Here is a 230686-nt window from a genome sequence, read left to right as displayed (position 1 = left end):
ACAACAAATCTATATAAAATATTGAAAAATGAGCTTAAAAAAAACTTAAAATAAATTAATTTTTTTGTACAAATACGTTATTCGTTTTAAAATTTTTAAATTCGCTCCGATATTATTTCATTCCTAAAAACAAAAATTTGGCAGCTAAAGATAAGGTGGTTAAAGAAACCCCATTGATGAAACAGTACAATGAAATTAAACGAAAGTATCCCGATGCTTGTTTGCTTTTTAGAGTAGGCGATTTTTATGAAACTTTTGGTGAAGATGCTGTTCGAGCGTCCAAAATTTTAGGGATAACCTTAACTAAACGTGGTGCAGGTTCTGAAACAGAAACGGCTTTGGCTGGTTTTCCACATCATTCTATAAATACGTATTTACCCAAATTGGTAAAAGCAGGATTAAGAGTTGCAATTTGTGATCAATTAGAAGATCCAAAAATGACCAAAACCATCGTAAAACGTGGGGTAACCGAACTGGTCACTCCTGGAGTTTCACTCAATGATGAGGTTCTGCAATCTAAAAGCAATAACTTTTTAGCTTCTATCTATTTTACCAACAAAAATATTGGAGTTTCTTTCTTAGATGTTTCCACAGGAGAGTTTTTAACCGCTCAAGGAAATGCAGATTATATCGATAAGTTATTGCAGAATTTTAATCCGAGTGAGGTTTTAGTTCCCAAACAACAGAAAAACGATTTTAGAGAAAATTTTGGCGATGATTTTCATACTTTTTATTTAGAAGATTGGATATATAAAGAAGATTACGCAGTCGAAACCTTGACCAAACATTTTCAAACCGTTTCTTTAAAAGGTTTTGGTATCGAAGAGTTAAGGGAAGGCATAATTGCTTCTGGCGCCATTTTATATTATTTATCCGAAACCCAACACAACAGAGTCCAGCATATCACGGCGATTCAGCGAATTGCCGAAGATGCTTACGTGTGGATGGATCGTTTTACCATTCGCAATTTAGAGTTGTACCACAGTTATAATCCAAATGCAGTTACCTTATTAGATGTAATTGACAGAACGCTTTCGCCAATGGGTGGTCGTCTACTTAAACGTTGGTTGGCATTGCCATTAAAGGATGCAAATAAGATTAAAAGTCGCCATCAGGTCGTAACTTATTTGAAAGAGAATACAGAAATTTTACAGAAGGTTCAGTATCAAATCAAACAAATTTCAGATTTAGAACGCTTGATTTCTAAGATCGCTACCGGAAAAATTTCACCACGAGAGATTATTTATCTAAAAGAATCTTTAGATGCTATTATTCCCATCAAAGAACTGGCGCTTAAAAGTCCGCAAGAAGCCGTAAAAGTAATTGGTGATAATTTGCACAGTTGCGATTTGCTTCGCGAGAAAATTAAAACCACCTTAAATCAAGATGCGCCTGTAGCTATTGTCAAAGGAAACGCCATTGCGAAAGGAATCAATGCTGAATTAGATGAACTTCGTGCAATTTCTATTTCAGGAAAAGAATATCTCGAGGGAATTGAATCACGAGAATCGGCTCGTACCGGTATTACTTCTTTAAAAATATCATTCAATAATGTATTTGGATATTACATTGAAGTTAGAAATACACACAAAGATAAAGTTCCAACAGAGTGGATCCGAAAACAAACCTTGGTAAACGCTGAGCGTTATATTACAGAAGAGTTAAAAGAATACGAAAGTAAAATTCTAGGTGCCGAAGAAAAAATTCATAAAATAGAAACCGAACTGTTTGAACAGTTGGTCGCTTGGATCACAACATACATTAAACCCGTTCAAATGAACGCCAGTTTGGTTGCGCAATTAGACTGTCTCTGTTCGTTTACGCAACTTGCAAACGAGAATAAATACGTTTGTCCAGAAATCGATGATTCTTTAGAGTTGGATATACGAAACGGACGTCATCCCGTGATCGAGAAACAATTGCCAATCGATGTACCTTATATTGCAAATGATGTATTCTTGGATAGAGAGACGCAGCAACTCATTATGATTACGGGGCCAAATATGTCTGGTAAGTCGGCGATTTTAAGACAAACAGCATTGATTGTGCTTTTGGCTCAAATGGGAAGTTTTGTTCCTGCTGAAAGTGTTCGAATGGGAATTGTAGATAAAATTTTTACTAGAGTAGGAGCGTCTGACAATATCTCGATGGGCGAATCTACTTTTATGGTCGAAATGAACGAAACCGCTTCGATCTTGAATAACATCTCCGATCGAAGTTTGGTATTATTAGATGAAATTGGTCGAGGAACGAGCACCTACGATGGAATTTCGATTGCGTGGGCTATTGCTGAGTTTTTACACGAGCATCCGTCCAAACCCAAAACACTGTTTGCTACTCATTATCATGAACTGAACGAAATGCACGAATCGCTGCCTCGCATTCAAAATTATAATGTTGCAGTCAAAGAATTAAAAGATACCGTTCTGTTTGTCCGGAAACTGATCAAGGGCGGGAGTGCACACAGTTTTGGTATTCATGTGGCTAAAATGGCGGGTATGCCTCAAATCGTAATTTTAAAAGCACAAAAACTTTTAAAGAAATTAGAGAAAGATCACTCTAGCGCTGCGTTAAACGGAATAAAACCTGCAAAAGATGAAATGCAAATGAGTTTCTTTAATTTAGATGATCCGTTATTGGAAGAAATAAAAGAAGAGATTTTGAACCTAGATATTAATTCAATTACACCTGTAGAAGCATTAATGAAGCTAAATGAGATTAAAAGAATGCTTGTTCGAAAATAATTTCATTTTTAAAGAATAGTAAATCAATAGTTTATGTTTTTATTCTAAATTTTTTTAAAAAAAGGCTTGTGTAATTGAATAAATGTCCTAAATTTGCACTCGCAATACGGTACAAGTGTTGCAGTTCTTAAAAAAGTTTGAAACGCGAAAATAGCTCAGTTGGTAGAGCGCGACCTTGCCAAGGTCGAGGTCGCGGGTTCGAGCCCCGTTTTTCGCTCAACGCCATACAATGCTCGGATGGTGAAATTGGTAGACACGCTGGACTTAAAATCCAGTGAACAGCAATGTTCGTGCGGGTTCAAGTCCCGCTCTGAGTACAAAGCCTCTTCGAAAGAAGAGGCTTTTTTATTTTATATATATTCGTGATTCAAAATGAATCTTCTCTTTTGAATGCGGACAATATTTTTCAATCAAAAAAAATCACAATGGGTGCTTTTGTAATTAGTAAGCGATTTAACGACGAATATAAATTTGTGTTTACTTCTAGAAAAGGTAAAGTAGTTTTTACTAGTTTGAGCTATGAACTAAAGTTTGAGTGTGAAGAAGCTGTGGATCGATTTAAAGAAAAAATCGATTCGGCTGATTTTAAAAAATTCAAATCTTCTGGTGGAAAATATTTTTTTAAATTGGTTTTTGAGGAAAAACATTTTGCGACGAGTCGAAAATATTCGACTGCGTTGATGTTGCAAAAAGGAATTAATGAAATCGTAAAATACGGCGTTCAGTCAGAGATATTAGACTTTACTGACAATCCGTTTGGTTTTGAAGAAGAAGAGCTGGAAACAGAAGTTTAAAAGCATTGTTTGAGATAGCTTACTGCTTATTTCAATTCCTAAAATAAAAGGCATAAAAAAAGCCATCTCGTTTGCACGGATGGCTATTTTTTTGATTTTAGCTAAAAATTATTTAGTAGCGTCTTCAACAGCTGTAGCAGCAGAATCAATTACTTGAGTAGCAGAATCAATTACTTGATTAGCTGAATCGATAGTCATAGCAGCAGAGTCAATTACTTCTTCAGCTGGAGTTTCAGCAGCAGCGTCAGCTTTCTTACAAGATACAACAGTTAATACAGCAACAGCAGCTAAACTTAAAAATACTTTTTTCATCTTACTTTATTATAAAAGGTTAATTATTAATTCGAGGCAAAGATATAAAATTTTTGATATGTAAAATATTTTTTCATTTTTTTTTTGAAAAATATTCAATCTTTTTCTCTGGAGGGTATTTAACAATTATTATGCCAGATTTAACCTCTAGGTTCTTGACCTGGGCCAAATTATTTTTTCTTTAAGTCTTTCTTTTTCATTGACTTGCCTGTTTTTGGATGAACAAGCTTCAATTCAGATATAATATTGGTAGCACCAGCATATTTATCAATAATGAACAAAATATAGCGTGCATCAACCATAATGTTTCTACAGATGCTTGGGTCGTAATAAATATCACTCATGGTACCTTCCCAAACACGATCAAAATTCAGCCCAATTAGGTTTCCATTTGCGTCAATCGCCGGACTGCCCGAATTTCCCCCAGTAGTATGATTTGTTCCAATAAAGTTTACTGGCATCTTACCATTTTGGGCATATTGACCATAATCTTTGGCTTTATATAAGTCAACTAATTTGGTAGGCACGTCAAATTCATAATCACCCGGAATGTATTTTTCCATTACACCTTCTAAATAAGTTACTGGTTCGTAAAGAACTGCATCTTTTGGTGCGTAGCTTTTTACCTGCCCGTAAGTTACACGTAACGTACTGTTTGCGTCTGGGAATATGCGATCGTTTGTACCCAACTCTAATTGTGCTTTCATGTAATCACGTTGCAAAGCTGTAATTTTCATGTTCAGCTCGTCGTATTTTGGTGCTACTTCATTAAAGTAAGAGGCGCTTAAGTCTTTCACCAATTTAAAAGCGGGATCGCTGTTTAGTTTTTTCAAGATACTTTTAGTGTCGCCAGATAAAATCTCTTTTACACCTTCAAAAGTGGTTAGTTTTGATTTCCCGTAAACGGCTGCAGTCAATTGAGTAGCAGTCGCATTTTTTAAACTTACAGGTAAAAATTGCTGTGGAGATTGTTTGGCATACATCTCAATTACTTGTTCGAAGATTTTTTCGTCGACTTTTTTATTGAAATCTTTGTAAAATTCGCCCAAACCACTGGCAAGATTATTTTTTCTATCAGTAAAAGATTGTTCACCTTTGTTCTTATAAATTTGCTCTAGTTGTACAAATTTGTAGGTCGTTTTAAGTAATTCAACGTTTCTTAAAACAATCTCGCTAAAATAATCTCTAGCAATTGCATAAGGAGCAATTGCCTTGTAGTTCGTGTCAAAGTTGGCTAATAACGAACCGTATTCCGTTTCTTTTCCTGCCTTGATAAGTTTTTCTTGAAATACTTTTTCTTGTTCTTTCTTTACTCCAGCCGCATTCGATTTTTGTAAACCTTGTGATTCACCAATCCATTTTTTATAATAATTGGCTGTACTTGCGTATTTGGCAGCGTATTGAATTTTAATGGCTTTGTCTTTTCGCATGAAACCGTCTGTAACTTTTAAAACTCTATCTCGAATTTCAATTTTAGTTGGGTTCAATTCATTAACAATTTGCTCAATAGCGACTGCAGGCAAATACTCGCTTGTTTTTCCTGGATATCCAAATACTAAAGTAAAGTCGTCTTCGGCAACACCATCCAAAGATATTGGTAAAAAGTGTTTCGGAGTATAGGGAACGTTGTCTTTAGAATACTTTGCTGGCTGGTTGTTTTTGTCTGCGTAAATTCTAAACAAAGAAAAATCACCAGTATGACGAGGCCAAACCCAGTTGTCGGTATCTGATCCAAATTTTCCAATACTTGTAGGTGGAGCACCAACCAAACGTACATCGCTATATGTTTCAGTTACAAAAAGCATGTATTGATTTCCTTCAAAAAACGTACGAATTTTATTTTCTTGGTATTTTTCTTTTGGAAATGTATTGGACAAAGCCGAAATGTTTTGCTGAATTTTCGCTTGTTTGTCTGATTCATTTGGTAAAACAGCAACTCCTTCTAAAATTTGTTTGGTTACATCTTCAATCTTTACGATAAAAGTAACTTCCAAATTCTCATTTGGTAATTCGTCTTCCATTTTATAAGCCCAAAAACCATCGGCTAAATAATCATTTTCTACCGATGAATGTGCTTGAATTTGTCCGTAACCACAATGATGATTGGTTAAAAGCAAACCTTTTGGCGAAATAACCTCAGATGTACAGCCGCCGTTGAAGTGAGGAACAGCGTCTTTTAAACTTGAACTATTAACATCGTAAATATCTTTAATCGACATTTTCATTCCAAGTGCTTGCATTTCTTTTGCGTTCATTCCGTCAAGTAAAGATGGAATCCACATTCCGCCTTGTTGTGCTTGTACTTGAAAAACAAACAATAATGCGAATAATTTTAAAAACTTCATTTTTTTTGATTTAATTGATAAATTTATCGGGGTTTGTAGCTCATTAATTTTCGATTGTGAAATTCGAAATCGCTTGCAATATACAATTTTTGTGCGTTGTTGTTGTGCTCTTCTACCTCTAAGTAAATATGTTTCAAAGATAAATTTGAAATTTGCTCGATAATAAATTGTACCGTTTTCTTGCCCAATCCTTTCCCTCTGGCTTTTTCACTCAGATACAATTCATCTAAAAAGGCGATTCTTCCTTGGTATTCGAAACTAAAAACAAAAGTCAGAATAACATAGCCAACTACTTCTTTCTCAGTAAAAATGAGCCACGCTTTGCCTAATTTTTCATTAGTGATGAATTCTTTAAATAGGGCTGTCGAGGTTTCCGTGTCAATCGGATAATTATCGATTGCGTAAAATTCTTCCATCAAACTCACAATAAGCTCAAGGTCTGAATTTGTTATTTCTTTAAAAACTACCATGATATTGCGTTAAAAATTGTTGTTGTGGCGCCTTTATTTTCTTGGACAAAATGGCTGCAAATAAGTCCTTGTTTTTTTCTCAAATCAACATCAGAAATGAGTTTGTTAAAAATATGTTCTAATTCGATTGCGTTCGAAATACTAATGCAACCGTGGTTTTGGACCAATGCAGTCGCTTCTTCAAAATGAGAAAAATTGGGGCCAATTACAATGGGGACGCCAAAAGTGGCTGGCTCTAATAAATTATGAACACCAGGATTTCCAAAACCTCCACCAACATATGCAATATCGGCATAACTGTAGATTTTGGTTAAAATACCAATCGTGTCAATTATAAAGACATCAAACTCTTTTAAATTTTGGTTTTCTTTTTCCGAAAAAAGAACGGTTTTTTTTATGATTGCATTTTTAAGTTGCTCAATTTGGTCCATTTTTATGTTGTGTGGCGCAATAATAAATTTGACATTTTTCGCAGTCGAATTAATATAATCAATTAACGAAGATTCGTCTTTGGGCCAAGAGCTTCCAACAACAATAGTGGTAGTATTGTTTTTAAATTCGGCTATGAAATCAAGCTGATTGTCTTTTTCTAGAATAGCGACGACACGATCAAATCTTGTATCTCCAGAGACAATCACATTGTTTAAATGAATGTCATTTAATAACTTTTTCGATTTTTCATTTTGAACAAAAAAGTACGTGAAAGCAGTAAGCGCTTTTCTGTAAAAACCGCCATAACGTTTAAAGAATATTTGGTTTTCTCTAAAAACACCAGAAACTAGATAGGTCGGAATTTTATTTTTTTCAAGTTCACTTAGGTAGTTTAACCAAAATTCATATTTGATAAAAAACACTTTTTCGGGATGTACCAAGGAGATAAATTTCTTAGCATTGCTCTTGGTGTCCATTGGCAAATAGACGGTCACATCTGCAACGGTATTGTTTTTTCGGACTTCATAACCAGAAGGCGAAAAAAAAGTAACAATTATTTTGTGATTGGGATGTGTGCTTTTTATTTTTTCGATAATGGGTAGCCCTTGTTCGTATTCACCTAAAGAAGCCGCGTGAAACCAAAAGGTTTTGTCGGTTGGTTCTATTTTTTCAGAAAGTGTCGAAAAAACATCTTTTCTTCCCGACACAAATAAGTTGATTTTGGAGTTGAAAAGAGCTACTATTTTTAATAAAAAAGTGGCAATATATAGGACTACATTGTATAAAAAAAGCATAAAGGAATATTTGCTGCTAAAATACGCTTCTTTCGTTTATTTTTATGGTTAAAAGCCATTAAATAACTATTTTTGTACTGCCATTTTTATAATTTTCTCTTAGATAAAGTGGAATAAAAGCAATTGATAATCAGAGAATTTTAAGCCAAATTAAAATGAAAAAAATACAAATGGTTGACCTTAAAGGTCAATACGATAAAATAAAAGATACGGTCAATGCTTCTATACAAGACGTTTTAGATACAAACACGTATATCAACGGACCTGTGGTTCATGAGTTTCAAAAAAATCTTGAACAGTACTTAGGCGTTAAGCACGTAATTCCTTGTGCTAATGGTACCGATGCGTTACAAATTGCGATGATGGGCTTGGGTTTACAGCCCGGTGATGAGGTAATTACAGCCGATTTTACTTTTGCAGCAACTGTTGAAGTGATTGCTTTGTTACAGTTAACGCCTGTTTTAGTAGATGTGGATATGCATGATATGAACATCTCTATAGATGCGATTAGAAAAGCAATAACGCCAAAAACCAAAGCAATTGTTCCTGTGCATTTGTTTGGTAGAACGGCTCACATGGATGTTATTATGGAAATTGCGCGCGAAAATAATTTATATGTAATTGAAGATAATGCTCAAGCTATTGGCGCTGATTATTTGTCAGCATCTGGAGTTACGATTAAAGCAGGAACCATAGGACATGTTGGGGCAACGTCATTTTTTCCATCTAAAAACTTAGGTTGTTATGGAGACGGAGGAGCAATTTTTACAAATGATGACGATCTAGCACACATGCTGCGTGGAATTGTCAATCACGGAATGTACGAACGATACCATCACGATGTGGTAGGCGTAAATTCTAGATTAGACAGTATTCAGGCAGCTGTTTTGAATGTGAAACTGCCGCTTTTGGATATTTACAATGCAACAAGACGTACTGCGGCTAGTTTATACAACCAAGCTTTTGACGGTCACGCTAATATTATTACGCCATCTTTTGATGCTAATAAAAACAATCATGTTTTTCATCAATATACCTTGAGAATAATAAATGCAGATCGAAATGGTTTGTTAGAGCATTTGCAACAAAAAGGAATTCCTTGCGCAATATATTATCCAATTCCATTGCATGCTCAAAAAGCGTATAAAAACGAAAGATATTTGGAGGATGACTTTTTAATTACCAATCAATTGGTGAAAGAAGTGCTTTCGTTGCCGATGCACACAGAGTTAGACGAAGAGCAAATTCAATTTATTACGAGTTCTGTTTTAGAATTTTTAGACAAATAACGATAAAAATATTATGAAGATACTTGTAACTGGCGGATTAGGTTTTATTGGTTCTCACACGGTAGTCGAATTACAAAATGAAGGTTTTGAAGTTGTAATTATTGACAATCTTTCTAATTCTACCGAAGAAGTTTTGGATGGAATTGTAGCAATTACAGGTAAAAAACCAATTTTCGAGAAATTAGATTTACGAGAAAAGAGTGCCGTTCAAGATTTTTTTAAAAAATACCAAGATATAAGTGGAGTGATCCATTTTGCAGCATCTAAAGCTGTAGGTGAGAGTGTTATAAATCCGTTATTATACTACGAAAACAACATTAGTACTTTAGTTTATTTGTTGCAAGAATTACAGCAAAAACCAGAAGCAAGTTTTATTTTTAGTTCGTCTTGTACCGTTTACGGTCAAGCCGAAAAAATGCCAATTACCGAAGATGCACCGGTACAACAACCGATTTCTCCTTACGGGAATACCAAAAAAATTGGAGAAGAGATCATTAGCGATACAGCGAAAGTAACCAACATCAATGCCATTTTATTGCGCTATTTTAACCCGATTGGTTCGCATCCAACTACTCAAATTGGTGAATTACCAATTGGTGTTCCTCAAAATTTAGTGCCTTTTATTACGCAAACAGGAATTGGATTGCGCCAAGAATTAGCTGTTTTTGGAGATGATTATCCAACAGCAGATGGAACTGCAGTTCGCGATTACATTCATGTTGTAGATTTGGCAAAAGCGCACGTAATTGCATTGCAACGTTTGTTAAACAAACAAAATTTGGATAAAGTAGAGACCTTTAATTTAGGAACTGGAACAGGAAGTTCGGTTCTTGAAGTGATTCACAGTTTTGAAAAAGTGAGTGATAAAAAACTAGCGTATAAAATTATGGGTCGACGCGAAGGAGATATTACAGAAGCGTACGCAAGTACTACGAAAGCGAATGAAATTTTGGGTTGGAAAGCAAAATTTACTTTAGATCAAGCGATGGACAGTGCTTGGAAATGGGAACAAAAGATTAGAAGTTAGTATGTAAATCTAATACCATCATCATAAGAAGCCCCAAATTATTTATTGATAGTTTGGGGTTTTTACTTGTGGTTAATTCAAAAGATTTGTAATAATAAATATAAATAGAATTTTTTGAATCATTACATAGATTCGTAATCGGTGACTGCCAAGCAGCAAAAGAGCTCTAAAAACAAAATCCTCGCCAACTTTTCGTTAACGAGGATTTTTTTATAAATTAAGAATTAAATTCTAAAAATTATTTTTAAGCATTTGCAGTAGCAGCTTCTTTATCAATTTTACCAATTAATCCAGATAAAACTTTTCCAGGTCCAACTTCAGTAAATAAAGTCGCGCCATCGGCAATCATTTGTTGTACCGATTGTGTCCATTTTACAGGAGCAGTTAATTGAATGATTAAGTTCTTTTTAATTTCGTTGGGGTCAGAAACGGCAGTTGCGGTTACGTTTTGATAAACAGGGCAACTTGGTGTAGCAAAAGTAGTTGCTTCAATAGCTGCAGCTAATTCTTCTCTCGCAGGTTCCATCATTGGCGAGTGGAATGCTCCGCCAACAGGCAATAATAAGGCACGTTTTGCGCCAGCTGCTTTCATCGCTTCGCATGCTTTTTCAACTGCCGAAGTTTCTCCAGAAATAACCAGTTGACCAGGGCAGTTGTAATTTGCTGCAACAACAACACCGTCAATAGTAGCACAAACCTCTTCTACAACGTTATCCGCTAAGCCTAAAACTGCTGCCATTGTTGAAGGTTTTATTTCACATGCTTTTTGCATCGCCAAAGCACGTTTCGAAACTAATTTTAAACCGTCTTCAAAAGATAAAGTGCCATTAGCGACTAAAGCCGAAAATTCCCCTAAGGAATGTCCCGCTACCATTTCTGGATGAAAATTTTCTAATGTTTTTGCCAAAATAACGGAGTGTAAAAATACAGCAGGCTGCGTAACTTTGGTTTCCTTTAGTTCTTCAGCGGTACCTTCGAACATAATATCAGTGATGCGAAAACCTAAAATTTCATTTGCTTTTTCAAATAGTTCTTTGGCCAAAGCCGAGTTTTCGTATAAATCTTTACCCATTCCGGTAAATTGTGCGCCTTGTCCAGGAAAAACGTATGCTTTCATCTGTAGTTTTTTTATTGTTTTTTAATATTTATCAGCAGCAACGTCATAAGACATCGCATGTCTTTAAGTTAAAGATTGAAAAAAGGAACTATCGAAAAGTTACTTTCGATCGGGCTGCAAAAATAGCACTTTTTAGTTTGTAAAATTCGTAAACCTATAAATCGAATGTTTTCACGAAACAAAAATCTGAAGTACACTAGATTACATTGCATTCTGCGCAAGTCAAACCGCAAGTAACGTTTATCGCAACAAAAAAACCAAAAGCGTAGTATCTTCATTTAGTAAATCAAAAAAATAAAAAACGCGTGTATTTTTAAATGCACGGGTTTAATCAAATTGAATCTAAAATTACAAATTATTGTTTTGCTAATTCCAATTCAATAACCATTTTTACTTCTTCTCCTACCAAAACGCCACCTGTTTCAAGAGCAGAATTCCAGCTCAAGCCACAATATTTACGGTTTATTTTACCATAAATATTTAAACCAACTTTAGTGTTTCCCCAAGGATCGGTCATTAGTCCGCTAAATTCAACTGGAAATCGTACTGCTTTTTCAATTCCTTTTACCGATAAATTTCCAGCTAAATCGTAATTGTGATCGTCAACTTTTTTGAAGGAAGTCGATTTGAAAATTAATTTAGGATTGTTGTCCGCATCAAAAAAATCGGCACTTTTAAGGTGTCCATCTCTTTCTGCATTGTTGTTATCTACCGAATTTACGTCGGCAGAAAAATCTATAGTTGCATTTTCAAAACTGTCTCCGTTGGTAGTAATTGTGGCTTCGTATTCTTTAAATTGACCTGAAATATTGGTAAACATCATGTGTTTTACTTTAAAACCAATGGCGGAGTGCGTCGGATCAATTGTCTAATTTTTAGTTGTCATATTCTTGTTTTTTAACTGTTGTTTTTCCGTACTCTAACAAAGTTACAGCAATTGTAAGTAATTGACAATTAGTCTGTCTTAAGAACTAAAACAGGACTGGTGTTTTTTTAAGTATATTTTTAAGGAAAAAAATAAATCATATTTTTTTTTATTCTACCTTCGTTCGTTGGCTGTAACTTCAGTCTTTCCAAAATACTAATGGAAAATTCCTTCGAGGATTTAGTTGCTTCTTATATCGAAAATAAAGTAGGTATATCAGAGCGTTTTTTAAGTGCCGACTTGGCCAATCATCTTAAAGAAAATTTAATTAATTTAAACAAAAACAGCTTGCTGGTTGCAGCAGGAATCGGAAACACGCAGCTGCCTTCGTACGACGGAGCCATTCGAAGCGATTCGATTTATTGGCTGGATCGAAAGCATAACAATGTTTTTGAAGATGCTTTTTTTGATCAAATGGATCAGTTTGTGCTTTACTTAAACGAAAGTTGTTATGCCGGCATTACGGGATACGAGTTTCATTATTCGCTGTATGAAAAAGGAGATTTTTATCTGAAGCATTTGGATCAATTCAAAAACCATTCGGGTAGAAAATATTCAATGATTAGCTATTTAAATACAAATTGGCAAGAAAGTGACGGTGGCGAATTGTTGATTCATCAATTGAATAATAATCAAAAAATTAGTCCTACTCAAGGTAAAACTGTTTTCTTTAAAAGTGATGAATTGGTACATGAAGTGTTGGTTACTCAAAATACAAGAATGAGTATTACAGGTTGGCTGAAAGGAGCGTAAAGCGTCAAAATTTTGCAGCTGTAGTATCGAAATTAGAAAACATTAAAGGAGATACATGCTATGAAATTCAGATTAGGTACCGCCTTTGTTATAGGAGTTACGTTAGTATTAAATCATAGGAACTTCCATTAAAAGAAATTCAGCATCGGTTTTTGCTTCAATTGTAAGAGTTTCAAAATCCGTAATTCCGATCGCATCTCTTGTGTTTAATTCATTTCCGTTGATGACGACATCACCTTTAAGGATGAAAGCGTACATTCCGTTTCCTTGTTTTTTAATAGAATAGTCGATTGTTTTTCCACCATCAAAATTTCCCATGTGAAACCAAGCATCTTGATGAATCCAAACGCCAGCATCCTCTGGATCTGGAGATAAAATTTGTTGTAATTTGTTTTGTCGGTCATTTACGTCCAGCGAAATTTGTTGGTAACGAGGAGCGACATTTTTTTTGTTAGGAAACAACCAAATTTGTAATGATTTGGTTCGCTGATCTTTGTTTGGATTGAACTCACTGTGCTCTACACCCGTTCCGGCACTCATCACTTGGATGTCTCCATTTTTAATGACTTCAGCATTTCCCATACTGTCTTTGTGAGCCAAATCTCCTTCTAGCGGAATCGTAATGATTTCCATATTATCGTGCGGATGCGTCCCAAAACCCATTCCCGCGGCAATTATGTCATCGTTTAAAACACGAAGTGCTCCAAATTGCACGCGATCTGGATTGTACCAGCCTGCAAAACTAAAACTAAAGTTAGCTTGTAGCCAACCGTGATCTGCCTTTCCTCGTGAATCTGCTTGGTGAATTATTATATTTTCCATGTGGTACGTATTTGTTGTTGTTTGTTTATGCAAATTTACAACGGATGTCAAAGAAAAGTACTTAACCTAGATTAAGAAATAGCACTTTGTTTAACTATAATTTTTAATGTATTGCTGTACCACAGAATCCGTTAGGTCGTGGCGTTTTTTTAAGTTCAATGCCGTAGCTGGAGATGCGCGTTGGAGACAGTTTTTTACCGCACAGGTTTCGCAAGTAACACCTACGATTTGTTTGACTAAAGGTTTGTTCTCAATAAATTTGAATTTCTTTTTCATTGCAGGCGTTGTCAATATTCCGACTGAAATACTGCGAATGCAATTTTTAATGAACGGGTCTTTTGTAGCCGACGAAAATACTAAATATTCATTGCCGCTATTTTCGTAATGCGAGATTTGCGCATCAAAAAAGTGTGCTTTTTTCTGCTTGATAGCCTCATCAATAGTACGAATAGAAACCCAACGACGACAATAATGTTCGTTCATTTCGTTGGCATGTGGTTCCTGCTGATTGGTAATGTGCAATTCTTTTTTTATCTGATAGGTGTCGGAGCCAATGTGATGTGACATTCTTAAAAAGAAAACATTTTTTAAATGAAAATCTTTAGGCAAAATATTGGTCAGTCGTTGGTAAAATGATTCTGGCGAGACTTCAAATCTTTCGATCAATTCCACAAATTCTTCGGGTAATGGATTTTCTTTAACTAAAAATTGATTGATTTCATCAATTAATAATTGCCTTGGCAATAGTAGTGCGCCGGCAAAATAAGAAGCATAAAAATTATGCAAAACCTGGTCGAAGTTTTCAAATTTAATCCAACTAAAAGTTAGTAATCGATCGGTTATTTCAAGGTAATTATACGCAATTTCTTTGGCTAGAATAAATGCTTTTTGAGCTTGATCGACCGTTTCAGAAAGTAATAATGTTTTGCTTTTTGGTACAAATATCGAGCGTAAATCACCTAAAGATTCTTCTTCAGAAAAAACAATGTCTTTGATCGTATATCCGTATTCTTGTATCAAAATAGCTTGCAATTCTTCGACGGTTACTTTGGATTGTAAATCGACTTGAAAAGATTTAGAGAAAGCGACAACTTTGTTTTCTAAATCTTCAAAATAATTATTGTGCGCTTCTTGATACGAACGCAATGATGCCAAAAAGAAGCTCTCTCTACTTAAATTATAATGCTGTGCGATCTCGATAATCGTGCTAATAAATGCATTCACTTTTGCCGGAGCATTGGCTATAATATCGATCAAATCAGCTTCTTGAATGCCAAAAAGATCCAACGGAATTTCCTTTAAGATACCCGATTTTAAAATTTCTCCAATCGGAGCTAAATTGTTATCGAGTTTTAATGAAACCAATTGGTCGTAACTCACTTCGAGCTTGTCGCAAAGCACTAAAATTTTATCTGTTTTTGGATATTTTTTTCCTTTCTCAATTTCGTTCAAATACGACTTTGATAAATCAGTCAGTTTTGCTAGGCCAAACAGCGATAAGTTTTTTTCGGTACGAAGTTGTTTTAGCTTCAGTCCAAATATAAGCTTGATGTATTCTTTTTCCAGATCCATATTTCAAAAGTAAGTATTTATAAACTATAACGCTAAAAAAGTTTTTTAAACATTTAGCGAACGTTCGCTTGTTTTGTAAAAAACTTTTTTATAACATTGTAGTGTTAAAATATTTAGATATGAAAAATCATTTAGAGATTACCGAAAAACCAATCGATTTTTTAGCTGCATCCAACCAAAATTATGAAGCTATTTGGACCAATGAAGCTATAGATTTTATGACGGCTTTGCATGAAAATTTTGATGAACCCAGAAAAAAGCTGTTACTGCAACGTTCGCAAAGACAAAATGTTTTTGACCAAGGAATTTTGCCTGTCTTTTTACCTGAAACAAAATCGATCCGTAAATGCAATTGGAAAGCAAGTCGTACACCAGACGACTTACTAGATCGTCGTGTAGAGATTACGGGACCTGTTGATCGTAAAATGATCATCAATGCGTTGAACTCGGGTGCCAAAACTTTTATGGCGGATTTTGAAGACAGCACTTCGCCAACTTGGGAAAATTTAATGGATGGTCAACTTAATTTGAGAGACGCGGTCAACAAAACTATTTCGCTTGATGATGCCGTGAAAAATAAAATTTACCGCTTGAATGAAGAAACAGCAGTCCTACTTGTTCGACCAAGAGGTTTACATTTGAACGAGAAAAACATAGCTATTGCGGGCGAAGCGGTGTCGGGATCTTTGGTTGATTTTGGATTGTATCTTTTTCATAATCATAAAAATTTGGCAGATAATAAAACGGGACCGTATTACTATATTCCAAAATTGGAGCATTATATGGAAGCGCGTTGGTGGAATGATGTTTTTGAATTTTCTGAAAAACACTTGCGTATTTCCCATGGAACAATAAAAGCCACTGTTTTAATCGAAACCATTACGGCTAGTTTTCAGTTGGACGAAATTATCTTCGAGCTTAAAGATTATATCGTAGGATTAAATTGTGGACGTTGGGATTATATCTTTTCGTACATCAAAAAATTTAGAAAAAATGCTGATTTTATTGTGCCCGATCGCGATCAAGTAACGATGACTTCACCTTTTATGGATGCCTATTCAAACTTGGTAATTCAGCGGTGCCACAAACGCGGTATTCACGCTATTGGCGGAATGGCAGCACAAATTCCGATCAAGAATAATGATGAAGCAAATGCTGCCGCTTTCGCGAAAGTAAAAGCAGATAAAGAACGAGAAGTGCGCAACGGTCACGACGGTACTTGGGTTGCACATCCCGATTTGGTAGGCTTAGCCAAAGCAATTTTTGATGAAGGAATGCCCACGGCTAATCAAATTCATATTAAAAAACCAAAACGTAAAATTACCGCCGAAGATTTGTTGGAAGTTCCCATTGGAAGCATTACCGAAAATGGAGTGAGAAAAAATATTAACGTAGCCGTTTTGTATTTGAGTTCGTGGCTTAACGGACAAGGTGCTGCAGCCTTGCATCATTTAATGGAAGATGCTGCAACAGCCGAAATATCACGTTCGCAATTGTGGCAATGGCTACAAAACGAAGTGATACTAGACAATGAAAAACCATTGAATGTTCGATATTATAAAGCGTTAGCTTTTGATGAGTTTGACAAAATTAAACTAGAAATTGGCACCAAATTATACGAGGAAAGACAATTTCCATTAGCTGAAAAAATTTTAGAACAATTAGTAGTGAATGTCGATTTTGTGGAATTCTTAACCATTCCGTGTTATAAATACCTTTAAAAGAGCGTACTAATTCAATTTGCTATACAAAACCAATAACCAAATAAATTTTAATATTATGAAAACAACCGAAGACCGAATTCAAGATTTAATTAACGACTGGATCAGCAACCCAAGATGGAAAGGAGTAGAGCGTCCGTATACTGCTACTGAAGTCGTAACGCTTCAAGGTTCGTATTCCATCGAACATTCCATTGCTAAAATGGGTGCTCAAAAGTTATGGAGAAAATTACAAACACAAGATTTTGTGGCAGGCTTGGGCGCCCTAACAGGAAATCAAGCCATTCAAGAAGTAGACGCTGGTTTAGAAGCGATTTATCTTAGTGGTTGGCAAGTTGCCGCAGATGCTAATGTAGCTGGCGAAATGTATCCCGATCAGTCTTTGTATCCTGTTAACAGTGTTCCATTAGTAGTTAAACGCATAAATAATGCACTTTTACGCGCCGATCAAATTCAAGTGGTCAACGGAATTACGGATAAAAAAGATTATTTAGTTCCTATTGTAGCTGATGCGGAAGCTGGTTTTGGCGGTAATTTAAATGCTTTTGAATTAATGAAAGCCATGATTGAGGCAGGAGCTTCGGGCGTTCATTTTGAAGATCAATTGAGTTCTGCAAAAAAATGTGGTCATTTGGGTGGTAAAGTATTGGTGCCAACTCAAGAAGCTATTAACAAATTGGTTGCGGCACGTCTGGCTGCCGATGTTATGGGAACACCGACACTTATTGTTGCTCGTACAGATGCCGATGCGGCCAATTTAATTACCAGCGATATTGACCCAAGAGATGGTGCTTTTTTGACAGGAGAAAAAACCAACGAAGGATTTTTTTATGTGAATAGTGGAATTGAGCAAGGTATTGCTCGAGGACTAAGTTATGCACCGTATGCAGATTTAATTTGGATGGAAACCAGTAATCCTGATTTGGCACATGCTAAAAAGTTTGCTGATGCGATCAAAAAAGAATTTCCAGATAAAATGTTAGCGTACAATTGTTCGCCTTCTTTCAATTGGGCAGCCAAATTATCGGTAGCAGAAATGGAGACCTTTCGCGAAGATTTAGCCGCAATGGGTTATAAATTTCAATTTATTACTTTGGCAGGATTTCATGCACTAAACACGAGCATGTTCGAATTATCTAAGGCATATAGAGAAAGAGGAATGGCTGGATATTCTGAATTGCAAGAACGCGAATTTGCTTTACAAAAAAGTGGTTTTAAAGCTGTAAAACACCAAGCTTTTGTTGGCACTTCTTATTTTGACGCCGTTCAAAACACGGTTACTTTAGGTAAATCATCTACAACAGCTATGAAACATTCTACAGAAGTAGAGCAGTTTTAATACATTAAATAAAACACGGTTCGCTACAGAGTCGTGTTTTATTTTTTTAGAAGCCGTGCTTTCATTTTACTAAAAAATTCGGGCGTTACCCCTATAAAAGAAGCAATTTGTTTTTGAGGCACTTTCTGAATTAAAGTAGGATATTTAGAACAAAACTTTTCAAAACGTTCTTCGGCAGATAAACTCAAATTATCCATCAATCGTTCTTGATTGGCAATTAAAGAATTTTCAATTAAAATGCGAAAGAAACGTTCTAGTTTCGAAATTTCGTAATACAACAGCTCTTGATTTTCTTTGGATAAAACAACTACTTCAGCATCTTCTAAAACTTCAATAAAAAGATTCCCTGGTTTTTGTGTCAAATAACTATACATATCACTAATCCACCAGCCTTCGCAAGAGAAATTCAAAACATGTTCTACACTATTATCGTTTACGGTAAAAGATCTAATTATTCCTGAATTTATAAAGTAGGATTTGGTACAAATATCACCTGGCTTTAAAACCATCGATTTGGCTTTAAAATTTTCGATAGTAACCTTGGATATAAAAATATCTTCTTCGTCTGCAGTTAAAATCACATGTTTGTTGATGTTGTCCAGAATCTTTTTCATAGCTATAAAAATACGTTTAATTTGGACTGATACCGAAATAATGACCTAATCTTAAAACCTTTATGACTGATAATTAAAATGGTTTCATATAAAAATTACGTAAGAAATAAACAAAAAATTAAGTTAAATAAAATTATGAAACGCAACTAGAAAATTGTGTAACAACCTAATTGACATGTTTTTGGATATTTGTATTGTAATTAATGCATACCTGTTCGCGTAACTGAAGAAGCATTATAAATTTAATACTAATGAAAAATCTATACATAAATACGGGAAACACTACTACTATTTTTGAAGAATTAAATTCTGCTTTAGGAGGAACAATGACTAGTACAGGCGAAGAGAATAAAATTTTATTAAAATCAGATTTAGTAAAAGGTAGAATAAAAAGCACAATCTTCAATGAAGGTGCTTGCTACATTCAATTTAACTTGTCTTTTACCGAAGATGTTAATATAAGTATCGAATCAACGAAAAATACACCATTGTTTTTTGCTTATTCTGGATATGGAGAAATAGCTCATAGTTTTGGTTATCAAAATGATCAATTTAAGTTGAAAGCAGGAAAATCGGCGGTAATTAATACTGGCGGAAGTTTAAATACTATCTTGAGCTTCAAGAAAAATAGCAGAATTGAATTTTCTATTTTAGGATTAGCTACCACTCCTTCAAACTCGCATCAAACCAATGAAATGCGAAATAAATTGAGAGATTTGTTTGTGACCGAAAATTCAAACAGTATTTATAAAGGAAAAAGTAATAGAAGGATAATTGAAAACATCAAAAAATTAAATGAAATCTCTTGTAAAAGTACCGCAAGTTATTTAGCTAAGAAAAAATTAGTTCACGAGATTTTAGAATTTGAGATTGAGCAATATACAGATGGATGGGTACATGCAGCTGAAAAAATAAATCAATTTGTACAAGAAAAAGTGACGGAGGTTAAAGCATTCATAGGTTCTGTTTTCAGTTTTCCAACAGAGCACTCTGCATTTTAGCAAATGATTAGAAAATAAATTTGAATAAATATTTTGGTTAGGTTAGTTCAAAAAAGGCAACATTTAAATTAATGTTGTCTTTTTTGTTTCGTCAAGAAATAGATTACCTATTTATTCTTCTTGAAAATTAGTTATCCTCACTAGCTTGTCAGTTCTGGACTAACCATAAATTCCGCAAATTGTCACGAGAACTTCGTTTCAATTTGCGGAATTTATATTTTATCAATCGTTGTACGGTAGAAATAAATCTATCTCAATACTACGATTCTTCTTCTTGATCGTAATGTTCTTTTTGCTCTAATTCTTTTTTTCGTGGAGGTTTTTCTTCATAACCTAAATTAGTACTTCCTTCTGTTAAAGGATCAATTTTATCTTTTTTTAAATCATCAATCAAATCTACAGGAATCGGAAATTCTTTGGGAGTTGGTGTGCTAATTACAGCTTCGTCTTTTTGAAAAACATCATTGGTTTCTAATCTCTGTTTTTGGCTTTTTTCTTTATTATCTTGCGTATCCATAAGTCATTAGTTTTTTAGATTATTCATATTAAAGTTCTACATAATTACTACCATTATTTTATAGAACCTAATTTTGTTATTATACAATTACAGGGAACAAAAAAACTACTCTGACTAAAAAAGCCAGAGTAGTTTCTAATTATTTTCGTAAGAAAGTACTATTAAGCTGAAGCGTCTTTCTTCATTTTAATTTTTGCTAATGTACTTTGAATGCTAGCCAATTGTTTTTGTACTATACTCTGCAACATTGGGCAAAAATGAGCATCTTTCAATGCTGACTCGTATTTTTCGATAGCAGCTTCTTCTCCAGTGATACACGCATTAATAATAGCTTCTTTGTCACCACCAGTCATAAGCGATTTAATATCAATCCACGTTCTATGAATTGCTCCCATTGCTCCACCAGTAGTATCCGTAGACTTTCCTAATTTGTTAACCTCATCTTGTAGTTCAACAACATATAAAGATCTTTCTCTAGCGTAGCTTAAAAAATCGGCCTTAGTTTGTGCACAATCCACGTCTTCTGCTGCATTGGTATATCCTAGTTTCCCGTCTTCAAGAATTGCAATTAATCCTTCTAAGTTTGACACTACTTCTTTTGTATCTACGTTTAAATTATCTCTATTTTCCATGATTGTATGTTTTTTAAATGTTATAATACAAAGATGGTAAAGTTGTGTTTGTTTTATTTTACAGAATTTAAGTTGTGTTTTATATAATTGAGTATTAGGTGTTAAAACTAACTTAAAAACAAAAAACTGCTCCGTAAAGAAGCAGTTTTTAATAATGCGTTTTTATTTTTTAATGAAAGTGCTCTTCTTCAATTTCAAATTCGGCATCCTTTTCCCAAATCTCCATTTCACAAGGTTTGCAATTAAATTTTAGTTTATATTCCAATTCCCCTTGCTTTAAAACCAATGGTTCTTTTAGCTTCTCGCCCATACTATCTTTTTGATGTATCGGACATTTTTTCAATTCGTATTTGATACAATATTTGGTTGTCATCACACGAGACTTTCCTGGTTCCCATTGCAACTCAAAAGCTTTTTCTATTTCAGTAACACCGTGACGTTCGTAAAATTGACGTGCTTTTTTGTTAGAAACATTGTACATAAAGTCCAATTTGGTCTCTGGATACGGATGTGACGTTTTTTCAAGCTGATGCTCTTCGCGTTTGTAATTGGCCAAACGTGCTGCCGACAATTGTTCGTAAACGGTACGTCTCATTTCATTAATTTTTGAAATAGGAAGGAACCAATTTTGGGTAAACATCACAGTAATTTCATCGGCAGTATAAGGTGTAAATCCTGTTTTTGCCAATTGTGTTTTAATGTTTTCTTCGATAGAAAGATCATTTTTAGTAACTTCCTTTGCATGATCCAATTGCACGATACTTATGTTTCCATCTTCATCGGTTGCAAGCAATTCAAAGCCATTTTTATTTTCGCTCAATAGTAAAGTAGTGCTTATTTTACGAACGGCACTGTCTTCTCTTTCGACAATTTTAATAAAAGCGGCATCATTATTTCTGTAAATAAAAGTACCTTCTTTTAATTCTTTCAATACGTTTGGATACGCCAGTCCGTTTTCAACTTTGTTTACGTAAATTCCGTCAGCTTCATTATTTTCGTTGATGTAACATAAGCCATCTCCATTGTGTAGTAACTCGCCATTTTCTATTTGGTACGCGTTTCCGATGGTTTTTATTAGTTTACCTATATATTGTCCTTTTGATTTTGGACTTTCCCAAGAACCAATAGAACTGTGTCTTTCGTTTACAAAATAATCAGTGTAACCCCGATTGAAACTTTTGTTCAATGCCGAGTCAAAAGTAAATGTACAGGTACCCGAAGAAGCTTTGGTGTATTGTTCACTTCCTTCTAAAAAAGAATCTAGCTTTTGTCGCAAGTACGAAACGTTATTTTTTACATAAACCACATCTTTCAAACGACCTTCAATTTTAAAAGAGCAAACTCCCGCTTCAATTAAGTTCGGAATCTGATCGGAAACGTCAAAATCTTTAATTGAAAGCAAATGACTGTTTTTAATTAAAGTATCGCCGTTACCATCAATCAAGTTATAAGGTAAACGACAGTTTTGGGCACAAGAACCGCGGTTGGCCGAGCGTTCTCCATTGGCTACACTCATGTAGCAGTTTCCGCTAAAAGAAACACAAAGTGCACCAGTTACAAAAAACTCTAACTCAACGTCTGAGGCTTCGCTTATGGTTTTAATTTGATGCAAGTTTAATTCGCGCGCTAAAACCACACGTTTAATTCCGGCATCTTTTAAAAATTTAATTTTATCCGCATCTCGATTGTTGGCTTGCGTACTCGCGTGCAATACGATAGGAGGCAAGTCCATTTCCATAATCGCCATGTCTTGAATTATCAAGGCATCAACACCAATTTCGTGCAGTTTACAGATCATTTGACGACACGTTTCGAGTTCGTTATCGTACAGTATAGTATTGATAACCACAAAAACTTGGGCATAATACAAGTGAGCATATTGCACCAAAGCAGCTACATCTTCAATCGAGTTAGTAGCGTTTGAGCGAGCACCAAATTGAGGTGCACCAATATATACAGCATCGGCACCACTATTAATGGCAGCCATTCCGTGAAATAAATCCTTTGCAGGAGCTAGAATTTCTATTTTCTTTTTCATCTTTTTGATGATAATTTTTTAATTGCGAGCACTTTAGTTTTTTTTTCTGTTACTGAAAAAAAGACCACAAAGGTCTGATAATTTCGTGAAGATTTCAAGTGTGAAATAGAATCTTTTAAAAATTATTATTTGAGATTAAATAGGCACATTTAATATGTGATTTAAAGCAGAGTATAGTTCTAGATCTGAAGTTTTCTATTTTTTATAAAATCGATTGACTACGTAGTTTAAAGCGCCTGTAGACCAAAGTGCCCATAAAATAAGTACAGGCTGAAACAATAGTCGAATGAGTCTTTTTTGATCAGTATCCAAGCCAAACGCATCTGCTCCATTGGTATATTGTGAGACATTACCAGGAAACACGAGTACGAAAAATAAAGCTAAAGCGAGTCCGACTTTAACTTTATGCTTGATTAAGAAAATCATACTCAATCCCAAAACAATTTCGACTACTCCAGAAGAAAGTACTACAAAATCTATAAATTGTGCATTGTCGGGCAACCAAGTGGGAACTTGAGCGATGAATTCTTGACGCTGAAAAGTTAAATGACTCACTCCCGCAAACGTCATAAAGGAGCCAAGAATAATTCTAGCAATGTTTTGTAATGGTGATGTTTTCATTGTAAAGTTTATTGTTTTAAGTACTGGTTTTAATGCTTGGCTTTATGACGATGTGATTTTATAGTGAGTTTTAAACAGAACTTTAGGCAATGTTCTTGAATTTGTGCAGAAAACACTATTAGTAATAATATCAGTTTAACCTAGAAACTGGAAAATAATTCGTATAAATCATCTTTTTATTTACTTGTAAATTGGTGCTGTATTTATTAGAAATATTCCGTTCAAATGTAATATTATATTATCACGAACAATAGATTTTGTAGATTTAAAAACACGATGTTGTGCTGGGTAAAAATAATTATCTTACTAAATAAGTTAGTCTTATCTACCTTTTTTTGGGTTAGGGATAGCAACGGCATCCTTTTGTGTTTTTCTTTAAAAAACAAAAGATACAGTGGAAAGCCCGGCCGCAGGCAACCCCATAAAAAAATGCCTCAAAAATTAAATCTTGAGGCATTGTAATGTATAATTGAAAAAGGAATTATCCCGCCAAAGCGTCTTTAATTCTTTTTAATGCTTCTTTTAAAATGTCTTCGCTAGTGGCGTAAGAGAAACGAATACAATCTGGATTTCCGAAAGCATCACCAGTTACTGTTGCAACGTTGGCTTCGCCCAAAAGATACATTGATAAATCATTAGCATCTTTAATTTCAGTACCTCTTAATGTTTTTCCGAAGAACGATGAAACGTCTGGAAAAACGTAAAAGGCGCCTTCTGGAATGTTGATTTTTACTCCTGGAATTTCTTTTAACAATCCAACTACTAAATCTCTACGAGAATGGAATGCTTTTACCATGTGGTTTAATACACTTGGGTCTGCATCTACAGCGGTAATGGTAGCGCGTTGTGCGATACTGTTCGCGCCAGAAGTTACTTGTCCTTGAATTTTTGTACACGCTTTTGCGATAAATTCTGGACCTCCAATATATCCGATTCTGTATCCTGTCATGGCGAATGCTTTGGCGACACCATTTACAGTAATAGTTTTTTCTAACATTCCTGGAATAGATGCAATGCTGCAAAAAGTTCCAGAAAAGTTAATGTGCTCGTAAATTTCGTCTGCAACTACGTAAATATTTGGGTATTTTTCTAATACTTTTGCTAGCGCAGTCAACTCTTCGCGGTTGTAAACCGATCCACTTGGGTTACAAGGAGAAGAGAACCACATCATTTTAGTTTTTGGTGTAATTGCGGCTTCTAATTGCTCTGGTGTAATTTTGAAGTCGGTATCTACTGAAGTAGGAACCTCAACAGGAACTCCTCCTGATAATTTCACAATTTCGAAGTAAGAAACCCAATACGGTGCTGGTAAAATTACCTCGTCACCATCGTTTAACATTACTTGCGCAATGTTATACAACGATTGTTTAGCTCCTGTAGACACTACAATTTGAGACGGTTTGTACTCTAAATTATTGTCTCTTTTAAATTTTCGGCATATCGCTTCTTTGAGTTCGGCATATCCATCTACTGGAGAATACGTACTGTAGTTTTCGTCGATTGCAGTTTTAGCTGCTTCTTTAATGAAATCAGGCGTATTAAAGTCAGGTTCTCCCAAACTTAAACTGATAATGTCTTTTCCTTGCGCTTTTAATTCACGCGCTAATGCTGCCATCGCTAAGGTTTGCGAAGTAGCCAAATTGTTAATTCTGTCTGAAAGAATATGGTTCATTACAAAAGATTTGATAACTCGTACGGTGTTGTTGCGTAAGAGTGGTTATTAATAGATGATCTTATACAGTTAACTCTGGTTTGATTCCGAGTTCTTTTAAGTGTTTAAAGTGAGCCACGATTGCACTTCTCATGGTTTTGTACTCGTAATACGGTAAGTTGCATTCTTGGGCGGTTTCGCGAACAATTTTAGCAATTTTACCATAGTGAATATGAGAAATATTCGGAAAAATGTGGTGTTCAATTTGGTGATTTAATCCACCAGTGTACCAGTTGACCAATTTGTTTTTTGGTGCAAAGTTAGTTGTAGTAAACAATTGGTGAATGGCCCAAGTATTGTCCATTTCATTCAACTCATTTGGACTTGGATTCGTAGTTTCCTCAACCACGTGTGCCAGTTGAAAAACAATGCTCAAGATTAGACCTGCGGTATAATGCATTACAAAAAAGCCAAGTAATACTTTCCACCACGTAATACCAATTACAATTGGTAAGACGATCCAAATAGAGACGTATATTATTTTGGTAATTATTAAAGTTGTCCAAAGAATTTTTGGGCTTTTTGGTTGTCCGTACGATAATTTACGCTTCAAATAATTTCTCATTTGTTTGAAATCGGTAGTTATAGCCCAGTTGAAAGTCAGCAAACCGTATAGGAATACCGAATAATAATGCTGAAAACGGTGAATGCGATACCAAGGAGCGCTTTTTGTAAAACGAATAATTCGCCCTGCATCCAAATCTTCGTCATGACCCGGAATGTTCGTGTAGGTATGGTGTAAAACATTATGCTGTACTTGCCAGTTGTGTACGTTTCCTGCTAGAACATAAATGGTTCCGCCCATAAAGTTATTGACCCAGCTTTTGGTAGAGTAGGAGCCGTGATTACCATCGTGCATCACATTCATTCCAATTCCTGCCATTCCAATTCCCATAACAATGGTCAATAATAAATGAACCCAGAAAGGGATGTCTAAAGTTAGTATTACAAAGTATGGCGCAAGAAATACAGTGAACAAGATTACTGCTTTTAAATGCAATTTCCAGTTGCCTGTTTTTTTAATGTTGTTTTCTTTGAAGTAATTGTTTACCCGAGAGTTAAGCGTTCTAAAGAACTTTAAACTATCTTGCTTAGCGAATGTGGGTGCGGTATTATTCATATTGGTTTTAAATAGTTTTCAAAGGTAATTATTATAAATATTCAATTTGCAAAATTGAGTTAAATATTTCAATTAGAAACGCGTACTTTTGTTAAAAAAACAGAATTATGGACGAGATTTTGAAGTGTTTTCCAAATCTAACTGAGCTTCAAATAGCACAATTTCAAAAACTGGAAGCATTGTACCAAGAGTGGAATTTAAAAATTAATGTTATTTCACGCAAAGACATTGATTCCTTGTATGTTAAGCACATATTACACTCGATGGGAATTGCAAAAATAATGAACTTTGAACCTGGAGCAACTGTTTTAGATGTTGGAACTGGTGGTGGTTTTCCTGGAATTCCTCTTGCAATTTTATATCCTGAAACTCGATTTTATTTAATTGATCTAATTGCAAAAAAAATAAAAGTCGTGCAAGGCGTCGTGGAAGCCTTAGAATTGAAGAATGTAAAAGCAGAACAAAAGCGTGCCGAATTGGTAAAAGGTGACTTTGACTTTATTGTGAGTCGCGCTGTAACCAATATGCCAGATTTTGTCTCTTGGATTCATGATAAAATAAAAAAACAGAACAAGCACAAACTTAAAAACGGAATTTTGTACCTAAAAGGTGGTGACTTAACCGAGGAACTAGCTGGCTTTCCTAAAGCTACGGAATACAATTTAGCTGACTTTTTTGAAGATGAATTTTTTGAAACTAAAAAAGTTGTACATGTGCCTTTAAAATTCAAATCATAGTGTAAACAATGATTTTTAAGATTGTATAGTCACAAAAAAAGCCGAATCTTACCTGAGATTCGGCTTTTTTGTTATTGATTGTTTATGAATCTCATGAATTCTTTTTGGTCAGACTCAAATGTGAAAACTTCTTTGATTAGATAATAGTTTTTTGAGTCCACACAATTAGCGTAACTGTTTTTTACAAATTCCATTTGATTCTTACTAAAGGCAAAAGTCGATGCCACTTCGGCAATTTGTTTGGTGTTGAGGTAATTATTTAAAAGTAGGTTTTGAGTTAAATTTATTTTTCCATCATCAAAATTTTCTTTTTTGAGATTGACTTTAAATTTTTGAAAATCACGCTCTTCCATCGCTTTTGGATGGCGTCTGTTTGAACCCCAATTATTATTAGCGTTCGGGCTATTTACATTGGTATTTATGTTAATATTAATGTCGGTATTGTTATTCCGTTCCGGAGGATATCTCCCTTCGCTAGTCGATCCATCAGTGCTGTCAATATAGTCGTCTATTATTGGAGTTCCGGAAAAATAGGTCATTTTGGTTTTCTTGCTCTTTTTGTTGACTGAGATTTTATAAGTCGATTCTTCAAAAGTTAAACCGTCTCTCGCCATCACCGACACATAATTTTTAGTAATCGGTTTTAACGATTTGTCTTCAAAAACTATTTTGACATTATAATAAGGTTGATTTAAGTTTTTGATTCTAATAGTAGTTTGTGCTCTTGTATGTTGTAATTCACCGTTGAGGTAAAGTGAAAAAGGATTTTGAGTTTCTGAAAACACGATTAAATTTCCAGCCGCAGGAGCATACTGCGCGAAGAGACTAGCGGAAAGTAATAGTAATGATAAATGGTATAGCTTTTTCATAATTAATGTGCTGTTGATTAGTAAGAGTATTCTCTAAAATGTGTAAGCAAAAATAAAGCCAATCTTTTTTAAGAATTCTTTTTTGTTATTTTTTATTCAGAGTGTAAGAACTGTGAAGACGATTATTTACGGATTATATCATCGCAATTTAAATTCTTTGTAAACATTTGAACTTGACATCAGATCGGCGAGAAATATTAAATAAAAAAGCGCTATCAAATTTTTGATAGCGCTTTAAATAAGTGTAAAATTAGTTTCCTTACTCTATTAGTATAACAAAACTGTGTTTGCAAGATCTATTCTTCTCCTAAAAATGGATATCTATAATCAATTGGAGTTACAAAAGTTTCTTTAATTGTTCTTGCTGAAGTCCAACGCAATAAATTTTGCATAGAACCTGCTTTATCATTTGTTCCCGATCCTCTTGCTCCACCGAATGGTTGCATTCCTACAACAGCTCCAGTTGGTTTGTCATTGATGTAAAAGTTACCTGCAGCATTTTGTAATTTTACTGTAGCTTCTTCGATAGCGTAACGATCTTGACTGAAAACAGCACCAGTTAAAGCATACTCAGAAGTAGTATCAACTAATTCTAAAGTCTCTACCCATTTTGTATCTTCATATACATATATAGTAACTACTGGTCCGAATAATTCGGTTTCCATAGTAGTGTATTTAGGATTTGTCGTTAAGATCACAGTTGGTTCAATAAAATAACCTTTTGATTTATCGTAGTTTCCACCGATAATTACTTCGGCATCAGTATCTTTTTTAGCTTGATCAATAAAACGAGCTAATTTATCAAAAGACCCTTCAGAAATAACAGCAGTAATAAAATTACTCATGTCTTCTGGAGAACCCATTTTCATCGATTTTAAATCAGCCTCTAATTGTTCTTTTACAGCTGGCCACAAACTTTGTGGAACATAAACGCGAGAAGCAGCACTACATTTTTGACCTTGGTACTCAAAAGCGCCACGAGAAATTCCCGTACTTACTTGTTTTGGGTTAGCCGATGGATGTGCGATAATAAAATCTTTTCCACCTGTTTCTCCCACAATTCTTGGGTATGTTTTGTATTTGCTAATGTTGGTTCCAATTTTTGCCCAAATGTCATTAAAGACTCCTGTTGAACCTGTAAAGTGAACACCTGCAAAATCTGGACTGTCTAATAACGTTTCGGTTACCATGGCAGAATCTCCCATAACCATATTGATTACACCATTTGGCAATCCTGCTTCTTGAAAGATTTCCATCAATAAGTTAGCAGAAAAAACTTGAGTTGCTGCTGGTTTCCAAACCACTACGTTACCCATTAAGGCCACACAAGAAGGTAGATTTCCTGCAATTGCAGTAAAGTTAAAAGGAGTAATCGCGTACACAAAACCTTCTAAAGGTCTATATTCAACGCGATTCCACATGTCTGAATTTGACTTAGGCTGTTCGTTGTAAATTTGTGTCATGTATTCTACGTTAAAACGCAAGAAGTCAATTAGTTCACAAGACGCATCAATTTCAGCTTGGTAAATTGATTTTGATTGTGCAATCATAGTTGCAGCATTAATTTTGGCTCTGTATGGACCGGCAATTAATTCTGCTGCTTTTAAGAAAATTGCTGCACGTTGCTCCCAAGCCATAGTCGACCATTTTTTTCTGGCTTCTAAGGCAGTTGCAATAGCATTTTCAATATGTTTTTTTTCGGCTAAATGGTATTTCCCTACGATATGTTTGTGATCGTGTGGAGCCGACATGTTATTTGTTTTTCCGGTTCTAATTTCTTCGTTTCCGATATAAAGAGGAACGTCAATTTGCTCGTTCCACATTTTTTTATAAGCGGCTTGTACAGCGGCTCTTTCGGGCGAGTTTGGTGCATAACCTTTTACTGGTTCATTTACGGCTTTTGGTACATGAAAGAATCCTTTTAGCATGGAATGAGATATTTAAAAATTACGAATTATTTAGTTTTATACAAAAGTACAAAGGTTATTTTGATTATATCACAACGCAATATTAAAATGTTGTAATTAAATAAACTATTTCGATCAAATTGTAAAGTATGTATTATTCATAGTATTTAAATTTGAGAGGTATGCTTAAAAGATTTATACTATGAAAGTCCCACTTTTAGCTTTTAATGATAAAGGAATTTACTGTCAGCAAGCGGATGTTTATTTGGATCCATGGCAACCCGTAAAAAATGCTATAATTACCCATGGCCACGCCGATCACTCGCGCTGGGGCCATCAAAATTACATTACGCATCATACCAATGTGCCAATCATCCGCCACCGTTTGGGTGAAATAAATGTAACCGGAATAGCGTGGAACGAAACCTTTGTAATCAATAATGTAAAATTTTCTTTGCATCCTGCGGGGCATATCATCGGAAGCTCCCAAATTCGCGTTGAGCACAAAGGTGAAGTTTGGGTTTTTACGGGAGATTATAAAACCGAAGATGACGGAATTTCAGTTCCCTATGAAGTGGTAAAATGCGACACTTTTATAACCGAATGTACTTTTGGATTGCCGGCTTTTAACTGGATCCCGCAAGCAGAAGTTTCTTCTCAAATCAATAACTGGTGGGCAGAAAATAAAGCCGAAGGAAAAACATCCATCCTTTTTGGTTATTCTTTAGGTAAGGCACAACGTCTCTTAAAATATTTGGACACCGATATCGGAACGATCTATACACACGGAGCGATCGAAAATATGACTAATGTCTTAAGACCTTTGGTCGATTTTCCACCCACAACTTTGGTTACTCGAGAAACTAAAAAAGAAGATTTACTAGGTAATATTGTTCTTGCGCCACCAAGCGCGCATGGCAGCACTTGGATCCGCAAAATGACGCCATTTGTAACAGGTTCAGCTAGCGGCTGGATGGCTTTTAGAGGTGCCAGACGAAGACGAGCGGTTGACAAGGGTTTTGTGCTTAGTGACCACTGCGACTGGTATTCTTTGCTAGACTGCATCAAAGCGACTGGAGCAGAAAAAATAATTTGCACCCACGGCTACACCGATATTTTTTCTAAATATTTAAGAGAATTGGGTTACGATGCAAGGACTGAAAAGACACAATACGAAGGAGAAACAGCCGATTCAGAAGGCGTTGAACCCGAAAATACAGCAATAGAAAACGAAGCCTAAGCCCATGAGAAATTTTGCACAGCTCATAAAAACATTAGACAGTTCTAATAAGACCAACGTAAAAGTAGAGGCGCTAGCAGCATATTTTAGAAATGCTTCGGCAGAAGATAAAGTATGGACAATTGCTATTCTTTCACATCGCCGTCCACCAAGACCTGTCAACACAACTTTGCTGCGACTTTGGGCGAACGAATTGGCGAATATTCCTTTGTGGCTTTTCGAAGAAAGTTATCATATTGTAGGCGATCTGGCCGAGACAATCGCATTGATAATTCCGAGTACAAAAGACCATTCAGATAAAAGTCTGACTGTATTTCTACAAGAAATTATCGCATTGAAAAAGAAATCAGAGGTAGATAAAAAAGAATATTTACAGCAAAATTGGTTGGCGCTGAATTATTACGAGCGCTTTGTTTTTACCAAATTAATTACAGGCAGTTTCCGAATTGGGGTTAGTCAAAAGTTAATGACTCGCGCTTTATCAAAGGCAGAAAATGTAGATGAAGATGCGCTTGCTTATAAATTAATGGGAAATTGGGATCCAAATACAATCAGTTTTCAAGAATTAATCTTGGACGAAAAAAGCAGCGACTATTTATCAAAACCTTACCCTTTTTATTTGGCTTACCCCATTGAAGGCGAAGTTGAAAATTTAGGAAATCCTGAGGACTGGTCGATCGAACACAAATGGGATGGAATTCGTTCGCAAACTATTATTCGGGAAGATGAAATTTACGTATGGTCTCGAGGTGAAGAATTGGTTACTGACAAATATCCAGAGCTTGGGTCACTTGTCGGAATCATTCCAAACGGAACAGTCATTGATGCTGAAATATTATCTTTTCCGGAAGGAGAAATAGGCACTTTTAATGATTTGCAAACGCGAATTGGTCGTAAGACGGTCTCGAAAAGTCTACTAGAAAAAGTACCGGTAATTTTAAAAATCTACGACCTATTAGAATGGGAAGGGAAAGATATTAGACAATTACCTTATATTGAACGGAGGATTTTACTTGAACAATTATATGATTCTATAAAGGATAAAACTGCTGTAATACATTTATCAGAGCGTGTATTACTCTCTTCATGGGAAGATGTTGCGACCGAAAGAATGCGCGCTCGAGAAATGAAAAGTGAAGGTTTAATGCTGAAACGAAATAATTCTCCTTACTTAGTCGGGCGTAAAAAAGGCGACTGGTGGAAATGGAAAATTGAACCGCTGGTAATTGATGCCGTTTTAACCTACGCGATGCGCGGTCATGGAAGACGCTCCAATTTATTCACCGACTATACTTTTGGATTGTGGCAAACCAACAAAGAAGGGGAAAAAGAATTGGTCACTTTCGCGAAAGCGTATTCGGGTTTAACCGATGCTGAGTTTAGAAAAGTAGATGATTTTATAAAGAAAAACACCCTAGAACGCTTTGGCCCTGTTCGCAGTGTAACTCCAAAATTGGTTTTTGAAATTGGTTTTGAAGGCATCGCTTTATCAAAAAGACACAAAAGTGGCATTGCAACTCGATTTCCAAGAATTTTGAGATGGCGACAAGACAAAAAAATTGACGAAGCGAATACGATTGATGATTTAAAGAGTATGATTGTTTAGGGAGGAGAAGGATGAAAGAGAATAGAATAAAGAGTATAGAGAGAAAGATGAAGGATGAAGTATGAAGGATGAAGGACGAAGGATGAAGCATATAGAATAAAGAGGTGATACAGGGATTTTTACAATTTAGAGACAATTAATGAATAGAGAAGAATTATATACTATTGCCGAAGATTGGTTTCAGACACAAGGATGGAAATCTTTTCCGTTTCAGACACAAACTTGGACTGCTTTTTTGCAGGGCAAAAATGGTTTGTTAAACGCGCCAACTGGTAGCGGGAAAACCTACGCTTTGTGGTTTCCTATCGTTCTTGATTACATTAAAAAAAATCCCGACTATAAAACAAAACACAAACCCGGACTCAAGGCGATTTGGATCACGCCTTTGCGCGCGCTTTCTGTAGAAATTAAGCAAGCGGCAGAACGAATTGTTCAGGATTTAGACACACAAATGACGGTAGGTATTCGCTCGGGAGATACATCTCAAAGTGAGCGCGTCAAGCAAGGGAAGAAAATGCCTGATCTATTAATAACCACTCCTGAAAGTTTACAACTTTTGTTGGCTTCAAAAGCGTTTGCAAAAACCTTTGCCAATTGTTCGGCTATTGTCGTGGATGAATGGCACGAGCTATTAGGTACAAAACGTGGTGTGCAAATGGAATTGGCATTGTCCCGATTAAAAACTATTGCTCCAAAAATGCGCATTTGGGGAATTTCAGCAACTATAGGCAATCTAGAATTGGCGCAGCAAGTTTTGCTAGGGTTAAACTCAGAAGCGTATCAAAATTCGGTTTTAATTAAAGCCAATATCAATAAAAAAATAAAAGTACTTTCGATAATTCCCGAAAAAATGGAAACTTATCCTTGGCGTGGGCACATGGGTTTACATTTAATCGATGCCGTTGCAAAAATTATCCGGAAAAGCAAAACCACGCTTATTTTTACCAATGTTCGATCTGCTTGCGAAATGTGGTTTCAGGCCATTCTAGAAAAATACCCTGAATTTGCAGGAGAAATGGCAATGCACCACGGAAGCATTAGCCGCGAAACGAGACAATGGGTGGAAAACGCTATTCGACAGGAAGAATTAAAAGTGGTCGTTTGTACCTCTAGTTTAGATTTGGGCGTTGACTTTGCACCGGTTGAAACGATCATACAAGTCGGCGGACCAAAAGGCGTTGCGCGGTTTTTGCAAAGAGCAGGGCGAAGCGGACACCAACCTGGCAAAGAAAGTGTTATTTATTTTCTGGCGACGCATGCAATGGAATTAATTGAAGCTTCGGCTTTAAAGAAAGCAGTGGCGAAAACAATTGTAGAAGATCGAATTCCGTATCTGAATAGTTGGGATGTTTTGGTTCAATACCTGAATACTTTAGCTGTATCCGATGGTTTTTTTCCAGATGAAATATTTGAAGAAGTCAGACAGACATTTTGTTATCAAAACATAACCAAAGAAAACTGGAACTGGATTTTGAATTTTATTACCAACGGAAGTCAAAGTTTGCAAGCTTATGATGAATTTAAAAAAGTAGAAATCGAAGAAAACGGACTTTATAAAATCAACAGCCGCTTTATTGCCATGCACCACCGAATGCAAATAGGAACAATCGTTGGCGACGCTTCCTTGCAAGTAAAATTTTTAAGTGGTGGCTACATCGGCTCTATCGAAGAATGGTTTGCATCCAAGTTACAACCCGGAGATGTTTTTACTTTTGCCGGAAAAAGATTAGAACTGTACCGGGTTAAAAATATGCAGGTTTTAGTGCGCAAAGCCGATCCTAAAAAAGCATCGCGAACTGTAAGTTGGATGGGCGGTCGAATGGCATTGTCGGTGCAAATGAGCGAATTGTTGCGGGAAGAATTGTACACCGCAAATACAGATCAGCTAACTCCTGAGCTACAAGCGCTTGCTCCTATTTTTGAACGGCAGCGCAGAGAAAGTATCGTTCCCAATACCGATGAATTTTTAATTGAAACTTTTAAAACGCGAGAAGGATTTCATGCTGTTTTTTATCCTTTTGAAGGTCGATTTGTACACGAAGCTTTGGCAAGTATTTTATCTTATCGCATTAGTTTATTGACGCCCATTACATTTTCTTTAGCCTACAATGATTACGGATTCGAATTGCTTTCTGACCAAGAAATTGATATGGAAGCGGTGTTTGACAATAATTTGTTCTCTTCAGAATATGTGCATGAGGATTTGCAAAAAAGTTTGAATGCTACAGAAATGGCCCGCCGAAAATTTAGAGACATTTCCGTCATAGCAGGATTGGTTTTTACCGGAATGCCAGGCAGGCCTATTAAAACCAAACATTTGCAAAGTGGATCCCAATTATTATTTGAAGTTTTTAGGGATTACGAGCCAGATAATTTATTATTGCAACAAGCCTTCACTGAAACATTCGAGCATCAGTTGGAAGAAGGTCGTTTGCTTCAAGCTTTAGAACGAATCAACAGTCAAGTTTTGATTTGGAAACAATGCAAAAAGCCAACTCCATTTAGTTTTCCAATAATTACAGATCGACTTCGCGAAAAATTATCAAGCGAAACATTGCAAGAAAGAATAAAGAAAATGACCGCGAGTTACATGAAATAATATATGACAATACTAATAAACAATCAAAGCTTTACCTTACACCAATCGGGCGTTGCTTTGTGGGAAGACAAGAATATTCTTTTAATTTCGGATGTCCATTTGGGCAAAGTAGCGCATTTTAGAAAAAATGGAATAGGCATTCCCGAAGAAGCTATTTATGAAAATTTCTCGCGGTTAAGCAAAGTTTTAGATTTTTTTAATCCTGAAAAAGTGATATTTCTAGGTGATCTATTCCACAGTAAGATCAATAATGAGTGGAATTACTTTGTAGAATGGAAAAGCAACTATGTGCAGCAAATGATTCTGGTTGAAGGAAATCATGATATTATAGACAGTCAATATTATTCTGAACTAAATATTGAAATTCACAGTGAACTACTTATTGACGATTTTTTGCTTACCCATCATCCCACAGAAAAAGAAGGCCTTTTTAATTTTTGTGGACACATTCATCCAGGGATAAAATTAAAAGGTTTGGGCAGACAGTTCCTAAGTTTATCTTGCTTTTTTAGAAAACCAAATCAGCTAATTTTTCCTGCATTTGGCGAATTTACTGGAAATGCCTACTTGATTCCTTCAGTAAACGACCAAGTTTATGCAATTACAAAAGAAGAAGTTATAGCAATTGCTTTAAATTAATTCAATGCAAAAGGAGCACAAAGTCTAAAAGTAGGCACTATAACTTTAAAAGTTTTAGTAGAGGTAAAATTAATCATATTAAAATAACCACTCATGGCTCCAAAGGGAGAAGCCAACAAACAACCAGAGCTGTAGGTGTGTAGTTCGCCAGGTTTTAAAACTGGTTTTTTTCCAATCACACCCTCTCCGTCCACAACTTCCACATCGTTAAGAGAATCAGAGATTTCCCAATGGCGAGAAGTAAGTTGAACTGAGTCTTTACTGTGATTTTCGATAGTAACAATATAGCTAAAAGCAAAGTGCAGCTTATAGTTTTTAAAGTAAGTGCCTTCAAAACTAGTCAAAACTGTAATTTTTATACCTCTTGTTATTTGAGTAACCATACTAAAGTCGTATATATAAGTGTTATACAGCAAACTTACAAAAAAAAAGCTGTATCATACCCATTACGAAAAATGTTTTTTAATTGGTAATGTTTAGGGAGTTAGCGCTTCCTTTGCCAATAATTCTTTGGTAACGATCGTTGTTGGCTTTGTAATAAACTAAAACGGTATACTCGTTTTCCGTTTGATAAAAGTTACCATCGACAGCGTTTTCAGTGTCAATAATCCCCTTTGCATCGGCAACTTGATATTGGTAGTTTGTAAATCCTTGTTTGATTAAAATAGCTTTCTCATACAGTCCTTTTTTAGCATCGTAATCCATTTTATTTTCAGCCGATAAAATATAATTGTTAAACATTCCGGTAATGTAAATGTCCTTATTGATTTGAAATGAAGGAGCAGAAAGGCTAAAATAAACCCAAGCATAATCGGCTTCAATACTACTATTGACTGAGTTGAAATTTTTAACCACAAAATTTCCGTTTACATCTTGGTAATTTGAATAGAGATTATTTCCTCTCGCCTCATTTGTATACAAATACGCTTTGTATATTTCATTATCAAAACCGATTCGCGAAATATTATTGTTAGCTACACGTATCTCTTTATTCTCAAAATATAAATATTCGTTTCCCGCCCAAAACTGCGTTTCTTTATTGTATTTGTAAATTAATTCATTGCCAATTGTGTATTGTGGACGAATATTTTTTAGCACCGTGTTGAAATTGCCGTTTTGAATTAATACTACTTTTACATTTTGCAGAGGCTGCTCAAAAGTCAACGCTTGAGAAGCAATTGCAAAGTCCACATTTTGCATGTAATCGATCGTGCTAATGTCTCGACTCCTTTTAATTTGAGTCGGAACAGTGGACAGATTTTCGTAAATCATGAGTTTTCTTGAGAATACAATCTCGCCATCTTCGTTTAAAACTTGAATAATGTAATTTCCAGAAATTTTTAAACGTGTATTTTGGTTGGGTATCGAAAGCTCATAATGCGAATAGAGCTGCAAGGTATTGACTGAATTGGTATATGTTTGAATTCTTTGATTATCAAACCCTTGTAGATATTCTGTTTTCGGAATATCAGACGGAATCCAATTGTAGTCACAATGAATAATTACGTAATTGTAGTTGGCTTCATTGCCGAATAAATCATCAAATTGAATTTTGAAATCCGAGCCCAATTCAAAAATTGGAGTCATATTGATTTCATTTTCTACAAAAGAAATTGTTTTAATGTTATACGGTGGAACGACTTCCGTTTGTACTTGTGCCGTAGCAGAGTATAAGCATAAAAAAAATACGATTTTAGTAAAATACTTTAGCATGTTTGTGATTTGCAGTTTAGTAAATGTAACAAATAAAATTTCGATTTAGTATTTGTGTTTGGTTCAATTGTAATAAAGTTAAAAAAAAACGCACTACAATTTAATGAATTGGAGTGCGTTTTTTAGGTATGTATTTTAATGAAATATATTGGTGGAGGACGTCTTGATTGCGAACGAACTCTACTTTTTAAAACAAAGCGGAATTATTTCGCCTTTAGCTAGACAATATTTCTCTACCAGTTCAGGTGCAATTTTATTCGTGTAATCTTCTTCAATTACCGTAAATCCAATACTTCTCAATTTATCAAAATAATCGCGCCCATATATGCGCACGTGATCGTATTGTCCAAATATTTTCGCACGTTCTTTTTGATCAGTAATTGTATCATCTGAAAAAGTAACTTCGCGATTCAAGTCTTGTGGAATCTGCAAAACTGCCATTCCACCTGGTTTTAAAACACGATATAATTCTTGCATGGCTTTTGTGTCATCTGGAATATGCTCTAAAACGTGATTGCATAAAATGACATCATATTCATTGTCTTTGAAAGGCAAATTACAGATGTCTGCTTTTACATCCGCCAAAGGCGAAAATAAATCAGTTGTCGTGTAATCTAGGTTTTTTTGATTTCTAAAAAGCTTATAAAAAGCTTGTTCGGGCGCAAAATGCAATACTTTTTTTGGTGCTGTAAAAAAGTCTGTCTGTTCATTTAGATACAACCACAACAATCGATGGCGCTCCAAAGAAAGTGTACTTGGCGACAGCACATTATTGCGTTGTTTTTCATATCCATAAGGCAACATTGACTTGAAACTCTTGCCATCGATAGGATCAGTAAATTTATCTCCTTTTAAAGACAAAGCAATTATAGGACGTGCCAAATAACTTAAACGAATAAGCAATGGACGGGGAATGGTATTAAGGACTAATTTAAACACAGATTTCACAGATTTTCACAGATAAAATTATAAAATGATTCTTTTGTACTTTAGACTATCTTCCAAAATTAATTAGTAGTCCTATTTTCTTTTTTGAGGCCGCCAAATAGTTTAATGTTTGTTTTATCTCACTATTTGAAAGTTGTTGGATTGCTTTTATTTCTAAAATAATTTGATCGTAGATTAGAAAATCAGAAAAATAATAACTAGGCAAAATAACTTCTTTGTAAACGATGTTAAATTTTACTTCGCGACTAAAAAGAATTTGATTTTTTTTAAATTCATATTCTAATGCATCTCCATATACTTTTTCACTATGTCCTTTTCCAAGTATTTTGTGAACTTCCATACAGACTCCAATTATCTTGTATGTTTCTTCTTTTAAATAAAAGTCTTCCATATAAATAATTTGTGACAATTTGTGAAATCTGTGTTAAACAGTAAGTAACTTATACCACCAAAGGCACTCTTCTAAATTCCTCTTCTTCGTCGCTTTCGATTCCTAGCGCTTTATAGATGTACTTAAATGTCGATAAAATTTCTGGTTTGCCATCAATTAACGCCACATCATGTTCGAAATGCGCGCTTGGTTTTCCATCTGCAGTTGTAATTGTCCAACCGTCTTTGTGCTGTTTGATGTTTTTTGTACCGAGATTAATCATCGGTTCGATGGCGACAACCATACCTTCCACAAAAAGTTTACCGCGACCACGTTTACCATAATTTGGCATTTCAGGATCTTCGTGCATTTTTTGTCCTAAACCATGTCCTACTAATTCACGAACTACGCCGTAACCGTGACTTTCAGTATATTTTTGAATTGCGTTTCCAACATCTTCTACACGGTTTCCTGCTTTAAATTCGCGAATTCCGATATATAATGATTCCTTGGTTACTTGTAATAATTTTTTGGTTTCTGGTGCTACCTCTCCAATTTCAAAACTGTAGGCATGATCACCATGGTAACCATTTTTAAACGCACCACAGTCAACCGAGATTACATCACCACTTTGTAATGGTGTATTGTTCGGAATTCCGTGTACCACTTGTGAGTTTGGACTCATACAAAGTGAATTTGGAAAATCATACAAGCCCAAAAAGCTGGGAACCGCTCCGTGGTCCCGAATAAATTCTTCAGCAAGTTTATCTAAATATAATGTAGTCACTCCTTCTTTAATTTCAGAAGCAATCATTCCCAATGTTTTCGATACGATTAACGCACTTTCGCGCATTAATTCTATTTCTTCACGTGATTTTACTATGATCATAATTTCGTATTTTCAGTTGGCAAAAGTACAATTTTTAAATTATTTATATTGTTTTGATTTTGTATTTAAAAGGGGGCTTTTTACAGGTTAGAAAAGCTAAAGTTCATTCGAATGGAGTAATTTCTCTAAAAACAAATGCTTAAATTAGCGTATACTAAAATTTAAAAGGAAATAATATGGACAATAATCAAGCTAAAAAAGCCAGCTTAACCAAAATGAAAACGGTCGCATTGAGTGTTTTGGGATTGGCAGTAATTTGCTTTTTTGTTGCAAATCATTATAAGATAGGATGGTTGAAAGCATTTAGTGAAGCCGCAATGGTCGGTGGAATTGCCGACTGGTTTGCAGTAGTAGCCTTGTTTAAACATCCGTTAGGAATTCCGATTCCACATACGGCCCTGATTCCGAACAATAAAGATGCGATTGGTCAGAATTTAGGAACTTTTGTTTCGGATGAATTTTTGATCAAGGAAAAATTAGAACTGAAATTGGATGAATTTGATTTTGCAAGTAAAGCAACCAGCTGGTTGCAGGAAGAGAAAAACGCAGATACTATTGCCGCATTAGTAGTCGAAAACATTATTCCTGGTGTTTTAAAAACCATAGATGATGCCGATGTAAAAAACTTTATACAAAAACAATTTGAAGAAAAATTGCAAGAAATGAACTTTGGTGAATGGATAGCAATTGGACTGGAATCGTTGTCTAAAAGTGACAAACAGGAGCAACTAATTACAAACGTATTAGCTATTTTGGCAACCGAACTAGAGACTAATAAAGCGGAAATTAGAGAAAAAGTTAAAAAAGCAACACCGTGGTATACATTGGGTGTAGCTGATAAAAAAATTGCAGATGGAGTTTTTAACGGTTTGTATGAATTTTTGTTAATGGCTAAAGAGCCAGAAAGCGCTATCCGAAAGAAAATTAACTTGTATGTGTTAAACTTTATTGAGGAGTTGAAAAACTCTCCAGAAATGCAGCAAAAGATTACATCTTTGATTATAGAATTTACGCAAAAAGAAGAAGTGCAAAATTATATTGGCTCGATTTGGCAAGAATTGAAAAGTGCAATTACTGATGATTTGGATAAGGGTAAGGATTCTAAGATTAAGGAAAACTTAGCGAACATGATTCGTAATTTCGGAATTAATGTTCAAAATGATGTGGTGATGACAAACAAAATCAACAACTTCCTTAAAGTTGATGTGTTGGGCGTTTTACTTCGAAATAAAAAAGCAATTGGGGATTTAATTGCAACCTCCGTTCAGAGTTGGGATAAAAAAGAAATAGCAGAAAAATTAGAATTAGAAGTAGGTAAGGATTTGCAATTTATTCGAATCAATGGAACAGTAGTCGGTGGATTTGTTGGGCTAGTAATTTATTTTGTAGAACATTTTATATAAAAAAATAAGACTGCTCTATACCGACAGTCTTTTAAGGTTTGATTTTTAATTAACTTCTACAGCTTTAAAAATTCATTTGAAAGAAAGGTACACGATAGCTAATTGATTCGTCTTTTCTATTATTTGTGATGGATAATAATAGTATGTACCACTTCGTCTTAACTATTAAGACACTTTTATAAAATTATAATCTCCAAAACATTTAGAAGTCATACAATCTTCTGATTAATAGCGCATTATGGCTGCTCTGTTAGTAGATTATTTTTCTTAATAATTAATTGTTAATTTATATATTTGCATCCTTTACAATTAATTATTTAAAATAAAAAAAATGAGAAAATTATTGATGATAACTGTTCTATTAATAAGTTCTTTAGCACACTCTCAAATTACAATTCGCTTAGGATTAGGAGAACAAGAGGCAGATGGGATTATTTTCAAAAAAAATAATGAAAAGATTAGCGGTGAGGTTGATTTTCCAAAATTTAACGCTAAAAAAGTAAAAATTAAAATTGATAAAAAAAATCATCAAAAAATAGCGAGTGCTGATATTGATTCAATTCAGTTATTTGACAGTAACAAGAAACAGGTTTATACTTTTGTCTGGACAAAAACTAAAGTTTATAAGTCAAAAGGTACTGAGTTTAAAGTTTTAGATGAGGGTTGGATTTGCTTAATAAAAAAAGGAAAGGTATCGGTTTACCTTGGAGGCCAAGAATATGGAATCAAAAAAGATTCGATGAGAGTAGTAGAGGCAGCTAGTAATCATTATTTAAAAAAGAAAGACGAAGATTACCCCGTACTAGTTTCTGTATTTGCTGTTGGTGGAGGTATTGGTTATAATGTATTCTTTAGGGAGTATGGACAATATTACTTCAAAGACAATGCTGTGATTGCTGAAAAAATTAAAAATAAAGAATATAAGTCTGACGATATGTTAAAGGTAGTAGAGTACTATAATAGTTATATAACTCCTAAAGCTACTACAACTAAAAGTGAGCTTACTAAAAGTAACAAGGTTAAAAGCACTTCTAATAGTGCTAGCAAAAGTAATAGTGCGCCTAAGAAGAAAAAGTAAGTTTGGCTATTTTTACAATGTATTAGTTCAGTGCTTTTTAATAAATTCAACTTTAGTAATAAGAAGTAAATCAACTCAAGAATAAGAAAATTTAACGAACTGCTTTTACATATAAAACCGAACTATTTCTAAAAAATCAGTTCGGTTTTATGTATAATATCAATACTACATATTTATTTTTAAATATACTTTCTATAAAAAAGCAAGCAGAATTCAGCCGATAAATCAAAAATACTTAAAAAACCTGTATGAAAAAAACACTACTTTTGGGATGCTTGCTTTTTGCAGTTAATGCGTTTTCACAAGCTTGGGACGATGTTTATGATGCTAAATATTCAGTTGGAGTATCATTTCAGGATAAAGGAATCGGTGCTGAAGTTGGTTATGAAATCGGACTGTCTAATTATTTATCAATTGGATTCATTTATGGCTACGTTTTTAAAACTGAAACATTGCCTCCAATTTATGATTCTTGGGACATTAACATTAATGATGGAGATAATGCAGATTCTTTTGAAAAAATGAATATGGCTGCGTCATTAAACGTACACCTAACACCTTTTTTTAAAATGGATGGTGAATCTATCGATATCTATGTCGGTACATCGGGTGGTATTAATGGTGCTGGAGTCCAAGGAGGATTTAAATATTTTTTTATGGAAAATTTAGGAGTATATTTTAATGGCTACTGTCCTATTATAGCGAATAAATTTTTAATCGATGAATCGTCTACAAGGGTATATTATAATTTTTACCTTAAGCCTGTAGTAAGTGCAGGAGTTTCTTTTACTTTGTAAACAGGCAATTAAAAAAATCTGATTAATTGGCTTGTTTAACGCAAACTGGACTTTATTCTAGATATATTTTTAAAAAAAAGTGGGTTTGAGAAATTAATTTCATACCCACTTTCTAATTTTATTTGAAATGTACTAAAAGATTTTTTAAAATTACAACAAAGAATGCTGAGTCATTACTGCAGGTTGCGCAATACCCATCAATTCTAAAATAGTGGGAGCAATATCACCTAAAACACCATCTTTTATCGATTTTAAATCTTTATCAACCAATATAATTGGAACCGGATTCGTAGTATGCGCAGTATTTGGACTACCATCTGGATTGATCATTGTTTCGCAGTTACCATGATCGGCAATTACGATGGTCGTATAATCATTAGCTAAAGCTGCTTCAATAACTTCTTTTACGCAAGCATCAACGGCTTCACAGGCCAATATTGCTGCACTCATAATTCCAGTATGGCCAACCATGTCGCCATTGGCAAAATTTAAACATACAAAATCAACCTCGCGTTTGTTCAACTCGGGAATCAACGCATCCTTTAATTCAAAGGCGCTCATTTCTGGTTGCAAGTCGTAGGTTGCTACTTTTGGGGAATTTCTCAATATTCTAGATTCGCCTTCAAACGGATTTTCTCGTCCACCCGAAAAGAAAAAGGTTACGTGCGGATATTTTTCTGTCTCGGCAATGCGAATTTGCTTTTTGCCTGCTTTTTCTAAAACTTCACCTAAAGTCTCAGTAATATTATCTTTGTTGTAAACCACTTTTACGTTTTGATACGTTTCGTCGTAGTTGGTCAAGGTTACATAATACAGGTTTAGTTTGTGCATGTTTTGCTCGTGAAAATCTTGTTGCGATAACGCTTCTGTCAATTCACGACCACGATCTGTTCTAAAATTAAAAAAGATAACCACATCATCTTCTTCAATTGTAGCTAGCGGTTTTTGATCGCTGTCCACCATTACAATGGGAGCAACAAATTCATCGGTTATATTGTTTTGATAACTTGCTTCCATGGCTGCAACAGGATCTAATGCCTTTGCACCATCAGCATTTACAAGTAAGTCATATGCTAATTTGACGCGTTCCCAACGTTTGTCGCGATCCATTGCGTAATAGCGACCAATAATAGAGGCAATTTTTACAGGCGTATTTTTAATGTAATTTTGAAGATTCTCAATGTAGCCTTTACCCGATTTTGGATCTACATCACGTCCATCTGTAAACGCATGAACGTATACTTTATCTAATCCGTATTGTTGAGATGCATCTATTAAGCCGCGTAAATGAGAGGTGTGCGAATGCACGCCACCATCAGAAACCAATCCTAAGAAGTGTACTTTTTTATTGTGTTCTTTTGCATATAAAAATGCATCGATTAATACTTGTTCTTTGGCAAGTGTTTTATTAGCAACAGCTAAATTTATTTTGGCTAGATCTTGGTACACAATACGACCAGCACCCAAATTCATATGGCCTACTTCGCTATTTCCCATTTGACCTTCAGGCAAACCTACGTTTAGACCGTCAGTACGTAATTGCGCGCTTGGATATTGGGTATATAAACTGTTTATAAATGGAACGTTGGCGTTGTCTATGGCAGAAACTTTAGGATCAGGAGATTTTCCCCAACCGTCTAAAATCATTAGTATTACTTTCTTGTTCATCTTTATTTTAATTTTTAACAAAGATAAGGCATTTGTAAAACCTTGAAGAATATCGGTGCTACTATTGTATTATATAAAGAGAACCGTACCAAAAAACAATTATTTTTTTAAAGAAGGGATTCTTTTTTAAAATATATGCATTCTAAAATTTATTTTTAACCACGTTGTAGTCAATAAAATACTTAATACTAATTGAAAATACGTGATTCAGTTTCGAATTATTAATTAAAGCAGAAACATTTTCGCCTAAATGCTTGTTGATTTCTCTTTCGAAACCAGCACCACTATTACGATACAGTAGCGAAAGTTGGCTTCCTGGAGCAAACCACCAAGCGTACGATAAATCAGCATTCCAAGAGTTGAAATTGGAGTTTTTGTTAGTTGAATAAGTTGCGAAGTCAGTCAAAGTCCCGTCATTACTCAAAGATAAATAGTGCTTGTTTTCGGCATAAGACCAGTATTGACGAACTAATAAATTAAAAGTCATTCTGCTGTTGAGTGCGTATTTTCCTGAAATAGAATTTGAGTAAGTGATGACATTTCTATTGGCAAAAATGATCGTTTTGGGACTAGTAGTGTTAAAATCGGCATCGATACGATCAGCATATCCTTTGTCGTTCGTGTTTTTGATGAAATTAAAATTGTAAACTAACAAGAATTTATCGCTAAAACGGTATCTCGGACCAACAGCAACGTCATAAATAGCGCGGCCTGGTTCGTCTAAAAAAGTAACTCGAGTATTTATATCGACAGCAAATTTTTTATTGTAATTGGTAGAGAAGTCAATCCAGTTTTCAATTTTTCTAGGAATTACTACAAAGCGATCGGCCACACGAGGTTCGTAATAATCAAATACTTCCAGCGGATTTACGCCGATTCCAAAGCCAAATAAATTATTTTTTTTAGTTGTAATGCTGGTATTGACATTAAAATTATTGTCTTGTAAAGCACCCGTTTCTTTATTGTATTCAAGATACCCATTCCAATTCAGCCTGAGCTTATTGAAACTTTTGGTTGGATTTAAAATACGATAATTGACATTGCTGAAAAAGCTATAAAAATTAGTGTAAAAATTTATTCCTAAATCGTTTGAGTCAAAATCTTTAGTTACCAAGTCGGCTCCCAAATTAAAACGGTATTTCCCGCTTGTTTTGGCAAAATTTATGTCAGCATAAGAACCTTTTTTATCTTCCAATTGATTAATTAAACTGTATTTCATACTTCCTGTAATTCCGAATGTATTGGTTTTGGTATTTAAATCCCAAGTCAGGGCCGAAACATTCGCATCTCTAAAAGCGCCATCTCTAGTTACATTGGTATTAATAAAGGCTATGGATGAGGTTTTTCTAAATCGTTGATCCAAAACCAAAACATTATAATTGGTCAAAGGTTCTACTACTTCACGACGCGTTACATTGGTGACTGTGTTAGTAATAACTGCATGTGTCTTTTCGGTGATCGCATTTAAAATTCCAATTCCTAAACCGCCTTTGGTTCGTCCCGAAATTTTTAATGCATTTATTAGATTGACAGCAGACGGATTTTCGATAAATTCCTCATTTTCTGCTAATTCTATCGTTGTCGAAGGAGAGCCGCCAATTCGGCGGGAATAGAACAAATTACCTTTGCTAAATAAATCGGTTCCTTCCGTAAAAAACGAACGATTTTCATTAAACTGCTGTTCAAAAGGACCTAAATTTAAAATCTGATCGTCAAATTTAGTTTGACCAAAATCTGGAACTAAAATGGCATCCAAAGTAAAAGCATCATTAATTCCGTATTTAATATCCAATCCACCTTTCAATGTTCCGTAGGTTTTTTGTCCTTCGGCTGCATTGAGATAAAAAGAAGTGTATGGCATTAAAAACAATCGAGTAGGAGGTTTAATATTTTCGATACCCTGCAAAATACCAGCTTGTTGTGTAAAACTTCCAATTTTGGTATCAATAAGATTCCAAGTATATTTTTCTCGGTCTCTTTTTATTTCTCGAAAAAAATTAAGCCCCCAAGTTTGTTTGCTATCTGCCGAAAAACGCAGCGCAGCATAGGGAATTTTCATTTCTACGACCCAGCCAAAATCGGTTATCAGCGCTTTACTGTCCCAAACGGCGTCCCAAGAATAGTCTTCGCCATTGGCATCTGTGGTAATACAATCGGCTTGGCTATCAGACGCAGGAACGAAAAATTGAAAATCTTGCTGTCCGTCGTTAAAACCATTTATAAAAACACCAAAAAGATCAGACGTTCCAAAACTATCTCGTTGTGTAATTTCTTTTAAAATTTTAGTGGGTTCATTGTCATACATTATCGCTGCAATGTAAAGTGCATCGTTATCGTAAATAATTTTAATTTCTGTTCTTTTTTCGTACGGAATTGGTTTTCCGTTGTCTGGCTCAAACATTACAAAGTCTTTGGCAACGTCGGTTTCCTGCCAAGCTTGTTCGTCAGTTTTACCATCTATTATAATGTTCGCTGTGATAGAATTAGTTTTTAATATCTTTTTCTGACCGTAACTAACTGTGGTTAATAATAGAAGAAGGTAATAGACGATTGATTTCATAACTCTAATTGATATAGCTTTTTCTAATAGACTACAAAAATTTGGATCCGTTACAGTTTTAGGTAAATTTAAAAATTTTGAAGGGTTGTTTTTATAGGTTTTTTAATACATAGGTGTGAATGATGTAATAAATAGTGTTAAAAATGCAATAAATAGGGTAATTTAATTGTTTATAAGTTTTGTCAGGTATAATTTTTTTTTACTTTTGTTATGCCTCGAAACAAATATAACTTAAACACATTCAATGATTTACAGTATTTATCCTACATTGTTATTCATGTTGCTATCATTTGGAGCTTCTAATAACACTACAGAGAAAGTTTCTACAAACAAACGAGTAATTGCTGCAACGGTTAAAATTAGTGCCGAAGCGAAAATTGAATCCATCTACCATAATCTTCATACCAATAGTTTCGAACTTCCAAAAATGGATAGTTTTACTGAAGCTTTAAAAGGTTTTTACGAATTAAAAGAAAAAGGAATCATTACCAAAGATATTTTAACGCTGATTGATTTTAGTAAATCGGCAAACGAAAAAAGACTTTGGGTAATCGATTTATCTACTAATACCATCTTATATCATTCTTTAGTATCACACGGCAGAAATACAGGTGAAGAATTTGCTACTTCATTTTCAAATGTAGATTCTTCTAATAAAAGCAGTTTAGGCTTTTATAAAACTGGCGAAGTATATCAAGGCAAGCATGGAATGTCTTTGCGATTAGATGGTCTAGAGCGCGGTGTAAATGACAACGCCAGATCTAGAGCGATTGTAATGCATGGAGCTAATTATGTTTCTAATTTATTTATTAGAAATAATAGTCGTTTGGGAAGAAGTTTGGGTTGTCCTGCAATTCCAGAAGAATTAAAACAAGAAATTATTGAAACAATAAAAAATAAATCTTGTTTGTATATTTATCATCCTTCAAGAAGTACAGTAACTCTGGCTCGTTTAGTTTCTTAGTTTAGCATACAAATCAGCATCTAAATTGTAAATATCAGGGCGAAACTGCAATTGGTTTGGTTCGCTCCAAGCCGTCCAGTACCACTGGTACAATTCGTATTTTTTAGTAATGCGAACCCCAGTAGTTTTCTCGGTTACAATAAGAGAATCAATTTTTTCCGTAGACCAGTTTTTTGCGTCGTTTAGTAAATGCTCGGCTAAATCTAGCGGGTTTTCAATACGAACACAACCTGAACTCATCGAGCGGTTTTGTCGATCAAAAGAACCTCTGTGATTGGTGTCGTGTAAATAAACGCTATGATTGTTTGGGAATAAAATTTTCATCAAACCTAGAGAATTACTTCTGCCTGGTTTTTGAACATATCGGTACGCATGCGGATTATTTTCATTCCAGTCTTGCGGATCAACTACTGTTCCTGTTTTATCATAAATCGTAATGTTCTTTTTAGCTAAATAATTTCTGTTCTTTTGCATCGAAGGAACAACATCTTCTTTTAAAATCGTTGGAGGAACGGTCCATGTCGGATTAAAGACAATTGTTTTTAATGTTGATGTAAGAATTGGTGTTCTGCGTTTGTTCGTGCCGACAATTACGTTTCTGCTTAGCACTGTATCCTTTTCTTCTACGACTTGTAAACTGTAATCGGGAATATTAATAATTAAATAATTTCCTGTAAATTCATCAGTATACCAACGCCAGCGCTCTAAATTAGCTATTATCTGATGTTTTCTTTTTTCTTTAGAATAATTGAGTGCAGCCACAGTTCCTTTGCCAACCACACCGTCTGAAATTAAGCCATGTCTGGACTGAAATTTTTTAACAGCATCAAATGTTTTTTGATTGTAAACAGCCGATAAACTTTCTGATTTTGGCAGATCTTTCCAAAAACGCAGTCTTTTTTTAATTTTAATTACCTCGCTATTGGTATCATTTAATACAATTTTATCTACCGATTGAATGCGGTGCACACTGTCTTCTGGAAAAGTATTTATAAGTTTTAAAGCATTGATGAGTTTTTGATACGTATACGTTTTTGGTTGACTTTTTAGTAAAGCTGTTTCCAAATTGTCATCGTTAAAAGCGGTAATTAAAACTTCATTTACATTAAAGCTTTTTGCTTTTAATTCCCAGTCGGTGTACAATTTTTTTGGATCTAACTTTCCTTTATATAAATGAAGTAAAAACTTCTGAAAATTCATTGTTAAATTTAAGTCATAAGCAATGAGTTGTTTGTCATTAAGTTCTGAAATCTTTTTTTCAAAATCTTGTAATTTTTTGACATGATAATCAGCAGGGTTTAAGCCATAATCTTCTGCTTTTTCTAATTGAAATAAAACAAATTGACGCTTTTTTAAATTGCCCCAAACTGTTTCGTAGCCAGACGATTTGTAAAAATTCACCAGCAGCTGACTTTTAAAAACAGAAAGTTGTGCCGTGTCAATCGCTATTTTTCGCTCGTTATCTTTTACAATTGCTGGTGTTATAATAGTTGCAGAATCCAAAGTTTCTCCATTTTTCGCGGCGCCCGCATCTTCTTTTTTACAACTAGTAAACAATAGGATAATAGCAATACAAGTAAAAAACCTAGTCATTGTGTTTTGTTTTAAGAGGTAAGTAAACTTGAACGATGTTGAGCAAGTACTTCATTTTTTTGGTTGATTAATTTTTTGCAAAAGTACGACTGCTGTTTAAAAGAAAACAATTCTTACAAATATTTAATTTAAAATGTTCTCTATTATTTTTGCTAGGCAAAGAACGTCCTTTATATTTGTAATTCTTAACTGAATTTGCCCTCTTTGTAACTCAATTAAAACGCATCGATATGTTTTTGTGCGATGATTTTTGTTTTCGTTCTAGATTTTAAATGATTTCTTGAAGTTATAACTTTTTAATTTTTAACAGATTAGTAGAGGTGCCGGTTTTTTTATTTATTTTTTTTCAAAAAAACTTGTTTTACAGATAACTAATTCTCTATATTTGCACCACCAAAAATGCGAAAGTAGCTCAGTTGGTAGAGCTCCAGCCTTCCAAGCTGGTTGTCGCGAGTTCGAGCCTCGTCTTTCGCTCTAAATACAATTTAGAGTTGTTTTAATTATTTGAAAAAATAATTTGTTTTTACAATTCCGATGCGAAAGTAGCTCAGTTGGTAGAGCTCCAGCCTTCCAAGCTGGTTGTCGCGAGTTCGAGCCTCGTCTTTCGCTCTTAAAACCCGAAACTCAATGAGTTTCGGGTTTTTTATTACTTCTAATTTAAGAAACTCAAATCGCTTTCTGGATCTAGTTCTTGTGGTTCTTTATTTTGTTCGAATAAACGAGCGCTTAATTTTCCTTTTAAGATAACTTTTTCGCCTTTTACTTCGAGCCAGCTTCCTTCGCGTAAGCCTAAAACAGGAACGGTATTAAAAGCATGAAATTCTTTGATTCGGGTTTCTCTCGTTTCTCCCATATGTTTGGATTGTGCATCTGGATCCATGTAGTGCGGATTCAAGTTGAACGGAACTAATCCTAAGGTTTTAAAACTTGGTGGATAAATAATTGGCATGTCATTAGTGGTTTGCATTGAAAGTCCGCAAATATTACTGCCTGCACTTGTTCCTAAATAAGGTGTGCCCTTTTTTAGCGTTTCCGATAAAACATCCATTATAGTATACTTATACAATTGCGATACTAATAAGAACGTATTTCCTCCTCCTGTAAAAATGGCTTCGGCCTCTTCGATAGCTTTTTGTTTGTCTTCAAATTCATGCAGTCCATTTACCTGAATATCGATTGTTTTAAAAGCAGATTGCACGGTAGCAGTATAGTCTTCGTGCGTAATTCCTCCCGGTCTAGCAAAAGGTACAAATAGTATTCTTTTACAACCTTTAAAATGATTTTGTAAAGTGGGCAACAGGTATTCTAAGTAGGCGCCTCCGTGTAGTGTCGAAGTGCTGGCAACGATGCTATTTTTCATGAGAATTTTATTTTTAACTGACCTTAAAGATACTAAATGCTCCTCTTCTTTAACCGAACATCTTTTTTTTATTAACAATTATTTACCAAGTCGTTAGCATTAAATTTGGAGTTGCTTGAGATACTTTTACAGCTATAAACCACCTTATATGAGGCATTTTATTCTTTTTGTAGTTTTAGCATTTTCGCAAGAATTTTTTGCTCAAGAGCATTTTCCGACACAAATTACAGGAATTACTACTTTATACAATAATCCGCTAGAGGGAGTTTTTGTAATCAATAAAACTAGCGAAAAGGGCATTCAAACAGATAAAGAGGGTCGGTTCTCCATTGCTGTAAAAAAAGGAGATATAGTCGTATTTTCTTCCTTGATGACCAAGGAGATGCAAGTGCAAGTAGATGAAAAACTCAATATAACTAACTTTTTAGTTATCGAATTAAGTGCACAATCCAATCAGCTTCGTGAAGTGGTGGTTCGAAGTTATAACGGAACTAATGCACGAGCATTAGGAATTATTCCTCAAGACACAAAAAGCTACAGTGCAGCAGAAAGAAAATTAAAAACCGCAACCGATTTAAAAGGTGCTGGAGGAGGTATTTGCTTGGATCCTGTGCTGAATTTAATTTCAGGTAGAACGGCAATGCTAAAAAAAGAATTAGCGGTCGAGAAAAAGGAAGATTTTATGGAAATGCTTGAAAAATTGTTTGATCGCAATCACTTTGTGAACAAATTAAGTATTCCCGAAGATTATGTAAAGGGATTTGAATATTATGCCGTGGAAAACCCGTATTTTACAAAAATTTTAAATTCGAAGAATAAAGTAGCAACAGAATTTTTATTAGGCGAATTAGCATTAAAATACAAAGACATCATTGCTTGTGAAAACGAATAAAACCCTACTTTTTCTTCTCTCTATTTGTAGTCAAATTATTTTTGGACAAACTTTTAGTAGTAAAGAAATAAAGGGACAAGTATTTGCCGCTTCAACTGCGCTACGATCGGTTACGATTGTCAATAATACAACGCAACATTTCGCAGTCACCGACTATAGTGGTTTGTTTTCAATCGTGATTCAAGAAAATGACGTTCTTGTTTTTTGGGAGTAAATCTAGAAGCATTAGAAAAAAGAATTACAGTAGCATATCTGTCGCTATCTTTTCTTTCGATTAAAGGAAAACGAAAAGTATCGAATTAGAACAAGCTTCTGTAGATAGTAGCCCCAGTATTAATGCTACGAGACTTGAGTTAGTTTAATCGAGTCAAAAAAAAATACACCGCTGCTGAGCGTAAATTGTACACGGCCGGTTAGTTCAAGTGGTATAGTCCTTTGCTTATACCTTTCGGAGGAATGGATTTTGATGGATTATTAAACGCAGTTAATTAACGTAAAAAGAGATTAGAAAAAGAGCTTTCTAGTAAAAATAAAGAAACTGCTATACAGCTACCGCAAAAGCTTTTCGATCAAAAGTATTTGATTAGTGACTTAAAAATTCCTCCGAATCATGTGGCAGGATTTCAGTATTATGTGGTAGAAAATAAGGATTTCATGAAAATTATAAACTTAGAAAATAAAAGTGCCGCCGAGTTTTTATTAGTTGAGTTGGCGCAATAATATAAAAATACAATAACTATTGAAAACGAATAACCCCTTCCTTTTTATTTTTCTTGCAATTACTCATTTTACTTTCGGACAAAATTTGGTATCTAAAGAAATGAACGGTCAAGTATTTGCTGATTCTAGTTCTGTTGATGGTGTAGCTGTTGTGAACAATGCAACACAACTGACCACAATTACAGATAGCAAAGGTCTATTTTCGATTGTAATTCGCGAAGGTGATGTTCTGGTTTTTTCTGCGATAAATTTAGAGGGTTATAAAAAAAGAATTACTTCTTCTGACTTAGCGCTTAATTTTCTTCCTATAAAAATGAAAGCAAAAAGCATTGAATTAAAAGAAGTGGTGATTAATGAGTCGAATATATCGGCTGAAAGCCTAGGGATCATTCCCTACGGTCAAAAAAAATATACCGCTGCCGAACGTAAATTGTACACTGCAAACTCAACTCCAATTGATGCGCTACTCAATGCAATGTCGGGTCGATCAAAAATGTTAAAAAAAGAAATAATAGTTGAGAAAAAAGAGCGAATGCTGTACAAGATTGAAGGATTATTTGAGGAAGATTATTACACCCAAAGACTAAAGATTCCTGCAGATCGCATAAAAGGATTTCAATATTACTGCATTGAAAATCCTGAGTTTATGCGTACCTTAGAATCTAAAAATAAAAGCATGAGTATGTTTTTAATCACACAATTGGCTCAGGAATATCTAAAAATAATTGAAAATGAAGACTAAACTTTTTACAGGAATTTTATTTATTTTAATGCAACTTGGTTTTGCTCAGACGAATGATAGACAATTGTTGAATGGTAAAGTGCAAAACGATTCATTGGCAATAGAAAGCGGTTATGTTTTAAATATTAATGCGCAAACCAGAACTTATATATATAAAGATGGCGCATTTGCTATTATGGCTAAAGCCAAAGACACGCTTTTGTTTTCGGGAATGGTTTTTCAATCGAAAAAAATTGTTGTAAAAGCGGCTGATTTTCAGGAAAAAGCAGTGTTGATTCAGCTAGAATTAATTAACAATCAATTAAATGAAGTTGTGGTTGGTAGTAAATTTAAAGACGAATCTTTATCGGGTGGCACACAAGTAATTGTTTATGGTCAATATTTTGATGATGCCAATTCTTCACCAACCAATCAAGTCATGCACTCCAATCAAACGATAAAAGACGGAATTGATTTTGTTCGAATGTTTAAGGAAGTTAAGAAAGCCCTAAAACCGAAGCCAGAAGACAAACCAGAATATATTGAAGATATCACGTTTTCCAAATATGCGCAAGCCAATTTTAGTCCGACCTTTTATAGAGAAGAGTTGCGTTTAAAAGAAGATGAAATCGATTTATTTTTAATGTATTGTGCGAACGATAGAGAATCTAGAAAATATTTAAAAACCAGAATCAAAATTTCAATTAATCGATTTTTTAATCAATAAAAATAAAGAATATAAAAGAATTGTTACTTTTGAAAAATGAAAAAAATAGTTCTAAATTCCACTATAATTTTGTTACTTTTTCTTTTTTCGGCTTTTTCTTTCCATAAATTTTATGTGGGAGTATATCAAGTCGATTATGTTCCAGAAAAGAGAATGTTGCAAATAACGTCAAGAATTTTTATTGATGATCTCAATGATGCGATTGAAAAAAAATACAAATTAAAAACTAATGTTGGTACCGAAAAAGAAACGGCTGCAGATGTTACTTTACTAAAAAAGTACTTGTCAGAAAATTTTTTAGTCAAAGTTAACGGTCAATCCAAAGCAATCGTTTTTGTGTCTAAAGAGACCGAAGATCAAAATGTTGTAGTTTGTTACACTAAAATTACCGATGTCACTAAAATAAAAGCATTAGAAGTGAGTAATACCCTTCTAATAGATTGGAACAGAGAACAACAAAACATTACACATTTTTTAATAAATGGCACTAAAAAGACGGTTCTGTTTACAGAATCTTCACGGAAAGAAGTGTTAAAGTATTAAAAACGACGGTAAAAATATTTATTTATTTTTATTTTCACGGCTGCTTAAATGACCAAAACCATTTTTATGAAGAAAATTTCATTACTGCTGTTTTTTCCAGCGCTATTATTTGCACAAGAAAACACTACTGCAGTTACCCCAAAACAACAAGGAAAATACGATACGAACAAGTTCAGTCAGATGTACGATTTGTTGGCTACACCAAACATGTTTCGCACTGCTTCTGGGGCTCCAGGTCCTGCTTATTATCAGCAACAAGCCGATTATAAAATGGATATTGAATTGGACGACAAGAACTCGAAAATCATGGGTTCTCAAACGGTTACTTACTCTAACAATTCTCCTGAAAATTTAGAGTATTTATGGGTTCAATTGGATCAGAATATGCGTGCTAAAAATTCACAATCACCTTTAGCTGAAAATGAAAAAGTAAGTCAAAAACTTACTGTTGGTGGATTTGCTGACAAATATTTAGTAGAAGGTCCAGATCGCGGTTTTCATATCGAATATGTAAAAGATGCAAAAGGAAATCCAATGTCACATACCATCAATCAAACCATGATGCGTATTAATTTGGCAACTCCTCTAAAATCTGGAGCTAAAATTACGTTTTCGATTAAGTGGTGGTACAACATTAATAATTATCAAAAAGAAGGGGGACGTTCTGGTTATGAATTGTTCGAAAAAGAAGGAAATAAATTATATGTAATTGCACAATTCTATCCAAGAATGGCGGTTTATAATGACGTAGAAGGTTGGCAGCACATGCAATTTTGGGGTGGAGGAGAGTTCGCTTTGCCATTTGGAAATTTTGACGTCAACTTTACAGCACCAGCGGATCACGTGGTTGATGCAACGGGTGAATTAACCAATAGAAGCGAAATGTTTACCGCGGCACAAAACAAGAGATACGAAAAAGCACTAAAGTCTTTTGATGAGCCAGTAGTAATTGTTACTCAAGAAGAAGCGGAAGCAGCAGAAAAAGGATTTTCAGACCAGAAAAAAACATGGAAATTTAGCGCTAAATATGTGCGTGATTTTGGTATCGCTTCTTCTAGAAAATTTATTTATGATGCAATGGCCGTTCAGTTAAAAGATAAAGTGGTTATGGCAGAATCGTTGTATCCAAAAGAAGCGAATCCATTATGGGGGGAGACTTCTACAAAAGTGGTGGCGCATACCTTAAAAAGTTATTCGGCTCACACTTTTGATTATCCGTATCCAAAAGCCGTTTCTGTTTCTGCAGAAGATCAAGGAATGGAATATCCAATGATTTGTTGGAACTACGGTCGCCCAGATGAAAATGGGGTAACGAGCGATCGCATCAAACATGGAATGACCAGTGTAATTATTCATGAAGTAGGACATACTTTTTTCCCAATGATTGTAAATTCAGACGAGCGCCAGTGGACTTGGATGGATGAAGGTTTAAACTCTTTTTTAGAGTATTTAGCCGAACAAGAATTAGATCCAAATTATCCTTCAAGTAGAGGGCCAGCTAAAAACATCGTTCCCTATATGAGTGGTGATCAGAATTTTTTAGAGCCAATTATGTCTAATTCAGAAACAATTATTCAATTTGGTAACAATGCTTATGGAAAGCCTGCTGCAGGTCTAAATATTTTGAGAGAAGTGGTAATGGGGCACGAATTGTTTGATCATGCTTTTAAAACCTATGCCAATCGATGGAAATTCAAGCACCCAACTCCCGAAGATTTTTTTAGAACAATGGAAGATGCTTCGGCAGTAGATTTGGATTGGTTCTGGAGAGGATGGTTTTACTCGACCGACTATGTAGATATCGGAATTAAAGACGTAAAACAATATTATGTTTCAGAAAATCCGACGGCGGAATTGAAAAATGTAAAAATTAGAAAAGGTCGTTTTGGTGTAGAAGAAGGTCCGTTTGTATATTTAATTGATGGTGATCACAAAGAATTGCAATCGTCCAACAAAAAAGGATTAGAAGTAGCGCAAATGCAACCGTTAGTTTCTTACATCAACGAGAATTTTTCTAGAGATGAAAAAGCAACTATTAAAAAGCCGAAATATTTTTACGAAGTAGAGTTTAATAAACCAGGCGGAATGATTATGCCAATTTTAGTTGAGCTGACCTACGAAGATGGAAGCAAAGAAGAGTTTAAGTATCCAGCTCAAATTTGGAGAAAAAATAACAGCAGTGCTAAAAAAGTTTATGCGACCGAAAAAGCAATAAAAACGATACAAATTGATCCTAAATTGCTAACCGCAGATATTGATGTAACTAATAATGTCTGGCCAAAAGTGGTTACAAAATCAAAATTTGACTAAATATTAAATAAAAAAAGACTCACTAAGAGTCTTTTTTTATTTAATATAATTTTAAAGCACAAGGCTACAAATTTAATTATCTTTGTAGCAGATTAAAAAAATACAATTATGTTTGGAATAGGCGGCGGAGAATTAATATTCATTTTGTTTATAGTTTTAATGCTTTTTGGTTCTGATAAAGTTCCAGAAATTGCTCGTACGATGGGTAAAGCTATGGCTCAACTTAAAAATGCAACCAACGATTTAAAAAGTGAAATCCAGAAAGGAGCCGAAGAAAATGGTTTCGATCAAAAAACACTAAGCGATTTGACGGGTAATATCAACGAAGAAATAGCCAAAGCCAAAAGCGGATTATTGGGAGATGCAACGGCCGAGTTTGAAAAAACAAGAGAAGAAATTGACACCATTACAGGTCCTATAAAACGTATGCGCTAATGTTAGAAAAATTACTGCAGTTAGATACCAAATTATTCGTTTTTCTTAATAGTTTGGGTTCGGAAAATTTTGATGCTTTTTGGCTTATCGTTACCAAACAAGCTTACTGGACGCCTTTTTTTTTACTATTGTTTTATCTTATTTACAAAAAGCTGGGTGTCAAGCAAACATTGTTTTTAATCCTTTTTATTGCAATTCTAATCACCTGTACAGATCAATTGACAAACCTGATCAAAAATTCGGTACAGCGTTTACGCCCGTGCAATAATCCAGAAATTAATGATTTTATCCGAATCGTTCAAGTTCGAAAATCATTTAGCTTTTTCTCTGGACACGCTTCCAATACAATGGCGGTTGCTACTTTTTTATATTGTGTTTTAAACAAGCATTTTAAATACTTTTACATACTCTTTTTATGGCCGTTGGTATTCGCATACAGCCGTATTTACTTAGGTTTGCATTATCCTTTAGATATTTTATCAGGATACGCTGCTGGTGCAATTTTAGGATTTTTAATCTTTAAGATTTATCAAAAAGTGAAAGCAAAGTACTTTCCAGTTTAGTTTTTTACAAGTTATTTCCTGTCATTCGCTCTATCTTTTGCGACCTAAACAAGATAACAAAAGCATGCCGCTGCTACCAGGGCTATGGGTATACTATTTCAAAATATAGTAAGTTTTAAACTTTGAATTTTTCTCTAAATCTGTCGAGTATCTAGATAACTAATCTCCTTTGAATATTACTCAAAAACCTTTGTAAATCTGCCGCTTAAGTATTTTTAGAAACCTTCCTGGAAAAACCACTCTTCTACAAAACTCTACTAACGGTCAATCCATCACGAATAGGTAATAAAACTGTTTCTACTCTAGGATCGTCTCGAAGTAAAACATTGTATTCTAAAAGTACTTGAGTACTGGTATCGTTTTTATGGACAGGTTCTAAAACTTTTCCGCTCCACAAAACATTATCCGACAAGATAATACCGCCTTTATTCATTTTAGGAACAATCAAATTCCAATAGTTAATATAGTTTTCTTTATCGGCATCAATAAAAACCAAATCAAATTTCAAATCCAAATCCGGAATAATATTCGTTGCTTCACCCAAGTGCTGAAAAATTTGTGAACCCCAAGGAGATAGGTCAAAATATTTTCGTTGAAAGTCAATTAATTCTTCTTTAATATCAATCGTGTGCAACTGACCTTTTTCCTGCATTCCTTCGCATAAGCATAAACTAGCGTAGCCAGTATAAGTTCCTATTTCTAAAATATTTATTGGACGAATTAACTTAGAAAGCATACCTAAAACACGACCTTGAAAATGACCACTTAACATTCTAGGTAGTAATATTTTTTGGTACGTTTCTTTATTTAATTTAGCTAATAATTCGGGTTCTCTTTCCGAATGTAGTTCTATATACTCTTCTAATTCTTCTGAAATAAAATGCATTTTATAAATTTTTGATAAAAGGGAAGTATTGCTTTTGTTGGTGACAAAATTACAAAATATTTAAGGCCATTTTACTATTGAATTTCAGATTGCCATATAAAAAATAAATAAGGATTCATACGAACTTAATTCGCAGGAATCCTTTATATCTATTTTTCTAAAAAGCAATTAAAAAATAAAGCGACATGCAATTACTCTTACTTTTTCATTTCTTTTGAAACGTTGTCTGCAGTTTTCTCCACACCTTCTTTAACATCTTTTGCTGCTCCTTCTACTGCTATAGCCCCTTTTTTGGTTGCTCGTTTAATATTTTCAATAGTGCTATCGATTTTTACACTAGCGGTATCACTTTTTTCATTCATGTCTTCTAATAAAGTGTCTAGTTTTTGTCCTGGTGTCAATTCTAGTCCGTCAGGTCGATCTGCAGACTTTTTACACGATTGCATGGTAGTAGATAAAAGAACGGCTGCTACTATTGTTATAATTTGTTTTTTCATAATATATTTAGGTTTGAAAAGTGGGTCAAAGGTAAAAATTGCGATTCTAATTTATTTATAAAGTTAAGGAATTTCGTTACATAATTTTGATCTTGCATCTTTCCCAAACTATTTAAAGTAAAGCAGTCGTAAGAAAGTTTTTAGGACACTTACCGATTCGATAAATACTTAGTAACTTTGCACCATGCAAATTGATAAAAAAGACATAAGAGCGCTATCTAAAGAACAATTACGTGATTTTTTTGTTTCTAATGGAGACAAAGCATTCCGCGGAAACCAAGTTTACGAATGGTTGTGGAGCAAAGGAGCGCATAACTTTGATGATATGACCAATGTGGCCAAAGGAACTCGTGCTATGCTGGAAGATAATTTTGTGATTAATCACATTAAAGTAGATCTGATGCAACGGAGTTCTGATGGTACGGTAAAAAATGCAGTTCGCCTGCACGATGGTTTAGTGGTAGAGTCGGTGTTAATTCCGACAGCAACTCGAACTACAGCCTGTGTTTCTAGTCAGGTTGGCTGTAGCTTAGACTGTAATTTTTGTGCTACAGCGCGCTTAAAACGAATGCGAAATTTAGAACCTGGCGAAATTTACGATCAGGTGTTGGCCATTGATAAAGAAAGTCGTTTGTATTACAATCATCCGCTATCCAACATTGTATTTATGGGAATGGGAGAGCCGCTGATGAACTATAACAATGTCATTAAGGCAATTGCTATGATTACTTCAGAGGAAGGATTAGGCATGTCGCCGAAACGGATTATGGTTTCGACTTCTGGTATTCCAAAAATTATCAAGAAAATGGCCGATGACGAAGTAAAATTCAAATTAGCAGTTTCGTTACACTCAGCTATAGATGAAATTAGAGCTAGAATTATGCCTTTTAGTATTAATTTTCCACTGGCTGATTTGCGTGAATCTTTAGAATATTGGTACCGAAAAACTAAAAGTAAAATTTCATACGAGTATGTAGTTTGGAAAGGAATTAACGACAATAAAGAATCGATTGATGCCTTGGTTAAATTTTGCAAATATGTGCCGTGCAAGGTCAATTTGATCGAATACAATCCTATTGATGATGGCGAATTTCAGCAAGCTTCAGAAGAGTCAATAAACGCTTACATTAGTGCTTTAGAAAAAAGCGGAATTGTGGTAAAAGTACGCCGCAGTCGCGGAAAAGACATCGATGCCGCATGTGGCCAATTGGCCAATAAAGAAAGTTAATTGATCGTAAAGTTTTTTTTTAAATTAAGAGTAGGAGACGGTACCTTTTAAAAGCAAAATGGTTTTTCAAAAGTTAGTTTCCATAATTGAATTCTCTACTCAAAGTAGTATATTTGGCATCTAGATGAACATTACTTCGCAAATAAAACAGCCTATTTTTCGTGAGATGGAACTTTTTGAAAAAAAGTTCTATGAATCGATGACTTCCAAAGTGGCGTTGTTGAATCGAATCACCTATTTTATCGTGAACCGCAAGGGCAAACAAATGCGTCCTATGTTTGTGTTTCTAACTGCAAAAATGGTCGCAGGCGGGAGCGTAAATGAGCGAACGTATCGTGGCGCTTGTGTGATCGAACTTATTCATACGGCGACATTGGTGCATGATGACGTTGTGGATGATAGCAACAGACGTCGCGGATTTTTCTCGATTAATGCTTTATGGAAAAATAAAATTGCTGTCTTAGTGGGTGATTATTTGCTTTCCAAAGGATTGTTGCTTTCTATTGATAACGACGATTTTGATTTGCTGAAAATTATCTCGGTTGCCGTTCGTGAAATGAGCGAAGGAGAACTGCTTCAGATAGAAAAAGCACGTCGTCTAGATATTACCGAAACGGTTTATTATGAAATCATTCGCAAAAAAACAGCAACACTTATTGCTGCTTGTTGTGCTTTGGGTGCCAAATCGGTTATTGAAGATGTGGCAGAAGTAGAAAACATGCGTAAATTTGGTGAACTCATCGGAATGGCTTTTCAAATTAAAGATGATTTATTCGATTATACAGACGAAGCCATCGGAAAACCAACCGGAATTGATATAAAAGAGCAAAAAATGACATTGCCGCTTATATATGTCTTGAATACTTGTTCTCCTAAGGAAAAAAAATGGGTAATCAATTCCATTAAAAACCACAATAAAGACAAAAAGCGTGTCAAAGAAGTGATTTCATTTGTAAAAGCAAAAAATGGTTTGATCTACGCCGAAAATAAAATGATCGAATTTCAACAGGAAGCTCTTTTGTTACTTGACAATTACCCAAATTCAGATTATAAAGAAGCACTGATTTTAATGGTTAACTACGTTATCGAGCGAAAAAAATAAGTTTTTTATTTTTAAAAATATACGCTCAATTTCAAAATTTAATTACAATGAATGTAAGGATTCATTTGTAGTTTATCTTCGTTTCAATTGTAATTTTCTCAATTAATTATATCGCAATGAAGTACTTTCACAGAAGTGCTTTTTTCGATTTATAAAGTACCTAACTCTTCAGTTTTGTGTATTTTTGCAGACTCTTAACCCTCTAAAATAATTCCTTTTGATTTCTCAAAGTACTATTGATACCGTTTTTGAAACCGCTCGTGTAGAGGAGGTTATTGGCGATTTTGTGCAATTAAAAAGAGCAGGAAGCAATTATAAAGGATTGAGTCCGTTCTCTGATGAGCGTTCTCCTTCATTTATGGTTTCTCCCGTAAAACAAATTTGGAAAGATTTTAGTTCTGGCAAAGGCGGGAACTCGGTCGCTTTCTTAATGGAGCACGAACACTTTACGTATCCTGAAGCTATAAAATACTTGGCTCGAAAATACAACATCGAGATAGAGGAGACACTACAAACAGACGCCGAAAAAGCAATTACAGATGTTCGGGAAAGCATGTATTTGGTTTCTGAATTTGCGGCCAAATATTTTCAAGATGTTTTGGTTAATACCGAAGAAGGAAAAGCGATAGGATATTCTTATTTTAAAGAAAGAGGATTTACCAGCGAAACTATTAAAAAGTTTGCATTAGGATATTCTCCCGAAACTTGGGACGCTTTTACTAAAGAAGCTTTAGGTAAAGGATTTCAGATGGAGTTTCTAGAAAGTACTGGTTTAACAATCGCCAGAGAAGACCGACCATTCGACCGTTTTAAAGGTCGTGTGATGTTCCCGATTCATAGTATGTCAGGACGTGTTTTAGGATTCGGAGGTCGTATTTTAACTAATGATAAGAAAGCGGCAAAGTACTTAAATTCACCCGAAAGCGATATTTACCATAAGAGTAAAGTATTGTACGGTATTTTTCAGGCGAAGCAATCAATCGCCAAATTAAACAATTGCTTTTTGGTTGAAGGGTATACGGATGTAATTCAGTTCAACCAAGCTGGAATTGAAAATGTAGTCGCTTCATCGGGAACGGCTTTAACACCAGATCAGATTCGTTTAGTTAATAGATTAACTAAAAATATCACCGTTTTATTTGATGGAGATGCTGCGGGATTGCGTGCGTCAGTGCGTGGAATCGATTTGATTCTAGAGGAAGGAATGAATGTAAGAGTATGTACATTTCCTGATGGAGAAGATCCGGATAGTTTTGCAAAAAAGACTTCGCATGAAGATTTAGTTCACTACCTCGAAGCAAATGCAAAAGATTTTATTCAGTTTAAGGCATCGCTTTTAATGAATGAAGCTAAAAATGATCCTGTAAAAAAGGCCGATTTGATTCGGGATATGGTGACTAGTATTTCAAAAATTCCAGATAGAATTCAGCGCGAAATTTACATTCAGGAATGTGCTAGAATCATGGATATTTCTGAACAAGTTTTGGTTAGTACTTTGGCACAACTGGTTCAAAAAGACATTGTAGAAATCGGTAAAAAACAAAAGCAAGAACAAAGAGCTTTTGAAATTGTAAAAAACGAGAATCCTGCCGAAGCAGAAAAAGTTGATATTTTGTATCGGTTAGAGCGAAAAATAATTGAAATTTTATTGCTATATGGAAATAAAACGGAAGAGTTTGAAGATGTTCTGTTAAAAACAAACGAAGAAGGTGAAGTAGAAATGTATTCGGAGAAAAAAGAATATAAAGTATACGAACGCATTTTTTTAAGTTTGCAGGAAGATGAAGTTGAATTGTCTAATGAGTTGTTTCGGAAAATTTTCACCGATTTAATTACCTATTACAATCAAGTAGAAAATTTTAGCTTAGAGCAGTATTTAATGCGCATTCAGCCCGAGTTTGCTCGTGAGGTTACGGACATTATTATGGAAGACGAGCAGCTGGTCATGCACAATTGGGAAGGTCAGAATATTTTTCCAAAAAATAAATCAGCTTCGATAGCACAATATGTTTCAGAGATTATATTATCAATGCGATGGTATTTGGTTGGTAGTATTATTGAAGAATTAAAAAGCTCTATACAATCTGATGCAAATTCAGATAATACAGAGCTTTTAATGATGATAATGGATTACTCGAAACTAGTTAATACGTTTTCGAAAAAACTAGGTCGCGTCATGTCGCGTTATCATTAAATAATTTCTAACGTCTTTGCTTTGTTAACTAAGTCAACTAAGTTAGTCACGTTTAATTTTGTTAGTAAACGTAATTTATACGTACTAATTGTTTTTTCGTTTAGGTTAAGAATTTTTGAAATTTCATTATTCTTTTTACCATCACTTAAATAACGCAATACTTCAACTTCTCTATTAGAAAGTTTTCTGTACAAACGTTCGCTTTTACTTTGCTTGGCTATTAAAGCCATGTTTTTGCGAACATTTTCGTTAATAATAACTTTACCTTCGTGAACTTTCACGATAGAATTTCCGAGAGTCTCTAACTTCTCTGTCTTTTGTACATAACCTGATACACCAGCTTTAATAGCATTCGGCGCATACATTTGCTCCGAAAGATCACTGTATATAATAATTTTTGTCTTTGGGAAATTTTTCAGCAAAGCTTTCACTTCAAAAATACTAGCTAAACCTTCTAGAGCTAAGTCAAGTACTAAGACATCAATGTCTTTTGTTTGAAGGATATCTCTTACCATCGAAAAGTTTCCCACGTTGGCAACAATCGATATATCATTGTGGTCTTTGAAATAAGACTTTACACCAAAGTGCGTCACAGGGTGGTTGTCTGCTAAACATACTTTAATCATAATTTTACCTTTTTTAGAATTGTTCGTGTTTTTGGATCTGTAAAATTAATAAATAAATTCTGTAAATAATTGCAAATCAACATAAATAAAGATTATTTTAACGTATCTGGAATTAAACACACTGGTATCGGGTTCATTTTGTGTTGATTAATTGTATTTAATCTCTTATAAATTTTGAAAACTTCTTGCTGTCTACCCGAAAAATTTTCAGCTGTATTTCCTGCTTTGTCTGCTAACATTGCCTCTTCTAATTCATCATAACTGGCGCCTAATTGTTCTTCGTCTGTTCGGCTATCTCCAAATAATCCGTCTGTTGGAGCAGCTTTCAAAATAGATTCTGTAACACTTAAAAATGCAGATAATGCATATACATCAGACTTCATCAAGTCTGCTATCGGACTCACATCAACTCCGCCATCTCCGTATTTAGTATAAAATCCAACTCCAAAATCTTCAATTTTATTTCCTGTTCCGGCCACTAATAAACCATGAATTCCCGCAAGATAATAGAGCGTTGACATTCGTAATCTAGCACGACTGTTCGCTAATGAGAGGTTTAGCTTATCTAAATTAAGGTCATCGGGAACGCTTGTTTTAAAAGCATCAAAAGTAGCGCTCAAATCTACTTCGATATTGGAAACGTTCGAAAAGCAGTCTTTTAATATTTTGATATGTTCGCGTCCTCGTGAAACTTCACTTTTTGCTTGATGAATTGGCATTTCAACACATAATACTTTTAAGCCAGTTTGTGCACACAAAATTGACGTTAGAGCCGAATCAATTCCGCCCGAAATTCCAATTACGAAACCATTGACTTTAGCAGTTGTTGCATATTCTTTTAGCCATTGAACAATATAATCATTTACTTTTTCAGTCTGAATGGTGCTTTTTTTAGCCATAATAGTTCACGTTTTTAGATACAGCGACGTATATTTGCACAGTCTTTTTGGGGTCATTATTAATAAGTAACGTGCATCACAAATTTAATTAAAATAAAATGAAATCATATCGCTTTGCCTTAATCCTATTTGTGATTTTAATATCCTGTGAGAAAAAAAGTAAAACAGAGAAAGCCATCGAAGATATTCCTGTAGCGATCAAAGTAGAACGATTTGATAAAGCTTTTTTTGAGACCAAACCAGAAGATTTAGCTAAGCTAAAAAGAGAATATCCCTTATTTTTTCCTTCTAATACTGAAGATGCAGTTTGGATTGAAAAAATGCAAGATCCGTTATGGCGGGAATTATATCAAGAAGTAGAAAGAAAGTACAGTAATTTTGAGCCCGTTCGTAAAGATTTCGATGTTCTGTTCCAGCATATTAAGTATTATTTCCCTGAAACTAAAACGCCTAAAATTATTACAGTTATTGCCGAAATGGACTATAATAATAAAGTGATTTATGCCGACAGTTTAGTGATTGTTTCTTTGGAATTATATTTGGGTAAAGACCATAAATTTTATCAGTTTCCAGAATACATTAAACAGAGTTTTGAAACTAAGCAAATAATGCCTGATGCAGTGGCTAGCTTCGCGAGTCGAAAAATTGCAAAAGTCACAGATAAAAGTTTATTGTCACAGATGATTTATTTTGGCAAAGAATTATATTTGAAGGATTTACTATTGCCAGAATATAGTGATGATGAAAAAATTGGTTATACCGAGGAGCAACTACTTTGGTGTCAAGAAAATGAAAGTTATATGTGGCGTTATTTTATAGAGCGCGAAATGTTGTACGATGATGATGCAAAATTAAAAGCAAGATTTGTATCGCCAGCACCTTTTTCTAAATTTTATTTAGAAATTGATAACGAAACTCCAGGAAGAGTTGGTGCATGGGTTGGATGGCAAATAGTTCGGTCGTACATAAAGAATAATGATGTAACTCTAGATGAAATGTTACAATTGAGTGGAAAAGAGATCTTCGAAAAATCGAAATATAAACCCAAAAAGTAAGAAACAATTTGTAATTGCACAAAGAGAATTGTGGTGAATCTTTACTATAATTTGCAGTAAATTTATAAATAATTAAATACCAAAATATGAAGTCAGAAATTAATTTTGATATAGAATTAGACGAAAATCGCGTACCGGAAAAATTATCGTGGTCTGCGAAAGATGGTGGTGTCGAAAAGGAAGAAGCAAAGGCAATTATGTTGTCTATTTGGGACAGCAGAGTAAAAGAGACGATGCGTATTGACTTGTGGACCAAAGATATGCCAGTTGATGAAATGAAAATTTTCTTTCATCAAACTTTGGTAGCTATGTCTGATACTTTCAAACGCGCTACAGATGATGAAAAAATGGCGGATACCATGAAAGATTTTTGTGATTACTTTGCAGAAAAATTAGAATTAACAAAATAAGCTGAAATTCATTCCAATAAAAAATCCCATATTTCAATATCTAAAGTTGAAATGTGGGATTTTTTTATTTGGCAGTTCTAGTTAAAAATTAATTTTGAAATTTGAATTTATTTAATTAAAACTGATTTTTTCTCTAAATCTTTCAATAATTTCTTGAAGGCTCCTTTTATTAATTTTTTATTGCTTTTATGAAAACTAATATTGTCAATTAGTTTATCTGATTTTGTCGTTTCCCAGAGCGATTTCTGTTTCTCGCTAGTAACCGTACCAACTACGCGCTGTGAATATATAATTTCTTGCAAATTTAAGTCATATACTTCTAAAGTCACCTCGCTCTGATTTTTTCCTGTAGAGTTCTCATCTTCATAAAAACCAATTTTTCCTAAATCACTTCTGTTTTCTTTAGCAGTTACATTAATGAAAAAATCAAAATTGGTTCCAATTTTTAATTCTTTGATTTTCTGCTTACTGGGGTTTAAAGGTATGAGATGAGGAAGGAGTAATCCATTAATTTCAGGTCTATAATAATAACGATCAGTCAGATTTTTAGCAAAAAATAGTGTTGCTTGCTCTTTGATTTCATCGTTGCTATCGCAGTTACAATCGATTTGATTGAGAAGCCATTTGCCTTGAGTAAAATCAACGCCAGTTTTATAATTGTTATTCGTAAAGAGATAGGTTTTACTCTGACAAGATTCAAGAAAAACTAAAATAAATATCGAAATGAATACGATAGCAATACGTCTATTTCTCACGATCATGACATTGAACTGAATTTAAAACCCACTATTGTTTTTAAAAACTTCTTGGTTAATTTCATCTATATAACCTAAAATATATTCTTTACCAGTGCTCTCTGTTGCTGAAGTCACAAAGTACTGTGGCATTTCTTCCCAATTATTCATGAACATTTGCTTTCTGTAGGCGGCAACATGCGAGTCAATTTTAGTCTTACTAATTTTATCTGCCTTTGTAAACACAATGCAAAACGGAATTTCGCTTTCGCCCATATAAGACATAAACTCAATATCAATTTTTTGAGCTTCTAAACGAATATCAATAAGTACAAAAGCACAAACCAACTGCTCTCTAGTTTCAAAATAGTCTGTAATGAACTGTTGAAAAATAGATTTTGTTTTTTTGGAAACTTTAGCATACCCGTAACCTGGTAAATCGACCAAAAACCAATTATTATTGATTTTAAAATGGTTGATTAGTTGCGTTTTTCCAGGACGTCCTGAAGTTTTAGCTAAATTTTTATGATTAGTAAGCATGTTTATTAACGAAGATTTTCCAACATTGGATCTTCCTATAAAAGCATACTCAGGTAAAATTTCTTTCGGACATTTATCAACTTCAGAGTTGCTTATTATAAATTCGGCGGTATTGATTTTCATAGATGAAAAATTTATTTTTTAGCGACCAGATAGGGTTTCGCTTTTATGTTTGATTTTTGCTTGCGCAAAATAGTTTTAATAGCGATTTCATAATTCTACTGTCTAAAACCTCCTAAATTTGAAAAGGTATTTCTGCTATAAATTGACTTTAGTAAGCCATTCTTCCATAATTTGGTTGAATTCTTCTGGATGTTCCATCATCGCAGCGTGTCCACATTTGTCAATCCAGTATAAAGAAGAATTAGGAAGTAATTCATTAAACTCTTCAGCTACATTTGGTGGTGTAACAATATCATCTTTACCCCAAATGATACAGGTTTCTACTGTCATTTTAGGCAAATCTTTTGCCATATTATGTCTAATTGCACTTTTAGCAATAGTCAATGTTTTAATCAATTTCATTCGATCATTAACTGATGCAAATACTTCATCTATCAAATCTGGAGTTGCAATTTCGGGATCGTAAAAAACATCTTGTGCTTTCTTTTTAATGTATTCGTAATCACCTCTTTTAGGATAACTGTCGCCCATTGCACTCTCGTAAAGTCCAGAACTACCAGTAATTACAAGACCTGCTACTTTTTCAGGATATAATTTAGTGTGGTATAATGCAATATGACCTCCCAAAGAATTCCCTAATAAAATGACTTTGTCAAATCCTTTAAAAGCAATAAAATCTTTTACATATTTGGCAAAACTTTTTACATTGGTTTTTAGTAAACTTTGAGAATAGATCGGTAAATCAGGAATTACTACTTTGTATCCTTTGGTTGGAAAATAATTTGCAACTGCGTCAAAGTTACTCAAACCTCCCATTAAACCGTGAAGAACGACAATTGGAGTTCCTTCTCCAGCTTCAAAATAGCTAAATTTGCCTTCTTTTTTGTAATGTTTATCCATGTAATATAGTACCAAATTCAATTTCGACAAATATAGGGTTTAATAGGGAAAAACGACTTTTTGCAAACCTTTTTTTACTCAATTTATTTAATTTATATCGATAATTAACTTCCAGCCAAGTATAAATACTCTGAAAAAATCATGAGTTTTTGCTAAATTTTTGTCTGCAATTGGTTTGTTTTTTCAACTGTAGATTTCTATGTAAAGCCATTCGTACAACAAATACAATAGATAGCTAACATTTTGATTGTCCACAATTTAAGGGATTTAGGTCCAAAGTGGGTAAACTTATCAACAAAGTGGTATATTGTGGTAAAATGTGGTAATATTTTTTATATTTTTGTTCTTTAACTAATCAATCAATTTCGTGAACACAATTGTAGGCACATACGAGTGTAAAGTCGATGCTAAAGGAAGGCTGTTGTTGCCTGCACCCTTAAAAAAGCAGCTGGCTAGCTCACTTCAGGACGGTTTTGTCTTGAAGCGCTCGGTGTTTCAAAAGTGTTTGGAGTTGTACCCGATGAGTGAATGGGAAGTGATGATGGCTAAAATAAATAAGCTGAATCGTTTCGTAAAGAAGAACAATGATTTTATTCGAAAATTTACTGCAGGAGTAAAAATTGTTGAAATTGATGCTTTAGGACGGTTGTTAATTCCGAAAGATTTAGTGGCATTTTCGGGTATTTCAAAAGAGGTTGTTTTTTCATCAGCAGTGAACATTGTTGAGATTTGGGATAAAGATTTATATGAGCAATCTATCAATGGCGAAGATATGGATTTTGCTGATTTGGCAGAAGAGGTAATGGGAAATTTAAATGACGACGACAATGGAATATCATAATCCGGTTTTACTACATCCAACGGTGGATGGTTTGAATATTAAACCCGACGGCATTTATGTAGATGTTACGTTTGGTGGTGGTGGACACTCTAAAGAAATTTTAAAAAGATTAGGACCAAATGGAAAACTGTTTGCTTTTGATCAAGACGAAGATGCGGTAGCGAATGCTTTGCAAGATGATCGTTTCACTTTAATTAATGAGAATTTTAGATTTATAAAACGGTTTTTGCGCTTTTATGGCGTAAAGTCTGTTGATGGGATTTTAGCCGATTTAGGCGTTTCATCGCATCAGTTTGATGTAGCAGAACGTGGTTTTTCGACTCGTTTTGTAGCTGACTTGGATATGCGAATGAGTAAAAAGAACGAACTAAATGCATATAGAGTTGTCAATGAGTATGACGAACAAGAATTACGTCGTGTGTTCTTGGATTATGGAGAACTAAAAAATGCACCTGCAATTGCAAGGACTTTGGTTGAAGCTAGAGAGTTAGAGCCAATCAAGAATTCGGAGCAGTTTAAAACTATTTTGTCTCGTTTTTTACCTGGACATAAAAGCAATAAAATATTAGCTCAAATGTACCAAGCGATTCGAATTGAAGTGAATCAGGAAATGGATGTATTGAAAGAATTTTTAGAGCAATCATTAGAAATTTTAAATCCAGAAGGACGATTGAGCATCATGTCATACCATTCTCTAGAAGACCGATTGGTAAAGAGATTTATGAAAAACGGAATGTTTGAAGGAGAACCAGAACGTGATTTTTTTGGTAATTTTTCGGTTCCTTTCAAAACCATTGGAAAATTAATCGTTCCAGATGATCAAGAAATTAAAAGCAATAATAGAGCTCGTAGTGCTAAATTGAGAATTGCAGAGAAGAAATAAGAAATGAAAAAAGGTGTTTTTGACATATTAAAAGCAAGGTTTTTAATTAACGACGATGCGTTTAAAAATTGGCGTTTTATTGTTTTTGTAATTGTCTTGGCAATACTAATGATTGCAAACACACAGCGGTACGAACAAAAGGTATTTGAAATTGCACGATTAAGTACAGAAGTTAAAGAGTTGCGATCTGAATTTGTAGACCGTCGCTCAGAATTAATGAAACTAAAAATGGAGTCAACGGTTTCACAAAAAATGTTGGAAAAGCAAATTTTTCCTTCGACAGTTCCACCAGTAAAAATTAAAGTTAAAAAAGCAGAAGAAAAAAGATTCTTTCAAAAAATATGGCAGTAGACGATAAACACATATCATACCGCATCTATCTGGTAGCAGTTTTCATCTTTTTGATGGCAATTGCTATTGTTGTTAAGTTAGCAAACATTCAGTGGGTAGAAGGGGATCATTATCGTCAATTGGCAAAACAACGTACGGTTAAAACTTTTGTTATTCCTGCAAACAAAGGAAATATTTATTCGGCTGATGGCAGTTTACTGGCCACTTCTATTCCGAACTACGATATTCGCTTTGATGCGCTAGTGCCAAAACAAGAAATTTTCGAGAAAAATGTTAAGTCTTTGGCCGATTCTTTAGCAACTATTTTGCCTGAATCTAGTGCGTTTTATCAAAATGAACTACGCAAAGCGCGAGCCAATAAGAATAGATATTTTTTAGTAGCTCGAAAACTAAGCTACACCGATTACATCAAAATTAAAGGATTTCCAATGTTTAATTTGGGTGCTTACAAAGGCGGATTTATTCAAGAACAAGAAACGGTTCGAGAGCATCCAATTGGTAAAATTGCCGAAAGAACTATTGGTTACGACCGCATAGACTCTAAAGGGATTCCAGAAGGAAAAGGAATTGAGTGGGCGTTTAGAGATTATTTGAATGGAAAAGACGGTAAAATTTTAAAGCAAAAAATTGCCAAAGGACAGTGGAAACCTATTCGTGATATAAACGAATTAGATCCTCAAGATGGTTATGATGTGGTTTCGACTATTGATGTTTTTATCCAAGATATTGCGCATCATGCACTTTTGAAACAATTGGTAGAGTATGAAGCAGATCACGGATGTGTAGTAGTTATGGAAACACAAACAGGACACATTAAAGCTATTGCAAATTTAGGAAGAACACGTGATGGCTCCTATTACGAAACGACCAACTATGCAATTACAGAGTCGCAAGAGCCAGGATCAACTTTTAAATTGGCTGATTTAATGACGGTGTTAGAAGATAAAGTAGCAGATACAGGAACTGTTTATGACACTCAAAATGGAGTTATTAAGTATTTTGGAAGATCGGTACGTGATTCGCACAAAGGTGGATATGGTAAAATATCATTAGCTCGTGGTTTTGAATTGTCTTCGAATACGGTTTTAGTTCAAGCAGTTTATGACAATTATAAGAATAACCCAACAAAATTTGTAAATCATCTGAAAGGATACGGTTTAGGAAAAAAGTTGGGATTGCATTTTAAAGGAGAAGGAAGTGCCTATATACCTGCTCCCGGTGATAAACATTGGTCGGGAGTTTCATTGCCTTGGATGGCTTTTGGTTATGGAGTTTCGGTAACGCCATTGCAAACATTAACGTATTACAATTCGGTGGCGAATAATGGGGTAATGGTCAAGCCACAATTTGTTTCTGAGATCAAAGAATGGAACAAAACGATTAGAAAATATGATGTAGAAGTGCTAAACCCGAAAGTTTGTTCGGATGAAACATTGGGCAAGCTGAAAGCAGTTCTAGAAAATGTGGTAAAAAAAGGAACTGCTAAGAAATTGTATTCTAAAGATTTTTCGATGGCTGGTAAGACTGGAACATCACAAGTTAATTACGGAAAAAGGGACGGTTCATCAATGTATTACGCTTCTTCATTTGTGGGTTATTTTCCAGCCGATCATCCTAAGTATTCTTGTATTGTTATGGTTAATAGACCTAGTACTCTTAAGGGTGATTTTTATGGGGCAGGTGTAGCAGGACCTGTTTTTAAGCGAATTGCTCAAAAAATATTTACCGATGCGCCTTCGACGAATGAGATTAAAAACTTGGATGAAAAAGTAGCAAAGCAAGAAACTAACTACGGACAATATTATACAAAGCTTCAAAAAAAATCAAAAAATATTCCCAACGTAAAAGGAATGTCAGGCATGGATGCCATTGCTTTATTAGAAAATTTAGGAATGAGAGTTCGCATCGTTGGAATAGGGAAAGTAAGAACACAGTCGATTGATGCTGGGCAAAATATAGATAAAAACACAACAATAGTTTTAGAATTATCATGAAAATATTAAAAGACATATTATATAAAGTAGCCATTGAATCTGTAATAGGTTCAACTGATGTTGCTGTGAATAAAATTGACTTTGATTCTAGAAAGATTGTTTTAAATGATGTTTTTATTGCTATTCGCGGAACTATATCAGATGGTCATAATTTTATTTCAAAAGCAATTGAGTTAGGCGCCACGACTATTATTTGCGATACATTGCCTACTAGTAAAGTTGATTCAATCACTTACGTGAAAGTAAAAGATACCAATTCGGCACTTGCTTTTATGGCGGCTAATTATTTTGATAATCCCTCGGATAAATTAAAGTTAGTTGGCATTACAGGTACAAACGGCAAAACTACAATTGCCTCACTTTTGTATCAAATGTTTAGTAATGCTGGGTTTGAAGTTGGTCTTTTATCTACCGTTAAGATTTTAGTAGGTAAAAACGAATATAAAGCAACCCATACGACTCCAGATTCTATTACAATTAATCACTATCTAAGTGAGATGGTTGCCAACGGAATTACGCATTGTTTTATGGAAGTGAGTTCGCACGGAATTCATCAAAAGCGTACAGAAGGACTGCATTTTGTTGGTGGTGTTTTTACCAATTTATCACATGATCACCTCGATTATCATCCAACTTTTGCAGAGTACAGAGATGTTAAAAAATTATTTTTTGATTCGTTACCTAAAACAGCATTTGCGCTGACTAATATCGATGATAAAAATGGAACCGTAATGTTACAAAATACAATTGCTGTAAAAAGAACCTATGCACTAAAATCGTATGCTGATTATAAAGCGCAAATTCTAGAAAATCAATTATCTGGATTGTTGTTAAAAGTGAACGAGTACGAAGTTTGGGTAAAATTAATTGGAACTTTTAATGCCTATAATGTGCTAGCCATCTACGGAACAGCTATTGAATTAGGAATCGAAAAAGTAGAAGCTTTGCGATTGTTATCAGAGTTAGAAAGTGTAGCAGGTCGTTTTCAATACATAGTTTCATCTACCAATATTACGGCGATTGTAGATTATGCTCATACTCCAGATGCACTAGAAAATGTGCTTAAAACAATAAATGATATTCGAACAAAAAACGAACAATTACTTACGGTAGTAGGTTGTGGCGGAAATCGAGACACTGCAAAAAGACCAATAATGGCTCGAATCGCAACTAGCTTAAGTGACAAAGCAATTTTAACATCTGATAATCCAAGAAACGAAGATCCTGAGGCAATTATTCAGGAAATGGAAACAGGAGTAGAACCGCATAATTATAAAAAAATGTTGACAATTACCGATCGCAAACAAGCAATAAAAGCAGCTTGTCAAATGGCACAACCAAACGATATTATTTTAATTGCTGGTAAAGGACATGAGACATATCAAGAAATTAAAGGAGAGCGTAGTCATTTTGATGATATGGAAATTGTAACCGAATTTTTAAACCAACTAACCAAATAAAAACCACATATGATATACTATTTATTTGACTATTTAGACAAGATGTGGGATATACCAGGAACAGGAGTTTTTCAGTATATCACTTTTAGATCGGCTATGGCTTTTATTTTGTCACTGCTTTTATCTACGATTTATGGTAAACGTATAATCAATTTTTTGCGCAGACAGCAAGTTGGTGAAACCGTTCGTGAGCTTGGTTTAGAGGGGCAAAATGAAAAAGCAGGAACGCCAACGATGGGTGGCTTAATTATAATTTTTGCAACGCTGATTCCCGTATTGTTGTTTGCGAGACTGCAGAACATTTATATCGTTTTGCTGATCGTTACAATGTTGTGGATGGGAATTATCGGTTTTATAGATGATTACATAAAAATTTTCAAAAAAGATAAAGAAGGGCTTCAGGGTAAATTCAAGATTATTGGACAAGTTGGGTTGGGATTAATTGTAGGTGTGGTTTTATATTTCAGTCCCGTAGTGACCGTTAGAACCGATACTGGCGGAAATACTGCTAGTTTTAGAGTCTCTACTACCAATGTTATTTTGCCAGCGCCACAAGAAATAAAATCGACAGCGACGACCATTCCTTTCTTTAAAAACAATGAATTTGATTATGCAGAATTATTGGCCTGGACGGGTGAAGGCTATGAAAAATGGGCTTGGTTAATTTTTATTCCGGTAGTAATTTTTATTATCACCGCAGTTTCAAATGGTGCTAACTTAACAGATGGAATCGACGGCTTAGCCGCGGGAACCTCTGCTATATCAGTACTCGCACTAGGAATTTTTACGTTTGTTTCTGGAAATATCATTTTTTCGAATTACCTCAATATAATGTACATACCCAATTCGGGAGAAATGACTGTTTTTATTTCTGCATTTGTGGGCTCGTTGATCGGATTTCTATGGTACAATTCGTATCCAGCTTCCGTTTTTATGGGCGATACAGGAAGTTTGACTATTGGTGGGGTAATTGCAGTTTTGGCAATTGCTGTTCGTAAAGAAATGTTGATTCCGTTATTGTGTGGGATTTTCTTAGTAGAAAATTTATCTGTGGTTTTGCAAGTCAGTTATTTTAAGTATACCAAAAAACGCTGGGGAGAAGGAAGACGAATATTTTTAATGTCGCCGCTCCATCACCATTACCAAAAGAAGGGATATCACGAGAGTAAAATTGTTACGCGATTTTGGATTGTAGCTATCATGTTAGCAATTCTGTCAATTCTAACTTTAAAATTAAGATAGTATGAGACTTGTAATTTTAGGAGGAGGAGAAAGCGGAGTTGGAACTGCAATAGTAGGAAAGAAAAAAGGATACGATGTTTTTGTATCTGATTTTGGAAAAATAAAGGAGAGTTATAAAGAAGTTCTTGGAATTAATAATATTGCTTGGGAAGAATTACAGCATACAGAGGAATTAATTTTAAATGCCGATGTAGTAATGAAAAGTCCTGGAATTCCTGACAAAGCAGCAATTGTAAAAAAGCTAGTTGAAAAAGGAATTTCCGTAATCTCAGAAATTGAATTTGCGTTTCCGTTCACAGAAGCAAAAACAATTGGAATTACAGGTAGCAATGGTAAAACAACCACTACAATGCTAACCTATCACTTGCTAAAATCGGCAGGTTTAAATGTAGGATTGGGCGGAAACATCGGAAAGAGTTTTGCTTGGCAAGTAGCCGATAATAAATTTGATGTGTATGTGTTAGAACTGAGCAGTTTTCAATTGGATGGAATAGTAAATTACCGACCAGATATTGCCATAATAACGAATATTAGTCCCGATCATTTAGATCGATATGAGTATAAATATGAAAATTATATTGATGCTAAGTTTCGAATAACTAAAAATCAAACCGAGGAAGATTATTTGATTTACGATGCAGATGACGAAGCCATAACCAACTGGTTGTCTAATAATAAAATAAAAGCAAAATTAATTCCTTTCTCTCTTACCAAGGAGTTTGAAGAGGGGGCAACAATAAAAAATAATAAAATGGAAGTAAAAATCAACCACGAAGAGTTTACAATGGACACTGAATACATTGCGCTAGAGGGGAAACATAATATGAAAAACGCCATGGCAGCAAGTTCTGTAGCAAAATTAATGCAAATCCGTAAGGCTACTATTCGTGAGAGTTTATCAAATTTTCAAGGAGTTGAGCATCGTTTAGAGAAAGTTTTAAAAATTCAAAACGTACAATACATTAACGACTCTAAAGCAACCAATGTAAATGCAACTTTTTTTGCGTTAGATAGTATGAATGGACCAACAGTTTGGATTGTTGGTGGAGTAGACAAAGGAAATGACTATAACGAATTGATGTCTTTGGTTCGCGAGAAAGTGAAAGCAATTATTTGTTTGGGAGTTGATAATAGAAAAATTATTGATGCTTTTGGAAATGTAGTAGACATGATGGTTGAAGTAAATAACATGCAAGATGCAGTTAAAACGGCACAACGCTTAACCGAAAAAGGAGATGCTGTATTATTATCGCCAGCATGCGCCAGTTTTGATTTATTTGAAAACTATGAAGACAGAGGGAGACAGTTTAAGCAAGCAGTGCAAAACCTATAAAATTATCGTTTTAAGTTTCTGGTTTTGCCACTTGAAAAATTTAAACTTTAAATAAAAAGAAATTATGAAAGAGCTAGTAAGCTATTTAAAAGGGGATAAAGCAATATGGACTTTCGTGGCCTTATTAGCGCTGTTCTCATTTATGCCAGTTTTTAGCGCGAGTAGTAATTTGGCTTATATTGGTTTAGGGACAGGAAATACATTAGGCTATTTGCTTAAACATTTTTTTCATATTGGAGTTGGTTTTGCGATTATTTTTGGAGTTCACAAAATTCCGTACCATTATTTTAGAACTTTTTCTAAGTTTTTACTGCCAATTGTGTGGTTTCTATTACTTCTTACATTAGTTAATGGTAGAGTGGTCGGTGGAGCTAATGCAAGTCGGTGGTTACAAGTGCCTTTTATGGGTTTCAGCTTTCAGACTTCTACATTAGCTGCGGTAGTACTTTTTATATTTGTAGCTCGATATTTGTCTAAAAAAAGAGAAGAACCAGATAGTTTTCAAACATCAGTAATTCAATTATGGATTCCGGTTTTTGTTACATTAATATTAATATTACCCGCTAACTTTTCAACTACAGCTTTAATTTTTTCGATGGTTTTAATGTTGGCTTTTATTGGTAGGTACCCAATAAAACATATTGGAATTGTAATTGGATGCGCCATCGCTGCTTTCTTATTCTTTTTGCTTTTAGCAAAAGCATTTCCAGAATCTCATTTTTTTAGTCGCGTAAATACTTGGGGGAGTCGTATTGAAAATTTCACAACGGATAAAGCCGATGAAGACGATTATCAAATTGAAAAAGCTAAAATTGCAATAGCTTCGGGACAATTAGGTGGATTAGGACCTGGTAAAAGTGTACAAAAGAATTTTTTACCGCAATCTTCTTCCGATTTTATTTATGCAATTATCATCGAAGAATATGGATTAATAGGCGGGGTAGTTATTATATTTTTATACCTATTGCTCTTAATGCGTTTCGTCGTTGCCTCTCATAAAGCAAGCACTTTATTTGGTAAACTCGTCGTTGTTGGTCTGGGGTTTCCCATGATTTTTCAAGCGATGATTAATATGGGAGTTGCAGTCGAATTACTGCCTGTCACTGGTCAGACTTTGCCACTTATTAGTAGTGGAGGAAGTTCAATTTGGATTACCTGCTTCGCTTTAGGAATTATCATCAACGTGACTAAAAAAGACGAAGAAATAGAAGAAGAACAAAAAGAAAAATTAAAAAATAAAGAGTTACGTGATGAAGCGCTACAGCGTTTGATTGACAAGGAGATGGACGAAGAAAATCTCGATGAGGAATCATACTCTATCGAAGAACAATCTAAAAATCCAATGGAAGCGGTGATGAAGTAGAAAAACACATTAAACAACACTATTTTTTAAACAGTATGGCAAAGTATAAATTCATATTAAGTGGAGGCGGAACAGGAGGACACATCTATCCTGCGATTGCGATCGCAAATGAATTACAATTACAATTTCCAGATGCCGAATTTCTTTTTGTAGGAGCCAGAGATAAAATGGAAATGCAAAAAGTACCTCAGGCAGGATATGCTATAAGAGGACTGTGGATCGCGGGTTTACAAAGAAAACTTACTTTTCAAAATTTAATATTTCCGGTCAAATTAACTGACAGTTTGTGGGAAGCCAGAAAAATAATTAAATCATTTCAACCCGATGTAGTAATTGGTACTGGTGGATTTGCAAGTGGTCCGTTATTGCAAATGGCTGTTGCAGCTAGAATTCCGACCGTTGTTCAAGAGCAAAATTCATATCCTGGTATTACCAATAAATTATTGAGTAAAAGAGCCAGCGTTATTTGCGTTGCTTACCCAAATTTAGAGCGTTTTTTTCCTGCCTCAAAAATGGTATTAACAGGTAATCCTGTGCGTCAAGATTTAATTGATATTGCCGATAAAAGAGCCGAAGCAATGGCTTTTTATGAGTTGGATATTAGTAAGAAAACAGTACTGATATTGGGCGGAAGTTTAGGTGCTAGACGAATCAATCAGTTAGTAGAGCAGGAACTTTCAAAAATGTTGGCACAAAACGTGCAAGTAATATGGCAATGCGGAAAATTATATTTCGATGAGTATAATAAACACAATAAAGAAGGAGTTAAAGTGGTTGATTTTATCGAACGAATGGATCTAGTTTATGCCGCTGCTGATCTTATTATTTCCAGAGCAGGAGCTTCATCAGTTTCAGAATTGTGTTTAGTAGGTAAGCCTGTTATTTTTATTCCGTCGCCCAATGTAGCAGAAGATCATCAAACAAAAAATGCACAAGCTGTTGTGAATCAAAAGGGTGCTATTTTGTTAAAAGAGTCCGAATTGGATGCGGAATTTAGTTTGGTATTCGAAGCATTACTGAAAGATCAAGGCAAACAAATTCAGCTCAGCGAAAATATTAGGAAATTAGCTTTACCGAATGCAACAAAAGCCATCGTAGAAGAGATTAAAAAGTTGATATAATATAACTTTTAATAATAATTGTAGAAATTAAATGTAATGTGGAATGGTATTTTTGGACCAACCACCTTACTTCTAATGTAGTATTTACAATGATTTGATTGTTAGTTTTTTAACAAAAAAAAATAAGGTAAATAGTCAAAGCAAAACACAAACAATGAATCTAAATCAAATACATAACGTTTATTTTATAGGTATCGGTGGTATCGGTATGAGTGCGTTGGCTCGTTATTTTAAAAACATTGGAAAAAATGTTTGCGGGTACGACAAAACGCCGTCGATGTTGACTACTGAATTAATTGAAAACGGTATAGATATTCATTTTGAGGATAATATTAGTTTAATTCCGGTTGACTTTTGTGACGAAAATACGTTGGTAATTTTTACGCCAGCAATACCAAAATCACATTCAGAATGGAACTATTTTGTAGAAAGAAATTACAACATTCGTAAAAGAGCAGAAGTACTTGGAATTATTACCAATGATACTTTTTGTTTTGCGGTAGCGGGTACACATGGAAAAACTACCACATCTGCAATTTTAGGGCATATTTTATTTGAAAGTGGGGCAGACGTAACTGCTTTTGTTGGTGGAATAGTCGAGAATTACAATTCAAATTTAATTGGTAGCGGCAAAACGGTAACTGTTGTCGAAGCAGATGAGTTTGATCGCTCTTTTTTACACCTACATCCAGACATTGCTTGCGTAACTTCAATGGATGCCGATCATTTAGATATTTATGGTTCAAGCGAAGCAATTGAGGATTCATTTAGAGAATTTGCATCAAAAATTACAGATAGAGAACATCTTTTTGTGGCTGAAGAACTGGATCTAGAAGGAGTAACTTGTGCAGTAAATAAAGAGGCTCAGTTTAAGGCTTTTAATGTGAGAATTGACGATGGAAATTACATTTTTGATGTGCAAACTCCGACAGAAATTCTTACCGATTTGCGTTTTGGATTACCAGGAAAGCACAATCTGATGAATGCTTTAATGGCATTGGCAATGGCTAAAACATATGGTACTTCTACTCAAGCAATACAGTCGGCATTGGCATCTTTTAAAGGCATTCGCAGAAGATTTTCTTATCAGATTAAAAAAAATAATTTAGTATATATTGATGATTATGCACATCATCCAACAGAGATAAATGCAGTGCATCAAGCAGTTACTGAACTGTATCCGGATCGAAAAGTCTTAGCTATTTTTCAGCCGCACTTATTTAGTAGAACAAAAGACTTTATTGATGGATTTGCTGCTAGTTTATCTGCTTTCGATGAAGTATTTTTGCTTGATATTTACCCAGCTAGAGAATTGCCAATGGAAGGGGTGACTTCAGAATGGTTATTGGGAAAAATGACAAATTTAAATAAAAAGATTGTTGCTAAAAACGACTTATTAGAAGCGATTGCTGCTAATGAGGCAGCTGTAATTGTTACGATCGGAGCGGGCGATATAGGAGAATTGGTGCCAACTATAAAAAAGAGATTAAATGAGCGTGTTTAATTGGACAAATATTCGTTTACTACTAATGATTGGATTGGTTTTCTTTCTGTATTCATTTTCGTTACATCGAAATGAAAGCAGAAAGTTGAGTAAATCTGCGGTTATTTTCGTAGGCGATAATGCACTTTTAATCACACCAGAATCGGTTAATAAATTGTTAATAGAAAATAAACGAGAGGCTTCTAGCATTACGAAAGAAGAGTTAGATTTGAACAAGATAGAAAAAGTGTTGAATGAACAACCTACGATTGAAGAATCGCAAGTGTTTGTTACAATTGATGGTGTTTTGAAAGCTGTAGTTAAGCAAAAGACCCCGATTGCCAGAATATTCAATACCAACCGCTCTTTCTATTTAGATTCTAAGGGAATTGAAATACCACTATCGGCTAATTTTACAGCCAGAGTTCCTCTTGTATCAGGAAAAATTAACAAAGACAATAACGAAGAATTAGCTTCTGTATTTAGTATAATTGACAACGATTCATTCTTGAAAAAGAACATAATTGCGGTTGAAGTTATGCCAAATGGAAGCTTAAAAATGCTGAACCGAAATTTCAATTATACAATTGATTTTGGGAGGATGGTTCATGTGAAACGCAAATTCGATAATTATAAAGCTTTTTTTCAGAAAGCTGTTTTAGATAGTTCGTTATATAATTATAAAAAGATTGATCTCCGATTTACACAACAAGTAGTTTGCACAAAATAATAGAAGATGGAAAAAGATAATATTGCAGTAGGTCTAGATATTGGAACAACCAAAATTGTTGCCATGATTGGTAAGAAAAATGAGTATGGTAAACTTGAGATTTTAGGAATTGGAAAATCTAAAAGCTTAGGTGTGGCAAGAGGTGTCGTAAATAACATTACGCAAACAATTCAGTCTATTCAACAAGCAATACAAGAAGCAGAAAATAATTCAGGTTACAAGATAAAAGATGTCGTTGTGGGTATCGCAGGGCAGCACATTCGCAGTATTCAGCATACCGATTACATCAGCAGAAGTAATCCAGAGGAAGTTATTGGAGAAGACGACATTCAGCTTTTAATTGATCAGGTGAATAAACTAGCCATGTTGCCAGGAGAAGAAATTATTCACGTTTTACCACAAGAATTTAAAATTGACGGACAATCTGAAATTAAAGAACCGATTGGGATGTATGGTGGACGTTTAGAGTCTAGCTTTCATGTTGTGGTTGGTCAAGCATCTTCGATCAGAAATGTGGGAAGATGTATTCAAAGTTCAGGAATTGAATTATCTGGTTTAACCTTAGAACCTTTGGCTTCGGCGGATGCTGTTTTGAGTCAAGAAGAAAAAGAAGCAGGTGTCGCCTTAATTGATATTGGCGGAGGAACGACAGATTTGGCCATTTTTAAAGATGGTATTATTCGTCATACTGCTGTTATCCCTTTTGGAGGAAATGTAATTACAGACGATATCAAGGAAGGTTGTTCGATTATTGAAAAACAAGCAGAATTACTAAAAGTTAAATTTGGTTCGGCTTGGCCAGGAGAAAATAGAGACAATGAGATCGTTTCTATTCCAGGACTGAGAGGAAGAGAGCCAAAAGAAATTTCTTTAAAAAATTTATCTAAAATCATTAATGCACGCGTTATTGAAATTATAGAGCAAGTTTTTACCGAAATTAAAGAATACGGTCATGAAGATCCACGTAAGAAATTAATTGCTGGTATTGTGTTAACTGGGGGCGGAGCACAACTAAAACATATCAAACAATTAGTTGAATACATTACTGGCATGGATACTCGTATTGGTTATCCAAACGAGCATTTAGCGGGAAATTCAGACGAAGAAATTTCAAGTCCGTTATATGCAACTGCAGTTGGATTGGTCATGAATAGTATTGAAAATAGTTCGCAAAGTGCGATTACGGTCAGTTCTACAAAAGAAAAGCCAAGACAATTTCAAAAAGCTACAGTACGACATGAAGTACAAGAAAATTATGAAGAGAAGGATGAACAGGAGTTAAAACCAGTGCCAGTTATAGAAGAATCTACTGAAAATAAAATCAGAAGATCATTCTTTGACCGTTACGTCGACAAAATTAAAGATTTTTTAGACAACGCAGAATAGATTAAAAAAAAGGGAAAAATAAAAATAAGACAAGAATTTAATAATAAATAAAAAAACCAATATTATGATGAGCAACTCAGAATTTGGAAGTATTTCATTTGATTTACCTAAAAATCAATCAAATGTAATAAAAGTGATAGGTGTAGGTGGTGGTGGTAGTAATGCAATTAATCACATGTTTAGACAAGGGATTAATGGAGTTGACTTTATTGTTTGTAATACAGATTCACAGGCGTTACAAAGTAGCCCAGTTCCAAATAAAATTCAGTTAGGAGTTAATCTTACTGAAGGATTAGGCGCAGGTGCAAACCCAGATGTGGGGCAGCAATCAGCGATAGAGAGTATATCTGATATTGAAAAAATGTTAGACAGCAATACTAAGATGCTTTTTATAACGGCTGGTATGGGTGGAGGAACAGGAACAGGTGCTGCTCCAGTTATTGCTCAGTTGGCAAAAGAAAGAGAAATTTTAACTGTTGGTATCGTAACTATTCCATTTCTGTTTGAAGGAAAAGTGCGTCAAGAGCAAGCGTTATTAGGAATTGAGCGATTAAGAAAGCAAGTAGATTCGTTAATCGTAATTAATAATAATAAATTAAGAGAAGTTTACGGTAATTTGGGTTTCAAAGCAGGTTTCTCAAAAGCAGATGAGGTTTTGGCCACTGCATCACGAGGAATTGCAGAAGTAATTACCAATCATTATACACAGAATATTGACTTACGTGATGCAAAGACCGTATTGTCTAATAGTGGAACTGCAATAATGGGATCTTCAGAAGCGTCCGGTGAAAACCGTGCTAAAGAAGCTATTGTTTCTGCATTGGATTCTCCATTATTAAATGATAATAAAATTGCTGGAGCCAAAAACGTATTGTTGCTTATCGTTTCTGGAACAAGCGAAATAACTTTAGATGAAATTGGAGAAATTAATGATCACATTCAAAACGAAGCGGGTCATAATGCCAATATTATCATGGGTGTCGGTGAAGATGAAAAACTAGGAGATGCTATTGCAGTCACAATTATTGCAACTGGTTTTGATGTTGAGCAACAAAATGAGATTGTAAATACAGCACCTAAAAAGATCATTCATACTTTAGAAGATGAACAGAGAAGTGTACATAATTTAAGCAATACATCAGTTGCTGCTTTTGACTTGAATACGGAAAGTTTATCTACAAAATCAGAACAAAAAATAATATTTGATTTAGAAGAAGATACAACTGTTGCAGAAATTGTTGCTCCAATTACACTAGCTTCAGTAAAAAATGAAAGCGAATTACTAGCGATGTCCGAGTTTATTAAAAACCTAGATGTTACTTTTGAAATCGTTTCTCCGATGAGTGAGATTGACTTTACGTTCACTACTCCAGAAGTTGCGCCTGTAAAAGCAGTGCAGCCAAAAGTAATTGAACGTGAAGAACAGACTACTTTTTCTTTTGATATGCCTCTTTTTAGAACAGAGCCAGAAGTAAAAAAAGAGCCAGTTGTTGAAGAGGATCACAGTGCATTGTTTGAATTGTCACGCGAGACAAAAAACATCAAAGTAAATCAACCAGTACAATTTGTGCCTGTTACAGAGCATTCAGAGAATGGAGTAATTAAGCATTCTTTGGAAGAATATATGGAAGTAGAAAACGAATTACTTTCATATAAACCGGTAAATAAAGTTGTTGAACCAGAAATTCCTGCTGAGTTGAATATTACAATGAAGCACTATTCTGAGCAAAGAGTTGAAGAAGAAAACACAAGTTTGAACACCAATTCACCTTTAGAATTAACAATCGAAGAGACGTTGCGTTTAAGAGCTGATGAGAGAAGAAAGAAATTAAAAGATTTTAATTATAAATTTCATAATAATGTATCTCGCATTGACGAACTAGAAAAAGAACCAGCATACAAACGTTTAGGAATTGATTTGACTAGTCCTCAGAGCAATACTACCAATTCTAGAATTTCTGTAGGTACAGATAGCAATAATGATTTACAATTGCGCTCAAACAATTCGTTTTTACACGATAACGTAGATTAGTTTATATAAAAACAAATAAGCTAACCCGAAAATTGAATTTAATTTTCGGGTTATTTTTTTTATCTTCGCATAGAATTTTAAAGGAAGATTTTCTTAAATTCGATCTAGAGTTTAATATATCAATAAATAGTACATTTTACAAAAATAGAAAACAGATGAGTTTACAAGCCAATATCATGGATGAAATTAAAACAGCCATGAGAGCCAAAGATACCGTAGCATTAGAAGCATTGAGAGCTATTAAATCTGAAATGTTATTAGTGTCAACTGCATCAGGATCCAAAGAAGAATTAACCGAAGAAGACGAAATTAAAATGCTTCAACGTTTAGTTAAAACTCGTAAAGAAAGTGCTAGAATTTTTACTGAACAAAATCGCCCAGACTTAGCAGAGCCAGAATTAGCTCAAATCGCAGTGATAGAGAAGTTCTTACCTGCACAATTAAGTGAGGAAGAAGTAGAAGCTGTAATCGCTAAAATTATCGCTGAAACAGGAGCTTCTGGAATTGCTTCAATGGGAAAAGTGATGGGATTAGCAGCTGCTCAATTAGGCGGAACTGCTGAAGGAAAAACTATTTCTACGATTGTAAAAAAATTATTAGTTTAATTGTTCACAGATTAGATCAAATTCCAAATTCAGACGATTTGCATTTTGAATTTAAAATTTAGATACAATTTTTGACTGCGTAGTTCAACTGGATAGAATATCAGATTTCGACTCTGAGGGTTGCAGGTTCGAACCCTGTCGCGGTCACTTTATGGGACAAAGAAGAATTTTTCTTCTTTGTCCCATTTTTATTTGGATCTAACTCATTGTTTATTAAGTATATAATATTAACAACTTCGTTTACTCTAGCGGCTCGAAATTCATTTTCTAAAATTGTGAAATTTTCGGGGTAAATTGAACCAATTAACCTTCTGATTTCCAGTAAATCTCCCTCAACGTAGCATTTATCAAGCTTCATCAAATTTGAAACTCCTGATTTTAATAAATCGGATATATTATTTTTATCATCATTGATAGCTGCCAATTGTATATCTAACCTTCTAATTTTAGCGTCATAATTCTCTTTAATTTCATTGTATTCCTTTACCGATAATTGTTGAGAGACTAATAGATCTCGTGTGTAAGAAATTCTTTTTTCACACTCTTTAAGTTCTTCTATTATTTTGTTTTTTTGATCAAGTGATTCTTTTGTGTTTTCATTATAACATTCCGTTATTACTGCTACGTATAATTTTTCAAATTCTGCTTTTGGAGTATATCTCTTCAAATTTTTAATAAAAATAGAATTCGCCTTGGTAGAATTTATTCTATAGGTACAACCTCTTCTACAATGGTAGTAGGGATACTTTTTACTTCTTCCTTTTGAAATGCTTGCTGTCAACATATTTTCACATTTTGGAAATACAAAGAACCCTCTTAAAGGAAAAGGTTCAGTTGTAACAATCTTTGGTCTTATTTTTTTTCTACGTCCATCAAGTACATCTTGAACTAAATAAAATAGCCCTTGTGAAATTAAAGCCTCATGAGATCCTGTAACAAAACGCTGCTCTTCATCTTTATATTGAGGAATAACGATCTTACCACAGTAAAGAGGGTTGCGAATAATTCTCCAAAAGTTGTTTTTAGAAGTCCTAAGACCTTTTAATTTAGCTTGTCGATAAATTTGTTCTGTATTGAATTTGTCTTTTGATATTTCTTCAAATGCCCATTTAATAATTGCGGCTTGTGGCTTATCAAAATCAATGTATTTAATTCCATTTTCATGAATTTTATTAACATATCCAGAAGGAGCTAAACCCATGTAACGTCCTTCTTTTCTTGCTCTTCTCATTCCATGAAAAGTATTAAGCGCTCTTCTATCGTTTTCCACTTCAGGAGCAGCTAAATAAAAAGCTAACATCATTTTATTTTCTGGAATTTCTAAATCTAATGGTTGCTCTATAGATTGAGGCTCTACTGCTAATTTGCGAAGCATGTTAATCATTTGATAAGCATCACCCGCATTTCTACTAAATCGATCCCATTTGGTAAACAAAACCAAATCTATTTTATTCTTATGTTTTTTTAAGTTTGCCAATAAAGCTTTCCATCTGGGACGATTAAAAGTTTTTGCTGAGTGATCTTCATAAATTATATCACGTATTGTGATTGAATTTATATCACAATATTTACGTAATACTTCCTCTTGATTCCTTTGAGAATACCCTCTGTCTGCTTGTTCGTCTGTACTTACTCTCACGTATAGGTCTGCTATCTTTTTCATCGTCTCTGTTTTGTTTTAAATAATTTGATACTGTTATCGAGGCAAGTTTCCTCATAAAGTCCAAGATGTTCTTTGCTTGGTCAAGGGTTAGGTCTACATTTTCTTTTTGCAACATTTTTAAAGCTTGTTCTGCTGTGATTCTTCCTCTTTCATTTTGGGTTTCATTTTCCATTTTTTATAGCTTTCTCCATTAAAAAAAGACCATTACTGGTCTTTTTCGTTCAACAATCATTTATCGCTATAAAGATAAATCGGATTTCTTAATCGATCCCTATCATAATTTGCTGAGGATCTGAAGTAATAAGGAATAATTAAATGGTATTATCTTCCTCTAAAACAAGAATTCTTCTAGTTTCATCTAAGAATTTTGCTTCTTCATATGGTAAAAGCTGCAATGCAATTTCTAACAAATTTTGTACATTGAACGCTGGATCTGGTATATGGTTAGAATAAGGAGAATCAGACTCAAGCGTCACAATTGAAACTTTAATCAGATTGGCAATAGTGAATAGAAGGTCTAAATACCCTTCAACATTAATACTAACATTGTAAAGTTCTTTTCTGCTTTTATCTTGTTTGATTTTTTTAAAACTCTCTAAAGCAAGATTTTTTAAAACCTCCGTTTGTTCTTTATTAATAGTTTCCATAATTAGTGATTTTTCAGTTTTACATTTAAATTTTTTTTGGAGCTTCGCTAATTAGCATTAAATGTATCTCATCCAAAACCTCTAATTCTGCACGAGGAAACATTTGCAATGCTAATTCTAAAACCGATCCTATATCAACATCGGTATTGTCAAGATTTTCCATCTGAATAATTTCAAGACACATTTTAATTAGATTCAAACCAAGCCCCATCATATCTGAATAGCCTGCGACTTTTATTTTATGAACGCATCCATCACTACCATTTGTCTCTGCATCTAAAACTTTAAAATGATAGGATGCGAATTGTTTAAATTCTTCGAGGGTTTTAATTTCACTTGTTGGCATGGCTCTGATTTTTTAATTCAACATTTTCTAAACGCTCTAATTCGGTTTCAATTAGTATGGTTGCTTTTTCTTGAAAAATATGACATCGTCTTTCTAAAATTTCAGTATTTAAAAAACTTGATGTTTTAAGCTCTACCCACCTAAGAGAACTGAGATTTACCTTTAGCAATTCAAAAAGCTTTTTATCCTCTTCTGTTTTTCGTGGAAAAGTATCAGTGGTCAGCGAGCAGAAAATTTCACAAATGTCAAAGAGATAAACCAATGAAAAATGATTAGGTCTATATCCTAAAAAGACGTCTATTAGAGCTAAACAAGTTTGCTCTACAACAATATGAAGCATACATTCTTGGATAAGTTCAGTATCAAAACCATCAATTTGATTTTCCGCATCCAAAAAGGTCTCAGCAATTTTATTTCTGTTGCGCCAATGGGAACGAATAAGCTTTAGTTTTCTACTTGGAATTTCATCAATAGCAATGTTGGGTGGAACTATTTCATTTTCATATAGTGTATAACCTTTTTTAAAAACTTCGTAAAAGAAATACAACCTATGGGAAGTTAAAGGTCGAATGGATACAGCATTATGAATCAACAAAGTTGTCGAATATTTCCCTTTAGTCTTTGTTCTAACTAAATCGGCTAAATCACCAGCCAAATTTGTCCTTGAATCAGGTGCTATTATCAATAAATAAAAGTGAGTGTGTTTGAATAACTCAGCTTCTGTTAGATTAAAAATATTTTGATCAATATTTCTTTTCTTCTTTTCACCAAAGCAATAAATACCATTAGCTTTCATGCTTTCTAAAATAATCTTCGTTACGATTTCCATTCCTGCTTTGTCAATTGCATTCATAATTTTTGTTTTTAAATGATACATCCTTGAAAAATTGTATTTTTGTTAAAACACATTGCAAGTAACTAATGAATTGTACTGTACCGAACTAAATGATTTTGTATCTTACCAAAATCAACTTGTTTTTTACCAAATATTATTTTCTAAAAGAATTTTAAATATCTTTGAGTTATGAACACAGCAACGAAACCGAAACATATTGGCAGAAATATCAGCCGTATCAGAGAACTTAGAGGTATGAAGCAAGAAGCATTGGCAACTGCAATTGGAGTGAGTCAACAATCTGTTTCAAATATTGAAGGAAGCGAAATTGTTGATGATGACAAATTAAAAGCTATTGCAGAGGTTTTAGGTGTTACTACAGAAGGAATAAAAAGTTTTTCAGAAGAAGCAATTTTGAATATAATAGGTAATACTTATCATGTAGACAATTCTTCCGCAGTTAATTACGGTTGTACTTTTAATCCTCTGGATAAACTTGTTGAAGCTTACGAAGAAAACAAGAAACTTTATGAGCGTTTAGTTCAATCTGAAAAAGAAAAAAATGAATACTTAGAAAAGCTTTTAAAAGAAAAATAGAAACAAGCTTTATAAAAGATATATTAATTCAAAGGAGACCTTTATTGGTGTCCTTTTTTTATCTCCTAGAAATTTATCAAATTAAAAAAACACTTCAATGGATAAAACAATACAGCTTCGAGTTAAAAAAGATATTGACAATCAAAAGGAGCTAAAGGTACGAAAATTTAAAGGCACTTTAATTACGAAAGACTTTACTGAAATCGTTCATATTTCAGATGAAAATGAAGAATTTTATCTGAATTTTTTTTCTGTTTTACCTGAGCATAAAAAACAAATTGAAAATTATGTACTGGATTATATTTCCACAAATAATCTAAATGAAACTATTTCAATAATTAGTAATTCATAACTGATGATTGATAAAATTATTAGATAGAAATCCCCAAAAACCTTCCTCCAAAAAGTCAGAATTTTGTGGATTGCAAAATCTCATTCTCTTGAAAAAGTACACTTCTTATTTTATTGTTTTTTCATCGGTTTTTTAGAAGTGTACCCTTTCAAAGAAATTTAAATAGTATTCCAAAAAAGATAAAAAGCAAGCCAAGATATTGGACATCTGCAAAAGAAGTGCGCATAATGACAAGTCTCGTTCCTCGACCTGCCACCCTTCGGGATTTATAGCACTTCCATTGCCGATATCCATTTTTAAAATGCTTTCTTTTTTTCTTTTCTTTTAGAAAAATATTTATGGCTGTAGTCTATACTCAGGGGCATTTTTTATCTCATGTAATTCTGAGATCCTTCTCAAAAATTACTCAGGATTGTTTAAGTCAGATATTTGTAATTAATTTCGTTTGAGCTTATTTAAATTTTACAGCTTGCCACGTTCCTTTAATCAGCAAGAAGCTGTTGTTTAACAACAGCTTCTTGCTGAGCTATACTCAGCACTCGTGAAGCAGTGAAAATGAAATATTTAAAGGCTGGGATTTTTCAAAATAAAATTTGAAGAAATCTTTAATATAAAGTAATCAAAAGAGTTATATTTTTACTACTTATTTTATAAATTAGACATATAATATTTTATGATCTCTTCAATCAATCATAATTCCTGGGATACTAATGTTAAACATTATATTAGAAATGGACTATATGATAATCTCCCTGACGAATTAAAATCAATAATCTCAAAAACAAACAAACATCGTTGGCAAAATGAATTTGAAAATAATATTTAGGGTGTGAAATTAATGCATTCATAAAAGAAGAATTAGAACTAATAAAGCGCATTGGAACTTCAAATCAATAATAAATCATATTAGCAAACATAAAGAGAAAATCGTAAACGTTATCGAATTGGTTAAAGAAACAATTCCAATAGAAGATGCCTTAAAGGTTTTTAATATATCTCGAGGAACTTATCAAAATTGTAAAACATTGGTAATTAACAAATGTTATGCTTCTTATTTTTTACGTTGCGTAAAGCAATACCCGTATCAATTGTTAAAGAAAGAAATCTCCCAAATGAAAAAATATTTATAAGATCAAAAATACAGATATTGGTCTAAATCTTCTGTTTATTTCCTTGGAGTAAGAAATAAAGATATTGCTACAAGCTTAACTACTTTTTATAAATATTCAGGATTATTAGGTTATCAAAAATCAAGAAATATTCATCCAAAAATAAAACATAATGCTTTTATAAGCTACAAACCAAACGAAATTTGGTGCGCTGACGTCACTATTCTGAAAACCTTGGATGGCAAGAAACATTTTATTCATTTTTTAATGGATCATTTTTCTAAAAACATTTTGGGTTAATATGTTGAAAATAGCTCTAGCGCTGTTGCAATTAAATATTTATTACAAAAAGCTTATTTAGAACACAAGAGCAATGATACTATAAAATTTGTTACTGACGGCGGTGTAGAAAATGTAAATTCAACCGTTAAAGATTTTTTGCTTACTACAGAGAATGACGTAAAACATTTGATTATTCAAAAAGATATTCCATTTTCGAATTCAAAAATAGAAGCATTCAATAAAATAATCAAGCATCAATTTTTACTGTCTAGAAATCTGGAAAATAGAAAACAGCTTAAAGGTGCTTTATCAGAATATGTTCATATTTACAACAGCATCAGACCTCAACTTTCGTTACAAGGCAATACTCCAGAAGAAACTTATGGCGGAAAACAGATAACTTTTAACAACTATAAGACTCATTTTGCACAGTAAAAAATGGAAAGAATGATGTTAAACCAACAAAATAAATGTAAAGCTTATCGCCATTAAATCAAAAAGCCTTTAATCTGGATAATCTCCTAGAGATAGGCTTTTTTTTATTTTAGGTTGTTCGTTTAAACCCTCATATTTATTGAGAATTCCTTATATGGAACTGTCTTTTATAAAACTTTCTTGTAAAAAGCAGGGCATTATCTTTTTCTAATTCCTAATTAAAATGGTAATCAGTCTCTGTTATAAAAAGATAATCATGGTCTAAGACTAACTCTATAACAACATCTTTCTTATGCGAACTCTACACATGGGTTATTTCCATAATGTAAAAATATAAACAAATAATTTACAAATTTGTAAATTATTTAATACTTCTTTTATCTTATTAAATTCTATAATATTAAACTTTTTCATGCCCAACTGAACTACTACAAACTGTGAAATAAGGATTAATCATTTCTATTTTACGTAGTCTCTGGCCATTTATGCCTCACCAGTTCCTAAGCCTTTTGCAAAGATGGTTATTTCATATTTTAAAACATATGTGAAATGTGGAAACCCGTAACACTATAAAAGATTAATTATTTATATTAGCCGACTACAAATTTTTCAAAACTAAATTTTCCATGAAAAAACTTTATTTAGTAATTGTTCTTTTATTTATTACAATGAGTTGTTCAAAAGATGACGCTAATATTGAAGATGACGCTAATATTGAAGAAGACGTACAAAACTTAGCCCCTAAAGATTTTGACGTAAAAATTAAAGAGGTTTCAGATAACAGTGCAACTATAACTTGGGATCAGGTTATTGATCCAGAAAACGATCCAATTACCTACAGTATATTGTTAAATCAATCTCCAATTATTGGAGGGCTTTCAGAACTAACGTACAAGCTAACTAATCTTACAGAATCAACTAATTACACAGTGCAAATAATTGCGCAAGATTCATTTGGAAATAAAACATCTAAATCTTTGTCTTTTAAAACCGAAAAATATTATTTAAAATATTTAAAATCATATGATTATGGCCCGGGAAGAATTAACGGATATGCGTCAGGAACGCCCTTCAATATAATAAAAACTAAGGATAAAAGTTATATAATTGCTGGGAAATCGGCAAGAACAAATGGTGATGCTAGTCAATTCTTTGTATTAAAAATAGATTATCAAGGAAATCAAATTTGGAAGAAATTCTATAACTATAGAATAGGTGATGCGACTAATTGCAAAATAATTGAATCTGCAAACGGTTTCTTATTGGCTGCTGACAAATATGTCTTGAATCTAGATAATGACGGAAATCTAGTTTGGTACAAAAAAATAGATAGTTATGAATTGTCTCGACAACCTAATGAAATAAAGTCAGTCGCTCAAGATAAATATAAAAATATTTATCTTGTTGGAAGTAGAACAGATCCTAAAGAAGAAATAGAACAAGAAGCAGTACTAACCAAATTAGATTATTTAGGAAATACTGTATGGGAAAAAACATACAGATCTACCGCAAGAAATTTTTTTAATGATATACAAATTAATTCCTCTAATGAATTAATAATTTTTGGAACAAAAGAAACTTCTGGATTTACATATGATGAAATGAAAGATGGCACTAAACGTGGCCAAACCGATTTTTGGGTATTAAAAACAGATAATGAAGGAAAAATCATATGGGATAAATCTTTTGGAGATGGACGTTTTGATTTTTCAAGTAAGATAATTATTAATCGTAATGGCAATTATGTATTTGCAGGATTTAGTTTGGGTGCATATGATATGAGTAAAGGACGAATTTTTGAAATAGATTCAAATGGAAATGAAATTTGGAATATTACTACTGAAGAAAGCGATAATATATACTCAGTTGCCGAAACCTTAGATGGAGGATATGTGACAGCTGGTTATATTGGTACTCAGCTTTCTAATGCCTTGTCAGTATGTAAATTTGATAATAATGGAAAAAAAGACTGGAGACAAAATTATTATATCGAGTATACCTATTTATACGGTCAGTCAATATTAGCTGCGGATGATGGCGGGTATGTCGTAGTAGGAAATAATGGAAAAAATTATTATCATGGAGAGGAAAAACCAAAATTAGCAATTTACAAAACCGATCCTTTTGGGAATTTTTTGAATTAGAAGTTTACGTAATATATACTCAGGTGCATTTTTCATCTCATGTAATTCTTTGATCCCTATCAAAAATTGCTCAGGATTGTTTAAGCCAGATATTACAATTAATTTCGTTTGAGCTTATTTAAAATCTCCCAGATTGCCACGTTCCTGCAATCAGCAAGATGAACGGTTGTTAAACAACCGACTATCTTGCCACCTTTTACCTCGGAACTCGGTGGTGGAGACACTAAAAGAAAAAGAGTTTGAAAACAATGAAAATGAAAGATGATGGAAAGAAAAAAATCAAACAGAACAAGAATTGTTGGACTACGCTTTACACCCGAAGAATATGCAACAATTGAAAGCAAATTCAGAGGAAGCACTTGCCGAAAATTAAGTGATCATATTCGAAAACATTTGTTCGATAAGCCAATTGTAACCACATATAGGAATCAGTCTTTAGATGATCTTATGGAAGAAACAGTAGAACTTCGGACTGAACTAAGCGCCATTGGAAACAACATCAATCAAATTGCAAAGAAGCTAAATACGGTCAGACAAATAGCTGAATTTAGAGAATCAATACTTCGCTTTGAATTAGAGAAAACAATTCTTTTTAATAAAATTGATGAGATTAAAACACATACTCAAAAAATATCGGAACAATGGTTGCAATTATAAAAACAAGCCATTCTATCCAGCATATTTTAAATTACAATGAAAACAAAGTCAAAGCAGGTGTCGCTGAATGTATAAGTGCGGAAAAATATCCAATTGATTTAGAAAAATTGAATTTTACTTTAAAACTTAATCGCTCTTTAAAATTAGCTCAACTTAACGAAAATGCGAAGCGTAATACGGTTCATATTTCTTTAAATTTTGATACCTCGGAAAATCATTCAAAAGAAAAACTAATCGAAATTTCAAATGTTTATATGCAAAAAATTGGCTTTGGCAAACAACCATATTTAGTTTATGAGCATCAAGATGCTGGGCATCCGCATGTTCATATTGTAACCAATAATATTCAACGAGATGGAAAGCGAATTGATCTGCATCTTTTAGGCATTCGTAAATCAGAACCAGCACGAAAAGAAATTGAAGAATTATTTGGACTTGTAAAAGCTCAAGACAGAAAAGTAAAAGAACCGCTTTTGTTGACGCCAATTTCGACACCTAGAATAAATTACGGAAAAGTAGAATCTAAAAAAGCAATCAGTACTATTTTAAATTTTGTAGTAAACGAATATAAATATACAAGTCTTCCAGAACTCAATGCCGTTTTGAAGCAATACAATGTTTTAGCCGATAGAGGAAAAGAAGATTCTAGAGTATTTAAAAACAATGGAATATTATACAAAATATTAGATAAAAATGGAAAAACTGTCGGAGTACCAATAAAAGCAAGTGATTTTTACACTAAACCAACATTGAAAAATCTAGAAGGAAATTTCAAATTAAATAAAGTAAAAAGAACAAAACATCAAGCTTACACTAAAAATGAAATCGATAAGATATTACAGAGCAATAAACAATATTCGTTGGATAGTTTTGTCAGTCAATTACAATCAAAAGGTATTCACGCAGAATTAAGAAAAAGTTCGGAAGGACAGCTTTACGGAATTACGTACATAGACCACAGAACTAAATGTGTTTTTAATGGAAGTGCTTTAGGAAAACAATATAGTGCGAAGGCTATTGTAGAACGATGTTTATCCGAGAATAAGAATGAAAAATTACAATTAACAGATTTAAAACTTGATACAAGTTATCAAATTTTAAATGGAACATCAAACTTGGAAAAAGGCTTAGAAATCCTTTTTAAACCAGAACAAAATTTGGAAGGTTTGTCAGAACAACAAAGAAATAAGAAGAAGAAAAAAAGTAAAAGAAAAGGATTTATACTTAGTTAATAATAATAAATGGTTGTTAATATATACAATATATATATATGTACATAATAATGAACTTTTTACCGATGAGCAAAAAACAACTGCTGTTTCCAAAGCATCTCTTAATATTACAACAATTGGGAGAGAATATCAAGTTAGCAAGAAAAAGAAGAAAGTTAACTACAATACAGGTTGCTGAAAGAGCGGGTATTGTGAGGACTACGTTATATCAAATAGAAAAAGGGAATTCAAGTGTTTCTATTGGTGCTTATTTTAACGTTTTGAGAGTTTTAGGACTTCAAAATGATTTTTTAAAATTAGCTTCAGATGATGAACTTGGAAGAAAACTTCAAGACATTGAATTATTGAAATAATAGTTTTGAGGAAAAAAACTAATTAAGAAAAAATAGAATATGTCTTTAAATAAAACTGATATATATGTTTACGCCCATTGGCAAACAATGAACGAACCCAAAATAGTAGGGATTTTATCAGCGCAACAAGCTAAAGGGAAAAAAGCATTTAGTTTCGAATATGATAAAACATGGCTAAAAACGGAGCAAAAATTTCTATTAGATCCCGATATTCAATTGTATGGAGGCAAGCAATTTCCTAATCAAAAAGAAAATTTCGGAATATTTTTAGATAGTATGCCCGACAAATGGGGACGTACATTGATGAAACGCCGAGAAGCACAACTAGCAAGGAATAATAATGAAAAGCCAAGAACATTATACGATATTGATTTTCTTTTGGGTGTTTTTGACGAGAGTCGTATGGGAGTATTACGATTTAAAACAGATTTAACTGGCGATTTTTTAGACAACAATAAAACAACTTCAACTCCACCTTGGTCTTCAATTAGAGAACTTCAAAAAGCAGCTTCTATTTTTGAAAATGATAAAGATAATGAAGAAGTTAATAAATGGCTGACTGTGCTAATGGCTCCTGGTTCTTCGTTAGGAGGAGCAAGACCAAAAGCTAATATTTTGGATAATGACAATAGTCTTTGGATTGCAAAATTTCCATCTAAAACCGATACATTTGACAAAGCATCTTGGGAGTTTTTAGCGTATCAATTAGCAATCAATTCAGGAATTGATATGGCTCCTTGTCGAATAGAAAAAATAATGGGGCAACACAATACCTTTTTTACCAAACGATTTGATAGAGAAAAGGGCGAACGGATTCACTTTGCATCGGCTATGACTATGACAGGAAATAATGAAGATACAATTCGAGATAATCAAGCAAGTTATTTAGATATTGCCGAATTCATAAGTAATCATGGTTCAGATGTAGAAGCAAATCTACACCAGTTATGGCGTAGAATTGTTTTTAATATTGCAATTTCGAATACCGACGATCATTTGAGAAATCATGGTTTTATTTTAACCAAAGAAGGATGGATATTATCTCCTGCTTACGACCTCAACCCATCAATAGACAAAGACGGCTTAGCTTTAAATATGGACATGGATAATAATTTTCTAGATTTTGAATTAGCAAAAAGTGTTGGTGAATATTTCCGATTAGATAATAATCAAATGGAAGATGTTATAAATCAAGTTGAAAGTTCAGTAAGGCATTGGAAAGTTATCGCTAAGGAAATAGGAATATCTAGAGGCGAGATCGAATTAATTGAAAAGGCTTTTATGAAATAATAGAATTCATTACTAAAATAATGTTAGACTATTGTATTACTTTATTCTTTACGAACTTCAACTAAATACCAATCCGCTAAAAATTACTGTATAAATATATAATTGCTTTATTAACGTAAATAAAGCAATTATATATACTAAAACTTAAAATAATTTAGTCTTTTGGTTTATGAACATGAGGTTTCAAATCAGGATGTTTTGGCTTCGTTTCGGGGTTTACCCTCCTTCTTCTATCATCATTTCCACCTTCTGTTTTTGGTTTTGGACCTGGTTTGATCGCTTTAATTGTCTCCATAATAAATGTTTTTTTTTTAAATTAATAATAACAAACATCATTAATAAAAAATTTACATTATTACGGAAAACCATATTTCCATAAAAAAAGCGACCCTTTTGAGGCCGCTTTGAATGTTTTCACAACGGAATAATCCTTATTGTGAATTGCTTCAAAATTGTATTGCAATGATACAACAAAATTTCAATCACCAATTACGGTTTTCCATAAATCAATTCATTTTCTTTTCCTTAAATTTCGAGACCAATTAAGATAACGAGAAAATTCATTGTAAAAGAGAATTAGAAATGAAGAAAATATTAGGTTTAGATTTGGGAACGACATCTATCGGATGGGCATTTATTAATGAAGGAGAAAATGACAATGAAACCTCATCTATTATAAATGCAGGTGTTCGCATTGTACCTTTAACAACTGATGAGGAGGCCGATTTCAAAAAAGGCAATACTATTTCTATCAATGCAGACCGAACATTAAAACGTGGCGCAAGAAGAGGTTTGCAACGTTTTAAACAAAGACGTGATGCTTTATTACAAAGTTTTAGAGGAATCAATTTTATTTCTTCTAATTATGTCTATGCGGAAACAGGTAAGCAAACTACTTTTTCATCTTATAAATTAAGAGCTAAATCTGCAACAGAACTGGTAACCAAGGAAGAATTGGTTCAAGTTTTATTGATGCTCAATAAAAAAAGAGGCTATAAAAGCAGTCGAAAAGCAAAAACTGCTGAAGAAGGTGATGCTATTGATGGAATGAAAATTGCCAAAGAAATTTTCGAAAATAATTTAACACCTGGGCAATGGGTTTATAATTCATTATCAATAGGCGGAAAATTTATACCTGACTTTTATCGTTCGGATTTACAGAAAGAAGTAGAGAAAATCGTGCGTTTTCAAAATCAATTTCATCCAGAGCAAATGAATGAAAAATTATTGGAAAACATTCAAGGTAAAGCTAGAACGGTAACTTCTCAATATTTCTCAAGAATATTAAATATTCCTCTTGCCGAAAATAAAGGAACTCGGGAAGAAACCAAATTGCAACATTATAAATGGAGAAATGAGGCTTTAACAGAGGAACTCGATTTAAAAGTTTTAGCCTTTATAATTACCGAAATAAACAATCAAATCAATCAATCTAATGGCTACCTTGGTGCTATTAGTGATCGAAGCAAGGAGTTGTATTTTAATCAAGAAACTGTTGGTCAATTTCAATACAACCAATTAAAAGAAAATGCACACACTAAACTAAAAAATCAGGTTTTTTACCGTCAAGATTATTTAGATGAGTTTGAAAAAATTTGGGAAACACAATCAAAATTTTATCCAGAATTAAATGATGAACTAAAATCAGAAGTTCGTGATATTACAATTTTTTACCAACGAAAATTAAAGTCTCAAAAGCATTTGGTAAGTTTTTGCGAATTTGAAAAAGGACATAAAGCCATTCCAAAATCATCACCATTGTTTCAAGAATTTAGGATTTGGCAGAACATCAATAATATTGTTGTTAAAAATGAAACGACAAAAGAACCTTTTCTTTTAGGTGAAGATTTGAAAAAAGTCATTGCTCAAGAATTGTCTTTTAAAGAAAGTATGACCGATTCGCAATTGTTAACTTTTTGCGACTTAAAGAAAGGAACTCATACTGTTAATTTCAAAAAAATAGAAGGCAACAGAACAAATACTTCACTTTTTAAAGCTTTTGAAAAAATTTTAGTTTTAGAAGGTTATGACGAGTTAGACCTTTCCAAATTGGACGCTTCTGATATAAAAAGCATCATCAAATCAGCCTTTTCTGATTTAGAAATCAGTACCGCTATTCTTGATTTTGACCCAACCATTCAAGGCAATGATTATGACAAACAATCTTATTATCAATTGTGGCATTTACTTTATTCTTCGGAAGAAGATGATTTTTTAAAGAAAAGTCTAATGGACAAATTTGGATTTAAAGAAAGCCACCTTCCTTTTCTTTTGAATATCAATCTTCAAGCCGATTACGGAAGTTTGAGTGCTAAAGCTATAAAAAAAGTATTACCTCATTTAATGGATGGACATATTTATGATAAAGCCTGTACATTAGTTGGTTATAATCATTCCTCCTCATTAACAACAGATCAAAATAATGAAAGAGTTTTAAAAGATACGCTTGAATTATTAAAGAAAAATAGTTTGAGAAACCCTGTAGTTGAGAAAATTCTCAATCAAATGATTAATGTGATTAATGCCATTATAAAAGACCCAGCGATGGGAAAACCAGATGAAATTCGTGTGGAATTGGCTCGTGAGTTGAAAAATAACAACGAACAGCGAAGCGAAATGACAAAAGCCATTAATAAAAGTACAACGGAACATGAACAAATTAGAAAATTATTGCATACTGAATTTGGAATTCATCGTGTCACTCGAAATGATATTATCCGTTATAAGCTTTGGAAAGAATGTGATGGAATTTCGCTTTATACGGGCAAACCAATAGAACCATCTAAACTTTTCACAAAAGACTATGACATTGAACACATTATTCCAAAATCACGTTTGTTTGATGACAGTTTTTCTAATAAAACCATTTGTGAACGCCAATTAAATATTGATAAAAGTAATAAAACGGCTTATTCATTTTTTCAAGAGAAATTATCAGCGGAAGAATTTGACCAATTTGAAAAAAGAGTAAAAAGTTTGTTTGGAAAAATCAGTAGAACAAAGCAAAACAAACTTTTGATGGCTAACAATGAAATTCCAGAAGGATTTATTGACAGGCAACTAAGAGAAACACAATATATTGCTAAAAAAGCCAAAGAAATTTTATTGGAAGTTTCTAGAAATGTAACCGCAACTATTGGAAGTGTTACTGATAAATTGCGGGATGACTGGGAATTAGTCGATGTGATGAAAGAACTCAATTGGGAAAAATACGATAAATTAGGTTTGACCTATATTGAAGAAGGCAAAAACGGAGAGCGTTTATATAAAATTAAAGATTGGACCAAAAGAAACGACCATCGCCACCACGCTATGGACGCGATAACGGTTGCATTTACCAAACCTGCATATATTCAATACTTAAATAATTTGAATGCTCGAACGAATACCGATAAAAAAGGAAATTCGATTATTGGAATTGAAAACAAATACTTAAAAAGAGATAAAAACAATAAACTTCGATTTATTGAGCCAATCCCAAACTTTAGGGAAGTAGCCAAAAAGCAACTCGAAAGTATTTTGATTTCCTATAAAGCAAAAAATAAAGTAGTTACAAAAAATAAAAACGTAACTAAAAAAAGCAATGGAACGAATCAAAAAATTCAATTGACGCCAAGAGGACAATTACATAAAGAAACAGTTTATGGAAAACTACAACAATATGTTACCAAAGAAGAAAAAATAAATGCCAATTTCACTCCAGAATATGTTACTAAAGTTGCTAAGAAAGAATACCGTGAAGCTTTATTAAAAAGATTAATTGAAAACGAAAATGACCCTAAAAAAGCATTTACAGGAAAAAACGCTTTAAGTAAGAATCCGATATATATTAGTTTAGAAAATAATATTCTAGTTCCTGAAAAAGTAAAAATAGTTTGGTTAAAATCTGATTACACCATTCGAAAAGACATTACACCCGATTTAAAAATTGACAAAGTAATTGATATTGGCTTAAAAACAATACTTCAAAATCGCTTGAATGAATTTAACGGAGATACAAAAAAAGCTTTTGTAAATCTAGACGAAAATCCTATTTGGCAGAACAAAGAAAAAGGAATTGCTATAAAACGAGTGACCATTAGCGGAGTGAGCAATGCTCAAGCACTACATACTAAAAAAGACCATTTGGGAAACGAAATTTTAGACGAAAATGGACAGCCACTTCCTGTAGATTTTGTAAGTACAGGAAACAACCATCACGTTGCGATTTATAGAGATGAAAAAGGGAATTTACAAGAAGAAGTTGTTTCATTTTTTGAAGCTGTAACTCGTAATAATTTGGGTTTATCCATTATCAATAAAAATCATGAAAAAGGTTGGGAATTTTTGTTTTCGATGAAACAAAATGAGTTTTTTATATTTCCAACTGATGGATTTAATCCACATGAAATAGATTTATTGAATACTGAAAATTATCACTTGATTAGTCGTAATATGTTTAGGGTTCAGAAAATTGCTACTAAAAACTATATGTTTAATCATCATCTTGAAACGAAATCAGTAGATGGAGAAATGTTAAAAACTAAAAAGCAATTATCTAAAATAAGTTATCACTTTATTCAAACACCATCATATTTGAATTATATAATCAAAATCAGAATCAATCATCTTGGACAAATTGTTCAATTAGGCGAATATTAATTGCAAATCAAAAAATCAATAGGAATGGGCTTTAGCCAAAATTTATAAAGCATTTAAAACCTACAAAAAATGATAAAACGAACCCTTTTCTTTGGTAATCCAGCTTATTTGAGTACCAAAAATGAGCAAATCGTCATATCTTATCCAGACAAGGAACAGGAAAGCAAAACTGTAGCTATTGAAGATATTGGCGTTATTGTTTTAGAAAACCAACAAATTACCATTACCAATGGTTTACTAGAAAAACTAACCAACAACAATGTGGCATTAATCAATTGCGACCAACAGCATTTGCCTATTGGATTGTTAATGCCACTAAACGGACATACAGAACAATCAGAACGGTTCAAAAACCAAATTAATGCTTCAGTTCCACTTAAAAAGAATTTATGGCAACAAACCATTAGTGCAAAAATTACAAACCAGGCCGGATTACTAAAAGAAAAGGGAATTCCTTGCCGTAAAATGGAACTTTGGGCAAAGGAAGTAACATCAGGCGATGTATTAAATCACGAATCAAGAGCAGCTGCTTTTTATTGGCAAAGCCTTTCACACATTCTCACAAGAGATGATAGTGTTTTTAACAGAGGGCAAAAAGGAATTCCGCCCAATAACCTACTGAATTATGGCTACGCCATTTTAAGAGCCATAACCGCACGAGCTTTGGTTAGTTCTGGAATGTTGCCAACATTAGGTATTTTCCACCGCAATAAATACAATGCCTATTGTTTGGCGGATGATATTATGGAACCTTATCGAAGTTTTGTAGATTTAGTTGTATGCCATATTATGGAAACAGAGGATCATTATAAAGAATTGACAATTGAGATAAAAAAACAATTATTGAGTATCGCTACAATCGACGTTAACATTGATGGGAAAAATAGTCCGTTGATGGTAGCGATGAGTCGAACAACAAATTCCTTGAACGAGTGTTTTGAGGGAAGTTCTCGAAGAATTTTATACCCAATTTATGTATGATGTACATTACACACGTTTAAATCAATATAGGAGTTTGTGGATATTAGTATTTTTTGATCTACCAACCGAGACGCGTAAAGAGCGTAAAATTGCTAGTACTTTTCGTAAGAGATTATTAGACGATGGCTTTTCTATGTTCCAATTTTCGATATATATGCGCTTCTGCGCCAGCAGAGAAAATGCAGAAGTACATACCAAAAGGATTAAAAATAGTTTACCCGAACATGGAAAAATTGGTGTGATGCAAATCACAGATAAACAATTTGGAATGATGGAACTCTTTTATGGAAAAAAACCTGTAGAAACCGAAAAGCCATCGCAACAATTAGAGCTTTTTTAAAAAACAGGATAAAAAAAACACCTACTAACCTGTGCATCAGTACCCCAATTCATTTATTTTTCACTTTCAAAACAAACCTATAACTACCAACATATCAAACAATTAACTAGCGGTATGTTGGGAGTTATAAGTAAAAATACAATTTTGAAAGCAATTCACAACGGGAAAATTAAAGTGATTGGAGATACTACGTTGGGAGTTATAAGTAAAAATACAATTTTGAAAGCAATTCACAACCCTGATGCATCAATAGTAATACCGTAAGGAGTTGGGAGTTATAAGTAAAAATACAATTTTGAAAGCAATTCACAACTTAGTATCATAAATTAAATCTGCAATACCAGTTGGGAGTTATAAGTAAAAATACAATTTTGAAAGCAATTCACAACCTGTTTGGTTAGGTTTTCCTATTACAGAAAGTTGGGAGTTATAAGTAAAAATACAATTTTGAAAGCAATTCACAACCTCAATTACCTTTTCGTTTTTAGGTATTTTGTTGGGAGTTATAAGTAAAAATACAATTTTGAAAGCAATTCACAACTAAAACCACTGTTAGCCGCAAACAATAAAGGTTGGGAGTTATAAGTAAAAATACAATTTTGAAAGCAATTCACAACCAGTACCTGTTGAAGTGTTATTTGAATATGTTGGGAGTTATAAGTAAAAATACAATTTTGAAAGCAATTCACAACTTATTACGCAATAGTAATTTATTCCAAAGGTTGGGAGTTATAAGTAAAAATACAATTTTGAAAGCAATTCACAACAGCGTCAAGTAATACGGGTAGTCGTGTTTTGTTGGGAGTTATAAGTAAAAATACAATTTTGAAAGCAATTCACAACCTATTTCGTCTGTAAATCCTATTGTTGGTTGTTGGGAGTTATAAGTAAAAATACAATTTTGAAAGCAATTCACAACGAGCAGTTAAAATCATTTAGAAAATCATTAGTTGGGAGTTATAAGTAAAAATACAATTTTGAAAGCAATTCACAACTGGAAGTCGGTGAGGTTAAAATTTTAATAGTTGGGAGTTATAAGTAAAAATACAATTTTGAAAGCAATTCACAACTTATCTAACATAGCTAAGAACTCTTTTTCAGTTGGGAGTTATAAGTAAAAATACAATTTTGAAAGCAATTCACAACCTAGGGCTGGAAAAAAAGATAACGCAATAGTTGGGAGTTATAAGTAAAAATACAATTTTGAAAGCAATTCACAACCACACCAATACTGTCCCTTTTGCGGAGGGGTTGGGAGTTATAAGTAAAAATACAATTTTGAAAGCAATTCACAACCCTAAGAATCCAAGGCCGAAACTGAACTTTGTTGGGAGTTATAAGTAAAAATACAATTTTGAAAGCAATTCACAACTATAATTCCGTGTTTTTTAAATTGACTTTTGTTGGGAGTTATAAGTAAAAATACAATTTTGAAAGCAATTCACAACTCCAGAGCCATCGAGTCTGCAAACATTTTAGTTGGGAGTTATAAGTAAAAATACAATTTTGAAAGCAATTCACAACACACCCAAAGTCGAAGCGCCTTTTACCGGTTGGGAGTTATAAGTAAAAATACAATTTTGAAAGCAATTCACAACTTATCCGTACAATGCAACACGATACGTATGTTGGGAGTTATAAGTAAAAATACAATTTTGAAAGCAATTCACAACTGCTTTTAACTGGTTTAGAAATGGACTTGGTTGGGAGTTATAAGTAAAAATACAATTTTGAAAGCAATTCACAACTTTCGATAAACAATGGCGGTGCAAAGTTAGGTTGGGAGTTATAAGTAAAAATACAATTTTGAAAGCAATTCACAACTGTTCTGCTAAAATCAGTTCACACTTAAGGTTGGGAGTTATAAGTAAAAATACAATTTTGAAAGCAATTCACAACAAATTTTATAATTTACTGCGCGCATCATGGTTGGGAGTTATAAGTAAAAATACAATTTTGAAAGCAATTCACAACTCCAGCTTTCTTATTTCGCTACGACTAAAAGTTGGGAGTTATAAGTAAAAATACAATTTTGAAAGCAATTCACAACTTGCGATAAACAATGGCGGTGCAAAGTTAGGTTGGGAGTTATAAGTAAAAATACAATTTTGAAAGCAATTCACAACATTGAACGCCCTTACTTTCATTGGCGCTTTGTTGGGAGTTATAAGTAAAAATACAATTTTGAAAGCAATTCACAACCAGGTCCTGATTCACCATCTAAGCTTTGGGTTGGGAGTTATAAGTAAAAATACAATTTTGAAAGCAATTCACAACGAGTAGCTGAAGCCTGCATTCGCTCCATTAGTTGGGAGTTATAAGTAAAAATACAATTTTGAAAGCAATTCACAACATGTTTTGATTGATGTTCTTATTTAAGTGGTTGGGAGTTATAAGTAAAAATACAATTTTGAAAGCAATTCACAACTACTTTGGCAAACGTCTATTTTCTGTATCGTTGGGAGTTATAAGTAAAAATACAATTTTGAAAGCAATTCACAACTCGCTGCACTCTACATCTACAAACTTTGTCGTTGGGAGTTATAAGTAAAAATACAATTTTGAAAGCAATTCACAACCGTCGAACATGCTGACATGAATTGCCAAGGTTGGGAGTTATAAGTAAAAATACAATTTTGAAAGCAATTCACAACGCGTGGGCGAAAGCTATTATAGATGCTAATGTTGGGAGTTATAAGTAAAAATACAATTTTGAAAGCAATTCACAACATATAATCTAAGCGTATTTATTGAAAGTGAGTTGGGAGTTATAAGTAAAAATACAATTTTGAAAGCAATTCACAACTACATTATAAATTATGGATGCACCTAGCAGGTTGGGAGTTATAAGTAAAAATACAATTTTGAAAGCAATTCACAACCAGACAGTAATTCATACAATGATTATGTGAGTTGGGAGTTATAAGTAAAAATACAATTTTGAAAGCAATTCACAACGAATCAACCAAAGCCTTTGCTCTAGCTTCGTTGGGAGTTATAAGTAAAAATACAATTTTGAAAGCAATTCACAACACAGGTCTAGGTTTCATTGTAAGAAATGTAGTTGGGAGTTATAAGTAAAAATACAATTTTGAAAGCAATTCACAACATTAGGAGACTTGCAATATAGAGGGTTTTTGTTGGGAGTTATAAGTAAAAATACAATTTTGAAAGCAATTCACAACTCATTAGCATCGTAATACACAACGCATGAGTTGCGAATTATAAGTAAAAAAAATATAACCTTGCAAGAAATTCACAATTAGTTAATTGTTTACGTATTTTTTAATGATATAATCGCTAACAGGTTTCAAAGCACGCCCATTCTCAGGATGCCTACCATGGGTATTAAAAAATTCAATCCCGTGTGCTGTTTTAGCATACCAAACTATAGCTTCTCCATCCTTAAAAAAAACGGTTTTATTTGTAACTTTAATTTTTTTGAGAATTAAAACACTCTTATCTGAAGGCTCAATTTTATTAAAAGCTCCGATACTTTCCACTTTTAAATCACAGCTAACTTCTTCATAATGATCATTAGACCATTGCATACATTCTTTTTTTTGTGAAAAATAGTAGCATAGACCTGATAGCAAAATAATAATTCCAATTACAAACCATGTATTTGGTTTTATTATCTTAGGTTCTTTATTTATTAAGTCTTCTTTTGACGTAAGACCTACACTTCGTGACTCCCGAACTTCTTTAGGGGTTTCTTCCAGTTTTAAACTTTCTTCACTTTTTACAAAAACATTCTCACTCTGGAAATTTTTATCAGTTACTAAATCTGATACTATTAAATCATCTGTGTTTTCAGTTGCATTTTCTTCTTCAGTAAAATATTTTCTAAACTTACTATAAGGTCTTAGTTCAAAATCAACCAAAATTGAAGCAAGCTCAACCGTGTGAAAATTAGCTGGCTCTTTTTTACCTTTTAAGAAAGAACCAATGGGCTTAAATTTATCAATATACTGATTAAAAGCAACCTCTTGGGTTGGGTTAAATTCTGATTTAAAAAAAAGAGAGAAGATTTTTAAATCATCTTTTTTATCATTCGTTATAAATATTTTCCAGCATAGATCTCTAAGCTTTGCTTGTGATGGAACCTCTAAATAATAACTATTGTCACCGTTTTTTTCTTTTTCATATTTTTCTCTAATCGCTTTTTTGTAATGGTCAGTAGTAATGTTTCGCATAGGCTTTCAGGAATTTATAGGATTCTTTAAGATTTATTAGGATTAAACAAAATAGTTCAGGAATTCCGGGAATTCCTTATCAACAAAGGCTTTTAATCGTATTTACTTTGCCACAGTAATTAGTCATCGTTTTGATCTGCAGATTAAAACAAATGTACAAAACTGGTTCAAAAAAAAGTGCGGAAAACCGTAGGAGGGATTTTATTCGGGAAGTATAAACAAAGTCATACAGTTCTACGCATTTTACTTCCCAAAATCAATGGTATTGTATTTAACAAGATCTGGAAAAGTTTCGGACAGCAATACCCATGTCTAATTTTTAACAATAGTAAGATGAAAAGATTATTTATATTGGGAGCGATAGCATTATTAAGTTCAACCGTATTTTCATGTACCGCGGATGACCTAGTACCAAGTGATACAAAAACAGACCAAAAAGAGAATGTAAGTCCAGCTAATGTCGCTGCTGACCAAGGTCCTGGAGATGAACCGATAATTGTTCCTCCACCAAAATAAAATTGTTATAAACTCCTTAATTAACAATTAAGTACTATTTTCGGGGAAAGTATCCTTTATGTTACGATCCCCGATTTTTAGTTTGATTTTGTGTTCTATTTTATTTTCTTGTCAGGAAAATAAAATTATTGCTCCAAAAAAAAATACTGATGGGCTGAAAAATGGCCGTCTCCTACAACAAAAAGCTATAAGTCAATTAGAAAAAAATAATTTTAATAGCGCTTTTTACTACTTTAATAAATCGAAAATAACCGCTGAATCAATGAATGACAGCGCTAAGATTATTTATAGTCTTATTCAAATGGCCTCCATTCAGCAAATAAATGGCGATTATTATGGGAGTAAAGAAACCTTAACAGAAGCTCTTCCTTATGTCAAAAGAAAAGATATTTATTCGGCATCGATTAATAACTATTTTGGAATAGCAGATAAGGAATTATCTATTTATGAGGATGCTATTTTTTATTATAAAGAAGCGATAAAAGATTGCAAAGATGAAACGTGTAAAAATCCGCCTCTAAATAATATTGCAGTGGTTTATATTAAGCAAAAAAAATACGACAAAGCCATTAGTATTTTAGAGAGTTTGAGAAATAAACAAAATATTGATATTCCTTCTTCTGCTAAACGCAAAGGCAGAATATTGGATAATTTAGGTTATGCTTATTTTAAAAAAGGTGACTCTGAAAAAGGTATTATATTGATCAATAAAGGTTTACAAATAAGAAGTCAAATTGATGATTTTTACGGAAGTATTGAAAGTAATTTACATTTGGCTGAATATTACCAAAAACTTGACATTAAAAAATCTAATGAGTATGCAAAAGATGCTTATGAAATCGCAACACAATTTAATAGCATTGATGAAAGACTGAATGCTTTAGCATTTTTAATATCAAATGATCAGCAAGTGAATAATGAGCAATATGCTCAAAAATTCATTTATTTGAATGACAGTATAATTAAAATACGTAATAATTTTAAAAATAAATTTGCCAAAATTAAATATGATTCAAAAAAAGAAAAAGACGAGAATCATAAACTTCGATTAGATAAGGCTGAAAGTCTTTTAATTCTTCAGAAAATAAAATACCAACGTTTTTTATTCCTCATTGGAATTGTATTTCTTATCGTTTTAATAGCACTTCTAATTCGGTATTTCAAAATAAAAACTAAAACCGAAAGAATAAAAGCTTCTTACGAAACAGAGACCAGAATTGCGAAAAAAATACATGATGAGCTGGCTAATGATGTTTTTCATGCCATTACTTTTACACAAACGCAATCTTTAACTGAAGTTAACACAAAAGAAAATTTAATTCAAAAATTAGACGATATTTATCAGCGTGTGCGAGGGATTTCAAGAGAAAATAACGAAATACTAAACAGTTTGGAATTTTCAAAAAATTTAAAAGACTTACTTGCTACCTATAATGATCATTCAAGAAATATAATCATTAATAATATTGAAAAGGTAGATTGGGAGCTTATTGATGAAACCAAAAAAGTCACTCTTTATAGGGTTTTACAAGAATTAATGGTAAACATGAAGAAACATAGTTTGGCTTCCTTAATTGTAGTAAAATTTGACAACTCAGACTCCAAAAAATTAATTGTTGATTATGTAGACAATGGAAAAGGCTGCAACAAAGCAGAAATTATTAAAAATGGTATTCAAAATATGGAAAACCGTATTCTATCCATAAATGGAACTATTATTTTTGACACAGAACCTGAAAAAGGATTTAAAGCTAAAATAATAATCCCAAATAATTAGAATTATAATGTTTAAAAAAGTAATTGTCGCAGAAGATTTTGATAGTATAAACTTAGGGATAGAACAAGCCTTACGAGATTTAGATATTACCAATTATCAACATACAAAATATTGCGATGATGCTTACCTAAAAATTAGAAAAGCAATTATTGACAACGAGCCATATGATTTACTTATAAGTGACTTATCTTTTAAAGCAGATTATAGAGAAGTGAAAATTGAAAATGGAGATAAGTTGATCGAAAAAGTACGAGCTGAACAACCCGATTTAAAAATTATAGCTTATTCTGTTGAAGATAAAAGTCATCGAATTAGATCCCTTTTTACCAATTCAGACATCAATGGTTTTGTTATGAAAGGAAGAAATAGTATTGACGAATTAAAAAAAGCAATACGACTTTTATCAACATCAGAACTTAAATACATATCACCAGAAATATCTTCTGTTCTACAGGAAAATAATAATTATGAAATAGATGATTTTGATGTCTTAATTATGAAGCATCTTTCACTAGGAACTGCGCAAGATGACATTAGAGATACTTTTATATCCTTAAATATAAAACCAAATAGCAAGAGTGCTATTGAGAAAAGAATTTCTAAATTGAAAGATTTTTTTAAGGCAAACAACACAGTCCATTTGGTCTCTATTGCCAAAGATATGGGCATTATCTAAACTTTTTTATCAGATTACGGTTTTCCATAAAATATTGATTTTTATTGGTTTTACATTTGAATGGTTAATTAAATCATATAAATTAAAATCAAAAATCATGAAAAAGTACTATGTAAACAAAAATGCACAATCAAACGGAGACCATGAAGTCCATACTGCTGATTGTTATTACCTACCAAATGTTGAAAACAGAAAATATCTTGGCGAATTCACATCTTGTTCAAGTGCTGTTCTAGAGTCAAAAAAAACCTACCGTCAATCTAACGGTTGTAAAACTTGCTCCTTAGGCTGTCATACCTCATAATACAACTATGAGTTTTAGATTTCAAAAAAGAGTAAACTTCGGGGGAGATTTTGGCCTCAATGTTAGCAAATCCGGGATTTCACCTAGTTTGAGAACGAAGAGAGGTACTATAAGTACTAAAGGGTTTTCAGTGAATACCGGAATCAAAGGAGTTGGGTATAAAAAAACAATAAATTCGAACGTATGTATATTATTTCTTCTAATGTATTTATTTCTCACTGTTACCCTATATTAAATCATTAATTAGTACAGTAAAAAAAAATATTATTATTATTATTTGTAACATTTTCGACAATAATCGTTGTGCTAAAGAAATAGGGTTTTGTAAAGTTTGAAAGCCCACCGGAAAAAAAAACACCAATAAAAAGAAGAAAAAAATTACCAACTAAATTTTAAATAAGATGGATTCAAAAGCAACAATGACTATTGAGCTAAAAAGTCATTTTTTAAGACTTTATCAAATGGCTTTATCTGATGATAATTTTAATGTCCTAGAACTGCAAATGCTCTATTTTTTAGCAGAAGAAAGAGGGATCTTTAAAGAAGAATTAGATAAACTATTTCTCAATCCTGTTAATGACCAAACAGGAATTCCCGTTGAACTAAATACAAGAATCGAGTATTTATATGATTTAACGTGTATAATGTGGGCAGATGGAATAATTACAGATGACGAATTAAATACTTTAAAAAAATATTGTAAAAAATTTGAATTTATAGAAGAGAATATAGATGAATTAGCAAATTATCTTGTTGACTGCGTCAAAGAAGGAATGAATAAAAATGAAATTATTAGTCAACTAAATTCTTAATTTATGAAACCATTACAGCAGTTGTTCCGTTTAAAAAAAGTAGAAGAAGCTTTAGGCGAACACATACAAAATAAAGAAGAAGACAGAGAACAAATCAGAATTACTTATTATCAAAGTGGATTTACAGCTTCTTTAAGAGCTTCTGGAAGACCAATTGTACTTAGAGCATGCTTGCAAAATTTATTTACCAACTTCAAAGACCAATGTAGCCGCCAAATTTCAGAACAACAAAGGCTGAAGCAACCTTTTAAAGAAGAGCAAGAAAAAAGTAGGACAGAACTTAAAAAATGTGAAACAGCAATTGGAATATATGAACAAAAAGAGCATGAAATAGATAAAAAAATTGAAAATGCTGCCTACGAAACTGTCGATGTAAAAGTAAATCCTCAAAAATATATTGATGATGGCAAAGGTGGTACTGCACAATTTTACATTGGTCTAATATTGCTACTACCGATTACTTTGTATTTACTAGTTTTTTACATTTCAGCATCTTATTCTGCTTTTTTTAAAGAGTTTACAGATACTAGTTTAACCGCTGCCATTTTTGATGCTGATGCGTTGACAAATGCCTTTAAAGCAAGTTGGTTGGAGGGTGTTTTAGTGATAACAATTCCTTTTGTATTTATGGGTTTAGGATATGTGATTCATATGATGCAAAAAGAGACTGGAATAAAAAAAACATTGCGAGTTACAGCTCTATTTGCAACCACGTTTTTATTTGATTCTTTATTAGCTTACGTAATTGAAAAGAAAATTTACGATTTTAATAAAACACCTGATTCACCACTGTATGACCTAGAAATAGCATTGGGTCAAGCTGAATTCTGGATGATTATTTTTGCTGGATTTGTCGTGTATGTTATTTGGGGATTAGTATTTGATTTTGTAATGAAAGAAAATGAAAATAAAGATAAAATTAGAGTTTTTATTAGAGGAAAAAAAGAAGAAATTGTGAATTTTGAGAAATCAAAATTAGAAAATAGTATTAAAATTTTAGAATTTTCAAATAAAATTGATCATCATAAAGGAGAGATTAAACTTTTGCAATCAAAGGTCGATGGATTTGTCTTTCCTGTAAAAGAATATTTAAATTATCATAATCAATATAAGGAAGGTTGGTTTCAAGCCATTGGTACAGAAATAGCACTTCCTAACGAGCAAAAACATAACTTATTATCAGAATGTGATGCTATTGCAAATGAGCATTTAAAATCAGTCGATTTAGTAGATTCCGATTACCAACATTTAATTTATTCTAACAATTAATATTTTTATGAAACAAAAATCAATAAAAACAGTACTATCCATTTTAATTCTAATTTTAGTGCTTTCATGTAAAAATGAAGATTCTAATGATAATCAAAAAAATAAAGAAGAGATTATAACGCCTGAAAAAAAATCATCTAATAATTATAACATTAGTATTCTCTTAGATTTGTCAGATAGAATTAGTACAGAAAAGTATCCAAATTCAACGATGGAATTTTATCAACGAGATTTAGGCTATATCAATTCTATTGCAACGGCATTTACAAACCACATAAAGACTAAAAAAATTAGAGAGATGAATGACAAAATTGCTGTTTATTTTAATCCAGAACCTTTAAACGAAGAAATTAACAGTATTTCGGATAAGTTAAAATTTGTGTTTGATAAAAATAATGCTTCCAAAAATAACATCAATCGGGTTAATGTTACTTATAATGATGAAACTGCAAAAATTTATGATTTAGCAATTAAAGATAATAACTATGTTGGATCGGATATTTGGAAATTTTTTGCAAACAATGTTAATGATTATTGCATTGAAAATAAACATCGAAATATTTTAATCTTATTAACTGATGGTTATATCTTTTATAAGGACACAAAAATAAAAGAAGATAACTTAACTTCATATTTAGTGCCTGAAATGATTCGTGCTAATGGATTGAATACACCCAATTGGAAAGATAAAATAGAAAAAAATAATTTTGGGCTCATTTCCGCTAATGAAGATTTATCTGATTTGGAAATTTTAGTACTTGGTGTAAATCCAGATACTAAAAACCCATATGAAGCTAAAGTAATAAAAGAATATTGGGGAAATTGGTTTAAAAAAATGAAAGTAAAACGATTTGTTATTAAAGAATCTGGTTTGCCAAGTAACATAGATAAAGTAATTAAAGATTTTATTGAACAATACTAATCACATATAAATCTAAAAAGTATATAATGTGCTTTAGCTGTCCTTGATTTTTTTTAATCATTATGTAAAAAATTTTATCATGTTTTATTTTATGAAAACCTTTTTTAGATTTCTTTTAATTTTTTTTACAATTACAATAAATGCTCAAACGAAATTGCTATCATGGAATATTGAGAATATTGGTAAATCAAAGTCAGATCAAGTAATATTGTTTGTTGCTAATACGGTTAAGGATTTTGATATTGTAGCCATTCAAGAGGTTGTTGCAGGTTATGGCGGAGCGCAAGCCATTGCTAGATTAGCAGATGAACTAAATCGAACAGGGACCAAATGGGATTATAGGGTGAGTGCTCCAACCAGCAGTAGTGCATATAAAACGGAGAGGTATGCTTTTCTGTGGAAAACGAACATTATTAAGATAATCGGGGAACCTTGGCTTGAAAAAAAATTTAATTTAGAGATCGATAGAGAACCATTTTATGCCACTTTTGAATATAAAAACAAGCAATTTACCGTAGTAAACTTTCATGCTATTACCAAGAGTAAACAACCAGAAACGGAAATCAAGTATTTTAAACATTTACCTATAGAATATCCTAACTTAAATTTAATCTTCGTGGGTGATTTTAATTGTCCAGAATCCCATACAGTATTTAATCCATTAAAAAATATCGGTTACGAATCCGTGCTTAAAAGTCAAAAAACTACACTGAAGAAGGATTGTAAATCTGAAGAATGTTTGGCTTCTGAGTTTGACAATATGTTTTATAATAAATCAAAAGTCATTCTTATCAATGCAGGACATATTTCCTTTTATAAAACATTTAATTCATTGAAAGATGCAAGAAATATTTCAGATCACGTACCAATCTGGGCTGAAATTGTTCTGAACTAACATATATTATGATTGGGTTAAACTATTTAAATCATTAAATAAAAGATTCGAATTTTGTATCTTTAGGGTCACTATAAAAAACTAAAAGCCTGGGAACTTAGATTCTTAGGCTTTTTTTATGGTTTGAATTTTCAGTTGATTTTTTTTTTATTTTTTTGCCAAGTCTATGTTTATTGGTAAATTCGGTTCAAATTCCTTCATTTTTTTTAACTAATTAATAGAATAATTATGATTCGAAAGTCGGCTTTAAAAGATGATAACTTATATAATACCTTATTGATTTTATCTCCAATATTCACTTGCATGTCCACTTTTCCACTTTCAAATAAATCAATCCTAGCGGAACTATCCATACATATTTTTTATCTCGGCCATGACAAATGTACTATGGGTGCTGCCTATGCTTTTAACTGCTCCTAATTTATTAAATACAAAATCTTGATAATGCTTCATATTTTTGGCAGAGACTTTCATTAAAAAATCGTAATCTCCTGCGATATTATAGCATTCCACAATTTCTTCTATTTTCATAATATCATTAACAAACTGATTCCCGATATTTTTATCATGCTGTTTAAGTTTGATATTACAGAAAACGATAAATCCTCGATTTAATTTTTCTGCATCCAGCAGGGCTATATATTTCTTAATATAACCGTTTTTCTCTAATCTTTTAATACGTTCAAAAACAGGTGATGAAGAAAGATTTACCATTTTAGCAAGCTCCTTAACCGTATATTTGGAGTTATTGTGAAGAATATTTAATAATTGAAGATCAATTTCGTCTATCTGCTCCATGGAATATTTTACTTAAAAAGGTTAGATTAATTCATAAAAAAGAATATTAATCTTCAAATGTAATAAAAATAAAAACAGGAACCTTATTTTAAGTAAATAGAAGATTTAATGACCTGCAAAACTTACTTTTGTAGCATAAAAATCTAAAAAATAGTAAAAACACATTGAAAAAGTTGTTAGAAATATTAAGTAAAGTAGGTTTCGACGGTTTCCTGTTAATGATAGGTACCATGATTCTGTTGGCTTATTTTTTGCCGATGCCAGGCTTGGTAAAAGAACCTGTTTCCCTAGAGGAAATAGCTAATGTAGGCGTGTCGTTTATTTTCTTATTTTATGGATTGCGACTGAGTGTTGAAAAATTAAAAGCTGGGCTTGTTAACTGGAAAATGCACATTGTCGTACAGTTGACAACATTTTTGTTTTTTCCGCTCATCGTTTTGGCATTTCGTCCCTTGTTCGTCAATACCGACTTTGAGTTGCTTTGGTTGGGTGTATTTTTTCTGGCAGCTTTACCTTCTACAGTTTCGTCTTCCGTGGTCATGGTTTCCATAGCCAAGGGGAACATCCCTGCAGCTATTTTCAATTCGAGTATTTCTAGTTTGATCGGAGTAGTGGTTACGCCGCTGTGGGTTGGGTTGTTCATCGCTTCTGCAACAGGCGATTTTGATGTTACTCATATCTTCACAAAGTTGATTCTTCAAGTCTTGTTGCCTGTTATTATTGGAATCAGCCTTAACTCCCGTTTTGGTGCCGTTGCCGAAAAATATAAGAAACAACTCAAATATTTCGATCAAGCAGTAATTCTTACCATCATTTATACCTCGTTTTGTAAGTCATTCTCCGAACATATTTTTGATGGCTTCACCGCCCTTGAACTTGCTGGACTCGCTGCAGGGATGATGACCTTATTTTTTGCCGTATTCTTTTGTGTTGGAATAATCAGTCGGTTGTTAGGCTTTTCAGTAGAAGATCGTATTACTGTCTTGTTTTGCGGATCTAAAAAGTCATTGGTACACGGAACTGTGATGTCAAAAGTGCTGTTTCAACACAGTACCATCACTGGTATTATATTGTTGCCACTCATGCTTTACCATGCCTTGCAATTGATTGCCGCCAGCATCATCGCTCAGCGTATGGCTCGACGAAAAGATGTATAATTTTGTTATGGTCTTTGCCAACTTTATTTTAGGTAAAAAATCCCCATAAAGAGCTTTCGATCTTTTGGGGATTTAATTATAACAGAAAAAGAAGTCACTAATTTTTAAAAAATGCGTATAAAATAGCTATTCTGCTTTACTTAATAGCTCAATTTAAATTTATTCGATAAGGTTTACTTCACAATATTACTATTGTTTTAGTTATCCTTTATTTGTGTGAAATTCTATTCGTTACAAAACGGATAATCTGTATAACCTTGCTCGCCACCACCATAAATTCTTGTCCTGTCTGGCTCACTAAGTGAAGCATTTTTTTCAAAGCGTTCAGTTAGATCAGGGTTTGCGATGTATAATCTGCCAAAGGAAATCAGCTTTGCAATGCCTTTTTCAAGTTCGGCTTCGGCGGAAACTTTGTCATAGCCTGCATTCGCAATCACGATGTGGCGAATCTTTCTACCAAATAATTCCATCTCATTGTGGGTGCCATCATTTTCAGACGAAGCAGAATAGGGACTTCGACGCATGATTTCTACATACGCAAAGTCTAACTTGTTCAATTCTTCAATAAGACAATTATAGGTAGCGACAGGGTCATTCAGCACTATAGCTGCATAGGGATTGAAAGGAGATATTTTAATACCTACCTTTTCACTACCCACAGCACTGATTAATTCCTGCATCACCTCCAGTATGAATCGGGCATTGTTTGGGATACTACCTCCGTAATCATCCGTCCTTTGATTGGCACTTTCAGCTAAGAACTGGTTAGGAAGATAACCGTTGGCAGCGTGGAGCTGAACCCCATCAAAACCTGCCGCTATGGCATTTTTTGCGGCTTGACCAAAATCCTTAATGGTCTGTTTGATTTCCGGAATTGTCATTTCCTGAGGTATTTCATAATCCTTCATGCCATCAGAGGTGAAATGCTGCATTCCTGTGATAGGCAAGGGTGATGGCGCAAAAGGCAGCTTTCCGTTCCTGTCTACAGAATGCCCTACACGACCAGTGTGCCAAAGCTGCGCTATGATAACACCGCCATTATCGTGTACCGACGTTGTAACCTTCTTCCAGGCTTCTATTTGTTGCTGCGTAAAAATACCAGGAGTAAGTGGACTGCCAGTAGCCTCTTCACTGATCCTAATGGATTCGGTAAACAGCAAGCCTGCGCCTGATCTTTGGGTGTAGTATTCTATTGTCATCTCACCAACCAAGCCATTTGTATCTGTACGGCCTCTTGTCATCGCTGCCATAACCATTCTGTTTTTTAGGCTGATACCTCCTAATTCTGTTTTTTCTAAAAGTCTCATATTGCTATCACTAAAAATTGGTAAGGTTGTTTAAAAGATTGGTAAATAAACCTCAATTTATGATTTTAAATACCAAGTTCTTTACGGATAATTTCCGCTCCTGCGCTTAAAGCAGTTAACTTACCTCTTGCTACACTGCGGGATAAGGGAGCCATACCACAGTTTGTACTAGGTAAAAGATTTTCAATGTCCACAAACTCTAGCGCTTTACGTAACGTATTAGCTACTTCTTCAGGTGTTTCGATAGTATTCTTTGACACGTCAATTGCACCGACCATTATTTTTTTACCACGAATAAGTTCCATTAAATTTAGAGGCACATTTGAGTTCTGACATTCTAATGACACAATATCAATTTTAGATTTTTGAATTTTAGGGAAAATTTCTTCGTATTGGCGCCACTCTGAACCCAATGTTTTTTTCCAGTCATTATTAGCTTGTATTCCATAACCATAGCAAATATGTACTGCCGTTTGGCATTTTAAACCTTCAATGGCTTTTTCTAATGTTGCCATTCCCCAATCATTTACCTCATCAAAGAATACATTAAATGCAGGTTCATCAAATTGAATAATATCTACCCCTGCATCTTGCAGTTCTCTGGCTTCTTCATTTAGTGCTTTCGCAAATTCCCAAGCCAATTTTTCTCTGCTTTTGTAATGGCCATCGTATAATGTATCTACCATAGTCAAGGGACCAGGTAATGCCCATTTTATAAGCCTATTGGTCTGTTTGCGTAAAAATTTAGCATCTTCCACAAAAACAGATTTTTGACGTGCAACATCACCTACAACCATAGGAACACTCGCGTCATAACGGTCACGAATTCTCACAGTTTTACGATTTTCAAAATCTACACCACTTAAATGCTCGATGAAAGTCGTTACAAAATGCTGACGTGTTTGTTCACCATCGCAAATGATGTCCAAACCTGCTAATTCTTGTTCGTGCAACGCAATGCGCAAAGCATCTTGTTTTCCTTCTAATAACTGATCGCCTTCTAATTTCCAAGGAGACCAAAGTTTTTCGGGTGGTGCAAGCCATGCAGGTTTAGGTAAACTTCCAACAATAGAGGTTGGTAACAATATTTTCTTCATGATAAAATAATTTTAAAGTGTAGGATTTAATTAAAGAGTGAAATTAGCTGACCACTGTTCAAGAATATGCTTGTAAGGCTTGATGAAATGATCTTTAGCATATTTACCCTGTTCAGTAGCCAGTCGGCTGCGCTCTTCGCGATCATAATCTACGCGAGTCAGTGAATAATCTTCGTGTTTAAGATTAGGTTGATAGATTTTACCAGCTATTGAATTTGCATTGTAAATTTCAGGGCGATAAATCTTCTGAAAAGTCTCCATCGTGCTGATTGAGCTGATCAGTCCAAGATCAGTATAATCAGTAAGTAAATCTCCTGAATGATAAAAAGCCATCGGCGCCACACTGTTCGGAGGCATAAAAAAACGAACTTTTAAGCCCATTTTAGAGAAATATTCATCAGTAAGAGAATACTGATCCTGTTGATATTCAAAACCCAGAACTGGATGCTGATACTCAGTGCGAGTATACGTTTTGTTGCTCGATACACTTAGGCAAATGATTGGTGACATTTTAAAATGCTCTTTGTAAGTGTCTGAACTCACAAAGCACTTATAAAGTTTACCGTGTAAATCACCAAAATTTTCAGGAACACAAAAACTAGATTTGTTTTTATTGTGCTCGATCAATAAAAAACTGAAATCATAATCTCGTACGTAAGAAGAATAATTATTTCCGGCAACACCATCTATATACCGGTTAGTCTTACGGTCAAAAATATTCGTTTTTAAAACTTCAATCATCGGCAGATTGTCAACATCATTTTTATTATCAATATTCATCGTTACCGTCATGATTTCAAGTTCTAAGAGATAACGATCTCCTTTTGGATTATCCAAATGAGCCAATGCATTGAATCGATTGTTAATCATATTTAAGGCATTACGCAAGTTTTGCTGGCGATTTTCTCCTCTAGCCAAATTTGCAAAATTGGTAGTCAGACGTGTTTTACTTGAGGGGTGATAGTTTTCATCTAAACAAGTGCTCTTTAGAGCGAACACAAATTCATTCTTGATAGTATTCTGGACGTTTGCAATGTCTTTCTTTTCATTTATTCTTGAATCTTCTTGTATGTTCGCTTTCATCTGATAACACTTTTTAGTTTTTTTACCTTACAAAATTGAAAATAAAAGATGAATTATTTATATTTATATTGAAATTCAGATAATTAATCTTTTTTAAGATTATTTTTAAGATAATTAATCTTTTTACAAATAGAACAATAAAGAAAACAGATGATTTCTCTTTAAAGAACTTAGATATCATTCTAGATTTGCCTCCAAAAGTGCCACAGAAAGCGAAGGCGAATTCTCTTTAAGATAGATTAAAAATTAAGATAGATTTTTTTATCAACCCCAACAGGACATCCCATATTTATATTGACATTTAATTCGAAGATTAAATGTCATTTATAATTTGCAAATCTTGCATAAAAAGGTTCGAATTTTGGATCTTCAGGGTCACAAAAAGCATTTATGTATATTTGTAGTTAAAGGCTTTTTATTTTGCCAGTTTTAGCACACTAATTCTCAAACAAAGACTTAAGCTGATTTTGTCTATTTTTGCTAGTTGTCTAACAAAACACTTGTTCGAATAATCTCCTATGAAAATCCTTTTTAATTTATTTTGTCTGCTTGTAGTATTTTGTATTAATGCCCAAGTTAAACTGGTGTCGTGGAATATTGAGAATATTGGCAAGTCGAAGTCCGATCAAGAAATAAGTTTCATTGCAAATACAATTAGTGATTTTGATCTCGTAGCCATTCAGGAAGTGGTTGCTGGTTTTGGTGGTACTCAAGCAATAGCAAGACTTGCTGACGAGTTGAATAGAGGAGGAACTAAGTGGAATTACATAGTGAGTGATCCCACAAGTAGTAGCGCTTACAAAACGGAACGCTACGCGTTTCTATGGAAGAATACTACAATTAAGCTAGTTGGAAAGCCTTGGTTGGAAGAAAAATATAATTTAGAAATTGACAGAGAACCATTTTATGCAACTTTTCAATATAAGAAGAAACAGTTTACAGTCGTTAACTTTCACGCGATAACCAAGAATAAGCAACCTGAAAGAGAAATCAAGTTTTTTAAATTTTTACCTTTTCAATATCCAACTTTAAATTTAATTTTTGTGGGTGACTTCAATTGTCCACAATCGCATACTGTTTTCAATCCTTTAAATAAAATGGGATACAAGCCAGTATTAGTAGGGCAAAAGACTTCTTTAAAGAAAAGCTGTATTGATAGTCAATGTTTGGCTTCAGAGTTTGATAATATATTCTACAACGACTTAAAAATTACCATTAAAAGCGCGGGAATAATTCCATTTTTCAAAATTTTCGGTACTTTGCAAGAAGCAAGAAAAATTTCAGATCATATTCCAATATGGGCGGAAATTATTTTAAAGTAGTTGGAAGATAGAATATGTAGAATGACTATGACAATGAAAAGAAGCTTATTCTAAATTGGGAGTAATCAAATTTCTATGTGAATATTTTCAATGATATATAATTTTTCGTTCTACTATCTTTTTTTTTAACAGAAGCAATTTTAGAATTCCCATCCTAAATTATGTAAAACTTTAAAGTTAGAATCAACTTACATTTAAGTTTATTTTTAAAGTATAGGATTATGTGTCGGTTAGAGAAAAAATTACAAAAAATTGTGGATGATCCAAAACAGTCGGCCAAGGTAGTAGGACTGCGTTATTTTTCAGATGTTAGTCGTGGCTTTTTTCGACTTAGAAAAGGAAAAACTTTTATCTATAAAGATGCCGAAGAAATAATTATTGAAGATGCCGATTTATTGACTCGATTTCAAAAATTAATTATTCCACCAGCTTGGGAAAATGTCTGGATTTCGCCCTATCCAAATGGACACTTACAAGCAACGGGCTTAGATTCTAAAGGCAGAAAACAGTATAAATACCATACGAACTGGAATAAAATTCGAAATCAATCAAAGTTTTATAGACTTCGACAGTTTGCCAAAGTATTACCGAACATTAGAGCTCAACTCGATAAGGATTTAAACAGAAGAGGTATGCCTTATGAAAAGGTGGTGGCTTTGGTAATTAAATTGATCGAGGTAACTAACATTAGAATAGGAAATGAAGCCTATAAAAAGTTATACGGATCTTTTGGTTTGACAACTTTGAGAGACCGACATGCCAAGTTTAATAAAGGACAATTGTTCTTTGAATTTACTGGTAAGAAAGGGGTGAAACATAAAATTAGTTTAAAGAATAAAAGGCTGATACGATTAGTGAAACGTTGTCGTGATATTCCAGGACAAGAACTTTTTCAGTATTATGATGATAACGGGAATCATTGCAGCATTGGTTCGGCAGATGTAAATAACTACATCAAAGAAATTACTCAATTAGATTTTACAGCTAAAGACTTTAGAGCATGGGCTGGAAGTTTGAATGCTTTGTGTAGTTTTTTGAATGAAGAAAAACCAGCGACAGCGAGTGATTGTAATAAGAAAATAGTGGCTGTATTGGATACGGTTTCTCATCAATTAGGGAACACGCGTGCAGTTTGTAAAAAGTATTACGTGCATCCAACGGTTATTGCGTCTTTTGAGAATGGTACAATTTGGAACTATAAGCCCAAAAGATCAACGGCAAATTCAAAACTTAACCCAGAAGAGAAAGCATTAATAAAATTACTCAACACGGAAAAAATAGCAGCTGTTTTAGGTTAGAAATAAGTTTTTAACTACTTTGGTCAGTACTATGGTAATGACTTTTGTTTATATTTTATTCGGAATTTATTTTGGATTCTTTGTGATTCTAAAAATCGTCGAACCCATTTATATACGGTTACATAAACGACCATTGTTTTTGCATTGGAATCCTTTTTTATTTGGATTCGACTCTAATTTAAAATTAGTAAGTATCTTAGAAAAAGAATTTATTTTTTATCGAAATCTTGAAAGTAGACAAAAAATTTATTTCGAAAAAAGAGTAGATAAATTTATTCAGAATTATTCCTTTGTAGGTAAAGAAATTTTGGTGAATTACGAAATGAAAGCACTTATTGCTGCAACGTACGTGGTATTGACGTTTGGAATGCGAAATTACCGTACTACCATGTTTAACACGATCATTATTTATCCGTCTACTTATTATTCCACCATAAATGACACGTATCATAAAGGAGAATTTAATCCGAGAATGAAACTAATTGTTTTTTCTTGGGAGGATTTTTTAAGTGGTCACAAAGTGAAGGATAATATTAACTTAGGATTACATGAGTTTACTCATGCATTACTGTTTCATGCGCTTAAAAGTAAAGACGCGAGTGCAATGATTTTTCATGAAGAATTTAATTTTGTCGTGAAGTATTTTGATAATGAAGATTTTTTAAATGCGCTTCGCGTAAAAAATTATTTCCGGGCATATGCTTATACTAATAAGTTTGAGTTTTTAGCAGTTCTGTTGGAGCATTTTTTTGAAACTCCGAACGTTTTTAAATCCGAGTTCCCAGAATTATTTGAGCGTCTAAAAAGAATGCTAAACTATAAGGAAATACAATAAATAAAAAGCCTGAAGATTTGTCTCTTCGGGCTTTTTATTTATGTTGGAGATTATTAAAATGAAGTTAGTTTTTTTAGGTCTGCAACAGTCGTTACGGGATCTGCGGCTCCAAAAACATAGCTTCCAGCTACTAAAACATCAGCTCCAGCTTCAACTAATTGCTTGGCATTTTTATTGGTAACACCACCATCAATTTCAATTAATGTAGAAGCTCCTTTTTTAACTATTAAGGCTTTTAATTTTTCAACTTTGGCATACGTGTTTTCAATAAACGATTGTCCACCAAAACCAGGATTCACGCTCATAATGCAAACCATATCGATGTCATTTATTACATCTTCTAGTAAATCAATACTGGTATGCGGATTTAAAGCAACACCAGCCTTCACACCTTCTGCTTTAATGGCTTGTAAAGTTCTGTGCAAATGTGTACAAGCTTCGATGTGCACCGTTAAAATATTCGCTCCTAAATCTGCAAACGTTTTAATATAACGATCTGGATCAATAATCATTAAATGTACATCAATTGTCTTTTTTGCATGCTTAGCAATAGCTTGTAAAACAGGCATTCCAAATGAAATATTAGGAACAAAAACGCCATCCATAATGTCAATGTGAAACCAATCAGCTTCACTATTGTTGATCATTTCGATATCACGTTGTAAATTGGCAAAGTCTGCAGCTAAAACTGAAGGTGCAATAAGTGTGTTTTTCATTTGTGTAGTTATGTTATTTTTGCAAATATACTATAAAAAATAAAACCTCGGAAACCCGAGTGCTTGCCACGAACTGACCGAGATTTTATTATAAAAAACAAAACCTCGGAAACCCGAGTGCTTGCCACGAACTGACCGAGGTTTTATTATAAAAAATAAAACCTCGGTAATCAGCCGAGGTTTCAATCATCAATCAAAAAACGAACAGTCAATCAAACTGTTGTTTATTGTATAGTTAAAAGTCAATTGTCATCAAGTAAAAAACTTTAGACTCAACTTTCAAATTTTAAGCTTTTTAGCCTAAATATGTTTTTAGAATTTTACTTCTTGAAGTATGTTTCAATCTACGAATTGCTTTTTCCTTAATTTGACGAACACGCTCACGAGTTAAGTCGAAAGTTTCTCCAATTTCTTCCAATGTCATTGGATGTTGGTCACCTAAACCAAAATACAAACGAACTACATCAGCTTCTCTTGGTGTTAGTGTTTCTAAAGAACGCTCTATTTCTGTGCGTAAAGATTCTTGAATTAATTCTCTATCAGGGTTTGGAGACTCACCAGAACGCAATACATCGTAAAGGTTTGAATCTTCTCCTTCAACTAAAGGTGCATCCATTGATAAGTGACGACCAGAGTTTTTCATTGACTCTTTTACATCATTTACGGTCATGTCCAATTCTTTTGCAATTTCTTCAGCAGAAGGCGGACGTTCATTAGATTGCTCTAATAGAGCGTACATCTTGTTAATTTTATTGATAGAACCAATTTTGTTCAGAGGCAAACGAACAATACGAGATTGTTCCGCCAGAGCTTGCAAAATCGACTGACGAATCCACCAAACTGCGTACGAAATAAATTTAAATCCACGAGTTTCATCAAAACGTTGTGCCGCTTTAATCAAACCTAAATTTCCTTCGTTAATTAAATCGGGTAGTGTTAATCCTTGATTTTGATATTGTTTTGCTACAGAAACAACAAAACGCAAATTGGCCTTTGTTAATTTCTCTAAAGCTTTTTGATCACCAGCTTTAATCTTTTGCGCCAATTCTACTTCTTCGTCGGCAGTAATTAAGTCTACTTTTCCGATTTCTTGTAAATATTTGTCTAATGAAGCAGTTTCACGATTAGTTACCTGCTTGGTGATTTTAAGTTGTCTCATGTTTTGTCTTCCTCGTTTTAAGTGTACAAGTAGTTATACGTATCGAGTTGCAAAAAAGTTACATAATTTTTAAAATAATTTATTAAATTGTATTTATGGACAAAGTTATCTTTCTAAATAGAAGAAAATATCCCAGTTATTTAAAAATGTTAGTTCACCTCAAAATCTTTAAAAAGTGATATGGGCTGACCGTTTAAATTAAAACCTTCCATATTAATTTGAAATTTACCAGTCACATCAGAAGTATAAAAGTTTAAAAGAGTTGTATCGTTACTTAATGAAACATTGGGCTCCCATAATAATTGGTAGCGGTAATCTGGTATTCTTTTATCTTGACTAAGAGTAGAGTATTCAATTTTTTTATAAATTTTTTCTTGATCGGGTCTCACAATCGCTCCGTTTAAGACATAATTTTGATTTTCTGTAGGAATGAAATCGTTTTTAAAAGTTGTAAAACTTACCAATCCGTTGAACGATTTAGGACCAAGATAATATCTTCCAACGATAACCTCTATCTTATACACATTTTTCATGCTGTATTTATTTAAATCATTTTGATTTTTTAAATACATTCCATCAACTAAAACTAATGCTGCTTCGGGTAATTGAGGAAAAATAGTAGGATCATTTACGTGAATAAATGTGTTATTGTCCACTTGTTTCAAATATATCTCTTTTACAATTTCTATAGCAGTTTCCTTTAAAGTTTTAAATCGTGTAAAATCATCTAAAATATACGGTTTAGCAGTTGGATAATAGAAGGGTGTTTTTAAAACTGGACTCAGCAAACTATCTTTAAAAGAAGCATAGTACGAATTTCTTATTTGACTCGCTATTGATCTGTTGGATAAGGTTTTCTTGCTACTTTCTGGTAGGAACAAAGAGTTTTCGAAAGATAACTTAGAATATGCTAACTCGGGAGATTTGTCTAATTTAATATCGTACAACTTTGCCTCTTCTCCTATTATTTGAAGTGAAATTTGCTTGTTTAAGGAGTGAGGCGTAAGGTCAAAAATAAATTCACCGTTCGTATTTGTTTTTACAATTTTAAAATCAAAAGAGGATCCAGGTACAGAAAGTGCAATCGCAATATTTTCTAACTGATCGATTTTGTTTTTTGCAGTTATTTTTCCGGTAACAATTTCACCTCGAAGTTCTGGCACATATATTTTATTTTTTTGATTGTATAGATCAATAGACGTTGATCCTTGTGACGTTATAAAATCAGTGGCGTCTGCTTGTTTTATGGTTGGAAGCTCATCCATTTTTACAATTGTAACTGAATAATTTCCATCTTTAAATAAAGAATTTGCGGATTCTATTTTCAAAGTAACTAACTCTCGTGGTTTATAGATCTCTTTGTCAAGATTGATAGTAATGCTTTTATTCGTAGTACTGCTTTTGTTGAAATTATCGTATTTGAAGGAGTTCTTCAGCTTGCGGTCCTTCTCAACAACCAAAGTTCTTTCTAAAGCTTCTGCTGCATAAGGATTGAATATTGTGATGTCTACAGTGAAAAAATGTGAAATATCGGTATTTAACATCCAATTGGTATAGGCAACCAGTTTATAATTGCCACTGCTTAAGCTTGTGGGAATAAAATAATCACTATTTCCTGTTCCGTTTTTCAAAGCGACTTTACTTTTAAAAATAGATTTTTTTTCACTGTCAATAAGCTCCACGTATGCAACTTTACTGATGAAACTAGGAGTTTTATCGGACGCTTTAAAACAATATATTTTATATTGTAAACTTTCTCCAGATACAAAAGTTGTGGTATTGGCATGTAGAAATACTGTTTCATCTACTAAAATAGATTTTTGGGAAACAATTTGTTGCGTGTTAAGAAACACAAACAGTACTATAAAATATGTTAATCTATCCAAAATGCTGGTTTTTCGTTGTTAGAAAATGATGTGCAATCTCCACACTCCACTGGTACTACTTGATAAGAAGTGTTGTCTGCATTGGAATAATAGGTAACTGTACCTCCATTAATTCCTTTAATTAAAGCTTCTCCTTGACAGGCAGGTATGCTAAATCCAAAGCAGAATTTATATTCTTCTTCTTGACAATTTGTAAAATACGGTGGTGTTTTTTCACCTGGAAATAGATCACTGTAATTGAAAAATATTCGTTTTGATGACATTGATGAAACTTCAAAGAAACCTATTGCTTTTTCATCTCTGTTAGAAGTACATTTTATATTTCCGTTAATAAAACCAGGTTGTTTGGGTGATAAAATACTCTCAGAACTTGATATTTCTTTCATTGTTTTGCGAAAAGTGTACGATTCAAGATTTTGTACATATTGTTTCACTAAAACACTGTAACGGTGACTTAAAATATAATTTTGATCACTAATAAAACGAATTTGAAAGTCGACACGATCTTCTTTCAAGTCGGATGTTTTGGTCAAAATAATATCAGTAGAGTTCTTAGTAGTGTAGCAAATCCTACTTTCAGTACTATTTTTAACAAGTCCTAAAGTCTGCGGCCCAGTTACTATTAATTTTTCGGCGCGCCATTTTGGAGTAATTATTTTATAAGTCTCTTCATATTCGTAACGATAGTATTTTGAAGTAGTATTTGGGTCATAGCTATTTACTTTTATTTGTACACCTCGACCAAGCATTTCATCAGTAATTACTTCGGACACTAAACTTTCTATATTATTTTCAGTTGTTAAGTTTTCTTTAGAAGATTCGTATGTTTTTCCGTCGGCGGTTGTTATGTTTAGGGAATACGTTATACTCGGTTCTGCTTTAAATGCTAATCTAGACGTATAAAATCCGCCAGATTGCTCTTCAAACATATAAACATTTCCTTGGTTATCCGTCACAGAAACAGTAGCTCCTGTTTCTCGTTTAATGCCTTCCTCTTCTAATTTGCTAGTTTTAGAAATCTTTATTTCTTGGTTCTTTAATTCGTTTGTAATTGTAGCTTCTACTACTATTGCTTCTTCATACGCATTAGACAGCAAAGGATATGTTTCTGTACAACTACTAAAAATCGAATTTAGTAATAGTAACAGAATTATTTTTTTGAATATATGATTTTTCATTGCTTTGAATTCTAATTTATTATTTTTCTAATTAAAATTTGAAGTTGTAGGTAATACTTGGAACTGGAATTGAAAATATAGATGTTTTATAACCCTTAACTTTTCCATCACTATCTGTATTAAAATAAATAGAGTACGGATTGTTTCTTCCCAATACATTGTAAACCGATATGTTCCAAAAACTGTGTGCTAATTTTTTTATTTTGTGGTTACCTTCAATATTTATTCCTAAATCCAAGCGGATATAATCGGGAACACGATATTGATTGCGATCGCTGTATAAAGTATAATCAGCATCACCATAATGATACGTACCAATTGGATAAGTGATTGGTCTTCCAGTTTGATATAAAAAGTTACTTGACAAACTATATCGCTTAGTAAATTTATAATTTAAGATCACACTTAAGTCATGCGGTTTATCAAAATTAGCTGCAAAATAGTCTCCATTATTTACTATCTCAGAACTAAATTGGCTGTCTAGTTGGATAAAAGTCCGAGAATAGGTGTAGCTAATCCATCCGTTCAAACGTCCTTCTTGCTTTTTTAACAAAAGCTCGATTCCGTACGCTTTACCTTTTCCTTGTAAGAGTTCGGTTTCTATATGATCGTTTAATAATAACTGCGCACCCACTTTATAGTCAAGAATATTTTTTGATGTTTTGTAATATCCTTCTAAACTTAATTGATAGTCAGTATCTTCAAAATCTTTATAAATACCTAGAGAGACTTGCTGAGCACTTTCAGGCTGAACATTAAGGTCTGATAGTTTCCACGTATCAGTAGGAGATTGAGTTACATTACTCGATAAAAGATGAATGTACTGTCTGGTCATGTCGTAACCCGCTTTTATAGACAAGTGTTCTGTAAAAAAATATCGCGCAGCCAAGCGAGGTTCAAATCCGCCATAACTGGCAATGACGTCATTGGTACCGTAATGATTCGTTCTAACTACCGTTTCTTCCGTTTTTGGCAAACCTTCTTGATATACATTCACATCCGCATCACCTAACGAGGCATAAAAAGAATAGCGAAGACCTACATCTATTAATAGTTTTGTACTTAATTTGTAACTGTCAGAAATATAAATGGCAGATTCCAAAGCCTTTTCATTTGCGATATCTGTGCGTATTAAGGAAGATTCGGGATATTTAGGATATTGATAACCGGGCGAAATTTGATATAGTTTACTTGCTATTCCATAAGATAAAGTATGCTTTTCGTTCAGTAAGTAATTTAATTTTAACTGTAATTGCGATTCCTTTATTTTGTAGCCAAAGTCAAAGGCATTTACATCAGCCGAATCGTAATCGATATTGAATTTATATTCGCTATTGTTAAAAATTAAAGCAGCTTTATTTTTCTTATTAAAAGAATGGTCCCATTTTACAGAGGCTACTCTATTACTATATTTATAGATTGAGTCAGAACTTAGACTGAAGTTATCACGACTGTAATACAGATTTGCTTCAAGAGTATTGTTTGCATTAACTACATTATTGTATTTTAATATACCATCATAAAAGCCCGTTTGACTGTTCTTTAAATCCTTATTGTCTAAGCTTTTTAAGATCCAATCAGAGTAGGTTGCTCTTGCTCCAATAATAATACTTGATTTGTTTTTTTTAATCGGAAAACCGAAACTTAAATTAGATGTAATTGGTCCAATCGCACCTTCTCCAGAAAACTTTTCTTCATTTCCATTTTTAGTTGTAATATCAAATACTGACGAAAGACGACCTCCAAAATCGGCAGGAATACTGCCTTTATAGATATCTGCTTTCTTAGTAGTATACGGATTAATTGCAGAGAAGAAACCTAAAAAATGTTGTGGGTTGTACAATACTGAATTATCTAATAAAATTAAATTTTGATCGTCTTTTCCACCTCTAACATTAAAACCCGCAGATCCTTCTCCGGTCGTTTTAATTCCCGGATAAGTCGTGGCAACCTTCAAAATGTCGCGCTCGCCAAGAATTAAAGGAACATTTTTTATAGATTGAATATCAATTGATACGAGTCCAGAAATAACATTTTCAACATTTTTTTTCTCTTTTTTTCTAATAAAAATTTCGTCCAGTTGATTAGTACTCTCGTTAATTTCAATGTCAAGATTTCCACTGTCATAAACCATTAAGGTTTTTGTAACCTCTTTGTAATTCATTGATTTTATTTCTATAACATTTATTCCTTTCGGTAATTCGAGACTGTAATCCCCTTCTAAATCTGTCACAGCAGTAATCTTTGAATTGCGTATTTGTATGAGAACATTATTTTCTGGTTTGCCTGTTTCTCTATTAGTTATCGTTCCAGACACTACAAATTTGTCTTTTATATTGCTGTTATTTTCTTTACCAATAAAAACTAGATTAGATTTTTTATTGACACTAAAATTTCCTGCCGAATCATATTGCTGGTAGAAGACTGGTTTGAGTTTTTGCTTTGCAACTGCTGGAGAACTTGTAAAATAGCTCGGAGGTAAGTCAGTATGTATTTTACTGTTACGTGTTAGAATTATTTTATTGTTTAATACAATATAATGTAAGTTTGTTTTTTTTAAAACTTCTTCTAAAACTTCGGACAACAGTGCGTTTTGAAAAGTTGCAGTAATTAAAGTATTATTTTCTTGGATCCATATTTCTTCAAAATAGAATTGATAGGAAGTTGAACGTTCAATGTCTTCGATGACTGTTTTTAACGAATTATTATTAAATTTAAAAGAAAGTGACGCATCTGCTTTATTCTGTGCATGTAGAACTGGAGCTAAGACAAGTAAGCTTAGTATTATTAGGAGTATTTTTTTCATTCGATTACTGCTCTTTATTAAATAGTGAAGTAGTGACTGACTGCAGTAAGTTTTTCATAAATTGATCAAAATCAGTTTTCCGAATCGTATTATTGCTAGCATAAAAATTATTGATCTCCTCTTTTTTGGACGGGAATAATTTGATAATATCTTTTTTAGAATTTATTGCATATAGCTTTTTATCCAGATCAAAATAAAAAGTATTATTGTCTTTAAAGCTGTAGTATATTCCATCATCTTTCACTCTTTTTTCTAGACTTTTAGAGTGTTTAATATAAAAAGCTTGATTTTCACTGTATTTTACAATCTCATAATAACCAGTTGAAAAATTAGTATTATTGTATTGTTCTTTGTTTATCTTAACAAAGTTCTTATTGAAAATTAGAAAACTATCGACTTTATCTTGATTGAGACTGATAGCAGTTACCGCTGAACCTTCGCTTGGGTTTAGTACTAAAATATCTCTAAGAATGTCATATTTAAGCGGAATTTCAAAATATAAGTTTCCATCATAATTCAGCGTTCCAATTTCAAACGAATCAGATTTAAGAAACAAAGTACTTTTATCAATACTTTTATATGGATTGGTGTGAATTTTTCCAGTATTAAAATCCAAGTTTCCCTTTCCAGCCACATTATCATACCAATTGTAAATAGAAAAGTCAGATTTCGTTTGCGAATAAACAGAACTAGTAACTAGAATTAGCCCGATAAAAAACAATGCAGTTTGCTTTTTTTGCGAAGTTATCAATGTAGTAAGTGTTTTTTTGATTATAGTTTAAGTAATTTCAAATGTATTATAAAAACTACAATTTGATGAGCTTTTGACTGTTAAATTTTTTAACAGTTAAAACTTAGACTTTAACTAAAACAAAAAATCCCGCTTCAGCGTGATGCGAAACGGGAAATGATTTTCTACTTTACAAGCAATGTTTTTGTGAGTCGAACTAACTTTCCTTCTTCTGATAATCCTTCTAGTACTATTTCAAAATTGCCTGTGATGTCTGAACTGTAAAATGAAATTTCCTGTTGAATATTGCTGCTTGTTAGGTTTGGTTCCCAGAGCAGCTGATAGCGATAATCTGGAATTCGTTGCTCATAATTAGAAATTTGGTAGTTGGGTTGATAATAAATTTTATCCGGTTGAGGTCGTAAAATCCTAGTCGTTAAAACATTTTTATCAAGATAGCTACTCGCAAAGTCTTTATTTTTAGTACATATACTTACGATTCCATTAAACAATTTGGGGCCATAATAATAGGGAGAGCTAACTACACTGATGCTCTCGATTTGAGTACTACTAAAATTGTTAATAGCGTTCATATCTTGTATTTGTAAACCGTCGACCAAAACAAGACAGGGTTCTTTAGATTGTGTAATGTTATAGCGACTGTCATTTAAGTACAAAGACGGAACTTTGTTGTATTCTTTAAAACTAAGCTCTAGGACAATTTCAATAATAGTTTCTTTAAAAGTTCTAAATCGATCATAGTCATCTAAATTATATCTTTTTTCAGTAGGATGAAAGAACGGGCTTGCAGCTGGAGCTTCAAAAATGCTATCTTTTTTCTGCATGAAATAAACATTTTCGATTTGAGTTGCTAATGAGCGCTCTTGAATTGCATTTAGGTTTTTGGCAGAAATAGAAGTGGTCTTAGAAAAATTTAAACTTGATAAATTTGGGACTTGTTTTTTGTCAATTTTAATAGTGTAATTTTCTCGATCTGCTTCTGATAATTGTAGATAGACAACTGTATTGCTGGTTTGTTTGTCCAATATAAAAATAAATTTTCCATTTTCGTCTGTTTTAGTAGTTTTATAAATGAAGTTTTTATCAGATATAGAAAGCGTAACTATTTTTGAACTCACTACTGCAGTTTCATTTTTTGCACGAATAGAACCGGTTACCAATTCGCCACGTGTTTCTGGGAGGTATGTTAAAATTTGATTTAAATTCTGATTTTGAATACTATTGTTTTTGTAGTTTGGAACGGGAATATTATCTATTTTTTTAACAGATAAAACGTAATTTCCGCGTTCTAAAGTTTGAGGAATAAAAAGGGATACCTTCTCTCTCTTTGAATACTTCTCTTTGTCTAAGATCAAAAGTGAATTTTCATTGTCTTTTTTGGCAGTAGTTTGATAAGAAACTATAGTGCTATCACTTATTAAGTTGAGGTTTTTTTGAAACGGATTTAGTATGGTTAGATCAATTTCAAAAAAGGTATTTTGGCGATTATTCAGCATCCAGTTGGTATATGCAATAAGCTTATAGTTGCCAGAGGATAATGTCGTTGGTAAAAAAGAATCACCATTGCCTAATCCTTTATCTAGTTTAATTTTAGTTTTTAAAACACTTTCTTTTTGACTGTTGACTAATTCGACGTAAGCAATTTGACTAATGTCTGAAATTGTATTCATTTGATTTAAACAGTATAATTTGTAGTATAGCGTTTCACCAGTTAGAAGAACTGTTGCGTTAGTTTGCACGAATAATGATTCTGCACTCAGAGTAGCGCTGTTTTGAGCAGTACTACTATAAGCACAGCTTAACAGTGCAAGAAGTAGCGTTATTTTTTTATTTAGTCTATCCAAAATGAAGGTTTTACGTTAGATGAAAATGTTGTGCAGTCGCCGCATTCTTTCTCGACCATATAATACTTTGTAACATTTAGGCCAGCTCCAGGTCCGAGGTAAACGTGCGATCTTAAAATAGAAAAATTGTTTTTCGATAAATTTTCGTGCTCGACAAGTATAGGTTCACATTCTCTAAAATAATCTGTAGGTTTTTGCGAAGGAAAAATGTCCTCATAATTAAAAAAGATTCGTTTTTGAGAAACTGAAGCAACTTCAAAAAAACCAACTACTTTTTCTGAAGCATTTGTTGTTGATGTAATATTTCCAACAATATATCCAGGCTGATTGGGAGATAATAAGTCGCCAGTGCCAGACATTTTATTTAAGGTGTAATAATAATCGTAGGCTGCACGGTTTTGGGTGTATTGCTTAACCTTTATGGTGTAGCGATTGGTAAGTATATAATCGTTTTGACTGATAAAGCGAATAGCATAATTTACTAAAGCTTTTTGTTGATCTACAGTGTTGGTTTGTAGAATTTCACTAGAATAATTAGTGCTATAGCAAATGCGTGTGTTGGATTTTGCTGGTAAAATGTCTAGTTTAAAATAATTATTGTAAGCGATGTAACCGCTTTCTTTTAATTGCTCCTTAACTTCAAAATTCGTTTTTATTTGATAGGTTTCTTCATATTCATATCGGTAAAATTTGGAGCTATTTGTAGGATCGTAATTTTTTACATTTATTTGAACACCTTTTTCGCCCTCTTTCTCAATTACAGCAGTTTCTACGTTTATAGTATTTTCAGCAGTTACTTGTTCAGTCGATGAAATATATTCTTTTCCTGAAACAGTTCTTATTTTCAATTGATAATAGCTGTTGGGCTCTGCTTTAAATTTAGTTTCTGAGATATATTTATCTCCCTTTTCCTCAAAATTAAATTCAGTACCACTATTATTTACAACAGTGACTACAGCGCCAAATTCCATTAGTGGTAAGCCATCATTTACTGCGCTTGCTCGTGAAAGTTTTACTTCTTGATGTGTCATTTCATTTGTAATTGTAGCTTCTACAATTAGCGCTTCTTCAAAAATTTGATTTTGAAACGCATATTGTTCGGTGCAGCTCGACATAAGAACGGCCACGAAAAGCAGAGTGAACCCTATTTTTTTAGGAATTGATAATTTTATAGGTATTAGTACCAAGTTAAAATTTAGATTATAATTTTGTCTTTTGCGGGCTAGCATAAGTATTATTCGTAATTAATTAGAACTACATTTTTTTTATTTAATCGATCCAAAATGATGGTTTAATATTAGATGCAAAAGTGGTGCAATCAGCACATTCTTTTTCAACCACATAAGTTCCCTTGTAATCTGTACCTAGAATGACATGTGTTTTTAAAATATTATAACCAAAACTATTAGTTGTATTTGATACGAGGATTGCTTTGCAATTCATAAAATAATTGGCAGGTTGTTCTGTGGGAAATAGATCAGTATGATTAAAAAATATTCTTTTTTTAGAGACAGAAGCGACATCAAAAAAACCTACTACCTTTTCAGGTGGATTTGTAACAGACTTAATATTTCCAATAGCAAAGCCTGGTTGATTAAGTGACAACAGATTGCCAGTTTCGGACATTTTCTTTAATGTGGAATAATACTCATAGGCCGCGCGATTTTGGACATACTGCGTTACCAAAATGGTGTACCTATTCGTAAGCTTGTAATCACTACGACCAATAAAACGTATCGGATAATTCACTTGGTCCGTTGAGCGGTCATTTGTATTTGTTTGTATAATTTCTTTAGAGTAGTAAGTGCTATAGCATATACTGGTATTTGGCTTTACAATCTCAAAAATTGTTTTGATTTTGTACGTTTCTTCATATTCGTACCGGTAAAATTTAGAAGTATTGGTTGGGTCAGAACTTTTTACATTTATTTGTACGCCTTTTTCTCCTTCTTTATCAATTACAGAAGTTTCTAAATCTATAGTGCTTTCAGTGGTTAATTTCTCTTTGTTGGAAAGGTAAATTTTCCCAGAAGCGGTAATAATTTTTAGCTGATACTCTTTGTTCGGTTCCGCTTTAAATTCATTTTGTGAAACATATTTGCTTTCTCCTTCATCAAAATTAAATTCGGTCCCATTGTTATCGATAATAGAAACAGTTGCGCCGACCTCAGTCGATCCTAAACTGTCGTTGATGGAGATGGTTCGAGAAAGTTTTACTTCTTGATATTTCATTTCGTTTGTAAGTGTGGCCTCTACAACCAAAGCTTCGTTAAAATTTTGATTTTGAAAGACATATTGTTCCGTGCAACTTGAAATTAGTCCAGTCGAAAACAGTACAAACACTATTTTTTTAAAGATTGATAATTTCATATGCATTTTTTATGGAATTAAAATTTTAAATTATAAGTTATTGTCGGAATTGGGACAGCGAAAATAGAAGTTTTGTAGGCATGAATTTTTCCTTTTTCAGTGACAAAATATACGTTATACGGATTGTTTCGACCGAGAACATTATAGACAGAAAGATTCCAAAAGCTATGCGCAAGCTTTTTTATTTTATGATTTCCTTCTACGTTTATACCGATATCCAGTCGATAGTAATCGGGAATACGAAATTGGTTTCTATCACTGTATAAAGTGTAGCTGCTACCAGCGAAATTATAGGAACCAATTGGAAACGTAACTGGTCTTCCTGTTTGGTATACAAAATTGCTAGATAAGCTGTATCGTTTAGTGAATTTATAATTTAAAATCGCACTAAAATCATGTGGTTTGTCATAGTTAGAAGGAAAATAATCGCCATTATTGACTTTTTCAGTATCAAATTTACTATCTAATTTAATTAGTGATTTGGAGTAGGTGTAGCTCAACCAACCATTAAAACTCCCTTTTTCTTTCTTAAGTAAAAATTCAATTCCGTACGATTTGCCCTCGCCTTGCAGAAGTTCTGTTTCTATATTTTCATTTAATAGTAATTCGGCACCCACCTTATAATCTAAGATATTCTTTGATTGTTTGTAGTAACCTTCTACACTTAATTCTAACGAATTGTTAGCGATATTTTTAAAGAGACCCAAAGAATATTGATTGGATGATTGTGGCTCTACATTGAAGTCCGAAAGTTTCCAAGAATCCGTTGGAGATTGTGTAGTGTTACTAGAAAGTAAATGAATGTACTGATATGTGCGATCAAAACTTGCCTTTACAGATAAATCTGAAAGTATGAAATAACGTGCTGAAATTCTAGGTTCAAAGCCACCGTAATTTTTTACGACTTCATTGGCTTTGTAAGTTTTTGTTTCGGTAACCGTTAAATCAGATTTTGGAAAATTAGGATCATAGCTGTTTTGAGAAGCAGGCCCCAGCCCTTGATAAAGAGAATAACGCAATCCTAAATCAAGCAAAAAAGAATCATTTACTTTAAAGTTGTCTGTAAAAAACAGTGCAGATTCTAAACCTCTTTCTTGATCTAAAGTAATGTTTTTTATTAGAGATTCAGTACCCGAAGGTTTAACAAAACCTTTGTCTACTTTATATATTTTGCTACTAATTCCATAATTAAGAGTGTGCTTTTGTGTCCACTTGTATTTCATTTTAAAGATAAACTGCGTTTCGTTTATGCCATAACCGTAGTCAAAAGCCTTGTCAATTTGTGAATCGTAATTGATATTGAATTTGTAATCGCTGTTTGTGATGATAACTGATGATCTGCTTTTGGCATTAAAATCATGCTCCCACTTTACAGTTGCGATTTGATTGCTGTATTTGTTGATGGAGTCGGAAGTGATGCGAAATTTATCATGACTGTAATAAAATGAAGTTTCGAAATCATCTTTCAGAGTAAGTTGATGGTTGTATTTAAGTAAAATGTCATAGAAAGAAGCAGAGCTATTATTTAAATCAGCATCTTTTATCGCACTTAAAATCCAATCTGAGTAGCTAGCTCGTCCACCAAATAGCAAACTAGATTTTCCTTTTACAATGGGAACTTCTAAAGTGACATTGCTCATGACTGGACCAATTCCAGCTTCGCCTGCTAATTTTCGTGTATTTCCTTTTTTAGATTCTATATCAAAAACCGAAGAAAGACGACCTCCAAAATGCGCAGGAATGCTTCCTTTATAAATGTCTGCTCGTTTGGTCGTAAACGGATTGACAGCAGAAAAGAAACCTAAAAAATGTGAGGGATTATATAATACAGCGTTGTCTAATAGAAATAAATTCTGATCGTCTTTTCCACCTCTCACATTATAACCAGAAGATCCTTCGCCAGTTGTTTTTATTCCAGGCAAAGTTGTAGCAACCTTGAAAATGTCCCTTTCACCTAAAATTAGAGGTACATTTTTTATATTCTCAATGTCAATAGTAGTGAGTCCAGTAATAGCGGAAGCTACATTCTTTGTTTTTTTGTTCTCAATAATAATTTCTTTAAGCGAATTTACATTTTCAGCTATACTGAAATTGATTTGTCCATTATTGTACAGTACTATTTTTTGAACTTTAGATTGGTGGCTTACGGATTGTGTTTCAATAATGTTGACCCCAGCAGGAATCTTAAAACTATAATATCCATTTGCATCGGTTGTCGTGCTAATTTCTTTTCCTTTTATAAGTAAGGTAATATTGTATTCTGGTTTGCCAGAAACACTATTAGTGACGTAACCAGATAATGTATGAGTTTCAGCAGCGTTAATGTTGGTTTGTTTTCCTAAGGTAATAAGAGAATCTGTTTCTGTTTTACTTTCGGTAAGATATTGTTTATTATAAATAGGAGTAGCTTTAAGTGCTAAGTCACTGTCTCTGGTATCAGGTTGTGGATTTTTGAAATAATCTTCGGTAAGAGAAGTTGATATTAAAATACCATTACTTAAAATAATGCTGTTTGAGGTAATAAAGTAGTTTATAATGGTGCTATTGAAAATGTCATCTAAAATAAACAAAATGGGCTTATTCTCAAAACTACCTGAAATTAGCTCCTTATTAGAAAACCAGTGAGCATTAAAATAAAAGCGAAAATCAGAATTTTCTTCAATTATTTCAATTGCTTTTTGACGTGTAACATTTGAATAGGAAACTGTGACTGTTTTTTCTTGCGAGAACACACAAAAAGGAATAAGAGTGAGGAAGTACAAGAGAAGTTTTTTTTTCATTAGATTTTGGTGCTAGTACTTGGTAGGTTTTGATCAATGAATTGAATTAAGTCTGCTTTAAACTGATCGGCGTTATTTTCTTGTGAAACTTTATTGACACGATAATAGTTTTTTATTTCGCTTTTTAGCAAAGGAAATAGTGTAGTAATTTCTTTTTGTGTGTTTATGGTTTTTAATTCGAAATTGTAAAGAAGTTGATGCGTAGTAGCTTCTTTAAATTCAGTGTAGAGTGTAGTTCCTACTATGGCATCTTTAGCACTTTTAGAGTGTTTGATGTAAAAACTAATAGTTTTCCCTAAATATTTTTCTTCAATAAAACCAGGAAGTACTTTTGATTTAGAAAATGTAGAAGCACTGTTTATAAACTTATGATTGTCTATTAAAAAATAGACCACTTTCTCTGTGATGAGAGTGATACCGAAGGAGTTTGATTTTTCAAAGGACTTAACCAGCTCATCTTTGTAGATATCATATTTTATCATGATATTTTCGTACAATTGATTGTCGTAAAAAACACTTCCAATTATAAAATTTTTATTTAAATAATAATTGTGCTGCTCTTGTTTATAAGTGTACGGATCGATATGGATTTTTCCGTTATTGATTCCCAGAATTTGTGTTCCAACAGATTGGTCAAAATAGCGGTTAATTTCTTTCTTCTCTATGCTTTGACTTTGACAAATGCTCAAATGACCAATTAATAGTAGAGAAAAATTAATTTTTTTTAAAGTAAGAATTTTAGCTTTCAATAGAATCATATGTGTAAGAAAATTCAAATATAATAGTATTGAGTTGATTTTAACAAGTTGAAGATTTAATTTTCAAGGCTTTTACTGGTTTATAACAAAAAATCCCGTTTCAGTTATGAAACGGGATTTCTCTATAAATAAACCTTTAGTAAACTAAGATTGATTACTCTTTTCTTTCCTCACGTGGAGGTCTTGGCATAAGTGCTTTTTTGGACACTTTTTCTTTTCTCGTTTTAGGATCCATACCTAAGTACTTCACTTCAAAAACATCGCCCATGTTCACAACATCAGTAACGTTTTCTGTGCGTTCCCAAGCCAATTCAGATACGTGTAATAAAACTTCGTTTCCTGGAGCTGATGTATATTCTACAACTGCACCAAAATCTAACATTTTAATTACTTTCACTTCATAAGACTCATTCATTTGAGGTTTAAAAGTGATTGACTTAATTTTAGCCAATACCGCTTCGATTCCAGCAGGATCAGTTCCTAAAATTTCAATAACGCCTTCCTCAGTAGTTGGGTCTTCATTGATAACGATTGTTGTTCCAGTTGCTTTTTGTAATTCTTGAATCACTTTTCCACCAGGTCCAATTAATGCACCAATAAATGCATTAGGAATTCTTCTTGTAATAATTTTTGGAGCATATGCCTTAACGTCTTCTTTTGGAGAAGCCAAAGTTTCGATTAATTTTCCAAGGATATGCAAACGACCATCTCTAGCTTGCGCTAAAGCTGCTTCCATAATCTCGTATTTCAATCCATCAATTTTGATGTCCATTTGACAAGCTGTAATTCCTTCAGAAGTTCCAGTTACTTTAAAGTCCATATCTCCCAAATGATCTTCATCACCAAGAATATCAGACAATACAGCATAACGGTCTCCGTCTGAAATCAATCCCATTGCAATTCCAGAAACTGGACGAATTAATTGAATACCAGCATCCATTAAAGATAATGTTCCAGCACAAACTGTTGCCATAGAAGAAGAACCATTAGATTCTAGTACTTCAGAAACGACACGAATTGTATAAGGACAATCAGCAGGAATCATATTTTTTAACGCTCTTTGCGCCAAGTTTCCGTGACCAACTTCTCTTCTTGAAGTTCCTCTTAGAGGACGTGCTTCACCAGTTGAGAATGGAGGGAAATTATAGTGCAAGTAGAATTTTTCTTCTCCTTGTTGTGAAGGTGAATCGATTTGGTTTGCTTCTCTAGAAGTTCCTAAAGTTGCAGTTGCCAAAGCTTGCGTTTCTCCACGTGTAAATAAGGCAGATCCGTGAACCGATGGTAAATAATCTACTTCACACCAGATGTCTCTGATTTCTGTAGTTTTTCTTCCGTCTAAACGAGTTCCTAAATCTAGGGTTACGTTACGAACTGCTTCTTTGTTTGTTTTTTTGAAGTATTTAGATACTAAATCTCCATCTGCTGCTAATTCTTCTTCAGTAAATAAAGCTTTAACTTCTTCTTTTACTTCGTCAAATGCTGCCGTACGTTCTTGTTTAGAAGAACCTTTGCTAGCGATAGCATAAATTTTATCGTAAGATGCTGCTTTTACTTTAGCGTAAATAGCTTCGTCTTCTCTTTCTCCTTCGTACGTACGCACTTCTTTTTTACCAAAAGCAGCTTGCAAACGCAATTGAGCAGCAATTTGGTTTTTGATGTGCTCGTGTGCAAATTTAATTGCTTCTAACATTTCAGCTTCTGAAATTTCTTTCATTTCACCTTCTACCATTGCGATAGAATCCATAGAAGCACCAATCATCATATCGATGTCTGATAAATCTAATTGTGCACGAGATGGGTTGATGATGAATTTTCCATCAACTCTTCCAACTCTAGCTTCAGAAATTAAAGTTTCGAAAGGAATGTCAGATAAAGCAAGTGCTGCCGAAGCTGCTAAACCTGCTAATGCATCTGGCATAACGTCATCGTCATGAGACATTAACTGAATCATAACTTGCACTTCTGCATGATAATCATCTGGGAAAAGCGGACGCAAAACACGGTCAACTAAACGCATAGTTAATACTTCGCTGTCACTTGGTCTAGCTTCTCTTTTGAAGAAACCTCCTGGAAAACGTCCTGCTGCTGCAAACTTTTCGCGATAATCTACCGTTAATGGTAAAAAGTCGATACCTGGGCTCGCTTTTCTTGAAGAAACAACTGTTCCTAAAATAACAGTTTTTCCTATTCTAATTACTACAGATCCATCAGCCTGTTTAGCTAAACGACCTGTCTCGATTGTGATGTTTCTGCCATCACCTAAATCGATACTTTCTACAAATAATTGTGGAATCATAAATTTTTTCTTTTTTGGTTATTAAAAAAATGGGTAACCAGTTGTGTTGTAGTTGCTGCGTGTAGTTAAAATGCAAAACCCAATGAAAAACCAAAACTTTTTTATTATATAAACAAAAAGAGGCACTTGCGCACCTCTTTTTTATATTGATTATTTTCTGATACTCAATACTTTGATAATCTCACGATATCTGTTGATTTCTTTCTTCTTCAAGTAATCCAACAAAGATCTTCTTTTACCTACTAGTAATACTAGTGAACGCTCTGTGTTGTAATCATGACGATTTTTTTTCAAGTGCTCAGTTAAGTGTGTAATTCTGTACGTGAACAATGCGATTTGAGCTTCTGCTTTTCCAGTGTTTTTTGCTTCACCGTGTTGTGCAAAAATCTCTTCTTTTTTTTCCTTAGTTAAATACATTCCAATATTATTTAATGATTATTATGTATGTCGTATCACTTGTTGATAGACGGCTGCAAAAGTACAGTTTTTTTTTAAGTTGACATTTATATTTTTACTTTATTTTAACCATAGTTCTCTAAACTCCATTTTCTTATCGTAATCATTGGCTTGTTTGGCTATATTAAAGTAGCGGTGATCGCGTGCATCATTGCCAACTCCAGCCAAATAAGCCCAATTTCCCCAGTTGCTGCACACATCATAATCAATTAATTGCGATTCAAAATAAGCTGCTCCGTAACGCCAATCCATGTTGAGTTCATTGCAAAAATAACTGGCAACATTTTGTCTGCCTCTATTGCTCATAAAGCCGGTAAGCTTTAGTTCAATCATATTTGCATTGATAAAGTCAGAATCGGTTTGGCCATTGATCCATTGGGTAAGCAATTTTTTATTTAATGATGTCGAATTTGCTTTTTCACTTTTAATTCCAGCATACAAGAAGAATTTTGTTTGGTGCTTCTTAAACATAAACCGGAAGAAATCTCGCCAAAGCAATTCAAAAGTCAACCAATAAGTTGAATCGTTGGTACCAAATTTTTTTTCATATTTTTTGATTTCTTCATAAATGTAGCGCGATGAAATGCAGCCTATTGCGAGCCATGCCGAAAATTTAGACGAATAGTCTGCGCCAATCATGCCGTTTCGCGTTTCCTTGTAGGTAGATAACGATTTTGAGTCAGAGAAATAATGATGAAGTCTTTTAAGCGCTTCGGTTTCTCCTCCTTTATATACCAATACTGCTCTTGAATCTTTTTTTACACTTTTTAAACCTAATTCTTTTACTGTTGGCAGTTCAATCGGTGGCATTTGGGGAGATACAAGTGTTTTCGGTTTCTCAAAAGGTTTTCTAATGGTTGATTCTTTTTCGGTTTGTTTTCTAAAATTGGTAAATAGGTCTGGTATGTTGGTGATCGAAAAAGGCAAATCTTCGGCATGATACAGTGTACTTGTACTGAAGGTTTCAAACTCGCAACGTACTTGAAATAGTTGTTGTTGCACTAATTTTTCAGTTTGTTTTTCTTCGTACGCAACTTCGCGCTTGGCGAAAACTTTGTAAGCCTTGTATTCTTTGACGATTTTTGGGATTTCGACTTCGGGTTTACCTTTTACGACTAACAGTCCTGAGCCTATTGCGCTAAGGTTTTTATCTAAATCCTTTAAAGATTCTATTAAAAATTGCGTTTTATAATTGCCTGTTTTTTTAAAGCCGTATGACGTGTCAGTGTAATGAGCCTCATCAAAACAATAAACACAGATTACTTTCTCACATTGCGCAATAGCTTTGATTAGTGTTTCATTATCTTCTATTCTTAAGTCGGTTTTAAACCAAACTATTCCTGTTTGTATCATAACTTACTTGTATTTTAAAATTAGTAATGGCTTTGTAGGCGATTTGGCAACGATGCGTTTTTATTTCTAGCATTTATTGGATTAAATAGTGAGCTCCTTTAAAAGAAAGCGATGGAGATAAGGAGTGAAATTTGAATTTTTTATTTGTTGCTTCTGCACTTTTCGCTGCAGTATTTGACTTGCTCCCAATTCTTTTCCCATTTTTTGCGCCAAGCGAAGGGCTTTTGGCAGACCAAACAGATTTTGCTAGGTAGGTTTTGTTTTTTTATTCCGCGCATTTCTTAGCTTGTTTGGGTTAGAAACGTGTTTTTGTACGATTCGTTTTCCTTCTTCAATAACTTCCTCTTTTTTTCGAAAACTCCAGACAATATCGCTGGCATATTTTCTGGTTTCTTCAATGTTTACAAGTGGTTTGGGGTAATCTGTCCCAATGATGCAATTGTAAAACTGCTGTTCCATCTCGTTCATCTTCCATGGTTCATGTATTAAATGAGTTGGAATTTCAGCCAGTTCAGGGAGCCATTGCTTGATGAAAACACCTTCTGAATCGTGTTCCTCTGAATTTTTTATGGGATTGTAAATCCTGATCGTATTCACTTCCGTAGTTCCTGATTGCATTTGAATTTGTGGATAATGAATGCCTGGTTCATAATCTAAAAATTGTCGGGCTAAAAAATGAAGTTCCCGCCAATCTTGCCATAAATTAAAAGTGAAAAACGAAACGACCATGGCGCGCATTCTAAAATTCAAATAGCCTGTTTCAGTCAGACAACGCATGCAAGCGTCTACAATAGGAACACCAGTTTTTCCTTCTTGCCAAGCTTTTATATATTTTTCGTTTTTCGGTTTTACCAATAAATTGTAGGCTTTATTTACGTTTTCGAATTCCATTGAACATTCGTCTTCAAATTTTTGCATAAAATGGCAATGCCAATGCAGTCGAGAAACAAAATTTAAAATGGCGCGTTTGTTTTTTGAAGTTTCGTAAAACTGATTGGTGTATTGGTAGACCATTCGCATGCTGATGTTTCCGTATGCTAAATAAGGAGACAAACGACTGCAGCCTCTTCTGCTCAAAGCAGGTTTAGAGATGTGTTTGCTATAATTTACATAACGCTCTTTAACGAAACTGTCCAAATACCGCCAAGCCAGATGTTCACCGCCTTGCTGAAAGTTTTTGTTTGGAGTTGTTATTTCAGATGACAATTCGGCTCCTTTGATGCTTTTATAAAAATTCAGCTCTAATTGAATGGTACTTAATTCCTGTTCTTTTATCATTTTGGGATCGGAACGCATCACATTTTCCCAGCGCTTTTCCCAATGTTGTCGCGATTTTAGTTTTCGAATCACGCCGTGCAACTGAAATTCCTTCCAATCAATATTATTTTCTCGCAAAAATTGCTGCATGGCTATATCGCGATCGAAGGTAATTTTGTTGCCAATTTCCTGATGCGAAAAAACAGTTCGAATGTCATACTGCTCAATTAATGCTAAAAAAACGTCTGTTACTTCCGCATGAAAATAATACAATATAGAATTTGAACTATTCAGTTTCGTTTGTAAATCTTGTATGGATTCATAAACAAATCGCCAATGGCGCACATCGGCATCTGCATAATTCATCACTGAAGGTTCAAAGAAATAAACTAACAATAAAGGCAATCCTGACTGATGCGCATGAAACAGTGCTTCATTGTCAATACAACGTAAGTCGCGTTTAAACCAAACAATATTTACTGCTTTTTTTATCAAAATTTAAAGTATCGATATGATTTCTTTATCGGGTTTTGCATAAGACAACCGATCCAAGCGAGTGGTTGTATGATAACTGTCTAATCCAGAACACGTAATTGTATTAGCCATTTCTAAGTCTAAAAAGCCATCTGCTGCTTGACAATTTTGCAGAATGTAAGCAGCTTTTAATTCACCAATAATTAAAACAGTATTGTTGAGTTCAATATCAATTTTTTGCTTGAATTCCATGGCCAACTGAATGTTACTTTCAGCAACGAAAGGAGCATAAAAATCATTTTTATATTCAGTAGTTAAACCAGTCGCATCAAATTCAGAAAGTTCTCTAGGGTAACGCGCTGCCGTTTGATGTGCTTGCTTGTAAATACCTTCATTGATATGATTGATGGTATAAAAACCAGTAGTCATTAAGTTTTCTAAAGTATGCCTTTCATAAGCTGCAGGTCTCGAAATTAAACCAAACAAAGGCGGATTGCTGCCAAGATGAACCAAAGACGAAAAAACAGCCAAGTTGGTTTGTTGTTGATCATTTTGCGTTCCTACAAGACACACACTTTTAAATCCACCTAAACTATTGATGAAATTGATGCAATGTTGTTTATCCATTGTTTCAATATCTTCCGAAGTAATATATTTTTTCATTGTATGATTTTTTATTTAATGGCGACCCACTTTTTATTGCTGTTCAGTAGAAAGGTTCCGACATGTTCTTTGTTCCATTCTGATGGAGAAATTAATGACAAAAAAGGATTTCCATCGGCGTTATTATACAAATGATAGATCTCCCCAATTACTGGTTCAAATGAAAACTTAGCATTGTAGATGATTTCGTTCCAATGATATTCTTCCATCAGTTTTTGATATTCTACTTTAAGTTCAGCAAATTTACTTTCAAATTCTTTATTCACATTATGCACGCCACGCCCTTTCCAAGCAGCTATATCGTCTACTTTTATTGCTGGCGCACCAACACTTGTCGCATAAGGTAAAAAGCTTGCATTGTATCCTTTCTCATCAGAAAAAACGACATTGTCTGGAACTTCTTTTTTCATTTTAAAGGGTGTTTCTTGATGTTTTTATTTTAAATGGAGATTCGTTTTATATAAATTGGTTATCTATTTGCTTGATTTAAATAAATTAATTTTGTTTAATTATATTTAAATAAAGTTAAACAAAATTATAAATTATAATTGGATTTACAGCAAGAAGTTGCGTTTTAAAAAAGAAGTAATTTTTTAGTCCAGATTTAAAAGCTAATTTTCTTTTTAAAAAATATAAATAAAAAAAGCCAAAAAAATCGGTGAAGATTAATTTGGCTTTCAGTATATATTAATAAACTGCGGTTATTGTTAGTTAGTTTTAATTTTTAAAAGTTAATGGTAATTTCAACTTCGATTCAATTGGAATTCCTCTTAAAATTCCTGGATTCCAAGCACCATATTTTTTTATCGTTTTTATAACTTCGTCATTTAAATCGGGATGTATTCCTTTAAATATTTTTATGTCTTTTATGTTTCCTTCTACATCTACTACAAAAGTTGTCATAATCTTTCCAAAGGCCGTGTTTTTTATTTGACTTGGTACTTTGACATTGTTGGCAATGTAATTATAAAAGCTGTTTCTACCTTTTTTTGGACTTGGTTCAATAAACGCTACAGTATAGGTGTGTTCAATATTTAGTGAGTCAATGCTTTTCCCAGAAATTAATTTTCCTTTTTGATATTCTTCACTATATGTAAATTTTAATTCTTTGTTTTTTCCAGTCCAAGTGCGATTTCGTAAGCCGTTCTCGACGGCTCCATTACGCTTAAATTGATCATTTTCTTCGGAGATTTCTCCGTGTCCATCTTTTACCGTTTGAACACCGGTACTGTCCCAGTATTGATTGGTCTTGTAGGTGTCGAAAACTCTTTTTTCGCTTTTCTCAAGCTCACCTTGCGCCAAATATTCTAATTCTGATTTTTGAATTTGGTTCTCATACCAATTGTATTCTTTTCCTATTTTTTTCCCTTTAAAATAGTTGACAGTAGATTGTTTGGCTCCACTTTCATAATAATAGATAAACTGACCGTCTGCTTGATAACCATCATTATCTAAAAAAGTACCGATCATCTTTTTACTTCCCGATTTATAATAATCCGATACATAATAATGCGCGCTTACTGTAGCGTAGTTTTTAATTACTCTAAAAGACTCTGCTTTCTCTGGATCTGTTGGGGTTTTATCAGCGTCGAAGTAAATTATTTTATTAGGACCATCTGTATAAGCAACGTACGAGTCGTTGCTCTGAGCAAAAGAGCAAATGGAAAAGGAACAAAATAGAACGTGAAAAAGGTATTTTCTCATTAATTTTTTTCGTAAAAATAGTACTACGAAAACAATTTTGCAACTTCTTGATTTACAAATTCTAAAAATTTCTCATCGGCTTCGGTAAATGGATCGATAACGTGACTGTCAATGTCTATTTGCCCAATATTAATTCCGTTTACAAATAACGGTATCACAATTTCAGATTTTACGGTAAAGCTACAAGCAATATAATTGTCTTGAGCTGCTACGTCTGGCACTACAAAATTAGAGTTGCTTTCGGCAACCTGACCACAAATTCCTTTTCCAAACGGAATTACAGTGTGATCAGTTTCTGCTCCTACGTAAGGACCTAAATGAAGTGTTTTGGTATCATGATTGGCAAAATAAAAACCAACCCAATTGTAGTAACTAATATTGTTACTTAAAAGTGCACAAATTGCTAATAACTTCTCGTCTCTCGAAGTTGCGCTATTAGTAGTTAATTCGATAATTTTTGGCTGTAATTCTTTAAATTTCATAACAGTTATTTTTATGTAAAAGTATTTAATGCCATCTGTAAAATTTACATATTTTTGTTAAAAATTTCTTTTGAAAAAATACTTACAGCAATACCGACCGTTTTTAATTTTTCTAGGCAGCTTTTTTTTGACCTATATTATTTTAACCTTTCTATATCAATGTTATTTAGATGGTTTTGATGAAAATACCGCCGACGACATTACTACTTTGGTGAGTAAACAAAGCGAGTGGACATTAAAGTTATTTGGTTACGAGGTATCAATTGCTCCCGTCTTAAATGAATGGTACGTGTATTATCAAAACCAAACAATTGTTAGTATTGTCGAAGGCTGTAATGCGGTTAGCGTTTTTATATTGTTTATTTCATTTATTGTTGCTTTTTCCGGAACGTTTAAAAAGACAGCAGTTTTTATATTGGCAGGAACTACATTTATCTATGCGCTAAATGTTTTTCGAATTGCGGTGCTTACCATATTACTTTACGAATTTCCTCAATACACACATTTTCTTCACGGTGTTTTATTTCCATTAATTATTTACGGAATGGTTTTTATTTTATGGTTTGTATGGATAACCAAATACTCTAAATATGCAGATTAATAAAAAAGGTCTCGTGCTCAAAATTGCAATTGTCACAATATTAGTGGTGGGTTTAGCGATTATCCGTGCTTTTGAAGATTTGCTTTTTTACGATCCATTTTTGAATTATTTCAAAGAGGATTTTAAAAATTCAGATTTTCCCGCTTTTGATGGATTGCATTTGGGTTTTAATATAACCTTGAGGTACGTACTTAATGCGATATTTTCCTTAGGAATAATATATGCAATTTTTAGAGATGAGTCTATTTTAAAATTCAGTACATTTTTGTACATCATTTTTTTTATAATTCTAATTGGTTTTTTCTACGCCATTATATATTTAAAAGGAAGCGAAAGTGCTTGGCTGCTTTTTTATGTACGTCGCTTTTTAATTCAACCTCTTTTTGTTTTGTTATTTGTTCCTGCCTTTTACTATCAATTGCTAAAAGACAAGAAATAATAATTAATTAGGGTGATTGTTCTTTATTTGGTACTTTTGCAGTATGAAACTTAAAAAATGCACCAGCTTGTTTTTAGCTTTTCTCGTACTGATTTCCAGTATTGGGTTTGCTTTAAATGTGCATTTTTGCGGAGATGCTGTTGCTTCTATTTCTTTCAAAAAGAAGCATTATGCTGCACAAGAGAAAAAGTGCTGCGCAGTAAATGAAAAAGACAGTTCTTGCTGTAAAGACACCGTTGTTCATGTCGAAAAAAAGACTCCAAATGCGATCGTAAAAGCTTTTGTTTTTCAAGCCGTAGTACCATTTTTAAGTCCAACTTATTCGGTCGTATCATCAGAGCTAATTTTGGTAAAGCACAACAAAAAAGTTTTAAGTTACTACGTCGATGCTAATGCACCTCCATTATTTAAGCTCTACCATCAATTTATTTTTTACGCCTGATTCTGTATTTAATTTTTCAAACTTTCGTTTGAAGTACATTTAGTATTGTTCTCATTTAGAGCAATAATTAACTCAAATTAAATAATAGAATCATTTATTATGAAAAAAAATATAGCGCTTTTGCTTATGATTTTTCTTTGTATTCCAGTTTTCGCACAAGAAGATTTGAACGAAGTTAAAATTGTAAAAAAGCAAAAAGGAATTAAAAAATCGTATTCCGTAACAGGTAACATCTCTATACTTACGAGTAAAGAATTGGCTAAAGCAGCCTGCTGTAATTTGGCCGAAAGCTTTGAGACCAATCCTTCCATTGATGTTAATTTTTCTGATGCTGTTACTGGAAACAAACAAATAAAAATGTTGGGCTTAACCAGCCCCTATTTAATGATTACCGAAGAAAATATTCCTTCGGTACGTGGTGCTTCGCAAGCGTACGGACTTTCTTTTACGCCCGGAACGTGGGTAGAAAGTATTCAGATAACCAAAGGGGCGGGAAGTGTTATAAATGGGTACGAAAGTATTTCGGGGCAAATTAATACCGAGCTAATAAAGCCCTCAAACGACATTCCGTTTTTCTTAAACGCTTATGGCTCTAGCGATGCGAGAGTGGAATTAAATACTCATTTTTCTAAAAGTTTATCAGATAAATGGGCAACGAGTTTGTTTGTCCATGGGAGCGGTCGCTTTTCTAAAAATGACATGAATGACGACGGATTTTTAGATAATCCAATAGGCAAACAAATTAACGTTTTAAATCGCTATCAGTATACGAACTTAGAAAAAGGGTTGGTCAGTTTTATCAATTTCAGATACATGAATGATATAAAGCAAGGTGGTGAGGTCGATTTTGATACAAATAAAGATAGGGGAACAAAAAATTCTTGGGGATCAGAAATTAATACAGAGCGTTTAGATGTAGCTACAAAAGTCGGCTACGTGTTTCCAGATCAGCCGTATCAAAGTATCGGTTTTCAAAATGCTTTTAATATTCATAATCAAGAGTCCTACTATGGCTTAAATCAGTATGACATCAAGCAAAATAGTTATTACTCAAATTTAATTTTCAATTCGATAATTGACAATACTAAAAATAAGTTCGCTGCCGGTTTAAATTTCACGTATGATAAATACGAAGAATTTGTAAATAGCATTGATTATAGTAGAATTGATAATTCAGTTGGAGCCTTCTTTGAATATACTTATGATAACTCAGATAATTTTAGTTTAGTTTTAGGAGGAAGAGTCGACAATCACAATCGTTTAGGAACTTTTGTAACTCCAAGATTGCATGCGCGGTACAATCCATGGCAAAATTCGGTACTGCGTTTCTCTGCAGGAAGAGGGAAGCGTACTGCTAACATTTTTGCTGAAAATCAGTCGCTTTTTGCATCTTCTAGAGCATTTTCGATTTTAGATACTACGGGCAAAACGTACGGTTTAAATCCTGAAATTGCTTGGAATTACGGTTTGAGTTTCTCTCAGAAATTTCGAATCTTTAATAAAAATTCAGAAGTGGTTTTTGATTTCTACAGAACGGATTTCTCTAACAAAATTGTCGTTGATGTGATGCAAAGTGCGCAACAAGCACTTTTTTACGATTTAAAAGGGAAATCTATGGCCAACAGTTTTCAAGTAGAGTTTAACTTTGAACCCGTTCACCAATTAAATTTAAGAACAGCCTACAAATACTATGATGTTGCAACCGATTATTTATCAGGAAAATTTCAAAATCCAATGCAAGCCAAACATCGTTTCTTTGCTAACGTAGAGTATGAAACTCCAATTACAGATAAGGACCAACAATGGCGAATGGATTTTACTTTCAATCAAATCGGAAAACAACAATTACCAACCACTTCATCTAATCCCATTGCTGAGCAGTTAGGTGATTTTTCAGAAGCTTATTCGTTAATGAATGCGCAAGTTACACGTGTTTTTTCGGATGTTTTTGAAATTTATGTGGGTGGAGAAAACATTGGTAATTACAAACAACCGAAAGCGATTTTAGGAAGCAACGATCCTTTTGGTGCGTATTTTGATGCTTCAATGGTTTACGCTCCAGTTTTCGGACAAATGTATTATGCAGGATTGCGTTTTAAAATAAAATAAATAGTTTAGTAATTTCAAATAATTTAAAAAATAGTAAGATGAGAAATTTAATATTGTTAGTCGTTTTTTTATGTATAAGTTTAACTGCGCAAGCGCAAGAAAAAAAGAATAAAAATTTAAAATACACGACAGAAGTTAATGGAAACTGTGATCAATGTAAAAAAAGAATTGAAAAAGCAGCATACACGGTTCCCGGTGTAAAATCGGCAGATTGGAATATTGAAACGCACCAATTGTATGTAATTTTAAATGAACAAAAAAGCACTTCTTTAGATTTAAAAAAAGCAATTGCTAAGCAAGGTCATGACACTGACGAAGTGAAAGCTACTGCGCAACAATACGACGATTTGCATTCGTGTTGCAAGTATGAAAGAAAAGAATAAATTAGTAAAAAGCTCAAATGAAAATTTGAGCTTTTTTATTAGTTAATTTATGTTTAAAGTAAGGTAATAAATTGGGGGAGAAATTTATTATTGCTATTTTCACGGACTCTTAAATTTAACAACCAAATTGTATGAATAATTTTGACTGGACGCAATTACTAAACCCTGAATTTTACATAACATTTAGTCTCGGGGGTGTTCAAATCGGTTTGTATATTGTTTTATTTATCGTTTTTGCTGAAACTGGTTTATTTGCTGGTTTCTTTTTGCCAGGAGATAGTTTATTGTTTTTGGCGGGTATTTACAGCCGAGCTTTAATGGAAAATGTGGTTGTTATTCCAAGTGATTTTGTGAATGTTTTTGTGCTAGCTTTACTAGTTGCCATTTGCGGTATTTTTGGTAATATGATGGGATATTGGTTTGGTTCTAAAAGTGGCTATTACTTATTTAAGAAAGAGGATACATTTTGGTTTAAGAAAAAATATCTATTGCAATCGAAAGACTTTTTTGAAAAATACGGTGGTAAAGCAATTATCTATGCTCGTTTCTTACCAATTTTCAGAACATTTGCACCAATCGTAGCAGGAATAGTTTCGATGGATAAAAAGAAGTTTATGTACTATAACGTAATGAGTTCTTTTTTGTGGTCGTTCTTGTTAATTTTTGCAGGACATTACTTGTACGGTATTTTTCTTAATTTTGGTATCGATTTGAAACACTATATTGAGTATATTATTATTGTAATTGTTTTGATTTCTACGGTTCCAGTTTTTATCAAGTTATTGAAAAAGCATCCAGTAGATAAAATCTAATTAAAAAACAAACAGACATAAAAAAAATCCGAAGTTATAAACTTCGGATTTTTTTTGTTGAATTAAATGGGTGAACTAACCTTTTTAAGATTACATCATGCCTGGCATACCGCCTCCCATTGGCATTCCGCCAGCATTATCTTCTTTGATGTCAATTAATGCACATTCTGTAGTTAAGATCATTCCAGCGACCGATGCAGCATTTTCTAAAGCTACACGAGTTACTTTTTTAGGATCAATAATTCCGGCTTTTAGCATATCAACATATTCGTCTGTTTTCGCATTGTAACCAAAATCACCTGTACCTTCAGAAACTTTTGCCACAACTACAGAACCTTCAAGTCCCGCATTTTCGACAATTGTTCTTAAAGGAGATTCAATAGCACGTGCTACAATTTGAATTCCAGTTGCTTCGTCAGCGTTTTCTGGTTTAATTGCTCCTAAAGAACTTTTTGCTCTTAAAAGTGCAACACCACCACCCGCTACAATTCCTTCTTCAACAGCAGCGCGAGTTGCGTGCAAAGCATCATCAACGCGATCTTTTTTCTCTTTCATTTCTACTTCAGAAGCAGCACCAACATAAAGAACAGCAACACCACCAGCTAATTTAGCCAAACGTTCTTGCAACTTTTCTTTATCGTAATCAGACGTAGTTGTTTCCATCTGACCTTTAATTTGGTTTACGCGGTTTTTAATCATGTCTGCTTCACCAGCTCCACTTACAAGTGTAGTATTGTCTTTGTTGATTGTTACTCTCTTGGCAGTTCCTAACATTTCAATAGTTGTATTTTCTAGAGTGTGTCCTCTTTCTTCAGAAATTACAGTTCCACCAGTTAAGATTGCGATATCTTCTAACATTGCTTTTCTTCTATCACCAAAACCAGGTGCTTTTACAGCAGCAATTTTAAGCGCTCCTCGCAATTTATTTACTACCAAAGTTGATAAGGCTTCCCCATCAACATCTTCCGCAATAATTAGCAATGGTTTTCCAGATTGTGCTACGGGCTCTAAAACGGGAAGTAATTCTTTTAACGAAGATACTTTTTTGTCGTACAGTAAGATGTATGGAGATTCTAGCTCTACTTCCATTTTCTCTGGATTGGTAACAAAGTAAGGAGAAAGATAGCCTCTGTCAAACTGCATTCCTTCAACTACATCAACAAAAGTGTCTGTTCCTTTAGCTTCTTCAACAGTAATTACGCCTTCTTTACCAACTTTAGCAAAAGCAGTAGCAATCAATTCACCAATAACATCATCGTTATTTGCAGAAATAGAAGCAATTTGTTTGATTTTATCAGAATCACTACCAACTACCTTAGCTTGTTTAGCCAAGTCAGCAACGATTGCTTCAACTGCTTTGTCAATTCCACGTTTTAAATCCATTGGATTTGCTCCAGCAGCAACGTTTTTCAAGCCTTCTTTTACAATTGCTTGCGCTAAAACGGTAGCAGTTGTAGTTCCATCTCCAGCTAAATCGTTTGTTTTTGAAGCTACTTCCTTAACCATTTGAGCACCCATATTTTCTAATGGATCTTTCAATTCAATCTCTTTTGCAACAGAAACACCATCTTTAGTAACAGTTGGTCCACCAAATGATTTCCCGATAATTACATTACGACCTTTTGGTCCCAAAGTAACCTTTACTGCGTTTGCCAATGCATCCACACCGCGCTTTAATCCATCACGTGCTTCAATATCAAATTTTATATCTTTTGCCATTTTATTTAGTTTTCTCCAAAACAGCCCGCTCCGAAAAGGAGGGAGTTGAGGTGGATATTTATTAATGAATATTTTAGTTATTCCAATTTTATCCGTTTAAGGAATGTTGGTAGGAGCTCTAGATTATAGCAAGAATATCATCTTCACGCATAATCAAATAATCTGTTCCTTCATGTTTTAATTCAGTCCCAGCATATTTACCATAAAGTACGCTATCACCAACTTTTACCGTCATAGTATGATCTTTGGTTCCGTTTCCTACTGCAACAACAGTTCCTTTTTGTGGTTTTTCTTTTGCTGTATCTGGAATAAAAATCCCTGACGCAGTTTTAGTCTCAGCTGCAACAGGTTCGATAAGTACGCGATCTGAAAGCGGTTTAATGTTTAAAGTCATGATTTTATATTATTTGTGTTTAATAAATTTTTATACGTGTTTGTAAGTGTTCAGAAATTGTGCCATGCCCATATAACTGCCATTATTGCGTATAAAAAATGCCAGCTTTGACAAGCTGGCATTTAGATATTTTGTTTAAAAAAAATTACTGTGCTGGTGCAGTAGCTGGAGCTTCACTAGCTCGAGCAACTGGTGCCGAAACAGGAGCAGTTGTGCTAGATGACTGGATAATTTTTGATTCAACATCACTTAAATTCCCTGTAAATGCTAAGCTAGAAAGTAAAATTAAAGCAATTAAAATAGTAGCTAATGTCCAAGTACTTTTATCTAAAAAGTCGGTCGTTTTTTGAACACCACCCATCATTTTAGAACCGCCAAGGTTTGAATCTAGACCACCACCTTTAGGGTTTTGAACCATAATTACTACGATCAATAGAAAACAAACTATTGTGATTAAAACTAAAAAAATTGAAAATGTACTCATTGCTTAATTGTTATTGTTATTTTGTTGTAATATCTTAATATCAGAAATTCGGTCTGCAAAGAAACTAATTTTTTCTGGATATTTCAAAATTAATATTTCATATGCTTGAATCGCTTTGGTGTATTTTTTTTGTTCCAAATAAACACGAGCCAAAGTCTCTGTCATTAGGTAAGAATGATCCTCTTTGTTAGTGTCTATTTGAACGCTTGAGACTGGCGCCGATTTTACCGGACTTATTTTAGGATTCGTCTTTATAAACTTATTGATGATCTCGGCTTTCTTTTTCTTTTCTTCTTCTAAAAGATCAATTGTGGGCTCTGGTTCAATTTCGTCAGGCGTAGCAATTACTTCTTGTCTTTCAATCGGTGTTACTCTTGCTAATTGCAACCATTCTTCGAACGAGTGTTTTTCATTTTCAGAGAAATCTAAAGGTTTTCCAAGTTCTAATTTTTCTTCTGTTGTTTTTGGCGTGTCCAAAATAATTCGAGAATCGGCTTCTTTAATAGAAGTCAAAATCGACTTTTCGATTGGATCTACAACAACAGATTCTCTTTCTTGTTCTTCTTTTGTATTGATTGCAATTGCCTCTTCCTCAATTGCTACTTCCCCGACAATATGTTCGCTGTCAACCACACTAATGTCTAAAAGATCTAGTGCTTTTCTTTCGAAATACGCTTTTTGAATGGACGTAAAAGTATCTGAAGTAATAAATTCAAATAAAACAGTTCGATCTGTGGTGTGCGCTGCAGTTACTTTTAATGCAAAATTGTATTTAAAGCTATTGGCAGTATAAAGCCCCTTCAAACGCAAGGCTCTCGCACTTTGAAAATACGGAAATTCGTTTAAAACAGTACCTAAATCGTCCGTGTGTTTTTCGGTTATTTTTTCAGGCTTGTTTAATAAAAACGTATAATCGGTAACATTCATTCCTTGTTGTTTTATTTAATTGAGAAATTACTACTCTATTTTTAAATTACCATTTTGCCAAAGACTCATTAAATATGTCTTGCGTTATGCGTTCAAATATTTCGTCTATCGCAGTATTTAAAGCCGAACCAACCAATTGAGTAGTTGCAGAATAATCATAATAAAACTCAAAGTTTCTTTCAAAATCATCTGCCTCTTTATTTTTGTTGGTAAAACGTACATTCACACGAATGGTCAACCGGTTTTGCGCAGCGCGTTGATCGGCAGTTGCAGTCATCGGCGTAATGCGGTAACTCGTTATCTCCCCTTCATATTTTAAATCGCCACCATTGCTTACCAAACTTAAATTGGTTTGATTTTGAATTAAATCTTGCAAAGCAAGCGTAAATGTTCGGTCAATTCCGGGTTCGATCAAGTCTGCCTGATTTTGAAAAAAGCCGACTTGAAACGTTTTCGCATCAATCTTTCCTGTTCCTGTAAAATTGTAAACCGAGCAGCCACTTAAAGTAAGTAATGAAAATGCTGCTAGTAATGTGTATATTTTTTTCATATTAAATAATGAGAATTCTAATTTTTGAAAGTGCAAATAAAGATTTTATCTAATTTTTATTTCCACTTTTTTTCCAAATATACTGCTTTAAATTATTTTATTAATTTATGATTTAGTCAATGTGTAATTTAATTTACAAATCGAATTGTTTGATTTTGCGATATAAAGTTCGTTCAGAAATTCCTAACTCGTCTGCAGCGGCCTTACGTTTTCCTTTGTTTTTTTCTAATGATTTTTTAATCATTTCGATTTCTTTTTGTTCTAGTTTCAAAATTTCTTCTTCTTCAACTGTTTCGGCAAACAAATAATTGTCTTCGTCGTTGTTTTCAAATTCTTCCTGATGCTGTGGAATTGGCATCATCGCAGTTCCAGGTTGTTCTTCAAAATCTATTTCACTTTCTTTTTCAGTACTGCCGTATATTTTCTGAATCAAATTTTTACTGTTTTCTTTGACCGTTGCACTTCCGTTTTGCATCAGCTCAAGCGTTAGCTTTTTAAGATCATGCAAATCATTTTTCATGTCAAATAAAACTTTGTATAGGATTTCCCGTTCGGTGCTAAAATCACTGTCTTTTTTAGAGTCTTTTACAACCGAAGGTAACGTGCTAGCTTCGGACGGTAAGTACGATAGTAAGGTTTGTGAGTTGATGTCGCGATTGGTTTCTAAGACCGAAATTTGTTCGGCTACGTTTCTCAACTGACGGATATTTCCGTTCCATCTAAATTTTTGCAAAATGGCTACAGCATTGTCATCCAGCCTTAGAGGTGGCATTTTATATTTATGTGCAAAATCAGATACAAATTTGCGAAACAACAAGTGAATATCTTCTTTTCGTTCGCGCAAAGGAGGTAACATAATTTCAACGGTGCTCAAGCGATAATACAAATCCTCGCGGAATTTACCTTTTTCAATAGCATTGAATAAATTAACGTTCGTTGCAGCTACAATGCGGACATTGGTTTTTTGTACTTGCGAAGAACCTACTTTTATAAATTCACCATTTTCTAAAACCCGCAATAAACGTACTTGTGTAGTTAGTGGCAGTTCCCCAACTTCATCTAAAAAAATAGTTCCACCATCGGCAACTTCAAAATAACCTTCACGCGTGCCCGTTGCACCTGTAAAAGCACCTTTTTCGTGACCGAATAATTCACTGTCAATTGTTCCTTCAGGAATGGCACCACAGTTTACGGCAATGTACTTACCATGTTTGCGGTGTGAAAGCGAATGAATTATTTTTGGAAGACTTTCTTTTCCGACACCACTTTCTCCAGTAACCATAACCGATATGTCGGTAGGAGCAACCTGAATGGCTTTTTCTATCGCGCGATTGAGCTTCGGGTCATTCCCAATAATCTCAAATCGTTGTTTTATAGCTTGAACTGTTTCCATATTTTTGATCTGTGGTAACTTATTTTAATTTTCGCTCAAATAAATTTTAGTTCATTTCTGAGTAGCCAATCGCTTCACCTCTTAAAGTAGCGCTGGTGCAATTGGTAATTTTCACATTTACAAAATCACCAATCTTATACTGCTCTTTAGGGAAAACAACCGTAATACTTTGAGAATTTCTTCCAGAAAACTCTTCAGTCGATTTTTTTGAAATTTTCTCTACTAAAACTTCCACTGTTTGACCTATAAATTCTTGTGAACGCTGCAATGCGTGCACTTGTTGCTGGTCTACAATTTCTTGCAAACGTCTTGCTTTAGTAGCTTCAGGAACATCATCATCCATTTTTCTACCCGCCATAGTTCCAGGTCGCTCAGAATACGAATACATATAACCGTAATTGTATTTTACGTACTCCATTAATTCCAATGTATCTTTATGGTCATCCTCCGTTTCCGTTGGAAAACCAGAAATCATATCTTGCGTAATCGCTGCTTCTGGTATAATTTTGCGAATACTATCTATTAACGACATGTATTCTTCGCGGGTATGCAAACGATTCATTTCTTTCAAAATTCTATTGCTACCGGATTGAACCGGCAAGTGAATGTGTTTGCAAATATTTGGATATTTTGCAATAATATGCAATACACTTTCGTGCATATCCTGCGGATTTGAAGTCGAAAAACGAATGCGCATTTTAGGAAAAGTTACTGCAACATTCTCTAATAGTTGGTCAAAATTAACTGCAGTTGCTTGTTGCATTTCGGTGGCCGTGCTGAAATCTTTTTTCAAGCCGCCACCATACCATAAATAGCTATCAACATTTTGTCCCAATAACGTAATTTCTTTAAATCCTCTATCCCACAAATCCTGAATTTCTTTTAAAATACTTTGCGGTTCACGACTGCGTTCGCGGCCTCTCGTAAAAGGAACTACGCAAAACGTGCACATGTTGTCGCAACCTCGTGTTATCGAAACAAAAGCGGTAATGCCATTGCTCATTAAACGAACAGGCGAAATATCACCATACGTTTCATCTTTTGATAAAATCACATTAATGGCATCACGACCTTCTTCAACTTCCGACAATAAATTAGGTAGGTCTTTGTATGCATCAGGTCCAACAACCAAATCAACTATTTTTTCTTCTTCCAAAAACTGACTTTTCAAACGCTCCGCCATACAGCCCAAAACGCCAACCTTCATTTTTGGATTAATGCGTTTGACGGCGTTATATTTTTCTAAACGCTTGCGAATAGTCTGTTCGGCTTTGTCTCGAATCGAACAAGTATTTATTAAAACCAAATCTGCTTCTTCTAGGACAGAAGTCGTGTTATAACCGCTATCTGATAGAATCGAAGCTACAATTTCACTGTCCGAAAAATTCATCGCACAGCCGTAACTCTCTATAAAAAGCTTCTTGCTATTCTCAATTTTATGTTCTAAAACAAGATTGTCACCTTGTTTGCCTTCTTCAATAATCTTTTCCATAAGCACTTTCAAAAGTGTATTTTAATACGAGTGCAAATGTACAATTATTTGAATGATTGTGACAAGATGTCAGTGCAAGAATTAACAATGTTTTAGATTTTTTATTTATTAGCTATTTCCTGTTATCCGCTGTATCTTGTGTTGTGTGCAGTGGCACAGAACAAAAGGATGTCGCTGCTACCAGGGCTAAAAATCGTTTTCAAAATAATATTTAATGTAATAATTGGAAATACAACTGCTGATAATCAGCTCTTTTTTAGTTGTATTTCTACCTATATATAGTAGCAAACAAATGGCTATTTTTTTCAAATAAATAAACTAGCACCTTATATTTAAAAAAAACTTCTACTTTTGTCGCAGAAAAATAGAGCAATGGCAAAGAATTTAGTGATAGTGGAGTCCCCTGCAAAGGCGAAAACAATAGAGAAATTTTTAGGAAGTGATTTTCAAGTGGAGTCAAGTTACGGGCATATTGCCGACTTGCCTTCCAAAGAAATTGGTGTAGATGTAGCGAACAACTTCAAACCCAAATATGAAGTATCTCCAGATAAAAAAGCATTAGTAAGTAAGTTAAAAGCCTTAGCTAAAAAAGCCGATATGGTTTGGCTAGCGAGTGATGAGGACCGCGAAGGAGAAGCTATTTCATGGCATCTTGCGGAAGAACTGAAACTAGATATCAAAAAAACAAAACGAATTGTTTTTCATGAAATTACCAAAACGGCTATTTTAAAAGCCATTGATAATCCAAGAGAAATAGACTATAATTTGGTAAATGCGCAGCAAGCTCGCCGTGTATTAGACCGTTTGGTAGGTTACGAACTTTCGCCTGTTTTATGGCGTAAAATAAAAGGTGGTTTGTCTGCCGGTCGTGTACAATCGGTTTCGGTTCGTTTAATTGTAGAAAGAGAACGTGAAATTCAAAACTTTAATGCAATTGCTAGTTATTCTGTTGTAGCTGAATTTAAAAATGAAGATGGAAAATCATTTAAAGCAAAATTGCCTAAAAACTTCAGTACAAAGAAAGAAGCAGATGCTTTTTTAAATCAAAATATTGGAGCTTCGTTTAAAGTATCAGATTTAGAAACCAAACCAACCAAAAAATCTCCAACAGGACCGTTTACAACGTCAACTTTACAACAAGAAGCAGCGCGAAAATTGTATTTGCCAGTGGGAATCACCATGCAGTTAGCGCAACGTTTGTACGAAGCAGGATTGATTACGTACATGAGAACCGATAGTGTTAATCTTTCTAAAGACGCGATGGCCGCTGCCGAAGCTGAAATTATAAAATCATACGGTAAAGAATTTTCAAAACCGAGAACGTTTACGAATAAAAGTAAAGGAGCACAAGAAGCGCACGAAGCCATTCGACCGACTGATATGTCGCGCCACACCGTAAATATTGACCGCGATCAAGCACGTTTGTACGATTTAATTTGGAAACGTACATTGGCTTCTCAAATGAGTGATGCCCAATTAGAGCGCACCAATGTTAAAATTGAAGCAGACAAACACAACGAAATTTTTGCTGCCTCTGGTGAAGTATTACTATTTGAAGGTTTTCTAAAAGTATATTTGGAAGGTCATGATGACGATGAAGAAGAGCAAGAAGGAATGTTGCCTGCGATGAAAGTGAACGAAAAATTAGCGAATACGTTTATTACAGCAACCGAGAGATATTCTAGACCGCCAGCCCGTTATACTGAGGCTTCTTTGGTTAAGAAATTAGAAGAGTTAGGAATTGGACGTCCATCAACTTACGCACCAACTATTTCTACTATTATTAATAGAAATTATGTTGAAAAAGGAACTTTAGAAGGTCAAGAGCGTGCCTATACGCAACTGATCTTGCAAGCAAGCAAAGTGGAGGAAAAGCTATTAAAAGAAAATACAGGATCTGATAAAGGAAAATTAGTTCCAACCGATATTGGTACAATTGTAACCGATTTTTTGGTTAAAAATTTCGGAACTATTTTAGATTATAATTTTACTGCAAAGGTAGAGCAAGATTTTGATGAGATTGCCGAAGGAAATATCGACTGGGCTTTTATGATGAAAGAGTTCTACGATAAATTTCATCCAAATGTTAAAGATGTTGAAGAAAATGCCGAGCGTGAAAGTGGAGAGCGTATTTTAGGAGTACATCCTGAAAGCGGTAAGCAAGTTTCTGTTCGTTTGGGTAAATTCGGACCGATGGCTCAAATTGGGGAAGCAGACGATGAAGAGAAGAAGTTTGCTAGTTTAATGAGCGATCAAAACATTGGAAACATTACGCTTGAGGAAGCTTTAAATTTATTTTTACTGCCTAAATCTTTAGGAGAATACAAAGGAGAAGAAGTGGAAGTTAGTAATGGTCGTTATGGTCCTTATGTGCGTCATGGAAGTGTTTTTATCTCTCTACCGAGAGGAGAAAATCCGTTAGATGTTTCTCAAGAAAGAGCAGAAGAATTAATAGATGAAAAAGCATTAGCAGATGCGCCAATTGCGGTTTATAAAGCAGAACCTGTTCAAAAAGGAACGGGACGTTTCGGACCCTTTATTAAATGGAACGGGATATTTATTAATGTATCTAAGAAATTTGACTTCGATAATTTATCCCAATCAGATATTGAATTCTTGATAGAAGATAAATTACAAAAAAATATTGACAAGGTTCTTCACAATTGGGAAGACGAAGGCATTTTGGTCGAGAAAGCACGTTGGGGACGCTCTGTGATTACCAAAGGCAAAATTAAAATTGAATTAAGTAAAGATGTTGATGCTACAAAATTAACATTGGAAGAAGTTCAAGAAATGATTGCCAAAAAAACACCGGCGAAGAAAACAGCAACCAAAAAAGCACCGGCAGCGAAGAAAGCTCCTGCGGCAAAAAAAGCGACTGTAAAAAAACCAACTGTTAAAAAGAAATAAAGTAGCCAATGGAATTTGATTTTCTAAAACCCGTTGATGTCGCTCTTATGAGCTACGTTAGCTCGTTGTCTTCTCAAGAACTAGGAAGTAAAATTGTTTTTCATACGAATGATCAAGTGCCGGAACTAAGCAAAATTGATCTTGCTATTGTAGGAGTATTAGATAATCGTGGAAATGCTAATGCAAACCTTGTAAATTTAACCGCTATCCGTAAAAAACTGTATGCAATGTTTCCAGGAAATTGGGATGCGTCAATTGCAGATTTAGGTGATATTTTGCCAGGTGAAGCCGTAGAAGACACCTACTTTGCACTTAAGAAAGTGACGAGTAATTTAATAAAAAATAAAATTATTCCTATAGTTATTGGCGGCTCACAAGATTTAACTTATGCTTTATATCGTGCGTACGATGACTTAGAGCAAATGGTGAATGTAGTTGCTGTAGATAATAAATTTGATTTTGGAAAAGAAAACGAGACTATAACCGCAAACTCTTATTTATCCAAAATAATAATTGATCAACCTAATAATTTATTCAATTATTCTAATATAGGGTATCAGACCTATTACAATTCTCAGGAAGAAATTGACCTCATTCAGAAATTATTTTTTGATGCGTATCGTCTGGGAGAAATTTCAAATAATATCGCTTTAGCAGAACCTGTTTTTCGCGATGCTGACTTAGTTAGTATTGATATGAATTCAGTTCAATCTTCTTTTTCTGCTAATATGGTTGCCTTCGAACCGAACGGTTTTGACGGAAAAGAGATATGCGCTTTGGCTCGTTATGCTGGTATTAGTGATAAAGTTTCGTCTCTAGGAATTTTTAATCAGAATAGTTCTACGCCAGAATCTGTAATAATAGCACAAATGATCTGGTACTTTATTGAAGGCTATCATTACCGATCAAAAGAGTATCCTTTCGGTACTCGTACAAATTATATTAAATATATTGTTCCTCTTGAAGGAGAAGAACTCGTGTTTTATAAGAGTGATAAAACAGATCGTTGGTGGATAGAAATTCCGTTTATATCGTCTGACCATAATAAACTCAAGCGAAATACGTTATTACCGTGTTCTTACGACGAGTATTTGAGTGCTTGCAATCAAGAAATCCCCGAGAGGTGGTGGAAAGCACAGCGAAAGAATATCGTTTAATATCGGTTTTATAGCTTTTAATAAGACTACATTTTCGTAACTAAATTATTGTTAATTTAGTAAGAATTAGATGTATCTTAATTAATTTCAATGTCTTATAACGTTTTTTTTAAACAGTTTGTCGAATAAATATTTTTTTTTTATTTTTTTTAACTTTATTTTTGGACTCTCAAATAAAATTTAAGAAAACTTATTGTTTTTAATAAAAATTATAAATACGTTTGCGAACTTAAATAATGAATAGATAATCCAAATTTATATGAAGAAGTTTATTGCATTTGCGGCAATTTTAACACTATTAATTAGCTGTGGTAGATCAAGTGACAAAGGTGAGTTAGTTGGTGTTAAGGGAGGGAAATGGTATCCCGAAAAGCCGTACGGAATGGCACTTGTTCCAGGTGGATCTTACATTATGGGAAAACCTGATGATGATTTGGCAGAAGTAGAAGATGCGCCTACAAAAACAGTTACTGTTCGTGCTTTCTATATGGACGAGACGGAAATCACTAATAGTGAGTATCGTCAGTTTGTTGAATGGGTAAAAGATTCAGTAATGCGCGTTCGTTTGGCTATTTTGGCAGATGAAACAGGTCAAAAGCCAGGTGGAGGTAAAGGTAAAAATGCAGGTAGTATTGGAGACTTTGCTTTTAATGACTCTGAGCCAGAGAAAATGTCAGCTTATGATAAATACATGTACGACAACTATTATAGTGTTGGAACAGCAGACGATCAGTATGCAGGTAGAAAATTAAATCGCAAAGTAAAATTAATCAAAGATACGCAACAATATCCTGACGAATATTATAGTGAAGTGATGGATTCAATGTACTTACCAATAGAAGAATCTTACAATGGATTAAGAACTATTGATGTTAATAAATTGAAGTTCAGATATTCTTGGATGGATATTCAAGCTGCAGCAAAAGCTAAGGTGGGTAAACGTAAAGATTTCGTTAAAACAGAAGAAATTGCTGTGTATCCTGATACTACAGTTTGGATTAAAGATTTCTCTTACTCTTATAATGAACCAATGCACAATGATTACTTCTGGCATAAAGCGTATGGAGAATATCCTGTTGTTGGTGTTAAATGGACACAAGCTAAAGCATTTTGCGCGTGGAGAACATTAAACAAAAACAATTACATCAAATCTAAAAAGAAAGGCCGCGACTTAGTCAATGCATTCCGTTTGCCAACAGAGGCAGAATGGGAGTATGCTGCACGAGGTGGTTTAGAATCTGCTACGTATCCATGGGGAGGTCCTTATGTAAAAAGTGATAGAGGGTGTTTTTTAGCAAACTTCAAACCTAATAGAGGAGATTATGCTGCTGATGATGCATTATATACGGTAGAAGCAAAATCATTTGATCCAAATGGATACAATTTATATAATATGGCTGGTAACGTTGCAGAATGGACTGACTCCTCATATAATCCAAATGCTTACGAATATGTTTCAACAATGAATCCAAACGTATTGGATGCTTCAAACAAACGTAAAGTAGTTCGTGGGGGTTCTTGGAAAGATGTTGCTTACTTTCTTCAAGTAAGTACAAGAGATTTTGAATATGCAGATTCTGCAAGAAGTTTTATTGGTTTTAGAACAGTTCAGGATTACATGGGAACTCAAACTACCGGTACTAAAAAGTAATTGAATAAACATAAATACACCCAAATCTAATTAATCTATTAAAAATTTAAAATTATGGCATTGTTAAGTAAAAAAGTAATGAATTTCGCTTATGGTATGGGAGCGGCAGTAGTAATCATTGGAGCTTTATTCAAAATTACTCACTTTGAAATTGGACCATTAACAGGAACTTTGATGCTTTCTATCGGATTGGTAACTGAGGCTTTAATTTTTGCTCTTTCAGCTTTTGAACCAGTTGATGATGAATTAGACTGGACATTAGTATACCCAGAATTAGCAAACGGTACTAAAATACAAAGAGTTGCTAAAGTAGAAGCACCTGCTGAAGTGCAAGGGATGTTGTCTCAAAAATTAGATGCAATGCTTAAAGATGCTAAAATTGATGGTGAATTGATGGCAAGTTTAGGAAACAGTATCAAAAATTTCGAATCAGCTGCAAAAAATATTGCGCCAGCTGCTGACGGAATCGCTGCTACAAAAAAATACAGTGAAGAATTGTCTATGGCTGCTGCGCAAATGGAGTCATTAAACAGTTTATACAAAGTACAATTAGAAAGTGCTGGTAGAAATGCAGAAGCTAATAAAGAAATTGCTGAAAATGCAGGTAAATTAAAAGAGCAAATGCAATCTATGACAGCTAATATAGCATCTTTAAACAATGTTTACGGTGGTATGTTATCAGCTATGAGCAACAAAGGATAATTAGTTATTTAAACTATTAAATTTTAACAAATAACTAAGTATTAGAAAATATGGCAGGAGGAAAATTAACCCCTAGACAGAAGATGATTAACCTAATGTATTTGGTTTTCATCGCAATGTTGGCAATGAATGTTTCAAAGGAAGTTATATCGGGGTTTGGTTTGTTTAATGAGAAATTTGAATCTTCAAATTCTACATCAAAAGCAAATAATGCATCTTTATTATCGTCTTTAGATTTAAAAGCAGCGGAAGCAAAAGGAGAATTTGAAATGGCAGCAGTTACTGCTCACAAAGTAGAAAAAATTTCAAAAGATTTTTATGACTACATCGCTACTTTAAAAACTCAGTCTATTAAAGGATTCGAAATTGACCCAGAAACGGGCAAACTACCTTACGAATCGATGGACAAAGGTGATAATATCGACGATTGGTTTACTGGAGAAGGATATACGCCTAAAGGTAAAGAAATTGAAGCTAGAATTCAAAAATATAAAGCAGACATGAAAACTGCTTTGGGAACTGATAAAAAATATTCTTTGATCATTTCTGAAATTGAAAAGAAATTTGATGTTTCAGATGTGAAGAATAAAGATGGTGTAAAAGATAAATATCTTTCGTATCACTTTAAAGGTTTTCCTGCGATTGCAAGTGCTGCAAAATTATCTGCTTGGCAGAATGACGTAGAGAAAGCAGAAGCGGATGTTTACAATAGTGCTTTAGGAAAAGCGGCAGTAGCAGCAGCTTCATATAGCAATTATCAAGCAATTGTTGTTTTAGACAAGAATGCTTATTTTCAAGGTGAAAAAGTTACAGGTAAAGTTGTTTTAGGTCGTTATGACGAAAATACTAAACCAACATCTTTCTCTGGACCGGGTCAAATTGTAAACGGACAAGCTGTGATCTCTTTAACTGCAGGTGGAGTTGGAGAACAAGATATTAACGGTCAATTTACTTTCTTAGAAGATGGTAAAAACATACCGTTGAAGTTTGCTGGAAAGTATGTAGTTGTGCCAAGACCTAATTCGGCTACAATCTCTGCTGATAAAATGAATGTAGTATACAGAGGAGTGGTTAACCCTATTTCTGTTTCATTCGCAGGTGTTGATGCTAATAAAATTGTTGCTAGTGCTCCAGGATTATCTGCTGCAGGTTCAGCAGGAAAATATAACATGAGCCCAGGTTCAGGTACAGAAACTACAATTTCAGTTACTGGAACATTACCTAATGGTGAAAAAGTTACGGATAAAAAGACTTTTAGAATTAAAGGTATTCCTAGTCCAACTGGAACTATTAGAGGTGAAATGGGTGTTGTAACAGGACCTAAGTCAAACTTAGAGGTTGCAACTATTGGTGCTAAATTACTTGACTTTGATTTTGAAGTTGGTTTAGATGTTATTGGATTTAATTTTAAAATTGCTGGGCAACCTACAGTTGTAGTTCAAGGTAATAAAATTAATGCACAATGTAAATCAGCTCTTTCTAGAGCAGGTAGAGGTGATCAAGTTACTATTTCTGAAATTAAAACAAAATTAGTTGGTGCAGGTAGTTATTTATTGCCAAGAACTGCTCCAGTTATTTTCGAAATACAATAATACAAGTAGTTTAAACTACGTCAATACCTTATAATGATACCATGATGAATATAAGAAATTTTTTAATTGCTGCTGTTGCTGTAGCTGGAAGTTACACTTCTTTTGCACAGTCAAATTTGCTTAATGCAAAAACACCAGACCAAATTGGTTTAAAAACACCAGCTCAGTTAGACTCTGATAATGATAAACCATTAGTTTATGGTTATGTTCATGATCGTGATGTTCTAATGGGGAAAACGGTTTGGGAAGTGATTGATTTGAATGAAAGAATCAACTTTCCGTTATACTTTCCTGTAGATACGGCCAATATTGGTTCAGACAGACGTTCATTGTATGATGTTTTAGCAAAAGCGATCAAAGGTGGCGAGATAACTGAAGTATATGCTGATAGTTATTTTAATACTAAAAGATCTTTAAAAGACATCCAAGGTTCATTGTCTCGTATTGATACGACAGATGCGGGTAGAGAGCAAATTAATGCTGGTCTACGTTTGTCTGACGAGTATGTTTTACGTACAGATATCACGTCTCAAGATGTGGTACAGTACAAAATAAAAGGATATTGGTATTTTGATAAACGTCAAAGTGAATTGAAGTATCGTTTACTTGGAATTTGTCCTGTTGCACCAGACGTGTATACAATCAATAGTGATGAAAAAGATTATGTAGAGATGTTTTGGATCTTTTTTCCAGACGCAAGAGAGGTATTGCATAAAGCGAAAGCCTTTAATGATAAAAACTCAGCATTACCAATTTCATTCGATCAGATCTTGAATTCAAGACGTTTCAATAGTGTTATTTACAAAGAGGAAAATGTATATGGTGATAGAGAAATTCAAGAATACATGCAAGACAATGCGCAAAACCAATTACTGGAAGCGGAACGTATCAAAGAAAAAATCAGAAACTTTGAGTCTGATATGTGGAACTATTAATTTAGTTTTATAATTATAACGAAAAACTCTTACTGTAATGGTAAGAGTTTTTTGCTTTACTATATTGTTTAATTTTGCAGCATGATAGATTATTTAATTGTTGGTTCTGGTTTAGCTGGTATCTCATTCGCAGAAGAAGCATTGGCACATCAAAAGTCAATTCTTGTTATTGATGATAGTTCTCAAAATTCTTCAAAAATTGCTGGAGGATTTTACAACCCTGTTATTTTAAAGCGCTTTAGCGAAGTATGGCAAGCCAAACGGCAATTGGAAGTAATGGAGGAATTTTACATCAAACTCGAGAAGAAGCTCGACATTGTTTTTAATCGCAAGATGCCAATTTTAAGAAAATTTTTTTCGATAGAAGAACAAAACAATTGGTTCGCTGCTTCTGATAAAATTTCTTTAGAACCCTTTTTATCTACGAAATTAATTACTACAAAGTATGATGGAATAGATTCTCCTCACGATTATGGGGAAGTGCTGCATACGGGTTATGTGGATACTTCAAAATTACTAGAAGCGTATCATTCGTATTTAAGATCTATCGATTCTTTTCTAGAAGATCGTTTTGAATATGATGTGTTAGAGATAAACTCAAATTCGGTGCAGTATAAAAATATCGAAGCCAAGCACGTACTGTTTGCGGAAGGTTTTGGTCTAGCATCAAATCCCTTTTTTAGCGACTTGCCTTTAGATGGAACAAAAGGAGAACTTTTTATTATTAAGGCACCCAATCTTAATCTTGATGTTATCGTCAATACAAGCGTGTTTATCTTGCCGCTAGGAGATGATTTGTTTAAAGTGGGAGCTACTTATAATTGGAGTGATAAAACCGATGTGCCAACTCCGGAAGGAAAAATAGAATTGGTAGATAGGATCAAAGAAATTATAAACTGTGATTTCGAAATAATGGATCATTTTGCGGGTGTTCGTCCTACAGTAAAAGATAGAAGACCGTTATTGGGGACACATCATACCTATAAACAGCTGCACATTCTTAATGGATTAGGAACGCGAGGTGTAATGTTAGGTCCAGCAATGGCAAAAGATTTATTTAACTTTATTGAAAATAATGAAGCTCTAGATCCTGTCATAGATATTTATCGCTTTTATAAAAAGAGAAAATAATTACTCGGTCGCCGTTTTGGGATCGTAAGAAACAAACATATTAATATAGATGTTTCGTGCCAAACGCAAAACAAAAGGTTGCAATACAAGCGAAGTGACGATAATTGCTGTAAAAGATTGCCCCAAAGAAGCGTTCAAGAAAACTGCAGAAATAATAAAAGTTGCAATTCCGATCGCGACATTCAAGCCATAACTAACATACATCGCTCCATAAAAGAAAGACGGTTCTATTTGGTATTTTAAATTACAATAGCTGCATTTTTCATTCATATCCAGAACTTTACTCAAGTTTAATGGATTTTTGACTTTATACATGCTCTCATTTTGACATTTTGGACAAGTTCCTGTTAAAATGCTATTTAGTTTGGATCCTTTTTTTAACATTTGCAAAAAATTTTAGCAAAGGTAACCTTTTTTGAGGTTTTGCCGATGTAACATTAAATACAATTATGCTCAATATACACAATTTGTCAGTCTCGTTCGGCGGGACTTATTTATTTGAAGAAGTAACTTTTCGTTTAGGTGCTGGAGACCGAGTTGGTCTTGTCGGAAAAAATGGTGCAGGAAAATCAACAATGTTGAAAATGTTAGCCAGAGATTTTGCTCCAGACTCTGGAGTAATTTCGCAAGAGAAAGATATTCGAATGGGATTTTTACGTCAAGATATTGATTTCGAACGCGGAAGAACCGTTTTGGAAGAAGCGTACGAAGCTTTTGTTGAGATTAAAATTGTAGAAAAAAAATTAGAAGAGATTAATCACTTATTAGTAACGCGTACTGATTATGAAAGTGAAGAGTATAGTAAAATAATCGAAGATTTATCTGATTACACGCATCGTTTTGACTTATTAGGTGGTTATAATTATGTGGGTGATACTGAGAAAATTTTGTTAGGATTGGGTTTTAAACGTGATGTTTTTAACAACCAAACCGAAACCTTTTCGGGAGGTTGGAGAATGCGAATCGAGTTGGCAAAATTACTATTACAAAACAATGATGTTTTGCTTCTGGATGAGCCAACGAATCACTTGGATATCGAAAGTATCATTTGGTTGGAGAGTTTTTTGCGCAATTATCCTGGTGTGGTAGTTATTGTTTCGCACGATAAAATGTTCTTGGATAATGTAACCAACAGAACGATTGAGATTTCTTTAGGAAAAGCATACGATTTTAATAAGCCGTACTCGCAATATTTAGAGTTGCGTCATGAAATTCGCGAAAAGCAATTGGCAACTCAAAAAAATCAGGCCAAAAAAATTGAAGAAACAGAGAAGCTAATCGAAAAATTTAGAGCGAAGGCTTCAAAAGCGTCGATGGCACAATCTTTAATTAAGAAGCTAGATAAAGTTGAACGTATCGAAGTAGACGAAGATGACAATTCAGTAATGAATATCTCTTTTCCTGTTTCAAAAGAGCCCGGTAAAGTAGTTGTTGAAGCCGAGAACGTAACCAAAGCGTATGGTGATAAAATTATTTTAAAAGATATAGATTTATTAGTAGAAAGAGGAAGCAAAATTGCCTTTGTGGGGCAAAATGGTCAAGGTAAATCAACTTTCATAAAAGCGATTGTGAATGAGTTTGAATACGACGGAACGATCAAATTAGGGCACAATGTACAGTTGGGTTATTTTGCACAAAACCAAGCCGAATATTTAGATGGCGAAATTACTTTGCTGCAAACGATGGAAGATGCGGCTACAGACACGAATCGTGCTAAAGTTCGTGATATGTTAGGGTCGTTTTTATTTCGCGGTGATGATGTGGACAAGAAGGTTAAAGTACTATCTGGAGGAGAAAGAAACCGTCTAGCACTTTGCAAATTATTATTGCAACCCATTAACGTGTTGTTGATGGATGAGCCGACAAATCACTTGGACATTAAGTCTAAAAATGTATTAAAAGCGGCATTGCAAAAGTTTGGTGGAACGTTATTATTGGTTTCCCACGATAGAGATTTTTTACAAGGAATGTCTAATTTGGTTTATGAATTTAAAGATCAGAAAATAAAGCAGTACTTAGGTGATATTAACTACTTTTTAGAACAACGCAATTTAGAAAATATGCGTGAAGTGGAGAAAAAAGATATCATAAAAGCAGCTGCTCCCAAAGAAAGTAATAAAGTTTCTTACGAAGATCAAAAGAAAAGTAAGTCGTTGAACAATCGTTTAAGTAAAATTGAAAGTCAAATCAAACAATTGGAAAAAGACATTCAACAAAATGATAAAATGTTAGCGTCTAATTACGACAAACATATCGAAGATGCTTCTTTTTTCACAGCTTACAATAAAAAGAAAGCCGATTTGGATCAGTTATTATTGGATTGGGAAGTAGTACAAGAAGAAATTGAGACTATGAGTTAGGTTCAGTTTTTTAGAGATGATAAAAAGAGTTTCAGAATCAATACTTGATTTTTAAACTCTTTTTTATTGAATAATTCCGATTTTTTTTGAGTGAGCGATAGCTTCACTACTGTGTTTAAAGTAGCAAACTTCGACAGCCAAACTAGACAAATTATCTAAAACAGCGGTTACTTGTGCTTTAGGTCTGCGACCGGTTTGTCTAATGTAAACCGCTTTAACCGTTATTGGAAATATTTTACAAATGTTTTCATATAAATAGGGATCTTTTTGTGAATCATCTCCAAGTAAAACATATTTTAAATTGGGATAAAACTCTAAAACGTGTTTTATTTTATCAAATTTATGATTGTGGTCGCCTCGACCACTTTTAAAAAAATCAAACAAACCTGTTTTAATATTCTTGAGTAATATAACCGCTCTAGGAAGCTGGTGAATTTTGGTAAATTTGGTAATAAAATAATACAAATTCCATTCACTGCTCGAAATGTAGAAAAAGGCATTTTTCTCCGACTTATTATTTCTACCAGCGGTACTTAAAGCTTGGTAATGCGGCACAACATCTTCAAAAATCTTTCTTTTGTTGACGTTTTTAAATAGTAAAATATATATTTTTTTTAGAATTTTCTTTGTGTGGGAAACCAAAAACGTGTCATCGATGTCTGATATTATTCCTAGATTTCCATCATGCGGACGAATGTAAGTCCCTTTGCAAGTATACATTTTATCCTGATAATTATGACTTACATGGTAATTTTGCCAACCAAAATCATTGGGTGTTTTTAAAGGAATGCAAAACTTAAAGTAACCGTCTTCCAGTGTTTTAGTGTGAATTATTTCATTTCCATAATGCAAATAAACGTCATAATTACCAATCGTTTTTATCTTAAATAAATTGATTACAGAACGGGCGTTTTTTAAACTTTTTTTCTCAAAATTATAATCACTTCTAGTTGTTGGTCGTAGGATATGACCCATAACAATCAGTTCATTTTCGTTAGCATAACCGCGGTATAATTTTAAAATTGGAACCATAAAAGTTGTATATTTATTTGCGAAAAGCAATCGAATTTAAGTAGTAATTATAGTAAAGATAAAATTTTGAAGAATAATATCCTATTTGTTGTAAATCCAATTTCGGGTGGTTTGGATAAAAAAGGATTAACCGACTTAGTTCAGATGTATTCGATTAATATTGGTGTTACAGTTTTAGTGTATGAAACAACTGGCTCAAATGATACTGCACACATCAGAGAAATTTGTCTAAAAGAAAACTTTGAGCGCGTTATCGTTGCAGGTGGTGACGGAACTATCAAAATGGTTGTTGAGGCACTAGAGGACATTGACATTGTGTTAGGAATATTGCCTGCAGGCTCGGCAAATGGTTTGGCCACAGATCTTAATTTGCCAAAAACGATTGAAGAGAATATGTGTATTGCCTTTCATAATCCGTACATGAAAATGGACGTGATTACCATAAACGAAAAATACAGTTTGCATTTGAGCGACTTAGGACTCAATGCCGATTTGATAAAAAATTACGAAGAGAATAGTTTACGTGGTTTTTGGGGATATGCCGCCCAAGCCTACACCACGTTAAGAGAATCTGAAGATGCTTTTGAAGCTACAATTATTGCCAATGAAACAACTATTATTGTGAAAGCCAAAATGATTGTAATTGCTAATTCTCAAAAATATGGAACAGGAGTTGTGATCAATCCGATGGGAGTAATGAACGATGGAAAGTTTGAATTGGTTATTCTTAAAAATCTAGATTTGCTCGTTTTAGGAAAAATTTTAAACGGCAATATTCCAATTGATTCCGAAGATATCGTCATTGTTTCCACAGACAAAGCCGTTATAAAAACAAATTCTCCAGTAAGTTTTCAAATTGACGGGGAATATTGTGGGAAACAAACCGAGCTTGACATTGGCATTTTAAAGGAACACATGAAAGTTGCTATTCCGTAATTATTGAAAAGGATTACGCTCCTGCCATTCTGTTTTTGGTTCAAAGTATCCAAAGAATTTCGGCATCTTTGACTGTAAAATATTATTCTTGTGTGTGATCAATCCAAACATAGGAACAGGCTTCGCACCGACAGAGCTCTTAATCTCTAAAGCTGTTCGAGCAAAAATTATTTCTTTAAACCCTTTTTTGATCGAATAAGAGATCATGTCATACAGCATGTTTAAATACAGCATTTTTTCTCGTTGTAATTTTTCTTCATAACCTAAAAAATAGGTATCCATTGCGGTTCCATTTTTTATTAAAGTATTAAATCCTATCAATTTCTCGTCCAAAAAATAACCATAAAAAAGAAAGTCATCTTGTAGAATTTCTTTGAAAATGCTAAAATGATTTTTGGCGAGAAAAAAAGTATTGAAAGGAGCGTTTTTCGCAACATGAAAATACAACGCGTAAATGTTGTCTTCCAAAGCAATGATTTCAGCTAAATTTAGCTTCCGCTTTTCTATGCCAATTGCTTTTTTGCGCGCACGCTTGTATTGATCCCTGTATTTTTTGCTTAAGGCAGCTATATAATCGTTTTCACTTTTCCAGTCATCTCGGATGTCAAACACCATATTGGGTTGTGTTGAAAAAACATACGCAGATTTAAATTCACTTTGTAAATCAATTACTTCAGTTTTTTCAAAATCTTTAATGGTGGTAATATGGACTGTTTTTCCTTTGGATTTTATAATGGCTTTTATGGCAATAATCGAGTCGTGCAATACTTTAAAAATGGCTTTTTTGTTGCTTCGTTCTTTATAAACAAAAGCATTTTGACCGGTAAGCATGTTGTTGCCTACAAACAAAACGTGCGAGGCAAATTTTTTGAAAGCAAAGGTGCGAATGCTGGATTTCAGGCATTTATCTCGATCTCCGTAGGAAGTTAATAAATCAGAATTTAAAAATTGAGACAAGGCACATCCTACTAACTCATCATCTTCAAAAATTCCAATAAAAAAACAAGTCATGTTTAATGGAGCAGATCTTTCTAAAACCCTTAGGTATTTTGAAGATAAAAATATATTCGAATGCGCAATTTCATCCCAAGTAGCGGGTAGATTTTTTGTTTCAGAATAGATAGTAAAAGTAAAAATTTGACTCAATTTTAATTTTTTTCAAAAGTAATCAAATCTAACTGGTTTTGTAAAAGGAGCACTGTTAAACACAGTATTTATTTTACAAATATAAATCTTTGACTGCTCTATAGTTGTTAAGGTAGCATTGTCAAAAATAAAAATCTAATAAATCGCTCATCGATCTAATTTGCTATTGGTGAAATTATAAGTGCGCTTGACTTAAAAATTTATTTAGACCCAACCACAAATAATAGCTCCCATTATGGTTAAGGTAACAGTCCAAAAACCAGCATGAATAAAAATGTATTTCCATGATTTTCGTTCTAACAAACCATTTATTGCAACTACGGGAAAAGCAAAGAATAAACCAGAACCAAATCCGTGCAAAGCGCCGTGTTTAAAAGTTCTAAATGCACCGCCATAATCGGCCATAAATGCAGCATACGATGGCAGTGTACTATCTAACGCTGTAACACAGCCAACCATTGCAAGGGCTCCAGTTTGATGAACGGTCAATGAAAGTAGCGTAATGCTAATCATTAAAGCAAAAATATAGGTAAATGCAAATATTTTCAGCATGTTTCCCGTCTTAAGGTCTTCTTTCGTAAGTCCGCTTTCACGCATCCAGATTGTACCAAATACTTTAGGATTGTACCAAACGAAACCTATAAGTACGACAAATAATGCTGATACAGGAAAGGCTAGTAAATTGGTTTCCATTGCAATTAAGTTTTAAGTTAGTTTTTTCAAATGTACTAAAAATAAGTATTTGTTAATGGCATTGCTTTCTTGTTAAATATAGTCTCGCTATTAATTTTCGAACATTTTATCGATAAAACTTGCAGTTAGTCGATAAAATAAATACATTAGGAGTCAATAAATACCACTTGTCATGAAAAAATTGGCTACCCTCGTCTTAACATTAATTTCGTCGTTTTCTGCTATGGCAGATGGTATTTCTGACAAAGAAAAAGAAGCTTTACTTAGGCTATATAACGCCACTGATGGCTCAAACTGGATCAATAAATGGGATCTATCGAAAGCTGAGACAACTTGGTATGGCGTTCGTATTGAAAACCGAAAAGTAGTTGCTATTGAACTGCCTGATAATAATTTGAGCGGAGTCTTGCCAAATGAAATGGCCGATTTAGTTTACCTTCAAATTATTAATTTGCACAAAAATAATATTCAAGGAATTATTCCAGAAGTTATAGCAAGCTTGACTGATTTACAGGTTTTAGATTTATCTTTCAATAAACTATCTGGTGCAATTCCAAATTCGATTTGTAATTTATCCAATCTTAGAGATTTATCTCTTTTTATGAACCGTATTTCGGGTAAACTTCCAGAAAGCATAGGACTTTTACAAAAATTAGAAGTGCTATCTTTGTTTAACAACGAAATAGTAGGAGAGTTGCCTTTATCATTCTATGATACTACAACTTTGAAAGTAGTGTTATTAAGCAGCAATAAATTATCAGGAACATTAAAGAGTGCGATCAAGAATCTGGCAAATTTAGAGAATTTGAGTCTTTTTGATAATGTGCTGACTGGAAGGATTCCGTCAGAATTAGAAAATTTAATGCATCTAAAAGAAATGAATTTATCTTACAACAGATTTAGTGGTTATGTTTCTAAACGATTAATTGCAAAAGACCTATTGAATTTAACAATGTTAGACGACAATGGATCGATTGTTTTATTAGATTTAAATGCAATTCCAAACGATTTTATCGTTTCAAAAAATTAATCACTTATTTTATGAGTTTAGTGTTGATTGAGTTGAGAAGGCAATCGATGCAGTAATAAACATTTATAAAAAAACTGATTATATATATTTAGTTAATTATCAAAACCGCAAATTACAATTTTGCGGTTTTTTTTATAAATGATTTATAGAGATCAATTTTGAGCGCTGTAATGTGGTATTTCATATTGTTTTATGTAAATTAGTGTGATATATTTACCAAAAAAATTTTGTGTTTTTTGGAATGAAAATAGAATGTTTCATTAAAATTTTTAACTATGATTATACAGTATCAAGGAAGTCAAATGGGTAAGGCAACTACATTTACATTAAAAATAATTGGTAATAATTTATCTAAATCCAGCTCAAATTATCAAATTGAGTTGTTGGTCGGGGATAAAAAAATTCCAACCATGACATCTGAAATTCATCAAAGTTTATCCAACTGTTTAAAAGAAATTTATTTGTTTAGAAAACACAACGGAATTGTATTTGATGAATCTACTGAGGTAATTGCTCCTAAATTGGTACCCTACGATTTAATACTGTACAAGTATCAAAAGCACGCTTTGTTTCGACTATAAAAAATAATTTTAAAAGAAAAAGCCATTCGTGAGAATGGCTTTTTTTCATTCTACAAAGTATTTTTTGTAACTTTAGTCGAAGAGCTTTTTTGAAATAACGATTTCAAAAGTATAATCGGTTATAAAAGATACAATTATGTCAACTGCAATAAGTATAAATCCCGCGAGCGGAGAAAAGATAGGCGAATATAAAAGAATTACGCTGAACGAAGCTAAACAAAAAATAGATGAAGCGAACAAATCATTTAACTCTTGGAAAAGAACAAGCTTTGAGGAACGTGCTGTCTTACTACACAAATTAGCTGATGTTTTTGATAGTGATAAAGAAGTTTACGCACAATTGGCTACTCAAGAAATGGGAAAAACCATTGGTCAAGCGCGTAAAGAAGTAGAAAAATGCGCTGTAATCTGTCGCTACTATGCTGATAACGGAGCAAAATTATTGGCAGAGGAAAAGGTAGAAACTGAAGCACATAAAAGTTATGTTACTTTTCAACCAATTGGAGTAATTTTAGCAGTAATGCCTTGGAATTTTCCTTTTTATCAAGTAATTCGATTCGCCGCTCCTTCTTTAATGGCAGGAAATGTAGGCGTTTTAAAACACGCATCCAATGTTCAAGGTGTTGCTTTTGCAATCGAAGAGGCGTTTATAAAAGCTGGATTTCCTGTTGGAAGCTTTACAAATTTAAATGTAAGTTCAGATGAAATAGAAGGCATCATTGAAGAGGATAATATTAAGGCAGTAACCTTGACAGGAAGCGAGTCAGCAGGGCGTTCAGTTGCTTCCATTGCTGGGAAAAATTTAAAGAAAGCCGTTTTAGAATTAGGAGGGAGCGATGCTTATGTAGTTTTAGAAGATGTTGATTTAGATAAAGCGACTGAATTAGCGACCTTTGGGAGATTACAGAATAACGGCCAAACGTGTATAGCCGCTAAACGTTTTGTAGTCTTAGCGGAAATTTACGATGACTTTTTAGACATGTTGGCTAAGAAAATGAAAGCTGCTAAAATGGGAATTCCAACTGATGAAGATACCTATTATGGTCCTTTGGCAAGAGCCGATTTACGAGATGAGTTGCACAAACAAGTTTCAAAATCAATAGCCGAAGGAGCACGTTTGCTTATAGGAGGAACTGTTCCTGAAGGGAAAGGAGCGTATTACCCTGCAACTATTTTAGCGGATCTAAAGCCAGGGATGGAAGCTTTTGATCAAGAGCTTTTTGGACCAGTAGCTTCTGTTATAAAAGCTAAAGATGAGAAAGAAGCTATTGAATTGGCTAATAATTCTACCTTCGGATTGGGATCGGGAGTACTGACTAGCGATAGAGAAAGAGGAGAAAAAATAGCATTGCAATTAGAATCTGGCAGCAGTTTTGTCAACAAACTAGTAGTTTCTGATCCTAGGTTGCCTTTTGGGGGAGTTAAAAATAGTGGCTTTGGTCGTGAGCTTTCTGGTTACGGGATAAAAGAATTTGTCAACATCAAAACCATTTGGGTAGACTGATAGTTGTTCTTAAAAGTAATAATTATTGTAATAAAAACACTTGCAACAAATTTTGGGCAAGTGTTTTTTTATGCGTTCTGCACTTTTTAAAATAAGAGTTTGTAAAAAAATTAAGTAGTGTTAAAATAGAAGTAGACAACGTTTTAAAAAGTGTTGAGTCCAAATTTAAATAAGTTGGCAACTGCCTTATTTCAAATAGATTGTGTTTGTTTAATTTAAAAAGTAGTGTTAAAAATAAATTAAATTCTTACTAATTTATTTTATTTAAATTAACGAAATTATAGTATGTTTGCCGCTCAAAATAAATTTAAAATTTATGAAAAAAATTATTTTAGCAGCTATTGCTGTATTTAGTTTTGCAAATGGGCATGCTCAAAAAGAAGGTAAATTTAGAGTTGGTTTAGATTTGGGATATACGGTGCCTTCTAATGGCGGAGGCGGAATTTTAGTTTCTCTTGAACCAAAGTACAATATAAATGATAATATGAATGTTGGATTGCGAATTGGAGCAGCTGCAATGATTCGGGATTTAAATACAGATGGAGAGTATACAACTGTAAAGGTTTCAGCTAATGGATCTTATGTAGGAACTTACGATTACTATTTTAATAATTCAGGTAAGTCATTTGTGCCCTATCTAGGAGGAGGACTTGGCTTTTATTCAATTGCTAACGTTGAGTTTGATGATGCTAATTCTGATGATGCTGCGCTAGATGCTACTGGTAAATTAGGCGGATTAATTAGAGGCGGATTTGAATGGGGAAAGTTTCGAATGGGACTTGAGTATAATCTGGTTCCGAAATCTACTTTGCAAAATATGTATGGTGCAGAAGTAGGTACGGTTACAAATAGTTACCTAGGTATCCATCTAGGATTTTATGTTGGTGGAGGAAAATGGGGTAAATAATTTCAGATTTTTTTAATTGTTCCTTATTAATAATACGATAGCGCAGACGTCTTTTGACTTTGCGCTTTTTTTATGCTATTACTAATTAATACTTGACAATTTGTGCTCAACTCAACGGATATTACCTTCAAATGCTTCATCGATTGTAGAATCTACCGATATTATAATTGATCATGCTAAAGCATTGCAGTATAAAAGAAAACTTCAATTTCTAAGCCTTTCTTAATTCCAGGAGATCTCTGAAGCGCTAAAAACTTTGGTAATAGGTTTAATTTGGTTTTTTAGCAGGATGATCACTTTTTTAAAATAACTTACTTCGCTCAGCAATCATTTAAATCACTTGACATTTAATGTGAAGCAAAATATTAAGTAACTTTATTCAACTAGAAATTAATCTTTAAATCATGTGGTGGATTTTTGCATTACTCTCTGCATTTTTTGCTGCACTAACAGCAATTTTTGCAAAGGTTGGTATTAAAGGAGTTGATACTGATCTTGCGACGGCTATTCGAACGGTTGTTATTTTAATCTTGGCTTGGGGAATTGCTTTCTTCCGAGGTGGTGCGGCGAACATTAATACGCTGACCAAACAAAATATAATCTTTCTTGTTTTCTCGGGAATTGCGACAGGGCTTTCTTGGATATTTTATTTTAAAGCGTTGCAAATCGGCAAAGTTTCGCAAGTAGCGCCAATCGATAAATTAAGCGTTGCCATTGCTATAATCTTGTCAGTAATTTTTTTGAATGAGCAAATAAGTACACTAGGTATAATAGGAGTCCTTTTAATTATTTCTGGGACTATCTTACTAATTTACAGTTGAAAAATAGTAGAAAAACAAGAGATTTATGTGACGTTAAGAATAATAGCAAGAATGAAAAATTAGAATTCTAAAATTTAATGTCAGTCCATAAAAAAAGCTCCAGATTACTCTGAAGCTTTTTCTTGGTAGCCCGTAGCGGAATCGAACCGCTCTTACATGGATGAAAACCATGCGTCCTAACCGATAGACGAACGGGCCAGCTTTTTTAATGTGAGCGCAAAAATGCAACTAATTTTAAGACAGACAAAAATAATAAAGAAAACTTTTTTTATTTTTTTTAAACGATATCATGATTAGAAGCAATGAATATTTAAAAGAGCTAGCGAATAAAGCATCTATTGATTTGATTAAGAATGGCTTGTTATGTAAATGACAGGTCTAATCGAGTTTTTAAATCAGCATGATAAATTTTGATACAATTTTTAGAATCAAGTATTTTGAAAGTTAATTCTGTTCTTTTTGTTACGGGTTAGTATGCATTTTCGTTTGAGGTGATCAGTCGTTCCTGTTTCTGATCTAAAAAAGCTCCAGATTTCTCTGAAGCTTCTCCTGTTTTTTAGCTGAAGTTATAGTATTAGTAGTTTTTAATTAATCTTTTAAAAGCAAAGCCTTATTGTATTCGAAATTCATTTGAGCAATATTTAAAACTGAGATTTCTTGTGGACATTTTACTTCGCAGGCTTCGGTATTGGTACAATGTCCAAAACCTTCACTATCCATTTGCATAACCATAGCCAATACTCGTTTTGTCGCTTCTTTTTCACCCTGCGGTAATTTTGATAAATGCGATACTTTTGCCGAAGTAAACAGTGCCGCACTCGAATTTTTACAAGTAGCAACACAAGCGCCGCAACCAATGCAAGCCGCAGAATCAAAAGCCGACTCCGCCACTTCATGCACAATCGTTACCGTATTTGCTTCGCAAGCATGACCCGTATTTGCGGAAATAAAACCATTCGCTTGTATAATTCTGTCAAAAGCAGAACGATCAATTCTTAAATCTCGCTTTAACGGAAAAGCAGCAGCTCTAAAAGGTTCGATGTAAATAGTAGCACCATCCTTAAACTCACGCATGTGCAATTGACAAACGGTTAAACCAGCAATTGGACCGTGTGCTTGACCGTTAACCATCATTCCGCAACTGCCACAAATTCCCTCACGGCAGTCGTGGTCAAAAGCCACGGGAATTTCGCCCTTTACAATCAGTTTTTCGTTCAGTGTATCCATCATTTCCAAGAAAGACATATGAGAATCTATACCATCAAGGTCGTAATCTACTAAAGCGCCTTTACTTTTTTCGTTTTTCTGGCGCCATATTTTTAGGTGTACTTTCATAGTCGTATTTTTTAGCTATAGCTTCTTACAGCGGGTTTGACAAATTCAAAAACAAGCGGCTCGGGATGCAATATTGGTTCTTCATATTTTCCTGCCCATTCCCAAGCAGATACATAGCAAAATTTTTCATCGTTTCGCAACGCTTCACCGTCTGGAGTTTGGTATTCTTCTCTAAAATGCGCACCACAGGATTCTTCGCGACTAAGCGCATCATGACACATTAAATCGGCAATTTCTAAATAATCAGCAACACGACCTGCTTTTTCTAGTTCGGCATTCATATCTTCGGCTTCACCCGGAATCATTAAGTCTTGATAAAATGCTGCTGAAAGCACTTTGATTCCCGCAATTGCCTCGGTTAAACCTGTAGCTGATCGTGAAAGTCCACATTTATCGTATAATAATTTACCGAGTTCTTTGTGGAAATGTTCAGCCGTTTTGCTGCCTTTTATAGTTATAAAGTGCTCCAATTGCTTTTTTACATTAGCTTCTGCTAAAGCAAATTCAGGATGCTCTTTCGTTATTTTTTCAGATTTTAGTTCACCCGAAAGGTAATTTGCTAACGTGTATGGAAGTATAAAATACCCATCAACACAGGCTTGTAATAGAGAATTGGCTCCCAGTCTATTGGCTCCATGATCGGCAAAATTAGCTTCACCAATAGCAAATAATCCAGGTATCGTAGTCATTAATTCATAGTCAACCCAAAGTCCACCCATTGAAAAATGTGCTGCTGGCGATATTTTCATCGGTGCAGAGTAAGCATCATCATCCGTGATTTTTTTATACATTGAAAAAAGATTGCTGTACTTTTCTTTTACCTTGTCAATACCTTGTTTTTCAATTGCTTTAGAAAAATCGAGATAAACGGCATTTTTTAAAGGACCAATTCCAAAACCTGCATCAATTCGTTCTTTTGCAGCACGCGATGCAATGTCACGAGGCGCAAGATTTCCAAACGAAGGATACCTTCTTTCTAAGTAATAATCGCGTTCTTCTTCTGGAATGTTATTTGGTTCGCGCGTTTCATTTTCGAGTTTTGGCACCCAAATACGACCATCATTTCGCAAAGATTCTGACATTAATGTTAATTTTGATTGATAGTCTCCCGCTTGGGGCAAACAAGTAGGGTGAATTTGTGTCCAACTCGGACATGCCATGTATGCTCCTTTTTTGTGTGCGCGCCAGATAGCAGAGCCATTACAACCCATTGCCAATGTTGATAAATAATAAATTTTACCAAAACCACCACTCGCAATTACTACGGCATCTGCAGCAAAACGTTCTATGGCTCCGGTATCTAAATTACGAACAATTACACCTTTAGCTTTGTCGTCAATAACAACTAAATCAAGCATTTCATGACGTGTGTGTACTTGTACTTTTTCTAGTTTTTCTTGACGCATGAGTGATTGGTACGCTCCTAATAAAAGTTGCTGCCCTGTTTGTCCACGAGCATAAAAAGTACGGCTTACCTGCACACCACCAAAGGAGCGGTTGCTTAAATAGCCTCCATATTCGCGCGCAAAAGGAACACCCTGTGCTACAGATTGATCAATTAAGTTTAACGAACATTCTGCTAAACGATACACATTGGCTTCTCGCGAACGAAAATCACCGCCTTTAAGTGTGTCATAAAACATACGATAAACGGAGTCGCCATCATTGGCATAATTTTTCGCGGCATTCACACCACCTTGTGCAGCAACAGAATGGGCTCTTCGAGCAGAATCTTGAAAGCAAAAGGATTGGACATTGTAGCCCAATTCTCCTAGAGAAGCTGCTGCCGAAGCACCAGATAAACCAGTTCCTATAACAATGATATTGAGTTTTTTACGGTTAGCTGGACTAACCAATTTAGCATGGTCTTTATAATGAGCCCATTTATCTTCTAAAGGACCTTCGGGAATTTTTGCATCTAATTTCATAATCCAAAATGGGTTAGGTGAACATAAATAGGAATGATAGAAAAACCTAAGGTTATACTGTAGCTGTACCACATGCCAAAGGTTTGAACGTAGCTCGAATATCTTGGATGGTACAAGCCTAAAGTTCTCACTGCACTTTTAAAACCATGCAAAAGATGATACCCTAAGGCAAACATAGACAGTACATACAACAGTACATACCACCACGAACTAAAAGAATTGATTACAATGAGGTATAAGTTTTTATGCCCATCCGCATCTAAGGGAACATCACCGAATTTATAGACATACCAGAAATCTTTAAAATGAATAATCAAAAACAACAACAGAAGTGTGCCTAGAATTCCCATATTGCGAGAATACCATTTGCTCGCTTTCTTGCGATCATCATACGCGTATTTTACCGTTGCTTTTTTATTTTTGATAGTGATAATTAAAGCATCTATGGCGTGTGCAATTAGGGAGAAATATAACACATAGGAAATAATCTTTATAAAGATATTACCTGATAGTAGTACTGAATAACTATTGAAACTAGCTTCGGCTTTTTCGGCTGGCAATAGCAATTGCAAGTTGCCTAGTAAGTGAATTATTAAAAAGAAACAAAGAAACAATCCGGTAAGCGCCATCAGGTTCTTTCGGGATAAAGTGCTCTGCAGAAAAGGTATTGATTTCATATTATTTTTTTATTGATTAGTAAATTCCAGTTACTTTCCACCATAAGCCGCCAAGTCCCATCCATAAAGCCATCAGTACAATACCTATAATTAGTCCATAACCCCACCACTGTTTAATTTCAACATAACCGCTACCAAAAAATACGGGAGCAGGTCCGTGGGCGTAATGGGTTAATGTACCGTATAATGAACCTGTAAAGCCAAGCATTAAAGCCAATAACATAGGCGGAATGCCCATCGCAATTCCCACGGCTAGCAAAGCGCTGTACATCGCCGCAACGTGTGCCGTCGCACTAGCAAATAAATAGTGGCTCAAAAAATAAGTGAATACAATAATAGGAAACGCAGTTGTCCAGGATAAACCCAAAATCATCGACTGAATCTCTTTACCAAACCAAGGTATAAAACCAAGTTCATTAAGCGATCCAGCCATCATAACCAAGGTAGCAAACCACACAATGGTGTCCCAAGCTCCTTTTTCAGATTTAATGTCTTCCCAAGTAAGCACTTGTGTGATGAGCAGAATGGATAAACCAATAAAAGCAGTTGTAGTGGCGTCAATATGAAAAAGATCACCAGTAACCCAAAGCACAAGTAAGATAATAAAAGCCAATACCATCAACCATTCGTTTTTAGAAACGGGGCCCATTTCGGCTAATTTTAACTTGGCCATAGCTGGAGCTTCAGTAGTTTTTTTAAGTTCAGGTGGAAATATTTTATAAAGTAAAAACGGAATAATAATAAGGGAAGCCATACCAGGAACGATAGCGGCCCAAAACCAAGACATCCAAGTAATTTTAATTCCCATATCAGCAGCAAATTTCTGGCACATCGGGTTACTCGCGGTACCTGTAAGAAACATAGCAGAGGCAATAAGATTCATGTAATAACTGTTGAGCGTAAGGTATGCACCTACTTTTCGATGCGTTGCTGGTTCATTGGGATTTGACCCTAAACTCATTGACATTGATTTCATAATAGGGTAAATAATACCACCACCACGAGCCGTATTACTTGGTATTGCAGGCGCTAATAAAAGGTCAGCTGCTCCAAGACTGTAAGCTAATCCTAAAGAACTTTTACCAAACAATTTGATAAATACATAGGCAATTCTACTTCCAAGACCTGTTTTTATAAAACCACGGGCAATAAAAAAACTGATACCAATTAGCCAAATTACTTTATCTCCAAAACTGCGCAGGGCAAGGGTTATTGATTTAGCAGGGTCGCCTGGCGCTAATACTCCGGTAACAGCGACTAGTGCTATGGCGATCATACAGAGTGTTCCCATGCTGGCGGCTTTCACAATTATTCCTAAAATTGTTGCTAGAAAAATAGCTAATAAATGCCATGCTTCGGGAGTAACGCCTTCGGGAGGTGGTATAAACCAAATCGTAAGACCTACGGATACCGTAATCAATAGCGGAATAAGTTGGATTTCTTTTTTTTGAGTTGAAACAGGAGGAACCTTTGGAACTTCGGTAGTGTTTGGTGTAGTTTTCATGTAATTGTTTATAGCCTTGATTGAATTTGAATTATAAATTGCTCGTTGCTGTACTGCGTAGTTTCAATACTATTTTTTTTATAGCGGTCTATAATTACTCCAAGTTGTATTCGGGCATTATAGCTTTTTAAAAATTCGGCACTTATCATCGGGGTAAAAGTTTGTCTTGGATTTGAATTGTTTTTAAAGTTTGGATCAAAATATTCATATCGGCATGAAAATTCTAAGGATGTAAGACGGTGGTAGTTTACATCATATCGAAGATCTGGCAAGAAGTACATTCCTTGCATTTGGTATTGACTTACGTTCTGAATTCGATTTGCCACGGGTGTTTTATAAAACAGCACATGATTATTTCCTTGTTTTGCTTCCGCTTCAAATAGCAATGACCATTTTTCAGAAAAAGGCAATACGCCAGATAGATCAATGCCAGCTGCATAGACATCACTTTTATATACCGATCCTATCGCGCCATTTAGACCAGCTTTTAAATTGTATTTTTTATTTAGAAGTAAATCCATGCGTGATGAAAACTGTTTTCCATTGTCGGCATCCATAACTTGATTGCGATTGTTACCGTTAACGACACTAAGGGCATAATTTATAGTATGTTCGCCTTTTATGGTCCCATAAACACTTGCGCCAATTTGAAAACTTTGCCATCCGTTACTCCCAAAAGCACTGTATTGGTTAGAGTAATCCATGGACTTAATAACATCTACAGAATACATATTTTCGAGACCGAAAGCGGGACGAAATTGACCGATTTTAAAATTAATATAATTGCTAAGCTTATAGGTTAAGTAAGCATTTTCTAAGACTTTATTTTTAGGATCATTTTTAAAATCAGCAAGATTAACTAGTAAAACTACTTCGGTTCGATCGGATATTTTAGAGGCAAACAGTAATCTTGCCCGCTTAATGTCAAAACCATTATAAACCGCAAGGCTATCGGTGTGGTGCAATCCAGTTAGGTCGATATCCTTATCGTTGTTAAAGGAATATCTGGCTTGAAATAAACCTTTTATGGTAATTTTTAGTTTTGCAGCAGCATCATCTTTTTTTGTTTCTGGACTCTGTGCCTTGCAGACGAAGGAGAGTAACAATAAAAAAAGTATTGTTTTTTTCATATAAGGAAAGCGTTGTAATGTAAGTTTTGAATAAAGTTGCCTACGAAGCGGCTGTGTAGAATAATGAGGAGCACATTATAAAGAGTTATAGTCTTTACAGAAAAATTGATTTGGCTAACTAACAGGAGTATTCTGTTCTAATTATGGAGGCTACTCTTTTCAATATCAAAATAATGGAATTAAATTGTAGGAATAAGTGACATGTATCATAAAATCCTATGTTTTTTTACAAATCAAATGATTGTCTATGACTGTTTTTAGCAGATCTTTTTTTGCTATTTTTAGGTTAATTATAAAGAGATTTATTGTTAATAAAACTGTGTACTGAAAAATAAATTCAATCTGTAAAACCACAATTTTAAATAGATGGGTAACTAAAAAAGATAGAACTGCATTGGTTGTTATCTATTTTAAAAATTAAAATTCGGATAAGAGTCTATTCGTAGATAAACGATAAAATCTAGAAAGAATGGCAAAAAGAGAAGGGAAGAAGAAGCGTTGTGAATTGAAGATCTTCAGTAAAGTCGTAACTCGTCTCGTGCAATGAAACAATTTTGATCTTAGATAACAATGATTGGAAGGAGGAGGTGGAAAGCTAAAAAAAAGTCTGAGATTGCTCTAAAGCTTCGGTACTAGATGTAAGCATTTAAATAGGCAACCAGATATTGACTACGATAATAGTATATCGATGTATGTAGTACTGCATTACTATTCTATTTGTAACTGCTCAAATCTAGATTAAGTATAGTACCGACTTTACTAAACTCTTCATTAATTTTTGCATTCAAAATTAATTGTTCATTATTTATCGGATGATTGAAAATTAACTGATGCGCATGAAGCATCATTCCTTTCAGTTCAAAATTCTCCAACCATAATTTATTTTGTTTGTTACAACCATGTGGACGACTCCCTAAAATAGGATGAAAAATATGTTTGAAATGTTTTCGTAATTGATGCATACGTCCAGTTTCAGGAATCGCTTCTACCAAACAATATCGGGAGGTAGGTTTATTGTTAAATTCTAAAGCAACTTCGGCAATTTGCAAACGATGAAAATAGGTTATAGCATTTTGTGTAATGTCATCATCATTGGTTAAGTCATAATCAATCGTGAGTTCTTCGGGTGACCAACCACGTAAAATGGCTAAATATTTTTTTTCGACTTCACGTGTGGCAAAACGATCATTCATAATTTTCAAGACCTCTTTATCCAACGCAAATAATAAGACGCCAGATGTTTTTCGATCTAAGCGATGAATAGGATAAACGTGTTGGCCACCAATTTGATTTCGCAATTCTTGAATGGCATACACTTTTGCATCGCGCGCATAAAATGATTTGTGAACCAATAATCCACTAGGTTTATTAATTGCTATAATATATTCGTCTTGATACAGAATTTCTAACATTTGGCAAAAGTAAAAGAGATTTCGCTTGAAAATACTTTTATGAGTGATTTATTTCTATCTAGAAAAGATGTTATGAAACGCTGTGCTAATTTTTGCTTTTTTAAAATAAATAGTTATGAAGAAGTTACATATGTATCTGAAACCTTGCATTAGCCTTTGTAATGACTGATTTAAGTTTTTGGTAACAAACCCAATCTCGCTGTCAATGTGCAGTAAAATTCATTACAATTTTTAATTATAAACGTCAATTTTTAGAAAATATGTTCAATGGATAATTTTTAGCTGACTGTGAATTATGTAACTTAATACTTAAAATTAATTACTTCATACTGAAGTACCACTTGTATCTTTATCGTTAATATAGGTTTACTATTTATAATCATAAAAAATTAGTTATGGCAGAAATTAAAATTGAGAAAAAGAAGCCGATATGGCCATGGATTATAGCGGTCTTGTTGGTAGCAGCTCTTGTATATTTCATCTTTTTGAGAGATAACAGTGTGCAAGTACAGAATACAACAGAAATCGAAAACAGTACAAGCATAGATACGACGGCAAATTAAGTAACAAAGATTCCCGAAGAAATACTTTTTATCTATTATAGGAATATACAATTAATAAATACTTCCGATACTACAAATATGCTTAGTAGTAGGATTCGAAAATATTTATTTAGCAGTTGCAAAATTAGTAAAGACAGCATATTTAATTTCTGCAAAAATATTTAGAGAAAAAGAGAAATTGGTAATAATAAAATAAAAAACGTATGAAAAATAAGGATAAAAATTTATACCGATTGGATGAACTTTCTGATTATAAAGTAGCTTCAGACTATTCGGATGTAAGAGGATGGAAAATAGTTGATGCAGACAATCGCACTATTGGTAAAGTCGACAATCTATGGGTAAATAAAGACATGCAACGCGTGGTTTATTTGGATGTTAATGTAGATAAAGAGTTAATAGAAGACAGTAAAAATGAGGTTCATGACGCGATATCAAACAATAATGTTAATGAATTTATGTATAAGGATGGAAACAGCCATATCATCATACCAATAGGATCTGTAAGCATAAATAAAGACACAAAAATTGTCATGGCTAACAGTATCGGTTATGATACATTTAGAAAAACATCAAGATACAATCAGGAACAAAATTTTGACAGGAATTACGAAAAGAAGGTATTTGATTCCTATTATCCGAATGATAAATCTAGCGATGTTTCTGATGCCGATGAAGATAGTTTTTACAACCGAAGAGAATTTGATGGTCGTTAATACTGCTTTTAGTATTTAGCAGTAAACAATACAATAAAAAAAAGATCAACATTTAAAATGGCTGATCTTTTTTTGGTTTTAGAACCAAACTAGCTTTCTCTATTGTTCTAGATATTTGTAGGGTTGTCTGAATTCCTTCGAAATTATACGCTACATCTTGATATCATAAATGAAAATAGATTGATTTAAGAGATTTTTTTTTAATTAGATATAAATAAAAAAAGCCTCAGATTTCTCTGAAGCTTTTCTAGTAGCGGGAACTGGACTCGAACCAGTGACCTTCGGGTTATGAGCCCGACGAGCTGCCTACTGCTCTATCCCGCGATGTTTCGGGTGCAAAGATACGTCGAATTTATATAAAAACAACATAAACTTAAAAAAAATGTTTTATTTCTTGTATTCACTTGATATAACTACCTTTGCAAACAAGAAATTTTGGTCAAAAGGTACCAACTAAAAATAAATTATATTCAGATGTCACATAAAGCAGGTTTTGTAAATATTATCGGAAATCCAAACGTTGGAAAATCGACCTTAATGAATGCTTTCGTTGGAGAACGATTGTCCATAATTACGTCGAAAGCACAAACCACGCGTCACAGAATTTTAGGAATTGTAAACGGAGAAGATTTTCAGTTAATTTTATCGGATACGCCAGGAATCATCAAGCCAGCATATGAAATGCAGCAATCAATGATGAACTTTGTGAAATCAGCTTTTGAAGATGCAGACATATTAATTTATATGGTCGAGATTGGAGAACAAGAATTAAAAGACGACGCTTTTTTTAATAAAATCATTCACGCTAAAATTCCGGTTCTATTATTGTTGAATAAAATTGACAATTCAAATCAAGTACAATTGGAAGAGCAAGTAGCATTTTGGACCGAAAAAGTACCCAATGCAGAAATTTTCCCAATATCGGCTTTGCAGAATTTTAATGTGCCCGAAGTTTTTGGACGTATTATAGAATTGTTGCCAGAATCTCCTGCGTATTATCCAAAAGATCAATTGACGGACAAGCCGGAACGTTTTTTTGTAAATGAAACGATTCGAGAGAAAATCTTGTTGAATTACAGTAAAGAGATTCCGTATGCGGTTGAGATCGTGACAGAAGAATTTTTTGAAGATGAAAATATTATCAGAATCCGTTCACTTATTATGGTAGAACGCGATACACAAAAAGGAATTATAATTGGACACAAAGGAGCGGCTTTGAAAAAGGTAGGAATGGAAGCTCGTGCTGATTTAGAGAAATTCTTTGGAAAACAAATTCACATTGAATTGTATGTGAAAGTGAATAAAAATTGGAGAAGTAATGCCAATATGTTGAAACGATTCGGATACAATCAGTAGACAGTGCGTAGTGAAAAGTGAGTAGTGAACGGTTAACAGAAAATAGTTTTTGTAAATTAGTTTCAGTTCAAAAAATATTTAGAATCAGTGTTAGAATTCAATTCTAGCACTGATTTTTTTTAGCCCAGATCGCAATGAAAACCCCGCAGTAAAAAAAGCCTGTTGTTGCTGTGATTGCAGAGCGACCAGCGGAAGCTCCTGCAAGCATATTGCAACAATTGCTTTTTGAGCGAGGAGTTGCATTGAAGTGCTGGAATAGCTTCTAATTAAGAATCGATTGTTTTTTGAAATAGTTTTTCGAGCTCGTGCATTTGATCGTTTCCGTTGTGCCTAATTTGGCGAGCAATAAAGTAGAGCAAAAACCAGGAGATTACCATAAGAACTAGCACGATGTAATCCGTGGTTAGTGCTTGATGCAATACATAATCAGCGTATAAAATTCCGCAAAATATTAAAAATACGCCCGCGATTATAAAGTGTAGGAACATAAAGAATGTCCACAAAGTGGGATCGGGGCCAAAGAGACCTCGAATGTGCGTTTCGTTTTTATCTTTTTCTTCTAATTCTAGGTGTAAGTGAGGCGAGTAAAATTTCTTTTGTTCGCCTTGAATGAAAAGCCAAATATGCGTTCCGCTTGTTTTGATGTTGTAATTTGGATTTTTTTCTTGTTTTAAATTCTCGAATTTCTGTAAAATAGTTGCTGTGTTTTCAGGAACGTCTTGGTAAAATCGGAGTAAAAGGCGCACTTGGTTATCGACTTCCATAAGCGGTTTGATTTGGTTTAAATTGGCTTTGACTTGCGAATATATCAAAAAAATAGAAATTCAGCGTTTTTAACACTACCTTTGCGAAATATTTGAAGAAAAATTATGAATAACATTGTTGCGATAGTAGGAAGACCTAATGTGGGGAAATCAACCCTTTTTAATAGGCTGATACAAAGAAGAGAAGCTATTGTAGATTCAGTTTCTGGAGTTACCAGAGATAGAAACTACGGTAAAAGCGAGTGGAATGGAAAAGAATTTTCGGTTATTGATACCGGTGGATACATCCGTGGTTCGGATGATGTTTTTGAAGGAGAAATTCGCAAGCAAGTAGAATTGGCTATTGATGAGGCTGATGTAATTATTTTTGTGGTTGATGTTGAAGAAGGAATTACTCCGATGGATGATGCCGTTGCAAAATTGTTGCGTAAAGTAACAAAACCGGTTTTATTGGCAGTAAACAAAGTAGATAACGCCATGCGCGAAAAAGATGCGATTGAATTTTATAACCTTGGTTTAGGTGAGTATTATACATTTGCAAGTATTTCTGGAAGTGGAACTGGAGATTTATTGGATGCTTTGATTAAAGCTTTTCCAGAAAAGCCAGTTGTTGAAGAAGCTTCTGACCTGCCTCGTTTTGCTGTTGTTGGTCGTCCAAATGCAGGAAAATCTAGTTTTATAAATGCACTTATTGGTCAAGACCGTTATATAGTTACCGACATTGCAGGAACAACGCGTGATGCGATTGATACAAAGTTTAACCGTTTTGGTTTTGAATTTAACTTGGTTGATACGGCTGGAATTCGTCGTAAAGCTAAAGTTAAAGAAGATTTAGAGTTTTACTCGGTGATGCGTTCCGTACGTGCTATTGAGCATGCAGATATTTGTATTTTGATTATTGATGCTACTCGTGGTTTTGAAGGGCAAGATCAGAGTATTTTTTGGTTGGCCGAAAAAAACCGTAAGGGGGTTGTAATATTAGTGAACAAATGGGATTTGGTTGAAAAAGAAACCATGAGTACCCGTGATTACGAAGAGAAAATTAGAGAGGAATTAATGCCATTTACAGATGTGCCTATTCTTTTTGTGTCGGCTTTAACAAAACAACGTTTGTTGAAGGCATTAGAAGCGACTGTTCAGGTTTTTGAAAACAGAAAACAACGTATCGCGACTTCAAAATTCAACGAATACATGTTAAAGGTTATTGAAGCATATCCGCCACCCGCTACTAAGGGTAAATATGTGAAGATTAAATATTGTATGCAGTTGCCAACTCAAACACCACAATTTGTGTTTTTTGCTAACTTACCACAATATGTAAAAGAGCCATACAAACGTTATCTAGAAAATAAAATTAGAGACAATTGGGACTTTTCAGGAGTGCCGATAGATATTTACATAAGAGAGAAATAAAAGTAAAATCCCGAGCAATCGGGATTTTTTTATACTACTTAAATACTAAAGCTTCAAGTTAATTCTTGGAGCTTTTTTATTTTAAAAAAACAGATTGGAGCGAAAAATAATGATTGCTAATTGTTTGCTGTCAAGGTGTTGTGTTTTATTTATTTTTTATTTTTAATGCTTTTTATTATATTTATGAGATCTAAAATTGGAATAAATAAAAAGCAGGCGTGTTTGCAACTAAGATTATAGACATCGTTTCGAATTATTTTTTAGAAATTAAATTGTAAATTTAGATTCCTTCTCTTCTTTAGTGGTAAAACTCAAAAATATGAAATACAAATTAGTCTGTCTTTTTAGCGTTTTTATTCTTTTTTTCTCTTGCAAAGAAAATGATAATGCTCCCGATAAAGCGGATAGATCTTTAATGATAAAATCGACTGTAGCGACCAAATCAGGCCTTGGTTCTTGGCAAGATTTACCACGAAAACAAATCGAAGATTATGTGAAAATGATAAGCGATTCGACTTCGAAAAACTTTATTCCTGTTAGTGATCGTATTGCGGTATTTGAGACCGATGGTACTCTGTGGTCTGAAAAACCCATTCCTCTTCAAGCAAAATTTATCTTTTCGCAATTAAAACAAATGTCTGCTAAACATCCGGAATGGAAAAATGATCCTGTGCTAAATGGTATACTAAATGACAATCTCGAGCCACTACGAAAATCAGGTAACTCTGGTGTAAAGTCAATTTTAGACGCTATTCAAATCGATCAAACAGATACAGAATATACTGCTGCTGTGAATAAATGGATGAGTAATTCAACAGATAAAAAGTTTGCTAAACCGTACAAGCAAAATGTATATGCACCGATGATCGAATTATTAAAGTTCTTGCATAAAAATGATTTTAAAACATTTTTAGTGAGCAATAGTGGAACCCGTTTTATTCGAGCTTTTTCGGAAGAAGTATTTGGGATACCGCCCTATCAGATTATTGCAAGCAGAGACGACGATAAAGTAGCTAGCAAAGAATTGAATGGATTGTTTGTTGGTGATTCCTTAGGAAAAGTTGAAGCAATACAACGATTTATTGGTAAAGTTCCGGTATTTTATGGCGGTAGTATTGATGCGGATAACAAAATGATACAGTATGCAAATAGTAGTACGTATAAAAGTATGATATTGTTAATACATCACACGGATAGCATTAGAGAATTTAAATACCATAGTACAATGGATTCTAAAAATTCAGCAAATGTTCTAAAAGAGGCGAAAGAAAAAAAATGGATGGTCATTAATAAGCAGAAAGACTGGTCCAAAGTATTTGCTTTCGAGAAATAATTCTTAATTAGTAAAAGTTAAAAGAGATAAACCATGTTGAGGTTTATCTCTTTTTTTTGTCTTATAGTGAGTATTTGACTGTTAGTCCGTACGTGCGCTGATCGCCCAGCACCGCTGCGTACTGTCCTGAGTTTCCAGCTGCAGGCAATAGTTGTTCGTAGTAGTTTTTATTTAAAAGATTTCTTCCCCAGATAAAAAACGACAGTCCTTCCGCGGTACGAAAGCCGATTCGGCCGTTGATGATCGCGTAACCGTCTACAACCAAATATTTTGATGGTGTGGCACTAGATGAAAATGTAGAACGATAGTACGAATCTAGCGCTAAGAATAATTTTCCTTGGTTGGCAAATAACGTTCCTTCTTTGGATAAATCGCCGCCCAATGTGGCAGACCATTTAGATATTCCAGGTAATGAACTTCCTGATATGTCTTTGAAAGGTTGAGAAGCTCCAGTTTCTTCTATAGACAGTGGTGCATTTTTGAAACTTTGATATACTCCATCGGTGTACGACACCGCTCCGTTAAATTTTAAACTTTTATTCGCAGCAATATTTGTTTCTAGTTCTACTCCTCGTACCCTAACTTTTTCTGCGTTGGCAAGATAACCGCGATTCACTCCTAATTCGGCCGATTGTATTTGAGTTTGATAGTTCGTAATTTCAGTGTTAAAGGCTGTCAAATTAATAATAGCATTTTCAAATGGAGAAGATTTTATTCCAATTTCGTAATGAGTTACTTCTTCTGGTTTTATAGTTGCCAGTTCGAGAATTGGCAATCCGTTCTTGGTCGGTAATCCACCTAAATTTATTCCCACTGGTTTGTAACTTTTAGCAAAAGTGGCAAAAGTATGTATGTTTTCTGAAAACTGATATGAGAGTGTCAGATTACCTGAAAAATTGGTATCCTCTACGTCGGTAGTAAAAGCTTGATCATTGTAGACCGACTTTTTGAGTGCAATAAGAGCAGGGTCATTAGTTTGGAGCCCTCCATAAGTCGCACGACTGTAATCTACTTTTTTCGCATCATAATTGTATCTCAGTCCAGGCAATATATGCAGCTTGGACGTGATTTCCCAATCTAGTTGTCCAAATATTGCGCTACTAAAGGTGTTTAAAGTTGACTTAGTTTTTATTCCGTATCCGTCTAAAAGTCCCGGAGTTTGCCATAACAGACTAGTTGAATTTTGTGAAAAGCGCCATTGTGCTGCACCGGATTCTTCAATATGATACGGGTCCGTTTTTAGATCTTGCCCGATAAAAAACAACCCTAAGATTCCGCTTAGTTTGGCATTGATTTCTCCAGCGTAGCGTAGTTCTTGCGTCCATTGTTGGTGTTTCGAAGTGGCTTGGGAAAGTTGCAACACTGGAAGTCCTGTAAAATCTCTATCATTCGAAGGATCCCAATTCCAGAAACGCCAAGCAGTAGTAGCAGTTAGGGTTGCATTTCCTACTTTATTCTCAATATTTAATGCTATTCCACCTAAATCCTGTCCAGATCTCCACGGTGTGTCATGATCAATTTTTCGATCGAAGGCATTTTTACTTGGAAGCGTATAATTTAAGTCAGTAATAATTTCATTGAATTGTCGGTAAGCGGGTCGTTGCGTAGGAGCGACTCCAGCTACAATTTGAGCATAACCATCTGGTCGTTGACGTGTATAATCGGCAGAAAGAATTATTTCGAGATTTTCTTTTGGAGTAAAAAGAATTTGACCTCTAACTCCAAGATTATTCAAATCATTCACAGCTTTGCCTGTTTTTACATTTTCAATTAGCCCATCGCGTTGAGTTCCCGAAAAAGACAATCTTCCAGCTATGGTTTTGGTTAATGCTCCAGTAACCGATGATTTGGCTTGAAGAAAACCATAGTTGCCGTAACTCACTTCAAAATTAGCTCTTGACTTAAAACTCGGTTTACGTGTAACCACATTAAAAGTACCAGCGGTAGTGTTTTTCCCAAACAAGGTCCCTTGCGGGCCTCGTAAAACTTCAATTCTGTCGACATCTAAAAAATCTAGTGTAGTGGCTGCCGCCCGAGCAAAATAAACACCGTCGACATAAAAACCTACTCCAGGGTCGATTCCATCATTCGTTAAACCAAAGGTAGAACCAAGTCCGCGAATGTTTATAGAGGTATTTCTAGGATTAGAGGAGTACAGTTGAACTGAAGGAACCAATTCTTTTAGGCGGTTAACATTAAAAGCCTCCGCTTCTTCTGCTTGTTTTCCGCTGATCAATGTGATCGGAATAGGAACATTCTGAATTTTCTCTATTCTTCTTCTTGAAGAGATAACTACTTCTATGAGTTGTTGCTCTTCGTGTAATACTATGGCTAAAACTTCTGTTGATGCATCGTCAAGTGCCGTTTCCTGGGCTTGATAACCCTTTTTTTCTATGAGTAATGTGCCGTTATTTTTTTCTAATAGTTCCGTTGCAAAGCTAAAATAACCGTTCTCGGTCGTTAGCGTAGTAAATGAAGTTCCGGTCAAAGAGACTTGTGCTCCAGAGAGTGGAATTATTTTTGAGTTGGTTACAAAACCTTCTATTTTCTGTGAAAAAGCATTGCTGCTTATTAAAGTTAATACTGCTGCAAATTTTATTTTTATTGAAAAGTTCATTTTATAGGATGTATATGTGATTAGTGTAGTTTAATTTGATTTTTTTTACCAACACATACACATCGTAATACTTTCTATTGCTTTTGATACTCGTTTTCGTGGTCTTTCTTTTTTGTCTGGATTGGTTGTCATAGTTTATAATTTTGTTTCTACAATAAATTTTTGACAAATATACATTAATTCTACCGAATTAGTCGAGTTTAAATAAAAATATTTTTATTTATGGACTAAAGAGGCAACAGTTATGCCTTCCATCGCTTTTAAAGTTTCATCACGAATAAGCACCAAACCCTGTCTGAGACTGCATTCTGACTCCGTTTTGCAATCGATGCAACGTTCGTAAAAATTTAAGGAAGCACAAGGAAGTAAGGCAATAGCGCCATCAAATAAGCGATGAATATCGGCTAAAGTAATCTCATTTTTGGACTTGACGAGATAATAGCCACCCATTTTTCCTTGTTTACTACTTACAAAATGGGCTCGCTTTAAATCCAATAGAATCTGCTCCAAGAACTTTTTAGGTATGTTGGCACCTTCCGCAATTTCTATAGTGCGGGAAATGTGATTCTCCTCTTGACTGGCTAAATAAAGCAAAGCCTTAAGCGCGTATTTTGCCTTTTGTGATAACATGTATTGTGAATTGTAAAATATTAATTGAGGTAAAAAATTGTAAATTATTAACTGTGAATTACAAATCTGAAGATTGTAGCTAATTTATTTAATTTTAAGTCTTACTATTTTAAAATTAACTCCTTCATTTTACCAGCTTCCTCCAGAACCTCCTCCAGAGAATCCACCGCCACCAAAGCCACCACCAAAACCTCCGCCACCGAAACCACCACCAGATGATCCGCCGCCAAAACCTCCGAAACCTCCAGCACTTCGACCCAAATTACTTAAAATAATAGCATCTAATAAACTAGGACCGCCACCACCTCTGTTGCCTGAGTTTCCGCCACCGCCACCTTTATTTTTGGCTAATAGAAATAGTACAATTACCACAATAATTATAAATGGTAAAATAGGAAAATCTTGTCCTTTGCTTTGTTTTCGAGAACCTTTATACTTTCCTTTAAAAACATCAAAAATTGCATCTGCGCCTTTATCAAGACCACGATAATAACTACCTGCTTTAAATTCTGGAATGATAATGTTACGAGCTATTTCACCACCAATACCGGCAGTCAGTCGATCTTCCAAACCGTAACCTGGCGAAATCCAAATCTTTCTTTCGTCTTTAGCTAATAAAATTAAAACACCATTATCTTCTTTCGCTTGTCCGATTCCCCATTCTTGTGCCCATTTAGGGGTCAAAATTCCAATGTCCTCGTTTTTTAAACTTTCGATTGTAATCACTACAATTTGAGACGAAGTAGAGTCTGAATAGCGGACTAGTTTTTCTTCTAACTGCGTTTTTTCTGTTGCACTTAACACATTGGCATAATCGTAAACCGACGTTTGAAACTTAGGTTTTTCGGGAATGGTAAATTGCGAAAATGCACAATTTGTGATAAAAAAAGCGATTGTTAAAAAGACAATTTGAATAATTCCGTTGGAATTTGATGCTTTATTTGGGGAAATTTTCATTAGTTATCCTTTTGAGATTTCATTAGATAATTCGTTGACGTCGTCTACCGACCAAGGGAAATATTTCTTAAGCTGTTCTCCAGCCATCAAAATACCATCAACTATTCCTTGTTTAAAGTTTTTTTGTTGAAACTGCTTTGCCATTAGTTCTTTGGTACTGTTCCAAAAATCAGCAGCTACCAGATCGTTAATTCCTTTGTCTCCACAAATAACAAAATTTTTATCCGCTACAGCAAAATAAAATAAAACACCATTTTGCAATTCAGTAGCATCCATTTTAAGCTCCTCAAAAACTTCTAAAGCTCTGTCAAAATGCAGTTTCGAAGTCGTTTTTTCAATATGCACTCTTATTTCGCCCGAGGTGTTTTTTTCGGCTATACGAATCGCTTCCACAATTTCTTGCTCTTCTTCCTTACTTAAAAAATCTTCTACTTTTGACATTTACAGTATCTTTAAAATGAAGATTAACGATTTTTAAAAGCGGCCTTTTCAAGCTGCGATTAAAAATCGTTAATCAAAAATGTTGTATTAGAATTTAACTTCAACTGGTTTATCAGCACCTGCAACCGATTCAAAATATGGTTTTTCTTTGTATTCGCTCAAGAACCACTTGTTCGGAATAGTTAACACGTAGCTATTGTAAACTTGTACAGATTCATTGAAACGAGTTCTAGCTGTTAAGATTTGATTTTCAGTGCTGGCCAATTCATCTTGTAATTTTAAGAAATTTTGATTGGCTTTCAACTCCGGATATCTTTCAACAGAAACCAGTAATCGAGATAAAGAAGACGAAACGCCACTTTGAGCTTGGTTAAATTGAGACAATTGCTCTGGCGTAACATTAGCGGGATCAATAGTTACCGAAGTAGCTTTTGCACGCGCTTCAATAACAGCAGTTAGAGTTGATTTTTCAAAATCAGCTGCACCTTTTACTGTGTTCACCAAGTTTCCGATAAGGTCGTTACGTCTTTGGTAAGCCGTTTGTACATTTCCCCATTCTTTATTAACAGCTTGGCTGTGTTTTAAAGCTGTGTTTTTAATTCCAATTGACCAAAAAGCAATAATAGCAATAAGTGCTACAATAATTCCTACGGGGATTAACCATTTTTTCATGTTTGTCTAATTTTAAGTTTTAATGTTTCTTGTTATAGTTCGCTTTTAATGGCGGTTAATTGTGATTTAATACTTTCTAATTTACGTATAATTTCAAATGTATCTAATGTTTTTTTCTGTCCTTGCTTTAGATGGGTTTTGGCACCTTCCAAAGTAAAACCTCTTTCTTTTACTAAATGATATATCAATTGCAAATTTTTGACATCTTCGGGAGTAAACATTCTATTGCCTTTGGCATTTTTTTTTGGTTTCAAAATATCAAATTCGCTATCCCAAAACCGAATCAAAGACGCATTGACGGCAAAAGCTTTGGCTACTTCGCCAATGCTAAAATATCTTTTGTCCTTTGAAAGCTCAATATGCATAATTTATCTCGTACTAAATTAAAAAGCAACGGTAATTTCAATAGCAACTACATACTAAAAATCAGTTTTAATTGCCCTAGCAACAGTAAATTTACTATTAAAAAGAACAAATCAAAACTAAGAAAATGTTAATCTAACGATTGGTTTTCTAAATTGGCCAATTTCGCAATGGCAACGTATTCTGCCGCCGATATGTTTCCGTAATAAAAATTCAACGGATTCACGACTTTTCCATCTTTATGAACTTCATAATGACAGTGTGGCCCTTGCGATCGGCCAGTGCTTCCAACATAACCAATTACGTCTCCACGTTGTACTTTTTGACCCACGCGACAGTTGTATTTGCTCATGTGTGCATACAATGTTTCATATCCAAAGCCATGTTTTATCACTACATGATTGCCGTATCCCGAGGCATTATTGTCCGCTCGTGCGATTACACCATCTCCTGTGGCGTAGATTGGCGTTCCGGTGTTAGCGGTAAAATCCATTCCCGCGTGCATCTTTCTCACTTTCGTGAAAGGGTCACTTCTATAACCAAAACCAGATGCCATTCGTTTTAAATTTTCATTTTGTACCGGCTGAATCGCAGGAATAGCAGCTAATAAATCTTCTTTAGCGTTCGCTAGTTTTAAAATTTCATCTAATGATTTGGATTGAATCGCCAATTCTTTAGACAAACCGTCCATTCTTTTAGTGGTATTTTTAACCAGTTGTGAGTTGTTGTAGCCTTCTAGTTTTGTGTAGCGGTCTTTTCCTAAAAGCCCTGATTTTCGAATAGAATCAGAGATTTCAGATTTATTAAAGTACACGCGATATAAATTGTTGTCTCGCTCGCCCAAGGCATCTGCAACGGCATCAATTTCATCCATTTTTTTATTTAAAATGGCGTAGTTTAATTTCAAGTTTTCAATTTCACGCGTAAGCAGTCGATCTTTTGGGGTTTCAAAAAAAGGCATATTTAATAAAAGAATAAATGCCAAAAATCCAAACAAAGACGAAGCCACGAAAAAAAGAACGAAAACGCCAAATTTAGTTCGTTTTTTTGTTTTTATTTTTCGATACGCCAGATTTTCAGAATCGTAATAATATTTTACTTTCGCCATATTTTAAAATACCCTATTTTTGCACTTCGTAAAAAAGGTTGGTCGAACAAATTTAAGAAATGTTTCAGTTGTTCGTCATTTTTTCAAAGATAATTATATTATTAAACCTTTTTGATATATAGAAATAAGATTGAAAATATAAAGATTTATCGCGTAGTTCAAGCTTTTAAATCTTTCAATTTTAGATCTTTCAATCATTCAATTTAAATAAAATGAAATCACAAGAAGTACGTAAACAATTTCTAGACTTTTTTCAAAGCAAAGGGCATCTTATCGTTCCTTCGGCGCCGATTGTACTTAAAGACGATCCGACTTTAATGTTTAACAACTCGGGAATGGCGCAGTTTAAAGAATATTTTTTAGGAAACGCCAAGCCAAAAAGTCAAAGAATAGCTGATTCACAAAAATGTTTACGCGTTTCTGGAAAGCACAACGATTTAGAAGAAGTAGGTATTGATACCTATCATCACACGATGTTTGAAATGCTAGGAAACTGGTCTTTTGGTGATTATTTTAAGAAAGAAGCCATTCATTGGGCTTGGGAATTATTGACTGAAGTGTACAAAATTGACAAAGACATATTATATGTAACTGTTTTTGAAGGAAGCGAAGAAGAAAATGTTCCTTTTGATCAAGAAGCGTACGATATTTGGAAGACGTTAATTGCAGAAGACCGTATTTTATTGGGAAATAAAAAAGATAACTTTTGGGAAATGGGCGATCAAGGACCATGCGGACCTTGTTCTGAAATTCACGTTGACATTCGTTCGGCGGAGGAGAAAGCAAAGACTGATGGTAAGACTTTAGTAAATGCAGATCATCCACACGTGGTTGAAATTTGGAACAACGTATTTATGGAATTTAACCGTAAAGCCGATGGTTCTCTTGAAAAATTACCAGCACAACATGTAGATACCGGAATGGGTTTTGAGCGTTTGTGTATGGTTTTACAAAACGTACAATCTAATTATGATACCGATGTTTTTTCGCCAATAATTAAAGAAATCGAAGAAATAACGGGTTCGAAATATACGATTAAAGCTTCGGATGATGAAGAAGAAAAAATCAACATTGCAATTCGTGTAATTGCAGATCACGTTCGTGCTGTAGCATTTGCTATTGCTGATGGACAATTGCCCTCCAATACTGGAGCGGGTTATGTAATTCGTCGTATTTTACGTCGTGCTATTCGTTACGGTTTTACTTTTTTAAATACCAAAGAGCCTTTTATTTATAAATTGGTTGAAGTTTTAAGTGCTCAAATGGGCGACTCTTTTCCAGAAATTCGTTCTCAAAAAACATTGGTTACCAATGTAATTCGCGAAGAAGAAAATTCCTTTTTACGGGCACTTGATCAAGGATTAGTTTTGCTAGAAACCATTATTGTCAACACAACGGAAAAAGTTATTTCGGGTAAAAAAGCATTTGAATTATACGATACCTATGGTTTTCCAATTGACTTAACGGCCTTAATTCTTTCTGAAAATGGATTGGAATTGGATGAAGCGGAGTTTGAGTCGGAATTGCAGAAACAAAAGGACCGTTCGAGAGCGGCTTCGAAAGTAAAAGCAGGCGATTGGCAAATTTTGGTCGATGATGAAGAAGAAGAATTTATTGGTTACGATCACACGCATGCCAAAGTAAAAATTACACGATATCGTAAAGTAGAAAGTGTAAAAGACGGTGAGGTCTATCAAATAGTATTTAATATGACGCCTTTTTATCCAGAAGGTGGAGGACAAGTAGGAGATAAAGGTTATTTTGAAGCAGGAAATGGCGATGTAATTTATATCATCGACACTAAGAAGGAAAATAATGTGATCATTCATTTGGCGAAAGAATTACCAAGTAATCTTAGTGGATTTTTTACCGCTTATGTTGATCAAGACAATAGAAAAAGCTCGGCTTCAAATCACTCGGCGACACACTTAATGCATCAAGCGTTGCGCCATATGTTGGGTACGCACGTAGAGCAAAAAGGATCGTTGGTTAATTCGAAAAACTTGCGTTTTGACTTTTCACACTTTTCAAAAGTGACTGATGAAGAGTTACAACAAGTAGAAGATTTTGTAAATGCTCGTATTCAAGAACAATTACCGCTCATTGAAAGACGCAACGTACCTTTCGCGCAAGCGGTTGAAGAAGGTGCAATGGCTTTGTTTGGAGAGAAATACGGTGATAATGTTCGTGCAATTAAGTTTGGTGACAGTATGGAATTGTGTGGGGGAATTCACGTAAATAATACTGCCGATATTTGGTATTTTAAAATTGTGAGTGAAGGTGCTGTTGCAGCTGGAGTTCGTCGTATTGAAGCGATTACTTCTGGAGCAGTAAAAGAATATTTTCACCGCCAATCCGATAAGTTAAAAGAGATAAATGAGGTGCTTAAAAATGCGCAAGATCCAATAAAAGCAGTAGTTTCTTTGCAAGAAGATAATGCTAAATTGAAAAAACAATTGGAGGTTTTATTGAAAGATAAAGCTAAAAATATGAAAGGGGACTTGGCGAAAGAATTGCAAGAAATAAACGGGATTCAATTTTTAGCGAAACAAGTAGATTTGAATGCAGAAGGAGCGAAAGATTTAGCTTACGAATTAGGGACTTTAGGAACTAATTTATTTCTTGTTTTGGCAACTGTCGAAGAAGGAAAACCAATGCTAACGTGCTACATATCTAAAGAATTGGTTGCTGATAGAAAGCTGAACGCGGGGCAAGTAGTTCGCGAATTAGGAAAGCACATTCAAGGTGGTGGAGGCGGACAACCGTTTTTTGCTACTGCTGGCGGTAAAAATGCAGAAGGAATTCCTTTGGCTTTAGAAAATTCTTTGGAGTTTGTGAAGTAAGTTTTTTTGAAAGAGGTACAAAGAAAAGAAGGGGTTAGTAATCAAAGGTTTGAAGATTTTATCTTGATAATTAAAAGTCTAAATAATTGAGTGTTCAATTATTTAGACTTTTTAATTTTGTAGAATAAGCGTAAATTTAAATGAATTTTTTTTCAATCCGGACTATGATTCTGACAAGTGAAATTTTTAAAAAGTTCCGTCCGTTACAGATATGCTGCCTTCATCGGAATGCAAAATTTGTCTAAGTAGGCTAATTTGAAGTAATCAAAAATCGTTAATCACTTATTTTAATACTTATGCAATTCACCACCCAAATACCAATTTTCAAAACTAAATCACCAATTGATTACAATTCCAAAATAATCTTATTGGGTTCGTGTTTTGTCGAAAATATGGGCGAGAAACTAAGCTATTTTAAATTTCAAAATACTATTAATCCATTCGGAATTATATTTAATGCGGTTTCTATCGAAAAATTGATGTATCGAGCAGTGAATTTCATTGAATTCACTGAAAAAGATATTTTCTTTTATAACGACTTGTGGCATTGTTATGAGGTCCATTCGGAATTGAGTAACCCAGATAAAGAAAAATTTTTAGAAATCTTAAACGAGCGTATTCAATCGACTAATAAGCAAATTTCTGAAGCCAGTCATCTTATCATTACATACGGAACTTCTTGGGTTTATAAAGAAAAAAAAGCAAATCAAATTGTTGCCAATTGTCATAAAGTGCCACAAAAGGAGTTCGAGAAAGTATTGCTTTCTGCAGAAGAAAATCAACACGCAATTCAAAATACATTGCTTTTAATTCAGCAACTCAACAGCGATTGTAAAATTACAATTACCATTTCGCCTGTACGTCATATCAAAGATGGTTTTATAGAAAATCAGGTGAGTAAGGCAAATTTGATTACCACTGTTTATGGCATCTCAAAAAGGGAACTTTTCAAACAAAAAGCTTTAGAGTACTTTCCTTCTTATGAAATTGTGATGGATGAACTTCGTGATTATCGGTTTTATGCTGAAGATATGCTTCATCCAAACGTTACGGCGACTCGATACATTTGGAAGCTTTTTAAAGAAAATTACATTTCAGAAAATACTTTTTCGGTAATAGAAGAAATTGATACGATTCAGAAAAGTCTGCTGCACAAACCATTCAATCCAAATTCAGAAAGTCATTTAAAATTCGTAGCCAAATTGCATGAAAAAATTAGTACTTTAGTAACACGCTATCCGCACATTCAATTTAAAAATGATTAGAAAAATACTTTTATTTTCGGCAATTGTTGTAGTTATTCTTTTAGCTTTTCGCTTTTGCGAATTTAAAAAAGACGATACATCAACTATAGATTACAATAATTTGATTCAAGAACAGATTGTTAATGTGGGTAAATTGGTTGTCACCGAAGGTCATTTTTCAGAAGTAATAACCTATAAAGATCAGCAAAAATATTTAATGAAAATGTTTTCGTTTGAGAAGAAAGCATTGATTGTGGTAAATGCAGATGTTACGGTTTCGTATGATTTGCATCAAATGAAATACGATATCGATGAAAAAAATAAAACGATAACAATTATCTCTATCCCCAAAGAAGAGATCAAAATAAGTCCTGATATTAAGTTTTATGATGTGGAACAAAGTCAGTTGAATCCGTTTACAGGTGAAGATTATAATAAAATCAATGCATCTGTAAAAGCTAATTTAGCTAAGAAAATTGCAAAGTCCAGTTTAAAATCTAATGCTAAAAACAGATTAATTAGTGAATTGTCTAAAATTTTGATTCTAACTAAAACAATGGGCTGGACCTTGCAATACGAGGGACAAGTAATCGAACAAGAATCTGATTTAAAGCAAGATTTAAAGTTGTAATAAATAGAACGCAGAATAATCTTCTAGCGTTTTTTAAATTTTATGGCGTTACCATAAACGTAGATGCTTTTCGCTTCCATTTGTTTTTTTAAGTCAGAAATAGTAAAACAAATTATTACAATTATATAACAGTTAGAATTTCAATTTTTAGAAATTTGATGTTGTTAATTACGTCTTGTAAAGAAGGACAATTCAAACAGAAACCTATAAAGAATGAGTGTACAAATTCCTGCAATAGTTCAAAAAATAATTCGCATTGTACTTTGGTGTGTCGGAATTATTGTGGCTATTTTGTTGTTGTTAATTGTTTTAATCCAGGTGCCATCGGTGCAGAATTTCGCCAAGGACAAAGCCGTTACTTTTTTGGAAGGTAAAATTAAAACAAAGGTAGCAGTTGATCATATTTCTATTCGTTTTCCAAAAAAAATAATTTTAGAAGGTTTTTATTTTGAAGACCAAAAAAAGGACACGCTGTTGAGTGGGAAACGCTTGGAAGTTGATATTGATTTATTTAAAATTTTAAATCATCAAATTGAAATCAATTCATTTTTACTTGAAAATACTACGGCTAATATTTCAAGAAACAAGGATTCCGTTTTTAATTTCGATTACATAATTAAGGCTTTTGAATCTCCAAATTCGGAACCAAAAGATACAACCAGTACGCCGTATACAATTAGCGTAGTTCAACTAGATTTAAAAAATATTAAGTTTGGGTTTAAAGATGTACTAGCTAAAAATGATGTTCATTTGAAGCTGAATGAGTTTCATACCAAATTTAATAAATTCGACTTAGATGGCATGGATTTTAATATTCCGGACATCAATTTAAATGGTTTTCAGTTGACTATGAACCAAGATATGGTCGAGAAAATCGCCGAAACTTCGGTACAAACGTTGGATACAATATCGAAAACGCCTCATTTTAAATTGAAGCTAGATAAAATTCAGCTTTCTAAAATTAAAATTCTCTACGACAATAAGGACTCCAGATTGAACTCAGGTTTAGATTTGGGTGATTTAAAACTAGTGGTCAATTCGATAGATATTAATAAGCAATCTATTGATTTAAAGTCGTTTGAAGTCAAAAATTTAAAAGGAAATTTACTTTTAGGAAAAAGTGACAGAGAAATCAAAACTCCAAAATTAGACAGCACAAGTATTAAGCAACAAGGATGGAGAGTTAAATTGAAATCGGTAGATTTTCAAAATATTGCTTTTCGTTACGATGATATGCAAACCAGAAAAGCAGTAAAAGGTATTGATTACTCTCATTTGGATTTGAAAAACTTTAATACGAGAATTGGGGAACTGTATTATGCAAACGATACAATTTCGGGACAAGTACATTCATTAACCGTTCAAGAAAGAAGTGGACTGAATATTCAGGCTTTAAAAACAGATTTTATTTATGGACCTAAAAAAGCATCGCTTCAAAAGTTATATTTAAAAACGCCAAAAACAATTTTGAAAGACAATGTGCAACTCCATTATGCTTCTGTTAAGTCACTTTCTACACACATTGGAGAGACCGTGATTGATGCTAATTTAAGTAATACCAAAATTGCCTTTCAAGATATATTAATTTTGGCTCCTAATTTGCAAAACACGAATCCTTTTAAGAGTAAGCCAAATGCGATATTAAGTTTAAATACGCGTGTAAAAGGCAAAATTAAAGACCTTTCTATTCCTCTTTTAGAAGTTGATGGATTAGGAACTACTAAAATTAAAGCATCAGGTAAAATTTCAGGTTTGCCCGATACCGATAAAATGTATTTGGATATTGTCATTCAAAATTTATCGAGCACTGCCAAAGATATTAACTCATTTATTCCAAAAGGAACGATTCCGAATTCGATTCAGTTGCCGTCAAAATTTGATTTAAATGGTAAATTTAAAGGAACAATTGCAAATTTTAAAACTGACCTAAATTTAAGAAGCAGTTATGGTGCTGCAAAAATTGATGCGCTTTTTGATCAACGAATTAAAAATCAAGAAAAGTACGATGCAGATGTTGCGTTTACCAATTTTGATTTAGGTCGATTAATTAAAAATGATTCGGTTGGAAAAATTACGTTGAATGCTAAAGTAAAAGGGAAAGGCTTGGATCCTAAAACTGCAAATGCAAAAGTGGATGCTATTGTAAAACAAGCCAATTTTAATAAATACAATTACACTAACATTAGTTTGAATGGAAGCATTGCCAACGGAAATTTTGATGTAAAAAGTAATAGTGCTGATCCAAATATTAAGTTCGATTTGGTTGCTAATGGTCGTTTTAAAGATAAATATCCAGCGGTCAAATTGAATTTAAATTTAGACATAGCCGATTTAGACAAATTAAATTTGCATGCTGGTCCGTTAAAATTGCGTGGAAACATTGTTGCAGATGTGACCAATAGCAATCCAGATAAATTGAATGGAAAGATTGTGGCCTCGAACGTTCAGATTTTAAAAGACGCCGAACCCATGGTTTTGGATTCTATCAAAATAATTGCTTTTTCTGATTCGGAAAAAAACAACATCAAAATAAGTTCTCAGTTTTTAAAGGCTGAAATGAATGGAAAATATAAATTGAGCACACTGGCAGATGCATTACAAGAAACAGTTTCTAAGTACATCAATTTGCACGTCACCGATAAAAAGGCAGCCAAGATAAAAGACGATCAACAATTTACTTTAGATCTTAAAATTGACAATGATCCAATTCTATTTCAGTTGATTCCAGAATTAACAAGTTTAGAGCCGATTGATTTGCATGCCAAATACGATAATAGAGCCGATACGTTAGTCGTAAAAGGTACTATTCCGAGATTGGTTTATGCAGGAAATACAATTTCTGGAGGAGTAATTAATGTAGAAGCAAAAGAAGATGCAATTGATTATGAAGTTAATTTAGGAACGGTACAAAATGCCCAATTTGAGTTGCCATTTACGAGCTTAAGAGGAACAATTGCCGACAATAAATTGACTTACGCCTTGCAGATTTTAGATAAATCTAAAAAAGAACGGTATTACCTTGCTGGTGGTTTAGCAGCCAATGAAGGTCAAAATACATTTACAATTGACATTGATAAATTACTATTGAATTATGAAAATTGGAAAATAAATCCAGATAATAGCATTGCTTTTGGAAGTAAGGGAATTTATATTGACAACTTCGAATTAAGCAATGGCAGTGATTTACTTAAAATCCAATCAGAAGGAAAGTCGAAAGATGTGCCTTTGAATATAGAATTTGCCAATTTTAAAATAGGTACTATTTTAAGTATGGTCCAAAAAGACGCAGTTTTGGCTGAAGGATTAATTAATGGTTCGGCTCGAATTGAAAACATGACCACAAAAGCAGTTTTTACATCGGACTTGAAAGTAGAACAATTTGCTTTTATGGGCGAGCCAGTTGGTGATCTTAGTGTAAAAGTCAATAACAAGAGCGCAGATACACTCGAAGCCAATGTAGGTTTAACAGGAGAAGGTAATGATGTAAAGATTTCTGGAAATTACGGCATTAGTAAAGGAAGCTTAGATTTGAATTTAGATATGAATATGCTGAATATTAAAAGTATTCAAGGCTTTACTATGGGTAATATAAGCGAAGGAACGGGTAAATTGACCGGAAATTTTAAAGTAAATGGAACTGTAGATGCACCAAAAGTAAACGGAATGCTACAGTTTGTAGATGCTGGATTTAGAGTTACCCAATTGAACTCATTCTTTACCATTAAAAATGAAAAAATTACTTTTAATAACGAAACCATACATTTAGATACGTTTGCCGTTGTAGATGAGAATAAGAATGATTTAGTTTTAAACGGAGATATTAAAACCGCTGATTTTATTAATTATAATTTTGGATTGACTGTTAAGGCTGATAATTTTAGAGCGGTAAACTCAAAAGCAAAAGATAGTGATTTGTTTTATGGGGATTTGTTTTTAGATGCAAAGTTAAATGTGAATGGAACATTACAAAGTCCAGAAGTGGATGGAAATGTAACCATTAATAAAGACACAAAGTTTACCGTGGTTATGCCACAATCTGATCCTTCGATTGCAGATAGGGAGGGAATTGTAGAGTTTGTAGACGAAGACAATGTGTACTTACGTCAAACCAAAGAATTGCAAACAAAACTGAATCAGTCCGAATTGTTAGGAATGAATGTAAATGTGGCGATTGCTATTAGTAAAGAAGCAGAGCTTACTTTGTTAATTGATAAAGCCAATGGTGATTATTTAAATTTAAAAGGAGAAGCGCAGTTAACAGGTGGAATTGATCCGTCAGGAAAAACTACTTTGACTGGTAAATACACTTTTGACGAAGGAGCTTACGAAATGAATTTTAATATGTTGCACCGAAAATTTGACATTCAAAAAGGAAGTTATATTATTTGGAATGGTGAACCAACGGAAGCAACATTAAATATTACAGCGATTTATAAAGTTGAAACTGCGCCAATTGATTTGGTAGGAAGTCAGTTGCCGACCAACAGCCCAACAATCAGAAATACATATAAACAAAAAATTCCGTTTCAAACTATTCTAAAAATGAATGGTGAGTTAATGAAACCAGAAATTTCTTTTGACATCAAATTACCTGATGGAAATTACGGAGTTTCTTCAGATGTGGTTACACTTTCGCAAGGAAAATTGGAAGAATTGCGTCAAGATCCAGCAGAGATGAACAAGCAAGTGTTCGCTTTGTTATTGTTGAATCGTTTTGTGGGAGAAAATCCGTTTGAAAGTGAAAGTGGAGGCGTTAGTGCCGAAACCATCGCGAGACAGAGTGTGAGTAAAATACTATCGGAACAACTGAATAATTTGGCGGGTGATTTAATTAAAGGTGTTCAATTGGAGTTTGATTTAGAGTCAAGTGATGATTATACTTCTGGAGCGCGTCAAGAACGTACCGATTTAAATGTTGGTCTTTCTAAGAAGTTATTAAACGATCGCTTAAAAGTAACGGTAGGAAGTAGTTTTGGTTTAGAAGGCGCACAACGAAACAATGAGGAAAGTACCAATATTGCTGGAGATGTGGCGTTAGATTATCAACTAACTTCGGATGGAAGATACATGATGCGAGCCTATCGTAAAAATGAATATCAGGTTGCTGTAGAAGGACAAGTAGTTGAAACTGGAGTAGCTTTTATCATTACGATGAGTTACAATAAGTTTAGAGAGCTGTTCCACCGCACCGAAGAGGAAAGACGAGTGATTCGTGAAGAAAAAGCACGAAAAGAAGAAAGAAAGGTCGAAGAACAAGCTGAGAAAGATAATACTCAGAAAAAAGAATAGTATGAGAGGGAGTTATTTAGTATATGGATTAGGAGTTTTGCTGTTTTTTGCAGTAGGGTGTGGCAATACAAAGTATTTGGCAGAAGGAGAATTATTGTATACAGGAGGTTCTGTAAAAGTAGAAGATTCTATTTTGAGAAAAAAGGAGCGCAAAGCACTTGCGTCAGAATTAAAGGGTTTGCTGCGGCCAAAGCCCAACAAGCAAATCTTAGGTTTGCGTCCTAAATTATGGATCTATAATTTGGCTGGAGAACCCAAAAAAGAAAAAGGAATTCGCTATTGGCTTAGAAATAAAGTAGGCGAAGCACCCGTATTATTTAGTCAAGTCGACTTGGACTATAATGCATCTCTGCTCCGAAATTATACTGAAAATAGAGGATATTTTAAAGTACGCGTTAGTGCCGATTCAACCACTCGTGGTAAAAAAGCATCTGCCGAATATGTGGTTAAGCCGTATCAACAATATATGATCAAGGAGGTTAATTTTATTTCTGATTCTACCAAATTATCTAAACAAATACGACGAATGGTCGAACGACGCAGTAAGCTAAAAGTTGGTAAACCGTACGATTTGGATGTAATAAAAGCAGAAAGAGAACGCATTGACATGCGAATGAAAGAACGTGGTTATTATTATTTTAATCCCGATTACCTATTAGCTCAAGTAGACAGTACAAAAGGAGATCATGAGGTAATCATCAACTTAAAAATTAAGGATGAAACACCTTCAAAAGCCAAGCAAGCGTATACTATTAATGATATTGTAGTTTATCCAAATTTTACTTTAGGGAAAGACAGTATGCAATATAAAAAAGCAGATATATTGCAATATGGCGATATTACTATCATTGACTCGACAGATACTTTTACTCCGAATGTTTTTGATAGAACGTTGTATTTCAAAAAAGGCGATTTATACAATCGTACCGATCATAATTTAACATTAAATAGGTTCGTCAATTTAGGAACTTTCAACTTTGTTAAAAATGAATTCAAAGAGTCAGACGAGTTTCCTAATCGTTTGGACGCTTATTATTATTTGACGTTATTACCCAAAAAATTTATACGCGCTGAGGTTAAAGGTAAAACCAACTCGGCAAGCTACACCGGAACGGAGATTAACCTAAACTGGAACAATCGAAATCTATTTGGAGGAGCAGAATTACTGACTATATCAGTTTTTGGTGGTGCTGATTTTCAATTGGCAGGAGCAAACAAAGGTTATGACATATTTAAATTTGGAGGCGAGGCAAGTTTAATTTGGCCACGATTTATAGCACCGTTCAAGATAGAAAGTGCTAGTGGCTATGTCCCTAAAACAAAAGTGGCATTAGGATATGAATTTCAGCAACGTACCAAATTATATGGTTTAAATTCTTTTAAAGCATCGTACGGTTATTTGTGGAAAGAAAACATTAGGAAAGAACACGAATTAAAAGTGTTTGATGTTAATTATGTGAGTCCCAACAATGTGAGTGACTTATACTTAGAAAAGGTAGCTTTAGATCCATCGTTAGAAAAAATAATAGAAAAGCAATTAATTTTTGGACCTACTTATTCGTACACGTATACGAATACGATGCAAAAATATAAAAAACACACGATTTACTTTAAAGGTGAATTGGACTTAGCCGGAAATATAACGGGATTAGTAACTGGGGCAAATATAAAAAAGGAAGATCCGGTTAAAATTCTAGGAGTTCCATTTAGCCAATATGCTAAAGTTACTACCGACTTTAGACATTATTTTAAATTAGGCCGCAACAGTGAATTGGCATCAAGGATTATCGGCGGTCTTGGATACAGCTACGGAAATTCGATAGCATTGCCAACCATCAAACAATTTGTGGTAGGAGGAACTAATAGTATTCGTGCTTTTAGAGCACGCTCTATAGGGCCAGGTTCTTATATAAATGAAAATGCAGATGGAACTTTTTTGCCGGATCAATCGGGAGACATCAAGTTGGAAATGAACATTGAATACCGTGCTAAATTGTTTAGTATTGTGCGTGGCGCTTTGTTCGTTGATGCCGGAAATGTTTGGCTATTAAACAAGGATCCAGAGAAACTTGGCGGAGAATTCACTAAAAATTTTATAAAAGAAACAGCAGTAGGAATTGGAGCGGGTTTGCGATTTGATTTGTCATTCTTGGTACTTCGCACTGATTTGGCTTTTCCTATACGTGTTCCCTATCTGCCCGAAGGCCAGCGATGGGTGGTCGACGATATTCGCTTTGGAGACGGTAGTTGGAGAAAAGATAATTTGGTTTTTAATATCGCCATTGGGTATCCGTTCTAAAAATTATAAATTGATTAACAAGGTATATTTCATGAGGTCTAGGCATAGTTGTAATTTTACAAAAAGCGCGATTTATGAAAACTACTATACCTATTTCTTTATTAGAATTAGCTCTTATTACTCAAGATAGTGACGCAACCGATACTTTTTTTAAAACTAAAGAATTAGCACAGTTAGCTGATGACTTAGGATACAAAAGATTTTGGTTGGCAGAACACCACAATATGGCACATGTTGCCAGTACAGCAACTGTTGTCTTGATTGGCTACATTGCCGGACAAACTCAAAACATTCGAGTTGGTTCGGGCGGAATTATGCTTCCCAATCATTCCCCGTTAATTATTGCCGAACAGTTCGGAACTTTAGAACTATTGTATCCTGACAGAATTGATCTAGGGTTAGGGCGAGCGCCTGGAACAGACGGTTTAACAGCACAAGCCATTCGTGCCGATTTTTATGAGCAGTCACAGCAATTTCCACGAAATGTCGAAAAGATTCAAATGTATTTTTCTAAAAAGAATGCGGAGTCAAAAGTGCGTGCGTTTCCTGCAGAAGGAACAGATGTGCCAGTTTGGATATTAGGTTCTAGTATGGACAGCGCCGCTTTAGCAGCATCAAAAGGATTACCGTATGCTTTTGCAGGACATTTTGCACCTAAGCAAATGTATCAAGCATTTGAGTTTTACAGAGATAATTTTATTCCGTCAGAACATTTAAAACAACCGAAAATTATAGCTTGTGTCAACGCTGTTGCAGCTGATACAACTGAGGAAGCTAAAGTACTTGCCACAACTTTGTATCAGATGTTTTTAGGTTTAGTGCGTAATGATCGCAAACCAATGCAACCGCCGCTTGCATCTCTAGATGGATTAATGAGTGAACAAGAATTTTTTCACGTCAACCAAATGACTGCGTGCTCTTTTATTGGAGACGCGGAAAAATTGAAGAAAGATTTAAAAGAATTTATCGCCTATACTAAAATTGATGAGGTCATGATTACGAGTCCGATTTACGATCATCAAGATAAAATGAAAAGTTTAAAAATTGTCAAACAAGTTATGGACGAATTGAATGCTTAATTTGATGGTGTATTTTAAATTTTAAATGCAAAAAGGGTTTGACTGCTGTGAGTCAAACCCTCTTTTTTAATAACTAGTTGTAAGATGAGTTATTATTCGTTGTGATCTTCATGGTGTTCCTTATCTGTATGATTTTTATTTTTGCGATCGTTCATTTTTTGCATTCTCTTTTCTTGATTAGCAGAGTATTTAGTGTACTGTTCTGAAGTTAAAATCGCTTTCATTTTATTGTTATTTGAAAGTTTTCTTTCTTTCATTTGTTGTTTCATAGCATCACGCTCTTCAGTGGATGGTTTCGTTTGTCGATCTTTATTAGTCATTTTCCACTGCTGCATTTCTGCAGATCTTGAGGCTAACAAATCGCCAACTTGTTTTTGCTGCTTGCTGTCTAAATTTAATTCTGACGTTAGTTTTTGCAAGTTTTTTTCATTTCGTTGCTCTACTGTCAGTTTTTGTTTGTCTTGTTGATTTTGTGCAAAACCTATCATTCCGATAGAAAGTAATGCAGCTAATACTAATTTTTTCATGATACGTTTTATTAAAAGTTATAGGTATAAGACCGTATTTTTACAATTAGGTTTAATGCTTACTTTTAATTTATCATTTAATTAACACCTTTAGCACTAAAGTCTTAGAAAGGTGTCGCCCGATTTAATACCCAAAGCGAGCTCTTCTAAATTAGTATTTTCTAACATTTCTTTCAATTCATTTCGAATCGATTTAAATTTATCATGCACTGGACAAGGAAATTCTTCCGAACAAGTGCTTAATCCCAGTCCGCAGCCGGTAAATACTTTAGTGCCGTCGAGAGCAGTTACAATATGAGCTAATGTAATTTTAGCCATTGTTTGCTTCGGAATCTCAAATCCTCCTCCCACACCTTTTATCGATTTTACTATATTATTTTTAGATAAAATCTGCATAATTTTTGCTGTAAAAGCTTCAGGAGAATCAATTTTTTCTGCAATGTCTCTCATGCCAACGCGCTCGTTTTGATACGATCGAGAAGCAATAAAAATGGTGGCACGAATGCCATATTCACAAGTTTTAGAAAACATAGTTTTTGTATTTAAATTCCGCCATAGCGAACATAAGACCCCAAAATTAGCATAATAACACCAATTGTAGTTACAGATATGATATGAAATGCCATTTCGGGTAATTTATTTGGGTGTTCTTTCAACTTCGGAATTACTCTAAATTGTGCACTTAAAGCAAAAAGTACCGTTATTGCCAACAAGGTTAGTTTCCAAGAAACAACTTTTTCGATCGGATTAGCGAATTCAAACCAATTTTCGTAATTCACACCAAACTGCTGTGCCATTAAAACGCCTGTAATTACCAACAATACTAAGGAGGGCAAGCCAATGGGTTCGTATTTTTTCTCAAATTTTAAAATAATGTTTGGGTCTTTATTTTTTAAGGCAGTCGGAAGGTAAGCAAAGGCTAAAAGAAGATGTCCTCCGATCCAAATTGCGGCGCATAAAAGATGAATAACAAGTAATAAATGGTGATTCATAAAGATTGTTTTGTTTTAATAATACTGCTTATTATACATAGAATGCTTAAAGGTAATCCGATACTAGCAGCAAAAAGTATGGGAGTAGCCTGTGATAGTAATGGACTGCCGAAATAAATAAAAACACCTTTGCTAAACAAAATGACTTCGGTAATTAAGTAACTTGCAAAGAACAATATTATCCCTGTTTTAGCGAATAATGAATGCGTTGGTAGTAGTTTTATTTTTATTAAAATTATAAAAACCATTCCCGTAATTATTCCTAACATATTAAGGTGAATAAAACCAATTACAAAGTTCCTAATTTGATGTGAAACTACAGTTATTTCGGGGATAAAAGTCAGGAGTTGAATACCGATTTTTACAGCTAGTGAACCAAAAGTAAAAATATAAATTGATTTTTCTAATACAGGTAGTTTTTGAAATAAAACGGCAAATTCATATCCGACACCTTTGATGAGGTAATAAAAAGCAACTGCTTGCAAAAGAACCCCGAAGAGATTGATCCAGTAAAAGACAGAATGTTTCAAATACCAACTAACCGGTAATGTCAACGTAAACACTGTTGCAATAAGTAATAAAATATAAAATTTGCGAAAAATAGCTGGTGGAATTTTAAGTGATAGTTGCGATAAAAACAAGACTAAAACCGCTATTAAGAACCAACCATTGAACTGAAAATGCAAGAAAAACTGAATTGCAATTTGAAAAAAAGCACTTGCTTTGCCTAACATTCCTACGGCAGGACCAAGAACCCAAACACCAAAGGTGGAGATAATCATAAATATTAAAGCAGTGCGTACTAGTTTTTTTTCTTGATCAGATTGAAAAACCGTCTTTTTCCAGATTAGATACGAAAAATAATAGCTGCAAAAAATGTGTAAAGTCGAGAAAACAATAGATAAAAGCGCATAACCTTCAACAGGAAATCGAACCATCATGCCAATCACAGCCAGTTCGGTAATCCAAAATAAACGGTTCAAAACTGCGTTATTTTGCTGTTCTTTCGGAATATAAAAATGAACCAGTAAACAATACAATATAAGGTAAAGCCAACCCAGCATTGCTACATGAGAATGACCGTGTAGTAAAAACTGAAAATTGACTGTGTCAATAGGTGTTAGATAGAGAAAACGTAATAATAAGCCCATTAGCGCAGCAATAAAAAAATTACTAAAACAGGCAATTAACCAAGATTTTTTCATGTTACCAATTTGATTGTTAGCTTTTCGAAAAACTAATGTAGTAAAAAAAAACATTCCTGATCGCACTTTTTAGTACTGTTTCAGGAATGCTTTTCGGTAGTTTTAACTAATTTATTAATTTTAGTGTTAGAGCGCAGTTCGTAATTTTTCTTCTAATTTACTTGCTTTAGGGAATAAGATATTGTTTTCTAAGTGAATGTGTTTGTGCAAATCTGATTCAAACTCTTGTAACATGGCGTAGGTAACTTTATAGGTGTTACAGCCATCTGCGGGAGGCGTGTAGTTGTTTGTTAATTCAGCAATTTTCACAAAGCGTTCTCCTTCAACTACGTGATCGTGCATCATCATTTCGATAGGATTATTAACCGTTCCAAAATGTGGATTTTCAAATTTCCCGTCAGTTGCTTCTGCTTTTACTAATTTTTTTATAAAGGGAAATAAGATCAGCTCTTCTTTTTTCATGTGTTGCGCCATTTCTTGAGCACAACCTATAAAAAGATCATTTACTTTAAAGAGTTCAGGATGGGAGGCGCCATGTACTTTGCATAATTTATCTAAAAACGGCAACAAGATTTGAGATTTATCTTCGACATAACGGTGGTGTGTTTTTTCAACATAATCGGCAAGTAAATCCAAAGGCCAAGAATTAAAATCGATTCCTTCATCCGTTTTCATCGCTAAAACATCCATTACTTTAGCTTCAACTTCATTGCTGTTAAATTGTTTTTTTTCGCAAGCTTCTTCGATTGTACGATTTCCTTTGCAGCAAAAATCAATTCCATATTGTGTAAAAACGGCTGCAGTTCTAAAATCTTTAGCGACATATTCACCTATTGTTGTTTTTTCTAAAATTTCCATGGTTCTATATTTTTTATATTAGATAATCGAAGGACAAATATACGAACAAATTTCAAATAAAAGATAAAATTGTCTTTTATTTAAATTGTAATTTTATTAACAATTGTTTACTGTTTGATTTTGTTTTGCTTTAAATTTTTATATCTTAGTTTTTAATCGATCAAAACATATGAATCCTTTGATAAAATATACAATCAAAACTAGTAATAAATGATTTTTATCATGTCTGCGTTGCTGTTCAAATGTTAATTTTATCCCATAATTAAAGGGTTAATTTAATTTATTTACTATGAAAACATTTTATTTAAAAAGAATGAGCAAAATAATGCTCTTCATGCTAGTTGCTTCACTTGGTCTTTTTTCTTGTAAAAAAGAGGAAGATAAAGATGCTAAATATTACGAAAACATGAACGTAGATGGCAAAGAAGAAGCAGAGCTTACTTCGCCACCATTTGTTCCAAAACCAATTGGTGATCGTGCAGCAAAACGCTTAGTTGTTAATATGGAAATATTGGAACAAGAAGGCGAAATGGCAGACGGTGTGAAGTACATGTACTGGACATTTGGAGGTACAGTACCAGGTAGTTTTATTAGAACGCGTGTTGGAGATGAGGTTGAATTTCACCTTAAAAACCACCCAGACAATAAAATGCCACACAACATTGACTTACATGCGGTTACAGGTCCAGGAGGTGGAGCAACATCATCTCTAGTAGCGCCAGGTCATGAAAAAGTATTTAACTTTAAAACATTACAACCAGGTCTTTATGTGTATCACTGTGCTACAGCACCAGTAGGAATGCACATTGCCAACGGTATGTACGGATTGATTTTGGTAGAGCCAGAAGGTGGATTACCAAAAGTAGATAGAGAGTACTACATCATGCAAGGAGATTTTTATACTAAAGGTGCTAATGGTGCTCAAGGTATGCAACCATTTGACATGGATAAAGCCATTAATGAAACACCAGATTATGTTGTGTTTAACGGTAGTGTTGGTGCACTTTTAAATGATAAAAAATTAATAGCTAAAAGAGGAGAAACAGTTCGTTTGTACGTAGGTAACGGTGGACCAAACTTAGTGTCTTCTTTCCACGCAATTGGTGAAATTTTTGATAAGGTTCACGTAGAAGGTGGAAGCTTAATTAATAAAAATGTTCAAACTACATTGATCCCAGCAGGTGGAGCAGCAATGATTGAATTTAAAGTGGAAGTTCCTGGAGAAGTAATCTTGGTTGACCACTCTATTTTTAGAGCCTTTAACAAAGGAGCTTTGGCAATGTTACACGTTGATGGAGATGCAAACGGAAAAGTATATTCTGGAACAATTCAAGAAGGGATTTACTTGCCAGAAGGAGGAACATCACAACACATGCCTAAGCGTAAAGATGTAGTGGAAGTTGTTAAAGCTAAAAGCGTTGAAGAGCGTGTGGCTGCAGGTAAAATTATTTATGGAACAACATGTTTTGCTTGTCACCAATCTGAAGGACAAGGAGTGGCAAATGCATTCCCTCCATTGGCAAAATCTGATTTCTTAAATGCAGATTACAAACGTTCAATCGATGCAGTATTGCATGGTTTAAGTGGAGAAATTACCGTAAACGGCAAAAAATACAATAACGTGATGACTAGTCAAAATTTAAATGACGACCAAGTAGCGAGCGTTTTAACATATGTTTACAGCAGTTGGGGTAATAACAAAACTGTGATTACACCAGAAATGGTTAAAGCTATTAGAAAATAGTAAAACTATAATTCAACTACTATGTTTAAAAGGAGCGTGTTATTAATTTTAATGATTGTATCTGCAGGGTTAATAGCACAAAATTCAAAAATGGCAATCATCAAAAAGGGGAGCTTTGTTCCCCTTTATGGTGCTGCTGATAAAAGACCAGTTGTAATTGATTCGTTTCAGTTGGATATTTATCCGGTGACGAATGCACAATATTTAACTTTTTTAAAAAAATATCCCGACTATAGTCGATCTAAAATCAAAGGTATTTTTGCTAATAAAAGTTATTTAACGCAGTGGAAAAGCGATTTTGATTACGGTATAAATTTAAATAATGCACCCGTAACTAATATCTCGTGGTTTGCTGCAAAAAAATATTGTGAATGTCAAGGTAAACGTTTACCAAGCATGGACGAATGGGAATATGCAGCAATGTCGGATAGCGTAAGTAGAGATGCTAGAAAAAAAGAGAACTATACCAAGTACATCATGTCTTGGTATGAAAAACCAAATACAAGTGTAAATCCTGTCGGTCAAACTTTTAAAAATTACTGGGGAGTTTACGATATGCACGGATTGGTTTGGGAGTGGACGGCTGATTTTAATAGTATATTTTTGTCGGGTGAATCTCGAAAAGACAAGTCGTCAGATCAGAATTTGTTTTGCGGCAGTGCATCTGTAAATGCAACGGATTTAATGAATTATGCTGCTTTTATGCGATATGCTTTTAGAGGAAGTCTTAAGGCCAATTTTACTACTAAAAATTTAGGTTTTCGCTGTGCAAAAGACCTTTAGGATATAATTCAAAAATAAAATATCATGAAAATACCATTGATCAAAAATAAAATTTTCTACTCGTTTTTTTTAGTTCTTATTTCGCTACTTATTTCATGTAATGGCAAGGGAGATAAAAAAACGACTGAAGACGAAGCTGAAAAGCCGATTTCTGATATGTCTATTTATAATCTTCCGTCTCAATGGACGAATCAAGACGGTAAAGATATTGAATTGAAATCGCTTCGCGGCAATGTAGTGGTTATGGTTATGATATACACTTCGTGCCAGGCTGCTTGTCCAAGATTAGTTGCTGATATGAGAAATATCGAAAGTCAACTTGACAAAAAGAGTAAGGAGCACGTTAAATTTGTTTTGTTGAGTATCGATCCCAAAGTAGATACACCAGAGCGTTTGAAAGCTTTTTCTATCGAAAATAAAATGACGTCAGAACAATGGATGTTCTTGCGCTCTACCGAAGAGAATACTAGAGAATTTGCGGCTGTTTTAGCGGTTAATTACAAAAAGATAACGCCAATAGATTTCTCGCATTCGAACATTATCAGTGTATTTAATGCCGAAGGAGAATTAATGTACCAACAAGAAGGTATCAATGTAAATGATGCGGCTACGGTAGCCAAAATTAAAGAAGAGGCAAAAAAGCTTCATTAACCTTATTGCGAAACAGCTGTTGTTTTTTTGCTGTTTTTAGGAACTAATTATATAAAGCTCATCAGTAAATCATTTTATAATGCCCTTTTTAAATTAGAATACAGAAGAGATTAGAACTCGTTTTGGAAAATTAAAAACCAATATTAGCTGTCAAAAGCAAGTATTGGTTTTTTTAGTTATAATAGGATTTGCAAGTGATACTAGATAGGAATAGTCTAACTTTAACTACACTTAAACAGTAACTAAAATCATGACTAAGATCAATTTACTTTCACATAAAATTTCTTTCTTTTCGACCCAGCCGTACGATCAGACATTTTTCGAAAAATACAATGCCGATTTTGGCTTTGAACTTGAGTTCTTCGACATTCAATTGAACGAGCAAACCGTTACTTTGGTTGACAATAAAGCTATTGTTTGTGTTTTTGTGAATGATGTGGTTAATGCCGCTGTTATTAAAAAGCTAGCAGAAAAAGAAGTCAAAATTATCGCTTTGCGTTGTGCAGGTTTTAATAATGTGGACTTGGAAGCAGCCAAAAAGCACGGAATTCAAGTTTGCAGAGTGCCCGCTTATTCGCCTGAGGCGGTTGCAGAACATGCTATGACAATGATTTTAACCTTAAACCGTAAAACACATAAAGCATACAATCGCGTGCGCGAACAAAATTTTTCTTTACATGGATTATTGGGTTTTGATTTGCACGGAAAGACAATCGGAATTATAGGAACTGGTAATATTGGTAAAGCATTTTCTAAAATTGCAAAAGGATTTGGCAGCACAGTTGTAGCCTATGATGTTGTTAAAGATTCGGGAATGGAAGCGGATGGAGTTCAGTATGTTGCTTTAGACACGTTAATTAAAAAAAGCGATATCATTTCACTTCATTGTCCTTTAAATGACGAAACACGCCACCTTATCAATAAAAAGACATTGGCCCAAATGAAAACTAATGTCATGATAATTAATACAAGTCGTGGTGCTTTAATTAACACTTCAGACGTAATTAAGGGTCTAAAAAGCGGCAAAGTTGGCTACTTAGGAATTGACGTTTACGAACAAGAAGAAAAATTATTTTTTAGAGATTTATCCGACGATATAATTCAGGACGACAAAATTCAGCGTTTAATGAGTTTCCCAAATGTGTTGGTAACCGCACATCAAGCTTTTTTTACCAATGAAGCTTTGACTCAAATAGCGTTAATTACGTTGAGTAACGTAAAAGAATTAGCACTTAATGGTCAAACAAAAGATCAATTGACACAGTTGGTCTAGCATAAGTGATTTATAAAGAACTACATAAGAATTTTTTTTATGCATTAAAACTTTATTTAGTGTTAAATCTATTTAATTAATTACTTTTTATGCCGGAACATTGCTAAAAAAAGTTCAAATGTGTTAAACATTGATAATGATGTATTTAGAATGCTTTTATAAAGTAATTTTGCGCTCTCTAAACCAAATTATAAACATGAAAAAAAATCTTTTTACTGTATTTTTAGTGCTTGCAGTGCTTTTGCAAGCGTGTCAATCAGACCATGTAAACGATTCTGCTACAAATGCAGTAGCAAAAGTAGTTTTAAACTCAGATAGTAATTTGTTGGCGAATAGAATGGATTTTGAGAAATCGGGAGTGATAACGCTAACGACGTCAAAACTAACTTCAAAATCTTCTTCGGGAGCTGATAATTTTCCAATGTCTTTATTAGCAGAAGTTAAACCGCCAGTTTATGAAGGAAAAACACTTACAGCAACGCATGTTGATGTAAAAGATAATTATGTGTATGTTGCATACAGTACCCAAGGCGAAACTTATTTAGGTGGAATTGATGTGATCGATGTTTCACAGCCCAACAGTCCAAAATTAGTTGTTCAGGCACTATTGCCAAATACAGATATCAACACGGTTGTGTATAACAATGGAGTTCTTTATTTAACAGGAGCTACAAGTTTAGATGCCAATCCGGAGCTGCCTACACCAGCTTTTGTAGCAAAAATGACTTTGCAAAACGGCTTATTGAGTAATAACTATACCATGGTCTCAGTAGCAGGAAAGGTAAGTACAGGTGTAGCAGTAGCCAATTCAAGTTATTATTCAATTTCTGGTTTTACGGGTGCTGTAACCAAAATCAATAAAACAACCAATACCATTCAAACTGCTATAGCGGTCGAAGATTTAAGAGCTTTGGGTTTGATGGACAATAAAGTTGTGGTAATGAGCGGAACTCAGGGAATTAAAATATACAATGGAGATTCAATGGCATTGATTTCGTCGATAACAACAGCGACAGATGTTCCTGATGCAAAAAGAACAATCGATTTTCAAGGCTCTAATTTAGTGGTGTCTAACGGTTACAACGGAGTGCAGGTGTATAATGTAGCGGGAAGTTTGTTGCAAACGTTAAGTTTGCCAACCGGAATCGCAAACGTTGATCAAATAGACATAGTAACGAATGCTGTTTCGGTAAATGGAGAATACGTGTATGCTGCTAACGGTGCTGCGGGAGTTGCGGTTTACAAAAACACCAACAATACGTTAGTTTCTATTGGAAGTATTTTCTTAGGAGATTCTTCTAATTATGTAAAAAGTGTTGGTGATTATATTTTTGTTGCTACAGGCAAAGGTGGATTGAAGATTATTAAAAAATTAAATGCAGTTCTTGATTGCGCTAGCTTTCCAACCTATAAGGGTGGAAATTGGCTGAATGTAAATTCTGGTGAGAGCTTAAATTATCAAGGCGCAACTTCATTGCAAGGAGTTAACGTTAATCAAAATTTAGCATTCTGTGGTTCACTTTCCATTAGTCAAGGTGTAAACATCAATAGTAATGGTGTGTTTACAATGAAAGGATCTATGGCACAAGGACAGTACCGCAGTGAGAGCACTAATTTTAATGTTAACGGAACTTTAAAAATAGATGGTAGCGTGGTAATCTACGGAAATCTTATCTTGAATAGCAACGCCAAATTAGAATTTGCTTCGGGATCTACAATTACAATCTATGGAAAAGTTACTAAAAACAACGGTGTAACTATTACAGGGAATTTTACAGATACAGAAAATAAATTAAAATAAAACCCCTCAATTTTATTTTAAGAACGGAAAAAGGGAACTTCTATTTGAGGTTCCCTTTTTTTATTCCCGATTTTTGCAGCACTTACAGCCAGAATTCGTCTTTATCGTATTCTTTAAAATCATCTTGTGCATGCGCAGCTTCTATTTTTTCAAGTTGTTGCGGGGTTGCAATTTTTTGCACTTCAGCGAACAATTCTCTTTCTTCAAAACGAATATGCGCCTTTAAAAGAGACTCAATTTTTTCTAGATTTTCTTTCACATCCAATTGAGCGTGAAACAAAGTAGTTAAACTTTCGTGATCTAATAATGCTCTTTTTACTAATTCATTTCCCGGCTCTAAAACTGTAAATACATCTTGCTCTTCTAGTTTAAAATGCTCGGCTAAAGAATTTTCAAAAAACCAATCGGTATATAATTTAATTCGTTCTACTGCTATATTTTTTGAGAATCCTGTTCTTATTTTCCAACACAATTGTAAAGCATAATGATGGTCGTGACTAAGAGGTTGCAATTCAGTGGCTCTTTTTAATGGTTTTTTATCTTCCATAGTAGGACTTATTTTTTTATAAAAATACAAATTGTTTATTGGAAATTCCTACGTTTCTAGGTTTATACCATATCGTTTCGAATTTGTTATAAATTTATGTTACGACGCATCAAAAAAGCGAGAAATCCAACTGAAGAATTTCTCGCTTTTCAATATTATAGTTTCAGATGATTTACTCTGCCAATTCTACCATTTTAGAATCTCCAGCAACCACTACTTTCGTCAAACCATGTTTGGCTAAGTTTTTCATGGAAACATCCCATTTTTTACCGCTTAAACCCGCTTTCTCTTTCAAAAGAGGCAATTCAACTTGGTTGTTATTTGCTTTCAATATATCGATGATTACTTTTTCTTCATCGGTCAATTCAATTTGTTGTTTTTTCTCGGGGCGCATTTGCGGGAACAACAAAACCTCTTGAATCGAAGCATTATTAGTCAAAAACATCATCAAACGATCCATTCCAATACCCAAACCAGACGTTGGTGGCATTCCGTATTCCAAGGCTCTCAAAAAGTCTTCGTCTATAATTCCGTTGGCTTCATCATCACCTTTAGCAGCCAAACGCATTTGATCTTCAAAACGCGCTCTTTGGTCAATTGGATCATTCAATTCAGAATAAGCATTGGCTACTTCCTTACCACAAACCATCAATTCAAAACGCTCCGTCAATTCTGGATTTTCACGGTGCTCTTTACACAAAGGCGACATTTCTTTAGGATAATCCGTGATAAAAGTCGGTTGAATATAATTTCCTTCGCATTTAGCGCCAAAAATCTCATCAATCAATTTTCCTTTCCCCATCGTGTTATCCACGTCAATTCCCATTCCTTTTGCTGCTTCAAAAAGTTCCGCTTCATTTTTACCTGAAATATCAAAGCCAGTAAAATGTTTAATCGAATCTGTCATCGTTACACGGGCATACGGCGCTTTAAAACTAATTTGGTGTTCACCAAAAGTAGCTTCGCTGGTTCCGTTTACGCCAATAGCGCAATGCTCTAACAAAGATTCCGTAAATTCCATCATCCAGTTGTAGTCTTTGTAGGCTACATATATTTCCATCGCAGTAAATTCTGGGTTGTGTGTTCGGTCCATTCCTTCGTTACGGAAGTTCTTCGAAAACTCATACACTCCATCAAATCCACCAACAATTAATCTTTTCAAATACAATTCATTTGCAATTCGCATGTACAACGGAATGTCCAATGAATTGTGGTGTGTAATAAACGGACGAGCCGCCGCACCACCAGGAATCGCTTGCAAAATAGGCGTTTCTACTTCTAAATATCCAGCATCGTTAAAGTAGCCACGCATGGCATTAAACAATTTAGTACGCTTAATAAAAGTATCTTTTACGTTTTGGTTCACCGTCAAATCCACATAGCGCATTCTGTAACGCAATTCAGCATCATTAAACGCATCGTGCACTTTTCCATCTTCATCCACTTTAGGCAACGGCAACGGACGCAACGTTTTGCTCAAAAAAGTAAATTTATCAGCACGAATGCATTGCGCACCAACTTTCGTCGTAAACAATTCACCTTCAATACCAATAAAATCGCCCAAATCGGTCAGTTTCTTAAAGACTTGGTTGTACAATGTCTTATCGTCACCTTCACACAAAACATCGCGGTTCAAGTACAACTGAATGCGACCTTCGCTATCTTGCAACTCAGCAAAACAAGCTTTTCCTTGATCTCTAACACTCATCAAACGGCCAGCAACAATCACCTTTTTACCCTCTTCAAAAGATTCCTTTATCTGTTTCGAAGTATGATTTACAGGAAAAAGATTCGCAGGATAAGGATTGATTCCTAAGTTACGTAAGGCTTGAAGTTTTTCTCTTCGGATAATTTCTTGTTCTGATAAGGCCATTGTCTACTGATTTTTAAGTCTACAAAGATACTTTTTAAGTAGCAAAGTAGCAACGTTTCAAACTTTCAAAGCCAAAGTTTTTTAAGGAGCTAAAATTAACTGCTTTTTAGCACGATTGGTCCCGCTGTTCACTATATCTTTTTTGCCGAAAAAGCAAAAAAGGATGCCGCTTCCATCGGGGCTAAAGCCGAAGGTTTTCTATTTTTAATTAGCTTTCTTTTTTTCTTAGAGTAATTATAAGTCAAAAAAAAAGAGCAATCTGTTAGTACAGTATTGCTCTTTTTTATAATGCTATTTTAGATTCTATTTTCGAAAATAAAATTTTAAAATGTGCTTATTTTTGTTCGATTATCGATGCTTTTTTAAGCTTAATCACCTTTATTTTCTGATTTGAATTATCCGATATAAAAAGACGATCATCCAGTTGCGCAACACTATAAATAGTGCCGAATTTCTCTTTACCCAAGATATCCGAGCTGCTCACTATCGAATTGTAATTTTTATTAAGAAAATCTTCTTTCGAGTACAAACGCACGTAATTTACATTTCCAATATTTTCGGAAGTCATTGCCCAATCTGTACTGAAATTTAGCGACGTTGGTCTATTGTCGCCCAATGCGGCTTTTGTCGGACTCATTGGAGTGCTTAAAGAAGCAGCTCCATTGGCGCGAATATCCGCTATTTTATAATAAAGAAAACTTTTAGCGTCTCTTCCGGCAATTACCAAGTTACCATTAGAAACGTCCATAGAGTAAATTTCGTCAAAACCACTTACGGTATTTAATTTGGCAATCGGAGCTAAGTTCCAATTACTTGTTTCTGTAATTTGCGAAACTTCAAAAACCTTCACAGTAGTTTCTTTCTCTTTGACAAATACAAGTCCGTCGCGAACTACTACACCAAAAACGTGTACAAAAGTAGTCCACCATTGTCCATTACCTAATGTACTTATTCCGCCAGTTGTTTTTTCGTCCAAAATAAAAACTCGCGAATCCACACTTCCTAAATAAATACGACCTTCTTCTATAGAAATCGATGAAAGCTTTGTGAAATCAATTGTCGTTGTTCCTTTTATGTACTTACGAATTGTTTTTTCAAATGCTAAGGTTTGTGCATTAAATATATCCAATTGGTCTCCATTGCATACATATAGTTTATCATTAGCGATTGCAATTCCTTTGGGATCTAATTTACCCGTACCGTCTCCTATTTGACTCGCAGTAATTGTTGCATCTAGCATAGGATAGTAATAACCGTAATCGACACCGCTAGCGCTGTCTTCAGAATCTTTGCTACAGCTTGTAAATGCACAAAGCACTGCGATAAAAAAAGCAATTTTATTCATTTTAGATATATTTTTTAGTTCCATTTTCCCTGTCCTTTGTATTTTAGTAAAAATGGATTTTTTGCATCAATTTTAAACGTCGGTTTTTTATACGGACCACTCAAATAACTTGTTTTTGTCCAAGTTTGTAAGATGTCAGGGTTCGTAAATGGCAAATCATTTAAATGAATTAAATATTTATAAAAATCAGTCAGCATTTCTTGCTGTCCGCCGCCTTCGCCGCTGTTTGCTAGATTACTAGTGTGACTATAACCAATGTGATGTGAATAT

At 33.9% G+C, this 230686-nt stretch carries 203 protein-coding genes, 7 tRNA genes and 2 CRISPR repeat arrays (1 of these 212 running past the window's edge); of the genes, 110 read left to right on the top strand and 100 right to left on the bottom strand.

What is annotated here, in order from left to right; all coding sequences use genetic code 11:
* The first annotated feature begins 137 nt into the window (after positions 1 to 137).
* The 4 genes from mutS to AP058_RS11510 all read left to right on the top strand — a co-directional run bounded on the left by mutS (position 138) and on the right by AP058_RS11510 (position 3538).
* Positions 138 to 2744: a DNA mismatch repair protein MutS gene (mutS, locus tag AP058_RS11525; RefSeq protein ID WP_066310739.1), complete on the top strand. Its 2607-nt coding sequence runs from the start codon at positions 138 to 140 to the stop codon at positions 2742 to 2744.
* A 144-nt stretch (positions 2745 to 2888) separates the two neighbouring features.
* A tRNA-Gly gene (locus tag AP058_RS11520) sits at positions 2889 to 2961 on the top strand.
* A gap of 14 nt (positions 2962 to 2975) precedes the next feature.
* Positions 2976 to 3061, top strand: a tRNA-Leu gene (locus AP058_RS11515).
* A gap of 108 nt (positions 3062 to 3169) precedes the next feature.
* Positions 3170 to 3538 carry a DUF1508 domain-containing protein gene (locus tag AP058_RS11510; protein ID WP_066311152.1) on the top strand — a complete coding sequence of 123 codons (369 nt, stop codon included), beginning with the start codon at positions 3170 to 3172 and terminating at the stop codon, positions 3536 to 3538.
* 108 nt (positions 3539 to 3646) lie between these two features.
* Here AP058_RS11510 and AP058_RS11505 read toward each other — a convergent pair whose 3' ends face one another.
* The 4 genes from AP058_RS11505 to AP058_RS11490 all read right to left on the bottom strand — a co-directional run bounded on the left by AP058_RS11505 (position 3647) and on the right by AP058_RS11490 (position 7891).
* The gene (locus AP058_RS11505; protein ID WP_066310733.1) at positions 3647 to 3850 is read right to left on the bottom strand and encodes a hypothetical protein; all 204 of its coding nucleotides are present in this window, start codon (positions 3848 to 3850) and stop codon (positions 3647 to 3649) included.
* Between the two features lie 170 nt (positions 3851 to 4020).
* Positions 4021 to 6195 carry a S46 family peptidase gene (locus tag AP058_RS11500; RefSeq protein WP_082706642.1) on the bottom strand — a complete coding sequence of 725 codons (2175 nt, stop codon included), beginning with the start codon at positions 6193 to 6195 and terminating at the stop codon, positions 4021 to 4023.
* A gap of 23 nt (positions 6196 to 6218) precedes the next feature.
* The gene (locus tag AP058_RS11495; protein WP_066310730.1) at positions 6219 to 6665 is read right to left on the bottom strand and encodes an N-acetyltransferase; all 447 of its coding nucleotides are present in this window, start codon (positions 6663 to 6665) and stop codon (positions 6219 to 6221) included.
* Positions 6659 to 7891 (bottom strand): 3-deoxy-D-manno-octulosonic acid transferase, encoded by a 1233-nt coding sequence (locus tag AP058_RS11490; RefSeq protein WP_066310729.1) that lies wholly within the window; start codon positions 7889 to 7891, stop codon positions 6659 to 6661. The genes AP058_RS11495 and AP058_RS11490 overlap by 7 nt, the downstream gene beginning before the upstream one ends.
* A 155-nt stretch (positions 7892 to 8046) precedes the next feature.
* Between AP058_RS11490 and AP058_RS11485 the strand changes: the two genes are divergently transcribed.
* Together AP058_RS11485 and galE are read left to right on the top strand one after the other, a co-directional pair.
* Complete coding sequence (locus AP058_RS11485; RefSeq protein WP_066310727.1) at positions 8047 to 9180, top strand: DegT/DnrJ/EryC1/StrS aminotransferase family protein; 1134 nt, start codon at positions 8047 to 8049, stop codon at positions 9178 to 9180.
* Positions 9181 to 9193: 13 nt separating this feature from the next.
* Entirely contained in the window at positions 9194 to 10207 is a 1014-nt protein-coding gene (galE, locus tag AP058_RS11480) for a UDP-glucose 4-epimerase GalE (protein WP_066310725.1), read from the top strand.
* Between the two features lie 244 nt (positions 10208 to 10451).
* Here galE and fabD read toward each other — a convergent pair whose 3' ends face one another.
* Positions 10452 to 11324, bottom strand: a complete 873-nt coding sequence (gene fabD / locus AP058_RS11475) for an ACP S-malonyltransferase (protein WP_066310724.1) — start codon at positions 11322 to 11324, stop codon at positions 10452 to 10454.
* 355 nt (positions 11325 to 11679) lie between these two features.
* On the bottom strand, positions 11680 to 12189 hold the full coding sequence (locus AP058_RS11470; RefSeq protein ID WP_255357095.1) for a YceI family protein: 510 nt from the start codon (positions 12187 to 12189) through the stop codon (positions 11680 to 11682).
* Between the two features lie 219 nt (positions 12190 to 12408).
* Between AP058_RS11470 and AP058_RS11465 the strand changes: the two genes are divergently transcribed.
* Complete coding sequence (locus tag AP058_RS11465; RefSeq protein ID WP_066310722.1) at positions 12409 to 13002, top strand: 2OG-Fe(II) oxygenase family protein; 594 nt, start codon at positions 12409 to 12411, stop codon at positions 13000 to 13002.
* 108 nt (positions 13003 to 13110) lie between these two features.
* Here AP058_RS11465 and AP058_RS11460 read toward each other — a convergent pair whose 3' ends face one another.
* Together AP058_RS11460 and AP058_RS11455 are read right to left on the bottom strand one after the other, a co-directional pair.
* Entirely contained in the window at positions 13111 to 13824 is a 714-nt protein-coding gene (locus AP058_RS11460; protein WP_066310720.1) for a pirin family protein, read from the bottom strand.
* 90 nt (positions 13825 to 13914) lie between these two features.
* Complete coding sequence (locus tag AP058_RS11455; protein ID WP_066310719.1) at positions 13915 to 15396, bottom strand: ImmA/IrrE family metallo-endopeptidase; 1482 nt, start codon at positions 15394 to 15396, stop codon at positions 13915 to 13917.
* A 119-nt stretch (positions 15397 to 15515) separates the two neighbouring features.
* On the opposite strand from AP058_RS11455, the gene aceB reads away from it, so the two are divergent.
* Positions 15516 to 17117, top strand: a complete 1602-nt coding sequence (aceB, locus tag AP058_RS11450) for a malate synthase A (RefSeq protein ID WP_066310716.1) — start codon at positions 15516 to 15518, stop codon at positions 17115 to 17117.
* A 55-nt stretch (positions 17118 to 17172) separates the two neighbouring features.
* Positions 17173 to 18456 carry an isocitrate lyase gene (gene aceA, locus AP058_RS11445; RefSeq protein WP_369815151.1) on the top strand — a complete coding sequence of 428 codons (1284 nt, stop codon included), beginning with the start codon at positions 17173 to 17175 and terminating at the stop codon, positions 18454 to 18456.
* 38 nt (positions 18457 to 18494) lie between these two features.
* Here aceA and AP058_RS11440 read toward each other — a convergent pair whose 3' ends face one another.
* On the bottom strand, positions 18495 to 19070 hold the full coding sequence (locus AP058_RS11440) for a Crp/Fnr family transcriptional regulator (protein WP_066310711.1): 576 nt from the start codon (positions 19068 to 19070) through the stop codon (positions 18495 to 18497).
* A 251-nt stretch (positions 19071 to 19321) separates the two neighbouring features.
* On the opposite strand from AP058_RS11440, the gene AP058_RS11435 reads away from it, so the two are divergent.
* Positions 19322 to 20071: a hypothetical protein gene (locus AP058_RS11435; protein WP_066310706.1), complete on the top strand. Its 750-nt coding sequence runs from the start codon at positions 19322 to 19324 to the stop codon at positions 20069 to 20071.
* Positions 20072 to 20330: 259 nt separating this feature from the next.
* On the opposite strand, the gene AP058_RS11430 is transcribed toward AP058_RS11435, so the two are convergent.
* The 6 genes from AP058_RS11430 to AP058_RS11405 all read right to left on the bottom strand — a co-directional run bounded on the left by AP058_RS11430 (position 20331) and on the right by AP058_RS11405 (position 26710).
* The gene (locus tag AP058_RS11430; protein ID WP_066310703.1) at positions 20331 to 20588 is read right to left on the bottom strand and encodes a hypothetical protein; all 258 of its coding nucleotides are present in this window, start codon (positions 20586 to 20588) and stop codon (positions 20331 to 20333) included.
* Between the two features lie 161 nt (positions 20589 to 20749).
* Positions 20750 to 21220, bottom strand: a complete 471-nt coding sequence (locus AP058_RS11425; protein WP_066310702.1) for a PA2169 family four-helix-bundle protein — start codon at positions 21218 to 21220, stop codon at positions 20750 to 20752.
* Positions 21221 to 21389: 169 nt separating this feature from the next.
* Entirely contained in the window at positions 21390 to 23258 is a 1869-nt protein-coding gene (locus AP058_RS11420) for a U32 family peptidase (protein WP_066310699.1), read from the bottom strand.
* Positions 23259 to 23453: 195 nt separating this feature from the next.
* Entirely contained in the window at positions 23454 to 23879 is a 426-nt protein-coding gene (locus tag AP058_RS11415; protein WP_066310693.1) for a hypothetical protein, read from the bottom strand.
* 481 nt (positions 23880 to 24360) lie between these two features.
* Positions 24361 to 25551 carry a pyridoxal phosphate-dependent aminotransferase gene (locus AP058_RS11410; protein ID WP_066310691.1) on the bottom strand — a complete coding sequence of 397 codons (1191 nt, stop codon included), beginning with the start codon at positions 25549 to 25551 and terminating at the stop codon, positions 24361 to 24363.
* A gap of 61 nt (positions 25552 to 25612) precedes the next feature.
* Positions 25613 to 26710 (bottom strand): acyl-CoA desaturase, encoded by a 1098-nt coding sequence (locus AP058_RS11405; RefSeq protein WP_066310690.1) that lies wholly within the window; start codon positions 26708 to 26710, stop codon positions 25613 to 25615.
* A 107-nt stretch (positions 26711 to 26817) separates the two neighbouring features.
* Here AP058_RS11405 and rsmG point away from each other — a divergent pair, with 107 nt between their 5' ends.
* Entirely contained in the window at positions 26818 to 27447 is a 630-nt protein-coding gene (gene rsmG, locus AP058_RS11400; protein ID WP_066310689.1) for a 16S rRNA (guanine(527)-N(7))-methyltransferase RsmG, read from the top strand.
* 71 nt (positions 27448 to 27518) lie between these two features.
* Here the strand turns inward: rsmG and AP058_RS11395 are convergent, their stop codons facing one another.
* Both AP058_RS11395 and pruA read right to left on the bottom strand, forming a co-directional pair.
* Complete coding sequence (locus AP058_RS11395) at positions 27519 to 28316, bottom strand: DUF4476 domain-containing protein (protein WP_066310684.1); 798 nt, start codon at positions 28314 to 28316, stop codon at positions 27519 to 27521.
* 296 nt (positions 28317 to 28612) lie between these two features.
* Positions 28613 to 30244, bottom strand: a complete 1632-nt coding sequence (pruA, locus tag AP058_RS11390; RefSeq protein ID WP_066310680.1) for an L-glutamate gamma-semialdehyde dehydrogenase — start codon at positions 30242 to 30244, stop codon at positions 28613 to 28615.
* Positions 30245 to 30425: 181 nt separating this feature from the next.
* Here pruA and AP058_RS11385 point away from each other — a divergent pair, with 181 nt between their 5' ends.
* The 4 genes from AP058_RS11385 to pdeM all read left to right on the top strand — a co-directional run bounded on the left by AP058_RS11385 (position 30426) and on the right by pdeM (position 36307).
* Positions 30426 to 31463, top strand: a complete 1038-nt coding sequence (locus AP058_RS11385; protein WP_066310678.1) for a ligase-associated DNA damage response exonuclease — start codon at positions 30426 to 30428, stop codon at positions 31461 to 31463.
* Between the two features lie 4 nt (positions 31464 to 31467).
* Complete coding sequence (locus tag AP058_RS11380) at positions 31468 to 33069, top strand: ATP-dependent DNA ligase (protein ID WP_066310672.1); 1602 nt, start codon at positions 31468 to 31470, stop codon at positions 33067 to 33069.
* Positions 33070 to 33208: 139 nt separating this feature from the next.
* Positions 33209 to 35668 carry a ligase-associated DNA damage response DEXH box helicase gene (locus AP058_RS11375; protein ID WP_066310671.1) on the top strand — a complete coding sequence of 820 codons (2460 nt, stop codon included), beginning with the start codon at positions 33209 to 33211 and terminating at the stop codon, positions 35666 to 35668.
* Positions 35669 to 35671: 3 nt separating this feature from the next.
* Complete coding sequence (pdeM, locus tag AP058_RS11370) at positions 35672 to 36307, top strand: ligase-associated DNA damage response endonuclease PdeM (RefSeq protein ID WP_066310669.1); 636 nt, start codon at positions 35672 to 35674, stop codon at positions 36305 to 36307.
* Here pdeM and apaG read toward each other — a convergent pair.
* The 5 genes from apaG to map form a co-directional block, all read right to left on the bottom strand.
* Positions 36304 to 36690, bottom strand: coding sequence for a Co2+/Mg2+ efflux protein ApaG (gene apaG / locus AP058_RS11365; RefSeq protein WP_066310667.1), 387 nt, complete (start codon positions 36688 to 36690; stop codon positions 36304 to 36306). The two genes, pdeM and apaG, sit on opposite strands and share 4 nt — an antisense overlap.
* A 79-nt stretch (positions 36691 to 36769) precedes the next feature.
* A complete protein-coding gene (locus tag AP058_RS11360) occupies positions 36770 to 38020 on the bottom strand; it encodes a DUF5103 domain-containing protein (RefSeq protein ID WP_066310661.1) in 1251 nt (416 codons plus the stop codon).
* A gap of 180 nt (positions 38021 to 38200) precedes the next feature.
* Positions 38201 to 38968: a class I SAM-dependent methyltransferase gene (locus AP058_RS11355; RefSeq protein WP_066310658.1), complete on the bottom strand. Its 768-nt coding sequence runs from the start codon at positions 38966 to 38968 to the stop codon at positions 38201 to 38203.
* A 46-nt stretch (positions 38969 to 39014) separates the two neighbouring features.
* On the bottom strand, positions 39015 to 39359 hold the full coding sequence (locus AP058_RS11350; RefSeq protein WP_157492706.1) for a GxxExxY protein: 345 nt from the start codon (positions 39357 to 39359) through the stop codon (positions 39015 to 39017).
* Between the two features lie 49 nt (positions 39360 to 39408).
* Positions 39409 to 40227, bottom strand: coding sequence for a type I methionyl aminopeptidase (map, locus tag AP058_RS11345; protein WP_066310655.1), 819 nt, complete (start codon positions 40225 to 40227; stop codon positions 39409 to 39411).
* A 176-nt stretch (positions 40228 to 40403) separates the two neighbouring features.
* On the opposite strand from map, the gene AP058_RS11340 reads away from it, so the two are divergent.
* From AP058_RS11340 to AP058_RS11330, 3 genes are all read left to right on the top strand, one after another.
* A complete protein-coding gene (locus AP058_RS11340) occupies positions 40404 to 41630 on the top strand; it encodes a DUF445 domain-containing protein (RefSeq protein ID WP_066310652.1) in 1227 nt (408 codons plus the stop codon).
* A gap of 331 nt (positions 41631 to 41961) precedes the next feature.
* Complete coding sequence (locus tag AP058_RS11335; protein ID WP_066310651.1) at positions 41962 to 42708, top strand: hypothetical protein; 747 nt, start codon at positions 41962 to 41964, stop codon at positions 42706 to 42708.
* Positions 42709 to 42956: 248 nt separating this feature from the next.
* Positions 42957 to 43505 carry a DUF6646 family protein gene (locus tag AP058_RS11330; RefSeq protein ID WP_066310650.1) on the top strand — a complete coding sequence of 183 codons (549 nt, stop codon included), beginning with the start codon at positions 42957 to 42959 and terminating at the stop codon, positions 43503 to 43505.
* 150 nt (positions 43506 to 43655) lie between these two features.
* On the opposite strand, the gene gpmI is transcribed toward AP058_RS11330, so the two are convergent.
* Both gpmI and AP058_RS11320 read right to left on the bottom strand, forming a co-directional pair.
* Positions 43656 to 45173 carry a 2,3-bisphosphoglycerate-independent phosphoglycerate mutase gene (gpmI, locus tag AP058_RS11325; protein WP_066310649.1) on the bottom strand — a complete coding sequence of 506 codons (1518 nt, stop codon included), beginning with the start codon at positions 45171 to 45173 and terminating at the stop codon, positions 43656 to 43658.
* Positions 45174 to 45315: 142 nt separating this feature from the next.
* Complete coding sequence (locus tag AP058_RS11320) at positions 45316 to 47733, bottom strand: DUF5916 domain-containing protein (protein WP_066310646.1); 2418 nt, start codon at positions 47731 to 47733, stop codon at positions 45316 to 45318.
* A 244-nt stretch (positions 47734 to 47977) separates the two neighbouring features.
* Between AP058_RS11320 and AP058_RS11315 the strand changes: the two genes are divergently transcribed.
* Positions 47978 to 48697: a murein L,D-transpeptidase catalytic domain family protein gene (locus AP058_RS11315; protein WP_066310643.1), complete on the top strand. Its 720-nt coding sequence runs from the start codon at positions 47978 to 47980 to the stop codon at positions 48695 to 48697.
* Here AP058_RS11315 and AP058_RS11310 read toward each other — a convergent pair.
* Positions 48686 to 50290, bottom strand: a complete 1605-nt coding sequence (locus tag AP058_RS11310) for a murein L,D-transpeptidase (protein WP_066310640.1) — start codon at positions 50288 to 50290, stop codon at positions 48686 to 48688. The two genes, AP058_RS11315 and AP058_RS11310, sit on opposite strands and share 12 nt — an antisense overlap.
* Before the next feature lie 401 nt (positions 50291 to 50691).
* Here AP058_RS11310 and AP058_RS11305 point away from each other — a divergent pair.
* Positions 50692 to 50764, top strand: a tRNA-Gly gene (locus AP058_RS11305).
* A 62-nt stretch (positions 50765 to 50826) separates the two neighbouring features.
* A tRNA-Gly gene (locus tag AP058_RS11300) sits at positions 50827 to 50899 on the top strand.
* Between the two features lie 43 nt (positions 50900 to 50942).
* Here AP058_RS11300 and pepE read toward each other — a convergent pair.
* Positions 50943 to 51650, bottom strand: a complete 708-nt coding sequence (pepE, locus tag AP058_RS11295) for a dipeptidase PepE (RefSeq protein ID WP_066310638.1) — start codon at positions 51648 to 51650, stop codon at positions 50943 to 50945.
* Between the two features lie 148 nt (positions 51651 to 51798).
* On the opposite strand from pepE, the gene AP058_RS11290 reads away from it, so the two are divergent.
* The 9 genes from AP058_RS11290 (at position 51799) to AP058_RS11255 (ending at position 58561) form a co-directional block, all read left to right on the top strand.
* Positions 51799 to 52542, top strand: coding sequence for a carboxypeptidase-like regulatory domain-containing protein (locus AP058_RS11290; protein WP_066310635.1), 744 nt, complete (start codon positions 51799 to 51801; stop codon positions 52540 to 52542).
* Entirely contained in the window at positions 52529 to 52756 is a 228-nt protein-coding gene (locus AP058_RS11285) for a hypothetical protein (protein ID WP_157492704.1), read from the top strand. Before AP058_RS11290 ends, AP058_RS11285 begins: the two co-directional genes overlap by 14 nt.
* A gap of 365 nt (positions 52757 to 53121) precedes the next feature.
* Positions 53122 to 53262 (top strand): hypothetical protein, encoded by a 141-nt coding sequence (locus AP058_RS16910; RefSeq protein WP_157492702.1) that lies wholly within the window; start codon positions 53122 to 53124, stop codon positions 53260 to 53262.
* Between the two features lie 19 nt (positions 53263 to 53281).
* The gene (locus tag AP058_RS11280) at positions 53282 to 54004 is read left to right on the top strand and encodes a carboxypeptidase-like regulatory domain-containing protein (RefSeq protein WP_066310627.1); all 723 of its coding nucleotides are present in this window, start codon (positions 53282 to 53284) and stop codon (positions 54002 to 54004) included.
* Positions 53994 to 54710: a carboxypeptidase-like regulatory domain-containing protein gene (locus AP058_RS11275; RefSeq protein ID WP_231739646.1), complete on the top strand. Its 717-nt coding sequence runs from the start codon at positions 53994 to 53996 to the stop codon at positions 54708 to 54710. The genes AP058_RS11280 and AP058_RS11275 overlap by 11 nt, the downstream gene beginning before the upstream one ends.
* A 36-nt stretch (positions 54711 to 54746) precedes the next feature.
* Entirely contained in the window at positions 54747 to 55253 is a 507-nt protein-coding gene (locus AP058_RS11270; RefSeq protein WP_066310624.1) for a DUF6702 family protein, read from the top strand.
* A 66-nt stretch (positions 55254 to 55319) separates the two neighbouring features.
* Positions 55320 to 57563 carry a M1 family metallopeptidase gene (locus tag AP058_RS11265; RefSeq protein ID WP_066311151.1) on the top strand — a complete coding sequence of 748 codons (2244 nt, stop codon included), beginning with the start codon at positions 55320 to 55322 and terminating at the stop codon, positions 57561 to 57563.
* Between the two features lie 108 nt (positions 57564 to 57671).
* The gene (locus AP058_RS11260) at positions 57672 to 57998 is read left to right on the top strand and encodes a twin-arginine translocase TatA/TatE family subunit (RefSeq protein WP_066310621.1); all 327 of its coding nucleotides are present in this window, start codon (positions 57672 to 57674) and stop codon (positions 57996 to 57998) included.
* Positions 57998 to 58561, top strand: a complete 564-nt coding sequence (locus AP058_RS11255) for a phosphatase PAP2 family protein (RefSeq protein ID WP_066310619.1) — start codon at positions 57998 to 58000, stop codon at positions 58559 to 58561. Before AP058_RS11260 ends, AP058_RS11255 begins: the two co-directional genes overlap by 1 nt.
* A 244-nt stretch (positions 58562 to 58805) precedes the next feature.
* Here AP058_RS11255 and AP058_RS11250 read toward each other — a convergent pair whose 3' ends face one another.
* Entirely contained in the window at positions 58806 to 59447 is a 642-nt protein-coding gene (locus AP058_RS11250) for an O-methyltransferase (protein WP_066310618.1), read from the bottom strand.
* Between the two features lie 197 nt (positions 59448 to 59644).
* Complete coding sequence (locus tag AP058_RS11245) at positions 59645 to 59944, bottom strand: hypothetical protein (RefSeq protein ID WP_066310615.1); 300 nt, start codon at positions 59942 to 59944, stop codon at positions 59645 to 59647.
* Positions 59945 to 60128: 184 nt separating this feature from the next.
* Between AP058_RS11245 and rlmN the strand changes: the two genes are divergently transcribed.
* The 3 genes from rlmN (at position 60129) to dnaG (ending at position 64468) form a co-directional block, all read left to right on the top strand.
* Positions 60129 to 61172: a 23S rRNA (adenine(2503)-C(2))-methyltransferase RlmN gene (gene rlmN, locus AP058_RS11240; RefSeq protein WP_066310611.1), complete on the top strand. Its 1044-nt coding sequence runs from the start codon at positions 60129 to 60131 to the stop codon at positions 61170 to 61172.
* Between the two features lie 124 nt (positions 61173 to 61296).
* A complete protein-coding gene (locus tag AP058_RS11235; RefSeq protein WP_066310608.1) occupies positions 61297 to 62274 on the top strand; it encodes a polyprenyl synthetase family protein in 978 nt (325 codons plus the stop codon).
* 217 nt (positions 62275 to 62491) lie between these two features.
* Positions 62492 to 64468, top strand: coding sequence for a DNA primase (gene dnaG, locus AP058_RS11230; RefSeq protein ID WP_066310605.1), 1977 nt, complete (start codon positions 62492 to 62494; stop codon positions 64466 to 64468).
* On the opposite strand, the gene AP058_RS11225 is transcribed toward dnaG, so the two are convergent.
* Both AP058_RS11225 and nadE read right to left on the bottom strand, forming a co-directional pair.
* The gene (locus AP058_RS11225) at positions 64465 to 65094 is read right to left on the bottom strand and encodes a response regulator transcription factor (protein WP_066310603.1); all 630 of its coding nucleotides are present in this window, start codon (positions 65092 to 65094) and stop codon (positions 64465 to 64467) included. The two genes, dnaG and AP058_RS11225, sit on opposite strands and share 4 nt — an antisense overlap.
* A gap of 92 nt (positions 65095 to 65186) precedes the next feature.
* Positions 65187 to 65993, bottom strand: coding sequence for an NAD(+) synthase (nadE, locus tag AP058_RS11220; protein WP_066310602.1), 807 nt, complete (start codon positions 65991 to 65993; stop codon positions 65187 to 65189).
* A gap of 98 nt (positions 65994 to 66091) precedes the next feature.
* Here nadE and gldB point away from each other — a divergent pair, with 98 nt between their 5' ends.
* Together gldB and gldC are read left to right on the top strand one after the other, a co-directional pair.
* Positions 66092 to 67048, top strand: a complete 957-nt coding sequence (gene gldB / locus AP058_RS11215; RefSeq protein ID WP_066310600.1) for a gliding motility lipoprotein GldB — start codon at positions 66092 to 66094, stop codon at positions 67046 to 67048.
* An 86-nt stretch (positions 67049 to 67134) separates the two neighbouring features.
* Complete coding sequence (gene gldC / locus AP058_RS11210; protein ID WP_066310598.1) at positions 67135 to 67458, top strand: gliding motility protein GldC; 324 nt, start codon at positions 67135 to 67137, stop codon at positions 67456 to 67458.
* 107 nt (positions 67459 to 67565) lie between these two features.
* On the opposite strand, the gene AP058_RS11205 is transcribed toward gldC, so the two are convergent.
* The 3 genes from AP058_RS11205 to AP058_RS11195 form a co-directional block, all read right to left on the bottom strand.
* Entirely contained in the window at positions 67566 to 68213 is a 648-nt protein-coding gene (locus AP058_RS11205; protein ID WP_157492700.1) for a hypothetical protein, read from the bottom strand.
* Positions 68214 to 68234: 21 nt separating this feature from the next.
* A complete protein-coding gene (yihA, locus tag AP058_RS11200; RefSeq protein WP_066310594.1) occupies positions 68235 to 68855 on the bottom strand; it encodes a ribosome biogenesis GTP-binding protein YihA/YsxC in 621 nt (206 codons plus the stop codon).
* A gap of 135 nt (positions 68856 to 68990) precedes the next feature.
* Positions 68991 to 69755: an alpha/beta fold hydrolase gene (locus AP058_RS11195; protein ID WP_066310592.1), complete on the bottom strand. Its 765-nt coding sequence runs from the start codon at positions 69753 to 69755 to the stop codon at positions 68991 to 68993.
* A 367-nt stretch (positions 69756 to 70122) separates the two neighbouring features.
* On the opposite strand from AP058_RS11195, the gene mraZ reads away from it, so the two are divergent.
* From mraZ to AP058_RS11120, 15 genes are all read left to right on the top strand, one after another.
* A complete protein-coding gene (gene mraZ / locus AP058_RS11190; RefSeq protein WP_066310589.1) occupies positions 70123 to 70596 on the top strand; it encodes a division/cell wall cluster transcriptional repressor MraZ in 474 nt (157 codons plus the stop codon).
* Complete coding sequence (gene rsmH / locus AP058_RS11185; protein WP_066310587.1) at positions 70571 to 71479, top strand: 16S rRNA (cytosine(1402)-N(4))-methyltransferase RsmH; 909 nt, start codon at positions 70571 to 70573, stop codon at positions 71477 to 71479. Before mraZ ends, rsmH begins: the two co-directional genes overlap by 26 nt.
* Positions 71480 to 71482: 3 nt before the next feature.
* Positions 71483 to 71830 carry an FtsL-like putative cell division protein gene (locus AP058_RS11180; protein WP_066310585.1) on the top strand — a complete coding sequence of 116 codons (348 nt, stop codon included), beginning with the start codon at positions 71483 to 71485 and terminating at the stop codon, positions 71828 to 71830.
* Positions 71821 to 73824 carry a penicillin-binding protein gene (locus tag AP058_RS11175; RefSeq protein WP_066310583.1) on the top strand — a complete coding sequence of 668 codons (2004 nt, stop codon included), beginning with the start codon at positions 71821 to 71823 and terminating at the stop codon, positions 73822 to 73824. The genes AP058_RS11180 and AP058_RS11175 overlap by 10 nt, the downstream gene beginning before the upstream one ends.
* Positions 73821 to 75284 carry a UDP-N-acetylmuramoyl-L-alanyl-D-glutamate--2,6-diaminopimelate ligase gene (locus AP058_RS11170; RefSeq protein ID WP_066310581.1) on the top strand — a complete coding sequence of 488 codons (1464 nt, stop codon included), beginning with the start codon at positions 73821 to 73823 and terminating at the stop codon, positions 75282 to 75284. The genes AP058_RS11175 and AP058_RS11170 overlap by 4 nt, the downstream gene beginning before the upstream one ends.
* A 9-nt stretch (positions 75285 to 75293) precedes the next feature.
* The gene (gene mraY / locus AP058_RS11165; protein ID WP_066310579.1) at positions 75294 to 76526 is read left to right on the top strand and encodes a phospho-N-acetylmuramoyl-pentapeptide-transferase; all 1233 of its coding nucleotides are present in this window, start codon (positions 75294 to 75296) and stop codon (positions 76524 to 76526) included.
* 1 nt (position 76527) lies between these two features.
* On the top strand, positions 76528 to 77859 hold the full coding sequence (murD, locus tag AP058_RS11160; RefSeq protein WP_066310577.1) for a UDP-N-acetylmuramoyl-L-alanine--D-glutamate ligase: 1332 nt from the start codon (positions 76528 to 76530) through the stop codon (positions 77857 to 77859).
* Between the two features lie 64 nt (positions 77860 to 77923).
* Entirely contained in the window at positions 77924 to 79222 is a 1299-nt protein-coding gene (locus AP058_RS11155; protein ID WP_066310576.1) for an FtsW/RodA/SpoVE family cell cycle protein, read from the top strand.
* A 35-nt stretch (positions 79223 to 79257) separates the two neighbouring features.
* Entirely contained in the window at positions 79258 to 80343 is a 1086-nt protein-coding gene (murG, locus tag AP058_RS11150) for an undecaprenyldiphospho-muramoylpentapeptide beta-N-acetylglucosaminyltransferase (RefSeq protein ID WP_066310573.1), read from the top strand.
* A gap of 154 nt (positions 80344 to 80497) precedes the next feature.
* Entirely contained in the window at positions 80498 to 81847 is a 1350-nt protein-coding gene (gene murC / locus AP058_RS11145; RefSeq protein WP_066311150.1) for a UDP-N-acetylmuramate--L-alanine ligase, read from the top strand.
* Entirely contained in the window at positions 81834 to 82556 is a 723-nt protein-coding gene (locus AP058_RS11140; RefSeq protein ID WP_066310568.1) for a cell division protein FtsQ/DivIB, read from the top strand. The genes murC and AP058_RS11140 overlap by 14 nt, the downstream gene beginning before the upstream one ends.
* A 6-nt stretch (positions 82557 to 82562) precedes the next feature.
* Positions 82563 to 83942 carry a cell division protein FtsA gene (ftsA, locus tag AP058_RS11135; protein WP_066310565.1) on the top strand — a complete coding sequence of 460 codons (1380 nt, stop codon included), beginning with the start codon at positions 82563 to 82565 and terminating at the stop codon, positions 83940 to 83942.
* A gap of 64 nt (positions 83943 to 84006) precedes the next feature.
* Positions 84007 to 85974, top strand: coding sequence for a cell division protein FtsZ (gene ftsZ, locus AP058_RS11130; RefSeq protein ID WP_066310562.1), 1968 nt, complete (start codon positions 84007 to 84009; stop codon positions 85972 to 85974).
* Between the two features lie 155 nt (positions 85975 to 86129).
* On the top strand, positions 86130 to 86579 hold the full coding sequence (locus tag AP058_RS11125; RefSeq protein ID WP_066310559.1) for a GatB/YqeY domain-containing protein: 450 nt from the start codon (positions 86130 to 86132) through the stop codon (positions 86577 to 86579).
* A 73-nt stretch (positions 86580 to 86652) separates the two neighbouring features.
* A tRNA-Arg gene (locus tag AP058_RS11120) sits at positions 86653 to 86726 on the top strand.
* Here the strand turns inward: AP058_RS11120 and AP058_RS11115 are convergent.
* From AP058_RS11115 to AP058_RS11095, 5 genes are all read right to left on the bottom strand, one after another.
* A complete protein-coding gene (locus tag AP058_RS11115) occupies positions 86680 to 88242 on the bottom strand; it encodes a recombinase family protein (RefSeq protein ID WP_082706655.1) in 1563 nt (520 codons plus the stop codon). The two genes, AP058_RS11120 and AP058_RS11115, sit on opposite strands and share 47 nt — an antisense overlap.
* Positions 88148 to 88414 (bottom strand): hypothetical protein, encoded by a 267-nt coding sequence (locus AP058_RS11110; RefSeq protein ID WP_066310557.1) that lies wholly within the window; start codon positions 88412 to 88414, stop codon positions 88148 to 88150. Before AP058_RS11110 ends, AP058_RS11115 begins: the two co-directional genes overlap by 95 nt.
* 139 nt (positions 88415 to 88553) lie before the next feature.
* Positions 88554 to 88889 (bottom strand): hypothetical protein, encoded by a 336-nt coding sequence (locus tag AP058_RS11105; RefSeq protein WP_066310555.1) that lies wholly within the window; start codon positions 88887 to 88889, stop codon positions 88554 to 88556.
* A 25-nt stretch (positions 88890 to 88914) separates the two neighbouring features.
* Positions 88915 to 89235, bottom strand: a complete 321-nt coding sequence (locus AP058_RS11100) for a hypothetical protein (protein WP_066310548.1) — start codon at positions 89233 to 89235, stop codon at positions 88915 to 88917.
* Positions 89222 to 90088, bottom strand: coding sequence for a hypothetical protein (locus AP058_RS11095; RefSeq protein ID WP_157492698.1), 867 nt, complete (start codon positions 90086 to 90088; stop codon positions 89222 to 89224). The genes AP058_RS11100 and AP058_RS11095 overlap by 14 nt, the downstream gene beginning before the upstream one ends.
* A gap of 171 nt (positions 90089 to 90259) precedes the next feature.
* On the opposite strand from AP058_RS11095, the gene AP058_RS11090 reads away from it, so the two are divergent.
* The 8 genes from AP058_RS11090 to AP058_RS11055 all read left to right on the top strand — a co-directional run bounded on the left by AP058_RS11090 (position 90260) and on the right by AP058_RS11055 (position 98521).
* A complete protein-coding gene (locus AP058_RS11090; RefSeq protein WP_066310543.1) occupies positions 90260 to 90667 on the top strand; it encodes a helix-turn-helix domain-containing protein in 408 nt (135 codons plus the stop codon).
* A 97-nt stretch (positions 90668 to 90764) separates the two neighbouring features.
* Positions 90765 to 91019, top strand: coding sequence for a hypothetical protein (locus tag AP058_RS11085; protein WP_066310541.1), 255 nt, complete (start codon positions 90765 to 90767; stop codon positions 91017 to 91019).
* Positions 91020 to 92566: 1547 nt separating this feature from the next.
* Complete coding sequence (locus tag AP058_RS16710) at positions 92567 to 92845, top strand: integrase core domain-containing protein (RefSeq protein WP_231739644.1); 279 nt, start codon at positions 92567 to 92569, stop codon at positions 92843 to 92845.
* Positions 92846 to 93471: 626 nt separating this feature from the next.
* Complete coding sequence (locus AP058_RS11075; RefSeq protein WP_066310535.1) at positions 93472 to 94989, top strand: hypothetical protein; 1518 nt, start codon at positions 93472 to 93474, stop codon at positions 94987 to 94989.
* Positions 94990 to 95250: 261 nt separating this feature from the next.
* Entirely contained in the window at positions 95251 to 95646 is a 396-nt protein-coding gene (gene mobC / locus AP058_RS11070; protein WP_082706638.1) for a plasmid mobilization relaxosome protein MobC, read from the top strand.
* A complete protein-coding gene (locus AP058_RS11065) occupies positions 95631 to 96878 on the top strand; it encodes a relaxase/mobilization nuclease domain-containing protein (protein ID WP_066310529.1) in 1248 nt (415 codons plus the stop codon). The genes mobC and AP058_RS11065 overlap by 16 nt, the downstream gene beginning before the upstream one ends.
* A 65-nt stretch (positions 96879 to 96943) precedes the next feature.
* Entirely contained in the window at positions 96944 to 97231 is a 288-nt protein-coding gene (locus tag AP058_RS11060; RefSeq protein WP_066310526.1) for a helix-turn-helix domain-containing protein, read from the top strand.
* Between the two features lie 39 nt (positions 97232 to 97270).
* Complete coding sequence (locus AP058_RS11055) at positions 97271 to 98521, top strand: type II toxin-antitoxin system HipA family toxin (protein WP_066310519.1); 1251 nt, start codon at positions 97271 to 97273, stop codon at positions 98519 to 98521.
* Between the two features lie 154 nt (positions 98522 to 98675).
* On the opposite strand, the gene AP058_RS17010 is transcribed toward AP058_RS11055, so the two are convergent.
* Positions 98676 to 98816, bottom strand: coding sequence for a hypothetical protein (locus AP058_RS17010; protein ID WP_197413404.1), 141 nt, complete (start codon positions 98814 to 98816; stop codon positions 98676 to 98678).
* A gap of 287 nt (positions 98817 to 99103) precedes the next feature.
* Between AP058_RS17010 and cas9 the strand changes: the two genes are divergently transcribed.
* The 3 genes from cas9 (at position 99104) to cas2 (ending at position 104483) form a co-directional block, all read left to right on the top strand.
* Positions 99104 to 103162, top strand: a complete 4059-nt coding sequence (cas9, locus tag AP058_RS11050; RefSeq protein ID WP_066310517.1) for a type II CRISPR RNA-guided endonuclease Cas9 — start codon at positions 99104 to 99106, stop codon at positions 103160 to 103162.
* 69 nt (positions 103163 to 103231) lie between these two features.
* Positions 103232 to 104143: a type II CRISPR-associated endonuclease Cas1 gene (gene cas1 / locus AP058_RS11045; RefSeq protein WP_066310514.1), complete on the top strand. Its 912-nt coding sequence runs from the start codon at positions 103232 to 103234 to the stop codon at positions 104141 to 104143.
* Positions 104136 to 104483 carry a CRISPR-associated endonuclease Cas2 gene (cas2, locus tag AP058_RS11040; RefSeq protein ID WP_066310512.1) on the top strand — a complete coding sequence of 116 codons (348 nt, stop codon included), beginning with the start codon at positions 104136 to 104138 and terminating at the stop codon, positions 104481 to 104483. The genes cas1 and cas2 overlap by 8 nt, the downstream gene beginning before the upstream one ends.
* Positions 104484 to 104599: 116 nt before the next feature.
* A CRISPR array of direct repeats spans positions 104600 to 105704; the repeat unit is 46 nt; unit sequence GTTGGGAGTTATAAGTAAAAATACAATTTTGAAAGCAATTCACAAC.
* A gap of 632 nt (positions 105705 to 106336) precedes the next feature.
* A CRISPR array of direct repeats spans positions 106337 to 107289; the repeat unit is 46 nt; unit sequence GTTGGGAGTTATAAGTAAAAATACAATTTTGAAAGCAATTCACAAC.
* A gap of 460 nt (positions 107290 to 107749) precedes the next feature.
* Here cas2 and AP058_RS11035 read toward each other — a convergent pair.
* The gene (locus AP058_RS11035; protein ID WP_066310508.1) at positions 107750 to 108679 is read right to left on the bottom strand and encodes a hypothetical protein; all 930 of its coding nucleotides are present in this window, start codon (positions 108677 to 108679) and stop codon (positions 107750 to 107752) included.
* A gap of 351 nt (positions 108680 to 109030) precedes the next feature.
* Between AP058_RS11035 and AP058_RS11030 the strand changes: the two genes are divergently transcribed.
* The 9 genes from AP058_RS11030 to AP058_RS11000 all read left to right on the top strand — a co-directional run bounded on the left by AP058_RS11030 (position 109031) and on the right by AP058_RS11000 (position 115850).
* A complete protein-coding gene (locus AP058_RS11030; RefSeq protein WP_231739642.1) occupies positions 109031 to 109195 on the top strand; it encodes a hypothetical protein in 165 nt (54 codons plus the stop codon).
* A 58-nt stretch (positions 109196 to 109253) separates the two neighbouring features.
* Entirely contained in the window at positions 109254 to 110972 is a 1719-nt protein-coding gene (locus AP058_RS11025; RefSeq protein WP_066310505.1) for a hypothetical protein, read from the top strand.
* A 7-nt stretch (positions 110973 to 110979) separates the two neighbouring features.
* Positions 110980 to 111648, top strand: a complete 669-nt coding sequence (locus AP058_RS11020; protein WP_066310502.1) for a response regulator — start codon at positions 110980 to 110982, stop codon at positions 111646 to 111648.
* A 97-nt stretch (positions 111649 to 111745) separates the two neighbouring features.
* Positions 111746 to 111952 carry a hypothetical protein gene (locus AP058_RS16705; protein ID WP_082706654.1) on the top strand — a complete coding sequence of 69 codons (207 nt, stop codon included), beginning with the start codon at positions 111746 to 111748 and terminating at the stop codon, positions 111950 to 111952.
* A gap of 7 nt (positions 111953 to 111959) precedes the next feature.
* Complete coding sequence (locus tag AP058_RS17345; protein WP_369815148.1) at positions 111960 to 112187, top strand: hypothetical protein; 228 nt, start codon at positions 111960 to 111962, stop codon at positions 112185 to 112187.
* Positions 112188 to 112353: 166 nt separating this feature from the next.
* Complete coding sequence (locus AP058_RS11015) at positions 112354 to 112764, top strand: hypothetical protein (protein ID WP_082706637.1); 411 nt, start codon at positions 112354 to 112356, stop codon at positions 112762 to 112764.
* 3 nt (positions 112765 to 112767) lie between these two features.
* Positions 112768 to 114033: a hypothetical protein gene (locus tag AP058_RS11010; RefSeq protein WP_066310500.1), complete on the top strand. Its 1266-nt coding sequence runs from the start codon at positions 112768 to 112770 to the stop codon at positions 114031 to 114033.
* Positions 114034 to 114040: 7 nt separating this feature from the next.
* Positions 114041 to 114955, top strand: coding sequence for a hypothetical protein (locus AP058_RS11005; protein ID WP_066310498.1), 915 nt, complete (start codon positions 114041 to 114043; stop codon positions 114953 to 114955).
* A gap of 91 nt (positions 114956 to 115046) precedes the next feature.
* A complete protein-coding gene (locus tag AP058_RS11000) occupies positions 115047 to 115850 on the top strand; it encodes an endonuclease/exonuclease/phosphatase family protein (protein WP_066311140.1) in 804 nt (267 codons plus the stop codon).
* Between the two features lie 345 nt (positions 115851 to 116195).
* On the opposite strand, the gene AP058_RS10995 is transcribed toward AP058_RS11000, so the two are convergent.
* Positions 116196 to 116648, bottom strand: coding sequence for an Lrp/AsnC family transcriptional regulator (locus AP058_RS10995; RefSeq protein ID WP_066310496.1), 453 nt, complete (start codon positions 116646 to 116648; stop codon positions 116196 to 116198).
* A gap of 164 nt (positions 116649 to 116812) precedes the next feature.
* Here AP058_RS10995 and AP058_RS10990 point away from each other — a divergent pair, with 164 nt between their 5' ends.
* Complete coding sequence (locus AP058_RS10990) at positions 116813 to 117805, top strand: bile acid:sodium symporter family protein (RefSeq protein WP_066310493.1); 993 nt, start codon at positions 116813 to 116815, stop codon at positions 117803 to 117805.
* A gap of 224 nt (positions 117806 to 118029) precedes the next feature.
* Here the strand turns inward: AP058_RS10990 and AP058_RS10985 are convergent, their stop codons facing one another.
* The 3 genes from AP058_RS10985 to AP058_RS10975 form a co-directional block, all read right to left on the bottom strand.
* On the bottom strand, positions 118030 to 119112 hold the full coding sequence (locus tag AP058_RS10985) for an alkene reductase (protein WP_066310488.1): 1083 nt from the start codon (positions 119110 to 119112) through the stop codon (positions 118030 to 118032).
* Positions 119113 to 119177: 65 nt separating this feature from the next.
* The gene (locus tag AP058_RS10980; RefSeq protein ID WP_066310487.1) at positions 119178 to 120209 is read right to left on the bottom strand and encodes a methionine synthase; all 1032 of its coding nucleotides are present in this window, start codon (positions 120207 to 120209) and stop codon (positions 119178 to 119180) included.
* Positions 120210 to 120239: 30 nt separating this feature from the next.
* Positions 120240 to 121292: a DUF1852 domain-containing protein gene (locus tag AP058_RS10975; protein ID WP_082706636.1), complete on the bottom strand. Its 1053-nt coding sequence runs from the start codon at positions 121290 to 121292 to the stop codon at positions 120240 to 120242.
* 518 nt (positions 121293 to 121810) lie between these two features.
* Between AP058_RS10975 and AP058_RS10970 the strand changes: the two genes are divergently transcribed.
* The 3 genes from AP058_RS10970 to AP058_RS10960 all read left to right on the top strand — a co-directional run bounded on the left by AP058_RS10970 (position 121811) and on the right by AP058_RS10960 (position 124747).
* Positions 121811 to 122614: an endonuclease/exonuclease/phosphatase family protein gene (locus AP058_RS10970; protein WP_066310486.1), complete on the top strand. Its 804-nt coding sequence runs from the start codon at positions 121811 to 121813 to the stop codon at positions 122612 to 122614.
* Between the two features lie 221 nt (positions 122615 to 122835).
* Positions 122836 to 123912, top strand: coding sequence for a DNA topoisomerase IB (locus tag AP058_RS10965; RefSeq protein WP_066310482.1), 1077 nt, complete (start codon positions 122836 to 122838; stop codon positions 123910 to 123912).
* 139 nt (positions 123913 to 124051) lie between these two features.
* Positions 124052 to 124747 carry a zinc-dependent peptidase gene (locus AP058_RS10960; RefSeq protein WP_197413403.1) on the top strand — a complete coding sequence of 232 codons (696 nt, stop codon included), beginning with the start codon at positions 124052 to 124054 and terminating at the stop codon, positions 124745 to 124747.
* Positions 124748 to 124800: 53 nt separating this feature from the next.
* Here the strand turns inward: AP058_RS10960 and rpe are convergent, their stop codons facing one another.
* The 20 genes from rpe to AP058_RS10865 all read right to left on the bottom strand — a co-directional run bounded on the left by rpe (position 124801) and on the right by AP058_RS10865 (position 149680).
* Positions 124801 to 125463, bottom strand: coding sequence for a ribulose-phosphate 3-epimerase (gene rpe / locus AP058_RS10955; RefSeq protein WP_066310476.1), 663 nt, complete (start codon positions 125461 to 125463; stop codon positions 124801 to 124803).
* A gap of 295 nt (positions 125464 to 125758) precedes the next feature.
* A complete protein-coding gene (locus tag AP058_RS10950) occupies positions 125759 to 126622 on the bottom strand; it encodes an RNA polymerase sigma factor RpoD/SigA (protein WP_066310474.1) in 864 nt (287 codons plus the stop codon).
* A 149-nt stretch (positions 126623 to 126771) separates the two neighbouring features.
* Positions 126772 to 128508 (bottom strand): hypothetical protein, encoded by a 1737-nt coding sequence (locus AP058_RS10945; protein WP_066310472.1) that lies wholly within the window; start codon positions 128506 to 128508, stop codon positions 126772 to 126774.
* Entirely contained in the window at positions 128496 to 129686 is a 1191-nt protein-coding gene (locus tag AP058_RS10940) for a DUF4249 domain-containing protein (protein WP_066310469.1), read from the bottom strand. Before AP058_RS10940 ends, AP058_RS10945 begins: the two co-directional genes overlap by 13 nt.
* A 31-nt stretch (positions 129687 to 129717) precedes the next feature.
* A complete protein-coding gene (locus AP058_RS10935; RefSeq protein WP_066310460.1) occupies positions 129718 to 132492 on the bottom strand; it encodes a TonB-dependent receptor in 2775 nt (924 codons plus the stop codon).
* Positions 132493 to 132496: 4 nt separating this feature from the next.
* Complete coding sequence (locus tag AP058_RS10930) at positions 132497 to 133243, bottom strand: hypothetical protein (RefSeq protein WP_082706635.1); 747 nt, start codon at positions 133241 to 133243, stop codon at positions 132497 to 132499.
* Between the two features lie 164 nt (positions 133244 to 133407).
* Complete coding sequence (locus AP058_RS10925; RefSeq protein ID WP_157492694.1) at positions 133408 to 134913, bottom strand: hypothetical protein; 1506 nt, start codon at positions 134911 to 134913, stop codon at positions 133408 to 133410.
* Positions 134914 to 135074: 161 nt separating this feature from the next.
* A complete protein-coding gene (locus AP058_RS10920) occupies positions 135075 to 136274 on the bottom strand; it encodes a DUF4249 domain-containing protein (protein WP_197413402.1) in 1200 nt (399 codons plus the stop codon).
* 82 nt (positions 136275 to 136356) lie between these two features.
* Entirely contained in the window at positions 136357 to 137457 is a 1101-nt protein-coding gene (locus AP058_RS10915; RefSeq protein ID WP_066310457.1) for a DUF4249 domain-containing protein, read from the bottom strand.
* 17 nt (positions 137458 to 137474) lie between these two features.
* Entirely contained in the window at positions 137475 to 140237 is a 2763-nt protein-coding gene (locus AP058_RS10910; protein ID WP_066310455.1) for a carboxypeptidase-like regulatory domain-containing protein, read from the bottom strand.
* Positions 140237 to 140995: a hypothetical protein gene (locus AP058_RS10905; RefSeq protein ID WP_066310453.1), complete on the bottom strand. Its 759-nt coding sequence runs from the start codon at positions 140993 to 140995 to the stop codon at positions 140237 to 140239. Before AP058_RS10905 ends, AP058_RS10910 begins: the two co-directional genes overlap by 1 nt.
* Positions 140996 to 141149: 154 nt before the next feature.
* A complete protein-coding gene (locus AP058_RS10900) occupies positions 141150 to 143291 on the bottom strand; it encodes a polyribonucleotide nucleotidyltransferase (RefSeq protein ID WP_066310451.1) in 2142 nt (713 codons plus the stop codon).
* A gap of 150 nt (positions 143292 to 143441) precedes the next feature.
* The gene (gene rpsO, locus AP058_RS10895; RefSeq protein WP_066310445.1) at positions 143442 to 143708 is read right to left on the bottom strand and encodes a 30S ribosomal protein S15; all 267 of its coding nucleotides are present in this window, start codon (positions 143706 to 143708) and stop codon (positions 143442 to 143444) included.
* 99 nt (positions 143709 to 143807) lie between these two features.
* Positions 143808 to 145100, bottom strand: a complete 1293-nt coding sequence (locus AP058_RS10890) for a DASH family cryptochrome (protein ID WP_157492693.1) — start codon at positions 145098 to 145100, stop codon at positions 143808 to 143810.
* A gap of 140 nt (positions 145101 to 145240) precedes the next feature.
* Entirely contained in the window at positions 145241 to 145369 is a 129-nt protein-coding gene (locus AP058_RS16700) for a DUF2256 domain-containing protein (RefSeq protein WP_082706653.1), read from the bottom strand.
* Positions 145347 to 146852, bottom strand: coding sequence for a cryptochrome/deoxyribodipyrimidine photo-lyase family protein (locus AP058_RS10885; protein ID WP_066310443.1), 1506 nt, complete (start codon positions 146850 to 146852; stop codon positions 145347 to 145349). The genes AP058_RS16700 and AP058_RS10885 overlap by 23 nt, the downstream gene beginning before the upstream one ends.
* 3 nt (positions 146853 to 146855) lie before the next feature.
* On the bottom strand, positions 146856 to 147494 hold the full coding sequence (locus AP058_RS10880) for a flavin reductase family protein (RefSeq protein WP_066310440.1): 639 nt from the start codon (positions 147492 to 147494) through the stop codon (positions 146856 to 146858).
* A gap of 11 nt (positions 147495 to 147505) precedes the next feature.
* Entirely contained in the window at positions 147506 to 147904 is a 399-nt protein-coding gene (locus AP058_RS10875) for a DUF2452 domain-containing protein (protein ID WP_066310438.1), read from the bottom strand.
* Positions 147905 to 148211: 307 nt separating this feature from the next.
* A complete protein-coding gene (locus AP058_RS10870; RefSeq protein ID WP_066310436.1) occupies positions 148212 to 149198 on the bottom strand; it encodes an energy transducer TonB in 987 nt (328 codons plus the stop codon).
* Positions 149199 to 149221: 23 nt separating this feature from the next.
* Complete coding sequence (locus tag AP058_RS10865; protein ID WP_066310434.1) at positions 149222 to 149680, bottom strand: GAF domain-containing protein; 459 nt, start codon at positions 149678 to 149680, stop codon at positions 149222 to 149224.
* Between the two features lie 70 nt (positions 149681 to 149750).
* On the opposite strand from AP058_RS10865, the gene xrtF reads away from it, so the two are divergent.
* The 6 genes from xrtF (at position 149751) to AP058_RS10835 (ending at position 154466) form a co-directional block, all read left to right on the top strand.
* Complete coding sequence (gene xrtF, locus AP058_RS10860) at positions 149751 to 150281, top strand: exosortase family protein XrtF (protein WP_066310430.1); 531 nt, start codon at positions 149751 to 149753, stop codon at positions 150279 to 150281.
* Positions 150271 to 150720 (top strand): exosortase F system-associated protein, encoded by a 450-nt coding sequence (locus AP058_RS10855; protein WP_066310427.1) that lies wholly within the window; start codon positions 150271 to 150273, stop codon positions 150718 to 150720. The genes xrtF and AP058_RS10855 overlap by 11 nt, the downstream gene beginning before the upstream one ends.
* 43 nt (positions 150721 to 150763) lie before the next feature.
* Positions 150764 to 151162, top strand: coding sequence for a hypothetical protein (locus AP058_RS10850; RefSeq protein WP_066310424.1), 399 nt, complete (start codon positions 150764 to 150766; stop codon positions 151160 to 151162).
* 99 nt (positions 151163 to 151261) lie between these two features.
* Positions 151262 to 153271, top strand: coding sequence for a TonB-dependent siderophore receptor (locus tag AP058_RS10845; RefSeq protein WP_066310422.1), 2010 nt, complete (start codon positions 151262 to 151264; stop codon positions 153269 to 153271).
* Positions 153272 to 153309: 38 nt separating this feature from the next.
* A complete protein-coding gene (locus tag AP058_RS10840) occupies positions 153310 to 153654 on the top strand; it encodes a heavy-metal-associated domain-containing protein (protein WP_066310420.1) in 345 nt (114 codons plus the stop codon).
* Between the two features lie 131 nt (positions 153655 to 153785).
* The gene (locus tag AP058_RS10835) at positions 153786 to 154466 is read left to right on the top strand and encodes a DedA family protein (protein ID WP_066310418.1); all 681 of its coding nucleotides are present in this window, start codon (positions 153786 to 153788) and stop codon (positions 154464 to 154466) included.
* Positions 154467 to 154556: 90 nt separating this feature from the next.
* On the opposite strand, the gene groL is transcribed toward AP058_RS10835, so the two are convergent.
* The 7 genes from groL to miaB all read right to left on the bottom strand — a co-directional run bounded on the left by groL (position 154557) and on the right by miaB (position 161425).
* Positions 154557 to 156185: a chaperonin GroEL gene (gene groL, locus AP058_RS10830; RefSeq protein ID WP_066310416.1), complete on the bottom strand. Its 1629-nt coding sequence runs from the start codon at positions 156183 to 156185 to the stop codon at positions 154557 to 154559.
* A 118-nt stretch (positions 156186 to 156303) separates the two neighbouring features.
* On the bottom strand, positions 156304 to 156579 hold the full coding sequence (gene groES / locus AP058_RS10825; RefSeq protein ID WP_066310414.1) for a co-chaperone GroES: 276 nt from the start codon (positions 156577 to 156579) through the stop codon (positions 156304 to 156306).
* A gap of 145 nt (positions 156580 to 156724) precedes the next feature.
* Positions 156725 to 157063 (bottom strand): preprotein translocase subunit SecG, encoded by a 339-nt coding sequence (gene secG, locus AP058_RS10820; protein ID WP_066310407.1) that lies wholly within the window; start codon positions 157061 to 157063, stop codon positions 156725 to 156727.
* Positions 157064 to 157066: 3 nt separating this feature from the next.
* Entirely contained in the window at positions 157067 to 157990 is a 924-nt protein-coding gene (locus tag AP058_RS10815) for a tetratricopeptide repeat protein (RefSeq protein WP_066310405.1), read from the bottom strand.
* 46 nt (positions 157991 to 158036) lie between these two features.
* Positions 158037 to 158540, bottom strand: coding sequence for an LptE family protein (locus tag AP058_RS10810; RefSeq protein WP_066310403.1), 504 nt, complete (start codon positions 158538 to 158540; stop codon positions 158037 to 158039).
* A gap of 133 nt (positions 158541 to 158673) precedes the next feature.
* Positions 158674 to 159933: a sigma-54-dependent Fis family transcriptional regulator gene (locus AP058_RS10805; protein ID WP_066310400.1), complete on the bottom strand. Its 1260-nt coding sequence runs from the start codon at positions 159931 to 159933 to the stop codon at positions 158674 to 158676.
* A 46-nt stretch (positions 159934 to 159979) separates the two neighbouring features.
* Positions 159980 to 161425 carry a tRNA (N6-isopentenyl adenosine(37)-C2)-methylthiotransferase MiaB gene (gene miaB / locus AP058_RS10800; RefSeq protein WP_066310397.1) on the bottom strand — a complete coding sequence of 482 codons (1446 nt, stop codon included), beginning with the start codon at positions 161423 to 161425 and terminating at the stop codon, positions 159980 to 159982.
* A 372-nt stretch (positions 161426 to 161797) separates the two neighbouring features.
* Between miaB and topA the strand changes: the two genes are divergently transcribed.
* The 7 genes from topA (at position 161798) to AP058_RS10765 (ending at position 171503) form a co-directional block, all read left to right on the top strand.
* Positions 161798 to 164335: a type I DNA topoisomerase gene (gene topA, locus AP058_RS10795; RefSeq protein ID WP_066310392.1), complete on the top strand. Its 2538-nt coding sequence runs from the start codon at positions 161798 to 161800 to the stop codon at positions 164333 to 164335.
* An 8-nt stretch (positions 164336 to 164343) separates the two neighbouring features.
* Positions 164344 to 165492, top strand: coding sequence for a formimidoylglutamase (locus tag AP058_RS10790; protein WP_066310389.1), 1149 nt, complete (start codon positions 164344 to 164346; stop codon positions 165490 to 165492).
* 259 nt (positions 165493 to 165751) lie between these two features.
* Positions 165752 to 167143 carry a gliding motility lipoprotein GldK gene (gene gldK / locus AP058_RS10785; RefSeq protein WP_066310386.1) on the top strand — a complete coding sequence of 464 codons (1392 nt, stop codon included), beginning with the start codon at positions 165752 to 165754 and terminating at the stop codon, positions 167141 to 167143.
* Between the two features lie 54 nt (positions 167144 to 167197).
* Positions 167198 to 167845, top strand: a complete 648-nt coding sequence (gene gldL / locus AP058_RS10780) for a gliding motility protein GldL (RefSeq protein ID WP_066310382.1) — start codon at positions 167198 to 167200, stop codon at positions 167843 to 167845.
* A gap of 50 nt (positions 167846 to 167895) precedes the next feature.
* Positions 167896 to 169437, top strand: coding sequence for a gliding motility protein GldM (gene gldM, locus AP058_RS10775; protein WP_066310380.1), 1542 nt, complete (start codon positions 167896 to 167898; stop codon positions 169435 to 169437).
* Positions 169438 to 169481: 44 nt separating this feature from the next.
* Positions 169482 to 170372 (top strand): gliding motility protein GldN, encoded by an 891-nt coding sequence (gene gldN / locus AP058_RS10770; protein WP_066310376.1) that lies wholly within the window; start codon positions 169482 to 169484, stop codon positions 170370 to 170372.
* 81 nt (positions 170373 to 170453) lie between these two features.
* Entirely contained in the window at positions 170454 to 171503 is a 1050-nt protein-coding gene (locus tag AP058_RS10765; RefSeq protein WP_066310374.1) for an FAD-binding oxidoreductase, read from the top strand.
* On the opposite strand, the gene AP058_RS10760 is transcribed toward AP058_RS10765, so the two are convergent.
* Positions 171504 to 171887 carry a DUF983 domain-containing protein gene (locus AP058_RS10760; RefSeq protein ID WP_066310371.1) on the bottom strand — a complete coding sequence of 128 codons (384 nt, stop codon included), beginning with the start codon at positions 171885 to 171887 and terminating at the stop codon, positions 171504 to 171506. It abuts the gene before it with no gap.
* Between the two features lie 65 nt (positions 171888 to 171952).
* Here AP058_RS10760 and abc-f point away from each other — a divergent pair, with 65 nt between their 5' ends.
* Positions 171953 to 173863 carry a ribosomal protection-like ABC-F family protein gene (gene abc-f, locus AP058_RS10755; protein ID WP_066310370.1) on the top strand — a complete coding sequence of 637 codons (1911 nt, stop codon included), beginning with the start codon at positions 171953 to 171955 and terminating at the stop codon, positions 173861 to 173863.
* Positions 173864 to 173926: 63 nt separating this feature from the next.
* Here abc-f and AP058_RS10750 read toward each other — a convergent pair whose 3' ends face one another.
* Complete coding sequence (locus AP058_RS10750) at positions 173927 to 174895, bottom strand: App1 family protein (protein WP_066310361.1); 969 nt, start codon at positions 174893 to 174895, stop codon at positions 173927 to 173929.
* Positions 174896 to 174961: 66 nt separating this feature from the next.
* Between AP058_RS10750 and AP058_RS10745 the strand changes: the two genes are divergently transcribed.
* A complete protein-coding gene (locus tag AP058_RS10745) occupies positions 174962 to 175831 on the top strand; it encodes a diacylglycerol kinase family protein (RefSeq protein ID WP_066310359.1) in 870 nt (289 codons plus the stop codon).
* On the opposite strand, the gene AP058_RS10740 is transcribed toward AP058_RS10745, so the two are convergent.
* Positions 175832 to 176977: a peptidogalycan biosysnthesis protein gene (locus AP058_RS10740; protein ID WP_066310357.1), complete on the bottom strand. Its 1146-nt coding sequence runs from the start codon at positions 176975 to 176977 to the stop codon at positions 175832 to 175834.
* 204 nt (positions 176978 to 177181) lie between these two features.
* Complete coding sequence (locus AP058_RS10735; RefSeq protein WP_066310354.1) at positions 177182 to 177670, bottom strand: DUF1761 domain-containing protein; 489 nt, start codon at positions 177668 to 177670, stop codon at positions 177182 to 177184.
* Positions 177671 to 177842: 172 nt separating this feature from the next.
* On the opposite strand from AP058_RS10735, the gene AP058_RS10730 reads away from it, so the two are divergent.
* The 5 genes from AP058_RS10730 (at position 177843) to AP058_RS10710 (ending at position 182513) form a co-directional block, all read left to right on the top strand.
* Positions 177843 to 178700 (top strand): Two component regulator three Y domain protein, encoded by an 858-nt coding sequence (locus AP058_RS10730; protein ID WP_066310351.1) that lies wholly within the window; start codon positions 177843 to 177845, stop codon positions 178698 to 178700.
* A 275-nt stretch (positions 178701 to 178975) separates the two neighbouring features.
* Positions 178976 to 179281 carry a hypothetical protein gene (locus AP058_RS10725; protein ID WP_066310349.1) on the top strand — a complete coding sequence of 102 codons (306 nt, stop codon included), beginning with the start codon at positions 178976 to 178978 and terminating at the stop codon, positions 179279 to 179281.
* A 136-nt stretch (positions 179282 to 179417) separates the two neighbouring features.
* Positions 179418 to 180785, top strand: a complete 1368-nt coding sequence (locus AP058_RS10720; RefSeq protein ID WP_066310346.1) for an NAD-dependent succinate-semialdehyde dehydrogenase — start codon at positions 179418 to 179420, stop codon at positions 180783 to 180785.
* Positions 180786 to 181101: 316 nt separating this feature from the next.
* On the top strand, positions 181102 to 181692 hold the full coding sequence (locus AP058_RS10715; protein ID WP_066310343.1) for an outer membrane beta-barrel protein: 591 nt from the start codon (positions 181102 to 181104) through the stop codon (positions 181690 to 181692).
* A 404-nt stretch (positions 181693 to 182096) separates the two neighbouring features.
* Positions 182097 to 182513, top strand: a complete 417-nt coding sequence (locus AP058_RS10710) for an EamA family transporter (protein ID WP_066310340.1) — start codon at positions 182097 to 182099, stop codon at positions 182511 to 182513.
* Between the two features lie 123 nt (positions 182514 to 182636).
* On the opposite strand, the gene AP058_RS10705 is transcribed toward AP058_RS10710, so the two are convergent.
* The 7 genes from AP058_RS10705 to AP058_RS10675 form a co-directional block, all read right to left on the bottom strand.
* A tRNA-Glu gene (locus AP058_RS10705) sits at positions 182637 to 182711 on the bottom strand.
* A gap of 390 nt (positions 182712 to 183101) precedes the next feature.
* On the bottom strand, positions 183102 to 183848 hold the full coding sequence (locus tag AP058_RS10700) for a succinate dehydrogenase/fumarate reductase iron-sulfur subunit (protein WP_066310337.1): 747 nt from the start codon (positions 183846 to 183848) through the stop codon (positions 183102 to 183104).
* 11 nt (positions 183849 to 183859) lie between these two features.
* Positions 183860 to 185776 (bottom strand): fumarate reductase/succinate dehydrogenase flavoprotein subunit, encoded by a 1917-nt coding sequence (locus AP058_RS10695; protein WP_066310335.1) that lies wholly within the window; start codon positions 185774 to 185776, stop codon positions 183860 to 183862.
* Positions 185773 to 186453: a succinate dehydrogenase cytochrome b subunit gene (locus AP058_RS10690; RefSeq protein ID WP_066310333.1), complete on the bottom strand. Its 681-nt coding sequence runs from the start codon at positions 186451 to 186453 to the stop codon at positions 185773 to 185775. Before AP058_RS10690 ends, AP058_RS10695 begins: the two co-directional genes overlap by 4 nt.
* 16 nt (positions 186454 to 186469) lie before the next feature.
* Positions 186470 to 187957, bottom strand: coding sequence for an anion permease (locus tag AP058_RS10685; protein WP_066310331.1), 1488 nt, complete (start codon positions 187955 to 187957; stop codon positions 186470 to 186472).
* An 8-nt stretch (positions 187958 to 187965) separates the two neighbouring features.
* The gene (locus AP058_RS10680) at positions 187966 to 189087 is read right to left on the bottom strand and encodes a porin (RefSeq protein WP_066310325.1); all 1122 of its coding nucleotides are present in this window, start codon (positions 189085 to 189087) and stop codon (positions 187966 to 187968) included.
* Positions 189088 to 189800: 713 nt separating this feature from the next.
* The gene (locus AP058_RS10675) at positions 189801 to 190499 is read right to left on the bottom strand and encodes a pseudouridine synthase (protein WP_066310323.1); all 699 of its coding nucleotides are present in this window, start codon (positions 190497 to 190499) and stop codon (positions 189801 to 189803) included.
* Between the two features lie 395 nt (positions 190500 to 190894).
* Here AP058_RS10675 and AP058_RS17005 point away from each other — a divergent pair, with 395 nt between their 5' ends.
* Together AP058_RS17005 and AP058_RS10670 are read left to right on the top strand one after the other, a co-directional pair.
* The gene (locus AP058_RS17005) at positions 190895 to 191062 is read left to right on the top strand and encodes a hypothetical protein (protein WP_197413401.1); all 168 of its coding nucleotides are present in this window, start codon (positions 190895 to 190897) and stop codon (positions 191060 to 191062) included.
* A gap of 203 nt (positions 191063 to 191265) precedes the next feature.
* The gene (locus tag AP058_RS10670; RefSeq protein WP_066310321.1) at positions 191266 to 191778 is read left to right on the top strand and encodes a PRC-barrel domain-containing protein; all 513 of its coding nucleotides are present in this window, start codon (positions 191266 to 191268) and stop codon (positions 191776 to 191778) included.
* Between the two features lie 251 nt (positions 191779 to 192029).
* Here the strand turns inward: AP058_RS10670 and AP058_RS10665 are convergent.
* Positions 192030 to 192102 (bottom strand) — tRNA-Met (locus AP058_RS10665).
* 150 nt (positions 192103 to 192252) lie between these two features.
* On the opposite strand from AP058_RS10665, the gene era reads away from it, so the two are divergent.
* On the top strand, positions 192253 to 193134 hold the full coding sequence (gene era, locus AP058_RS10660) for a GTPase Era (RefSeq protein WP_066310319.1): 882 nt from the start codon (positions 192253 to 192255) through the stop codon (positions 193132 to 193134).
* 266 nt (positions 193135 to 193400) lie between these two features.
* Here the strand turns inward: era and AP058_RS10655 are convergent, their stop codons facing one another.
* A complete protein-coding gene (locus AP058_RS10655; RefSeq protein WP_066311129.1) occupies positions 193401 to 193898 on the bottom strand; it encodes a hypothetical protein in 498 nt (165 codons plus the stop codon).
* 105 nt (positions 193899 to 194003) lie between these two features.
* Here AP058_RS10655 and der point away from each other — a divergent pair, with 105 nt between their 5' ends.
* A complete protein-coding gene (gene der, locus AP058_RS10650) occupies positions 194004 to 195311 on the top strand; it encodes a ribosome biogenesis GTPase Der (protein WP_066310317.1) in 1308 nt (435 codons plus the stop codon).
* Positions 195312 to 195630: 319 nt separating this feature from the next.
* On the top strand, positions 195631 to 196644 hold the full coding sequence (locus AP058_RS10645; protein WP_066310315.1) for an HAD family hydrolase: 1014 nt from the start codon (positions 195631 to 195633) through the stop codon (positions 196642 to 196644).
* 61 nt (positions 196645 to 196705) lie between these two features.
* Here the strand turns inward: AP058_RS10645 and AP058_RS10640 are convergent, their stop codons facing one another.
* The 7 genes from AP058_RS10640 to AP058_RS10610 form a co-directional block, all read right to left on the bottom strand.
* A complete protein-coding gene (locus AP058_RS10640) occupies positions 196706 to 199261 on the bottom strand; it encodes a TonB-dependent receptor (protein ID WP_066310310.1) in 2556 nt (851 codons plus the stop codon).
* 216 nt (positions 199262 to 199477) lie between these two features.
* Positions 199478 to 199891 carry an Rrf2 family transcriptional regulator gene (locus AP058_RS10635; RefSeq protein ID WP_066310308.1) on the bottom strand — a complete coding sequence of 138 codons (414 nt, stop codon included), beginning with the start codon at positions 199889 to 199891 and terminating at the stop codon, positions 199478 to 199480.
* 129 nt (positions 199892 to 200020) lie between these two features.
* Complete coding sequence (locus AP058_RS10630) at positions 200021 to 200848, bottom strand: YgcG family protein (RefSeq protein WP_066310306.1); 828 nt, start codon at positions 200846 to 200848, stop codon at positions 200021 to 200023.
* Between the two features lie 3 nt (positions 200849 to 200851).
* Positions 200852 to 201289 (bottom strand): TPM domain-containing protein, encoded by a 438-nt coding sequence (locus tag AP058_RS10625; protein ID WP_066310303.1) that lies wholly within the window; start codon positions 201287 to 201289, stop codon positions 200852 to 200854.
* An 87-nt stretch (positions 201290 to 201376) separates the two neighbouring features.
* Positions 201377 to 201961 (bottom strand): LemA family protein, encoded by a 585-nt coding sequence (locus tag AP058_RS10620; RefSeq protein WP_066310300.1) that lies wholly within the window; start codon positions 201959 to 201961, stop codon positions 201377 to 201379.
* Between the two features lie 32 nt (positions 201962 to 201993).
* The gene (locus AP058_RS10615) at positions 201994 to 202326 is read right to left on the bottom strand and encodes a MerR family transcriptional regulator (protein ID WP_066310295.1); all 333 of its coding nucleotides are present in this window, start codon (positions 202324 to 202326) and stop codon (positions 201994 to 201996) included.
* Between the two features lie 128 nt (positions 202327 to 202454).
* Positions 202455 to 203432 (bottom strand): M23 family metallopeptidase, encoded by a 978-nt coding sequence (locus tag AP058_RS10610; protein WP_066310292.1) that lies wholly within the window; start codon positions 203430 to 203432, stop codon positions 202455 to 202457.
* Between the two features lie 212 nt (positions 203433 to 203644).
* On the opposite strand from AP058_RS10610, the gene alaS reads away from it, so the two are divergent.
* The 6 genes from alaS to AP058_RS10580 all read left to right on the top strand — a co-directional run bounded on the left by alaS (position 203645) and on the right by AP058_RS10580 (position 216817).
* Entirely contained in the window at positions 203645 to 206275 is a 2631-nt protein-coding gene (gene alaS / locus AP058_RS10605) for an alanine--tRNA ligase (protein WP_066310290.1), read from the top strand.
* A 296-nt stretch (positions 206276 to 206571) separates the two neighbouring features.
* Entirely contained in the window at positions 206572 to 207540 is a 969-nt protein-coding gene (locus AP058_RS10600; RefSeq protein WP_066310288.1) for a GSCFA domain-containing protein, read from the top strand.
* Positions 207533 to 208150 carry a DUF4230 domain-containing protein gene (locus tag AP058_RS10595; protein WP_066310285.1) on the top strand — a complete coding sequence of 206 codons (618 nt, stop codon included), beginning with the start codon at positions 207533 to 207535 and terminating at the stop codon, positions 208148 to 208150. The genes AP058_RS10600 and AP058_RS10595 overlap by 8 nt, the downstream gene beginning before the upstream one ends.
* A 213-nt stretch (positions 208151 to 208363) precedes the next feature.
* Positions 208364 to 213439, top strand: coding sequence for a translocation/assembly module TamB (locus tag AP058_RS10590; RefSeq protein WP_066310283.1), 5076 nt, complete (start codon positions 208364 to 208366; stop codon positions 213437 to 213439).
* A gap of 1 nt (position 213440) precedes the next feature.
* Positions 213441 to 215738: a BamA/TamA family outer membrane protein gene (locus AP058_RS10585; RefSeq protein WP_197413400.1), complete on the top strand. Its 2298-nt coding sequence runs from the start codon at positions 213441 to 213443 to the stop codon at positions 215736 to 215738.
* A 74-nt stretch (positions 215739 to 215812) separates the two neighbouring features.
* The gene (locus AP058_RS10580) at positions 215813 to 216817 is read left to right on the top strand and encodes an LLM class flavin-dependent oxidoreductase (protein WP_066310281.1); all 1005 of its coding nucleotides are present in this window, start codon (positions 215813 to 215815) and stop codon (positions 216815 to 216817) included.
* A gap of 92 nt (positions 216818 to 216909) precedes the next feature.
* Here AP058_RS10580 and AP058_RS10575 read toward each other — a convergent pair whose 3' ends face one another.
* From AP058_RS10575 to ric, 5 genes are all read right to left on the bottom strand, one after another.
* Positions 216910 to 217344: a hypothetical protein gene (locus AP058_RS10575; protein ID WP_066310279.1), complete on the bottom strand. Its 435-nt coding sequence runs from the start codon at positions 217342 to 217344 to the stop codon at positions 216910 to 216912.
* 96 nt (positions 217345 to 217440) lie between these two features.
* Positions 217441 to 217875 (bottom strand): Rrf2 family transcriptional regulator, encoded by a 435-nt coding sequence (locus tag AP058_RS10570; protein ID WP_066310277.1) that lies wholly within the window; start codon positions 217873 to 217875, stop codon positions 217441 to 217443.
* A gap of 11 nt (positions 217876 to 217886) precedes the next feature.
* A complete protein-coding gene (locus tag AP058_RS10565) occupies positions 217887 to 218336 on the bottom strand; it encodes a CopD family protein (RefSeq protein ID WP_066310275.1) in 450 nt (149 codons plus the stop codon).
* Complete coding sequence (locus tag AP058_RS10560) at positions 218333 to 219541, bottom strand: hypothetical protein (protein ID WP_066310273.1); 1209 nt, start codon at positions 219539 to 219541, stop codon at positions 218333 to 218335. Before AP058_RS10560 ends, AP058_RS10565 begins: the two co-directional genes overlap by 4 nt.
* Before the next feature lie 126 nt (positions 219542 to 219667).
* A complete protein-coding gene (ric, locus tag AP058_RS10555) occupies positions 219668 to 220399 on the bottom strand; it encodes an iron-sulfur cluster repair di-iron protein (RefSeq protein WP_066310271.1) in 732 nt (243 codons plus the stop codon).
* Between the two features lie 289 nt (positions 220400 to 220688).
* Between ric and nirK the strand changes: the two genes are divergently transcribed.
* From nirK to AP058_RS10530, 5 genes are all read left to right on the top strand, one after another.
* The gene (gene nirK, locus AP058_RS10550) at positions 220689 to 222143 is read left to right on the top strand and encodes a copper-containing nitrite reductase (protein ID WP_066310269.1); all 1455 of its coding nucleotides are present in this window, start codon (positions 220689 to 220691) and stop codon (positions 222141 to 222143) included.
* A 90-nt stretch (positions 222144 to 222233) separates the two neighbouring features.
* Positions 222234 to 222926 (top strand): formylglycine-generating enzyme family protein, encoded by a 693-nt coding sequence (locus tag AP058_RS10545; RefSeq protein ID WP_231739639.1) that lies wholly within the window; start codon positions 222234 to 222236, stop codon positions 222924 to 222926.
* Between the two features lie 24 nt (positions 222927 to 222950).
* Entirely contained in the window at positions 222951 to 223577 is a 627-nt protein-coding gene (locus tag AP058_RS10540; protein ID WP_066310267.1) for an SCO family protein, read from the top strand.
* 250 nt (positions 223578 to 223827) lie between these two features.
* Entirely contained in the window at positions 223828 to 224850 is a 1023-nt protein-coding gene (locus tag AP058_RS10535; RefSeq protein ID WP_066310265.1) for a 2-hydroxyacid dehydrogenase, read from the top strand.
* A 196-nt stretch (positions 224851 to 225046) separates the two neighbouring features.
* Positions 225047 to 226651, top strand: coding sequence for a hypothetical protein (locus AP058_RS10530; RefSeq protein WP_066310263.1), 1605 nt, complete (start codon positions 225047 to 225049; stop codon positions 226649 to 226651).
* An 82-nt stretch (positions 226652 to 226733) separates the two neighbouring features.
* Here AP058_RS10530 and AP058_RS10525 read toward each other — a convergent pair whose 3' ends face one another.
* From AP058_RS10525 to AP058_RS10510, 4 genes are all read right to left on the bottom strand, one after another.
* Complete coding sequence (locus AP058_RS10525) at positions 226734 to 227198, bottom strand: hemerythrin domain-containing protein (protein WP_066310260.1); 465 nt, start codon at positions 227196 to 227198, stop codon at positions 226734 to 226736.
* 172 nt (positions 227199 to 227370) lie between these two features.
* The gene (lysS, locus tag AP058_RS10520) at positions 227371 to 229071 is read right to left on the bottom strand and encodes a lysine--tRNA ligase (protein ID WP_066310257.1); all 1701 of its coding nucleotides are present in this window, start codon (positions 229069 to 229071) and stop codon (positions 227371 to 227373) included.
* A 334-nt stretch (positions 229072 to 229405) separates the two neighbouring features.
* Complete coding sequence (locus AP058_RS10515; protein WP_231739636.1) at positions 229406 to 230416, bottom strand: hypothetical protein; 1011 nt, start codon at positions 230414 to 230416, stop codon at positions 229406 to 229408.
* A 14-nt stretch (positions 230417 to 230430) separates the two neighbouring features.
* A protein-coding gene (locus AP058_RS10510) for a hypothetical protein (RefSeq protein WP_066310251.1) crosses the window boundary here: on the bottom strand, positions 230431 to 230686 show its end. It continues 977 nt past the right edge of the window; 256 of the gene's 1233 nt are visible here — the last part of the coding sequence; the start codon falls outside the window, past its right edge — the gene reads right to left on this strand; the stop codon is at positions 230431 to 230433.

It is taken from the genome of Flavobacterium sp. TAB 87, assembly GCF_001529295.1.
In the GTDB taxonomy this organism is placed as follows: Bacteria; Bacteroidota; Bacteroidia; order Flavobacteriales; family Flavobacteriaceae; genus Flavobacterium.
Note: the sequence above shows the minus strand (reverse complement) of the source record. Positions and strands in the feature narration are given on the sequence as shown.

Bases quoted from the DNA above. Each gene is read 5' to 3' on its own strand.
- AP058_RS11175 (WP_066310583.1), top strand. From the start codon at position 71,821: ATGGCAGTAGACGATAAACACATATCATACCGCATCTATCTGGTAGCA.
- AP058_RS11275 (WP_231739646.1), top strand. From the start codon at position 53,994: ATGAAGACTAAACTTTTTACAGGAATTTTATTTATTTTAATGCAACTT.
- AP058_RS10880 (WP_066310440.1), bottom strand. From the start codon at position 147,494: ATGAAAAAATATATTACTTCGGAAGATATTGAAACAATGGATAAACAA.
- gldC (WP_066310598.1), top strand. From the start codon at position 67,135: ATGAAGTCAGAAATTAATTTTGATATAGAATTAGACGAAAATCGCGTA.
- AP058_RS11330 (WP_066310650.1), top strand. From the start codon at position 42,957: ATGAAAAAAACACTACTTTTGGGATGCTTGCTTTTTGCAGTTAATGCG.
- AP058_RS10875 (WP_066310438.1), bottom strand. From the start codon at position 147,904: ATGAAAAAAGAAGTTCCAGACAATGTCGTTTTTTCTGATGAGAAAGGA.
- AP058_RS11235 (WP_066310608.1), top strand. From the start codon at position 61,297: ATGAACATTACTTCGCAAATAAAACAGCCTATTTTTCGTGAGATGGAA.
- AP058_RS10715 (WP_066310343.1), top strand. From the start codon at position 181,102: ATGAAAAAAATTATTTTAGCAGCTATTGCTGTATTTAGTTTTGCAAAT.
- AP058_RS11265 (WP_066311151.1), top strand. From the start codon at position 55,320: ATGAAGAAAATTTCATTACTGCTGTTTTTTCCAGCGCTATTATTTGCA.
- AP058_RS17010 (WP_197413404.1), bottom strand. From the start codon at position 98,816: ATGGAGACAATTAAAGCGATCAAACCAGGTCCAAAACCAAAAACAGAA.
- rlmN (WP_066310611.1), top strand. From the start codon at position 60,129: ATGCAAATTGATAAAAAAGACATAAGAGCGCTATCTAAAGAACAATTA.
- AP058_RS10640 (WP_066310310.1), bottom strand. From the start codon at position 199,261: ATGAACTTTTCAATAAAAATAAAATTTGCAGCAGTATTAACTTTAATA.
- AP058_RS10810 (WP_066310403.1), bottom strand. From the start codon at position 158,540: ATGAAAAAAATATACACATTACTAGCAGCATTTTCATTACTTACTTTA.
- AP058_RS10835 (WP_066310418.1), top strand. From the start codon at position 153,786: ATGAATAATTTTGACTGGACGCAATTACTAAACCCTGAATTTTACATA.
- mraY (WP_066310579.1), top strand. From the start codon at position 75,294: ATGATATACTATTTATTTGACTATTTAGACAAGATGTGGGATATACCA.
- AP058_RS11195 (WP_066310592.1), bottom strand. From the start codon at position 69,755: ATGGATAAACATTACAAAAAAGAAGGCAAATTTAGCTATTTTGAAGCT.
- AP058_RS11140 (WP_066310568.1), top strand. From the start codon at position 81,834: ATGAGCGTGTTTAATTGGACAAATATTCGTTTACTACTAATGATTGGA.
- gpmI (WP_066310649.1), bottom strand. From the start codon at position 45,173: ATGAACAAGAAAGTAATACTAATGATTTTAGACGGTTGGGGAAAATCT.
- lysS (WP_066310257.1), bottom strand. From the start codon at position 229,071: ATGGCCTTATCAGAACAAGAAATTATCCGAAGAGAAAAACTTCAAGCC.
- AP058_RS10995 (WP_066310496.1), bottom strand. From the start codon at position 116,648: ATGGAGCAGATAGACGAAATTGATCTTCAATTATTAAATATTCTTCAC.
- abc-f (WP_066310370.1), top strand. From the start codon at position 171,953: ATGCTCAATATACACAATTTGTCAGTCTCGTTCGGCGGGACTTATTTA.
- AP058_RS11485 (WP_066310727.1), top strand. From the start codon at position 8,047: ATGAAAAAAATACAAATGGTTGACCTTAAAGGTCAATACGATAAAATA.
- AP058_RS11000 (WP_066311140.1), top strand. From the start codon at position 115,047: ATGAAAACCTTTTTTAGATTTCTTTTAATTTTTTTTACAATTACAATA.
- AP058_RS11225 (WP_066310603.1), bottom strand. From the start codon at position 65,094: ATGATTAAAGTATGTTTAGCAGACAACCACCCTGTGACGCACTTTGGT.
- AP058_RS11060 (WP_066310526.1), top strand. From the start codon at position 96,944: ATGAGCAAAAAACAACTGCTGTTTCCAAAGCATCTCTTAATATTACAA.
- cas1 (WP_066310514.1), top strand. From the start codon at position 103,232: ATGATAAAACGAACCCTTTTCTTTGGTAATCCAGCTTATTTGAGTACC.
- AP058_RS11360 (WP_066310661.1), bottom strand. From the start codon at position 38,020: ATGCTAAAGTATTTTACTAAAATCGTATTTTTTTTATGCTTATACTCT.
- AP058_RS10730 (WP_066310351.1), top strand. From the start codon at position 177,843: ATGAAAAAATTGGCTACCCTCGTCTTAACATTAATTTCGTCGTTTTCT.
- AP058_RS10905 (WP_066310453.1), bottom strand. From the start codon at position 140,995: ATGATTCTATTGAAAGCTAAAATTCTTACTTTAAAAAAAATTAATTTT.
- AP058_RS11290 (WP_066310635.1), top strand. From the start codon at position 51,799: ATGAGGCATTTTATTCTTTTTGTAGTTTTAGCATTTTCGCAAGAATTT.
- AP058_RS10545 (WP_231739639.1), top strand. From the start codon at position 222,234: ATGGCAATCATCAAAAAGGGGAGCTTTGTTCCCCTTTATGGTGCTGCT.
- AP058_RS10690 (WP_066310333.1), bottom strand. From the start codon at position 186,453: ATGAAATCAATACCTTTTCTGCAGAGCACTTTATCCCGAAAGAACCTG.
- AP058_RS11380 (WP_066310672.1), top strand. From the start codon at position 31,468: ATGAGAAATTTTGCACAGCTCATAAAAACATTAGACAGTTCTAATAAG.
- AP058_RS11375 (WP_066310671.1), top strand. From the start codon at position 33,209: ATGAATAGAGAAGAATTATATACTATTGCCGAAGATTGGTTTCAGACA.
- AP058_RS10760 (WP_066310371.1), bottom strand. From the start codon at position 171,887: ATGTTAAAAAAAGGATCCAAACTAAATAGCATTTTAACAGGAACTTGT.
- AP058_RS11340 (WP_066310652.1), top strand. From the start codon at position 40,404: ATGGACAATAATCAAGCTAAAAAAGCCAGCTTAACCAAAATGAAAACG.
- AP058_RS11315 (WP_066310643.1), top strand. From the start codon at position 47,978: ATGATTTACAGTATTTATCCTACATTGTTATTCATGTTGCTATCATTT.
- AP058_RS17345 (WP_369815148.1), top strand. From the start codon at position 111,960: ATGAGTTTTAGATTTCAAAAAAGAGTAAACTTCGGGGGAGATTTTGGC.
- AP058_RS11490 (WP_066310729.1), bottom strand. From the start codon at position 7,891: ATGCTTTTTTTATACAATGTAGTCCTATATATTGCCACTTTTTTATTA.
- AP058_RS10735 (WP_066310354.1), bottom strand. From the start codon at position 177,670: ATGGAAACCAATTTACTAGCCTTTCCTGTATCAGCATTATTTGTCGTA.
- AP058_RS11270 (WP_066310624.1), top strand. From the start codon at position 54,747: ATGAAAAAAATAGTTCTAAATTCCACTATAATTTTGTTACTTTTTCTT.
- alaS (WP_066310290.1), top strand. From the start codon at position 203,645: ATGAAATCACAAGAAGTACGTAAACAATTTCTAGACTTTTTTCAAAGC.
- AP058_RS11010 (WP_066310500.1), top strand. From the start codon at position 112,768: ATGAAACCATTACAGCAGTTGTTCCGTTTAAAAAAAGTAGAAGAAGCT.
- AP058_RS11110 (WP_066310557.1), bottom strand. From the start codon at position 88,414: ATGGAAAATGAAACCCAAAATGAAAGAGGAAGAATCACAGCAGAACAA.
- ftsA (WP_066310565.1), top strand. From the start codon at position 82,563: ATGGAAAAAGATAATATTGCAGTAGGTCTAGATATTGGAACAACCAAA.
- AP058_RS11495 (WP_066310730.1), bottom strand. From the start codon at position 6,665: ATGGTAGTTTTTAAAGAAATAACAAATTCAGACCTTGAGCTTATTGTG.
- AP058_RS11395 (WP_066310684.1), bottom strand. From the start codon at position 28,316: ATGAAAAAGCTATACCATTTATCATTACTATTACTTTCCGCTAGTCTC.
- topA (WP_066310392.1), top strand. From the start codon at position 161,798: ATGGCAAAGAATTTAGTGATAGTGGAGTCCCCTGCAAAGGCGAAAACA.
- secG (WP_066310407.1), bottom strand. From the start codon at position 157,063: ATGAGTACATTTTCAATTTTTTTAGTTTTAATCACAATAGTTTGTTTT.
- AP058_RS17005 (WP_197413401.1), top strand. From the start codon at position 190,895: ATGGCAGAAATTAAAATTGAGAAAAAGAAGCCGATATGGCCATGGATT.
- rsmG (WP_066310689.1), top strand. From the start codon at position 26,818: ATGGACGAGATTTTGAAGTGTTTTCCAAATCTAACTGAGCTTCAAATA.
- AP058_RS10815 (WP_066310405.1), bottom strand. From the start codon at position 157,990: ATGAATGTTACCGATTATACGTTTTTATTAAACAAGCCTGAAAAAATA.
- murG (WP_066310573.1), top strand. From the start codon at position 79,258: ATGGCAAAGTATAAATTCATATTAAGTGGAGGCGGAACAGGAGGACAC.
- AP058_RS10700 (WP_066310337.1), bottom strand. From the start codon at position 183,848: ATGAAAGTACACCTAAAAATATGGCGCCAGAAAAACGAAAAAAGTAAA.
- AP058_RS10680 (WP_066310325.1), bottom strand. From the start codon at position 189,087: ATGAAAAAAACAATACTTTTTTTATTGTTACTCTCCTTCGTCTGCAAG.
- rpe (WP_066310476.1), bottom strand. From the start codon at position 125,463: ATGAAAAACACACTTATTGCACCTTCAGTTTTAGCTGCAGACTTTGCC.
- AP058_RS10675 (WP_066310323.1), bottom strand. From the start codon at position 190,499: ATGTTAGAAATTCTGTATCAAGACGAATATATTATAGCAATTAATAAA.
- AP058_RS10710 (WP_066310340.1), top strand. From the start codon at position 182,097: ATGTGGTGGATTTTTGCATTACTCTCTGCATTTTTTGCTGCACTAACA.
- gldL (WP_066310382.1), top strand. From the start codon at position 167,198: ATGGCATTGTTAAGTAAAAAAGTAATGAATTTCGCTTATGGTATGGGA.
- AP058_RS10925 (WP_157492694.1), bottom strand. From the start codon at position 134,913: ATGAATACAATTTCAGACATTAGTCAAATTGCTTACGTCGAATTAGTC.
- mobC (WP_082706638.1), top strand. From the start codon at position 95,251: ATGATGGAAAGAAAAAAATCAAACAGAACAAGAATTGTTGGACTACGC.
- AP058_RS10560 (WP_066310273.1), bottom strand. From the start codon at position 219,541: ATGAAAAAATCTTGGTTAATTGCCTGTTTTAGTAATTTTTTTATTGCT.
- AP058_RS10725 (WP_066310349.1), top strand. From the start codon at position 178,976: ATGATTATACAGTATCAAGGAAGTCAAATGGGTAAGGCAACTACATTT.
- pdeM (WP_066310669.1), top strand. From the start codon at position 35,672: ATGACAATACTAATAAACAATCAAAGCTTTACCTTACACCAATCGGGC.
- AP058_RS11505 (WP_066310733.1), bottom strand. From the start codon at position 3,850: ATGAAAAAAGTATTTTTAAGTTTAGCTGCTGTTGCTGTATTAACTGTT.
- AP058_RS11415 (WP_066310693.1), bottom strand. From the start codon at position 23,879: ATGAAAACATCACCATTACAAAACATTGCTAGAATTATTCTTGGCTCC.
- pruA (WP_066310680.1), bottom strand. From the start codon at position 30,244: ATGCTAAAAGGATTCTTTCATGTACCAAAAGCCGTAAATGAACCAGTA.
- nadE (WP_066310602.1), bottom strand. From the start codon at position 65,993: ATGGCTAAAAAAAGCACCATTCAGACTGAAAAAGTAAATGATTATATT.
- AP058_RS11385 (WP_066310678.1), top strand. From the start codon at position 30,426: ATGAAAGTCCCACTTTTAGCTTTTAATGATAAAGGAATTTACTGTCAG.
- AP058_RS11420 (WP_066310699.1), bottom strand. From the start codon at position 23,258: ATGAAAAAGAAAATAGAAATTCTAGCTCCTGCAAAGGATTTATTTCAC.
- AP058_RS11435 (WP_066310706.1), top strand. From the start codon at position 19,322: ATGAAAAATCTATACATAAATACGGGAAACACTACTACTATTTTTGAA.
- AP058_RS10630 (WP_066310306.1), bottom strand. From the start codon at position 200,848: ATGAAAATTTCCCCAAATAAAGCATCAAATTCCAACGGAATTATTCAA.
- AP058_RS11510 (WP_066311152.1), top strand. From the start codon at position 3,170: ATGGGTGCTTTTGTAATTAGTAAGCGATTTAACGACGAATATAAATTT.
- AP058_RS10850 (WP_066310424.1), top strand. From the start codon at position 150,764: ATGAAACTTAAAAAATGCACCAGCTTGTTTTTAGCTTTTCTCGTACTG.
- AP058_RS11025 (WP_066310505.1), top strand. From the start codon at position 109,254: ATGTTACGATCCCCGATTTTTAGTTTGATTTTGTGTTCTATTTTATTT.
- AP058_RS11440 (WP_066310711.1), bottom strand. From the start codon at position 19,070: ATGAAAAAGATTCTGGACAACATCAACAAACATGTGATTTTAACTGCA.
- AP058_RS10670 (WP_066310321.1), top strand. From the start codon at position 191,266: ATGAAAAATAAGGATAAAAATTTATACCGATTGGATGAACTTTCTGAT.
- AP058_RS10585 (WP_197413400.1), top strand. From the start codon at position 213,441: ATGAGAGGGAGTTATTTAGTATATGGATTAGGAGTTTTGCTGTTTTTT.
- galE (WP_066310725.1), top strand. From the start codon at position 9,194: ATGAAGATACTTGTAACTGGCGGATTAGGTTTTATTGGTTCTCACACG.
- murD (WP_066310577.1), top strand. From the start codon at position 76,528: ATGAGACTTGTAATTTTAGGAGGAGGAGAAAGCGGAGTTGGAACTGCA.
- cas2 (WP_066310512.1), top strand. From the start codon at position 104,136: ATGTATGATGTACATTACACACGTTTAAATCAATATAGGAGTTTGTGG.
- AP058_RS11320 (WP_066310646.1), bottom strand. From the start codon at position 47,733: ATGAAATCAATCGTCTATTACCTTCTTCTATTATTAACCACAGTTAGT.
- AP058_RS10940 (WP_066310469.1), bottom strand. From the start codon at position 129,686: ATGAAAAATCATATATTCAAAAAAATAATTCTGTTACTATTACTAAAT.
- AP058_RS10620 (WP_066310300.1), bottom strand. From the start codon at position 201,961: ATGAAAAAATGGTTAATCCCCGTAGGAATTATTGTAGCACTTATTGCT.
- apaG (WP_066310667.1), bottom strand. From the start codon at position 36,690: ATGGTTACTCAAATAACAAGAGGTATAAAAATTACAGTTTTGACTAGT.
- AP058_RS10765 (WP_066310374.1), top strand. From the start codon at position 170,454: ATGATAGATTATTTAATTGTTGGTTCTGGTTTAGCTGGTATCTCATTC.
- AP058_RS10840 (WP_066310420.1), top strand. From the start codon at position 153,310: ATGAGAAATTTAATATTGTTAGTCGTTTTTTTATGTATAAGTTTAACT.
- murC (WP_066311150.1), top strand. From the start codon at position 80,498: ATGAATCTAAATCAAATACATAACGTTTATTTTATAGGTATCGGTGGT.
- AP058_RS10980 (WP_066310487.1), bottom strand. From the start codon at position 120,209: ATGAAGAAAATATTGTTACCAACCTCTATTGTTGGAAGTTTACCTAAA.
- AP058_RS11035 (WP_066310508.1), bottom strand. From the start codon at position 108,679: ATGCGAAACATTACTACTGACCATTACAAAAAAGCGATTAGAGAAAAA.
- AP058_RS11430 (WP_066310703.1), bottom strand. From the start codon at position 20,588: ATGGATACGCAAGATAATAAAGAAAAAAGCCAAAAACAGAGATTAGAA.
- AP058_RS11115 (WP_082706655.1), bottom strand. From the start codon at position 88,242: ATGAAAAAGATAGCAGACCTATACGTGAGAGTAAGTACAGACGAACAA.
- AP058_RS10870 (WP_066310436.1), bottom strand. From the start codon at position 149,198: ATGAGAAAATACCTTTTTCACGTTCTATTTTGTTCCTTTTCCATTTGC.
- AP058_RS10855 (WP_066310427.1), top strand. From the start codon at position 150,271: ATGCAGATTAATAAAAAAGGTCTCGTGCTCAAAATTGCAATTGTCACA.
- map (WP_066310655.1), bottom strand. From the start codon at position 40,227: ATGATCATAGTAAAATCACGTGAAGAAATAGAATTAATGCGCGAAAGT.
- ftsZ (WP_066310562.1), top strand. From the start codon at position 84,007: ATGATGAGCAACTCAGAATTTGGAAGTATTTCATTTGATTTACCTAAA.
- AP058_RS10645 (WP_066310315.1), top strand. From the start codon at position 195,631: ATGAAATACAAATTAGTCTGTCTTTTTAGCGTTTTTATTCTTTTTTTC.
- AP058_RS10655 (WP_066311129.1), bottom strand. From the start codon at position 193,898: ATGGAAGTCGATAACCAAGTGCGCCTTTTACTCCGATTTTACCAAGAC.
- rpsO (WP_066310445.1), bottom strand. From the start codon at position 143,708: ATGTATTTAACTAAGGAAAAAAAAGAAGAGATTTTTGCACAACACGGT.
- fabD (WP_066310724.1), bottom strand. From the start codon at position 11,324: ATGAAAGCATACGTTTTTCCTGGACAAGGCGCACAATTTACCGGAATG.
- AP058_RS10580 (WP_066310281.1), top strand. From the start codon at position 215,813: ATGAAAACTACTATACCTATTTCTTTATTAGAATTAGCTCTTATTACT.
- AP058_RS11015 (WP_082706637.1), top strand. From the start codon at position 112,354: ATGGATTCAAAAGCAACAATGACTATTGAGCTAAAAAGTCATTTTTTA.
- AP058_RS11005 (WP_066310498.1), top strand. From the start codon at position 114,041: ATGAAACAAAAATCAATAAAAACAGTACTATCCATTTTAATTCTAATT.
- AP058_RS10890 (WP_157492693.1), bottom strand. From the start codon at position 145,100: ATGATACAAACAGGAATAGTTTGGTTTAAAACCGACTTAAGAATAGAA.
- rsmH (WP_066310587.1), top strand. From the start codon at position 70,571: ATGACGACGACAATGGAATATCATAATCCGGTTTTACTACATCCAACG.
- AP058_RS11260 (WP_066310621.1), top strand. From the start codon at position 57,672: ATGTTTGGAATAGGCGGCGGAGAATTAATATTCATTTTGTTTATAGTT.
- AP058_RS10975 (WP_082706636.1), bottom strand. From the start codon at position 121,292: ATGAAAGCGAACATACAAGAAGATTCAAGAATAAATGAAAAGAAAGAC.
- AP058_RS11100 (WP_066310548.1), bottom strand. From the start codon at position 89,235: ATGCCAACAAGTGAAATTAAAACCCTCGAAGAATTTAAACAATTCGCA.
- AP058_RS11255 (WP_066310619.1), top strand. From the start codon at position 57,998: ATGTTAGAAAAATTACTGCAGTTAGATACCAAATTATTCGTTTTTCTT.
- groES (WP_066310414.1), bottom strand. From the start codon at position 156,579: ATGACTTTAAACATTAAACCGCTTTCAGATCGCGTACTTATCGAACCT.
- AP058_RS11335 (WP_066310651.1), top strand. From the start codon at position 41,962: ATGAGAAAATTATTGATGATAACTGTTCTATTAATAAGTTCTTTAGCA.
- AP058_RS10525 (WP_066310260.1), bottom strand. From the start codon at position 227,198: ATGGAAGATAAAAAACCATTAAAAAGAGCCACTGAATTGCAACCTCTT.
- AP058_RS10845 (WP_066310422.1), top strand. From the start codon at position 151,262: ATGAAAAAAAATATAGCGCTTTTGCTTATGATTTTTCTTTGTATTCCA.
- AP058_RS11245 (WP_066310615.1), bottom strand. From the start codon at position 59,944: ATGAAAAAACAAATTATAACAATAGTAGCAGCCGTTCTTTTATCTACT.
- AP058_RS10515 (WP_231739636.1), bottom strand. From the start codon at position 230,416: ATGAATAAAATTGCTTTTTTTATCGCAGTGCTTTGTGCATTTACAAGC.
- AP058_RS11410 (WP_066310691.1), bottom strand. From the start codon at position 25,551: ATGAACCATATTCTTTCAGACAGAATTAACAATTTGGCTACTTCGCAA.
- der (WP_066310317.1), top strand. From the start codon at position 194,004: ATGAATAACATTGTTGCGATAGTAGGAAGACCTAATGTGGGGAAATCA.
- AP058_RS10865 (WP_066310434.1), bottom strand. From the start codon at position 149,680: ATGAAATTTAAAGAATTACAGCCAAAAATTATCGAATTAACTACTAAT.
- gldM (WP_066310380.1), top strand. From the start codon at position 167,896: ATGGCAGGAGGAAAATTAACCCCTAGACAGAAGATGATTAACCTAATG.
- AP058_RS10965 (WP_066310482.1), top strand. From the start codon at position 122,836: ATGTGTCGGTTAGAGAAAAAATTACAAAAAATTGTGGATGATCCAAAA.
- AP058_RS11180 (WP_066310585.1), top strand. From the start codon at position 71,483: ATGAAAAAAGGTGTTTTTGACATATTAAAAGCAAGGTTTTTAATTAAC.
- AP058_RS11455 (WP_066310719.1), bottom strand. From the start codon at position 15,396: ATGGATCTGGAAAAAGAATACATCAAGCTTATATTTGGACTGAAGCTA.
- AP058_RS10610 (WP_066310292.1), bottom strand. From the start codon at position 203,432: ATGGCGAAAGTAAAATATTATTACGATTCTGAAAATCTGGCGTATCGA.
- AP058_RS10695 (WP_066310335.1), bottom strand. From the start codon at position 185,776: ATGAAATTAGATGCAAAAATTCCCGAAGGTCCTTTAGAAGATAAATGG.
- AP058_RS10575 (WP_066310279.1), bottom strand. From the start codon at position 217,344: ATGAAAAAATTAGTATTAGCTGCATTACTTTCTATCGGAATGATAGGT.
- AP058_RS10750 (WP_066310361.1), bottom strand. From the start codon at position 174,895: ATGGTTCCAATTTTAAAATTATACCGCGGTTATGCTAACGAAAATGAA.
- AP058_RS11465 (WP_066310722.1), top strand. From the start codon at position 12,409: ATGGAAAATTCCTTCGAGGATTTAGTTGCTTCTTATATCGAAAATAAA.
- era (WP_066310319.1), top strand. From the start codon at position 192,253: ATGTCACATAAAGCAGGTTTTGTAAATATTATCGGAAATCCAAACGTT.
- AP058_RS11065 (WP_066310529.1), top strand. From the start codon at position 95,631: ATGGTTGCAATTATAAAAACAAGCCATTCTATCCAGCATATTTTAAAT.
- AP058_RS11090 (WP_066310543.1), top strand. From the start codon at position 90,260: ATGAACACAGCAACGAAACCGAAACATATTGGCAGAAATATCAGCCGT.
- gldB (WP_066310600.1), top strand. From the start codon at position 66,092: ATGAAATCATATCGCTTTGCCTTAATCCTATTTGTGATTTTAATATCC.
- AP058_RS11125 (WP_066310559.1), top strand. From the start codon at position 86,130: ATGAGTTTACAAGCCAATATCATGGATGAAATTAAAACAGCCATGAGA.
- AP058_RS10950 (WP_066310474.1), bottom strand. From the start codon at position 126,622: ATGAGACAACTTAAAATCACCAAGCAGGTAACTAATCGTGAAACTGCT.
- AP058_RS10915 (WP_066310457.1), bottom strand. From the start codon at position 137,457: ATGAAATTATCAATCTTTAAAAAAATAGTGTTTGTACTGTTTTCGACT.
- AP058_RS11500 (WP_082706642.1), bottom strand. From the start codon at position 6,195: ATGAAGTTTTTAAAATTATTCGCATTATTGTTTGTTTTTCAAGTACAA.
- AP058_RS10530 (WP_066310263.1), top strand. From the start codon at position 225,047: ATGAAAAAAAATCTTTTTACTGTATTTTTAGTGCTTGCAGTGCTTTTG.
- AP058_RS11350 (WP_157492706.1), bottom strand. From the start codon at position 39,359: ATGGAAGACTTTTATTTAAAAGAAGAAACATACAAGATAATTGGAGTC.
- cas9 (WP_066310517.1), top strand. From the start codon at position 99,104: ATGAAGAAAATATTAGGTTTAGATTTGGGAACGACATCTATCGGATGG.
- AP058_RS10595 (WP_066310285.1), top strand. From the start codon at position 207,533: ATGATTAGAAAAATACTTTTATTTTCGGCAATTGTTGTAGTTATTCTT.
- AP058_RS10540 (WP_066310267.1), top strand. From the start codon at position 222,951: ATGAAAATACCATTGATCAAAAATAAAATTTTCTACTCGTTTTTTTTA.
- gldN (WP_066310376.1), top strand. From the start codon at position 169,482: ATGAATATAAGAAATTTTTTAATTGCTGCTGTTGCTGTAGCTGGAAGT.
- AP058_RS11085 (WP_066310541.1), top strand. From the start codon at position 90,765: ATGGATAAAACAATACAGCTTCGAGTTAAAAAAGATATTGACAATCAA.
- AP058_RS10910 (WP_066310455.1), bottom strand. From the start codon at position 140,237: ATGAAAAAAAAACTTCTCTTGTACTTCCTCACTCTTATTCCTTTTTGT.
- AP058_RS11310 (WP_066310640.1), bottom strand. From the start codon at position 50,290: ATGACTAGGTTTTTTACTTGTATTGCTATTATCCTATTGTTTACTAGT.
- aceB (WP_066310716.1), top strand. From the start codon at position 15,516: ATGAAAAATCATTTAGAGATTACCGAAAAACCAATCGATTTTTTAGCT.
- AP058_RS10790 (WP_066310389.1), top strand. From the start codon at position 164,344: ATGGAATTTGATTTTCTAAAACCCGTTGATGTCGCTCTTATGAGCTAC.
- AP058_RS10685 (WP_066310331.1), bottom strand. From the start codon at position 187,957: ATGAAAACTACACCAAACACTACCGAAGTTCCAAAGGTTCCTCCTGTT.
- AP058_RS10615 (WP_066310295.1), bottom strand. From the start codon at position 202,326: ATGCATATTGAGCTTTCAAAGGACAAAAGATATTTTAGCATTGGCGAA.
- AP058_RS10590 (WP_066310283.1), top strand. From the start codon at position 208,364: ATGAGTGTACAAATTCCTGCAATAGTTCAAAAAATAATTCGCATTGTA.
- AP058_RS11170 (WP_066310581.1), top strand. From the start codon at position 73,821: ATGAAAATATTAAAAGACATATTATATAAAGTAGCCATTGAATCTGTA.
- miaB (WP_066310397.1), bottom strand. From the start codon at position 161,425: ATGGAAAAGATTATTGAAGAAGGCAAACAAGGTGACAATCTTGTTTTA.
- AP058_RS10535 (WP_066310265.1), top strand. From the start codon at position 223,828: ATGACTAAGATCAATTTACTTTCACATAAAATTTCTTTCTTTTCGACC.
- AP058_RS11405 (WP_066310690.1), bottom strand. From the start codon at position 26,710: ATGAATAATACCGCACCCACATTCGCTAAGCAAGATAGTTTAAAGTTC.
- nirK (WP_066310269.1), top strand. From the start codon at position 220,689: ATGAAAACATTTTATTTAAAAAGAATGAGCAAAATAATGCTCTTCATG.
- pepE (WP_066310638.1), bottom strand. From the start codon at position 51,650: ATGAAAAATAGCATCGTTGCCAGCACTTCGACACTACACGGAGGCGCC.
- ric (WP_066310271.1), bottom strand. From the start codon at position 220,399: ATGGAAATTTTAGAAAAAACAACAATAGGTGAATATGTCGCTAAAGAT.
- AP058_RS11075 (WP_066310535.1), top strand. From the start codon at position 93,472: ATGAAAAAACTTTATTTAGTAATTGTTCTTTTATTTATTACAATGAGT.
- AP058_RS11250 (WP_066310618.1), bottom strand. From the start codon at position 59,447: ATGCATTTTATTTCAGAAGAATTAGAAGAGTATATAGAACTACATTCG.
- AP058_RS10985 (WP_066310488.1), bottom strand. From the start codon at position 119,112: ATGAGACTTTTAGAAAAAACAGAATTAGGAGGTATCAGCCTAAAAAAC.
- AP058_RS11095 (WP_157492698.1), bottom strand. From the start codon at position 90,088: ATGAATGCAATTGACAAAGCAGGAATGGAAATCGTAACGAAGATTATT.
- AP058_RS10625 (WP_066310303.1), bottom strand. From the start codon at position 201,289: ATGTCAAAAGTAGAAGATTTTTTAAGTAAGGAAGAAGAGCAAGAAATT.
- AP058_RS10805 (WP_066310400.1), bottom strand. From the start codon at position 159,933: ATGGAAACAGTTCAAGCTATAAAACAACGATTTGAGATTATTGGGAAT.
- AP058_RS10600 (WP_066310288.1), top strand. From the start codon at position 206,572: ATGCAATTCACCACCCAAATACCAATTTTCAAAACTAAATCACCAATT.
- AP058_RS10635 (WP_066310308.1), bottom strand. From the start codon at position 199,891: ATGTTATCACAAAAGGCAAAATACGCGCTTAAGGCTTTGCTTTATTTA.
- AP058_RS11425 (WP_066310702.1), bottom strand. From the start codon at position 21,220: ATGGAAAATAGAGATAATTTAAACGTAGATACAAAAGAAGTAGTGTCA.
- AP058_RS16705 (WP_082706654.1), top strand. From the start codon at position 111,746: ATGAAAAAGTACTATGTAAACAAAAATGCACAATCAAACGGAGACCAT.
- AP058_RS11155 (WP_066310576.1), top strand. From the start codon at position 77,924: ATGAAAGAGCTAGTAAGCTATTTAAAAGGGGATAAAGCAATATGGACT.
- gldK (WP_066310386.1), top strand. From the start codon at position 165,752: ATGAAGAAGTTTATTGCATTTGCGGCAATTTTAACACTATTAATTAGC.
- AP058_RS10900 (WP_066310451.1), bottom strand. From the start codon at position 143,291: ATGATTCCACAATTATTTGTAGAAAGTATCGATTTAGGTGATGGCAGA.
- AP058_RS11020 (WP_066310502.1), top strand. From the start codon at position 110,980: ATGTTTAAAAAAGTAATTGTCGCAGAAGATTTTGATAGTATAAACTTA.
- AP058_RS10935 (WP_066310460.1), bottom strand. From the start codon at position 132,492: ATGAAAAAAATACTCCTAATAATACTAAGCTTACTTGTCTTAGCTCCA.
- AP058_RS11105 (WP_066310555.1), bottom strand. From the start codon at position 88,889: ATGGAAACTATTAATAAAGAACAAACGGAGGTTTTAAAAAATCTTGCT.
- AP058_RS10720 (WP_066310346.1), top strand. From the start codon at position 179,418: ATGTCAACTGCAATAAGTATAAATCCCGCGAGCGGAGAAAAGATAGGC.
- AP058_RS10565 (WP_066310275.1), bottom strand. From the start codon at position 218,336: ATGAATCACCATTTATTACTTGTTATTCATCTTTTATGCGCCGCAATT.
- AP058_RS11460 (WP_066310720.1), bottom strand. From the start codon at position 13,824: ATGGAAAATATAATAATTCACCAAGCAGATTCACGAGGAAAGGCAGAT.
- groL (WP_066310416.1), bottom strand. From the start codon at position 156,185: ATGGCAAAAGATATAAAATTTGATATTGAAGCACGTGATGGATTAAAG.
- yihA (WP_066310594.1), bottom strand. From the start codon at position 68,855: ATGAAAATCAATACCGCCGAATTTATAATAAGCAACTCTGAAGTTGAT.
- AP058_RS10970 (WP_066310486.1), top strand. From the start codon at position 121,811: ATGAAAATCCTTTTTAATTTATTTTGTCTGCTTGTAGTATTTTGTATT.
- AP058_RS11055 (WP_066310519.1), top strand. From the start codon at position 97,271: ATGTCTTTAAATAAAACTGATATATATGTTTACGCCCATTGGCAAACA.
- AP058_RS10570 (WP_066310277.1), bottom strand. From the start codon at position 217,875: ATGTTTTCTAAAACTTGTGAATATGGCATTCGTGCCACCATTTTTATT.